Consider the following 230,182-nt stretch of genomic DNA (forward strand, 5'->3'; position numbering starts at 1 on the left):
GCTTGCCCGCGATGAGGCCCTTCAATCCACCGCCAACATTCAGGAAAACCCACCATGCCCGCCCTCCACAAAATCCTGATCGCCAACCGCGGTGAAATCGCCTGCCGCATCCAGCGCACCGCCCAGGCCCTCGGTTATCGCACGGTCGCCGTTTTCAGCGACGCCGACGCCGATGCACTGCACGTGCAGATGGCCGATCAAGCGGTGAACATCGGCCCGGCGCCGGTGCAGCAGTCCTACTTGAATATCCCGGCGATCCTCGACGCCGCCCGACGCAGCGGTGCCGACGCCATCCATCCCGGCTACGGTTTCCTTTCGGAAAATGCCGAGTTCGCTCGCGCCTGCGAACAGGCCGGCCTGACCTTCATCGGCCCCAGCGTCGAAGCCATCGAGCTGATGGGCAGTAAACGCCAGTCGAAAATCGCCATGCTCGCCGCGGGTGTGCCGTGCATCGCCGGCTATCAGGGCGCGGAGCAGGACGACTCGACCCTCGCCCGTGAGGCCGAACGCATCGGTTACCCGCTGATGATCAAGGCCAGCGCCGGCGGTGGCGGGCGCGGCATGCGGCTGGTGCACCACGCCGAGGAACTGCCGGCGCAGTTGCGCACGGCGCGCTCGGAAGCCTTGAACGGTTTCGGCAGCGATGAACTGATCCTCGAACAGGCGCTGGTCGAACCGCGCCATGTCGAGGTGCAGCTGTTCGGCGATCGCCACGGCAACCTGATCTACCTCGGCGAGCGCGACTGTTCGATCCAGCGTCGCCATCAGAAAGTCATCGAAGAAGCGCCGTGCCCGGTGATGACCGAGGAACTGCGCCAAGCGATGGGCGAAGCGGCGCTCAAGGCCGGGCGTGCGGTGAACTATGTGGGCGCCGGCACTGTGGAGTTTTTGCTTGATGCCGATGGCCGGTTTTACTTTCTGGAGATGAACACCCGGTTGCAGGTCGAGCATCCGGTGACTGAATTGATTACCGGGCTGGATCTGGTGGCGTGGCAGCTTCTGGTTGCCGAGGGCCAGCCTCTGCCGCTGTCGCAAGCGCAAGTCAAACTCGATGGCCACGCCATGGAAGTGCGCCTCTACGCCGAAGATCCGGCCCAGGGTTTTCTTCCACAGACCGGGCGTGTCGAAGCCTGGGCGCCGGCACTGGATCGCGGAGCGCGGGTCGATCACGGTCTGATCGAAGGGCAATCGGTCTCACCGTTCTACGACCCGATGCTCGGCAAACTGATCGCCCACGGCGCAACCCGCGAGGAGGCCCGGCGCAAACTGCTGTGCGCGGTGCAGGACAGCGTGTTGCTGGGCGTGCAAAGCAATCAGCGGCTGCTCGCCAGCCTGTTGCAGCATCCGCAGTTCATCAGCGGAGAATTCGGCACCGGTTTCATTCCGCAGCACTTTGCCGATCACGACTGCCTGCGCGGCTATTCGCTCAGTGCGGAAGAGCTGGCGGTCGCGGCGGTGCTGTTTTACCAATCCGCCGCGCAGCACCACCGCGCCTCTTTGTCCGGATGGCGCAACAACGCCGGTGCGCCGTTGCTCTACCGCATCGGCCTCCACGGCCGCGACTGGGACGTGCAACTGCGCACCAGCCCGGACAACACGTTTGAAGTGCAGGTCGCGGAACGTGTCATCGAACTCAGACGGGTGGAGCACAACGCCGGGGCGGTGACGCTGGAGATCGATGGCCTGCGCCAGCGCCACGCCTTCCGTCTGCGCGACGATCAGCTCTGGCTGTTCACCCACCCCGGCAGCCTGCATCTGGTGGATCGAACTCACGCGGTGATCGACAGTCAGACCAGCGTCAGTTCCGGCACGTTGAAAGCCCCGATGGATGGCGCCATCATCGACGTGCTCGTCAGCGAAGGCAGCCCGGTCAGCAAGGGCCAACTGCTGGTGGTGCTGGAAGCGATGAAAATGGAGCACCCGCTCAAGGCCGGCATTGACGGCGTGCTCAAGCGGGTGCAGGTCAAGGTCGGCGATCAGGTGAAAAATCGTCAGGTTCTGTTGCAGGTCGAGTAGTCGCCGCGCGCATCCGCAAGGTTTGACTACGCTCTGAATAATCAGGACGCGGAAATCAGGAACCCTGCGATGCCCCATTGGCTGGTCATAGATCTGGAAGCCACCACCGATGAGGGTGGCTGGCCGGTTACGGAAATGGAGATCATCGAGATCGGCGCGACCCTGGTGGATCGCGCCGGTCGCGAGCAGGATCACTTTCAGCGCTTCGTCAAACCGACGCGGCGCCCCTTGTTGACGCCGTTTTGCCGCGAACTCACGCACATCACCCAGGCCAACATCGACGCGGCGCTGCCGTTGAGCGAAGTGTGGCCGGCCTTCGAGCGCTGGCTCGGTCAGCACCAGACGCGCCTTGAAGGCTGGGCCAGCTGGGGCGATTACGACCGCAAGCAGTTGCTTCAGGAATGGCAGCGCCTGCAACTCGACAGCGCCCTGAGCCGGGTACCGCACATGAACCTCAAACAACGCTTTGCCAAGGCCCGACGCCTTGAACGGCCTCTGGGTCTCAATGGCGCGTTGCAACTGGCGGGCATGCAGTTCACCGGTCAACAACACCGGGCGCTGGAAGATGCGCGCAATACCGCCCGATTATTGCCGTTGGTACTGCCGCTCTAGCGCAGGTGACGGCGCCCGGTGCCTTGTGCATACTGGCCGACCCTTTTTGACCCTTTTAAGCCCTTTTCGAGAGGAATCGCCCATGTTTAAAGTCAACGAGTACTTCGACGGCACCGTCAAGTCGATCGCTTTTGGCACCGCTGAAGGCCCTGCGACCATCGGCGTCATGGCCCCGGGCGAATACGAATTCGGCACCAGCCAGCGTGAAATCATGCACGTGGTCTCGGGCGCCCTGACCGTCAAACTGCCGGACAGCAGCGACTGGGAAACCTTCGCCGCCGGCAGCCAGTTCAACGTGCCAGCCAACAGCAAGTTTCAGCTGAAAGTGGCCGTCGACACCGCTTACCTGTGCGAATACCGCGGCTGAACCCACGGTTTTCGGCGGTCATGAAAAATGCCCGTGTCCAAGGACACGGGCATTTTTCGTTTCAGGGCGGGTTATTCGAGGATTTCCACCGGCATGCCGACTTCAAGCCGGCCGTTGCCATCGTTGACCAGGTTCTGGCCGAACATCGCGCCGTCAGCCTGGGCGCGGGTCTTCTGCAAGGTCGCCAGGGGTTCGCGGTCAGCGCTGCGCTCACCGGTCTGCGGATCAATCGTGGTAAGAATGCAACGCGAGCAGGACTTGACCACGCGGAACTCGACATCGCCAATACGAATCCGCTTCCAGCCATCCTCGGCGTAAGCATCACTGCCTTCGATCACCAGATTCGGCCGGAACCGAAGCATTTCCAGAGGCCGCCCGACTTCCTGCGACAGGTGTTGCAGTGATGCCTCGCCAATCAGCAGCAACGGGAAGCCGTCGGCAAACGCCACCTGGTCGTCATCGTTGCCGTACCCGGCTTGGGTCGTCCGGGCGCGATCCAGCGGCACTTGCACCAATCGGGTTGGCTTGCCGATGAAATCGCTGACCCAGCGGGCCGCCTCTTCACCGGCATCCGGTACGCGCAGGGTATCGCGCCAGATGGTCACGCCACGCAGGTCGTCGTCGCTGCCGGGCAAGGCGATATCAATTGCCGAATGCCCCGAAGCGCTGAGCGTCAGCCCACCAGCGGCATTCCACAGCGCCGACAGCTGACTCATTTTCGCTTCGGCACGCTGGGTCAGGAACCGCCCGCTGGCCTCGTCCACCAGCATCCAGCGTCGATCGCCCTCAAGCCCCAGTTTGTCCAGGCCGATCCCTTGCAGGACCTCGCCCTTGGCGGATTTCAACGGGTAACGATAAAGCGCGCTCAGACGCAGCATGGCCAGCTCCCTGGTGGGTCAAAAACGCCACCCTATACGAGCTTTGTCAGCGAATCAAAGCCCAAAAACTGTGGGAGCGAGCTTGCTCGCGAAAGCGGCGTTTCAGCCCATAAAAATATTGAATGTGACACCGCCATCGCGAGCAAGCTCGCTCCCACAGATCAGGCCGGCACTTCGTCGAGCATCAGACGCTGACGGACCACATCGACCAGTTTGTCCGGCTGGAACTTGGAGAGGAAGTTGTCGCAGCCGACCTTCTTCACCATCGAGTCGTTGAAACTGCCGGACAGCGAGGTGTGCAATACCACATACAAGCCACGCAGGCGCGGGTCGTTGCGGATTTCGGTGGTCAGGCGATAGCCGTCCATTTCCGGCATTTCCGCATCGGTGAACACCATCAGCAGTTTGTCGGTCATGTTCACCCCGGTGTCCGCCCAGGCCTTGAGCATGTTCAGGGCTTTCAGGCCATCGCTGGCGATGTGCATCTTCACGCCCAACTGGCCGAGGGTGTCGCGCAATTGCGAGAGCGCCACGTTGGAATCGTCGACCAGCAACACTTCGCGACCACGAGCACGTTCCAGAACCGGATCGTCCAGTTTGTCGCGGGAGACCTTGGCGTTGTACGGAACGATTTCGGCGAGGACTTTCTCGACGTCGATGATTTCCACCAGTTGATCGTCGACCTTGCTGATGGCCGTCAGGTAATGCTGACGACCGGCGCTGGTCGGCGGCGGCAGGATGGCTTCCCAGTTCATGTTGACGATGCGGTCCACGCCGCCAACGAGGAAGGCCTGCACCGAACGGTTGTATTCAGTGACGATGATCGTGCTGTTCGGTCCCGGCACCAGTGGGCGCATGCCGATCGCCTGGGACAGGTCGATCACCGGCAGGGTCTGGCCACGCAGGTTGACCACACCGCAGACAAACGGATGACGCTGGGGCATCAGGGTCAGTTTCGGCAGTTGCAGGACTTCCTGCACCTTGAACACGTTGATCGCGAACAATTGGCGCCCGGCCAGTCGAAACATGAGAATTTCCAGGCGATTCTCACCCACCAGTTGCGTGCGTTGGTCTACCGTGTCGAGAATGCCGGCCATCAATGACTCCTGGGCTTGTTCTGATGAATTCACTATTGGGGGTTATCGGCTGAATCTGGCGGATCTTGATCCCGTCACAAATCACCAACAAAATGCCATGAGCGGGCATTGATGTCACATTAACATCATGCTTTACTGGCCCGGTGAAATCATCTGCTACATTCTCTATCGGCGCGACCCCGATTTGCGCCACAGGTTCCCGTGCCTAAGGGAATCCCCTAGTAACAATCAGGCCCAACCTGATATTCGCGATATCCAATAGCCATTAATGTGACGCCATTCTCATTGCATGAACGGAGTCAGGCTATTGTGTGCGATCGCAGTTCAGTGGAAACCCATCCTCTTGAAACCCCAGTTTTGTGCCAATGCACACCGGGGCGCGGTCTTGCGACGGTTCATGATCGTCGACACACACGGCATTCCCTCATCAGACATGACGTGGTGGAGATAAGCATGCCGTACGACCGTAGTGACTGGGCGCAGCGGTTCCCCGAATTCCTTGTCGAGGCTGAAACGCTCCTGGCCAAGTCTGAAGAATGCCTCAGCCATCTGCAGCTGATCAGCAATGACAAGGATGCCATCGACTGCATGCTCAGCACCCTCCTCAAACTGGCGAACAAGGCAGATGCATTGGCGCTGGAGGCGGTATCCGGATTTTCCCTGCACCTGCATGGCCTGCTCACCCGGGTACAGGATCACGTGGATTTGCATGCACAAGCCCTGCAAGCACTGAAAGACTGCTTCACCCTGATGGCCTGGCAACTGGAGCTGGTTGACCCAAGCACCGGTCAATTGGGTCTGGATGAAAGCGAACAGGTGTCGCTACTCGAAGCCTTTGCCTGCCAGGTCGGGGAGACTCACTTTCAATTGCCGCTCAATGGCAAGCCGATGTCTCTCGTAAACTGGTCGGAGCGTCAAGCGTAACCGTGCACACCGTGGGCTGTTTAGCCCCTCAGTCTTCGCCGTCGAATGTCGCAATTGAATAGTTCATGCCTGCCCGCGACACCTTCCAATAAATAATTACGAGCGATGAATGCAGACTATCCTCTGCTGATGTCAGGGTTTTCCTGTGTAAAAGAAAACTTGCGGCAGCATCGATAATTATCGAGTCAGGTACTTCAACTTCTCCATTATGGAACCCTCGTCCAAGACGACCAGTTTCCTGACTCTTTGGACATATAGTGCAAACGCGACCAACGGTATGTTAAGTGGTATTATGCCGCCCGTTAGTTGTTTCAGTTAATGGCATTGTGATTTCAATGATCGGTCTCCACCGAAGTTGGCGCTCAATTATCGATCACTGAACCGTTTAGAAATCAACAACCTGAATGACAGTTTTCCAGACAGAGACCGCCAGCCCTTCTGTACGGTCTGCCCGCAGCGAACATCCATTGGCTCCATCCGCTATGTACGCCAGCCTCAAGTCAATCACCACATGGCCTCCCTCCCGAGAAAATGCCCGCAGGTTCACACTCCTGCTGTGTACGGCTTCGGCCCTGGGCAGCCTGTTGAGTTATGGCGTCTCCGCGCCGTTGTCGCTCGGCCTGCTGCTGATCAACGTGGCGGCCGCCGGCTGCGTCTGGACACAACATCGCCTGTCGCGCAAATCCATCAAGTTTCAGCCTCAGGAACTGGCCGACCGTTTGCTGGAAGTCCAGGAAAACGAGCGTCATCGCCTGAGTCGCGAACTGCACGACGACATCGGCCAGTTGCTGACCGCCGCCAAGTTGCAAAGCGAATGGCTCAAGCGCCGTTTGCCCGCCGATATGCAGGAACACTGTTCGGCACTGTGCGAAACACTGGATGAAACCCTCAACAAGGTGCGCGACGTATCGGCCATTCTCAACCCACGCCAGCTGACCAGTCTGGGCCTGGAGGCGAGTCTGCGCGCGCATCTGCTCAAGACATTGACCAATACGTCGGTGCACTGGAGCCTGGACTGTCAGCAGCGTCTCAATGGCATCCCCGAAGAAATGGCCGTCGCCGCCTTTCGCATCACGCAGGAAGCGGTGACCAATATCCTTCGCCATGCACAAGCCAAAAACCTGCTGATCCGCGTGCAACGCCTGCCGCAAGGCTTGACTCTGCTGATCAGCGACGATGGTCTGGGCTTTTCCCCGGCGGCGAACCCCGGCCGCGAAGGACAGCGGGGCATGGCCGGGATGGCCGAGCGCATCGAGCAACTGGGCGGCACCCTGAGCGTGACCAGTGAGCCGGGCAAAGGTACTCAAATCGAAGCACTATTCCCCTGGGCGCCCCGGGCACTCGAGCGGGCCAGTACGAATAAGGTTATGCGTTGACTTGTAACTTACTTCTGGTGGATGACCACTCGCTGATCAGGGCCGGCGTGCGCGCCCTGGTGCTGGATATTCCCGGTTATGCAGTCATCGGCGAGGCCAATGATGGCTCGCAGCTGCTCGAAATGGTCGAGCAGCTGTCTCCCGATATCGTATTGCTGGACATTTCCATGAAAGAAACCAGCGGTCTGGAAGCCTTGCAGCGGCTCAGACGTGTACGCCCGCAGAGCAAAGTGCTGATTCTGTCGATGCACACCGACCCCGCGTTGATCATGCAGGCGCTGGAGTCCGGTGCTCACGGCTACCTGCTCAAGGACACCACGGCCACCGAACTCGAACATGCACTGGAAGCGCTGCGCAACAACGAGCGCTACCTGAGCCCTGCCATCGCACACACCGTGATCAATCAGGCGCTGACCCGCAACCTGAAGCAGCAGCCGGAAGTCGCCGAGTCGCATAACCTGACAGCTCGCCAGCTGGAAATCCTGCGCCTGATCGTGCGCGGCAAGTCCACCCGGGAAATCGCCAATGGCCTGGGCTTGAGCATCAAAACGGTCGAAACCCACCGTTCGCAGATCATGAAGCGTCTGCAGATCTACGATGTGGCGGGCCTGGTCCTGTTTGCCGTGCGAGAACAGATCATCAGTCTGGACGACTGAGACGATCCGTTGCGCCCAACAGTGGCGAGTCCTTGGGCAAATGCACACGCAACGCCCCTGGACGCGCCGCGAATCGCAGACTCTCGCCCTCCAGTGGCTCGCCGTCGAGATTGATGCAAAGCCCTTCGGCAACCTTGATTTCAATCCACGGCAAACGCGTGCGCACAAACATGTTGTCGATGCCGAAACCGTCGCTGAGCAGATTCTTCAGTGTCCCGACCAGCTCCTGTGGTGCTGGCAAGATACTGATATCCAGAAGACCGTCGTCCACCAGCGCTTCCGGGCACAACACTTGCCCACCGCCGGCCTGACGGCCATTGCCGATACCCAGTGCCAGCAGCTCGCCACTCCAGTGAAAGTCCGGCCCCTGCAATTCACCATAGGCGGCGTGCAGCTCACTGAACCGCGATAAACCAGTGAACAGGTAGGCCGCGCCACCCAGCACCTTTTTCAGATCTTCCGACGTATTGGCTGTCACCTGGCTGCCAAACCCGCCGGTAGCCATGTTCAGGAAGATCTGCCCACCGACCTCACCCAGATCGATGTCATGGGAGGGCGCCTCGAGCAACTCAAGCGCCTCGGCCGGCTCCATCGGAATAGCCGCCGCGCGGGAAAAATCGTTGGCGGTTCCCAACGGCAAAAGCACCAGACTGGCCTTGCCCGGCTGCGCCGCCAGCGCTTCCGCGATGTCACGCAGGGTGCCATCCCCACCACCGGCGATGATCTGACGAAATCCCGCGTCCAGCGACTCTTTCACCAGCCGCTGGGCATCACCCGCCTCCCAGGTCAGGCGGACAGCCAGCTCCCAGCCCTGTTTTCGTTTGTTCTCGACAGCGGCACGAACCGCCTCGTTGAGTGCCTGCTTGCCATGCAGAATCAACAATGCCTTGCGTTCACTCATTGCGGTTACTCCCGGAATTAAATCAGTACGAGACATCTTGACCCTCAAGAGGAGTAAAAAAGTCGCTCGCCTACTGATTAATTCCTGCTGCTCGCCTACTCGTCCTACACGCCGGTACTTTTTCGTACAGAACGTAAGGAATCGGCTCAATTGACCAAGTCCGGTCATTGGTACAACGTGTGTCGGCGTTAGCGATCTTCAATTCAATTACACAAGGATGTGCATCTAATGAGTGGATACAGTTTCAGGACTTTCGATACTTTGCATACCGGCATGTGCCAAGAGACTCCCATGGCAGCAGGCGGGCGTCTCCATGCAAAGCCATGAAGCAAGACTATCCGTGAGTCCGGTTGCCTCTCTCTCCGAAAGTCGCGCCAGTCTTAAAGACGAATTCAAATGCTGCGCCAGAAATGCTGGAGAAAACGATATGGAACCGCGTGTCACCGAGCTGGAAACTCACCTCAAGTACATTCGACGCGACATGGACGAAGTACGAGGAGACGTCAAAGCCATCAAACATCGTCTTGCCTACTCGGCAGGCGCGACAGCGATGGTGCTCGGACTGGTGGGCTGGATTGCCAATAGCCGGTTCGATCAACTTGTCGCGCTGATCAGCCGTTGACCGACAGAAAGGCAGGCATCGTGTAACCACTGTGCCTGCCTTTCAAATGCCTGCGATCAACCGAGAAGCTCGCTGAGTGGAATGAAGGGCACCATGTCTTCCTCGGCCAGGACTCGTCCCTCCTGTACCTCCACCAGCCCCTCGGCCCAGGCAGCGCTGCGCAAAACGCCGGAACTCTGGTTACGGTAGATAGTAGCGTGTCCCTGCTCCAGACGTCCCCGCAAATACTCACGTCGATTGCCAGCCTGAGGCCAGACAAACCCTGCGGGCACCGAAAACTTCATCGGCTCGACATCCTGTACGCCCTGGCGACGCAACAGATAAGGCCGGGTCAACAAGGCAAAGGTCACCAGTGTCGAGGCGGGATTTCCCGGCAACCCAATCACCGGAACATTTCGAAAATGCCCGAACGTAAGCGGTTTGCCAGGCTTTATTGCCAGTTTCCAGAGTGTCAGCTCGCCCTCTTCCCTCAATGCTATTCCGAGGAAATCCGCCTCTCCGACCGATACGCCACCGGTCGAAAGAATCAGGTCTACATCCTTGAGCTCCCCAAGTCTCGCACGGGTGGTGGGCAGGTCATCAGGCAGGATACCGGCATCCACCACTTCACATCCCAAACGCTGCAACCAGCTGCACAACAACACCCGGTTGCTGTTGTAGATCTGTCCCGGCCCCAATGCCGTGCCAGGTTCGACCAACTCGTCCCCCGTGGACAGCACCGCCACACGAACCCGGCGAACCACCTCGAGCTCTGCGCAACCCAGCGATGCGGCCAGCCCCTGTTCGATCGGACCGAGCCGGGTGCCTGCGGCCAGGACCAACTCACCGACGGTCGTTTCCTGGCCTTGCGGGCGAATGTTCTGCCCGGCCACCATCGTCTCGATAAAACTCACGCGCCCGTCGGCATGAATCTCGACGTTTTCCTGCATCTCGACACAGTCGGCACCAGCAGGCACCGGAGCGCCCGTGAATATCCGCGCACAGGTTCCCGGCTTCAAAGGATCGGGCGCCTGTCCGGCGAAAATCTTCTGACTGACCACTGACGGCTCGCCGGTCCAGTCGGACAGCTTCAAGGCATAACCGTCCATGGCACTGTTCGGCCATGGCGGCAGATCCAGCGTCGAAATCAGATCCTGCGCCAGCACCCGCCCCTGAACCTGCGCCAGTGGCAAAGACTCGAACTCGACAATCCGCGAGCGCTCGGCCATTTCCAGCAACCGCGCCAACGCCTCTTCGACAGACATCAGACTGCCAGTCTTGCCCGGCTTACCCACGGGATTCACAAGGCGCCGCCTGTTTCAAATGAGTAACGAAATTGCACGGGCGGTGGCGTGAGTCCAGTTGCTCAGCCAGGATGCCATCCCAACCGGTGCGAACCGCGTTGGTCGAACCTGGCAGGCAGCAGACCAGCGTGCCATTGGCCAGTCCCGCCAAAGCCCGGGATTGCACGGTAGAGGTGCCGATATCGGCCACCGATATCTGGCGGAACAGCTCACCAAAACCATCGACCTGTTTGTCCAGCAGGCAGGCCACAGCTTCCGGAGTGCTGTCGCGACCAGTAAAACCGGTGCCCCCGGTGATCAGCACGACTTGCACAACATCGTCGGCAATCCAGTGGGCGACTTGCGCACGAATTTTGTACAGGTCATCTTTGAGCAGCACTCGCTGCGCCAGATAATGGCCAGCAGCTATTAGACGGTCGACGAAGACCTGGCCGGAGGTATCGGTTTCCAGGGTTCGGGTATCGCTGACCGTCAGTACCGCGATATTGAGCGGCACGAAAGGTACATCAGCCTTGGCTTTCATAGGCTCGTCCAGTTGTAGGAGAAACAGCCCGGTGTTATATCACAGCGCCCCCTTTTTTCACCGTCCTTGCGGAGAGCAGCCATGACCTCGGATACGCCATTGCCCCCCTGCTCCGTCCTGTTGCTGGCGGGTGGACGCGGCCAGCGGATGGGCGGCCAGGACAAGGGACTCGTGGAATGGCACGGTGAACCGCTGATCGCACATCTGCAGCGCAAGGTTCGGCCGTTGACGGATGACCTGATCATCTCCTGCAACCGCAATCGTGAACGTTATGCGCCGTTCGCCGATGTGTTGGTGACGGATGACGAAGAAGATTTTCCCGGCCCGCTGGCTGGCATTCGTGCCGGCTTGAAAGTCGCGCGCCACTCCCACTTGATGGTGCTGCCCTGCGATGTTCCGCGCATCGACCTTGCGCTGCTGCACAGCATGCGCGAGGCGGCCAGCCTGAATTCTGAAAAACCTTTAATGTTGCGACATGACGATCACTGGGAACCCCTGCTTTGCGTGATTCCAGTGGCGCTCCTGCCTGCCTTCGAGGAGGCCTGGAGCAAGGGAGAACGCAGCCCCGGCCGGCTGATGCGCAATCTCGATGCCCAGGCCCTGGTTTGCCCTGACAACGATCCACGCCTGGCCAATCTCAACACCCCTGAACTGTTGAGTTCGCACAACACTGTGTCAGACTGACAGCATTCAAGGAACTTGCACGCCTTGTATACGTCTCAAGCTCAGTAACCAAAAGAATTTCCCTTCGGAGACACACTCATGACTCAACGGACCCTCGCCACTTTCATGCTCGCACTGGGCCTCGCCACCCTCGCCGGTTGCGCTTCGCCAACAGTGATCACCTTGAATGACGGTCGCGAAATCCAGGCTGTCGACGCCCCCAAGTATGATGAAGATTCGGGCTTCTACGAGTTCGAACAATTGGACGGCAAGCACACCCGCATCAACAAGGATCAGATCCGCACTGTCAAAGAGCTGTAAGTCTTCAGTTCGACAGCGGATACAGAAAAGCCCGCAATATGCGGGCTTTTTCGTGTCTGACAGAAAAGGGTCTACCTGTGATCACCACTCCAGCGCAATCCGGCTTTCAAATTCCCGTGCCTGACCAGTGACCGGATCGATAAACCGTAACCCCTGTGCCAGGAGTTTGAGCGGATTGGCGTAGTCATCCTCAACGTCCTTGAGCACTTCAGGGTAAAACGGATCATTGCAGATGCTTGCCCCCAACGCCGTCATGTGCACCCGCAGTTGATGCTTCTTGCCGGTCACCGGATACAGGCCGTAGCGCCAGAGTTGGCCGTTCTTTTCGCGAACCTCCACCGCCGTTTCGGTATTGCTTGCACCCGGTCCTTCCTGCATGCGGAAAAACGGTTCGCCGTCGACCATGCGACTCTTGTGCACCAACGGAAAGTCCAGCCCGGGCAGCGCGGCAGCAATGGCTTCATAGCGTTTTTCGATCTGCCGGGTCGGGAACAGTGACTGATACGCCGACCGCGTCTGTGGGTTGGCCGAGAAAATCACCAGCCCGGCCGTGTGCCGGTCAATCCGGTGCAGCGGCACCAGGTGGGGATTGTCCAGGCGACGGATCAATCGGCGAAGCAACGTCTGCTCGACGTACTCGCCTGCCGGGGTCACCGGAAGGAAATGCGGCTTGTCAGCCACCACCAGATGATCATCCGCATACAAAATCGACTCGACTACCGGGATCGGTTTTTCATCCGGCACTTCACGAAAATAGTGAATGCGCAGCCCTTCCCTGTAGGGCAAGTCCAGCGCAATCGGCTGCCCCTGACCATCCAGCACCCGGCCCCGGGCGATTCGATCCAGCCATTGATCACGCCCGATGGCACTGAAATGCTCACACAGACAATCGAGCACAGTCCGCCAATTGCCGGGGGGCAGATAAAGCGTGCTGGCCTGATTCTGTGCGGCGGAAAATGTGGATGTGCTGGACATACGGAAAACTCGAACCTTCAAAGCAGAGCGGCATTATCCAACACCGGGCGCAGCAGACCTAGCGCAGAATCAGGCGGGAATCGATTTGAGCGCCGCCGCCTCGGTGAACTCCTTGAGCCAGCGCAGTACATCGACGGCGTCCCAGCGGCCCGGATCGTACAAGGCGTACAAAAGCCCCTGATATCCAACCACGTCCAGTTGCTTGTGGTAGCCGGCACGCTGGAACAAGGCCTCGATCTCGGCAAAACACGTATTGAAATGCAGCTTGTTGAAGGGGGTCTTGCCTTCCGTGACCAGACCGTCCAGGCGCAATTCGCGGACGGCCTCGCTCACCACGTCAACCGACATCCCGTTCACGCTGCTTTTCAACTGTTCGACATTGACCACGGTTGCTCCCTCTGACATCCGGCCCGCCCTGATGAATGCCCGGAAACGGCATGGCAGGCCAACTCAATTACTGTATGCGCATACAGTAACCGAATAACCCGAAAAGTGCCAAGCCGTGATTGAGCGAAGGTGACGAGCGCCATCAGCGCAGAAGAAAAAAACTCAACGCAGGAATGCCACCACCTGATCGGCGCTGAACGGCCACCCCAACTCGGCGCCGGTATCGACTCTGCGCAGGACAGGGATCCTCAGGCTGTAAGCCTCGAACCACGATTCATCGTCAGCAATATCCACCAGCTCCACCAGCAGACCATGCTCGACAAAAGGCATCAGTTCGGCCTCTGCGACTTCACACAAATGGCACCCCAGGGTGCCGAACAACTGGCATTCAGGAAGCATGTGCGCTCAACCCCAAAAATCGAGTGATCATTCTAGGCCTGCCCGCAAAGCCCGTCGACCCACCCACCCGGTTCGAAACCGCGCCTCGTAAAACCCTGATGTAAATCAGCCCACAAAATCGCCTTTTACGCGATGCTCCGGTGTTTTTTTACCTCTACGCTTGAAGAGCCTGACCTGTCCCGGAGTGTCTTGTGTTTGCCAATCTGCTGATCATTCTGGCGTCGTCCCTGGTGATGATTGCCCTGTTCCGACGCCTGCGCCTGCCGCCTGTGCTGGGCTACCTGTGCGTGGGGTTGATGGTCGGGCCGAAGGCATTCGACTGGATCAATGAAAGCGAACACTTGCCGGATCTTGCCGAGCTGGGCGTGGTGTTTCTTCTGTTTTCCCTGGGGCTGGAATTCTCCCTTTCGAAAATGATTGCCCTGCGCAAAGTGGTTTTCCGCCTGGGCAGCCAGCAGGTGCTGATCACCACACTGCTGCTTGGAAGCATTCTGATGCTGCTTGGCATGCCCGCTACGCCGGCGTTGCTGCTGGGCGCCGGCCTGTCACTGTCATCCACGGCGATTGTGACCAAGGAACTGGGCAGTCTCGGCGAAATTTTCAGCAGCCACGGCCAGAACGCAGTCGGCGTTCTGTTGTTTCAGGATGTGGTGGCCGTGTTGCTGCTGACGCTGGTGCCGGTGTTCGCCGGCAGCAGTGATCAGGCCTGGTACTGGGCACTGCCCCTGACTTTGTTGAAGACCGTATTGCTGTTTTTCGGTTTGTTGCTGGCCAGCCGCTGGCTGCTGCCCCGCCTGTTTCAGGAAGTCGCGGCTTCCCGATCGGCAGAATTGTTCGTGCTGCTGGCACTGGTGATCGTGTTGCTGACGGCCTGGCTGACCCACTTGCTGGGCCTGTCTCCAGCCCTCGGCGCGTTCCTCGCGGGCATGCTGCTGGGCGAGAGCCATTACCGGCATCAGATCGAGGCCGATATCCGGCCGTTTCGTGACATTCTGCTGGGGCTGTTTTTCGTCAGCATCGGCATGCTGATCGACCTGCAACTGTTCGTCAGCCACAGCCTGCTGATTGTCGGCATGACCCTGGGTTTACTAATGATCAAAGGCCTGGTGGTGGCGCTGCTTGTGAAATGGCGTGGCAGCGACAGTGAAACGGCCTGGCGCAGCGGTCTTGCCCTCGCCCAGGGCGGTGAGTTCTGCTTCGCCCTGATGGCACAGATGCAGCAGACCCGGTTGCTCCCGGCGGAGCTCGGTGCCCTGCTGCTCGCTGCCACCTTCTGCTCGATGCTGCTGACGCCCCTGCTGTTGCGCGCCGCACCACGCATCGCCTCCGCCCTGCATCGCAAACCCAATCAAGAAGCGCAGATCGAGGAAATCAGTGCCCTCAATGCCGGGGTCGACGGGCATGTGGTGATCTGTGGTTACGGCCGTGTCGGTCAGTCGATCGGACGATTCATGCGCAATGCCGGGCAAACCTATATCGCGCTGGACAACGATCCGGTGCGGATACAGGAAGCCGCCAACGTCGAACGCGACGTCCACTACGGCGATTCAACACGCGGCGATCTGTTGACCGCCGTCGGTTTGCTGCGCGCCAGGTTGCTGGTGATTGCCGTGGATCAAGCCGACGTGGCATTGCTGGTTCTCGAGGAGGCTCGGCGCCTCAACCCGACAGTCCCGATCCTGGTGCGCACCCGGGACGACAGCCAGTCGGCCGAGCTGAAAGCAGCAGGCGCCAGCGAAGTGGTGCCGGAACTGCTGGAGTCGAGCCTGATGCTCGGTTCCCATGCCCTGATCCTGCTGGGGTTTCCCGCACATCGGGTGCAGGAGAAAGTCGATCAGGTGCGCATGGATCGCTATCGCTTGCTTCACGGCTTTTATCCAGGAGCCGACGATGAGGAGACCTAGTCCTGACTCACCGCGCCGATCTTGTGCAGCGACAGGTCTGCGCCGTAGTACTCCTGTTCCTGGCTCAGGCGCAGACCATGCAACGCCTTGATCGAGCCATAGACGGCAAAACCGCCGATCAGCGCCACCGCCACACCGAGGGCGGTGCCGATCAACTGGCTGATCAGGCTGACGCCACCGAGTCCGCCCAGCGCGGTCGATCCGAAGATCCCACAGGCAATGCCACCCCACACACCACACAGACCATGCAATGGCCAGACACCCAGCACATCGTCGATGCGCCATTTGACCTGCGCCGCCGTGAAACACCAGACAAACAGGGCGCCGGCAATCGCGCCGGTCACCAGCGCGCCGACCGGGTGCATCAGGTCGGAACCGGCGCACACCGCCACCAGCCCGGCCAACGGGCCGTTGTGCAGAAAGCCCGGGTCGTTGCGCCCGACGATCAACGCCGCCACCGTGCCGCCGACCATCGCCATCAGCGAATTGACCGCCACCAGTCCGCTGACCCCTTGCAGGGTCTGCGCACTCATCACGTTGAAACCGAACCAGCCGACGATCAGGATCCACGATCCCAACGCCAGAAACGGAATGCTCGACGGCGCGAACGCCACCAGCTTGCCATCGCGATAGCGCCCGTTGCGTGGCCCGAGCAGCAACACCGCCGCCAGCGCCAGCCAACCACCCATGGCATGTACCACCACCGAACCCGCAAAGTCATGGAAGGCTGCACCGAATTGCGCAGTCAGCCAGGCTTGCAGGCCGTAGTTGCCGTTCCAGATCATGCCTTCGAAAAACGGGTAAATGAACGCTACGATCAGCGCCGTGGCGCACAGTTGCGGCACAAACCGCGCCCGTTCGGCGATGCCGCCGGAAATGATCGCCGGGATCGCCGCCGCAAAGGTCAGCAGGAAGAAAAACTTCACCAGTCCATAACCATGATCGGCACTGAGTACCGCCGCCGGCTGCAGGAAGGTCACGCCGTACGAAAGCCAGTAGCCTATAAAGAAATAGGCCAGGGTCGACACCGCAAAGTCGCTGAGGATCTTCGACAGTGCGTTGACCTGATTTTTCTGGCGAACCGTTCCAACCTCCAGAAACGCGAAACCGGCGTGCATGGCCAGCACCATGACTGCACCGATCAGAATGAACAACGTATTGGAACTGTGAACCAGCGTGTCCACAGCGCTTTGCAGATTTTCCATGAGGAGGCAGACCCAAGGCTGAAAAAGGCACCAAAGCGGTTCATGCGCACATTTCATGCACCAAGTTGCGACCGCACAGTCACCGATCCGGTTGGCCGGTGAACCGCTTTGGCGCACAAGGTCGATGGGCTGACATGAACCCTCGTCATCCGGGCCTTGCGTTGCCCGGTTTCGCGCCCGGCAACAGCGCACTGCCACCGATCGACGCACCACGACACAGCAAAAGCTGTACCAAGCACTTGTACTGAACCTTCACACTTGGCTCATACTCGAACGCTTCAGAACACCGCTTCAGAACGCCACTTACGGAGATCCCCCATGGCCAGCATCAAGGCAAAGACTGCTCAAGAAATCCTGATGAACGACTTCCAGACTCTGGTCAGCGACACTGAACGGTTGCTGGAACACACCGCCACGCTGGCCGGTGATCAGGCCGACGAGTTGCGCGAACAGATCCACGAAAGCCTGCTGCGCGCACGGGAAACCCTGAAGCTGACCGAAGACACCCTGCGCGAACGCGGCCAGGCGGCGGTGACCGCTACCGAGGAATACGTGTCGGCCAACCCTTGGCAATCGGTGGGGATTGCCGCCGGCGTCGGCTTTCTCATCGGCCTGCTGGCCACACGGCGCTGATCATGTCGATCGGTGAATCCGGCCCGAACTCGGGCACCGCCTCCTCCACGCGTCGTCTGGGTGCTGCCGTTCTCGGCCTGCTGCACAGCCACGTCGAATTGTTCGGCATCGAACTGCAGGAGCAGAAAGCACGTACCGTCAGCCTGTTGCTGTTCGCCGGCCTGGCGCTGGTGTTTGCACTGTTGTTGCTGGTCGGCCTGTCGACCCTCGTACTGATCGTGTTCTGGGACACGTATCGCCTGGCCGCAATTATCGGTCTGTGCGTGTTCTATACCTTGGCGGCAGTCTTCTGCGCCATGCGTCTCAAAGCCGCGATCTTCGATGAATCATCGCCCTTCCACGGAACTCTGGAAGAATTGGCCAATGATCGGGAGCGCCTGTTGCCATGAGCCTGCCTGAACTTCCGCACAACAGCTCACGCAGGGAAATGCGCAAGGCACTTATCCGTTTGCGCATGGAAATGCATCGTCAGGAAATCCGTCACGAAACCGGCCAGGTCTTGCAACCTTTGCAACGCATGCGTGGCATGACGCAAAACCTGCAGGACGGCTTCGGCATCAAGCACGCGCCGTTGTGGGGCGTGGCGGCCGTGACGCTGCTGGGCTTCATCACGGGTAAAGGGGCCAAAAGCGGTGGCGTCGGCGGTTTGACCCGACTGATCCGCCTGGGCACCAGTCTCGGCCCGCTGATCAAACTGGTCATGCAGAGTTCGAGCAAGCGCTGATCCCTCGCATCTGGCTGCATTCTTGCAACACCAGCGGGATTGAATCTCTTATCCGGAGGTTCAATCCCGCTCGCCTATCCGGCCGGCAGAATTCGACCAGAACAAGAATGACAAGGAGGCCCCGTGATCGACGGGCAACCGCTCGCCTGCTTTCAACCTTTCATCGATACCGCCACCGGACGCATTGCAGGCGTCGAGGCACTGGGCCGTCTGCGCCAGGCCGATGGCCAGCTGGCGTCGGTCGGACCGCTGTTCGCCGACCCGCGCACACCGGCCATTGCACTGCGCCGACTGGACCGGCAGATCCGCGACAACGCGCTGAGTAGACTGCACGAAGCACCTGCGGACTGGTTTCTGAGCCTGAACATGTCACCGCGCTGGATCAGCCGCTTGCGTGCCGATCAGCCGCTGCCGAGCCTGAAACAACTCGCGCGGCACGGCATCGACCCGCAAAGGATTGTTTTCGAGATCACCGAACTCGGCGGCAACAGCCAGCGCCTGACCGAAGTCGTGGCGCGCTATCGCGATGCCGGCGCCCGGATCGCCATCGACGATTTCGGCGCCGGTTACTCGCAGCTCGATCGCGTGCTGGCGCTGCAACCGGACATTCTCAAACTCGACATGCGCCTGTTCCAGGCGGCTGCACTTGGCGGGCCGAGCAGTGACGTGGTCAAGGCCCTCGCCCAAATGGCGGAAAAAACCGGCTGCTGGATCATTGCCGAAGGCGTGGAAACTGCGGCGCAACTGAATTTCGCACTGGAGTGCGGATCGCGTTATGTGCAGGGTTTTCTGTTCGCCCGGGCGCAGGAGGCGCTTTTCGGTACGGATGACTTCGTTGAGCGTTTCGCCGAGCTGCGCCAGTCGTACGTGCGCCAGAAACTGGCAGAGCGCGGCAAATTGATGTTCATGCGCCAGCAACTCAGCGAGCTCATGGCCATTCTGCAAACCTGGGCCCAGGCCCGTGCCCCGCTCAGTGCCCTGCCCCGGCTCGACGCCTTTCCCTGGCTGCTGCGCTTTTATCAATGCGACCGTCACGGCACCCAGCTGACACCAAACCTGGAATGGCGACCAAGTGGCTGGGTCGCCGACAATCGCTATCTGGGCCACAACTGGTCGTGGCGTCCGTACTTCTATCACCTGCTGGCCGAGGGCTGGGAAGAGCGGCGACTGACGCTTTCCAACACCTACCGCGACGCCACCAGCAACCAGTATTGCCTGACCGCCGGACAGTTTTTCGATAACGGTGAGCGCCTGCTGTTGATCGACATCGATGCCGCGGGCCTTTAGTTACGCTTGCAGATGCCAGCCTGAACCGGGAAGCTAGGGAATCAGTCACCTGACGGAGAGAATCAGCCTTGGATTGGCATACCCTGCTCAACCGCGAACGTCTCGGCAAACCGTTGCACAGCCCGCAGGAACTTGGCCGCAGCCCGTTCCATAAAGACCATGACCGCATCATCTTCTCCGGCGCCTTCCGCCGCCTGGGTCGCAAGACCCAGGTGCATCCGGTGTCGAGCAACGACCACATTCACACGCGCCTGACCCACTCGCTGGAAGTCAGTTGCGTAGGTCGCTCGCTGGGCATGCGCGTCGGCGAAACCCTGCGCCGTGCCCTGCCCGAATGGTGCGAGCCAAGCGATCTGGGGATGGTGGTTCAATCGGCCTGTCTGGCGCACGACATCGGCAACCCGCCGTTCGGCCACTCCGGCGAAGACGCGATCCGCCACTGGTTCCAGCAGGCTGCGGGACGCGGCTGGCTGGACGCAATGAGCGACGCCGAGCGTGGCGACTTCCTGAACTTCGAAGGCAATGCCCAGGGTTTCCGGGTACTCACGCAGCTGGAATATCACCAGTTCGACGGCGGTACCCGGCTGACCTATGCCACTCTCGGCACTTACCTGAAGTACCCCTGGACCGCGCGCCATGCCGACTCCCTGGGTTACAAGAAGCACAAATTCGGTTGCTACCAGAGCGAACTGCCGTTGCTCGAACAGATCGCCCACAAGCTGGGCCTGCCACAACTGGAAGAGCAGCGTTGGGCGCGCCATCCGCTGGTGTATCTGATGGAGGCGGCAGACGACATCTGCTACGCCTTGATCGATCTGGAAGACGGGCTGGAAATGGAGCTGCTGGAGTACGCCGAAGTCGAGTCGCTGCTGCTCGGTCTGGTAGGCGATGATCTGCCGGAAACCTATCGTCAGCTCGGCCCGCAGGATTCGCGCCGGCGCAAACTGGCAATCCTGCGCGGCAAGGCCATCGAGCACCTGACCAACGCCGCCGCACGGGCCTTCGTCGAACAACAGGACGCACTGCTGGCCGGAACGCTGCCGGGGGATCTGGTGGAACATATGCACGGTCCGGCCAAGCGTTGTGTGTTGAACGCCAAGGACATCGCTCGCAAGAAAATCTTTCAGGACAAGCGCAAGACCCTGCATGAAATCGGCGCCTACACGACCCTGGAAATTCTGCTCAACGCCTTCTGTGGCGCCGCCCTGGAGCAACACAACGGCCGCACACCGTCGTTCAAGAGCCGCCGTATCCTCGATCTGCTGGGCAACAACGCACCGGATCCGCGCGGTCCTTTGCACGCTTCCTTCCTGCGCATGATCGACTTCATCGCCGGCATGACCGACAGCTATGCCAGTGACATGGCGCTGGAAATGACCGGACGTTCCAGCCATTGACGCCTGCGCCCCGACCGTTCCGCGATGGATCGGTCGGGCGCCGGGTGCGTACGCCGATGACTGCCCCCTCTAATGTGCGTTCAGTCGGAAGGACGAAAGATAAAACCTGAAATCAACTAACAACAATCATTCAAAGCCTTTACCCGCCAAACTTTCTCTGCACGCCATAAACTTTATCAAGTCCAGGCACAGAACATCTCACGCCTCTACCTACGCCAAAACTAGTTAACCCGTAGTCTGATTCCTCTTTATTTGTAGGACTTATCCTAGATTGCCGCTAATGCCCTATGGGTTCATGCGGGTGTTCATTCGATTGAGCTAAGGTTCGCCCTTTATTTGCGCTCGCATGGGACTTGATTATGAACTCCGTTTTTATTGTCGACGATCACCCGGTCATCCGCCTTGCCGTTCGAATGCTCCTGGAACATGAAGGTTATAAAGTCGTCGGAGAAACCGATAACGGTGTCGATGCCATGCAGATGGTACGCGAATGCATGCCCGACCTGATCATTCTCGACATCAGCATTCCCAAGCTCGATGGCCTGGAAGTCCTGGCCCGCTTCAACGCCATGAGCTCACCATTCAAGACGCTGGTATTGACTGCACAATGCCCGACCCTGTTCGGCATTCGCTGTATGCAATCAGGTGCATCGGGTTACGTGTGCAAGCAGGAAGACCTGAGTGAGCTGGTCAGTGCAATCAAAGCTGTCCTTTCTGGCTACAACTATTTTCCCAGCCAGGCATTGAACCCTGTTCGTCACGATGACGTGCGCTACGCCGAACTGGAACTTTTCAAATCAGTCAATGATCGGGAACTAATGGTTCTGCAACTTTTCGCCCAAGGCCGCACAAACAAGGAAATTGCCAAAGGCATGTTTCTCAGCAACAAAACAGTAAGCACTTATAAAAAACGACTGATGCAAAAACTGAAGGCCAAGTCTCTCGTAGAACTTATCGAAATGGCCAAACGTAACGCACTCGTGTGAGAGCCAACATGCCCAGCTGTTTAGTGAGTCTTCTGATTGCATTGAGTGCATGCCTGGGTTTCTGCGCCTCTGCAACAGCCGCATCACCCACCTCGCAAGATTTCACCCTGCTCGGTCGTTCAAACGAACCGGCGGTGCAGGCCTTGTTCGATCCATCGCAAGTGGCGTGGCTGCACACGCGCAATGCGTTGATTCTGGGGACTTCCGCTCCAGACTATCCACCTTTCGACATGACGGCCAGCGGACAAGACTACGAAGGTTTCACGGCGGATTACGCAGTCCTGGTTGGTCAGGCGACCGGTCTGCCGATCAGGGTCAAACGCTTTGCCTCGCGGGAGGCCGCCATCCGGGCATTGATCGACGGCCACATCGACATGCTCGGCACCGCCAACGGATTCGAAGCAGAAAACGCCGATATCGTACTGTCCAGGCCTTACGCCATCGATCAACCGGTCCTTGTGACACGCGAGGGCGAAACCCGCACGCTGACCGAAGGTCTGGCGGGCCTGCGGCTGAGCATGCTGTATCACTACTTGCCGCTGGATGATGTCAAGGCAATGTATCCCAAAGCTCTCATCACCTCTTATCCGTCCTACCAGAACGCAATCAATGCAGTAGCGTTCGATCAGGCGGACGTGTTTCTCGGCGACACCATTTCCACCCACTACATGATCAACAAGGGTTACCTGAACAACATCCGCATGGCCAGTTTCGGCAAGCATGAGGCCCACGGCTTCAGTTTCGCCGTACATCGCAACAATCCACAGCTGCTCGCCATCATCAACACTGCGCTCGAGGCCGTGCCGGGCAGCGAGCGCGAAAATATCGCCAAACGCTGGAGCGTGGGCAGCGACAGACTTCTGACCGACCAGAAGCTGCAATTGACCCAACGTGAAGAGCAGTGGCTGAAAAAACATCCGGTAGTGAGCGTTGTAGTCAACGAGGCTTTCGCCCCACTGACGTTTTTTGACAGTGATGGCAACTTTCGCGGCATCAGCGCCGACTTGCTGGAACTCATCCGTCTGCGCACCGGACTGCGCTTCGAAATTCGCCGCAGCCGCAGTGACGCCGAAATGATCAAGCAGGTCCAACACCACCAGGCTGACCTGATCGCAGCCTTGCTGCCTACTGCCCAACGCGAGGAAACCCTGAAGTTCAGTCGTCCCTATCTGGAAAACTCATACGTACTGTTGACCCGAAAGGCCGCCGACAGCCCTACTCACCTGGGTCAACTCAAACGCAAGCGTCTGGCGATTGCTCAGGGCAATCCGATGATCGAATACCTGCGCAGCGAGTTCCCGCGCATTCAATTGATCGAAACGCCGGATACCTTCAGTGCAGTGGCGCTGCTCGACGAAGGTCAGGTCGAGGGCGCAGTGAACTCGCTGGTCATCGCAAACTACTTCATTGCCTCACGAATATTCGAACATCCCCTGCAGATCACCACCACCATCGGCACCCGTCAGGCGGCTTTTTCTCTGGCGACTGCCCGGGAAAACACGGAGTTGAGCTCGATCATCGACAAGACGCTGATGAGCATCACGCCCGAAGAACTGGGCATCATCAATGGTCGCTGGCGGGGCTACTCAAACATTTCGCAAGGTACCTGGCATCAATACCAGCGTTTCTTCTATCAGTTGATCGGCGGCGCCTGTCTGCTGTTGCTGCTGTCGTTGCTCTGGAATGCCTACATGCGCCGCCAGATCAAACAGCGCAAATCGGCCGAACGGGCCTTGAACGATCAACTGGAATTCATGGGGTCACTGGTCAACGGCACGCCCCACCCCATCTACGTGCGCGACCGACAGGGCCTCCTGCAAAGCTGCAACGACAGTTACCTCCAGGCCTTCAATGCCCGGCGCGAAGACGTCATCGGCAAAAGCGTGATACAGGGTGCATTGAACAATGCTTTCGAGGCCCAGACATATCAGGCCGACTATCAACGAGTGGTGGCGGAGGGCAAACCGCTCGTTCTCGACCGGCCGTTGCATATCGGCAACCGACGACTGACGATCTATCACTGGATTCTGCCCTACCGAGACTCCAGTGGTGATGTCCGGGGGATCATCGGCGGCTGGATCGACATCAGTGAACGCCGCGAGCTGCTCGATGAACTGCGCGCGGCCAAGGAACGGGCCGACGATGCCAACCGGGCCAAGAGTACTTTTCTGGCAACCATGAGTCACGAGATCCGCACGCCGATGAACGCCGTGATTGGCATGCTCGAGTTGACGCTCAAGCGCATGGATCAGGCTCATCCGGATCGCTCCGGCATCGAAACGGCCTACCATTCGGCCAAGGACCTGCTGGGTCTGATCGGCGACATACTGGACATTGCACGCATCGAATCCGGACGACTGAGCCTTAATCCCGAGCGAATCAACCTGATCGATACCGTGGGTTCGGTGGTCCGGATCTTCGAAGGCCTCGCCCGGCAGAAACAGCTTTCACTGACAGTGTCCGTCTCTCCACCTGAACTGAATGTCGATGTGCACCTCGACCCACTGCGTTTCAAGCAGGTGCTGTCGAACCTGATCAGCAATGCGATCAAGTTCACCGAAGCAGGACAGATCAGAATCACGCTGGATGTTCTTCCCACAGATGATCCCGAAGGCTCGATGGTGCAACTGACCGTACAGGACAGCGGCATCGGGATCACGACGCAGGATCAGTTGCGGTTGTTCGAACCTTTTGCCCAGGCCGGCAACGACGGGCAACGAACCGTCAGCGGCGCAGGACTGGGGCTGGTCATCAGCCGCAACCTGTGCGAAATGATGGGTGGCCAACTGCGGCTGAGCAGCCTGCCCGGAATCGGCACCCAGGTCCGGGTATCGCTGCCGGTGGCCATCCTGCCTGCGCAAGTGGCAAGAGCTGAAGACGAGCCACAGATTCAGGCATCCCTCATCCCGCTGATGGTTCTGGTGGTCGATGACCATCCGGCCAATCGGCTGCTGATGTGCCAGCAGCTGGAATACCTCGGCCATCGTTTCTGTATCGCCGAAGATGGCCTGCGCGGACTCGAACAATGGAAGAACGGCGAATTCGATCTGGTCATCGCCGATTGCAACATGCCTGTCATGAACGGTTACGAGCTGACCCGCGCGATTCGTCAGCACGAAAAGCTGACCCGCCGCCCGGCTTGCACGGTGCTGGGTTTCACCGCCAATGCCCAACCGGAAGAGATCCTGCGATGCAAACAGGCGGGCATGAACGAATGCCTGTTCAAACCCCTGAGCCTCAACAGCCTGAGCCAATGGGTCAACAGTGTTCAGCCGCTGTTCCGCGCGCCGGCGTTCAACCTGCAGGGACTGACGCTTTTGACCGGAGGCAATCCCTCCCAGACCCACCGACTGCTGGCAGAACTGCTCAACAGCAGTCGCCTTGACCGGCAGGAATTGCAGGCCCTGTCCCTCACCCGGGATCCTCCCGCGCTGGCCGTCATCGCACACAAGATCAAAGGTGCCGCACGCATTGCCCAGGCCCCGCGCCTGATCGACTGTTGCGATGCGCTTGAACAGGCTTGCCTGCAAGCACTGCCGGAGGATGAGATCGAACGTCGCTGCCAGGCCAGTCGCCTCGCCATCCTGGAACTGGAACAGGCACTGGAGCAGCAATTGGCCCGGATCGCCAAAAGCAAAGTGAGCGGGGCTTAACTATGCTTGGAGGCTGAGCAGTGTGCTTAACCTACACGGAGAGTCTGCAATGCCCAGCCCACTGCGCCCGGAACAACGGCGGTTTCCGCTGCACGTGCACATCAGCGTCATGTTCACCTTTCTGCTGTTGCTCACCGGGGTGGTGCTGGGTCTGTTCAACTACCACCAGACCACACACATCATTCTGTCGAGCAGCGAAAAACTGTTCAGTCGCATCGAACAGGATGTGCGTCTGGACCTGCAGGCCACTTATGTTCCGATCCGGCATTTGCTAAGCCTGCTGGCGGAGTCTCCCGCCGCGCGATCCTCCAGCCTCGAATCGCGCATGGGGCTGCTCAAGCCGTTCAGTCAGTCCCTGACGGACAATCCGGATCTAGCCTCGCTCTACCTGGGATATGGCAACGGCGATTTCTTCATGGTCCGGCCCTTGCGCACGTCGGCGTTGAAAACCCTGCTCAAGGCGCCGGACGCGGCGGCGTTTCAAGTCTGGAGCATCGAACATGACGCCAGCGGTCTGGCGCATTCAGAGTCACTGTTTTTTGACCAGACGCTTGCCCCGGTCGGCCGACAGGACGTCCCCGCCGACCCTTATGATCCGCGCAGCCGGGCCTGGTACATCAATGCACGACAACAGACCGAGCAGATCACTACCGAACCTTACGTTTTTTTCTCCACCCACAATGTAGGCACCACACTGGCCCGCCGCAGTGGCGAGGAGGCCGTGATCGGGGCCGACCTGACGCTCGACGCGCTGTCCGCAACCCTGGTTAAACACGTTGTGACGCCGGCCACGGAAATCGTCCTCTTCGATGCCGACGGCAACGCCGTGGCTTATCCCGACAGCCGCCGGCTGATTGTTGATGAACGCACGGCGCGTCTGGCCAAGGCTGCAGATTTGAGCCCCGCCCTGCGTGCCTTGTTGTCCGGCCACCAAGGCAATCGGCTCGCGGTGGATGGCCGGCAATGGATCGTCGCACGCAGCCAGTTGCAGGAAGGCGGGCCGAAAGGTTTACAGATGGCTTTATTGGTGCCCGAAGACGAACTGCTGGTCGATGCCTATCGCCTGCGCTGGCAAGGAGCACTCATCACACTGGCCACCTTGCTGCTATGTCTGCCGCTGGGGTGGCTGATCTCGCGGATTCTGGTCAAGCCCCTGCATGCGCTGGTCAAGGAAGCCGATGCGATCCGCAGCTTCGACTTCAACTTTCCCGTGGCCCGCCGATCGCTCGTACTGGAGATTGACCAGTTGAGTCTGTCGATGGCTCGTATGAAGGACACACTGGCCAGCTTCTTTCGCATCACTGACAGCCTGACCGCTGAAACCCGCATCGAACCGCTGCTGCAACGGGTACTGTTCGAGACGGTGCAGATCGCCCAGGCCCAGGCGGGTCTGATTTATCTGCGTGAAAACGATGGCAATCGCATGGAGCCCTACGGCCTGGTCGTCGCAGACACGTCTCAACCGTTGGCGGCATTCGATCTGCAAAGCCGCAGCCTTGACGCGTCGCAAAGCCCCGAATGGTTTCGGCAACTGGCGAACGCCGACACGGTCGTGAGCAATCTGGGTTTCGAACAGGCCACCGACCTGCAGAAAGTGCTGCTGGCCATGGAGTCGCCGAGGGTTCACCTGATCGGAATCCGTCTGCATAACCGACACAACGAGACAGTCGGCCTGCTGTTGCTGCTGATCAATGACAGCGGCACGGCGGGTGATCTGGAAAAGCTCCGGCCCGACCGCATCGCCTTCCTGCAAGCGGTGTCCGGGGCAGCAGCGGTTAGTATCGAGAGCCAGCGCCTGCAAGCCCGGCAGAAGCAATTGCTGGACGCGTTCATTCAACTGCTGGCCGGCGCCATCGATGCCAAGAGCCCCTACACCGGCGGGCATTGCCAGCGCGTGCCGGAATTGGCCCTGATGCTCGCCCGTGCCGCAGCAGCCAGCCAGGCAGAGGCTTTCAGTGATTATCAGCCGAACGAGGACGAATGGGAGGCCCTGCACATCGCCGCGTGGCTGCACGATTGCGGCAAAGTCACTACCCCGGAATACGTGGTCGACAAAGCCACCAAACTGGAAACCCTGAATGACCGACTTCACGAAATCCGCACCCGCTTCGAGGTACTCAAGCGCGACGCCTGGATCAGCTACTGGCAAGCCATCGCCATGGGCGGTGAAGAGCAGCAACTGGCCGACTTGCGCGACGTGACGCTGACAGCGCTGGATGATGATTTTGCGTTCGTCGCCCGCTGCAATCTGGGCAGTGAAGCCATGGCCGAGGCTGATCTGCAACGACTGCAAGGCATCGCCCAACGCACCTGGACGCGCACGCTGGATGATCGACTGGGTCTGTCCTGGGAAGAGAACCGACGTCAGGCACGTACTTCGGCACCGACTCTGCCCGTCAGCGAACCACTGCTGGCGGACAAGCCCGAGCATCTGCTGGAACGTGCCGAAGGCGAGCTGATCCCGGAGGACAATCCGTGGGGCTTCAAACTCGATGTGCCGCCCTACAAATACAATCGCGGCGAGCTGTACAACCTGAGCATCCCCCGGGGCACCCTGACCCGCGAGGAACGCTACATCATCAACCATCACATGGTGCAGACAATCCTGATGCTCAGTCACCTGCCCTTCCCCGGGCATCTGACCAACGTGGCGGAAATCGCCGGCGGGCATCACGAAAAAATGGATGGCACCGGTTATCCCAAGCGCCTGAAACGCGAAGACATGAGCCTGCCGGCGCGCATGATGGCGATTGCCGATATTTTCGAAGCCCTGACCGCCGCCGACCGCCCGTACAAAAAGGCCAAGTCCCTCAGTGAGGCACTTGGGATCATGGCCACCATGTGCCGCGATGCGCACATCGATGCCGAGTTGTTCGAGCTGTTCATCCGCGATGGCGTGTATCTGGAGTACGCCACACGGTTTCTCGATCCACGGCAGATCGATGCCGTGGACCCGCCGGCCCTGTTGCTCAAGGCAGGTCTGACGGCGTGATCAGCAGTCGGTCAGGCGCAGGAAGATTGCCGCCAGTTGCTCGATCCCGGCCTGATCGTCCACACCGAAACGCGCGAGTTTCGGGCTGTCGAGGTCAAGCACGCCGATCAGACGACCGTCCTTGACCAGCGGCACCACCAGCTCGCTGTTCGACGCGCTGTCGCAAGCGATATGGCCCGGAAACGCGTGAACGTCTTCGACTCGTTGCGTCTGCAGGCTGGCGGCCGCGGCGCCGCATACACCGCGACCGAACGGAATGCGCACACAGGCGATCTGGCCCTGGAACGGGCCGAGCACCAGTTCTTCGTTGCGATTGAGGTAGAAACCGGCCCAGTTCAGGTCATCGAGCTGGTTGAACAGGAACGCCGAAAACTGCGCGGCATTGGCGATGAAATCGCGCTCGTCCGCCAGCAGCGATTCCAGTTGCGCGGCCAACATGCCATAGCCTTCGAGGCCCTGGCCGCTCTGTTGCAAATCAATCATGCCTTGTGCTCCAACAATTTCAGTCCCACCCAGTAACGGGCGAATTGGTACGCGCAACGTCCGTTGCGGTTGCCACGGCCGGTTGCCCAGCGCACGGCGAGAATGTCCAGTTGTTCGTCACGCTGCCAGCTCAAACCGGCCTTGGCGGCCAACTGGCCGATCCAGTGTTCGACGACGTTGAGAAAATGTTCCTGGGTAAACGGATAGAACGACAGCCACAGGCCGAAGCGATCCGACAGCGCGATCTTGTCTTCCACCGCTTCGCTCGGATGCAGTTCACCATCAACGCGCTTCCAGTTTTCGTTGTCGCTTTCCTTTTCCGGCACCAGATGGCGACGGTTGGAGGTGGCGTACAGCAACACGTTGTCCGGCGCCTGTTCGAGCGAGCCGTCCAGCACGCTTTTCAGCACGCGGTAGTCGCCTTCGCCGGATTCGAACGACAGGTCGTCGCAAAACAGCACAAAACGCTGTGGCAGCTTGGCGATCTGCTCCACCACCCGTGGCAGGTCCGCCAGGTGATCGCGCTCGATTTCGATCAGACGCAAACCGGCCTTGGCATGCTCTGCCAGCAGCGCACGCACCAGCGACGATTTACCGGTGCCACGCGAACCCCACAGCAGCGCATGGTTGGCCGGCATGCCGTCGAGGAACTGCTGGGTATTGCGACCCAGTTGCTCCAATTGCCGATCAACGCCGATCAAATCCGACAGGCGCATGTCGAGGCTGACTTCCAGCGGCAGCAAATAACCGCTGCGGCCGTCACGCTGCCAGCGTGCGGCAAGGCAGGTGCCCCAGTCGATGACCGGGCGTGGAGCCGGCAGCAGTGGTTCGATCCGCGCCAGAACCGACTCGGCGCGCTCAAGAAAAGCATTCAATCGGGAATCCACGTCTTCTCCTCGGGCTCGTTCACAGTGATGATGGCGGTGCAGCGACGACAGACAGCGTTCGAAACCTGTCCCGGCCCTTGTTACAAGGCGCTTCGGGAACCCCGGAATCCGTGCATGATCGACTATGCTTGAGCAGCGAAGGGAAACGGAAGTGGTTCAACACCCCATGGATATCAAATTCACCCACCGGCTGTCGTACAAACAGGCCCGGCTTACCGTGCTGGTCGGGTTCATTCTGGGCACGCTGCTCAGCCTGCTGCAAATCGGCATCGATTATGCCAGTGAAGACGCGTCCATCAACCGTGAAATCCTGTCTTTGCTGGAAATCAGCCACAACCCGGCCTCGCGCATCGCCTACAACATCGATGCCGAACTGGCCCAGGAACTGACCCTGGGCCTGCTGCGGTCGCCGGCAATCATCTCCGCGAAATTGACCGACAACAACGCCATGGTGCTGGCCAGCGTCAAGCGGCCGGAGCTGCAAAGCGGTTACCGAGTGATCAGCGACTTTCTGTTCGGCGCCAAACGCCAGTTCGAGGACCGCCTCTATCTCGATCACTTGCCCAACGAATCCCTCGGCACCCTGAGCCTGGAGGTCGACACCTTTGCGTTTGGCAGCCGCTTCCTGCGCCGGGCGGAAGTCACGCTGCTCAACGGGTTTGCCCGCAGCCTGATTCTCACCGGGATCCTGCTCGCGCTGTTCTACGTGATGCTGACCAAACCCCTTGTAAGAGTGATCCGTGAACTCAGCGGCCGCGACCCACGCAGCGCCGAACCGACCACCCTGGAATGTCCGGGCGGGCACGCCAATGACGAGATTGGCGTACTGGTCAAGGTTGCCAATCAGCAGTTCGAGAACATCGCCACGGAAATCCAGCAGCGGCGCAATGCGGAAAACCGCCTCACCGACTACCTCGCACAACTTGAAGACATCGTGTCGGCGCGTACCGCCGAGCTCAAGGCGATCAACGCGCGACTCAGCCAGTCCAACCAGGAACTGGAAGTGGCCCGCAGCACGGCACTGGACATGGCCGAAGCGCGTTCGGCCTTCCTCGCCAACATGAGCCACGAAATCCGCACCCCGCTCAACGGCCTGCTGGGGATGATCGCACTATCGCTCGACGGCCCGCTGAACGCCGAACAACAGCAACAACTGTCGATCGCCCACGACTCGGGCAAAGTGCTGGTGGAATTGCTCAACGATATTCTCGACCTGTCGAAATTCGATGCCGGGCAACTTGAGCTCGAACACATTCCCTTCGATCTGGGTTCGCTGGTCGAAGACACCGCCAACCTGCTGTCGCAGAACGCGGCGCCGAGCGTAGAGCTGACCTGTCTGATCGATCCGTACTTTCCGGCGCTGGTGCTCGGCGATCCGACCCGGGTCAGGCAGATCGTCAGCAACCTGTTGTCCAATGCCCTGAAATTCACCCGCTTCGGTCGGGTCGATGTGCGCTTGTCCACCTGGAAGGACGGCGTCCGGATCGAAGTCTGCGACACCGGCATCGGCATCGCCCAGGAAGCGCAGGTGAAAATTTTCCAGCCGTTCACCCAGGCGGGTGCCGGCATCACCCGCCAGTTCGGCGGCACCGGGCTCGGCCTGGCATTGACCTACAACCTGTGCGAAGCCATGCAGGGGCGCCTGACGATCAGTTCCGAAGTGGGTTTCGGCAGTCAGTTCTGTGCCGAACTGCCACTGCCCTGTCACACCCGCGCGGTGATTCCGCCACCATTGCACGGCAAGGTCCTGGCGATCACCACAGCGGTCAGCGGGCTGGCGGAATTGCTGGAAAGTCTGCTGCCGGTCTGGGGGCTGACCTACGAACAGCGAACCCTCGACGACCCGCTGCTCGGCCTGTCCCCGGAAGTCATCATCACCGATTGCCCCGAATGCCTGTTCGGACTGCGCCCGACGATGACGGCACCGATTCTGCTGGTCACCGCCTATGGCAGCTTCTTGCCGGGTGAAGAAGCCGCAGCCCTCGCCCCGCTGCAACAGCAGGCTCGGCCACTGGCTCGCAACGCTTTGTATCAGAATTTACGCAGGACACTGTTGCCGGACCTCACCACCCTCGACCGGGCACGCCTCGAGAGCGTGCCGTCGTTAAGGCGCGGGCGGGTGCTACTGGTGGAAGACAACCCGGTCAACCAGTTGGTGGCCAAGGGCATGCTGGGGAAACTCGGCTGCGATGTGGTAGTCGCCGCCCATGGGGTGGAAGCGCTGGATCAGCTGGAACACGACGAATTCGATCTGGTGCTGATGGACTGCAACATGCCGGTGATGGACGGCTATGAAGCCAGCCGCCAGATCCGCCAGAGCGGACGCTGGCCGCATTTGCCGATCGTCGCCCTCACCGCCAACGCGATGTCCGAGGAACGCGAACGCTGCCGGGCAGCGGGCATGAGCGACTACCTGGCCAAGCCGTTCCGTCGTGAAGAGCTGGCGGCGCTGCTGGACCAGTGGATTCCGACTACGACAGTGCTTTGATCTGCCCCAGCAAGTGATCGAGACCGTCACGCAAGTCATTGAGCCGGTCCAGGTCCACCCCGCTTTCGCACAACAGCCGCGCCTTCAACGGCCCGACCTGTTCACGCAGCGCCTGCCCTTGCGGGGTGAGGCTCAGATGAACCTCGCGCTCGTCACGGGCCGAGCGCTGGCGCTGGACCAGTTGAAGCTGCTCCAGACGTTTGAGCAGCGGCGTCAACGTGCCGGAATCCAGCGCCAGACGCTCACCCAGCGCCTTGACTGTCGGTTGCTCCGGCACGGCTTGCTGCCATTCCCACAACACCAGCATCGCCAGGTATTGCGGGTAGGTCAGGCCGAGCTGGTCTAGCATCGGCTTGTAGCCACGGATCACCGCCCGCGATGCGGCATACAACTTGAAGCACAGCTGACTGTCGAGCTTCAGCGAATCGGCGGGCAGGCTGTTCATTTGAGCAGGGCTTCGATCTCGTGGCTCAGATCCTGCGGCTTGGTGGCCGGGGCGAAGCGCTTGACCAACTGGCCATCCTTGCCGATCAGGAACTTGGTGAAGTTCCACTTGATGCCTTGAGAGCCCAGTACCCCCGGCGCGCGTTTCTTCAACTGCACGAACAGCGGATGCGCGCCGTTACCGTTGACTTCGATCTTCTTGAACAGCGGGAAACTGACGCCGTAGTTCAGCTCGCAGAACTCGCTGATCGCCCCCTCGTTGCCCGGTTCCTGCTTGCCGAACTGATTGCACGGGAAACCCAGCACCACCAGGCCCTGATCCTTGTAGGTCTGCCACAGTTCCTCAAGGCCTTTGTACTGCGGCGTGAAACCGCATTTGCTGGCGGTATTGACCACCAGCACTGCCTTGCCGGCGAAATCGGCGAGGGTCTTCTGCTCGCCCTTGATGGTGGTGCACGGGATGTTCAGCAGGTTATCGCTCATGGTGCGCACTCTTGAAAAATGGATAAGCGGCAAAAATAGCGAGCAATTGAATTGTGTGCAATTTAATTATTCGAAAGGCGACCCGTGGATCGCCCGTAACGGTTACTCGCGCGGCACCAGGTCCAGGCATACCGAATTGATGCAGTAACGCAGGCCGGTCGGCGGCGGGCCGTCGGGGAATACGTGGCCCAGGTGCGCGTCGCATTTGGCGCATTTCACTTCGGTGCGGATCATGCCGTGGCTGGTGTCACGGATTTCGGTCATGGCGTTGTCACCGATCGGCGCGTAAAAACTCGGCCAGCCGCAACCGGAGTCGAATTTGGTCCTGGAGTCGAACAGCGGCTCAGCGCAGCAGATGCAGTGGTAGACGCCATCAGTCTTGGTGGCGTTGTACTTACCGGAGAATGGTCGCTCGGTGGCGCTCAGGCGGCACACGTTGAACTGCTCGGGGTCGAGCATTGCACGCCATTCTTCCAGGGTCTTTTCAATCTTTTCCATCATCACACCTCAGCGGCTGAAAAAGCCCGATCTGTACCTTTTCCACGGATCGGGCGGCACGTATGATTGCGCCTCGTCACACGCCAGTCTGGCAGCGGGTTCCTGCGCATTCAAACGGATTGTTGGAAAACGCCGCTCGAGACACTTGCCTGTGTGAAGACGCAGGATTCCCAGCACGGTTGTCCACCCGCCGCCTGGATCGTTCATTTTCGGGATCACATCGCCATGCAGTTCAGCAAATCGAACAAGCTCGCCAACGTCTGCTACGACATTCGCGGCCCGGTGCTCAAGCACGCCAAACGCCTGGAAGAGGAAGGCCATCGCATCCTCAAGCTGAACATCGGCAACCCGGCGCCTTTTGGTTTCGAAGCGCCGGACGAAATTCTCCAGGATGTGATCCGCAACCTGCCGACCGCCCAGGGCTACAGCGATTCCAAAGGCCTGTTCAGCGCGCGCAAGGCGGTGATGCAGTACTACCAGCAGAAGCAGGTCGAAGGTGTCGGCATCGAAGACATCTACCTGGGCAACGGCGTGTCCGAGCTGATCGTGATGTCGCTGCAGGCGCTGCTCAACAACGGCGACGAGGTGCTGGTGCCGGCGCCGGACTACCCGCTGTGGACCGCAGCCGTGAGCCTGGCCGGCGGTAACGCGGTGCATTACCTGTGCGACGAGGGCGCGGACTGGTTCCCGGACCTGGCCGACATCAAGGCCAAGATCACCCCGAACACCAAGGCAATGGTGATCATCAACCCGAACAATCCGACCGGTGCGGTGTATTCGAAAGAAGTGCTGCTGGGCATGCTGGAACTGGCCCGTCAGCACAACCTGGTGGTGTTTTCCGACGAAATCTACGACAAGATCCTCTATGACGACGCCGTGCACATCTGCACCGCATCCCTGGCCCCGGATCTGCTGTGCCTGACCTTCAACGGTCTGTCCAAGTCGTATCGCGTGGCCGGTTTCCGTTCCGGCTGGATCGCCATTTCCGGGCCGAAACACAACGCTCACAGCTACATCGAAGGCATCGACATGCTGGCCAACATGCGCCTGTGCGCCAACGTGCCGAGCCAGCATGCGATCCAGACCGCACTCGGCGGCTATCAGAGCATCAACGACCTGGTGCTGCCGCAAGGTCGCCTGCTGGAACAGCGCAACCGTACCTGGGAATTGCTCAACGACATTCCCGGCGTGAGCTGCGTGAAGCCGATGGGCGCGCTGTACGCGTTCCCGAAGATCGACCCGAAAGTCTGCCCGATCCACAACGACGAGAAATTCGTGCTCGACCTGCTGCTCTCCGAGAAGCTGCTGGTGGTGCAAGGCACGGCGTTCAACTGGCCGTGGCCTGACCACTTCCGTGTGGTCACCCTGCCACGGGTCGATGACCTGGACATGGCCATCGGTCGTATCGGCAACTTCCTCAAGTCCTACCGCCAGTAACCGGCGCTCAGTGCGCAACGGCCCGAACGTTGCGCACTGTCTGATTCAGCAACACTTCTGCTCCGCCCCTCCTCCAGCACCTTCTACACTTGCGACTCATACGAATCATGCGCGCCTGACGCAATGAGACCGGGTGGCTCGTGCCTGTCATCCATACCGGATTCGGCAGTGGGAAATGTCCCATACCCTGCGAATCCGGTGTAGGACACAGTTTGAAATAGTCACTCGGTTGAATCGCCAGGTGCCGCACCTTATATACCCCGCAGTACGCTACATCTTTAGCTTGAGGAGATTTCTACAACCATGATGCGCATCCTGCTGTTTTTGGCCACTAACCTGGCGGTCGTGCTGATAGCCAGCATCACCCTGAGCCTTTTCGGCTTCAACGGGTTCATGGCGGCCAACGGGGTTGATCTCAACCTCAGTCAGCTGCTGGTTTTCTGTGCAGTCTTTGGTTTCGCCGGTTCCCTGTTCTCGCTGTTCATCTCCAAGTGGATGGCGAAGATGAGCACCAGCACCCAGATCATCACCCAGCCACGCACTCGCCACGAGCAATGGCTGCTGCAGACCGTCGAGCAACTGTCCCGGGAAGCCGGAATCAAGATGCCCGAAGTGGGGATTTTCCCGGCCTATGAAGCCAACGCCTTCGCCACCGGCTGGAACAAGAACGACGCACTGGTCGCGGTCAGTCAGGGTTTGCTCGAACGCTTCAAGGAAGATGAAGTGCGGGCCGTGCTGGCCCACGAGATCGGTCACGTGGCCAACGGCGACATGGTCACCCTGGCGTTGATCCAGGGCGTGGTGAACACCTTCGTGATGTTCTTCGCGCGGATCATCGGCAACTTCGTCGACAAGGTGATCTTCAAGAACGAAGAAGGCCAGGGCATGGCCTACTACATCGCGACCATCTTCGCCGAGCTGGTGCTGGGCATTCTGGCCAGCGCGATCGTGATGTGGTTCTCGCGTAAACGCGAGTTCCGTGCCGACGATGCGGGTGCCCGCCTGGCCGGTACGGGCGCGATGATCAACGCCTTGCAACGCCTGCGCGCCGAACAGGGCCTGCCGGTGCACATGCCGGACACCCTGAACGCCTTCGGTATCAACGGTGGCATCAAACAAGGGTTCGCCCGCATGTTCATGAGCCATCCGCCACTGGAAGAACGTATCGACGCACTGCGTCGTCGCGGCTGATCAGCCCGGCTACAAACAAAAGGCCCGCAGTGATGCGGGCCTTTTTTTGCCTGTCGATTACTGTCCGGAAATCCGGTAAACCCGTTCCTCCAGCCGCGTAACGCCGGCCTGCACGAACTTCCAGCTGTCACCGAGTACATCCTGCTCTTCCAGCATCTCGACGCGCCAGGTACTGCCCAGCAAACGCTGCACTTCAGCATCGTCTACGGAAAATGGCGGCCCGGGCATCTGCGACTGGTCGTAATCCAGCGTCACCAACAACCCTCGACACGTCGGCAAAAGACCCTGCAGATGCGCGGCATAGCGCTCGCGCATCGACGGCGGCAAGGCAATCACCGCCGCCCGGTCATACAGCGCGGTGCATCCCGCCACATCAGCCGCCGTCAGCGAGAAGAAATCCCCGCACCACAACTCGATCGCCCCGGCGCGATAAACCTTGAAGTTGCCCTGCTCGCTCACCTGCGGCTGCAATTGCTGCTCAAGGAAGAAATCCTCCACGGCCTTCTCCGACAGCTCGACGCCGAGCACCTGATGACCACGGCCGGCGAGCCACAGCAAATCCAGGCTTTTACCGCACAACGGCACCAACACACGTGCCTGCGCCGGCATGGCCAGATCGGGCCAGTGTCGCTGCAAATAGGGGTTCACTTCAGGCTGGTGAAAGCCGATCTGGTTCGATTCCCACTTCTTGTGCCAAAACTCCGGCTGCATGCATCCTCCTAAGAATTCGATCAAAAGGCGCTAAAACTTATATTGGAATTAGATCAATGAACTGACTGAAGATGAGCCATCTTAACGCTCAGGAACCCTTCCATGTTTCCCAGCCTGTTCATTTCCCACGGCTCGCCCATGCTGGCGCTGAAGCCCGGTGCCAGCGGCCCGGCCTTGGCGCGACTGGCGGCCGAGCTGCCACGCCCGAAAGCCATCGTCATCGTTTCCGCCCACTGGGAAAGCCATGAGCTGCTGGTCAGCAGCCATTCGCAACCGGAAACCTGGCACGACTTCGGTGGTTTCCCCCGAGCACTGTTTGAAGTGCAGTATCCGGCACCGGGCAATCCGCAACAGGCCCGCGAAGTTGCCGATCTGCTGACCGCCAGCAACCTGCCGGCACGCCTCGATCCGCAGCGACCGTTCGACCACGGTGTGTGGGTGCCACTGTCGTTGATGTACCCGCAGGCCGACATCCCGGTGGTTCAGGTCTCCCTGCCCAGCCGTGGCGGCCCGGCGTTGCAGAACCGCGTCGGCCAGGCGCTGGCCAGTCTGCGCGAACAGGGCATTCTGTTGATCGGCTCCGGCAGCATCACCCACAACCTGCGGGAACTGGACTGGCACGCCGGCCCGGAAAGCGTCGAGCCGTGGGCCCGGGATTTCCGCGACTGGATAGTCGACAGGCTCGCCGCCAACGACGAAGCCGCCCTGCACGATTACCGGCAGCAGGCACCGAACGCCGTGCGCAGCCATCCAAGTGACGAGCACTTGTTGCCGCTGTACTTCGCCCGGGGTGCCGGCGGTGATTTCAGCATTGCCCATCAAGGCTTCACCATGGGCGCACTGGGGATGGACATCTACCGCTTCGGCTGATGGCCAAATCGCAGGCAAAAAAAATCCCCGAACCAGTCGGGGATTTTTTATGTTCGATCAATCAGCCCAAGGGCGGATCAATCTTCGCGGTAGCGACGCAGCTTCAACTGCTTACCGGCAACGCGAGTGTCCTTCAGCTTGGTCAGGAGTTTGTCCAGACCATCTTCCGGCAGCTCGACGAGGCTGAAGCTATCACGCACCTGGATGCGACCGATGGCTTCACGTGCCAGACCACCTTCGTTGAGGATGGCGCCCAGCAGGTTTTTCGCCGCGATACCGTCACGCGCGCCCAGCGCGGTACGGCAACGGGCACGGCCTTCGCCCAAAGGCATTGGCGCACGACGCTCGCGATCACCACGGTCCGGACGATCACCGGAACGCTCAGGACGGTCGCCACGTGGCGCGCTGTTCGGCACCAGTGGACGTTCCTTCTCGATCGCTGCCAGGTTCAGCGCCTGACCATTGGTGGCCTTGCGCAGCAGTGCGGCAGCCAGGGCACGCGGGGTGCAACCGATGTCGGCGGTCAGGCGATCCAGCAGATCACCGTGAGTCGATTCGGCGTCAGCCACCAGCGGCGACAGGCTGTTGGTCAGTTTCTTGATGCGGGCATCGAGAACGGCCTGAGCGTCCGGCAGACGCACTTCGGCAACTTTCTGACCGGTCACACGCTCGATTACCTGCAGCATGCGGCGCTCACGCGGAGTCACCAGCAGCAGCGCGCGGCCTTCGCGACCGGCACGGCCGGTACGGCCGATACGGTGCACGTAGGATTCCGGATCGTACGGCATGTCCACGTTGAAAACGTGGGTGATGCGCGGAACGTCCAGACCACGAGCGGCTACGTCGGTCGCCACAACGATGTCCAGACGGCCATCTTTCAGCGAGTCGATGACGCGCTCACGCTGGTTCTGGGCGATGTCGCCGTTCAACGCTGCGGCTTTGTAGCCTTTGGCGTCGAGGGCGCTGGCCAGATCCAGGGTCGCTTGCTTGGTGCGCACGAACATGATCAGAGCGTCGAAATCTTCCACTTCCAGCAAGCTGAGAACGGCAGAAGTCTTCTGGTCAGCGTGAACCAACAGGTGAGCCTGTTCGATCGCGGTAACGGTCTGGGTCTTGCTCTGGATCTTCACGTGCTTTGGATCGCGCAGGTGACGCTCGGCGATGGCACGGATCGACTGCGGCAGGGTAGCCGAGAACAATACGGTCTGACGGGTTTCCGGCATGGCCTTGAAGATCACTTCGAGGTCGTCCATGAAGCCCAGTTTGAGCATTTCGTCTGCTTCGTCGAGAACCAGGTGGTTCACGGTCTGCAGCACTTTTTCGTCGCGACGCAGGTGGTCGCACAGACGGCCCGGAGTGGCGACAACAATCTGTGCGCCATTACGGATTGCTTTCAATTGTGGGCCCATCGGCGCGCCGCCGTAGACAGCCACAACAGTCACGCCCGGCATTTGCTTGGCGTAGGTTTCGAAAGCGGTTGCAACTTGTAGCGCCAACTCACGAGTTGGGGCCAGGATCAGAGCTTGCGGCTCGCGCTTGGACGGATCAATGCGGTGCAGGATAGGCAGGGCAAAGGCAGCGGTTTTACCGGTACCGGTTTGCGCCTGACCAATCATATCGTGACCGGCGAGGATGATCGGGATCGACTGCTGCTGAATGGCCGAAGGCTCTTCATAGCCGGTAGCGACTACTGCAGCGACAATATTGGGATGAAGTTCAAGAGCGGCGAAGCCGCCGATTTCCTGGGTCATGGGTCTGCCTCTAAGTGCATCCGCAAAGACCCATGCTCCAAAGCTGCACATGCCGTGTTGAGACTCAAGAGTCGCCCTGGCAGCTTTGTCGGCGGGGATTTGCGAAAACGAATGAATGAAAAAGAATCGTCAAGGAAGAGCCCGCAGTGCGGACGTGCAGCCGAAGCTGACTTCGGGGAATTGCGCTACCTAAACGCGGCCCGGTTAAAGGCCGGCGCGCACTATACCGGAATTTGCCCAAAAAGGGAGCTTTTTTTATCGGCGAAATACAGTTGTCACCGCTGTGTAACGGGGTTTTGCGGATAATCGGGCAAAGGTCTATTTTTCAAAGACCCCGGCCCTGCGGGCGATGGCGCTTAAACGATTCACCGACGTGCGGCATCTGGTCGCTGCACCCGTTCTTCCCCTGCGAGGAAACACCCATGAATCAGCCCTGCCCCGGCCGCGTGAGCCGTGCGCGCCACGGTCACGTGCATTTGATCGGCCTGGACCGCGCCGCCAAGCGCAATGCCTTCGACCTCGACCTGCTCAACGACCTGGCCCTGGCCTACGGTGAATTCGAGGCCGACAGTGACGCACGGGTAGCGGTGGTGTTCGGGCATGGCGAGCATTTCACCGCCGGGCTCGATCTGGTCAACGCCAGCTCTGCCCTCGCCCAAGGCTGGCAGGTGCCGCCCGGCGGTTGCGATCCATGGGGCGTGTTCGTCGGGCCACGGGTCAGCAAACCGGTGATCGTCGCGGCTCAGGGTTATTGCCTGACCATTGGCATCGAACTGATGCTCGCCGCCGACATCAACCTGTGCGCCAGTAACACCCGCTTCGCCCAGATGGAAGTGCAGCGCGGGATCTTTCCGTTCGGCGGTGCGACATTGCGCTTTCATCAGATCGCCGGCTGGGGCAATGCGATGCGCTGGTTGCTGACCGGTGACGAGTTCGACGCCCATGATGCGCTTCGCCTGGGCCTGGTACAGGAAGTCATGGCCAGTGAAGATTTGCTGCCGCGCGCCATCGAACTGGCCGAGCGCATCGCCCGGCAGGCACCGCTTGGCGTGCAGGCGACGCTGATGTCGGCGCGTCAGGCTCGCTTTGAAGGCGAGACCGCAGCGGCCAAGAGCTTGCCGCCGCTGGTGAAGAAGTTGCTGGCCACTGAAGACGCCAAGGAAGGTGTGCGCTCGCTGGTGGAGCGCAGGCCCGGCGTTTTCAAAGGCCTTTGAAGATCAGGTCGCCGGACGGATGCAGTTGATCAACGTCTGCAACGAGTAACCCAGCTTCGGCGCCAGGGCTTCAGCCCGGGCGGTCAGCGCCTGCATGTCCAGCACCTGATCGAGATCCGCCGGCACGATCAGAATGACGTTGCCCTCCTTCACCGGCAGTTCCCAGTAATGCCGGTGATAGAGCCCGCGCAACAGCGCCGCGCCCAACGGTTTGCCGTCATCGGTGGCCCATTGGTTGATCACCAGCCAGCCGCCAGGATTCAGACGTTTCTGACAGTCACCGAGGAAATTCCACGCAAGGTGCCCGGCGCCGGGACCGACATCGGTGTACAGGTCGACGAAGATCAGATCCGCCGGCTCAGCGGTCGGCAGCAGTTCGAGGGCATCGCCGACACGGATGTACAGCCGTGGATCGTCATCCAGCCCGAGATATTCGATGGCCAGACGCGGTACGTCGGGGCGCAGTTCGATGGCTTCGACATCTTCGAGCGGCAGGAACTTGAGGCAGGCCTGGGTCAGCGTGCCGGCACCCAGTCCGAGAAACAGCGCACTCTCCGGTTGCTCATGGCACAGGGCGCCGATCAGCATTGCCCGGGTGTAGTCGTACTCCAGCCAGCTCGGGTCGGCGGTAAACACGCAGCTTTGCTCGATGGCATCGCCGAACTCCAGAAAGCGGTAGTCGGCCACTTCCAGCACGCGAATCACGCCGAACTCATCCTGTACCTCGGCGAGCAACAGCTCGACGCGCTCCTCAGTCATTTCGTCTCCTGGTGGTCACCGGGCGCGGTGACGCGATGGCACCGCTGTGGTGCCGTGGCAAAGCGGCGATTGTCGGCGAAGCGGCAGGAGCAGGTCACGCACTAATTGCTGCTAACATGGCCGTCCGTGCGTAGAACCTTAGAGACCGTGATGAGCCAACCCTGGAGCCCTGACAGCTGGCGCGCCTTGCCGATCCAGCAACAACCCCAATACCCCGACGCCGCGCATCTGCGCCAGGTCGAGCAGACTTTGGCCAGCTACCCGCCGCTGGTGTTTGCCGGCGAAGCGCGCGAGCTGCGTCGTCAGTTTGCCGAAGTCACCCAGGGTCGGGCGTTCCTGTTGCAGGGCGGCGACTGCGCGGAAAGCTTCGCCGAGTTCTCCGCCGCGAAGATTCGCGACACCTTTAAAGTGTTGCTGCAAATGGCAATCGTCATGACCTTCGCTGCCGGTTGCCCGGTGGTCAAGGTCGGGCGCATGGCCGGCCAGTTCGCCAAGCCGCGCTCGGCCAACGACGAGACCATCGACGGCGTGACCCTGCCGGCCTACCGGGGCGACATCGTCAACGGCATCGGCTTCGACTCCGCCAGCCGCGTACCGGATCCCGAACGTCTGCTGCAGTCGTATCACCAGTCCACCGCCACCCTCAACCTGTTGCGCGCCTTCGCCCAGGGCGGATTTGCCGACCTGCATCAAGTGCACAAGTGGAACCTGGACTTCATCGCCAATTCGGCGCTGGCCGAGAAGTACAGCCACCTCGCCGACCGCATCGATGAAACCCTGGCCTTCATGCGCGCCTGCGGCATGGACAGCTCGCCGCAACTGCGCGAAACCAGTTTCTTCACCGCCCACGAAGCCCTGCTGCTGAACTACGAAGAAGCCTTCGTGCGCCGCGACAGCCTGACCAACGATTACTACGATTGCTCGGCGCACATGCTGTGGATCGGCGACCGCACCCGTCAGCTCGACGGCGCCCACGTCGAATTCCTGCGCGGGGTGAACAACCCGATCGGGGTGAAAGTCGGCCCGAGCATGAACCCCGACGACCTGATCCGCCTGATCGACGTGCTCAACCCGGACAACGATCCGGGCCGCCTGAACCTGATTGCACGGATGGGCGCGAACAAGGTCGGCGATCACCTGCCGGCGCTGATCCGTGCGGTGCAGCGCGAAGGCAAGCAGGTGCTGTGGAGCTCCGACCCGATGCACGGCAACACCATCAAGGCCAGCAGCGGCTACAAGACCCGCGACTTCGCGCAGATCCTTGGCGAGGTGAAACAGTTCTTCCAGGTTCACGAGGCGGAAGGCAGCTACGCCGGCGGCATCCACATCGAGATGACCGGGCAAAACGTCACCGAGTGCATCGGCGGCGCTCGGCCGATCACTGAAGATGGTTTGTCGGATCGCTATCACACCCACTGCGACCCACGCATGAATGCCGATCAGTCGCTGGAACTGGCGTTCTTGATTGCTGAAACCCTGAAACAGGTTCGGCGCTGAGTTCGGAAACCTTCATTGTTTGATCGGGCCTCATCGCGGGCAAGCCCGGCTCCCACAGGATTGGTGTCGTACATTGAGTTTGTGAACGGCTCGGTCACTGTGGGAGCTGGCTTGCCAGCGATGAAGCCGGTTCAGTCGCAGCCGATCTGAACCATAGCCATTCGGAGCCGACCGGCACTTTCCCGCTGACAATTGAGCTGCACCTGCTCAAGCCCCAACCAGTCCGCCATGCGCCGCAGGTTCAGCGCCAGCGCCAGCATCCCTGCGTCATCCAGCCCCGTTTCTTCTTCGTGCACCGCATGCACTACCAGGCGCCCCGCCGCCCGTTCGGCGCGCAGGTCAACCCGTGCAGCAATTCGTTCGTTGCGCAGGAACGGCAGCACGTAGTAGCCATAGACCCGCTTGTCCTGCGGCGTATAAATCTCCAGCCGATAGCGGAAATCGAACAGCCGCTCGGTCCGGCTGCGCTCCCAGATCAGTGAATCAAAAGGCGACAGCAATGCACTGGCCTCGGCTTTGCGTGGGACTTTCGGCTCAGGCAGGCAATAAGCGATCTGCCTCCAACCAGCGACCTCGCAGGTCAGCAGTTGCCCGTCCTCGACCAGTTCGGCCAGACGCGGGCGGGCATCGGAGGGATTCAGACGGAAGTAATCACGCAGGTCCTTTTCCGTGCCGACACCCAGCGCCTGCGCTGCATGCAACAGCAAACCTCGCTGCGCCTCGGCTTCATTCGGCAATGGCTGTTGCAGCACGGAAGCCGGAATCACTCGCTCCGGCAAGTCATACAACCGCTCGAACCCGCGTCGTCCGGCCACGGTGACTTCACCAGCGGCAAACAACCATTCCAGTGCATGTTTTTCAGCGCTCCAGTCCCACCACGGTCCGGCCTTTTCTTCGCGGGTCGACAGGCTGCCCGCACCCAGTGCACCCTGCTCTTCGACCGACGCCAATACCCGGCGAATAGTGTCCTGTTGTTCGCGTCCGAACCGCGCCAGTTGCTGATAGATGTCTTCACCGCGCTTGGCCCGCTGCATGCGCCAGCCCATCAACGGGTACATCGACAGCGGCAGCAACGACGCTTCATGGCCCCAGTATTCGAACAGCGCACGACGTCGCCCCGAGCTCCAGGCAGCCTGGTCGAGCAAGTCAGCAGAATAGGAACCGAGACGGGAGAACAGCGGCAGGTAGTGCGAGCGCACCACGGCGTTGACGGAGTCGATCTGCAACAGGCCGAGGCGTTCGATCAGCCGGTTGACGTGCATCGCCTTGACAGCCGGCGGCTGGCGCCCGTGAAACCCTTGGGCAGCCAGTGCCAGACGTCGAGCCTGTTTAAGGGAAAAGGACAATGTCGCGGGCATGTATTCCTCCATGTCTGCTCGCAACCTACCTCACTTGAAAGTGGTTTGTGTAGCGATGGCCTCATCATTTATGCATCGGATCGTCCCAGAACGGCCGCACCGATTCATGTTCGACATCGGCACGGCTGACCCCGATGTCCTTCAACGCTTCGTCGCTCAGACTGGCAAGCAACTCGCGTTCGCGGTGAAGCTCGTACCAGCGGCTAAACTTGTGCAGCAGATCGGAAATCAGATGGACCGGCACTCTTTCATCGCTCACATACAGTTTTTGACCTTTCATCGTGTTGCCCTCCTTTAGGGATGGCTCAAGTCTCGCGCCGGCGCTACGATCAATCCAACGAATGTTTCTGATGGCATGCATCACGGAGATTCATCAATTGTCGGCGTACCCCAGTATCGATACCGATGTCCTGCGTACCTTTGTCGCGATTGCCGATCAGGGCGGGTTTACCCGCGCCGGCGAGATGGTCAACCGCACTCAATCGGCGGTTAGCATGCAGATGAAGCGTCTGGAAGAGGACGTGTTGCAGCGCCAGTTGTTCGAGCGCGACGGGCGTCAGGTGCGCCTGACCGCCGAAGGCCAGGTGTTGCTCGGCTACGCGCGGCGCATCCTGAAATTGCACAGCGAAGTGTTCAACACCCTGCGCGAGCCACACATGGTCGGCACCGTGCGGATCGGCACGCCGGACGATTACGTGATGCGCTTTCTGCCGGGAATCCTGTCACGCTTCGCCCAGTTCTATCCGCTGATCCAGATCGAAGTGCATTGCGAGTCGACCAAACAGTTGCTGCAGCGCACGGACCTGGATCTGTCGATCGTCACCCGCGAGCCAGGCAACGAGATTGGCCAGTTGCTGCGCAAGGAACGCTTCGTCTGGGCCGAGGCGCAAAACTTCAGCGCCCACGAGCAGACGCCGTTGCCGCTGGCGATGTTCAACAGTGATTGCTTCTGCCGCCTTTGGGCGTGCAATGCGCTGGACGCGATGGGTCGCGAATACCGGATCGCCTACAACAGCACCAGCCTGTCGGCGCTGATGGCGGTGGTGAGCGCGGGTCTGGCGATCACCGCGCAACTGGAAAGCCTGATCACACCGGATCTACGGATTCTCGGGGCCGCCGAGGATCTGCCGCTGCTGCCCGAGGCCAGCATCATGCTGATCCGCAACCTGAACAATCCGTCGCCGATCACCGAATGCCTGGCCGAGCACATCGTCGAAGGCTTCAAACTTTAAAGGCGAGCATCACCGCGCACAGCACCAGGAACCCGCAGAACAGCCCGCGCAGGAGTTTTTCCGGCATCGCGTGGGCCACTTTCACACCCCAGCTGATGCTGGCCAGACCGCCGATGGCCAGCGGCAGGCCGATCATCCAGTCCACTTCGTGGTGCACCGCGTACGTCACCAGGGTGACACCGGTGCTCGGCAATGCCAGCGCCAGCGAAAGCCCCTGAGCGACCACCTGAGTGGTGCCGAACAGGCTGGTCAGCACCGGCGTCGCCACCACCGCCCCGCCGACACCGAACAAGCCGCCCATGGTGCCCGACGCCGCGCCGAGCACGCCCAGCCATGGCCATGAATAACGCATCTCGGACGTCGCTGCCGGACGAGCGCCAAACATCCGCACCAGGTTGTAGGCAGACAACGCCACGAGGAACGCGACAAAACCGATGCGCATGGTTTGCGCGTCGATGCCCACAGCCCAGATCGAGCCGATCCACGCGAAACAGAATCCCATCACCGCCAGTGGCAATGCATGGCGGAGTTCGATGCGATTGCGCTGATGATAACGCCACAGCGCAAGCATCACGTTCGGCACCACCATCACCAGCGCCGTGCCTTGGGCGATCTGCTGATCAAGCCCGAACCACACGCCCAGCAGCGGAATGGCGATCAAGCCACCACCAATGCCGAAGATCCCACCCAGAGTGCCAAGGGCGGCCCCAAACAACAGGTACAGCAAAAACTCGATCACAGCAGAATTCCTCATACGTCAGATGACTCATCCTACGCAGTCGGCGCTGGCACGGAAACGCACAGCAACGCACAATGGCTGTGCCAAATCCGCATAGGCACTGAGCCGACTCATGAATCCCAATCAATTGACCGAACAACTGGGGCTGTTTCTCGATGTATTGGAGAGCGGCAGTTTTTCTGCTGCTTCGCGCCGCCATCCGCTGACGCCATCCGCCGTAGCGCGGCGCATCGACAGTCTGGAAAGTGCTGTCGGCAGCCAACTGTTTATCCGCAGCACGCATGCGGTGCGTGCCACGCCGGCCGGTCTGGCATTTGCCGAACGTGCGCGCAGGATTGTGGCCGAGCTGCAATTGGCCCGGGCTGAAGCGGTATCCCTGAGCAGCGCGCCGGAGGGACTGATTCGGGTGGATGCGCCGGCAGCATTCGGGCGTCGGCATCTGGCGCCGGTGATTGCCGACTTTCTGGTGCTGTATCCGGGGCTCGACGTGCAACTGCATCTGATCGACAGCTTCGTCGATATGGACGGTTCGAACCTGGGCAAGGTCGATCTTGTGTTACGGGCCGGGCAAATGGCTGACACCCGACTGGTAGCCACGCCACTGGCGAGCATGGTGCGCATCGCCTGCGCCAGTCCCGACTATCTCAAGCGTCGGGGTGTGCCGAGCGAACCGGCACAACTTGGCGCACATGACGGCCTCGATTGGGACGGCCTCGCCCCGCCCTTCGCCTGGCGTTTCGAGCAGGACGGACAGATGCAATTACATCGCCCGGCACGGGTGCGCATGAGCGCCAACAACGCCGAGGCGCTGGTCTGCGGTGCGCTTGCGGGACTCGGGATCGCGCATCTGCCGACCTGGCTGGCCAGCGAATACCTGTTGCGCGGCGAGTTGCTGCCGCTGTTCTGTGAAAACGGCCTGCCAAAACCGGAGAGCACCGGCATCTATGCGCTGCGACTGGAGCAACAGGCCAGCTCTCGCAGCCGCCTGCTGCTGGAATACCTCAAGACCCGGTTCAGCCCAGTGCCACCCTGGGATCTGGCGCTGCAACGGGAGTTGGGCCGGCACTGACCGGTTCGCCACCGGGCACAATTGTCTGGCGCATTAAAGATTCGAGCGCTAGATTCATCTGCATCACCGTTCAAGGCACTGACATGACCACCGACCGCGACACCACCGATCACTGCGAAGACCTGCTGCTCGACAATCAGGCCTGCTTCGCCCTGCATTCCACTTCGCTGATGATGACCAAGGTCTACAAGCCGCTGCTGCAAGCGCTTGGCCTGACGTATCCGCAATACCTGGCGATGATGGTGCTGTGGGAGAAGGATGGTTTGACCGTCGGAGAAATCAGCACGCGTCTGCTGACCGATCCGGGCTCGCTGACCCCGCTGCTCAAGCGGCTGGAAGGTGAAGGTTTGCTGAGCCGAACCCGCAGCCGTGAGGATGAACGGGTGGTGATCGTTGAATTGACTGCACAGGGACGCGCCTTGAAAGACAAGGCCCGAACCGTGCCGCAATGCATCCTCGGAGCCAGTGGCTTCACGCTGGAGCGTCTGCAAAACCTGCAAGCCGAGTTGCAGGCCTTGCGTGGTCATTTGCAGGACAGCCTCGCTTAAAACCTTCCCTTCCCTGTGGGCGCAGCCTTGCGCCTGCAGGCGTATCGCGCCTTCCCCCGCTTGTCCCCGAAAAACTTTCCTCTCGTTTTAAATTCAAAAAAATCTTATATATCAAAAGGTTGAGATCAAGATTCATCCCGATCCAAGCGCCTACTCCCGCTTTCTTCAAAAATTTATCTTGCGCGCTAAATATTCGCGCAGTACATTTACTCCGCACCTAGTTAGCGCGCAAACAATTAGCGCAACAAACCACACTCAATGAGGCTCACACCATGCAAACTCTCTACACCGCAATCGCAACCTCCACTGGCGGCCGTGACGGTCGTGCGATCTCCAGCGACAACATTCTCGACGTCAAGCTGGCCACCCCGAAAGAACTTGGCGGTGCTGGCGGCGCAGCCACCAACCCTGAACAACTGTTCGCCGCCGGTTACTCGGCCTGCTTCATCGGCGCCCTGAAATTCGTGGCCAGCCAGACCAAACGCAAAATCCCGGACGACGCGTCGATCACCGCTCACATCGGCATCGGCCAGATTCCTGGCGGTTTCGGTCTGGACATCGACCTGCACATCAGCCTGCCGGGCCTGGAACAGGCTGACGCACAAAGCCTGGTCGACGCTGCCCACCAGGTCTGCCCGTACTCCAACGCCACCCGTGGCAATGTCGATGTGCGTCTGCACGTCACCGTGTAATCACTGACACTCAGGCCCGTACAGGAAATGAACATGAACACTTTCAGCAAAGTCTTGACCGGTACCCTTCTCGCCCTGTCCATCCACAGCGCATTCGCCGGGGAGGTTGAACACAACACCCAGGCGTTCCTCGATGTGCTGAATGCCGGCACCGGCAAGCCGATGGAACAGATGACGCCCAAGGATGCCCGCGCCGTGCTGACGGGCGCGCAGTCCGGGGTCAAACTGACGCTGCCCAAAGCAGACGTCAGCGAGAAGACCATCCAGGTCGATGGCCAACCGTTGAGCCTGACCATCGTCCGGCCGGCCGGGGTCAAGGGCGAGCTGCCGGTGTTCATGTTCTTCCACGGCGGCGGCTGGGTACTGGGGGATTTCCCGACCCACGAACGTCTGGTGCGGGATCTGGTGGTCGGCTCGGGGGCGGCGGCGGTGTTCGTCAACTACACCCCTTCGCCGGAAGCGCATTACCCGGTGGCGATCAACCAGGCTTACGCCGCCACCAAGTGGGTGGCCGAACACGGCAAAGAGATCAACGTCGACGGCAAGCGTCTGGCGGTGGCGGGCAACAGCGTCGGCGGCAACATGGCGGCAGTCGTCGCCTTGATGGCCAAAGACAAAGGCACTCCGGCGATCAAATTCCAGGTGCTGCTGTGGCCGGTGACCGATGCCAATTTCGACACCGGTTCGTATAACCAGTATGCCGAGGGGCACTTCCTCACCCGCAACATGATGAAGTGGTTCTGGGACAACTACACCACCGACGCCAACCAGCGTAACGAGATCTACGCCTCGCCGCTGCGGGCCACGACCGCGCAATTGAAAGGTCTGCCGCCTGCACTGGTCCAAACCGCCGGGGCCGACGTACTACGTGACGAAGGTGAAGCCTACGCCCGCAAACTCGACGAAGCCGGGGTACCGGTGACCTCGGTGCGCTACAACGGCATGATCCACGACTACGGTTTGCTCAACGTGGTCAGCCAGGTACCGGCAGTGCGTTCGGCGATGTTGCAGGCCTCGGAAGAACTGAAACAGCACCTGAAGCAGTAATTTTCATCAGGTACAAAAAAGCCCGACTCAATGGTCGGGCTTTTTCTTTGCGCAAAAAGCAGTGCTTATTTGGCACGGCCTTTGTAGGAACCGCCTTCGCGGGTATCGATCTCGATCATGTCGCCGATTTCGATGAAGTCGGCAACCGACAGCTCGGTACCGTTCTTCAGTTTGGCAGGCTTCATCACCTTGCCGGAAGTGTCGCCGCGAGCGGAACCTTCGGTGTAGTCAACCTGACGCACGATGGTGGTCGGCAGCTCTACGGAAACCAGACGGCCTTCGAAGAATACGGCTTCGCAAACGTCGGTCATGCCTTCTTCCACGAATGGCAGAACGCTTTCGATGTCTTCGGCGTTCAGCTCGTACATGGTGTAGTCGGTGGTGTCCATGAACGTGTAGGAGTCACCGCTGATGAAGGACAGGGTCGCTTCTTTGCGATCCAGGATCACGTCGTCCAGCTTGTCGTCCGCACCGTAAACGGTTTCGGTCTTGTAACCGGTCAGCAGGTTCTTCAGCTTGGTCTTCATGATCGCGCTGTTACGGCCCGATTTGGTGAATTCAGCTTTCTGAACCAGCCAAGGATCGTTGTCGATACGGATCACGGTACCGGGTTTGAGTTCTTTACCAGTTTTCATTGCGAATATCCGAATTTGGATGGGATTTACAAAAATCTAGGCCGCGTATCATATCCAATTTCGGTAAAACTGTACCAGCGCCGTCGCAAGATCCGCCTGCAAGGCCTGTTCCAGACACCACGCGCGAGCATTATCCTGTAGTTCGGGCCAGTGTTTACGGGCCTCCAGCCAGTGGTTGCCGATAGGCTGCCCGGCACTCCAGGCACGCCAGAGACCGTTCATCGCCTCGACGGCAGCGGGCGAAAGGCGTTTTGTGTAGAGCGCAAGAAAGGCATCCAGCTTGTCGAGATGGATGTCTTCGTCCTGCTGGTAGATGTGCCAGAGCATCGGCCGCCCCGCCCATTGCGCCCGGACAAACGAGTCCTCGCCGCGCACCGCGTTGAAATCGCAGCACCATAGCAATTGATCGTATTGATCCTGACGGACGAACGGCAGCACCTGTACGGTCAGCGACTGACGAACATGCGTCGCCCCGACCGCCAGCGACTCGACCTCGAGCCAACGGGCGACATCGCCAAGAATTCGTCCTTCCGGCACAAGAAGATGAGTGGGCGTCAAGTCAGCCGCGAGCACATCCAGCCAACTGGCGAGTCCGGCATTCTCGTAGGCAAACAGCGAAATCAGCTGCGCACCTGGCGCGGGAGCAATCCCCAGCCCCTGCAGGAATTGTCGCTGCGCCTCGGGATCCTGCTGAAACTGCTGACGCCGCTCCAGCAAACTGCTTTCACGCAACAAACCGCCAGTGCCCGGCTGGAATCCCGGAAAGAAAAAGTACTTCTGCACCGACTTGTACTTCACCGACGGCAGTCCGTGGCAACCGATCACCCAGTCTTCGGCACTGAGGTAGTCGAGGTTCATCCACAGCGGCGGCTTGTCCCGCGCGGCCATGGCATCCATGTAGACGCTCGGCAACTGGCAGGCAAACGCAGCGATCACCACGTCGGCCGCCTCCGCCTCCTGCCACTCGGCCGGCCAGTGCCGGACCTCTACGCCTTGCTGCCATTGCTGATCGAGGCCGATGTCGATTTCGGGGCAGATGCGTTCGAAAGCGCGCAGGTCATCGACCCACAGCCGCACCGCCATTGCCTGCTCGCTGACCAGTTGCCGGGCCAGACGCCAGGTCACGCCGATGTCGCCGTAGTTGTCGACGACCGTACAAAAAATGTCCCAGCGGGTGTTCAGTGGCGGCATTCAAGGCTCCCGTTGGCAAAAGCGCCGATTGTCCGCATAAATGTCTCCATGCAGAAGAGCCGACGGCAATTAATCTTCGTGCGACAATCGCCACTCGCCCGCATTCATCCGCCAGGAGGCAGCCATGCCCTATCGTCCCAACCCGCGTCGCCCGTTTCCTGTTCAGCTTAGCGCGCTGCAATTGATCGGCAGCATTGCCCTGGGTCTGTGGCTGGGTTTTCTGGCCATCGCGCTGACGTGCTGGTTCGCTTCACGCTTTGTCTTCACCGAACAGCTGGCGCCGGTCGCCCAGGCCGTGCAGCAACTGGCCAACCCGCCCGCCGTCCGAACGGTGCCGGACATTCCGCCGCAGAGTCCGCTGTTCGAGCAATACGAAGAAAACCTGCGCAAGAACGAACAGCAGGCACGCCTGGATCAGGCCCGTGGCAGTACACGGAATCTGTCGAACCCCAAATGCCAGTTCTGGCTGCAACAGGATCAGACGGCCCCGAGCGAAAAAAGCCGCGCCAACGTCCTGCAATTCTGCGATTGATCATGAATAAACAGATTGTTCACCAACTGATTCTCGACAAGCTGCGCGTCGATCTCGACATCGCCGAACGCGCGGCGCAAACCGCTTACGAAACCGCGACCCACGAAGAGAACATCGCCGAAAACAAGTACGACACCCTGGGACTTGAAGCCTCGTACCTGGCGGCGGGCCAGGCGAAACGGGTCGAGGAAATTCGTCAGTCACTGGCGCTGTGCCAGAACCTGACGCTGCGCGCGTATGACGATCAGCGAGGGATTGAAATCGGCGCCCTGCTCGGTCTGGAAGACGAAAAGGGGCGTGAACAATGGCTGTTTCTGGCGCCGGATGCGGCGGGCCTGAAGGTCGACGTGGTGGGTCAGCCGATTACCGTCATCACCCCGCGCTCGCCGCTGGGCAAAAGCCTGCTGGGCAAGTTTGAGGGTGACGAGGTGGAGATTCTGGTGGCGGGCACCCGGCAACAGTTCGCTGTCACCGAGGTGCTGTAGACAGGGATTTAGTGGACCGGCAGTTCGACGCCTTCGAACAGCTCTTCCAGTTCCTGCTTGTTGTGGCACTGAATGGCCTTGGCCATGACGTCGCGGGTCAGGTGCGGCGCGAACTTCTCGATGAAGTCGCACATGAAACCGCGCAGGAAAGTGCCGCGACGGAAACCGATCTTGGTCACGCTGGACTCGAACAGTTCGCTGGCATCGAGCACCACCAGGTCATTGTCGAGTTTGGTATCGACCGCCATTTTGGCCACGATGCCAACACCCAGACCCAGGCGTACGTAGGTTTTGATCACGTCGGCGTCAGCGGCGGTGAACACCACTTTCGGCGTCAGACCGCGATGGCTGAAGGCTTCGTCGAGTTTCGAACGGCCGGTAAAACCGAACACGTAGGTCACGATCGGGTATTCGGCCAGCGCTTCGAGGGTCAGCTTCGGCAGCTTGGTCAGCGGGTGGCCCTGAGGCACGACCACGCAACGGTTCCAGCGGTAGCACGGCATCATCACCAGATCGCCGAACAGCTCCAGCGCTTCGGTGGCGATGGCAAAATCGACGGTGCCGTCAGCGGCCATTTCGGCGATCTGCATCGGCGAGCCCTGGTGCATGTGCAGCGCCACGTCCGGGTACTGCTTGATGAAATTGCTGATCACCGGCGGCAGTGCATAACGCGCCTGGGTGTGGGTGGTGGCGATCGACAGGGTGCCTTTTTTCTCGTTGGAGAATTCCTGGGCAATCTGCTTGATGCTTTCGACCTTGCGCAGAATCTCGCCGGCGGTGGTGATGATGCGCTCGCCGGCCGGGGTGACGCGGGTCAGGTGCTTGCCGCTGCGAGCGAACACTTCGACGCCCAGTTCGTCTTCCAGCAGACGGATCTGTTTACTGATGCCCGGTTGCGAGGTGTAGAGGCTTTGGGCTGTAGCGGAAACGTTGAGGTCGTGGTGCGCCACTTCCCAGATGTAGCGCAATTGTTGAAGCTTCATATGAATCCCTCAAAGCAGGTAGACGCCACGGGCATCAGCGACGGTATATAACTATATTAATGGTTTGAAGAATAAATCTAGAACTTTTTTATCAAAGCGCCATTATTCCCGCTTCAGCGATCCTCCCGCCGCCGACGCTCCACCAGCGGTACCATATAAACCGGCACCCTGGCCAATTGCAGAACCCGGGCCGCCGTGCGTCCCAGCGGTGTGTCCGCGCCTACCCCGTGGCTGTGACTTCCTACGATCACCAAATCGACAGCGAGTTTCTGCACCTGATCGAGAATCACCTGTGACGGATCGCCCTGCAGCACCCGCACCGCGCGTATCCGCTGCAGATCCTGCTCGCCCTCGTCCCCCAGTTCTTCACGAAAACTGTCGAGCACCCGCTGCTCGATATTGGCGATGACGGTTTTCAGACCCTGACTGTGAAATTCGTTCAACGCCTGCTCGTCGAGATAGCTCTGCAACACCGATTCGGCAAACAGCCCCATGGGCTCCACCGCGTGCACCACGTACAGATCGGCATTGAACGTTCGCGCCATCGCCAGGGCATGCTGCATCACTAACGGTGCGTACAGACCGAGGTCAGTGGCATACAGCATCGAACGAATCATATGACCTCCTCGCGTGCCAACATGGCGGAGATTTGATTCAGCTTAGCAGTGCCTTGGCGAGTACGACGTGCGACGCAACGTCTTGAACCACGTGGGCTTTAGACTGCCGGTTCGTTGCTGATGCCGTGGGGCACGTGCCCCGTCGCCACGACTTCCCGGGCCAGCTCGCAGTGGCCCGCCTGATCGTCGAAAAACACGTCGGCGGCGAAGGCTTCGAGGAACGCCGATTTGGTCAGGCCACCGAGGAACAGCGATTCGTCCAGGCGAATGTCCCACTCGCGCAAGGTGCGGATCACCCGCTCGTGGGCCGGAGCCGAACGCGCGGTGACCAGTGCGGTGCGGATCGGGCACTCCTCGTCGGAGAACTCGCGCTGCAACAGATTGAGCGCCGCGAGAAAGCCCTTGAACGGCCCGCCGCGCAACGGTTCGCGGGCGGACTCACGCTCCTTGGCCTGGAAGGCTTCGAGGCCACCGGATTGATAGACGCGCTCCGATTCGTCGGAAAACAGCACCGCGTCACCGTCGAAAGCGATGCGCAATTCATCGCTGGCCGCACGGCTAGCGCCGCCGGACAGAATGGTCGCCGCCGCGAACCCGGCATCCAGCGCGGCGCGCACGTCTTCGGCATGGGTGGAGAGAAACAGATCGCAACCAAAGGCCTTCAGATACGGATAAGGACTGCGCCCGCCGACGAACGCCGCGCGGGAGATCGCCAGGCCGTAATGACCAATGGAATTGAAAACGCGCAAACCGGTGTCGGCGCTGTTGCGCGACACCAGAATCACCTCGACCCGGGCACGACCGAGACGACTGTTAAGGTTGAGCAGTTTTTCCACCAGCGGAAAGGCATCGCCCGGCGCAAGGATTTCGTCTTCGTGATCGATCTGATATTGCCGGTAGGCTTCGACGCCACTCGACTCATACACCTTGTGGCTTTCGCTCAGGTCAAACAGGGCACGGGACGAGATCGCCAGCACCAGTTTGTCATCGATGTTCTTGGCCATGCCTTTCCCCCAGTGCGACCGGCTTAAACGTTACGCCGGTCGATAAAGCTCAATGTGCGATACAACGATTCGATACGCGGCAACTCGCAGCCTGCCGCTTTTGCCGCCGCCAAAGGACGAGCGTAGATCGCCTCAAGTTCCAGCGGTCGTTTGTGCAGAAAGTCGTGGTACATGCTCGGCCAATAGTCCGGCATTTTCTCGGTCATCATGAACAGGTATTCGGCGTAACCGGACGGCATGTCGTGACCGCAGGCCCTGGCGCCCTGCACCACTTCAGCCATCAGCGCCTGAATCAAGGCGCGGCTGTCAGTGTCGGCCATCAACGGCGTGGTGCTGGCACCGAGCAACACCGAAAGCCCGTTATAGGGAATGTTCCACACCAGTTTCTGCCAGCGCGCCTGATGCAGGTTCAGCATCGCCTGGGAGTCGAGACCGGCTGCTCGGAACAGGCCGGCGCCCTCCTCGACGATTGCCATGCGCGCCGCGTCATCCATTGCCGGACCGCTGTGATAACCGACGTTCACCGCTCCCAGCGCCTGATGGGTGATCTGCCCCGGCCCTTCGCGGTGGACGCAGATCAGGCACAAGCCGCCCAACAAATGCAGGGAATCGGGCAGCAACGCCCGCAAGCTGTCTTCGACGTCGAGGCCGTTTTGCAGCACCAGCACTTTCGCGTCGGGCTTCGCTGCCTGAATGATCGACGGCGCCAGCCCGGCATTGCTGGTGGTCTTGGCGCCGACCAGCAGCCAGTCGCAGGGCGGCATGTCTTGCGCCGACGAATAGGCCTGCACCGGATTCAGCGTCAATGCGCCATGTACGGCACTGTCCACTTGCAAGCCGCGCTCGGCGACCGCGGAAAATTCACTGCGCAACAGAAAGTGCACATCGAACCCGGCCCGGGCCAGCATCACCCCGTAGAAACCTCCAATGGCGCCGGTGCCGATAATCCCCACCACCGGTTTATTCACTGCTCCCATCACGGCAACTCCTCTGCAATTCGACCCAGCGCCTGCGCCACGGCTGCGTTCAGCTCATCGACATTCAGGCGCGCGTGCACTGCCCCAAAGAACTCGCCGTCGCGCACCACAAACAACGCCGGCAAATGAAAGACCTGATAACGCTCGACCAGTCCGCCGTTGTCACCGGCATCGATCCAGCACACGCGATCGACGGCCAGATCAAGCCCCGGCAACACTTCGCGGGCATAGCGGCAACTGGCGCAGCCGACACTGGTGAAAATCACCAGCGAAACGCCGTTCATCGCCAGCAGCCGCTGGTCGGCGTCAAAATCGGTCAGCTGCGATTCGACCACTATACTGGGGGAAACAATGTCAAATGGCCGACACAGGGAGTCTGTGCTCATGGGACGGTTTATTCCTCATCCGGATGATGTGCCCGTCGAATTAACGTTGCTCAAACCTGAGTGCATTTCGCGGCAACAGCTGCACACTATCAGCCTCGGCGGCATCGCTTGCAATTACCATCGTGCCTGGCGTCATGGCACCGCCTTGCAGGTGCGCATGCCGACCATCAATGCCGATTTCGCCTATCCGGGCTATGTGGCCTGGTGCCTGCGCCGTAAAAAAGGTTATCTGGTGGGCATTGCGTTCACTGACGAACAGACGCTGTTCAGCGCGCGAATGGGTGAGCAGGTGTGTCAGATCGAGCGCTATTGCCGCATCAACGATGCCCACGATGATCTGCAGGATATCCAGGCGCGAGCGCTGCAATGGGTCGAGCAGCACGCCGAAGAATTCTCCCACGACAGCGTTCGCAAGGCTTTCGCGTAACCAGAGCTGGACTGAACAGTTACTTGCCCATTGTCTAGCAGGCGTCTAACGCGATAAGGTTCGGCTCCCCGACGCGCTTAAATCCGCTGTGCTCCGCCGCGCGGGGATCGCTGGCGGCCGGCACCCGTGACCTGACGAGTAAACGATGGCTGATTTACCGATCAACGACCTGAACGTCGCTTCCAACGAGACCCTGATCACTCCCGATCAGCTCAAGCGTGATATCCCTCTGAGCGACGCTGCCCTGCGCACCGTCACCAAGGGTCGCGAGGTCATCCGCAACATTCTCGATGGCACCGACCATCGTCTGTTCGTGGTGATCGGCCCCTGCTCGATCCACGACATCAAGGCTGCCCACGAATATGCCGATCGCCTGAAGGTGCTCGCGGCAGAAGTCTCGGACACCTTGTACCTGGTCATGCGCGTGTATTTCGAGAAGCCACGGACCACCGTCGGCTGGAAAGGCCTGATCAACGACCCGTACCTGGATGACTCGTTCAAGATCCAGGACGGTCTGCACATCGGTCGCCAGTTGCTGCTGGACCTGGCCGAAAAAGGCCTGCCGACTGCGACCGAAGCCCTCGACCCGATCTCCCCGCAGTACCTGCAGGACCTGATCAGCTGGTCGGCGATCGGCGCACGGACCACCGAATCCCAGACCCACCGCGAGATGGCTTCCGGCCTGTCCTCGGCGGTCGGCTTCAAGAACGGCACCGATGGCGGCCTGACTGTGGCGATCAACGCCCTGCAGTCGGTTTCCAGCCCGCACCGTTTCCTGGGCATCAACCAGGAAGGTGGCGTGTCGATCGTCACCACCAAGGGCAACGCCTACGGTCACGTGGTGCTGCGCGGTGGCAACGGCAAGCCGAACTACGATTCGGTCAGCGTCGCCCTGTGCGAGCAGGCGCTGAACAAGGCGAAGATCAAGCCGAACATCATGGTCGATTGCAGCCACGCCAACTCCAACAAGGATCCGGCCCTGCAACCGCTGGTGATGGAGAACGTCGCCAACCAGATCCTCGAAGGCAACCAGTCGATCATCGGCCTGATGGTCGAGAGTCACCTGAACTGGGGCTGCCAGGCCATCCCGAAAGACCTCGCCGATCTGCAGTACGGCGTGTCGATCACCGATGCCTGCATCGACTGGTCCGCAACCGAAAACACCTTGCGCAGCATGCACGCCAAGCTCAAGGATGTACTGCCAAAACGTCAGCGCGGCTGACAGCCGTTTCGCAGGCATAAAAAAACGCCGGGCATTGCCCGGCGTTTTTATGTGTGCGGTGAGGTCAGTCAGATCTTGGCGGTACGCCGCTGATGACGCTCCATGTAGCGCTCCACGTAGGAGCACGATGGAATGACCGTGTAGCCCATTTCATCGGCGTACTGCAACGCCCGTTCGGTCAGGGCTGCTGCGATGCCTCGGCCACGCAAGGCGTTGGGCACGAAGGTGCGGTAGATATCCAGGGTCTGTTTCCCCAGATCCATATAGGTCAGGTAGGCACGATGACCGTCCACATTGGTCTCGAACTGATGACCAGCCTGGTCATGGTGGATGGACAACGCCTCGCTCATCACTACTCCTCGCGGGTCTCGAATTCTGACCCCTACCTTACCGATGTTTTCCCGGCGAAGGAACATCTACGCCACCCCGTGCCTGATGGACACCGAGAAGAACTGCACCGATCTCGCGCAACCCGAGCACGTATCAAATAGTAGGCACCATTGGCGAAAATGCTCAAGGTACGCTCGTCAACATGCGGATTGACGGGGCAGTTCCGGTGGACTCAGGGCCGGTTCGGGAGACGATCTTCCCGAGCCGAAAGGCTGAACATCGCCGGATGTTGAGACTTAAGACGAGCCCCCTGTTTTAAAGTCACCTCAACATGGACAAAGATATGCGAGGCGCTGCGCAAATTCGCAACAAAAGTGTGGACGAATCCATATAGACAGACTTTGGCCACTACCTGCAAAACAACCCGCGGCAACGGGAACTTTTTCTCAATAACTCGCTCATCTCGCGGCTTCCAGCTGGATATTTTTTATACAACGCAGTTAAAAGTTGCTCGAAAAAGAATCAACGCCTACAATTTTTTTTGCTTCTTGCCTCACGTCAGTTTACTTACTACAAGTAATGGGTAGTATGTACGCCGGCTATTTCCTCAATCGGAGGAGACAGCCACTTAATTGAAAGTCCTTGAAGGGGAACACGATGAACAACGTTCTGAAATTCTCTGCTCTGGCTCTGGCCGCAGTTCTGGCTACCGGTTGCAGCAGCGCATCGAAAGAAACCGAAGCACGTCTGACCGCTACTGAAGACGCAGCTGCTCGCTCCCAGGCTCGTGCAGACGAAGCTTACCGTAAAGCTGATGAAGCTCTGGCTGCTGCTCAAAAAGCACAACAGACTGCTGACGAAGCTAACGAGCGTGCTCTGCGCATGCTGGAAAAAGCTAGCCGCAAGTAATAGTCCTTCGGGATTGTTATCAAGCCGACCCATTTTTTGGGTCGGCTTTTTTGTGCCTGCAGTTTCTGCGGGCAATAAAAAACCCGCCGCTGCGCAAGCCTCGGCGGGTTTTGTCTTTCAGCTTATTGCTGCAGGTCGATCGGTGCGCTGGAGACCATCGGTGCCGAGGTGCTCGGTGTGCCGATTTCGGTTGGCAGGCCATCTTCGGCCGCCACCACATCACGCACCACATCCCAGTCCATGCGCAGGTTGTTGGTGATGTCTTCACGCTTGAGCATCGCGTTGATCACCGCGGTGTGCTTGTCGACCACCGACGGGTTGCCCTTGTCGTCGATCGGCGTATGCGCTTCCAGGTAGATCTTGCCGCCACTGCGACCGAATTTGTACGCGTCGTTGAGGATTCGTACCGAAGTCCCCACCGGCACCATGCCGGCCATTTCCAGCACGTTGTTGTTGAACATGCGGAAGCAGCCGTGGCTGGTGCGCATGCCGATGCCGAACTTCTTGTTCGAGCCGTGGATCAGGTAGCCCGGCGTACCCAGGGTGAACTTGAACGGCCCCAGCGGGTTGTCCGGACCGGCCGGCACCACGTTCGGCAGCGGATCACCATCAGCGGCGTGTTCAGCCTTGATCGAGGCAGGCGGCGTCCAGGTCGGGTTCGGCGTCTTCGCGGTGATCGTGGTGTGCGCGATCGGCGAACCCCAGCCTTCACGACCGATACCCAGCGGGAAGGTGTACACCACGTTCCGGCCTTTCGGATAGTAGTAGAGGCGGTATTCAGCGAGGTTGATCACGATGCCTTCACGCGGGCCCGGCGGCAGGATGAAGCGGGTCGGCAGGACCACCTCGGTGCCGGCACCTGGCAGCCAGGCATCGACGCCCGGGTTGGCCGCGACCATTTCCGAATAGCCCAGATCGTAGGTGGTGCCCAGATCGGCAAAGGTATCTTCGTACTTGGCCTTGATGACCTGCACCTGGCCGATGATGTCCTCACCGGGTGGTGGCAGTGGAAACTCCAGTGCAGCAACGGGACCGGCCACACACAGGGCGGCAAGAGACAGGCAGCGGGTGACGGCAGGAAAACGCGGCAACATCCGGAGAATCCTTCGCAAGATCGACAAGGGTAATAAGAACGCGATTGTACACCGCGCCCAGGGAATTCGGGGAGATGCGCCGATGGACCGCGATATCGGCGAAAAGGGGCTCAGAGTTCGAAACGCAACTCGGGCCAGATCGGCGAGGTGCCGCGCTTCTGCGATTCGAGGATCGCCCGGCACAGCGAGCACAGGCGCTGATCCTGAAACACCCGGCGATCCACGCTGGACCAGCGCGGTTGTGCCGGCAGCAGACTGCCGCACAGGGTTCGGTCAGCCGAGCCACCGAGCTCCAGTTGACGGGTCACCAGATGCACTCGCACTTCCTGGCAGGCGAACAGATCCAGCTGTTCGTCAGGCTCGATCAGTTGATAGGCAAACAGGGACCAGGCAGAACGCGGCATCGGGGGCTCCAAATAAGGGGGCGCCACATTAGCCGAAAGCCTGCCGCTAGAAAAGCCTCATAGCAGCGGTTTTAGCGTCGGCCAGACATTTTCCAGCAACTTGCCCTGAGCCCCGGCCGCCGGGTGCAGACCGTCGGCCTGCATCAGGTCCGGATGCCCACCCACACCCTCGAGGAAAAACGGCACCAGCGGGATTTTTTTCTCCTCGGCGAGTTTGCCGTAGACCTCGGCAAAGGCATCGGTGTAGCGCTTGCCGTAGTTGGGCGGCAATTGCATGCCGAGCAACAGCACCTTGGCACCGCTCTGACGGGAGCTGTCGATCATCGAAGCAAGATTTTGTTGCAATTGCGTCGGCGGCATTCCGCGCAGGCCATCGTTGCCGCCCAATTCGAGGATCACCAGTTCCGGTTTGTGCTCTGCAAGCAGCGCAGGCAGCCGTGCCTGGCCTCCGGCACTGGTGTCGCCACTGATGGACGCATTGACCACTTTGTCGTCAAAACCTTCGGTCTTGAGCCGCTGTTCGAGCAACGACACCCACCCCAGCCGGGTATCCAGCCCGAAACCGGCGCTGATACTATCGCCAACGATCAGGACTGTACCCGCCGCTGCGTTCTGGGCCATGCACATCAAGGCCAGGCCAGCACTCAAAAACCACACACGCATCGGATTCTCCATGGGCGCAAGCATTCTCACCGCGAAGAACCTTAGCAAAGTGGTTCCCAGCGCGGAAGGTGAACTGACCATCCTGCACGAACTCAGCCTGGAACTGAACAAGGGCGACAGCCTCGCCATCGTCGGCGCCTCCGGTTCCGGCAAATCCACCCTGCTCGGCCTGCTCGCCGGCCTCGACCTGCCGAGCAGCGGCGAAGTGACGCTCGCCGGACAAGGCCTGAGCAATCTCGACGAAGACCAGCGCGCGCGCATTCGCGCCGAACACGTGGGTTTCGTCTTTCAATCTTTCCAGCTGCTCGACAGCCTCAACGCGCTGGAAAATGTCATGCTGCCGCTGGAGCTCGACGGTCGCAAAGATGCCCGCAGCCGCGCCACCGAACTGCTGCAACGGGTCGGTCTCGGCCAGCGTCTGACGCACTCGCCGCGCCAGCTCTCCGGCGGTGAACAACAGCGCGTAGCGATTGCCCGGGCCTTCGCCGCCGAGCCGGACGTGCTGTTCGCCGACGAACCCACCGGCAATCTCGACAGCCACACCGGCGAGCGCATCAGCGACTTGCTGTTCGAGTTGAACAAGGAACGCGGCACCACCCTGGTGCTGGTGACCCACGACGAACGCCTGGCCCATCGTTGCCGGCGCCTGATCCGTCTTGAAGCCGGCCTGTTGGTCGCCCCTCTGGAGCCTTGATGGCACGTCTGCCGCTGTTGCGTCTGTTCAGTCTCGCCCTGCGCCAACTCATGCGCGATGCCCGCGCCGGTGAACTGCGGGTGCTGTTTTTCGCCTTGGTGGTAGCGGTGGCGGCGAGTACCGCGATCGGCTATTTCGGCGCCCGCCTCAACGGCGCGATGATGCTGCGCGCCACCGAGTTTCTCGGTGCCGACCTGTCGCTTGAAGGCAGTTCGCCGGCCCGCCCGGAACAGATCAGGAGCGGCACCGACCTGCGCCTGGATCATGCGCAGGTGGTGGAGTTTTCCAGCGTCATCGCCACGGACAACGGCATTCAGCTTTCCAGCATCAAAGCGGTCGACCGCGCCTATCCGCTACGCGGCGAACTGAAAAGCGCCCCCGCCCCGTACGCCACAGAGGTAGCCGGAGGAGAGCCGCAGCCCGGTGAGGCCTGGGTCGAAGCACGCCTGCTGACAGCGCTGGACCTGAAAATCGGCGACAGCATCGACGTCGGCATGAAGACGTTGAAACTGACGCGAGTGCTCACTTACGAGCCGGATCGCGCCGGCAACTTCTACAGCCTTACGCCACGGGTACTGATCAACCTCGACGACCTCGACGCAACCGGCGTGGTGCAACCCGGCAGCCGGGTGAGCTACCGCGAACTGTGGCGCGGTGAGCCGCAAGCGCTGGAAACCTATCGCCAGCTGATCAAACCGGGCCTCGCCGCCAACCAGCGGATTCAGGATGCCCGCGATGGCAACCGGCAGATCGGCGGCGCGCTGGGCAAGGCCGAACGCTATCTGAACATGGCCAGTCTGGTCGCCGTGCTTCTGGCCGGTGTCGCGGTGGCGTTGTCGGCCAACCGCTTCGCCAGCCGCCGTTTCGATGCCAGCGCCTTGCTGCGTTGCCTGGGCCTGTCGCGCCGGGAAACCCTGGTGCTGTTCAGTCTGCAACTGACGGTGCTCGGCCTGCTCGCCAGCCTCGGCGGCGCCCTGCTCGGCTGGCTCGCGCAATTGGGATTGTTTGCGCTGCTGCATGATCTGCTGCCGACCGACGTACCGCCGGGTGGCTTGCTGCCGGCGCTGGCCGGCATCGGCACCGGGCTGGTGGCGCTGGCCGGCTTCGCGCTGCCACCGCTCGCCGCGCTGGGCCGGGTGCCGCCGCTGCGGGTATTGCGCCGGGACATGCTGCCGATTCCCTCGAGCACCTGGATGGTCTATGGCGCAGCACTCGGTGCGCTCGGGCTGATCATGTGGCGCCTGAGCCTGGATCTGCTGCTGACCTTCGCCCTGCTCGGCGGCGGCGTGGTCGCGGCGCTGGTACTCGGCGGCTTGCTGCTGTTGCTGCTGCAAAGCCTGCGTCGCCTGCTCGCGCGCGCGTCCCTGCCGTGGCGTCTCGGGCTAGGTCAGTTGTTGCGCCATCCTTTGGCGGCCGCCGGCCAGTCATTGGCTTTCGGGCTGATCCTGCTGTCCATGGCTTTGATCGCCTTGCTGCGCGGCGAACTGCTCGACACCTGGCAAAACCAGTTGCCGAAAAACGCACCCAACTATTTCGCCCTGAACATCCTGCCGGCTGACAAACAGGCCTTCACCGATCACCTGATCAATGTCTCGGCCCAGGCCGCGCCGTTGTATCCGGTGGTACCGGGACGCCTGATCAGCATCAATGGCGAAGCGGTGCAGCAGATCGTCAGCAAGGATTCGGCCGGCGACCGCGCAATCCAGCGCGACCTGAGCCTGACCTGGGCTGCCGATCTTCCGGCGGGCAACAAGATCACTGCGGGTTCGTGGTGGGCCGGCCAACCTTCGGATGACGTTCCGGGCGTTTCTGTGGAAGGCAAGGTGGCCGAAAGCCTCAAGCTCAAACTGGGCGATCACATGGTGTTCAGCGTGGGCGGGGTCAATCGCGAAGCGAAGGTCACCAGCCTGCGGGAGATCAACTGGGACAACTTCCAGCCAAACTTCTTCATGATCTTCCAGCCCGGTACGTTGAAGGATCTACCGGCGACCTACCTGACCAGCTTCTATCTGGCCCCCGGTCACGATCAGCAGATTGTCGAGCTGTCGCGAGCATTTCCGGCGGTAACCATCCTGCAGGTCGAAGCCTTGCTCGAACAACTGCGCAGTATCCTCGCCCAGGTCACCCTGGCGGTGGAGTATGTTTTGTTGTTTGTGTTGGCGGCGGGGATGGCGGTGCTGTTTTCCGGGTTGCAGGCAACGCTGGATGAACGCATACGCCAGGGTGCGCTGTTGCGCGCGCTGGGTGCCGAGCGGCAGTTGCTGATCAAGGCGCGACGGATCGAGTTCGGCTTGCTCGGCGCGGTCAGCGGACTACTCGCGGCCATCGGTTCGGAAGTGGTGAGTCTGGTGCTGTATCGCTTCGCCTTCGACCTGCCGTGGCATCCCCATCCGTGGTTGCTGCTGTTGCCGTTGATCGGCGCGGCGCTGATCGGTGGCGCCGGGGTGTTCGGCACACGGCGTGCACTCAACGCCAGCCCGCTGACAGTGCTGCGCGAGGGTTGATAGACTCCAGCCCTCATTACCACAAGAAGTTGCCATGAGCCGTTATCGCCCTCCCCGCACCGCCGGTACCGCGCTGATCACCCCCGAAGGTGAAGCGCGGATGCGCGCCGAATTCCATGAGCTTTGGCATGTGCGCCGTCCGCAAGTGACGCAGTCGGTCAGCGAGGCGGCGGCTCAGGGTGATCGTTCGGAAAATGCCGAATACACCTACGGCAAGAAAATGCTGCGCGAGATCGACAGCCGCGTGCGTTTTCTCACCAAACGCCTTGAAGCGTTGAAAGTGGTCAGCGAAAAACCGAGCGATCCGAACAAGGTCTACTTCGGCGCCTGGGTGACCATCGAAGATGAGGACGGCAAACAGTCGCGCTATCGCATCGTCGGCCCGGACGAACTGGACCTGAAACTCGGCCTGATCAGCATCGACTCACCGCTGGCCCGCGCCCTGATCGGCAAGGCGCTGGATGCTGAAGTGCGGGTACAGACGCCGACCGGCGAACAGTTCGTCTATATCGTGGCGATCGAATATCCCTGACGCTCAACGCCGGGTGATCAGGCCCTGGCGTGCGACGCGGGTCAGTTGGCGAATCATTTCCGGCGCCTCTTCAAGGCTCGGGGCCTGAATGACGGCCAGATCGAAACTGTCATCGGCAAAACGCGCCAGCGATTCACCATCTTCGACAAACTGGATCAGGAATGCGGCAGGACCGCCGCTGCGGCGCGGCCAGCCATCGAGATAACGCAACAGCGTCGGCTGATGTTTTCCGCCAAGCAGGATTTTCGGGTTGCGCTGGGTGATGTGTGCCGTGATCGGCGCGGGACGTGCTGGAGGGCGTAGTGCATTCATCGTGTCGTGTCTCTGCCTCAAAAGTCTGCATGGCAGGTGAGAGGCAACACCGAACCAGCGCTTTAGCGGTATTTCGAAGCCCTGTTCCGGCTTCTGACGGCAACTGAAGAATAGTCACCTGGCGCCCCGCAAGTAGCTGTTTAAATCGGCGCATGAGCGGCATCCTAGAGAACGTGACCGGCCAGTGTCAAGAATCAGCCGCAACAAAAAAGGCCCGCACAATGCGGGCCTTTTGCTTGAGCCAGAGCCTTTTAACCGGCGATGGCGCGATCCACCGAGAGCTTGCCGGCGCCTTCGATCAGCACCGCGAGGCTGCCGCCGAGCAGGGCCAGAGCGAACTCGTAACCGTTGTTGGCCATGAACAGACCGTTGCTGATGTGCACGGTGAAGATCGCCACCAGCGACAGGAAGGTCAGACCCAGTGCCGCCGGGCGAACCAGCAGGCCGATGATCAGCGCCAGACCGGCGAAGAACTCGGTGCCGCCGGCGAGGGTCGCCATCAGGTAACCCGGGGTCAGGCCGATGCTTTCCATGTATTGCGCGGTGCCCGCCAGGCCGTAGCCACCGAACAGGCCAAAGAGTTTCTGCGAGCCGTGGGCGGCGAAGATCACGCCGACGGCAATGCGCAGGATGGTCAGACCGTAGCCGGCGCGGGTAAACAGAACCTTGTTGATCAGAGAGCTCATGTTGCGTTTCCTTGTTGTCAGAAGTGCTTGTTGGTTGGCCGCCATATTAATCAGTTAATTTCATGTTAAAAGCGCAAAAATTCCGCCATAACAATCAATTTATTAGATCATTTGCGTGAGACAACTTTCTGCCCCCGGGGCTCCAACGACTCCCGCTCCCGGTCGAACGCCAAGTAATACTTGTTCACGCTATTAACATAGCTGACGGCCCCCATTCCCACCTGCTCCATGGCGATGCGCTCGACCTGGAAGAACCACTGGTTCGGATTCAGGCCGCGACGCCGTGCCTCGGCACGCATGCCCTGCACCCGCTCCGGACCGATGTTGTACGCCGCCAGGGTGAACGCCATGCGCTCGCGCTCGTTGAGCTTGGGGCTGTTGAAGAACTTGCGGCGGATCATCGCCAGGTACTTGGCCCCGGCCTGCACATTCGCATCGAGATTCTGGATATTGTTGACACCGACCCGCTGCGCCGCGGACGGGGTGATCTGCATCAGCCCGGTCGGGCCGCTGCCGCTGCGCGCGTTGGGCTGCAGCGCCGACTCCTTGAAGGCCAGCGCCGCCAGGTTGAGCCAGTCCATGTTTTGCGCTTCGGCGTGCTTCTGCAGGGTCGGGCGCAGTTTTTCCAGGCGCTGACGATCGGCCTTGGCCAGCGGATAGTGCACTTGATACAGACGGCGGTAGATCCGCAGGAATGCCGCATCTTCGTTCGACGGTTTTTTGTAGCCGGTCAGGAAGCGGTCGATGCTGGCCCGCAACATCGACGCATCACGGCGCACGAACCAGTATTCCTCGCCCGGTTCGCTGATCATCACCTGACGGTCGAAACGCAGCTTGGGCAGGATCTTGCCCCAGCGCTCGGCAATCGGTTGCTCGACGATGGTCAGGTGGAAGATCCCGCCCTGAACCATCTCCAGCACATCCTCGACCGCCAGTGTCGGATCGACCCATTCGATCTTGATCGGCGCCAGTTTGTGCAGCGCCAGTTTCTGGTTGAGCTGGCTGACCGCCTCCCCCGCCGCACTGCCGGTGGGCAGCGCCAGGGTTTTGCCGGCCAGTTGCTCGACCTTGGTGTAGCGCTTTTCACCCTTGATGCCGACCAGCACCAGCGGCACGTTGCTGGCAATCGGCTCGCTACTGGCGACCGCGTGACCCGGTTGCAGCTCGAGCAGTTCGCCCGGCGCCACCAGATCGCCTTCGCCGCGCTGCAACGCACCGAGCAATTGATCCTTGGCTTTGGGGATGATCTTGAGGGTGATTTCCTGGCCGTCGCGGGCATGGCCATTGAGGTATTGCTCGAAGGCGCGCAGCCGGTGGTATTCGATGCCGATCGCCTGGCCCTGGACTTCGCCGGAGCTGTTGCGGCTCTGATTGACCAGCACCCGCAATACGCGGCTGCTGCGGATTTCGGTCAGGTCACGAACCTTGGCGGCCGGCACGGCTTGCAGCGGCCCGGGCAGCCGCGCGACCGCCGTCATCGGCAGCAGCAGCGAACCACACAGCAGAAGCAAAACCGAGGGACGAACCATCCACTCTCCGGAAAGAATACGGGGTGTTTTTACCGCTGAGCGGTCACAAAACACCGACGAAAACAGAGCGCCTGGAGCGCTGATAAAGTGCGAGAGACTGGCACAATGATGGCAACTCTGCCAGCCCAGCCTGCCTCGCGGCCTCAACAGACAGCCATAAGCCGTTGTAGTTCTTGGCTTTTCTTATAAATCTACAGCTCTGATATGCTTTCCGGCCTTCGGCCCGAGGTAGCACCATGCAACTCATCGATATCGGCGTCAACCTGACCAACCCCAGTTTCGCCGACAAACACCAGGCCGTGCTCGACCGCGCCTATGCTGCCGGGGTTTGCCAACTGGTGCTGACCGGCACCAGCGTCGAAGGCAGCGAACAGGCGCTGGAGCTGTGCCAGCAACTGGATCCGGACGGCCAGCGACTATTCGCCACCGCCGGCATTCACCCGCATTCGGCCAGCGACTGGAACGCCGACAGCGCGCGGCGTCTGCGCAGTCTGTTGCAGGAATCAAACGTGGTAGCGGTGGGCGAATGCGGGCTGGATTTCAACCGCGATTTCTCGCCGCGCCCGCAGCAGGAAAAGGTCCTCGAAGAACATCTGGCGCTGGCTGCCGAACTGCAATTGCCGGTGTTCCTGCACGAACGTGACGCGAGCCAACGACTGCTGGAAATTCTGCGCGACTTCCGCGACCGATTGCCCGCCGCGGTGGTGCATTGCTTCACCGGCGAGCAGAAAGCGCTGTTCAGTTACCTCGATCTGGATCTGCACATCGGCATCACCGGCTGGATCTGCGATGAGCGTCGTGGCACCCATTTGCATCCGCTGGTGAAGGAAATCAAACGCGGTCGCCTGATGCTGGAAAGCGATGCGCCGTATCTGCTTCCACGCACACTGCGGCCAAAGCCGAAGAACGGCCGCAACGAGCCGGCATATCTCACTGAAGTGTTGCGCGAAGTGGCATTGCATCGGGGCGAAACCGAAGCAGATCTGGCAGCCCACACTACCGCGTGCGCCCGAACGTTCTACGGTTTACCTACCCTGCCCTGACAGAGGCAGATGTATCACTTGTTGATGCACATCAAGATCCGGACACCTGCGTAGCGGCACAATAATGGCACCTTGCCAAAACTGTTTCCGCTATCAGAGAAGACCTCCATGGGTGCCTGGCTTAGCAATATCTCGCTGAAATACAAATTCTGGGCGGTCAACGCGGTCGCCTTTGTCACCACACTGTTGCTGGTGCTGTACGCCGTGCAGCTCGAGCAACAGGCCCGCAGTCATGCCGCGCAAACATCGGCCCAGGCCCAGGCGCAGTTGCTCAAGGCCTGGCCGGCCGGGCAAGCGCTGCCCAAATCCGATCAGGTGCTGACCTTCAAACGCGGGGAAGCGCCGCGCCTCAACGATCAGCCGCTGCTGGAGATCACCGACAGCAACGGCTGGATCGAGATCAGTCACTTGCCGTTGTTCGGCGAAAACCCGCTGCTCGGCGCCGAGGTCTTCAGCCGTGCCGATGGTCAGCAGGTCGCCGTGATCGCCTACGCCCCCAGCCTCAGGCAGGTGTTCAGTGAGCGTTTCGCCAACTATGCGGTGGCGGTGTTCATCCTGATGCTGGCGATGCTTGGCGCTTCACAGTTGCTGATCCGCTTCCTGCTCAGCCAGCTCAACACCCTCAAGGACGTGATGCTGCACGTGGAGAAAACCGGCGACCTCGCCGCCCGGGTGCCGCTGGCCTGCAAGGATGAAGTCGGGCAGATGGCCAACGCGTTCAACGCGATGCAGGCCGGTTATCAGCGAGTGGTGACCACCGTGGCCAGCACCGCGCGGCAACTGGACGTCGGTGCCGCAAGGCTGGCATCGAGCATGAACGAAGTGCGCCACGGCATGCTCGGCCAGCAGAGTGAAACCGATCAGGCCGCCACGGCGATCAACGAAATGACTGCCACCGTCTACCACATCGCCCAGCACGCCGGCGCCACTCGCGATCTGTCGCAGACCGCCGATGGCCTGGCCGGCAGCGGCCAGCAAGTGGTGAGCCGTGTCCAGCATTCGATTGCCGGGCTGTCCAGCGGCGTGCAGCAAACCGCCGAGATGATCCAGCGTCTGGCCGAGGACAGTCAGAAGATCAACGGCGTGGTCAGCGTGATTCACAGCATCGCCGAACAGACCAATCTGCTGGCGCTCAACGCTGCCATCGAAGCGGCTCGCGCCGGGGAAATGGGTCGCGGGTTTGCAGTGGTCGCCGACGAGGTGCGCAATCTCGCCAAACGTGTGCAGACCTCCACCGATGAAATCACCACCATGGTGTCGGCGTTGCAGGCCGGTACCCGTGACGCGGTGGACTTCATGCAGGAGAGTTCGTACAAGGCCGACGACTGCGTGCAGCAGGCGCAAGAGGCCGGCGAAGCACTGGCGGAAATCACCGGGGCGGTGGCGCAGATGCGCGAGAGCAACACGCAGATTGCGGTGGCGGCGGAACAACAGAGTCAGGTTGCCGAAGAGATGAACCGCGCGGTGGTGAGCATTCGTGATGTCACCGAAAACACCGTGCAACAGACCGTGGATTCGGCGACCACCAGTAACGAGTTGGCGACGCTGGCCGGGGAACTCAACAAGGCGATTGGGCAGTTGAAACTTTAAGGGCCTCATCGCGGGCAAGCCCGCTCCCACAGTAGACTCAGCGGCGTTCACAATCCCGTGTGGGAGCGGGCTTGTCCGCGATGGCGTCAGCAGAAACAGCATCAAATAAGACCATTGTGCCTATCACTTCAATAGCCAACCTTGATTCGCCGCCCTCGCTGCCCGGACCTATTCTTCAACCATGTACCAAACATGGATCGAGGAGCAGCAACATGGGCAAACGTCACCCCAACCTTCCCGCGTGGCAATGGCGCGCGTACCCGAACAACCATCAGCACCCGACCAATCTGGTGCTGCACCTGATTGCCGTGCCGCTGTTCATTGTCGCGTTTCTGTTGATCGTCTCGGGTGTGTTCAGCCTGAGTCTGGCCAGCGTGGCGATCGGCGTGATCGGCGTCATCGCGGCGCTGGGTCTGCAGCGCCACGGACACAGCCTGGAGGCGCAAGCCTCCGAGCCGTTCAGTGATCGCAAGGACGCCGTCTCGCGTCTGCTGGTCGAGCAGTTCCTGACGTTTCCGCGGTTCTTCCTCAGTGGCGGCTGGTTCCGCGCCTGGCGTGAACGTCACCGTCGGCACTGAGTCAGGCGAAGATCGTCACCGTCTGCCGACTCATGGCAATCAGTTCACCCTTAGCGCTCCACAGCTTGGCCGCGACATGGCCGTAACCGTCGGCCGCATACTCGATGTCCGCCAGGTATTGGCAAAAATCCAGCGTACTCAAATCCCGTAACGGCTGAACGAATTCGATGGTCCAGGTCAGCGTACTGCCCGGTGCCGGCTTCTTCAGATACGGCAACAGCGCGGGCGGCCAGGCATCGACCAGCGCCAGCAGGTGCGCCTCGTTGACCGGTTCCTCTTTCACATCCCCACGCAAACGCACCCAGCCGCCCATCAGCCGCGATTGAGTGCCGGTGAACGGCATGCCGCCGACACTCCAGCGCATCGCCAGATGACGCATGAACTCCGGGGTCACGCCTTTGATGTACGGCAGTTCCTGGCAGTCGTTCCAGTGTTTCATCTCGGGCGCGGGATAGGCTTCAACCGCCACTTCCGACGAGCGAGAAGCCCCGAAGCTGCCTTGCACCATCGTCACCACCTGACCGTTCTGCACCGCACGGCCCAGCACCTGGCTGACTGCCTTGCCTTCGCGCAGTACCTCGACCTCAAAGCTCACCGGTACTTCGGGCTCGACCGGGCCGACAAAGGTGATCGCCAGCGAACGTACCGGGCGATCGACCGGAACCTTGGTGCGCATCACTTCAAATTGCAGCGCGGCCACCAACCCGCCAAAACTGGCCCGGCCCTGTCCCCACTCCGCCGGAATCGTGACCTCCGGTTGACGACGGACAGCATCGATCAGATCGCAAAAGCGCATGGGAACCTCGGACACGAAAAAGGGAATGACCGGATCTTAACCAGCGCGGCAGAGCGGCGCAGCGTCCATTCCGGTCAAAGAGACTGACAGATAAGACAGCGGTGCTGCGCGCCAGCGGGTTTCAGGACTTGAAGCAGGCCGCGCTGAGTTTTTCCAGCACCCGGTCGGCCTTGCTTTCGGCCTGGATCATGGTCGCCTGCCAGGTGGCGACGCAGGGTTGCAGATCCGGTTCCTGTTCGGCGCGGGCCAGCCATTGCCAGCAATCGTGCCAGTCACCGAGGGCACCCTGTGCAGACTTCAAACGAGGTAATGCGGCTTCCGGCAGACGATCCAGTTCAGGGTAGGCCTCGATACCGTAGCGCACGCGCTTGATCAGCAGGCGCAGGCGATGGCGGTCGTGGGCCGGGTCGTGCAGCGCCACGTCGAGGTTCTTCCATTGCTTGCCCAGGCGTTTTTCGATGCGCTTGTCCAGGCTCTTGAGCAATCCCTGACGCTGGGAGGCTCGCAGAAAACGCGGAAAGGCGTCGAGGATCATCAGCAGCGACGCCACTTCGGCGCTGGCCGCCAGCGTCGGGTAGGCCTCGGCCATCTGCGCCATGCGGCGTTGCGCGGCTTCGGGCTGACCATGTTCGAGCAGATACGCCGCCAGCACCTCGCGGTCGCGCCATGGCGTGGTCAGTTGCCCCACCGCAGCCGCCGCATCTTCCAGCTGCTCGACACCGGGCAAACCACGCAACGGTCGCAGCAGGCTGCGCAAGCGGCGTACGGTGGTGCGCAGATCGTGCAGCGCCTCAGGATCAGTCCGGGCGGTCAAACGTGCCTGACAGGCCAGCAGCCTGACTTCCAGGCTCAAGACATGAGCCACCAACCGATCGACCAACGCAGACATTACTTGCTCCTGAATTCAATGGCGCTGCATGAGTGTGCACCTGCGCAAGTGACTTGCCCTTGCGCCACGTCAGCAGCTTAGCGCCCGGCGCGGGATTCGCGAATGTAGAAGCGCGCTTTTTCGGCTTTCTTGGTGCAGCCCTCGAAGCCCTCGAATTGCTGTTGGGTCTTGGCCGCCGTCAACAGCGACAGCGCCTTGGAATAGCTGACGGTGCCGGCAAATCCTTCGGCTTTCGCCAGATCCAGTTCATGCCACGCCGCGTCGAGCTGGCTGCCGCAGCTGTCGCGGTAAGCGGTCTTGCCGGCGCAACCGGCCAATGCCAGGGCCATCAACGGCACACAGATCCAGGCTTTCATCACTCACACCTCAAAAATAGGTCAACAGTCGTGCAGGTAAGACGGTGCGGCAGCAAAAAAGTGCCTTGTGTCCCGCAATTGCGCCGCACTGCAAAAGATAACGCCGACGGGTCATGAAGTATCGAAAAAACGACGCCATCGCCGCCCCGAGCGACCCTGCCGATTGTCGCCCGCCCCTTGATGGGTGCATTGTGGAACCTTGCCGGGAGGAAGTCGGATGAAAAAGCGTGTCGCACTGGTGCTGGGCTCCGGTGGCGCCCGGGGCTATGCCCATATCGGGGTCATTGAAGAGATCGAACGACGGGGCTATGACATCAGTTGTATTGCCGGCTGTTCAATGGGGGCCGTGGTCGGCGGGATTTACGCCGCCGGCAAGCTCGACGAGTACCGCAACTGGATCGAAAGCCTGGATTACCTCGACGTGCTGCGCCTGGTGGACGTCAGCTTCCGTCTCGGTGCGATCCGTGGCGAAAAAGTCTTCGGTCAGATCCGCAAGATCGTCGGCGAGATCAACATCGAAGACCTGCGTATTCCCTACACCGCGGTGGCCGCCGACCTCACCAATCAACAGGAAATCTGGTTTCAGGAAGGCTGCCTGCATCAGGCGATGCGGGCCTCGGCGGCGATCCCCAGCCTGTTCACCCCGGTGATGCAGGGCAACCGGATGCTGGTGGACGGCGGCATTCTCAACCCGTTGCCGATCGTGCCGGTGGTGTCGAGCCATTGCGACCTGATCATCGCGGTCAATCTCAACTCGACCAACCAGCGTCATTACAAACTGCCGGTGATCCAGCGCCCCGCCGCGTTCCGTACGCGCTTCGACAGCCTGATCAGTTCGCTGGGTTCGAAGATGCCGTTCCGCCGCAAACAGGCCGAGCAATTGCTGATGCTGGAACAGGAAGCGCTGCGTGCCGAGGCGGCGGACATCAATCCCTGGGTCGAAGGCGCCGAACCGGAAACCCAGCAACCGGCCGCCGCCCCTGAACGCGACGGCGCCCCGAAGTCTGCCACCGGTTCGTTCATCATCGATAACGTCGGGCCGGCGTCATTGCTCGACCTGATCAACCAGAGTTTCGAGGTGATGCAGACCTCGCTGGCGCAGTACAAGATTGCTGGCTATCCGCCGGACATCCTGATCAACGTGCCGAAGCGAGTGTGCCGGTTCTTTGAGTTCTACAAGGCGCCTGAATTGATCGCGCTGGGTCGCGAGATCGCCCGGGATACCCTGGATCGCTACGAGAGCGAACAGAACTGAGTTAGCGTGAATGCCGCGCGAACGGCTCCGGGAGCAGGTGTCAGCTCCCGGAGCCAACCGTAGTCTTCGCAGGCAAGTCTCTACAGGTTTCTACCCAAAGCGGTAAACACATGTCCACTGTCGTTCGTCTGCTCGACACCGTTCGCCATGTCCTTCGTGTAGTAGTTGATTCCGGTCTCGAGTGGCGGTGGAGGTGGAGGTTCGGGCTTCTCCGCCGAGCCCGTCGTCGACCATAACTGTCCGCCCACCAATGGCCACACAGGACCAAAGCGCTGATGGAGAACCCTTAAATCATCGAGAGTGGCCAACCTTACTCGTTCCCGGTTCGCGTCCTGAATCAAGGCGTCCAATCGGCCTGGACCGAAGGTAAAGAAGGCATGCCCGTTGGGGATGAACAAGCGGTAACTCTTGGATTGACCACTTGCGTCTGTGGCTGTTACCAGGACTTGGCCAGCAGTCAGCGCAATGACAATTCCTTGATCATCGACGTAAGCGACTCTGGGGTTGTCTACTGTGAAGTAGTAAGGTTTTTTCCCGCCCCTAGGTTGGCGCTGATAACAGGTGTCGGTAGAAGCTACGGGCATCAAACCGGAATGCCCCTGCAACGAGTGAGCTATTCCCGATATCGAGACATCCGATTCGTCCATTTCAAATTTTTTATCAGTGTCCATATGTACCCCGATGCGATAGGCCGCCAGGTTGATCGAACGAATAACCGAGCCAATGGCCCTGATCATTTGATAGAAGAACTTACAGCTGGCAACTCACGCATCGCACCTGACAGAACTGACAGTCACGATGAACGGTAACCCGGTGAAGAGCGCTCAGACCCCATCAGCCATTTTGATTGTCGATGGAGCCTAACTATCCAATAACCGATAACCGACGCCCGCCTCGGTCACTATGAACCGGGGCCGGGTCGGATCGTCCGCCAGTTTCTGCCGCAGATGCCCGACCACGATCCGCAGATAGTGGCTGTCCTCGGTGTGGGTCGGGCCCCAGATGTCCTTGAGCAATTGCTGCTGAGTGATCACCCGCCCCGGATGCCGCGCCAGTTGCGCCAGCACCGCGTACTCCTTGCGGGTCAGGGCGACTTCGACGCCGTCGAGCAACACCCGGCGATATGCCAGGTCCACGGTCAGCGGGCCGAAATTCAACGCGGCCTGCTGCGCTTCGCCAACGGGTGCCTGACGCAGCAACGCGCGCACCCGGGCGAGAAATTCCTGAATGCCGAACGGCTTGGTCACGTAGTCATTGGCGCCGCCATCCAGCGCCTGGACTTTCTGCCCTTCGCTGGCGCGCACCGACAGCACCAGCACCGGCGCTGTGGCCCACTCGCGAAACTCGCGCAGCACTTGCTGACCATCCATGTCTGGCAGCCCGAGGTCGAGCACCAGCAGATCCGGTTTGTTCAGCGCCGCCTGGGCCAGGCCCTCGGCACCGGTGCCGGCCTCCAGCACTTTGTAGCCTTGAGAAGCGAGGCTGATGCGCAGGAACTTGCGGATCTGCGGTTCGTCATCGATGACCAAAATGGTCGCGGTCTGGCTCATGAATTCACATCAACACAATAGAGTGGCAAGAGAGTAGCGCAGCGCGGATCAGGCTTCACCGTCCATCCCCGGTTGCGTCTGCAACGGCAGGTGCAGGGTGATGCAGGTGCCGCGTCCGTCGATGCCGTCGCCGACACTGATCCGCCCGCCATGGGCGCCGACCATGCCCTGACAGATCGCCAGCCCGAGGCCCGTGCCCTGCCCGCCACGATCCCCCCGGGCGGCGGTGTAGAACATGTCGAAAATCTTCGCTCGCTCATCGACCGGAATCCCCGGTCCTTCATCGCTGACCGAGAAAAACACCTCGCTGTCATCCGCCCCGGCGCGCAATTGAAGACGGCCGTGGGCCGGTGAGAATCGTGCGGCGTTTTCCAGCACGTTCACCAGCGCCTGCTCGATCAGCGCGGCATGCACGAACAACAGCGGCAATTCGGCCGGAACATCGGTCGCGACCTGCAATGACGACAACACCGCGCGCAGTCGATTGAGCGCACTGCCGACGATGTCCGCCGGCGACACCCAGTCCCGCGCCAGCTTCAGGGCGCCGTGGCCGAGGCGAGTCATGTCCAGCAGGTTCTGAATGTAACGGTCGAGACGCTCGGCTTCATCGCGAGTGCCTTCGAGCAACTCGCGGCGATCCTCCAGCGGGATCGCTTCGCCGAGCGCCAGCAGGCTGTCGATACTGCCGCGCATTGACGTCAGCGGCGTGCGCAGATCGTGTGACACCGAGGCCAGCAAGGCACTGCGCAGTTGTTCGGTTTCGCCGTGCAGGCGCGCGGCTTCCAGGTCATCGGCCAGTTGCGCACGGGCCAATGCTTGAGCCAAAGGCTGACTCAACGCAGTCAGCAAACGACGACGCTGGCCGCTCAAGGTCTGGCCCTCTTTGGCACACACGCCGAGCAACGCCAGCGGCCCGTCTTCCACCGACAGCGGCCACCACCACCAGCGCCCGAACGGCAAGGTCCCGGTGCCCATGCCCGCCGGTTGATCGTGTTGCCAGGCCCAGTCGGCAGCGGCGCGCTCGGATTCCGTAAACTGCAGCGGCCCGCCGGTTTCGACTTTCCAGCCGCCCTGCCCGTCGCGATTGAGCAGGCACAGTTGCAGGTCGCTCCAGCCATTGAGGTGCTGCGCGGCGGCGCTGATCACAGCCTGGCGATCTGTTGCTGCGGTGAGTTTGCGCGACAGGTCGAGCAGTTCGGTGGTCTCTTCCTGGGTATCGCGCAGCGCCTGCAATTGTCGCCGCTGACGCGCCGCGAGGTTACCGGTGAGCGCCGCCATCAGCAGGAAGAACAGCAAGGTCAGCACGTCTTCTTCGCGCTGGATGCTGAAGGAGAAATTCGGCGGAATGAACAGAAAGTCATAGGTCAGAAACGACAACGCCGCACAGGCCAGCGCCGGGCCGAGACTGCTGCGCACTGCCACCAGCAACACCGCCGCAAGGAACACCAGCGAGATGTTCGGCAACGGCAGCACGCTGGACACCGCCCACGCCAGCGCACTGGCCAACACGGTCGCGACCAGCGCCAGCGCATAGTCGAACCACACCAGCGTCGGCGCTACACGCGGGCGCGGTTGATGCTGTTCCTGATCACTGTCCAGCACGTTGATTTCCAGACCGTGGGCCTGACGCAGCAAACGCGCCGCCAGCCCACCGCCGAACAGACGCCTGCGCAGACGCGGTCGCGACTGGCCGACCAGCACCAGACTCGCCCGCCGTTCGGCCGCATGCTGGATCAGGGTTTTCGCCACTTCACCCGCCCGCAACAGCACCACTTCGCCGCCGAGGCGCTCGGCCAGTTGCTGGGCGCTTTGCAGGCGCAGCCGTGACTGCTCGTCACGCACGCTGCCGTTGTCGACGTGCACCAGACTCCACGGCAAATGCCGGCGCTGGGCGACCCGACTGGCGTGACGCACCAGCCGTTCGGCCTGGGCATCACCATCGACCCCGACCAGCAAGCGCCCGCGCACAGCCGGCGCCGCTTGACCGAGCTGACGATAGCCTTGAGCGAGATCGTTATCGACCTGCGCGGCAGCGGTCTGCATCGCCAGTTCGCGCAGTGCGGTGAGATTGGTCTGGGTGAAAAATGCATCGATCGCGGCGCGTGCCTGCTCAGGCACGTAGACCTTGCCTTCGCGCAGGCGCTCGAGCAATTCCCGGGGCGGCAGGTCGATCAGCAGCAGTTCGTAGGCCTCCTGCAGCACCCAGTCCGGCAGGGTTTCGCGCACCTGCACACCGGTGATGCCGCGCACCTGATCGTTGAGACTTTCCAGGTGCTGGACGTTGACCGTGGTGTACACGTCGATGCCGGCGGCGAGCAGTTCCTGAATGTCCTGCCAGCGTTTGGCGTGGCGGCTGCCGGGAGCGTTGCTGTGGGCGAGTTCGTCCACCAGCACCAGTTTCGGTTGGGCGGCGAGCAGACCGTCGAGGTCCATTTCTTCGAGCGTCACGCCACGGTATTCCGAACGCACCAGTGGCAGTTGCGGCAAGCCGCCGAGCAGCGCTTCGGTTTCGGCACGGCCGTGGGTTTCAACGACCCCGGCGATGACTTTGACGCCCTGGCGCAACTGGCTGTGGGCAGCCTGCAACATCGCGTAGGTCTTGCCCACGCCCGGCGCAGCGCCGAGAAAAACCTTGAGCCGGCCGCGTCCATCGCGGGGCAGGTCTGCTAACAGCGCATCGGCGCGGCCGGAGTCACTCATGCTTGAAACTCTCTTGCTGATGTTTGTGTATTGCCCGGACTGCCGTCATCGCTGGCAAGCCAGCTCCCACAAAGGGAATGCGCGCTCCTGTGGGAGTTGGCTCGCCAGCGATTGGCCGCGCCGCCGATTCAGAGCTTCTCGAGCGCCATGTTCAGCGCCAGCACATTCACCACCGGAGGACCCACCAACGGTTGTTCGATGTGCGCGTCGAGCAACTGCTGCAAGGTCGCCACCGGCACATTGCGCGCTGCCGCAACACGCGCCAGTTGATAGGCAATCGCCGCTGGTGGCAAGTGCGGATCGAGGCCGCTGCCAGAGGTAGTCAACAGCGCCAGCGGCACCGGCCCCTGACCGGGCACCTGCAGCTTGTTGGCGTCGTCGATCACCCGAGTGGCCAGCGCCGGATTGCTTGGCGACAGGTTGCTTGCGCTGCTGGACACGGTGGCAAAGGCACCGGCCGATGGACGCGGATGAAACCAGGCATCGCCAACAAAATCCTGAGCGATCAGCGAAGAGCCGCGCACCTTGCCTTCGGCATCGCGTACCAGGCTGCCGTTGGCCTGCTCAGGGAAGGCGACCTGGGCAACGCCGGTCACCACCAGTGGATAAGCAACGCCGGTGACCAGAGTCATCAGCACCAGCAGGCTCAGGGCCGGACGTAACATTGTGGACATTTCAAAATCCTCGAATTCGTGCTTGAAGCGGTGTGCCCGGCACATCGCTGTTCAGGTTCAAACCAGATGCAACGCCGTCAACAGCATGTCGATCGCCTTGATCCCCACGAACGGCACCAGAATCCCGCCCAGGCCATAGATCAGCAGATTGCGTCGCAGCAACGCCGCCGCACTCGCCGCCTGCACCCGAACGCCGCGCAGGGCCAGCGGGATCAGCACGACGATGATCAAAGCGTTAAAGACGATGGCCGACAGAATCGCGCTCTGCGGGCTGCTCAAGTGCATGATGTTCAGCACGCCCAGTTGCGGGTAGATCGCCGCGAACAGCGCCGGCAGGATCGCGAAGTACTTGGCCACGTCGTTGGCGATGGAAAAGGTCGTCAGCGCGCCACGGGTCACCAGCAATTCCTTGCCGATCTGCACCACATCCAGCAGCTTGGTCGGGTCGCTGTCGAGGTCGACCATGTTGGCCGCTTCGCGCGCCGCTTGCGTGCCGTCGTTCATCGCCATGCCGACGTCAGCCTGGGCCAGCGCCGGGGCATCGTTGGCGCCGTCGCCGCACATGGCAACCAGACGACCGTCATTCTGCTCGTGACGGATGCGCGCCAGTTTTTTCTCCGGTGTCGCTTCGGCCAGCACATCGTCGACGCCTGCTTCAGCGGCAATCGCGGCAGCGGTCAGCGGGTTGTCGCCGGTGACCATCACCGTGCGAATCCCCAGCTTGCGTAGCTCGGCGAAGCGCTCGCGGATGCCCGGCTTGACCACGTCTTTCAGATGGATCGCACCGAGCAGTTTGCCGTCCGCGCAGACCAGCAACGGCGTGCCGCCGCTCTGGGCAATCTTGTCGATCTCCCGGGACAGCGCCGGGGCCAGATCCTTGCGTTGTTGACCGAGGAACGCCAGCAACGAATCCACCGCGCCCTTGCGGAATACACGGCCCTGATAGTCGACACCGGACAAGCGGGTTTCGGCACTGAACGGTACGGCGGTCAGGGTTTCCGGCGCCGGTTCCGGCTGCGGATTGGAGCCGCGCAGGTACTCGACGATGGACTTGCCTTCGGCAGTTTCGTCAGCCAGCGAAGCGAACAGCGCGCCTTGCGCCAGCTCACGGGCATTCACACCCGGCGCCGCATACACCGCGCTGCAACGACGGTTACCGAAAGTGATGGTGCCGGTCTTGTCCAGCAGCAACACGTGCACGTCACCCGCCGCTTCCACCGCGCGACCGGACTTGGCGATCACGTTCAGACGCACCAGACGATCCATCCCGGCAATACCGATCGCCGACAGCAGACCACCGATGGTGGTCGGAATCAGCGTGACCAATAACGCCACCAGGAACACCAGCGGCAGGCTGCCGTTGGCGAAGTGGGCGAACGGTTGCAGGGTCACGACCACCAGCAGGAAGATCAGGGTCAGGCCGATCAGCAGGATGTCCAGCGCCACTTCGTTCGGGGTCTTCTGGCGTTTGGCGCCCTCGACCAGCGCGATCATGCGGTCGAGGGTCGACTCACCGGGGTTGGCGGTGATCTTGACCAACAGCCAGTCAGACACCAGCCGGGTATTGCCGGTAACGGCGGAACGGTCGCCGCCGGACTCACGAATCACCGGCGCCGATTCACCGGTGATCGCCGCTTCGTTGACCGCCGCGATGCCTTCGATGACTTCGCCATCACCGGGGATCATCTCCCCCGCTTCGACGCGCACCACATCACCCTTGCGCAGGCTGGTGGCCGGTACGACCTGGAAGCTGCCGTTGGCCAGTTTGCGTCGGGCGCTGAGGCCTTCGCTGCCAGCCTTGAGGCTGTCGGCGCGGGCCTTGCCGCGACCTTCGGCCAGCGCTTCGGCGAAGTTGGCGAACAGCACGGTGAACCACAGCCACAGGGCGATCTGCGCGGCGACGAAGGTCGGCACGCTGCTGTCGGGAATGAAGCACAGCACGGTGGTCAGAATCGCCGTCAGTTCAACCACCAGCATTACTGGCGAGCGCTGCAACTGGCGCGGGTCGAGCTTGACGAACGCTTGCACCAGCGCCGGACGCCACAGGGCGCTGATCGCGGTTTTCGCTTGTTCCGGCGCCTTGACGGCGGCGGGTTTGATTGCGGGCATATTCATCATCAGCTCCTTAGAAGCCCATGCTCAGGTGTTCAGCGATTGGGCCCAGTGCGAGGGTCGGCAAGAAGGTCAGGCCGCCCACCAGCAAAATGGTCACGGTCAACAGGGTCACGAACAGCGGGCCGTGGGTCGGGAAGCTGTTCTGGCTGATCGGTGCGGTTTTCTTCATCGCCAGGCTGCCGGCCAAAGCCAGTACCGGGAGGATGTAACCGAAGCGGCCGATCAACATGCCCAGGCCGAGCATCAGGTTGTGGAACGCGGTGTTGGCGCCGAAGCCGCCGAACGCCGAACCGTTGTTGGCACTGGCCGAGGTGTAGGCGTAGAGCAGTTGGCTGAAACCGTGCGGACCGGGGTTGCTCACAGCCGCCACCGGGCCCGGCAGGCTCGCGGCGATCGCGCCGAGCACCAGCACGCCGACCGGCATCACCAGCAGGGTGACGACCAGCAGTTGCACTTCACGGGCCTGGAGTTTCTTGCCGAGGTATTCCGGGGTGCGGCCGATCATCAGGCCGGCGAGGAACACCGCGATCAGCACGTTCAGCAACATGCCGTAGAGCCCCGCACCGACACCGCCGAAGATCACTTCGCCGACCATCATGTTGACCAGCGCGACCATGCCGCTGAGCGGATTGAGGCTGTCATGCATACCGTTGACCGAACCGTTCGACGCAGCGGTGGTGGTCACCGACCAGAGCACGGTCGCGGTAGTGCCGAAGCGCGCTTCCTTGCCTTCCAGCGGCGCGGTTTGTTCGACGGCGATGTTGTTCAGCGCCGGGTTCGGTTGATATTCGGCCCACAGCGAAGTCGCGCCGCCGATGATGAACAGCGCGAGCATGCAGCCGATGATGGCGCGGCTCTGACGCAGATCCTTCACGTAGTGGCCGAAGGTGAACACCAGCGCCACCGGGATCAGGATGATCGACGCGACCTCGAACAGGTTGCTCCACGCGGTCGGGTTCTCGAACGGATGCGCCGAGTTGACCCCGAAGAAACCACCGCCGTTGGTGCCCAGTTGCTTGATCGCAATCTGGCTGGCGGCCGGGCCGAGCGGGATCACCTGATCAACGCCCTGCATCGTCAGCGCATTTACGTACTGCGCGAAAGTTTGCGGCACGCCCTGCCACACCAGGTACAGCGCCAGCAGCAGGCACAGCGGCAACAGGCCGTAGAGGGTGGCGCGGGTCATGTCGACCCAGAAGTTGCCCAGGGTCTTGGTGGATTTGCGCCCGATGCCACGGCACAACGCAACCAGCACGGCGAGGCCGGTGGCGGCGCTGACGAAGTTCTGCACGGTGAGGCCGACCATCTGGCTCAGGTAGCTGAGCGACGCTTCGCCGCTGTAGGCCTGCCAGTTGGTGTTGGTCATGAAGCTGACGGCGGTGTTGAACGCGAGGGTCCACTCCTGGCCCGGCAGGTTTTGCGGGTTCAACGGCAGGTGATCCTGGAACAGCAGGATCGCGAACAGCAGCAGGAAACCGGCGAGGTTGAATGCCAGCAGCGCCAGCGTGTACTTCTGCCAGCTCTGTTCGTCCTGTGGATTGACCCCGGCGATGCGGTAACAGCCGCGCTCGACCGGACCGAGAATCGGCGTCAGCCAGGTGCGCTGGCCCTCCATCACTTTGTAGTAGAAGCGCCCGAGGAACGGCGCCGGCAGCAAGACCACCGCGAAGAATGCGAGGATCAGCCAATAGTCATAACTGTGCATAGCCGCTCCTAAGTCCGATCCGCGCGCAACAGCGCAACCAACAGATAAATGAACAGCCCCACTGCCAGCAGCAGTGACACCCCGTCCAGAACGCTCATGGAAGATCTCCGTGTTACGGCGTATTGCCGCGTGTGGAGGCATTGTCGGAAAGGAGGCTGTAAAGGAACGAGACCGAGGGTGTGTGCGGGGCATAAAGAAAGCGTAAAGAGTGGGTTTACGCGGGCGTTACAGCAGAGTTTTGCGCTGTATGGACGGGCCTCTTCGTCGGATCGCCGCCCGGACCAAGCCCGCTCCCACATTTTGAAATGCGCACGTCCGGACACCGCTGATACCTGTGGGAGCGGGCTTGCCCGCGAAGACGGCAGCACAGACAACATCGCACCCAACTGGCGCACGATTTTGTGGGCATTGCGCCGCGAACATCCCCGATACGACAGCTTTCAGCTCATTGCGACCCGCCAATACAAAATGGCACGCCCGCTGCACACGCCCTTCCCCGAGCTTTCCAAACCGTTCAGGGAGCAAACGCATGAACACACAACTCAAACCCACGCTGGGCACGTTGCACCTGTGGGGCATTGCGGTGGGGCTGGTGATTTCCGGGGAGTATTTTGGCTGGAGTTATGGCTGGGGCGTCGCGGGGACGCTGGGTTTCCTGGTGACCTCGTTCATGGTCGCGACCATGTACACCTGCTTCATCTTCAGTTTCACCGAACTGACCACGGCGATCCCCCACGCGGGCGGGCCGTTTGCCTACAGTCGCCGGGCTTTCGGTGAAAAAGGTGGGTTGATCGCCGGATTGGCAACGCTGATCGAGTTTGTCTTTGCCCCGCCGGCAATTGCCTTGGCGATTGGTGCGTATCTGAACGTGCAGTTTCCGGCCCTCGATCCGAAACACGCGGCGGTCGGCGCATACATTGTCTTCATGGGCCTGAACATCCTCGGGGTGAAACTGGCCGCGACCTTCGAATTGATCGTCTGCGTATTGGCTGTTGCCGAATTGCTGGTGTTCATGGGCGTGGTCGCCCCGGCCTTCAGCTTCAGCAACTTCGCGCTCAACGGTTGGGCCGGCTCGGACATCTTCGGTGCTCCGGCGATTGCCGGGATGTTCGCGGCGATTCCGTTTGCGATCTGGTTCTTCCTCGCCATCGAAGGCGCGGCCATGGCCGCCGAAGAAGCCAAGGACCCGAAACGCACGATTCCCAAGGCCTACATCAGCGGCATTCTGACCCTGGTGTTGCTGGCGATGGGCGTGATGTTCTTCGCCGGTGGCGTCGGTGACTGGCGCACCCTGTCGAACATCAACGACCCGCTGCCACAAGCGATGAAAACCGTGGTCGGTGACAACTCCGGCTGGCTGCACATGCTGGTCTGGATCGGTCTGTTCGGGCTGGTGGCGAGTTTCCACGGGATCATTCTTGGCTACTCGCGGCAATTCTTCGCCCTCGCCCGCGCCGGTTACCTGCCCGCCTCGCTGGCGAAACTGTCGCGCTTCCAGACCCCGCACCGCGCCATCATCGCCGGCGGCGTGATCGGTATCGCGGCGATCTACAGCGACGGCCTGATCAATCTCGGCGGCATGACCCTCACTGCCGCGATGATCACCATGGCGGTATTCGGTGCGATCGTGATGTACATCATGAGCATGCTCAGCCTGTTCAAACTGCGTAAATCCGAACCGAATCTGGAACGCACCTTCCGCGCGCCGTGCTATCCGCTGATTCCGCTGATTGCACTGGTGCTGGCCGTGGTATGCCTGGTGGCGATGGCCTGGTTCAATGCGCTGATAGGGCTGATCTTCCTCGGCTTCATGGCGGTCGGCTTCGGCTACTTCCTGTTGACCGGCCAGTTGCGCGCCAACGCCCCGGCAGACGCGATGCTCACCGGACTGTAAACCGCGACGGGCATAACCGGCCTAGAATGGAACCACTGCGAATGCACTTCGCTCAAAGTGGTATGCAGCGTTGCACGGCGAAACCCTCGCCCGTCGACCTGTCTTTAAGGAGAGCCGTTATGCCCTGGTATGCCTGGTTGATTCTGGTCGTTGCAATCGGCTCGATCGTCGGCGGTCTGATGATGTTGCGTGACACCGCCAACAAGGTCGAACTGACCGATGAACAACGCAAGCGCGTCGCTGAACGCAATGCCGAAGCGGACATCAAGGACGCGCAGGACCGCTGAACGAAAAACCCCGCCTGAATCGGCGGGGTTTGTTTTTTGTGGCGATTATTTTTCCCACTCGGCCTTGGCGATGTGCAACCCATGCAGGCCTTTGTATGCCGCGCGTTCCGGCTGGCTCCAGCCCTCGAGTAACGTATCGTCCAAACGATAGATTTCCACGCCGAGCGGACGGCACACGGTCAGCGGGTCCTGCGCGTCCGGCCCCCACATCGCCAGTGAAAGATCGCCACCCGGACACGTCGACAGCGCGCACAGTAGATCGATTTCGGCGAAGAACTCCAGGTAGTCGCCCTTCTGCGCCGGGCAGGCCTTCATGAAATACAGGTCATCGTGATTCAGGCCGGTGCACTGGAAGATGTTCAGCACGTCATGCACATCAAATTCGGTCAGACCATGGGGCAACACGGCGCGGGTCAGGTTGGAATGGCAGTGATGATGGAAATCCTCGCCGGTGAGCATTTTGTTCACATAAGGATCGCAGCGCGTGCCGAGCAAATCGTGCAGGCGCCCACCATGCTCGTCGATGCCGTAGCCGGCCAGGCTGTCATCGGTGATTGTCACCAGCGGACGCAGAAAAGGCAGGTTCGACCAGAGGCGGTCATGGGTGCTGACATGTGCGCCCTGCAGTTGCCGGGTGCGCGCCGCCCACATCCGTTCACGCGGATCGTGTGCGTTCCACACATTGAAATCGCCCACCTGGGGCCCGACCGGTGTGGTGACACGAAACACATGCCCCGCCGGCACATGCCAGGCACGCCCGGTGCGGATCGGCACTTCGAATTGTTCGATCAGCGTGCGCCCGTCCTTGTGGTCGCGAATCCGCTCGTAAAACGGCGCATTGACCTGTAACGCCGAGCCTTTGCTGACCTGATAGGCGGCCGGGTAGTCTTTGTACATGATTCTCCTGCTCCTCAAGTGATGGCAACTTTGAGAGCTGCAACCACTATCCGTGCCAACCGCTGGCAGCTGTTGCGAACATGTTGGATTCACCGGCCGCTTTTTTAGAAGTAGAAGTACAGTCACCATTCAATTTGCATTGGTTAAGATGGCGATCTTGTTGCGGAGAGTTTAAATGCGTTACTCGCAGGATCATAAAGCCCAGACCCATCAGCGCATTATCAAGGAAGCGTCCGAGCGGTTTCGCAAGGACGGCATTGGTGCAACCGGTCTGCAACCGTTGATGAAGGCGCTGGGCCTGACCCATGGCGGCTTTTATTCGCATTTCAAATCGAAGGACGACCTGGTAGAGAAAGCCCTGCAAGCAGCCGGTGACCAGGTCGCGGGGCTGTGTGCCGAACTCTTCGCCCAGGAAAAACCGCTGGAAGCCTTCATCGACACATATCTGTCCGAGTGGCACCAGACCACGCCGCATGAAGGCTGCCCGCTGCTGACCATCTCTTCGGAACTGGGATTGCGTGGCCAGCCGAGCCCGACCAGCGATGAAGTGCTCAAGGCTCGCCTGGACCAGATCGAAGGCACCCTTGAGGGCGAGAACGCCGCCGAGCGCAGCATCGTCATCATGGCGACTCTGGCGGGGGCGCTCCTGCTGTCTCGCAGTGTCGCGGATGCCGGGTTTGCGCAACGCATCCTGGACGTCACCCGCGAACACCTCAAACGGTCGGAAGACTAAGCCCGCCAGCGCTTGAACAGTACGCTGGCATTGACCCCACCGAAACCGAACCCGTTGGACAATGCATACTCGATCGGCATCGACCGCGCCTGACCGTGGACGATATCCACGCCTTCGCTTGCCGGATCGGGATTCTCCAGGTTGAGGGTAGGCGGTACGATTTGATCGCGGATCGCCAACAGCGTGAAGATCGCTTCCAGACCTCCCGCCGCTCCGAGCAGATGGCCGGTCGCGGATTTGGTCGAGGTCACGGCGATTGCGTTTTGCGTGCCAAACACTGACTTGATCGCCGCCAGTTCACCGAGGTCGCCCACCGGCGTCGAGGTCGCATGCGCATTCAGATGCTGCACCTGATCCGGGGTGATACCGGCCTGGTTCAGCGCCAGAGTCATCGCCCGCCGGGCACCGCTGCCATCTTCCGGCCCGGCTGTAAGGTGATAGGCGTCGGCGCTGGTGCCGTAACCGACCAGTTCGACCAACGGTTGTGCGCCGCGCGCCAGTGCGTGATCCAGCGACTCGATCACCAGCAACCCGGCGCCTTCGCCCATCACGAAACCGTCACGTCCGCTGTCGAACGGGCGTGAAGCGCGCTCAGGCGTGTCGTTGTAGCCGCTGGACAAAGCACGAGCCGCCGCGAAGCCGGCGAGACTGACTCGATCAATTGACGCCTCCGCACCGCCGCATACCGCGATATCGGCCTCACCGGCACGAATCAGTCGAGCGGCGTCACCAATCGCCTGCACGCCAGCCGCACACGCGGTCACCGGAGCCCCGAGCGGCCCCTTGAGTCCGTGCTGGATCGAGACATGCCCCGCCGCAAGGTTGACCAGAAACGACGGGATGGTGAATGGCGACAAGCGCCGCGGGCCACGGCTGTCGGTGGTACGCACGGCATCGGCGATCGCACCGAATCCGCCGACCCCCGAACCGATGATGGTGGCTGTGCGCTCCTGAGCGCGGGGGTCGGTCGGATGCCAGCCGGCCTGCTCCAGCGCCTGCCGTGCAGCCTCCATCGCGAACAGAATGAAACGGTCCATTTTCTTCTGTTCTTTGGGCGGCGTGGCGCGATCCGGATCGAAACCCGCTTCGGCGTCCTCCTCCATCGTCGGCACCACGCCGCCGACCCGGGTCGGCAGATCGGCAATCACCGCTTCCGGCAGGTTTCGCAATCCCGAACGCCCGGCCAGCAGACGCTGCCAGACGACTTCGACACCGCTTCCCAAGGGCGAAACCAGGCCCATACCCGTAACAACTACTCGACACTGATCCATATCGGGTTGACCTCTCGTGACTCAAAAGACTTTTACTTGTAACGGCTGGCCGCCGAACTGTGGGACAGGTTGGGCGCCATCACATGACGGGCGGCGACGAAGGCTTGCCACTCGCCTGCATCGGGCAGCGAAGGAATCGTGACGAGCTCGCCCTGATCCAGACCGGACAGCGCGGCATCGACCATCTCGCCCGCCTCCATGACCATTTCCGCCGGAATGCCGCTGGCATCGAACCCGGAGCGCTCCCAGATTTCGGTGCGGGTCACACCCGGCAGTACCGCTTGCACCTTGACCCCGGTGCCTTCAAGTTCGGTATTGAGCGATTGCGTCAGGCTCAGCACGTAAGCCTTGCTGGCGCTGTAGGTGGCGTTGAAACGCTCGGGGAACAAGGCGACCACCGACGCAATGTTGATGATCGTGCCGCGCCCGGCGCGGGTAAACGCCGAGGCTGCTGCGGCTGCCAGCCGGGTCATCGTGGTGACGTTCAACTGGATCAGTTGCTCCAGCACCTCAGGATCGGCGTTGGCCAGCAAGCCATTGACTGCAACCCCCGCATTGTTGACCAGCAGGCTGATGCTGGAATCGCTGCGCAGGCGCTGCTCAAGCTTGAGCACTTCATCCTTTTGCGTCAGGTCAGCTTTCAGGACTTCAACCTGAACGCCATGTGCGTCTCGCAGCTTGCCGGCCGCGGACTCCAGACGCTCCTGATCGCGAGCTACCAGCAGCAGATCAAAACCACGTGCCGCCAACCGCTCGGCATACACCGCACCAATGCCGGAAGAAGCGCCAGTGACCAGCGCCGTGCCTTGGGATTTCGGGGAATTCATGACGATACTCCTGGAATGCGTGAGGAATGAGCGACCGCTGAAAAGCAGGCGGCCTCAGTGGCGACTGAAATTATTATAGGCATAATCTCAAAGCAATATGATAGCCGTAATTTTGTATTTTCCGACGGAAAGGCTGTCGCCCTCCTGCGCCGTTTCAAAGAAGCTGGAAGCAAAAAGGGCCGGTCAATGACCGGCCCCTTGGCGTTGAACAATCAGCTTAGTTCACTTCCAGCTTGTCGCGATTGCGATCCAGGATCGCCTTGCCGATGCCTTTCACTTCCAGCAATTCATCCACCGATGCAAATGGCCCGTTTGTTTCACGATAAGCAACAATCGCTTTCGCCTTGGCCTCGCCTACCCCTGCCAGTTCCTTTTGCAGAGTGGCCGCGTCGGCACCGTTCAGATTGACCTTTTGATTTTCAGAAGTGGCTGAGACGTCCATCACCACGGGCGCCTTGTTCGCTTCCGAGGAAGCCAGAGGCGCAGCAATGGCGGCAATCGAGGTGCTGGTCAGCAAGGCAAAAATCAGGGAGTAGAAATAGCCGGTACGCATAAGTGACGCTCCATCATCAATTGAGAAAGCAGCTTTTCCGAAGCTGCTCTCCAAACTTAGGCGATTGCGGGAGCCTGTCAAAAACGCGTCCGTTACAGGATGTGAAACAATCAGGGTTCGAGACGGCGCTGCTGGTGAATCCAGTCAACGATCTCACCGTCAGGGGTATAGCCACTCACGGTTTCACGCAGAAGCTGGCGGACGCGGGAGTAATCATCCGCATCGACAGCAGCGAGCAGCTCTCCCAACCGGGACTTAAGAACATCCCATGGCAAGTGATCCTCACTGGCGGTCATGATCATCGGATGCGGCGTCGCGGCAACGTTGTCGCCGATCAGCAGTTCCTCATAAAGCTTTTCCCCGGGACGCAAACCCGTGAACTCGATGGAAATATCGCCCTGCGGATTGCGTTCGGAACGAATGCTCAAACCGGACAGATGAATCATTTTCTCGGCCAGTTCCACGATTCTCACCGGCTCGCCCATATCCAGCACGAATACGTCGCCGCCCTGCCCCATGGAGCCAGCCTGAATCACCAGTTGGGCGGCTTCCGGGATCGTCATGAAGTAGCGGGTGATTTTCGGGTGGGTGACCGTCAGCGGGCCGCCGGACTTGATCTGGCTGTGAAACAGCGGAATCACCGAGCCGGACGATCCCAGTACATTGCCGAAACGGACCATGGTGAAGCGGGTCTTGTTGACGCGGGACACATTGGCCTTGTCGCCGAACAACACTGGCGCGACTTCACGGCTCAACGCTTGAAGCGTGAGTTCCGCAAGACGCTTGGTACTGCCCATGACGTTGGTCGGACGAACGGCCTTGTCAGTCGAGATCAGCACGAAATTCGAAACGCCCGACTGCAACGCCGCCTGCGCCGTGTTGAGCGTGCCGATCACGTTATTCAACACGCCCTCGGCGATGTTGTGCTCGACCATCGGCACATGCTTGTAGGCTGCCGCGTGATAAACGGTGTCGACCTTCCAGGTTTTCATCACGTCCAGCAGCTTGTCCTGATGCCGGATCGAACCGAGGATCGGCAGCAAACGAACAGGCGTCGATTCACGACTGCCACGTTGCTCGAGCTCCGACAGAATACTGTAGAGGTTGAATTCGCTATGTTCGAACAGCAGAAGCGTCGTCGGCTGCAACGAAAATATCTGCCGGCATAGTTCGGACCCGATCGACCCCCCTGCGCCCGTAACCATCACCGTCTTGCCCTTGATGCAGCGCTCGAGCAAATCAGGCTGAGCCGGCACCGCGTCACGACCTAGCAGGTCGGCAATATCGACTTCTTGAATGTCTTCTACTTTTACCCGGCCACTGGCCAGGTCAGTAAAGTTGGGAACGCTGCGAACGTGCAGCGGAAAACCTTCCAGCAGGTTGAGGATTTCCCGACGACGGGCACGAGTAGAGGAAGGCAGCGCCAGCAGAATCTCCTGCGCCCCCGTTACATCGATCATCTGCTGAATATGTTTGGGTTTATAGACCTGCAGACCCGAAATGGATCGATCGACAATACTTGCATCATCATCAATAAACGCCACGGGCCGCATCACACGCCCCATGCGCAAGGCGGCAACCAATTGATTACCCGCCACGCCAGCACCATAGATGGCGACCTTGGTCAGACCGTCGTCACGATTTGTGAACGGTACGTGCTGGACGCCAGTGAACCAGTCGCCCATGAAGTATTGACGCATGCAAAGGCGCAGGCCACCGATGATGACCAGACTCAACCACCAGTAATTGAAAATGATGGATCGCGGTACTACGGCCTCATGATTGCTGTACCAGAAAACGACGAGCGCAAGGATCAATGAGGACAGACTGACAGCCTTGATGATAGCAATCAGCGCATCATTGCCGAAATAACGCATCACGGCACGATACATGCCGAAACGAATAAAGAGAGGAATTGCAATGGCTGGTGCAGACGCAAAAAGCCACAAATGAATTTTGAGCGGGTTGTACATGTCGTCTATCCCTAGACGCACGATAAACGCGAGCCACAAGGCAACCCAGACCAAAACGATGTCTGTGGCCACCTGCAACAAACGCTTTCGACGCCGAGGCAACCCCAGCAGCCGTGTCTTCACTCTATCCATAAACTCTTCGCTCAATAGGTTTTCTCCCTTACCTGAAGCATCGCAGCCTGATCCTCCCAGAGACTGGTGCCTCCGGTGCGCAGAAATCGATGCCCTGAAAAGTGCCATGCCCGAATCAAGGTTCGACAGCGATCACGAGCCAATAATTCATGTACCTGAATGATGGCATACAGCTCATCCAGCCCCAAGCATCACGGTCAAAAGTATTACGCGTATCGAAAGCCTGTCTGCGGGTCAAACGCCTCGCGACAAATGGGAGGAAGCGCGAGAAAGGGTACCACTCGCTTTTCCCTGGCGCCCGACCCGATCCGCACGCGAATTCGCGCCGTGTAAAACCTTGATAAACCCGGTAAACTAATCAGCTTCGCGACGATGTCCAAACCAATTCGCCACCATGGAAAGAGCGCTCAAACTTGTGTCAAATCAACCGCTGCCCGCCACAGTGACAACGCTGAGCAGCCCCGCAGAAGATGCCGGGGATGTGGCCATATTACTCTGTACTTACAATGGCGGACGTTTTCTCAAGGAGCAACTCGACTCTATTGCTGCGCAGACCCATCCAGACTGGACTGTCTACGCTTCGGACGACGGCTCTACGGACGAGACACTTGAAATCCTGCAACAGTACCGCGAGGCATGGGGTTCGCAGCGGCTGAAAATAAGCAAGGGACCCGAGCGCGGCTTCTCGATCAATTTCCTTTCTGTACTCGGACAGGCTTGCGGTGAGCATACGTATTACGCGTTTTGTGACCAGGATGACATCTGGCACCCTGCGAAGCTGCAAAACGCATTGGACTGGCAGCGCCACCAACCCAGTGAAATCCCATCCCTGTATTGCGGCCGCACTCGGATCATTGATACGACGGGGCGGGCTATCGGGTTTTCTCCATTGTTCGCCAAGCGTCCAAGTTTCGAAAACGCGCTGATGCAGAGTCTGGCGGGTGGCAACACGATGCTGATCAATCAGGCGGCGTGTTCCTTGCTGGTAGAAACCCCCATTGATGCGCAACTGGTTTGCCATGACTGGTGGGCTTATTTGCTTATCAGTGGCTGTGGGGGAAGCGTCTTCTACGATCCGGTTCCGACCCTGGACTATCGCCAGCATGCTCAAAACGTTATTGGCGCCAACACTTCGTTTATGAGTCGAATGCGTCGCCTGACAAACATGCTCAAAGGCTCGCTGCACGACTGGAACAACACAAACATTGCCGCGTTGAACAGACTTCAAAAGCGATTGACCGATCACAATCTGACAAGCCTCCAACGCTTTGAACAGGCTCGCAGCGCGCCGTTGACAACCAGAGTAACGTTGATGTTGAAAAGCCGGTTTTACCGGCAAACCCTGCTCGGCAATCTCGGCCTGGTCATGGCCGTTTTGTTCAGGAAGATCTAGCGATGGATTCAATCACCTTGAACGAAACTCCGCATCCTGGAACTCCCTGCAGCTAATGCGTCAATTTTGCTTTCCAGCGTTCACAAATTCATTCTTTTGGGTATTTTAATGAGTGTTCCGCAAAAGACATCGAGCCTGTACGGCCTGTCCAAAAATCTGTTTTTGCACCGTCACTTGATCTATCAGATGACCAAGCGTGAGGTTATCGGTCGATACAGGGGCTCAGTGCTAGGTCTGCTTTGGTCTTTTCTCAACCCATTGATGATGCTGAGTGTCTACACCTTTGTATTCGCTGTTGTATTCAAGTCGCGCTGGGGTATCACTCCGGCTGGTACCGAAGAAAGCAAAACCATGTTTGCGATCATGCTGTTCGCCGGCCTGATCGTGCACGCCGTTTTCGCAGAGGTCATCAATCGCTCACCAAGCATTGTGTTGAGCAACGTCAACTACGTGAAAAAAGTAGTTTTCCCGTTGGAAGTTTTGCCCATCATAACTTTAGGTGCAGCGCTTTTTCATGGATTGATCAGCCTGACTGTCCTCGTTCTTGCGTACTGTATTTTCCAGGGCATACCTCATCTGACTACCTTGCTGGTTCCGGTCGTCATGCTGCCTCTGCTGATACTGACGCTGGGCCTGGCATGGATACTGGCATCGCTGGGGGTTTATCTGCAGGACGTGGGCCAGACGACCGGAATTATCACGACTGTAATGCTGTTCCTGTCGCCAGTCTTTTTCCCGTTGCATTCCTTGCCCGAGCAATATCAGACCCTCATTTTGCTCAACCCCCTCACGTTCATTATCGAACAAATGAGGGAAGTTGTGATTTGGGGAAGATTGCCTGATTTCATGGGGCTTGGTGTTTACCTGCTCATTGCCCTATTAGTCGCCGCAGCTGGTTATGCGTGGTTCCAGAAAACAAGATCGGGTTTTGCTGATGTCCTCTGAATTGCTAGCAACGAATCCAACTGAAGCATCGGTGCCCGCATCGAATCTGGCTATTCGTGTTGAAAATCTGAGCAAATGTTTTCACATCTACGAACGCCCTCGTCAGCGCCTTCAGCAATTGCTTCTGGCCCCGATCAGAAACCGGCTTCAGGACGCCCACGTCAAGTACTATCGCGAGTTCTGGGCACTCAAGAACATTAATTTCGAAGTTTCTCGCGGCGAAACCGTGGGAATTATCGGAAAAAACGGCTCCGGGAAATCCACGTTGCTGCAGATCATCTGTGGCACGCTCACCGCTTCCGAAGGCACGGTTGAAGTAAATGGACGAATTGCCGCCCTGCTGGAGCTGGGATCTGGATTCAATCCAGAGTTTACCGGTCGAGAAAACGTTTATCTAAATGGCTCGATTCTTGGACTAAGCCGCCAGGAAGTCGATCAGCGCTTCGCCGAAATCGAAGCGTTTGCAGACATTGGCGAGTTCATCGATCAACAGGTCAAATCCTATTCCAGCGGTATGGCGGTGCGACTTGCTTTCGCGGTGGCCATTAACGCCGACCCGGAAATCCTTATCGTCGACGAGGCACTTTCGGTTGGTGACGAATTGTTTCAACGCAAGTGCTTTTCCAGAATTGAGGCCATTCGACAACAAGGCGCGACGATTTTGTTCGTGTCCCACGCGGGCAGCGCCATCGTCGAACTTTGCGACCGGGCAATCCTGCTCGACAGCGGCGACAAACTGACCGAAGGCGCACCGAAACAGGTCGTGGGCAATTATCAGAAGATGCTGTATGCCGCCGCAGACCGCCGGGCAATCATTCGCCAGCAAATCATTTCGGGGCAGGCCCCAACAGGTATCGACCCTCAGACAGAGGCGCTGGCACCGCCAGAGTCCGAACTAGAGATTGAGGAGAGCTTTGACCCCGATCTCAAGCCCAACAGCACAATCGAATATGAAGACAAGGGTGCGCGCATTCGAGACGCTGGCATTTTTACCGAGTCCGGCATCAAGGTGAACAACCTGGTTCGCGGACGCAGCTATCTCTACCGCTACACCGTGGACTTTTCTACCATTTCAGAACGTGTCCGGTTCGGCATGCTGATCAAGACCGTGAGCGGTGCGGAACTCGGCGGTGCGGTTTCCGCGCCTTCGGTAGCAGACTCAGTCGAATGGGTCGAGGCCGGCAGCAGCGTACAGGTCCAGTTTCAGTTTTCCTGCAACCTGACACCCGGAATGTATTTTCTCAACGCTGGCGTCACCGGCATCTCCGATCAGGTTGAAACATTTCTACATCGTGCCTTGGACGTAGCGGCGTTCCGTGTCATCACGGAGTCCGGCTGTCTGGCCACCAGCATCGTAGACTTCCATTGCGTGCCGACGCTGACTATTTCCCAAGGCATCTAAATCAATGAATACCAAGAAAATCATCATTGTCCTGGGCATGCATCGCAGCGGCACCAGCGCGCTCACCCGAGGCCTGAGCACCATGGGTGTCGCCTTGAGCGACGATCTTCACCCTGCCGGCCCTGATAATCCCACCGGTTTTTGGGAAGACAGCGATGTCATTGCCATCAATAACCAGATTCTCGGTTTGCTGGGCTCGGCACATGATCGCATGGGCGTGATCGACGCCAATGTTTTCGAATTGCCCGGGATTCAGGAAATTTATGACGCCGCCAAAGCGCTGGTGACGCAAAAAACAACATCGACATCAATGTGGGGAATCAAGGATCCGCGCATTACCCGATTGCTTCCGTTCTGGCAAAAGCTGCTGAACGAACTCGGCTTCGAAATCGGTTATGTCATTGCCTTGCGCAACCCGTTGAATGTTGCAGCATCACTGACCGCGCGCAACCAACTCCCGCCGGTCAAATCCTACATCCTTTGGCTGGAGCACATGCTGCAAGCCGTGGCATGCACCCATTCTGAAAGTCGATTGATTGTAAGTTACGACTACCTGCTGAGTGATCCAGGCAAGCAGCTCCTGCGGATGTCCAGCACTCTGGGCCTGCAGGCGCCCACCCCGGAAGAGCTGGCGAGCTACTCAAAAGAGTTTCTGGACACCAACCTGCGTCATGGCCAACACGACGATGATGAACTGCTGAAGAGCCATATCGAGCCCGCCATTCTCGCGCAAACTTATGAGTTGCTGCGTGAATGTGCACTTGACGAGCTGTCCATCAACAGCGATGAATTCGAACAACAGTTTCAACCTCTGATGTCGGCACTACGACGGATGCAGCCGATGTTGCAACTTGCATCCCAAGCCGAAGCTGCAACTGTCGCCGCCAACGAAGAAATTGTGGCCAGGGATCGCCAGATTGAAGCCCTGAACACGCACATCCAGCACCTGAATCATAACAACGAGATCTATCTGGCGACCGATGCCGGGAAGTCCTCCAGCTTCACCGCTCTGAAACATGAACAATCCTTACTCGTAAGTGCTCTGTCGGAGCAGACTGCCCGCAATAATGAGCTGACGTCAGAACTCGGGCAGTGTCAGTCGGCACTCGAGCAGGCTACAGTCCACAAGGAATCGCTCAAGCAACATGTCGCCGATCTGACATTGTCGCTGAATACCGTTCACGGCAACTTGCTGACGACCACCGAACAGGTCGATACGCTGAGCAATGCCTGGGCGACGTTCTTCGTATCCAGAACCTGGAAGCTGTTTCGCGTTTTCAATAAAAAAGCCACCAGACCGGTCATCCCGCTGCCCGAAGGCAATCAGTTCGACGACAAATTTTATTTGAGGACGTACCCAGACGTGGCCGCCTCGACTCTGAGTGCGCGGGAACACTTTCTGGGCGCAGGCCTTCGTGAAGGTCGCCAGGCTTCAGCCAGCCCGGCCCCCTCTGCCCGCCTTAACGCGGCAATATTGCAATCATCAGCGCTCGTGGAAGTAAGCGGTGAGGAAGAGCGAAAGGTAGAAAAAGAAGAAGACGTCGCATTTGACCGCGACTTTTATCTTGCCATGTACCCTGACATTGCCGACTGTGGAATCAAACCGGAACAGCATTTCCTGTTGCACGGTCGACATGAAGGCCGGATCGGAACCGTGCCGCAGGTCAAACTGAGCCGCCCGCTCACTAATGACGAAAACGGCAAGCCGACTGTATTGCTCGTCAGTCATGAAGCATCGCGTACCGGTGCGCCGATTCTCAGCCTCAACGTTGCACAGCACCTGACACAGCGCTTCAATGTCGTCGCACTGCTTCTGGGACCTGGCAGCCTGACTGAGGCCTTCCTCGAATCGGGAGCGATCGTTGCCGGCCCATTGGACCGAAGCAACGCGATGGGCGCGTCCTTGGCAGTCAGCAAGTTTTTGAACACCCATAAAATCGACTTTGCGATCGTCAACAGCCTGGAATCCAATGTAGTGCTCAAGCCGTTGGCCGAGCGCTTCATTCCCGCAGTCAGTCTTATCCACGAGTTTGCGATCTACACCCGCCCGCAATCCGCCATTCAAAATGCACTGCTGTGGGCAAGTCAGACGGTATTTTCCTCACGAGCAACGTTAGACAGTGCTGTGCAAGCACTGCCGCAACTCGGCGACCGCAGCATTCCAGTGTTGGCACAAGGCAAAAGTATCGTGCCAGGTGAAGCACAGGACGAGAAGTTCGTCGTCGCTGAAAAACGTCGACTCCAGCATGCCATGCGACCAAAGGATCAGGACGCCGATACTATCGTCATCCTTGGCGCCGGCCGCGTTCAATTGCGCAAGGGTGTCGATATCTTCATCGAATGCGCCACGCGGGTCATCAACTCCGCGATTGGTCACAAGTGCCGTTTTGTCTGGATCGGCGACAACTATGATCCCGAGATCGACATTGCGTATTCGGTTTACCTGCAGGATCAGATTCAGCGCAGCGGCATTGCTGAACAATTCAAGATCATCACCGAAACTGCACAGATCGAGGAGGTTTATGCCATGAGCGATATGTTGCTGCTCAGCTCCCGACTCGATCCGCTACCGAACGTCGCTATTGACGCCATGTTGGAGGCGCGGCCCGTACTATGTTTTGACCGGACCACAGGTATCGCCGAAATCCTCAAGCGCAACGATCTTGAATCGGCATGCGTGGCACCCTACCTCGACACTGGCGACATGGCTGACAAAATCATTCGTCTGGCATCCTCCGATAGCGTCAGAGCCGACGTGGGCGAACGAGTGAAGGCTATCGCCACCCGCGAGTTCAACATGCCTGACTACGTTGCAAAACTGGTAGACATCGCCACTCAACTGGAAGCGTCGAGCCGTCAGGAACAGCAGGACAGTGCTACGATTTCCGAGGCAGGTGTACTGGACATCGATTATTACACGCCCGCCAACGTGCACTTGAAAGATGCGGATGAGGCCGTGCGTCGTTATGTTCGCTCATGGAGTCGAGGCATACTTCGTCGCAAGCCATTTCCAGGTTTTGATCCGAGCCTCTATCAGGAACTCAATGCAGACGCGGTCGGTCTGCAAGACCCTCTTGCCCATTTCCTTCACGCGGGTCGTCCGCAAGGGCCATGGAACCAGACTCATTTCGACTGGAATAAACCTCACCCGGCGCTGGGTGACCGTGCAGTTCTTTTGTACCTCAGTGTCGAATCGCCTCAACACCTGCTCAATGCACTGGACAAGATTACGGTCTCCGGTGTCCGCGTGACCGTGATCGTACTGACCAGCGATGAGGCAATGCGAGTTGCGCTGCACAATATGCTTGAGACCGAGCGTAGCCTGACACTCGATATCCGGGTGTACGAGCGAGGAAGTCTATGGGCAATGCTTGAGCATTTGACCGAAGCCCGCTATCAAGACTACGACCTGGTCGGCCACATCGACCTGCAAACAGACCCGGTGAACCCGGAGTTCACCAGTCGCTCGGCCTATCATCACTTCCTGATCGAGAACATGATCGACGGCAAACATCTGGCATTGAGAACCATTGCCAGTCAGTTGTCTGACCCCGACAGCGCCCATCCGATCGGACTTGTGTTCCCTGACGATCCAAACATCAGCCATCTGGCATCAGATGAAGCACTGCTCGCCAGCCTCTGCAAAGCCATCGACATTCAAAAGGCGGATTATGAGCACCAGCCGTATCCGGTAAACGGGGCGTTCCTTGGAACTCCTGAGACACTATCGCCGCTTGTCGGCTCCTTGTCGGCGCTGAAATCGGCAACGAAGCAGATGCACCTTTCACCGCAAGTGGAAAGTCGGATCATGGCTCGTCTACTGCCGCAAGCCTGCGCCAGCAAACGAATGCACATGAAAACCACAGTCGTTGCCGGTGTCACTTACTAATCAAATGCTGATCGAATGAACAAGTTGAAGACAAAAATCCGTAATAAAGGTCGCCAGATCAAGCAATTGGCGCTAGGTGTTGCTCAGGGCCTGTATGCTCGTGCCTACGTCAAAGCCAAGGGAGACTCTCTTAACTTCGACCCGGTTTTCTACCTGAACCAATACCCGGACATCAAGAATTCCGGTACTGACCCTTTCTCCCATTATGTGTTTCACGGACGCAAAGAGGGTCGCGTCGGTCATTCACCGGTGTTGGGGCAGAGCGGCGCCGAGTTCGCTCAGCTTGATCCTGCACGCGAGACCGTGATCGTTGTCAGTCACGAGGCTTCCAGAACCGGAGCACCGATTCTCAGCCTTAATCTGATCATGATGCTCAAGCGTCGTTACAATGTGATTGCAATCGTATTGGGCGGAGGTGAATTGACAGACGAATTCAAACACTCCGGCACAGTATTTATTGACGCCACAGGAATGCGGTTCAACCCGGATCACGCCCGTGTCCTGATTGACAAGATCTGCAGCCAGACTCAGATAAAGTTTGCCGTGGTCAACAGTATCGAATCCCGTGTCATGCTCCAGGGGCTGTCGGCCAACTTCGTTCCAGCCATAAGCCTGCTTCACGAATTTTCCGCGTATACCCGCCCGAAAACCGCTTTCCTTGAAAGCATGTTCTGGTCGACGCGCACGGTCTTCTCCTCCAGCGTCATTCATCGAAGCGCCATACAGGACTTCCCGAATCTGGCCAACTTTGAAGCGGATATCCTTCCGCAGGGTCGCTGCGAAGTTACTTTTGCCAAGGTAGACGAACATGAAGTTGCTCGGGAAGAGACGCGCCTCAGAAACATCTTCAGCACGCTGAAGAAAGGCAATAAACGAATCGTGCTCGGCGCAGGACTGGTTCAACTGCGCAAAGGCGTTGATCTGTTCATTGATTGTGCTGCCCGTGTTCTGGAAAACGGTGAAATGAACGACCTGCACTTCGTGTGGGTTGGCAAAGGATACGATCCGGAAAACGACGTCCAGTACTCCGCCTACCTTTTCGATCAGATTCGACGGGCCGGCCTTGAAGATCATGTGACCTTCATTTCTGAAACATCGGCGATCCAGGTCGTTTACGACGAGGCCTCAGCCGTGCTGATCACCTCGCGCCTCGATCCATTGCCCAATGTGGCAATTGACGCCATCAGCCGTGGACTGCCTGTCCTGTGCTTCGCCGAAACCACGGGCATCGTCGACTTTCTTGACGAGTGCGGCTTGCGCGAAGCGTGTGTGGCGCGGTATCTGAACGTGTCGGACATGGCCCGCAAGCTGACAGCATTGATGACCGATCCAGCCAGCATGTCGACCATCGGCGAAACCCTGAAGTCGGCATCCGCCCATCGTTTTGCGATGCAGACCTATATCGACGGTCTGGAGTCCATCGCGATCGAAGCGATTGCCCAAGCGGCTCAGGAAAAGCTCGACTTCACCACGATCGAACAGGCAGCCGTCTACCGAAGCGATTTCATTCCGCGGTATCACAGAACCATTTCCGATTTCGACACATTGCGCATGCATGGACGTTCCTGGGCCAACAACATCAAAGAGAGAAGGTTGTTTCCAGGTTTCCATCCAGCCATTTTTGCCGAGCAGTCCAGCGATTACCGGGCAGGCCAGAATCCACTTGCCTGCTATCTGCGGGCCGGAAAACCGGATGGCCCCTGGATTGATGAAGTACTTACCCCGTCCTCGCCCGTCACCGCTGATGTGCAGCAGGGCCGGGTTGCGCTGCATGTTCACGTCTTCTATGCCGACCTGTTCGACGAGGTCCTCGATTGCCTGTCCATCAACAAGGTGCGTCCCGACCTGTTCCTCAGCGCACCCAATGATCAGGTCAAGGCAGAACTCGAAACCCTGAAGTCCAGGTATACCGGCAATGTGGTCGCCATTGAGGTTGTGCCAAACAGGGGTCGCGACATCGGCCCGTTTCTGACGTCTTTCAACCGACGCCATTTGCGGGACTACGACGTCATCGGCCACTTTCACACCAAAAAAAGCAAGGATCAGAGCAATCCCGAAGTCGGCAGTGTCTGGTACGACTTCCTGCTTGAAAACCTGCTGGGACGTGCCCATCCAATGGCGGACGTCATCATTTCCAGATTGCTAAGTGATCAACGCGTAGGCATGGTGTTCGCTGACGATCCGCATATTGTCTGCTGGGGCAAGAATCGTAGCTACGCCGAGGAGCTTCAGGTACGTCTTGGCCTTTCTGAATTACCGGAAAACATTGTATTTCCGGTGGGCAGCATGTTCTGGGCGCGAACCGAAAGCCTTCGCTCGCTGGACGCATTGGAGTTGTCCTGGGACGACTACCCGGCCGAGCCACTTCCGTATGACGGAAGCATGCTGCACGCACTGGAGCGTTTGTTCCCCCTTATCGTACAAAGCAACGGCTATGACATCGCGTTGACCAACGTTAAAAGCATTACGAGATAACATGAAAATACTCATTTTTGGTGGTGGTGGTTTTATTGGCTCGGCGATTGCCGACCGTCTGCTGGCCGACGGTCACTCACTGCGCATCTTCGAGCGACCGAGGGTTGAAGCCTACCGAAAATTCGAAACAACCGAGTCCGTCGAATGGGTCACCGGCGACTTGATGAGCAAACATGACGTCACTGAAGCGATCGACGGAATGGACGCAGTGCTGCACCTGGTCTCCACCACCCTGCCGAAAACCTCTAACGACGATCCGATCTACGACGTCCAGAGCAACCTGGTTGCGACGCTGCAAATGCTGGAAGCGATGGTGGCAAAGGGTGTCTCGCGCATTGTGTTCATCTCTTCAGGTGGCACGGTGTATGGCGCACCTAACTATTTGCCAGTGGACGAAAAGCACCCTACCGACCCTCAGGTGTCGTACGGCATCACCAAGCTGGCCATTGAGAAATACCTGCTGATGTATCAACACCTTCACGGCATAAAAGCCACTGTGCTGCGGGTTACAAACCCCTATGGAGAACGCCAGCGAGTGGAAACTGCACAGGGCGCCGTCGGCGTATTCCTGAGCCGTGCTCTGAAAAATGAATCGATTCAGGTATGGGGAGATGGCAGCGTCACCCGCGACTACATTTACGTGTCGGACGTAGCCGAAGCCTTCGCCCTGGCCCTCAAATACGAAGGTCCTCACAGCGTTTTCAATATCAGCTCGGGCAAGGGTGTTTCCATCAATGAGCTGATTGAGCGAATCGAGACCGTGCTCGGCGGTGCAATAGACAAGCTTTATCTGGCAGGCCGATCGTATGACGTTCCGATAAACGTGCTGGATAACACGCTGGCGGCACAGGAACTCAACTGGACGCCGAAGGTGGATCTGGAAGAAGGGTTGAACCTGACCAGTGCCTGGATGAAGAGAACACTCGGCAAATGACGGACTCTTGCAATATCAAAGCGTCAGTCGTCATTCCCACAAAAAATGGTGGCAGTCGCTTCCGCTCGGTCTTGAAAGCTGTTCTGGAACAGAAGACGAACTGGCCCTTTGAAGTCATTGTGATTGACTCCGGTTCAAGCGATCAGACCTTGGCCATTGCCAGTGCGAATCCGGCAGTGCGTATCATCAATGTCGAACCGACAGATTTCCAGCATGGACGCACCCGCAATACCGCGATCGGGCAGGCCAAGGGCGAATTCATCGCTATGATCACCCAAGACGCTCAACCGGTTGCAGAAAATTGGCTGCACTCACTGGTCGAAAAAATCGAATCGGATGAGCAGATTGCCGGCGTGTTTGGCCGCCATATCGCCTACGATGACGCCTCATTATTCACCCGCGAAGAGCTGGTTCAGCATTTTTCGGGCTTTCAATCACAACCGGTGGTGCAACTGACTGACCAGGAACGCTACCGCAACGACCCTGGTTACCAGCAGTTTTTGTATTTTTTCTCCGACAATAACGCATTGCTTCGACGGTCGGTCTGGGAGCGGCACCCATACCCTGAGGTTGACTTTTCCGAAGATCAGGCATGGGCACGCATCATCATCGAAGCTGGGTATAAAAAAGCCTACAGCCACGATGCTGTCGTATATCACTCGCATAATTATGGGCTCTGGGAACGCTTCCAGCGCAGCTTCGATGAAAGCATGGCACTGGACGAACTCTTTCATTACGAGCAGCCCAAAGGCCTACTAGTACCATTGCGTAGCTGGATTGGGCTGACACTGCGGGATCTGAGATCGGTACGTCATAATCTGTCAAAAGAAGGTCTAGGCTTGATTCTGCCGACAATCAGAGCGCCCATCGATAATCTGATGCGGGTCTGCGGAAGTTGGCTGGGCGTGCGGTCAGCACTCATGTCTCCCACACTGATCGCGTTTTGCTCGCGAGACAAAAAACTTAAACGGATGAAACGTAAGTCGTGAATGCTCATTTACTGGCAGCTCAAGTAAAAAAAGCGCTGCATCATATCAGGCAAGAAGGACTCTCCTCCTTCCTCAACATATTGTCGCGGCGCTTCAGGAGTTCACGCTCACTGTTTACCAAGCCTGACGTCATGCACGCTTACCGCTTTCTGAAGTTTGCACCTGAGGTTCAGTACCCGGACAACGCATTAAGCAACGGTGAAAGAACCATTAACTGGTACATACCACCAATAGGAAAAGGTTCAGGCGGACACCTCAACCTCTTCCGTTTTATGCAACATCTCGGAAACCTGGGCTTTACCAATCGAGTCGTTATTGTGGAGGACGATGGGGAGCGGTCCAGCGTCAAAGTGAAATCAACAATAAAATCCTGGTTCAATATCGACAACGTAGAGGTCTACTTTGTTGATGGTGTAGTGCCATCGGCGGCCGCATCAATCGCTACGTCCTGGCAGACCGCGTATGCCGTGAAAAATCTCGTAGCATTGACTCATAAATGCTACTTCGTACAAGACTATGAACCTTGGTTCTATCCGGCCGGAAGTGAATACGCTCTCGCGGAACAGACCTATCGATTTGGTTTCCATGGCTTTACAGCCGGCAGTTGGCTTTCGACACTACTAAGTCGCGAATTTGACATGTCGACAACTGCGCTGGGTTTTTCGTTCGACAGAGCCCTGTACAAACCTCATCCGAAAGATAATACGATACACAAGCGTGTCTTCTTCTATGTACGGCCGCCGACCGCGCGAAGAGCTTTTGACCTGGGTGTACTGGTACTCGCGGAACTTGCACGGCGTATTCCAGATATAACCGTGGTGATGGCCGGATGGGACGTTCACCATTACACATTTCCGTTTGCTTGCGATCATGCCGGGCTCAAGAACCCTGAGCAACTCGCTGAGCTTTACAGCTCCTGCGATGCAGCATTGGTATTGTCGTTATCAAACCTGTCGCTTTTGCCTCTCGAAATCATGGCCTGTGGCGTACCTGTTGTCAGTAATCGCGCTGAATGTACTGAATGGTTGCTGGACGATAAAATTGCAATGTTGGCTGAACCAACAGTCGATGCATTATCGTGTGCATTGGAGAAGGTACTGAGTTTTCCGGCACTTGCGCAACAGCTCAAGGAAAACGCTTTCGCGTTTACCGCGTCGGCCTCGTGGTCGGCGGAGGGAGACAAAATGGCTCAGAGGCTTCACGAAATATTTTCAAGCCCCCCCCCTACTTTCGAGCCAGCTTCGGAGACACAGGCATCAAGCTTTACGGAGAATTCGTCATACAGATCCGAAAATTTTGACTCAATACCTGGTGACAAAAGCCGACGCCGGACATAAATACAAAAAGGCCCTTCAGAGATCGGTCGCTGCCTGAGTCGTTAATTGGTCGTGCTGACCGAGGACAAACCTAACGGGAAACACAGAAGGGCTGGCTGCAATGGTTAGCCATCTAAAAGCCACCTTTCGTTCAACACACTCAGGGACCGAACTCATCACACCACGTGCGGCTTTCCAGAAAACGCGGCTCATTCCTCAAAAGGAAGTCAGCGGACGTAGCCCTTGGCCGAGACGAGGCGGCTATGAAAAAAGCGGTGTTCGTGCTAAATTTTTGCGCCACTGAAAGCCTGCTTATAACTTGGTAGCGTTTTACTAAAGCTGTTTGCTGTTTTCCTAGATTCACTTTTACTGGGGCCGTTTTTCCTGCCCAGTACTCAGGGAAGAACTCCTTTGACTGTCCATACCCCTCCTTCCTCGCTCCCACTCGTTGTCGATCTGGATGGCACCTTGTTGCGCTCCGATCTGCTATTGGAAACCGGTATGGCTTTCGTCAGGCACCAGCCGATGAGTCTACTCAAACCTTTTTCCTGGCTACTTAAAGGCAAGGCTGCCTTGAAAGAAGGTTTGGCAAACGCGACCCATCTCGATGTGACCACCCTGCCCTATGATCCAGAGCTGATCGCCCTCATTGAGGCAGAGCGCAAACAAGGTCGAAGCGTAGTCCTGGCGACTGCCAGCCACCACTCGTTGGCTGAGCGTATCGCCGACCACTTGAAGCTGTTTGACCGCGTCCTGGCCTCCGACAGTGATGTTAATCTGTCATCGCATAAAAAGCGGGATATATTGGTCAAACTCTACGGGGAGAAAGGGTTCGATTACATTGGTAACTCGCTCGACGACATTTCGGTATGGAAGTCAGCTCGTGAAGCTTATGTCGTCAACCCTGAGTCCGGGGTTGAAAGACGAGCTTTCGCGCAAGGAAATGTCAAACAAGTTATTAAATCCAACCCGTCAGGACTGGATCAATGGATGAAGGCACTTCGTCTACACCAGTGGATGAAAAACGCCCTCATCTTTGTTCCCTTACTCGCCGCGCACCAGATAACCAACCCGCTGTTGGTCTGGCAGGGCATCCTGGCGTTTCTGCTCTTTGGTTTATGCGCCTCAAGCGTGTACCTCTTGAATGATCTTCTCGACCTCGCGGATGATCGTCACCATATTTCCAAGCGCAACCGCCCTTTTGCGGCAGGCCACCTTTCAATACGATCCGGACTTATCGTATTTCCCGGATTGCTCGTTGCCGCCTTTGCCGGTGCGCTATTGCTTTTACCCGGGGAGTTTGCCGGCGTTCTGGCTGCGTATTATGTTTTGACATTGGCTTACTCATTGTCACTAAAACGACATATGGCAATCGATGTCATTTCACTGGCCTTGCTTTATACACTGCGGATTATTGCAGGTGCAGCCGCGACCAGCTTGGAGCTGACCTTCTGGATTCTCGCGTTCTCAATGTTCATCTTCCTCAGCCTGGCGCTGGTGAAACGTTATGCAGAGCTGCGAGATGCGCGCAAAAAGGGACACACCGAAAAAACCCGTGGTCGCGGCTACTATCCCGACGACCTGGAAATGATTTCGTCCCTGGGCGCATCTTCCGGATATCTGGCGGTGATGGTGCTGGCGCTCTACATTCATGATCAAGCGACGAATGAACTCTATTCCCATCCGCAGGTAATCTGGCTAGCTTGCCCTTTGCTGCTTTTCTGGATTACTCGGATATGGATGCTGACTCACCGTGGACAGATGCATGATGATCCAGTGGTTTTTGCCGCTCGTGACCGTATCAGTCTGGTAGTAGGCGCATTGTTTGCACTAGTGTTTTGGGTTGCGGCATGACTGAGACTCGGTACTCATGGGGGCGCTACCCCAACGCCCCACAAGACGCTCACACCTGTAGCTGGCGCAGCGAAGTATCCGAATTGTTGAGTCAGGTGATTGCCGGCCATGGCTCCACTCTCCCGTTCGGCAATGGACGCAGTTATGGCGACAGTTGCCTGGCGGCCAGCGACCATGTCGTGCAACTCCGCACTCTGGATCGCTTTATAGACGTTGATTGGGAGCACGGCGTTGTAATTGCCGAGTCCGGCGTTACCCTCTCAGAAATCCTGGCACTGAGCATCCCCAAAGGATGGTTCCTGTCTGTTACACCCGGAACTCAATTCGTTACCCTGGGTGGTGCTATTGCAAATGACGTTCATGGAAAAAACCATCATCTACGCGGAACATTTGGCAGTCACGTTCACAGCTTCGGCTTACTGCGGCAAGGGGAGGGCCTGTTGTCATGCTCACTGTCAGAAAACTCGGAGCTGTTCGCGGCGACTATCGGAGGCCTTGGCCTGACCGGTGTCATCACTTGGGCGAAAATCCAGTTGATGCCGATAAACTCAAGCCAAATCGACAGCACGGTAGTGCGCTTCGATAACCTGAGCGAATTTTTCAAGCTCTCCGCAAACCTAGATCATCAACACGAATATAGCGTGGCCTGGGTCGACTGCCTGGCGCAAGGCTCTAAAACAGGGCGCGGAGTGTTCATTGTCGGGGATCATGCGCCTTACGGGTCACTGAGTGTAGAGAAACCTAAAAAGCTACAGGTGCCAATAACACCCCCGCTCTCGCTGATCAACAACCTCTCGCTGCATGCGTTCAATGAAGCCTATTGGCGAGTACATCCCAAGACCCCTTCGCGTCGCTGGGGAAGCTACGAACCGTTCTTTTATCCGCTAGATCGGATTCTTGACTGGAACCGTATCTACGGGCGAAAAGGGTTTCAACAGTATCAGTGCGTTATACCAGACGATGCGGCCGAGGTAGCTATGAACGAGCTGCTGGCCGCGATTGCTGCTTCCGGACAAGGTTCATTCCTGGCCGTACTCAAACGCTGTGGCGATGCTGTTTCACCAGGATTGTTATCGTTTCCGATGCCGGGTACTTCACTCGCATTGGATTTTCCGCAAAAGGCCAATTTAACAACGTTGTTCAAACGCATGGATTCGATCGTCCATCAGGCCGGCGGTCGACTTTACCCCGCCAAAGATGCCCATATGAGCGGCAATGACTTCCGCCAGGCTTACCCGGCCTGGGAACAACTGGAAGCACTGCGCGATCCGTGCCTAATATCCCGTTTTTGGAAACGAGTCATTTCATGAAAAAGGTTTTGATTGTCGGAGCAACGTCGTCCATTGCCAGTGCTTGCGCACGTCTGTGGGCACAACAAGGAAGTGAGTTCTTTCTGGTTGCCCGGAATGCCGAGAAACTTGAACAGACTCGTGCCGATCTCATCGCGCAGGGCGCCAACGCTGTAACCGTATACACGATGGATGCTGTCGATTACTCAGCCCATCCCGCCATGCTGGAAAGTTGCCTGACCGCCTTGCACCAGATTGATATTGCCTTGATTGCCCACGGCACCCTGCCGGATCAGAAGGTTTGCGAAAACGATGTAAAGATTGCCCTCACAGAGTTAGCCAACAACGGTATCTCGGTCATTGCCCTACTGACATTGTTGGCTAATCATTTTGAAAAACAACACTGTGGCACATTGGCAGTCATTTCCTCCGTGGCGGGAGATCGTGGCCGTCCTTCCAACTATCTGTACGGCACCGCAAAAGCCGCTGTTTCCACATTCTGTGAAGGCTTGCGTGCACGCATGTTCAAGGTTGGTGTACATGTAATAGATATCAAGCCTGGCTTCGTTGACACCCCGATGACCAAAGGCTTGCCTTTACCAGGACCGTTGGTCAGCAAACCCGAGCAGGTCGCACTGCGCATCGTCAAGGGCATTGAACGAAAAGTTGATATTCTCTATACACCGGGATTCTGGGCTTTGATCATGTTGATTATTAAAAATGTACCAGGCTTTGTGTTCAAAAGAGCAAATCTTTGAATAAAACATCACTGTATTTAAAGCCTTTGGAATACAGCCAACGATGAACATCGAGAAACACCTGCCACTACATCAGTTTGAATTTTTAAGCTTTTTAGATAAAGGGATCAGACTTTTCCTCATTTTTACTATTTTTTGTGTATTCATTCCGCCGAATCCTACAGTGCCCATGGAAGTGCTGGACAATTCATGGATGTTCGGAATGAATCAGGCCACCGCACAGCACTTGGCATTCGGCCGCGACATCATCTTCACATTCGGCCCATATGCATCGATCTACACGAAAGAATACCATCCCGCCACCGACCTGCTGATGCTGCTGGGCGGAACATACCTAGCGCTTTCATATACATTGAGCTTGGCATCCAGGACAAATGAAAGTTTGCTCGCAACCCCAACACATCGTAATTACAAATAATCGGTCATCTCATGCATACAAACAAGATACTTCTTCCCGGCGGCGCAGGCTTAGTTGGACAAAATCTCGTTGCTAGATTGAAAGAAAAAGGCTACACCAACATCGTCGTGCTGGACAAACACAATAAAAATATTGAAGTTTTAAAACAGGTACAGCCTGATATCACTGTTGAATTCGCTGACTTGGCAGAGCCGGGCCAATGGCAGAGACATTTCGTTGATGCCGATGTAGTCGTAATGCTTCAGGCACAAATTGGTGGTAATGACTACCAGGAGTTTGTCCGTAACAATGTCGACTCAACACGTCTTATTCTTGAAGCTATAAAGAAGAACAATGTGCAAAGACTCATACACATTAGCTCTTCCGTTGTAGAGTCTATTGCAGACGACTTTTACACCAAGAGCAAGAAAGATCAAGAACGCATGGTGCTGGACAGCGGCATCCCATGCCCGGTCCTTCGACCGACCCTAATGTTTGGCTGGTTTGACCGCAAACATTTAGGCTGGCTCTCACGCTTCATGAAAAAAGTTCCGATTTTTCCAATTCCTGGACATGGCCGATACATGCGCCAACCGTTATATGCTGGCGACTTCTGCAATGTAATTATCAACTGCATCGAGAATCGCACTCATAATGGAATTTACAACATTTCCGGCCATGAAAAAATCGACTATATTGATATCATTCGTGAAATCAAGAAAGCCACTCGGGTCAGCACCGCTATTGTGAAGATCCCCTATGCCTTATTTTATGCATTGATCTGGACTTGGGGCCTATTTGATAAAAACCCACCCTTTACCACTCAACAACTGGCAGCACTCAGTGCCAAGGATGAGTTTGAGGTAATTGACTGGCCAACTATTTTCAATGTGCCATTCACTCCGTTTTCTAAAGCCGTGGATGAAACATTCAACGATCCTAATTACAGTAAATTTGTTCTGGAGTTTTAACCATGGGCCAGCGTATTGCGGTACTGGGCGCAGGCCCTATGGGGTTGGCAGTTGCTTATCAGTTGGCGCGTGACGGTCACCAGCCGGTCCTGTTCGAAGCTGACGACCGTATAGGCGGCATGACTGCCTCATTCGACTTTTCCGGACTAAGCATTGAGCGCTACTACCACTTCCATTGTATTTCCGACCATGCATTCCTTTCTGTTCTCGCCGAACTGGGCTTGGCTGACAAAATGCGTTGGGTTGAAACGAAGATGGGTTATTGGTACAAGGACCGCCTTCAGCCTTGGGGCAACCCTATAGCATTGTTGAAATTCCGGGGACTTAGCCTGGTAGCCAAGGTGCGTTACGGGCTGCACGCTTTTCTTTGCACCAAGCGTAATGATTGGAAGCCGCTGGACAATGTCGAGGCAACCGGATGGATCAAGCGCTGGGTCGGCCCAGAGGCTTGGGAAGTGCTCTGGCGGCGGCTGTTTGACTACAAATTCTATGAATACAGCAGTAACCTTTCGGCTGCCTGGATTTGGAGCCGCATTCGTCGGATCGGGCGCTCTCGATACAGTCTGTTCAAAGAAAAACTTGGTTACCTGGAAGGTGGATCAGACACGCTTTTGCATGCGCTAAAAGCCGATATCGAAGCACATGGTGGTAAAATCCGGCTGAATACCCCGGTAAACCGTGTGGTACTGGACGATGGGAAAGTACAAGGCCTTGAAGTGGACGGCATCGTGGAAGCATTTGATAAGGTCATCAGCACGATTCCACTGCCTTATGTACCTCGTGTAATGCCTGATCTGCCAAAAGAGATTCTGGCGAAATATCAAGCAGTAAAAAACATCGCGGTCGTTTGCGTCATCGCCAAGCTGCGCAAGCCTGTATCTGAAAACTTCTGGCTTAATACAAACGATCCAGAAATGGATATTCCTGGCTTGGTGGAATATTCAAATCTACGCCCACTGGATCAACATATTGTATATGTTCCATTCTATGTTCCTGGAGAGCATCCACTATTCTCTGAGCCAGACCAGGCATTTCTGGACAAAGTGCAGCGCTATTTGAAAAAGATCAATCCGAAACTACAGGATGATGACTTCATTGAGCTACGTGCAAGCCGGTACAGATACGCACAACCTATCTGTGATCCGGGATACTTGGAGAAACTTCCTCCCGTCTCTCTTCCAGTCGAAGGTCTATGGGTTGCTGACACTTCATATTACTACCCGGAAGATCGCGGGATTTCTGAAAGTATTGATTTTGGTCGTAAAATGGCGCGGGATGTAACCTTGTGATAAAACATTTCATGTCCAAACAGTTCCTGACTTTTCTACTGACAGGAGGCACTGCAGCGGCCATAAATTTTGGATCCAGGATAATATATAACTTGTGGGTGAGTTTTTCCACTGCAGTCGTCCTGGCTTACATTACAGGAATGATTACCGCCTTTATTCTCTCAAAGCTTTTTGTTTTTTCGGAGAGCCAACAATCAGTACATAAATCGGCGATATTCTTCGTGCTCGTTAATTTGGTAGCAGTATTGCAAACCTTTTTGATCAGCATGGGACTTGCTTATTACGCCCTGCCAAAAATGGGGATTACTATACTGGCACCGGAAATAGCTCATGCCGTGGGGGTAATTGTTCCGGTATTCACAAGCTATCTTGGACATAAACGATGGTCCTTCCGTTGATGTATTGCAAGCAATAATCTCGAATCTGATAGTCCCTTCGCGCCGTCTCTTAAACAATTGCGCATGCTGTCGCAACTTAGCTTCTAGTTGCGACAGCTTCCACAGAAGTAAGCTAATGCTCTCCAACTCCTGCCTGTGACTGGCAGGAGCTTCCATCAAGATGCCTGATCACTCAAGGATTAATTTTCACGCCTGTCTTAAACTGGCAAAGCTCAACTGTGTTTTTGACGACGCGTGCAACTCCGACCGAATAATCTCCCGCCAAATCTTTAACATCAATTATACGGCTGAAGCCCACTGGCCCAAGACTGGCCCGATTGAAATATTCATTAACGTCAGGCCTTGAAACGGACGCAGCTTCGTAATAGCTAACCAACCCCTTTGAGTCCGTCAGTGTAACGTAAACCTTGTCAGCCAGATCGCCGTTAGCGCCAGAGACTGCTGTCCAACCACTCACCGATAAAGTCTGAGGGATCTTATCGAGCTCCGATACGCTGTCGAGAGAGCCCTCACAATTAGCTGTAATCTTGTTTTTGTTGGAATCCATCAAATGCTCTGGCGTACCTAAAAAACAACCACCCGCTTCCATGAGCTTGAATTTTTCGTTATTAAAGGAGAAATTCAGTAGGTCGCGCCCCTTGGGTCTCGGAGCAGCCGGGCAGACAACAATAGCGCCAAGCGGCAGCCCACCAAGATAGCTTTGCGGATTAGCGAGCACATTATCATAGTTCTTGAACCAATTCGGAACAGTGAACGATTTACGCTCCGAATAATAGGATAATGCAGAGCTCCAGTCATATCCGAACGCAACAAATGCCTCACCTTGCTTCACATTATTATTTAATACAGAAGCAACGGCCAGTTCCTGAGTATTGCCCACATTAAAAGAAGACTTTATATCACGATAATAACCACCACTAAAAGCGACATAGTTGCTAGCCATCAGTGCGACAAACAAACCAATCAGTACTCCCGTCGAGCGCAGCGATTCAAAAATAACAACTAGTGCTACCGACAAAGCGAAGATCAGAAAAATTGCGTTTGCTGACTGATAGTACAGATGTATCAAATGAAGATTGGTAAAAATGAATAGTGGCAGAACACCTAGCAATAAAGAGACACCCACAACAAACTTTAGCTTTTTGTTTTTAGAAACAAACATCGAGCCAAGCATTATCGCTAAACCCAGGACACCACCCAAATTATCCCTCAATAGTCGCTTCCAAATCACATCGACGTACAAAGTTTCGGAAAAACGTTGCGAAATCGTACCCCAGTTCCACTGAGACAGAGCGCTCGACGTGATATATACGCCGAACTCGTTATTTACTTTTACGACGTCCGTATAAAATGCCCAACCAGCTCCCACAACGATTGGCATCCCAAACAATGCAAAAGAGAGGCAGATATTCCTAACAGTAAAGGCCTTGACCACACCTTTTTCATTCAACTCATGAAACAAAAACAACAATGCCATCACTGCCAGAACTGGCAGCCCAGTCGTAGCCTTCTGGAGAATGGATAAACCAATAAATAGCACAAAAAGCAATGCATTCGTTCTTTTTTCTAACGCGAGAAAATCAATAAAATATTTTATTGCAACGACAGCAAAGAACACCGCTGCCGTTTCCATCATAAAACTCCTACCCCACTCCAAGTAAATAGGACTGGAAAAAAGAAGTCCGACAAAAACAAAGAAAACAGGCCTTGGCAAAGATAATTGCCTACAGATTGCTCTTACCGGAAACAGACAAGAAGTCAAAAACAGAAAAGATACCAATCTTCCCGTCATATCCAACCCAGATCCGAACAGCACCGACAACATAGCCACTAGATACTGATAAATTGGGAACTCAAACGGTATTGACCATGGAGCACCGACCACTGGAGTTTCGTACGCGAGTTTGAAGCCGTCCTTAACAAACCATAGAGATGTCAGCGCCGTTTGCGTCTGCCTAAAACCGAACTGTTCCAACACTGGCTGACCAGCATAATACACCGCAATAAAGAGCGCGTATAAAAATGCAAGCACCGCCAATAACTTTAAGAGTACATCTCTCGCCTGGCCACTCCCTGAAAAAAATCCGTACTTCAATCTGCCACCCCATACTGAATCTAAGTTTAAAATAATCTACCGTCAGCGGAAAAATATTGCTCGTTGACCAGCACCTGTACCCACGATTATTGTTCATGCCCCCTTGCTTATCACTTTACAACCTTGAGAGGACCAAGAGTTTAAATTTCTGACATTTAGTCCCTCTAATGAAGCACTGTCATCTTACTCTCCCAGCCCCCTCATTTCGGGTAGAGTTCATCTTACATAAATATTGTACGTCATTCACATTAGCGTTGAACATTTGGAATTAGATCTAGAAGGCTGACGCCAGCCAAAAAACCCGTTGGATGGGGCATCCTGCCTCAAAATGCCACCTCTGCTTTCCACGGGCCCTCTCCTCCAGCACACCAAAAATATGCCAACCCTACGATCGCCCCCTCCCGATCGGACGTGCGGTGGAATTCAACGGGGATCCACTACAGGTTGGCACGCGATAGGAAACATGTGTGCCGTACTCAATCTACAGCAGTTCACTGGCTAAACTTGATCGGACCGCACTACCCATAACATACATACGCGAACTGAATGCGTGCTGCCCGGTGAACTCCCCGGGCGAGTATACTTAGACAAATGGCAGATTCGGCATTAGTTAAAGCCACTCGTGCTGAAAACGAAATGATGATCTCTTTAATCTGTGCAGAAAGAGGCGATCTTAGAAAATATCATGCGATGTGTTCAGCATCCAATCGTATCGACTACGATTTGCTGCTTGCCCTCCTAGGTCTTCTTGCCAGCGCCGCGTGAGGGGAGCTGGGCAACAGACTCACCTGATCGGCATCGCCCTTGCCTTGGCCACCTGAATTCAGTACGCTGCGCAACTTGACGAAGGCAAGTAAGCCGTCCCGCGATAAAATCAGGATCCTCCTGAATCATTTTATCCAACCGACGGCCACCTTATCTTCCATATCTGGGCATTTTCCAGGAACATTTCTGAAATCAACCGGGAATGACTGTGCCATGTCCACTTAACTTGCATAATTGACTGTTAATAAAAACAGGTAAAATATCTTGACCAAGCCCCCTCTCCAATATCGTCCAGATATCGATGGCCTGCGAGCCATGGCAATTATACTCGTCATGATTGCTCACGCCTTTCCGACCTTCTTAGTTAACGGCTATATTGGGGTTGATATATTTTTTGTGATATCTGGGTATTTGATCACCTCCATCATATTGAAGGAAATTTCGAAGAACAGGTTTAGTTTTGTTGAATTTTACATACGCCGTGCCAATAGAATATTTCCGTGCCTTGTAATTGTTCTTGCTGGATGCTTGATATTTGGATGGCTGGTATTGCTCCAAGGCGAATATAAGCTGGTGGGACGAGCTACTACGGCCGGTGCGGGCTTTGTGGCAAATATCAACAACTACAGCGAGGGCGGCTATTGGGACGTATCAAACAACGTTAAACCGCTGCTCCACTTATGGTCGCTCGGTGTCGAAGAGCAGTTTTATATCTTCTGGCCTGTCATGTTATGGCTGGCCTCAACCAATCGTATGAAAAGCACGGCTCTTGTAATTTCCATTGCAATGTGTTCTTTTGCATGGTGCGTGTATATTACAAAAGAAAATCAACCCTCCGCTTATTACCTACCTTTTTCCCGTTTCTGGGAGCTAATGGCTGGGGGATTACTGGCACATGCCGAAGCATTTGCGCGATCGAAAGATATCAGCATATTAGATGTTATAACGCACAGCAAGATATTCGATTGGTGCAACAAAGCCCGATCACAGCTGAATGTTATTCTTGCGAACTCATTTTCCATTCTTGGGCTATTTCTCGTTATATCCGCATTGCTTACTCAATATCCCCTGAGCAGTTTTCCGGGTAGTTATGCAGCACTTCCTGTTTTAGGTGCGGTGTTGCTAATCATGGCTGGACCTGCTGCATTAATTAATTCAAAACTTCTTTCCAATCGACTGATTATCTATATCGGACTAATCAGTTACCCTCTCTATTTGTGGCACTGGCCGATAATCGTCTTCAATTACATTATCCATAGCGGCGAGGTCTCAAATAGATCATTATTTTTATCATTGGCAATTACATTTATACTGGCAAGTGCCACCTATCACTTTGTAGAAAAACCGATCCGATTGAACGCAAAATGGCATAGCAAGAAAGCAATGGCGCTAACAGCCCTAGTTTTGTTGTGTGGCATTTCAGGATATATAGTAAATATCAATGATGGATTTGAGTCCAGATACAAGAATTACGAGATTGCGTCAACTTCACAAGTTGAAATCTCTGCTAAAAAAGAGAAGTTTGCTATCCTTGGAGATAGTCAGAGTGAAATGTTTGCCGATGGCATGCGGTTGCCCACCGACAAAGTAAAAGTTTTCTCTACAGCAGGGTGGCCATATCTTGCTGGCACAAGCTTCTTAAAGATCACAAACAAAATTCCGAAGCTCACTGACGATGCCATGAGTGAAATATTAGCTGACAAAAATATAGACATTGTTGTCATTGCAAACATGTACAACCTGTACACTGACTTCGATGAGTTCAATCATGGCGATAAGTTTTATAGCGTTCCGGTTGTGCCGCATGAAACATCAAAGGAAGCTTACTATTCTGGTCTGCGAAGAACAGCCACGATTCTCGCCAATGCCGGAAAAAAGATCATTTATGTAAAATCCATTCCATTTCTGGGCGGGGTAAATTCTGTTTCTGCATGCTCTGATTATCACCTTACAGTTCCTAGAAAGAAACCTAAGTCTTGCCTTGTCACCCGCGATGAGATTGAAAAATTTCGAGATGGATATGATTCATCTGTGCAAAAGACATTTCATGATATTCCTGGGGTCTCAATATTCGATCCTGTGCCATACATCTGCGACGAGAAATATTGTCACGTCTCGAAAGATGGGGTATTGATGTATCGAGACACATCGCATCTTAGTCATGAAGGTGCTGCAATTGTCGGATCGGGAATAATTAAAGCTGTTAATGCTGTGCGTTCGGATAAATATCTATGAGCACGACATGATTTATCCGTTGGCCAGCTACCTTCGGAACACTATTACCCAATTGCCGCCCGATACAACACATCGGGCCAAAGGACGGTTTGGTCGAGTGGGGAAAATCGCCGTAAGGCAGATTTAGTAATCCGCCAGCAATTTAAACTTCTGCGACATCATTAGCCCCCCTTCTGGGCGGGTATTGCCTATCGCAAAGCGATGCGACCAACCCATCTGCCGCTCGCAACCCGCAGCGATGTATCCTTAAAGCATGAGGTTGGGGCATGGAGCTAGGTAGGAGTCGACACTGACCAGTAAAGGCTCGTTTACCAACTCAGAACTGCCCCAAGAACTCGACCGTTTTTTTCAGTTTCGGGGCAGGAAAATCCAGGATGGTCCGCACGGAAATGAGGAAAACTAGTAGGATACACACTCGCCACATGCTTTCGCTGCACCTTATCCGGCCCGCAGCCCCTCAGTCCAAGCAACAGGCAACGTATCGGTGCTCCCGATTTCCGAATCAGACGACGAGTTGAGATGTCAAACTTGATGTGGACTCATAGAGTAGTTACGAACATCCGATTACATAGGATCGGACTTAACTGACGCAAAGCTTTTAACCAATTCAATTGCCAGCGCCCGCGCATGCTGGCGAAGTTCGGGAACAGCCGTGGCCTCCCATAGTTGAGCTTTTAGCATAGGCCCCACATAACTTAACCACTGTATACTTCTCCCAGACGGATCTTCAACTGAGTAGTCTTTGCCAACCGTGATTCCAAGATTCAATGCATCAGCACTGATCATTGCTTCGTTCAACAAATACGAAATAAATGGATCAGTAATTTTCTCTATGTCCGTACATGGACCAGTGCAGTTGATGATTTGATCAAACCGGTATTCGACAACATTATCGACTCCTCTTGTCTTGATACGCACAGAAACGCATGCCCCTTCAGCAGCCACCGAGAGAATCCGTCCAGCGATCGAGTTGACAGCGGAAGTCGCAAGCGCTTCCTGATAAATACGGTAAGTCTGTGGTGCCACTCGGTGCCGATAGACATCCCAATGGGGCTGTACATGACGTAAAAAGCGTCTGCGCTCATCAAGCAACAAACGTCCCCACAGCTCGGAAGTAATCGGCCTGAGTGCTGCCACAACTTCCCGCCAGTGCTCAGGCGACCGAGCCACCTCTTGACGCACCAATTTCATATAAGAGGAGACTGACGGTACGCTCGCCAGTAAATCCGCGCAGATAGTTGTCGAGAAAGCCGAGGCAGGTATGCGGTCGCGGTGAGCCGTAGGTAATAAACCTCGACGCGAAACCATCGTAACTTTGGCCGCAGGATGGGATTGGCGCAGGGAGATCAGAGTATCGAGCGCTGTCAAACCACTGCCGACCAGCAGAACGCGCGGCGCTTGATCAGAAGAGAGCTGCGCCAATGGCGACCAGGGATCTGCTGTATAGACCGAAGAGTTGTCGAGTTGCTGTAATCCTGATGGTCTGGCAGGGGAAAAATTGCCGAACGCCAATACAACATGATCCGCGACAATTCGCTCACCGGTACTAACATCTATCACTGCGCCTGCACCATCAGCCTGGATCGAAAGGACCTCTCCTGTAATGCGCGAACACTTTACCGTAGACTGAGCTTCAGACTGACTCAGCATTTCACTAAGATAGGCGCCATACAACTTTCGCGAAACGAAACTGCCGGAATGAGTTTCAGGATCAATCTTTTGACAAAAGGCAAGGAACGAGTCGGGTTGATCAACCAATGCGGACATATTCCCCGCTGGCACGTTCAACAAATGATGTGGACTGTTTGTACCATAGGCCAAACCACGCGCCATTTTTCCCGATCGATTGATGATTGTAAGGTGCATCCCCTCCGATGCACGCTTCAGGAACTCTATTGCTGTTACTGCCCCACTAAAACCTGCACCGATGATGACTAGCCGCTTCACTTTGCATTCCATTGTTCTAAATAAGTCATTACAGCATCCACGCCGTCTTCTATCGAATGAGTCAGAGTTTCAATTGTTATCTGTGGAGAGGCAGGAGGCTCATACGGCGAGTCAATCCCCGTGAAGTTTTTGATAACCCCTTGCCGGGCCTTGATGTAGAGTCCTTTGGGATCACGACGCTCGCACTCGCTGAGCGGTGTATCAATATACACCTCAATAAAGGACTCATCGCCGATTACACTGCGTGCCAGCGCCCGATCACGTCGAAATGGAGAAATAAAGGAGGTGATGACAATGAGCCCTGCATCTATAAACAGATTGGCCACTTCGGCGACCCGCCGGATATTTTCTTCGCGGTCGACATCTCCAAAGCCAAGATCCTTGCACAAACCCATCCGAACGTTGTCACCATCGAGCAAATACGTGTGGCATCCCTTCGCTACAAGTCGTTGTTCTAGCGCGTCCGCAATGGACGATTTTCCAGAACCACTCAGACCAGTCAGCCATATCACAACGGGACGCTGATTTTTTTGCTCACCACGTATACGACCAGTCGTCGAAATACGTTGGCACGTGAGATTATTCTGCATATTTTCTCGTCATTTTTAATGTCTGGGCCAATAGCAGTTAGGCGCTCCGCATAGTAAATGCTGAAGCCTGCGCTGGGATTTTAGACCAGCCAGCTGGCTATAACTACCGTGTTTTAGCCTTGCCGGCGTTCAGTAAGTACGCTAAAAAAAACAGAGGACCAAAGGCAGTTACCAGGCCAACCACTGCATTCATTTGATACAGCGCCACGAAAATTGAAATAGGAAGCAAAAACCCGGCATTTATTACCAAAACTGTCAGCGTCACTTTTTTGTGCCCGAAACGACGTGCTGCATGTTGATAACCGTGGCTACTATGAGCCTCGTACACCTTTTCGCCGCGTATTAACCGGAAGATAAGGGTCCATGTGGCATCGACTATGAATACACCCATCAGGATGATCCAGCTCCATAGCAACACAGGCTTGTGCGAAGCAACCTCGAGCGTGATTACCCCAAGGATGAGCCCGAGAAAGCCACTTCCGGCGTCCCCCATAAAAATCCGCGCTGGTGGAAAATTCCACCAGAGAAACCCCGCGACAGCCGTTGCCAACATCACCGGCGCCCAAATCAGGTATACGCTTTCGCTGAACCAATAAACCAGGCACATACCGAGGCACACACTGATTGCTTCAATGCTGGCCAGACCATCGATGCCGTCCATGAAGTTATAGAGATTCAGCATCCAGACCAAATATATCAACGCCAGCAGATGTCCAAACCATCCAAGATCAATAGTCACGCCGAACAGCTCGACCGGAGCAAAACCACCCAACCAGTACAATGCCCACGCTGCGGCGATAAAGTGCCCGAGCAAACGCCATCTGGCGGCGATATGGCCATGGTCATCGGCAAAGCCGATCAACGCAACCAACAATCCCGCCCCCAACAAACCATACAAGACGTCAGTGCCAAGGAGATCCAACTCAGCAAGCACGGGCAGCACCAGGAGATAGGAAACAACTATTGCAACACCGCCTCCACGCGGTGTCGGTATCGAGTGGGCGCTGCGCTCATTGGGAATGTCCATCAAGCTCTTTGACAAGGCATAACGACGCAAGCACAGCGTCAGTAGCCAAGAAACAGCAAATACCCCAAACAGCAGCCACCAAACAGTCATTTCGTGTGATTTTCCTGGTAGTGGCCAGCGGTCTGACGCATGGCCTTGTCCATATTCGTAGGCGGAGTCCACTTCAGTAACTCGCGATTTTTACTGATATCGACTTGCAGCGAGTCGCATATACGCTGGGCAACTGCATTCTTTCCGAATAACGAGGCAGCCAGTTTCAGCAAGTACTCGGGCACAGGCCAAAGCCGAGCTGGCTTGCCGAGCGCAATCGATAGACGACGCAGCAACTGAGTGGTAGATACGTCCTCGCCGTCGCTAACCAGAAAGGTCTGGTTGATTGCCGCAGGATGATCAATGCAGGTGACAATGAGGCTCACCACGTTTGCAATCGAGACCAAACTACGCTGGTTTCGTATTGCTCCCAGAGGCAGTGGCACTGCTTTATCGAGCCAGTTCAGCATGCTCAGAAAGTTGGCTTGCACTCCAGGACCGTAGATAAGCGGAGGCCGGATGATCACCAGCTCCATGCCGGTGTCGTGACTTAGCCGCTTCAAAGCTTCTTCGGCTTCGTACTTGGACACACCATAAGGATCCAGCGGATTCGGAAGATCATCGGCTTTGAATGGCCTGCCAGGGCGAGTGCTTTCGCCGTTGACCTTGATCGAACTTATAAAAATGAAGCGCTTAACACCCGATGCAGCAGCGTATTGAGCCAGTTTGATCGTACCCTCGACATTTACTTTACGAAACTCTGCCAGTGCATCCGCAGCGGTTTCGTTCATCACATGCACCCGGGCAGCGGCATGAACGACTACCTGAACATCATTGAGTGCAAGCTGGATCCGGGGATGGGTGAGATCGAATGGCATCACGGAACACAATCCATGTAATCGCGTAGCACCTCGTGCCGCCGCAATCGGGCAGAACTGTTTATCGGCCAGCAATCTGAAAACCATTGCCTCACCAACGAAACCGCTAGCTCCCGTTACCAATACTTTCGGGACGGTCATGTGGCGTTATTCCCTATCACTGCAGTTGCCCAGCAAATACAAAAGAAAAACACTTTGTCCCGCACTCGCCGTCTACAGCGCCAGGCACCAAAAGAAAGTCGCATGAGTTGGATACGGCGTAAATTTAGCCATGTCCGTACAAAAGGATCTGAATCCTGGCCAAGCAAGCGCGCAATCAATCGAACCTGAGTGAACCACCAACCGTCATGAATGGTTTTGTAGCGGGCAATGAGTGAATTCAACCCTTTGTTTGCGCCTACCTGGTTATGCTCGTGCTGACGATAATCCATGGAGGGATCAGGGTCGATGTACCAGCGGTAACCATGGCGACGGGCAAACGCATAACAATACCAGTCGTGTAAGCTGACGTCCTGTAACGGCTGCCAATTGACAAGCATTGATGACTTGAGCTGATCCACGAGATCTTTGCTCATCACATAGGTACAACCCGGCCCGGCCGCCTCAAACAGATAGTCCCACTCGACTTGAGGCTGCGCCTTATCCAGCAAATGAGTTGTGCCATCGGGCCAGAAAGCTGTGACGTTACTGGAATAGGCATCGACCTGACGACGTATTATGGCATTTGCCGCACGCTGGAGCTTATCCGCGTGCCAGACGTCATCTTGATCGGAAAAGGCAACCAGATCGTAACCTTGAAACTCGACATCACGGATGAGTCGAAAAAAATTCCGCGACGCGCCACCGAAGGTTCCTGCGGCGGGCAGCACAATGACGCCTGGATGCTCATCCGCATAGGCTGAGCACCAAACTTCAGTCCCGTCGGTCGAGGGATCAATACTGATATAGAGGGTTACATCGACACCTGACTGGGCGAGAATCGAGGCCACCTGCTCCTCGATCCATTGCATGCCGTTGTAGGCGGCCAGCAAAACCGCAACCTTGGGATGTTTTACTGGCATACCATTTCTGCCTGCACCAATTAAACGCTTTTGTTCGAAAATATTGATTTTTCGAATTAGTGTGAAGGCGAGTCCAGCAACTTCTGCAGGTACTGACCGTACCCGGTTTTCTTCAGAGCGTCAGCTTGAGTACCAAGCTGTTCGGCAGTAATCCAGCCATTGTGGTAAGCAATTTCTTCCAGACAAGCCACTTTCAAGCCTTGACGCTGCTCGATGGTATGCACGAAGTGGCTGGCTTCCAACAGCGAGTCGTGAGTGCCAGTATCAAGCCAGGCAAAACCACGACCCAGCATTTCGACGCTGAGGGACTTGCGCTCAAGATAAGCGCGGTTGACGTCGGTAATTTCCAGCTCACCACGTTCGGAAGGCTTGATTTTCTTGGCTATTTCGACAACTTCGTTGTCGTAGAAGTACAAGCCAGTTACCGCATAGTTTGACTTTGGCTTCAGCGGCTTTTCTTCAATGCTGAGAGCACGACCAGTAGCATCGAACTCAACCACGCCAAAGCGCTCAGGGTCGGAGACGTGGTAACCAAACACGGTCGCACCCTGCTCCTGTTCAGTCGCAGAACGCAAGTTATCCGAGAAGTGCTGACCGTAGAAGATATTGTCGCCAAGGATCAGGCAGCAAGGGTCCTTGCCAATGAACTCCTCGCCGATAATGAATGCCTGTGCCAAACCGTCCGGACTAGGTTGTTCGGCGTAAGTCAGCTTGATACCGTAAACGCTGCCATCACCCAGCAACTTGCGAAAGCACGGCAAGTCTTCAGGCGTGGAGATGATCAGAATTTCACGCATACCCGCAAGCATCAGTACGGACAGAGGATAGAAGATCATCGGTTTGTCGTAGATCGGCAGCATCTGCTTCGAGACGCCGAGGGTCAACGGATGCAGGCGAGTGCCCGAGCCACCGGCGAGGATGATGCCTTTACGATTTGTCGTGGTCATTTGTTAAGAACTTCCCTAAGCATTCGGTTTACACCACTTTGCCAATCCGGCAAGTGTAGAGAAAAATTGTCACGCAGCCTTTGAGTATTCAATCTTGAATTATGTGGCCGACGCGCAGGTGTCGGATAAGCGGAGGTATCAATTGGATTGACTGCTTTGACGGCGAGTTGCTCGCCGTTGTCCCGCGCAAATGCAATCACATGACTGGCATAGCCATACCAGGACACTTCACCGCCGGCTGCCAGGTGATACAGGCCCGACAGTTCTGGTTGCGCCACAGCCTGACGAATGGCAAGCGCAGTAACATCGGCAATCAGATCAGCTCCCGTCGGGGCTCCGATCTGATCATCGATAACACTCAGTGTTTCGCGCTCCTTCGCCAGCCGCAGCATGGTCTTTGCGAAGTTGTTGCCGCGAGCGCCATAAACCCAGCTCGTCCGAAAGATCAAATACTTGCAGCCCGACGCAACGATTGACTGCTCTCCCGCCAGTTTGCTTGCGCCGTATTGATTCACCGGGGAGACCGCATCGGTCTCCTGCCACGGCGTGGAACCCTGGCCACTGAAGACATAATCAGTCGAATAATGAATCAACCAAACGCCCAGGGCAGCAGCCTCCTCAGCCATGAGCTGAGTGGCCTGACCGTTCACACGATTGGCCAGTTCCGCTTCTGATTCAGCCTTGTCCACTGCCGTATAAGCTGCAGCGTTGACAATCACGTCCGGGTTGACCCGTCTGATAGTGGTACGTAGCGCATCCAGATTGGACAAGTCGCCGCACAATCCATCAACAACATGGCGATCAAGCGCGATCAGTTCGCCAAGTGGAGAAAGGGAACGCTGCAGCTCCCACCCCACCTGACCATTTTTGCCCAACAGGAGAATTTTCATGCCTTGTCAGAGCGATCTGCGTAGTTCTGGTCGATCCATTGCTGATAGGCACCGCTCTTCACGTGCGATACCCACTCACTGTTGTTCAGATACCACTCAACTGTTTTGCGGATGCCGGAATCGAAGGTTTCTTCTGGTGTCCAGCCCAATTCACGCTGGATTTTGCTGGCATCGATGGCGTAACGCTGATCATGGCCAGGACGATCCTGAACATAGGTGATCAGGCTCGCATGTGGACGGTGCGCGGAATCAGGGCGCAACTCATCGAGCAATGCACACAGAGTGTTCACGACTTCGATGTTTTGTTTTTCGTTATGACCACCGATATTGTACGTCTCGCCAATGACGCCTTCGGTCACGACTTTATACAAGGCGCGGGCGTGATCTTCGACATACAACCAATCGCGAACCTGATTACCTTTGCCATAGACAGGCAGCGGCTTGCCTTCCAGCGCGTTGAGGATGATCAACGGGATCAATTTTTCAGGGAAGTGGCAAGGACCATAGTTGTTCGAGCAGTTGGTGACCAGCGTCGGCAGACCGTACGTACGTGCCCAGGCACGAACCAGGTGATCGGAACTGGCTTTACTGGACGAGTACGGCGAGCTTGGCTGATACGGGGTAGTTTCCGTGAAGAGATCTTCCGGACCTTCCAGATCGCCGTAAACTTCATCCGTCGAAATATGGTGGAAGCGGAAAGCGCCCTTGCGGGTATCCTCTAGCGACGTCCAGTAATGGCGAGCAGCTTCCAGCAAAGTGTAAGTGCCGATGATATTGGTCTGAATAAATTCGGAAGGACCAGAGATGGAGCGATCCACGTGAGACTCAGCCGCCAGGTGCATGATTGCATCCGGCTGGTGCTCACGCAGAATTCGGTCGATCTGCTCACGGTCACAGATATCGACATGCTCGAACGCATAACGCGAGTTTCCGCTGACTTCGGCCAACGACTCAAGGTTACCCGCATACGTCAACTTATCGACATTGATCACTGCGTCGGTCGTGTTGGAGATGATATGACGGATGACAGCCGAGCCGATAAACCCGGCGCCGCCGGTTACTAGAATTTTCACGCGAAACCATACCCTTGAGTTGCTGACAGGGCCGCCAACCGAGCGCTGTCTAATCCATGAATGCAAAAGCCATCATTTCAGCTGTGGCTTCTGACGATATCAGTCTGAACCGATGTGGGAATAAGCCACTATCGGACAAGCGCAGCATTTTACAGCTTAATGAACGTTTTACTAATGGATATAGACAAGCTGTGGCTAAAGTTTAGTTCGCCTTTCCTTCCCTGTCGCAATCAGACAAGACGCTTGCGTGAAGCTCTGGACGCACGTCCCAGAAACCAGCCGAAAACCGGACCTATCAGCATACCCGCCAGCAATGCACTCACCGCAATCACTGATACCGGTAGCTGCGGCCCCGCCCAACCAAGAAACAACAGGGAAACCGGTTGCTGATTCTCAAGCACGAAAGCAAGAATCGCCAATACCAGCAATAGAACTAAAACGGAAAGAAAAATGCGCTTGAGATTACTCATGAGCGACTCCTTGCGTAGCGGTGACCGTCAAGCCCCCTCCTCCTCTTCTTCATTGACGCGATCGCGCAGTTCCTTGCCTGGTTTGAAATGCGGAACAAATTTTCCGTCCAGACTGACGGACTGACCGGTCTTTGGATTACGACCGACGCGCGGCGCACGATAATGCAAGGAAAAGCTGCCAAACCCCCGAATCTCGATGCGATCACCTGTAGCGAGACACTGGGACATTTGCTCAAGCATGGTCTTGATGGCCAACTCCACATCCTTGGATGAGAGCAGCCCTTGATGGGTGACAATTCGTTCGATCAACTCCGACTTCGTCATATTTTTCCCTTCTTTTTCAAGCAGCTAGGTCAGCGCTTGAAAGGTTTTAGCACGCCCGGAAGATTTTGAACAGCCCAGGACTTGACATATCTTTCCCCTCCCCACAACGCCCGTTTTCAGGGCATCGAATTGCAAGCCCGACCAGCACTCACCTACAAATCACCAACATGGTTCGGGTGAGGTAGCCAGCAGGATTGAAGCCGAAGGGAAACTCATCTTCATCCCGAGCATCATCAGAACGCGTTATCACCTTGTAACCCGCCCCCTTGCACTCCTTGGCAGCGCGCTTCTGACAGCGCTCCCAGCCCGAACCCAAGCCAGAGCAGTCGACCTCGATACCACTGACTCCGCGCACCGCGTGGGTCTTGGCATTGGTAGTACAGCCCGCCAACGCCAACACGCCCACAAGGACTATAAACTTGTTCATTCACTTCCTTATGCCAGGCACCCGCCCGACTACTGCGATCTTCAGACTAAGCCTAGACGCGAATAGACGATTGATCCGATTAAAGACACAGACCACCCGGCAAAGGGAATGGTTTCACCCGAACAACCAGAGAGCGATACCCCACTAAATCGCAGGCACAAAAAAGGGCGACCGAAGTCGCCCTTTTTAATGATCAGACAGAACTCAGTTCTGTTTGGCCATTGCTTGACGCAGCAGTGCCGCCATGGTGGTGTCGGCTGCTTCGCCTTCCGGAGCTGCTTTCAGGCTCTGGATGGCTTCTTTCTCTTCAGCATCGTCTTTCGATTTGATCGACAGCTGGATTACACGGCTCTTACGATCAACGCTGATGATCTTGGCTTCTACTTGCTGGCCTTCTTTCAGAACGTTACGCGCGTCTTCAACGCGGTCACGGCTGATTTCGGAGGCTTTCAGAGTCGCTTCGATATCGTCGGCCAGAACGATGATGGCGCCTTTGGCGTCAACTTCTTTCACGGTGCCAGTAACGATTGCGCCTTTGTCGTTAACCGAGACGTACTCGGAGAACGGATCGCTTTCCAGTTGCTTGATACCCAGGGAGATACGCTCACGCTCCGGGTCAACCGACAGGATAACGGTGTCCAGCTCGTCGCCCTTCTTGAAACGACGTACGGCTTCTTCGCCCACTTCGTTCCAGGAGATGTCGGACAGGTGAACCAGACCGTCGATGCCGCCGTCCAGACCAATGAAGATACCGAAATCGGTGATCGACTTGATGGTGCCGGAGATCTTGTCGCCCTTGTTGAACTGGCCAGAGAAGTCTTCCCATGGGTTCGACTTGCACTGCTTGATGCCCAGGGAGATACGACGACGCTCTTCGTCGATGTCCAGAACCATGACTTCCACTTCGTCGCCGACTTGTACGACTTTCGAAGGGTGGATGTTCTTGTTGGTCCAGTCCATTTCCGAAACGTGTACCAGACCTTCAACGCCTTCTTCCAGCTCAGCGAAGCAGCCGTAGTCGGTCAGGTTGGTTACACGAGCGGTAACGCGAGTGCTTTCTGGGTAACGGGCTTTGATAGCAACCCATGGATCTTCGCCCAGTTGCTTCAGGCCCAGGGAAACACGATTGCGCTCGCGATCGTACTTCAGAACCTTGACGTCGATTTCGTCACCAACGTTGACGATCTCGGAAGGATGCTTGATGCGCTTCCAGGCCATGTCGGTGATGTGCAGCAGGCCGTCCACGCCACCCAGATCGACGAATGCGCCGTAATCGGTGAGGTTTTTGACGATACCTTTGACTTGCTGGCCTTCCTGCAGGGATTCCAGCAGAGCTTCACGCTCGGCGGAGTTCTCGGCTTCCAGGACGCTGCGACGGGAAACGACAACGTTGTTGCGCTTCTGGTCCAGCTTGATGACCTTGAATTCCAGCTCTTTGCCTTCCAGGTGCGTGGTGTCGCGCACTGGACGGACGTCAACCAGGGAACCTGGCAGGAACGCACGGATGCCGTTAACGTCGACAGTGAAGCCGCCTTTAACCTTACCGTTGATAACGCCCTTGACCACTTCCTCAGCTGCGAAGGCTGCTTCCAGAACGATCCAGCATTCAGCGCGCTTGGCTTTTTCACGGGACAGCTTGGTTTCACCGAAACCGTCTTCAACCGAGTCCAGAGCAACGTGAACTTCGTCACCGACATTGATAGTCAGATCGCCAGCGTCGTTGTAGAACTGCTCCAGAGGGATCAGTGCTTCGGACTTCAGGCCAGCGTGAACGGTTACCCAGCGAGCTTGGTAATCGATATCAACGATAACACCGGTGATGATGGAGCCTGCCTGAAGGTTCAGGGTCTTTAGGCTTTCTTCAAAGAGTTCCGCAAAGCTTTCGCTCATTTTAATTCCTGTTGATTAGGGCGAAAAATACGCCCGTCTCCACATCCCAGACGATGCGGGTCAGTTTCATTTAAAGGAAGCCACCGCAGGACTATGACTGGTCCCCTGCGGCCTTCCTGGTCACCCGGCGATATCGCGAATGGCGATCTCGCTCATGATGCGTTCCAGCACCTGATCGATGGACAACTCCGTGGAATCCAGCTGTATGGCGTCGGCCGCCGGCTTGAGCGGGGCCACCGCTCGCTGGGTATCACGCTCGTCGCGCGCACGGATCTCATCTAGCAGACTCGACAGACTAACACCCTCGACTTTGCCCTTCAACTGCAAATATCGACGGCGCGCCCGCTCCTCGGCACTGGCGGTCAGGAAAATCTTCAAGGGCGCATTCGGAAAAACCACCGTGCCCATGTCGCGGCCATCGGCCACCAGGCCCGGAGCTTCCTGGAAAGCGCGCTGGCGCTGCAGCAGCGCTTCGCGCACGGCGGGCAATGCAGCGACCTGAGAAGCGCCGGAACCGACGCTTTCAGTGCGGATGACATCGCTGACTTCGTCACCTTCCAGAATGATGCGCTGCAGCTGACCTTCGGTCGCCGCGATGAACTGCACATCCAGATGAGCGGCCAGTTTCTTCAGCAGCTCTTCATTGGTCAGGTCGACACCATGGTTGTGTGCAGCAAACGCCAGCAGGCGATACAGCGCACCGGAATCCAGCAGATTCCAGCCCAGACGCTTGGCCAGAATCCCGGCTACGGTGCCTTTGCCCGAGCCGCTTGGACCGTCGATGGTGATGACCGGAGCATTATTGTTCACGACTGAGCCTCTTGCGCCACACGAATGCCGACCTGCGCGCACAGCGCGAGGAAGTTCGGGAACGATGTCGCGACGTTGGCGCAGTCATGGATGCGGATGGGTGCATTGGCGCGCAGCGAGGCTACGCTGAAAGCCATCGCGATGCGGTGATCGCCATGACCATGCACTTCGCCGCCGCCGATCTGGCCGCCGTCGATGATGATGCCGTCCGGGGTCGGTTCGCATTTGACACCCAGTGCCAGCAGACCGTCCGCCATGACCTGAATACGGTCCGATTCCTTGACCCGCAGCTCTTCGGCGCCGGTCAGCACGGTGCGCCCTTCGGCACAGGCCGCGGCCACGAACAGCACAGGGAACTCGTCGATGGCCAGTGGAACCAGCGCTTCCGGAATCTCGATACCCTTGAGTTTAGCCGCTCGCACGCGCAGGTCGGCAACCGGCTCTCCACCCACTTCACGCTGGTTTTCCAGGGTGATGTCGGCGCCCATCAGGCGCAGGATGTCGATCACGCCGGTACGGGTCGGGTTGATGCCGACGTGTTCGAGCACCAGTTCCGAGCCTTCAGCAATCGACGCCGCGACCAGGAAGAACGCCGACGACGAGATATCGCCCGGCACTTCGATGTGGGTTGCAGCCAGTTTACCGCCGGACTCTACGGAAGCGGTCGCGCCATCAACGCTCACCGGGTAGCCGAAGCCGCGCAACATGCGCTCGGTGTGGTCACGAGTCGGAGCCGGCTCGGTGACGGTGGTCTTGCCTTCGGCGTACAGACCCGCCAGCAACAGGCAGGATTTAACCTGGGCACTGGCCATCGGCATGGTGTAGGTCAGGCCTTTGAGCTTGTGACCGCCACGAATGGTCATCGGTGGACGACCTTCGGCAGCGGTTTCGATCACGGCGCCCATTTCCCGCAGCGGATTGGCCACACGATTCATCGGGCGCTTGGACAGCGAAGCATCACCGGTCAGGGTGCTGTCGAAGTCCTGCGCGGCCAGCAGGCCGGACAGCAGGCGCATCGAAGTGCCGGAGTTGCCCAGATAGATCGGGCCCGGCGCAGGCTTCAGGCCGTGCAGGCCGACACCGTGAATGGTCACGCGGCCGTGATGCGGGCCTTCGATGACCACGCCCATGTCGCGGAACGCCTGCAAGGTCGCCAGAGCGTCTTCGCCCTCGAGGAAGCCTTCGACTTCGGTAACGCCTTCAGCCAGGGAACCGAGCATGATCGAACGGTGGGAAATCGATTTGTCACCCGGTACGCGAATCCGACCGGACAGGCGGCCACCAGGTTGAGCCAGGAAAATCAGATCGTTGGAATTCATAGCGTCCACATAGGCCCTGCGGGCCAGGATTTTACTGAAATGCTCGCGGGCAACCCGGGCGCGCGTGAAGACGCCCAACAATTGGTGCCCATCCCCTGCATCGACCGCGTCGCGCAAGGCGTCGAGGTCGCTGCGAAATGTATCGAGAGTGCGCAGGACAGCCTCGCGGTTGGCGAGAAAGATGTCATGCCACATGACCGGGTCGCTTCCGGCGATTCTTGTGAAATCACGGAAACCGCCCGCAGCGTAACGGAAGATCTCAAGGTTTTCATTGCGCTTGGCCAACGAATCGACCAGACCGAAGGCCAGCAGGTGCGGCAGATGACTGGTCGCGGCCAGCACTTCATCGTGACGCTCGACCTGCATGTGCTCGACGTCAGCGCCCAGCTCGCGCCACAAACGATCGACCACCGCCAGGGCAGCCGGATCGGTCTGTTCCAGCGGGGTCAGAATCACTTTATGACGGCGGAACAACTCTGAGTTGGAGGCCTCCACCCCGCTCTGCTCGGAGCCGGCAATCGGATGGCCCGGCACGAAACGTGCCGGCATGCCGCCGAACGCTTCGGTCGCCGCGCGCACAACGTTGCCTTTGGCACTGCCGACATCCGTCAGGATCGCCTGACCCAGATCGACACTGGCCAGACGGGCCAGCACTTTTTCCATGGCCAGGATCGGCACCGCCAACTGAATCACGTCCGCGCCCTGGCAAGCCGCCACCAGGTCGTCTTCGCAGCGATCCACCACGCCCAACTCGACCGCCAGCTTGCGCGATTGCGGATCGAGATCGACCCCGACCACTTCGCGGCACACACCGCTTTCACGCAAGCCTTTGGCAAACGAACCACCGATCAGCCCCAGACCGACCACCACCAGGCGCCCGATCATAGGTGCAGCAGATTGCAACGCAGTGACATCACCCACGAGCCAGAACCTTGCGCAGCGCCTCGAGGAAGCGGCTGTTTTCCGCCGGCAGACCGATGGTCACCCGCAGATGGTTCGGCATGCCGTAGTTGGCCACCGGACGCACGATCACGCCTTCACGCAGCAGCCCCTGGAACACCGGAGCAGCCACTTGACCGAGGTCGACGCAGATAAAGTTACCCTTGGACGGAATCCAGCTCAGACCCAGCTCGCGAAAACCCGCTTCCAGCTGTTGCATGCCGGACTCGTTGAGCTGACGGCTCTGCGCCAGATATTCCTCGTCCTTCAGTGCAGCACATGCCGCGGCCAAGGCCAGACTGTTGACGTTGAACGGCTGGCGTACGCGGTTCAGCACGTCCGCCACCACTGGCGTGGACAAACCGTAGCCAACACGCAGCGCCGCCAGTCCGTAGGCCTTGGAGAAGGTGCGCGAGACCAGCAGGTTCGGGTAAGCCGCAAGGAAATCCAGGCCGTCCGGCAGATCACTGCCTTCGGCATATTCGATGTAGGCCTCGTCCAGAACAACCAGCACATGCTCCGGCACGTCCTGCAGAAACTCGTCCAGCGCTTCGACGCCGAACCAGGTGCCGGTCGGGTTGTTCGGGTTGGCAATGAACACGACGCGAGTGTTGGCGTCGATGGCGGCCAGCATCGCCGGCAGGTCATGCCCCCAATCCTTGGCTGGGACGACCTTGGCCTGGGCGCCGACTGCCTGGGTTGCGATCGGGTAGACCGCAAAAGCGTGCTCGCTGAACACCGCGTTCAGACCCGGTGCCAGATAGGCGCGCGCCACCAGCTCGAGAATGTCGTTGGAGCCGTTGCCCAGGGTCACCTGGTTCAGCTCGACACGGCACTGCTCGGCCAGCAGGGATTTCAGGGCGAACCCGTTGCCGTCCGGATAACGGGTCAGCTCGTCCAGCGCTTCGCGGATCGCGGCCAGCGCTTTCGGGCTTGCGCCCAACGGGTTTTCGTTGCTCGCCAGCTTGACGATGCTTGCCGGATCCAGGTCCAGCTCGCGCGCCAGCTCGTCCACGGGCTTGCCCGGCACGTATGGCGAAAGTTGTTGCACGCCCGGCTGTGCCAGAGCGAGGAAGTTGCCACTCATTGCTACCACCCCTTAAAGAACTGCTTTCGGGTAGGAACCCAGCACCTTGAGTGCTACTGCTTCCTGACTGATCTTTTCCAGTACACCTTTGATCAGCGGATCACGGTGATGACCGACGAAGTCGATGAAGAACACGTAGGTCCATTTGCCGCTGCGCGACGGACGGGTTTCGATCCGGGTCAGGTCGATCCCGTTGTCGTGGAACGGCACCAGCAGCTCGTGGAGCGCGCCGGGCTTGTTGCTCATGGACACGATGATCGACGTCTTGTCGTCGCCGGTCGGCGGCACTTCCTGGTTACCGATCATCAGGAAGCGCGTGGAGTTGTCCGGACGATCCTCGATCTTCTCGGCCAGACGGGTCAGGCCGTACAGCCCGGCCGCCATGTCACCGGCGATCGCCGCCGAGTTCCACTCACCCTTGACCCGCTTGGCCGCTTCGGCGTTGCTGGACACCGCCACGCGCTCGACATTCGGGTAATGGGCGTCCAGCCACTTGCGGCACTGGGCCAGCGACTGGGCGTGGGAATAGATACGGCTAATGCTGTCGGTCTTGGTGCTTTCACCGACCAACAAGTGGTGGTGAATCCGCAGCTCGACTTCGCCACAGATGACCATGTCGTGTTCGAGGAAGCTGTCGAGGGTGTGGTTGACCGCGCCCTCGGTGGAGTTTTCCACCGGCACTACGCCGAAATTCACCGCACCGGCCGCCACTTCACGGAACACTTCGTCGATCGCCGCCATCGGCTTGCTGATCACTGCATGACCAAAGTGCTTCATGGCCGCCGCCTGGGTGAAAGTGCCTTCCGGCCCCAGGTAAGCGACTTTCAGCGGGTTCTCAAGGGCCAGACACGAAGACATGATTTCGCGGAACAAGCGCGCCATCTCTTCGTTGCCCAGCGGCCCCTTGTTACGCTCCATCACGCGCTTGAGGACCTGCGCCTCACGCTCGGGACGGTAGAACACCGGCTGCTCGCCTTCGGCCAGACTGGCCATCTTGACGCGGGCAACTTCCTCGGCGCAGCGTGCGCGATCACTGATCAGCTGGAGGATCTTCTCATCAAGGTTGTCGATGCGAACGCGTAGCGCCTTGAGCTCCTGCTCGGACATCAGGAATGCTCCTTCTCGAATTCAGCCATGTAACCGACCAGCGCTTCGACGGCGTCCAGACCCAGGGCGTTGTAGATCGACGCGCGCATGCCGCCGACCGAACGATGGCCCTTGAGGTTGAGCAGACCACGGGCATCAGCGCCGGCCAGGAACGCCTTGTCCAGACGCTCGTCAGCCAGGCGGAATGGCACGTTCATCCAGGAGCGGGCGTTGACGCTGATCGGGTTGGTGTAGAAATCGCTGTTGTCGATGAAGCCGTACAGGCGATCTTTCTTCGCCTTGTTGCGCTGCTCCATCGCGGCGACGCCGCCCTGCTCCTTCAGCCACTCGAACACCAGGCCCGAGAGGTACCAGGAATAGGTGGCCGGAGTGTTGTACATCGAACCGTTGTCGGCCGAGATCTTGTAGTCGAGCATGGTCGGGCACGAGCTGCGAGCACGGCCCAGCAGGTCTTCACGCACGATCACTACGACCAGGCCGCTCGGGCCGATGTTTTTCTGCGCGCCGGCATAGATCAGACCGTACTGCGACACATCGATCGGACGCGAGAGAATGTCGGAGGACATGTCGACCACCAGCGGAACGTCACCGGCCTCGGGAACCCAGTCGAACTGCAGGCCACCGATGGTTTCGTTGGACGCATAGTGCAAGTAGGCCGCACCCGGGGTCAGCTTCCACTCGTTCTGGCCAGGGATGGCCAGGTAGTCATAAGGCTTGGCGCTGGCAGCAACGTTGATGTTGCCGAAGCGACGCGCTTCCTCGATGGCTTTTTTCGACCAGATGCCGGTTTCGACATAGTCGGCAGTGCCATTCTCGGGCAGCAGGTTCAGCGGAATCTCGGCAAACTGCTGGCTCGCACCGCCCTGCAGGAACAGCACTTTGTAATTGGAGGGGATGGACAGCAGGTCGCGCAGGTCTTGTTCGGCCTTCTCGGCGATGGCCACGTAGTCATCGCTGCGATGGCTCATTTCCATGACCGACAGACCCTTGCCGTGCCAGTCGAGCATCTCGGACTGGGCACGCAACAGGACAGCTTCAGGCAGCGCAGCAGGACCTGCGCAGAAGTTATAGGCTCGTTTGCTCACATCCACTCTCGCTATGCAATCACGGTAGCGGACAGAGCAAACACTCTGCCCTGCTACGATTTGGTTAGTCTTGCGACTCTTCTTCGTCTGCGGCGTCCGCCTGCAGGTTGTCGACCGCATCGTCCGGTTCGGCGCCGATCACGCCTTCTTCCAGTTCGACACCTTCTTCACCTTCAAACTCTTCACCCTCGACTTCCGACGGCTCCTGGACCCGCTCCAGACCGACCAGGGTTTCATCCTTGGCCAGCTTGATCAGGGTCACGCCCTGGGTGTTACGACCCAGGCTGGAGACTTCGTCGACACGGGTACGCACCAGCGTGCCCTGGTCGGAAATCAACATGATCTCCTCGCCGTCGAGCACCTGAACCGCACCGACCAGACGGCCGTTACGCTCGTTGCTGACCATGGCGATCACGCCCTGGCCGCCACGCTTGTACTCAGGGAACTCGGTGATCGCGGTGCGCTTGCCGTAGCCGCGCTCGGAAGCGGTGAGGATCTGGCTGCCTTCTTCCGGGATCAGCATCGAAATCAGCTTCTGCCCTTCCGGCAGACGCATGCCGCGCACACCGCGGGCGGTACGGCCCATGGCGCGAACGTCGGATTCCTTGAAGCGAGTGACCTTGCCTCCATCGGAGAACAGCATCACTTCACGCTCGCCATCGGTGATGGCCGCGGAGATCAGCACGTCGCCTTCGTCCAGCTCCAGCGCGATCAGACCGACGCTGCGCTGACGGCTGAAGGATTCCAGCGGGGTCTTCTTCACGGTGCCGTTGGCGGTGGCCATGAAGATGTAGTGACCTTCGGTGTATTCCTCGACCGGCAGCATGGTGGTGATGTATTCACCGTCATCCAGCGGCAGCAGGTTGACCAGCGGACGACCACGGGCAGCACGGGACGCTTCCGGAATTTCGTAAGTCTTCAGCCAGTACACCTTGCCCTTGCTGGAGAACAGCAGCAGCGTGGTGTGGCTGTTGGCGACCAGCAGGTGAGCGATGTAGTCCTCATCCTTCACACCGGTAGCCGATTTGCCTTTGCCGCCACGACGCTGAGCCTGGTACGCAGCCAGCGGCTGGGTCTTGGCATAGCCACCGTGGGAGATGGTCACGACGCGCTCTTCTTCCGGGATCATGTCACCCAGGGTCAGGTCGAGACGGGCATCGAGGATTTCGGTACGGCGCACGTCGCCGTATTCGGCGCGGATCACTTCCAGCTCTTCGCGGATCACTTCCATCAGGCGCACGGCGCTGTTGAGGATGCGGATCAGCTCGCCGATCTGGTTGAGGATCTCTTGATACTCGGCCAGCAGCTTTTCGTGCTCCAGACCGGTCAGACGGTGCAGACGCAGTTCCAGAATGGCTTGCGCCTGCTCTGGCGACAGGAAGTACTTGCCGTCGCGCAGACCGTATTGCGGATCGAGGTTTTCCGGACGGCACGAATCGGCACCGGCACGCTCAACCATCGCCACCACCGCCGAGGATTCCCACGGCGTGCTGACCAGCGCTTCCTTGGCTTCCGACGGAGTCGGCGAAGCCTTGATCAGGGCAATGACCGGGTCGATGTTCGACAGGGCAACGGCCTGACCTTCAAGGATGTGACCACGCTCGCGCGCCTTGCGCAGTTCGAACACGGTACGGCGGGTAACCACTTCGCGGCGGTGACGGACGAAGGCTTCCAGCAGATCCTTGAGGTTCAGGATCCGCGGACGGCCGTCGATCAGCGCAACGATGTTGATGCCGAATACCGATTGCAGCTGGGTCTGGGCGTAGAGGTTGTTGAGGATCACCTCAGGCACTTCGCCGCGACGCAGTTCGATCACGACGCGCATACCGTCCTTGTCGGACTCGTCGCGCAGTTCGGTGATGCCTTCGAGTTTCTTCTCTTTTACCAGCTCGGCGATCTTCTCGATCAGACGTGCCTTGTTCAGCTGGTAAGGGAGTTCGGTGATGACGATCTGCTGACGACCACCGACCTTGTCGATGTCTTCGATGATCGAGCGGGCGCGCATGTAAATGCGGCCGCGACCGGTGCGGTAGGCTTCGATGATACCGGCGCGACCGTTGATGATCGCGGCAGTCGGGAAGTCCGGACCGGGAATGTATTGCATCAGCTCATCGACGGTCAGCTCGGGGTTGTCGATGAGGGCCAGGCAACCGTCGATGACTTCACCGAGGTTGTGCGGCGGAATGTTGGTCGCCATGCCCACGGCGATACCGCTGGAACCGTTGACCAGCAGGTTCGGAACGCGGGTCGGCATGACCGCCGGGATCAGTTCGGTGCCGTCGTAGTTCGGCACCCAGTCCACGGTTTCCTTGTGCAGGTCGGCCAGCAGCTCGTGCGCCAGCTTGGTCATGCGCACTTCGGTGTATCGCATGGCCGCGGCGTTGTCGCCGTCCACCGAACCGAAGTTGCCCTGGCCGTCGACCAGCAGGTAACGCAGGGAGAAAGGCTGCGCCATGCGGACGATGGTGTCGTACACCGCGGTATCACCGTGCGGGTGATACTTACCGATCACGTCACCGACGACACGGGCAGATTTCTTGTACGGCTTGTTGAAGTCGTTGCCCAGCTCGCTCATCGCGAACAGCACGCGACGGTGCACGGGCTTCAAGCCATCGCGCGCATCCGGCAGTGCACGGCCGACGATCACGCTCATCGCGTAGTCGAGGTAGGACTGTTTCAGCTCGTCTTCGATATTGACCGGGAGGATTTCTTTGGCCAGTTCGCCCATGAGAAGCCTGATTCCTTTTTCTGGTGAAACTTCGCCATATCCATAGGGGACGCACGAAGCTCGTCGATGCAGGCCGAGTGCCATGCGCCGACTTACGACAAATCGACAAGTTGACCCTGGATTTGCGCAGTGAAGACAACCCCGTGGGACTGCCTCGGAAAACGCCGGATGTTATCACAAGAGCCGCCACGCACCTATCCCCCAGATGCGCATGGAGCATAGTTAGATGACCGATGACAGGCTTAAAGGGGACGAGAGAGGCTCAGAGCCAAGTTGAATGCAGATTTGATGCTTGATTTGGGGATGTTTATTGACTTTTAGGGCCTCATCGCTGGCAAGTCGAGTCGTCGCACCGCAGCTCCCACAAGATCGTCGGCGAGCACGAAACCTGTGGGAGCTGGCTTGCCAGCGATGGCGTCCGATCAGACGCCAAAGCCAATCAATGCAGGCGCTTGCGGCACATCAACTGCGCCATCTTCGCGGTATCCGGGCGCTCGACGATGCCCTTTTCGGTGACGATCGCATCGATCAGGTCTGCCGGAGTCACGTCAAACACCGGGTTGAACGCCTCGACATCCGCCCCGACACGCTTGCCGCCAACTTCCAGCAACTCGGCGCCGTCGCGCTCTTCGATCGGAATGTCGTCACCGCTGGCCAGATTCATATCGATGGTCGAACTCGGCGCCACCACCATGAAACGCACGCCGTGGTGCATGGCGTTGACCGCCAGTTGATAGGTACCGATCTTGTTTGCCACGTCGCCGTTGGCGGTAATCCGGTCGGCGCCAACGATCACCCAGGTCACGCCTTTGGTTTTCATGATGTGCGCGGCGGCCGAGTCCGCGTTCAGGGTCACCGGAATGCCTTCGTTGGCCAGCTCCCACGCGGTCAGGCGCGAGCCTTGCAGCCACGGTCGGGTCTCGTCGGCATAGACGCGCTCGACCATGCCCTCGATGAACGCTGCGCGAATCACCCCGAGCGCCGTACCGAAACCGCCGGTGGCCAGGGCACCGGTGTTGCAGTGAGTCAGAATCGCCTGGGCATTGCCCTGATGCTTGCGGATCAGATCGACGCCGAGCTGGGCCATGGTCAGGTTGGCTTCGCGATCGCTTTCATGGATGGCGATGGCTTCGGCCTCCAGCACCGCCAGCGGATCGGCGTTTTCCTTCAAACGGTCCAGACGGTCGTGCATGCGGTTCAACGCCCAGAACAGGTTGACCGCCGTCGGCCGGGAATCGGCCAGCAGCATGAAATCCTCTTCCAGCGCCGCGTACCAGTCGCCGCCTTCGGCGATCCGGGCACGGGCCGCCAGTACGATGCCGTAGGCAGCACTGATGCCGATGGCCGGCGCGCCGCGCACCACCATCGAGCGAATCGCCTCGGCCACGCCGGCGGCGCTGGTGTAGGCGATCCAGTTTTCCTCGAACGGCAAAACGCGCTGATCCAGCAGGTGGAGCGCGCCATCACGCCAATCGATGGCCTTTACTTTCTCCGCAGCCAACAGTCGATCGCGCATCCCTCACCCCGCACTCATGAACAAAAGCCGCCGATTATAGCGATCCCCCCGCGAAGACGCTCGGGTATACTTCGCCATCCTTTACAAAAGCACTGGAACCGACCCTCGATGCCGAAACCTGCCATTGCGCTCGACCTATTATTGCTGCCGACCTGGCTGGTACCCGTCGAACCCGCAGGCGTTGTGCTCAAGGAGCATGGCCTGGGCATCCGCGACGGTCGCATCGTGTTCATCGGCCCGCGCGCCGAAGCCTTGAAGTGTAACGCCGCCGAAGTCCGCGAATTGCCGGACGTTCTGCTCAGCCCCGGCCTGATCAACGCCCACGGCCACGCCGCGATGACGCTGTTCCGTGGCCTGGCCGATGATCTGCCGCTGATGACCTGGCTGGAAAACCACATCTGGCCGGCCGAGGGCAAATGGGTCGATGAAGACTTCGTGCGTGACGGCACCGACCTGGCGATCGCCGAGCAGATAAAAGGTGGCATCACCTGCTTCTCGGACATGTACTTCTTCCCGAAGGTTGCCAGCGAGCGCGTGCACAACAGCGGAATACGCGCACAGATCGCGATTCCGATTCTCGACTTCCCGATTCCGGGCGCCGCCAGCGCCGATGAAGCCATTCGTCAGGGCGTCGAACTGTTCGGCGACCTGAAGCATCACGAGCGCATCAAGATCACGTTCGGCCCTCATGCACCCTACACCGTGGGCGACGAGAACCTGGAAAAAATCCGCGTGATCGCCGAAGAGCTGGACGCGTCGATCCACATGCACGTCCACGAAACCGCCTTCGAAGTGCAGCAAGCGGTCGAACAGCGCGGCGAACGCCCGCTGGCCCGACTCGGTCGCCTCGGCCTGCTCGGCCCGCGCTTCCAGGCCGTGCACATGACCCAGATCAGCGATGACGACCTGGCGTTGCTGGTAGAAAGCAACACCAGCGTGATCCATTGCCCGGAGTCGAACCTGAAACTGGCCAGTGGCTTCTGCCCGGTGGAGCGCCTGTGGCAGGCCGGGGTCAACGTCGCGGTCGGCACCGATGGCGCGGCGAGCAACAATGACCTGGACCTGCTGGGCGAAACCCGCACCGCTGCCCTGCTGGCCAAAGCCGTCGCCGGCTCGGCCACCGCGCTGGACGCCCACCGGGCGCTGCGCATGGCCACGCTGAACGGCGCGCGCGCCTTGGGGATCGAAGCCGAAACCGGCTCCCTGGAGCTTGGCAAAGCCGCGGACATCGTCGCCTTCGACCTGTCCGGCCTGGCGCAACAACCGGTCTATGACCCGGTCTCGCAACTTATATACGCCACCGGTCGCGACTGCGTGAAACACCTGTGGGTCGCCGGCAAGCAGTTGCTCGACGACCGGCGCCTGACCCGCCTGGACGAACAACAGCTCGGCGAAACCGCCCGGGCCTGGGGCCGCCGCATCAGCGGCCACACCGAATCGTAAACACCCCGGGGCAAACTCCGGGGCTACAGCCTTTTTCAAGTTTTAGAGGATTGAATCATGAGCAACGTCGACCACGCCGAAATCGCCAAATTCGAAGCCCTGGCCCATCGCTGGTGGGACCGCGAAAGCGAGTTCAAACCGCTGCACGACATCAACCCGCTGCGGGTCAACTGGATTGACGAGCGCGTCAACCTGGCCGGCAAGAAGGTCCTCGACGTCGGTTGCGGCGGCGGCATCCTCAGCGAAGCCATGGCCCAGCGCGGCGCGACCGTGACTGGCATCGACATGGGCGAAGCGCCACTGGCGGTCGCGCAACTGCATCAGCTGGAATCCGGCGTGAACGTCGAATACCGCCAGATCACCGCTGAAGCCCTGGCCGAAGAAATGCCCGAGCAGTTCGACGTCGTCACCTGCCTGGAAATGCTTGAGCACGTACCGGATCCGTCCTCGGTGATTCGCGCCTGCTTCCGCATGGTCAAGCCCGGTGGCCAGGTGTTCTTCTCCACCATCAACCGCAACCCGAAGGCGTACCTGTTCGCCATCGTCGGCGCCGAATACATCATGAAGCTGCTGCCGCGCGGCACCCACGACTTCAAGAAATTCATCCGCCCGTCCGAGCTGGGCGCCTGGAGCCGCATGGCCGGCCTCACCGTCAAGGACATCATCGGTCTGACCTACAACCCGCTGACCAAGCACTACAAGCTGGCGGCGGACGTTGACGTCAACTACATGATCCAGACCCTGCGCGAGGAGTAAGCCGATGGCCATCAGAGCAGTCCTTTTCGACATGGACGGCACGCTGCTCGACACCGCGCCGGACTTCATTGCCATCTGCCAGGCGATGCGCGCGGATCGGGGGTTGCCGCCGATGAACGACAAACACATCCGCGATGAAATCTCCGGCGGCGCCAAGGCCATGGTCGCAGTGACGTTCTCGATGGACCCCGAATCTCCGGGCTTCGAGGAATTGCGTCTGGAGTTCCTTGAGCGCTATCTGGTGGGCTGCGCCGTGCACAGCAAGCTGTTCGACGGCATGGGCGAATTGCTGGCCGACATCGAGAAAGCCAACCTGATCTGGGGCGTGGTCACCAACAAGCCACTGCGCTTCGCCGAACCGATCATGCAGCAACTGGGGCTGAGCGAACGCTCAGCGCTGCTCATCTGCCCGGATCACGTGAAGAACAGCAAGCCGGATCCCGAGATGCTGATCCTTGCCTGCAAGATGCTTGATCTGGATCCGTCGACCGTGCTGTTTATCGGCGATGATCTGCGCGATATCGAATCAGGCCGTGACGCCGGCACCAAGACCGCCGCAGTGACCTACGGCTACATTCATCCGGACGACAACCCTCGGCATTGGGGGGCGGACGTGGTGGTCGATCATCCGCTGGAGTTGCGCAAGGTGCTGGATAACGCACTCTGCAGCTGCTGAGACCTGACGCGGAGCGTCAATGGCTGCATTCCTTTGCTGCGCATGGGAACGATCTGACTCTTGATGAGGTTTTTTATGTTTGATTACAGCGCTCGCCCCGAATTGCTCAAGGACCGGGTCATTCTGGTCACCGGTGCCGGTCGCGGCATCGGTGCGGCTGCCGCCAAGACTTACGCGGCCCACGGTGCAACCGTGCTGCTGCTGGGCAAAACCGAAGCCAACCTGACCCAGGTCTATGACGAGATCGAAGCGGCCGGTCATCCGCAACCGGCTGTGATCCCGTTCAACCTCGAAACCGCCCTGCCCCATCAATACGATGAGCTGGCAGCGATGATCGAGACCGAGTTCGGCCACCTCGACGGCCTGCTGCACAACGCCTCGATCATCGGCCCGCGCACGCCGATCGAGCAGTTGTCAGGTGAAAACTTCATGCGTGTCATGCAGGTCAACGTCAACGCGATGTTCATGCTCACCAGCACCCTGCTGCCGTTGCTCAAGCTGTCCCAGGACGCCTCGGTGGTGTTCACCTCCAGCAGCGTCGGTCGCAAGGGGCGGGCATACTGGGGCGCCTATGGCGTGTCGAAGTTTGCTACTGAAGGCCTGATGCAGACCCTGGCCGATGAAGTCGACGGCGTTGCGCCGGTACGCTCCAACAGCATCAATCCGGGCGGCACGCGCACGAGCATGCGCGCCCAGGCGTACCCGGGGGAGAACCCGCTGAACAACCCGACGCCGGAAGAGATCATGCCGGTCTATCTGTACCTGATGGGCCCGGACAGCACCGGTATCAATGGTCAGGCTTTCAACGCCCAGTAATGCCATACGTCGCATTTGTTGCCGCGGCGGATTCCCGTCGCGGCACGCAATTGCCGCTTTGTGCAGATGGATTTTAGTCAAATAACCACCACCCCGCTCCACACCCTTAACTCAACTCATTGATTCACAAAGGTTTTAATAAAACCTGAACTGAATGGCACGACTTTCGCTCTACATTTCCTCAAAGCACGCCGTGTGAAGGCAGTCGGGCAGGACCTGATTCGATAGCTGACTAATCGTCATCGGGCAGACTAAACTTACGCCAAATGTCCTACGGGACTGATGGATCAGTATGACGCGCAGCCCATAGCCGCTCTCACCCAGCCTGTAAGACAGACTTACTGCTTAGGGGCTCACGCCATATGAAATCACCTTCCCAGACCACTGCAATTGACTTCGACAGTGCCAAATTGCAACGCCTGGGCTTTGGTCAGCAGCCTCCCCTCCTGGCGCGACCTGTCAGCCTGGCGCAATTGCGCCAGCAAATGAGCCTGCAACTGCAAACCAGCCTTGAACCACAACGCATCCTCGGTCTGTTTTTCCGCGAAGTTCAGCGCCTGGTGCCGCTGGACGCCCTGACTTACGCGCACAATGGCAGCGACCTGCGCCTTGAATTCGGTGCCCGCGGACATCACTCAGCCAGCTATAGCCTCAGCCACGAAGGTGAGCACATGGGTGAACTGATCTTCCGCCGCAACCAGCGCTTCAGCGAACAGGAACTGGGCAATCTCGAATCGCTGCTGTCAGCACTGCTGTATCCGATGCGTAATGCCCTGCTCTACCGTGCTGCCACGCAAAGCGCCCTGCGTGATCCGCTGACCGGCGCCGGTAACCGCATTGCGATGGAGCAGACGCTGCTGCGAGAAATCGAGATGTCGCGCCGCCACCTGCAACCACTGTCGTTGCTGATGCTGGATATCGATCATTTCAAACAGGTCAACGACCTCCACGGTCACAGCGCTGGCGATGTCGTGCTCAAAGCGGTGGCGGCATCGATCAAGGGCCAGTTGCGCAATGTCGACATGGTCTTTCGCTATGGCGGGGAAGAATTTCTGATCCTGCTGTCCAACACCGGACGCGATGCGGCGGCCATGGTCGGCGAGCGCCTGCGCCAGGCGGCTCAGGCTCAGGATTACTACGCCAACAACCAGTTGATCGAGCTGACCGTGAGCCTCGGTTGTTCGACCCTGTTACCCGGTGAATCGGCTGACAGTCTGGTGCGTCGTGCCGACAGCGCGCTTTACGTGGCCAAGCGTGAAGGCCGCAACCGCCTGACCATGGCTGGTTAGCTTTCACAGGCGATAAAAATGGGAGCACTTGTGCTCCCATTTTTCATTGCGCTTGTCCTGATTAGCTCTCGACCAACGCCCGTCGCTCACGCCCGACCAGCACCCGCTCCGTCAGCTCCAGTTGCATGCAACGCTCCAGGAACAGGTACATGTAGTCGTAGCTCTTGCAGATGGCCTGTCGAAGTTCCGCCTGCAATGCCCGGGTCGGGTTCGTTCCGGCCAGGGTGCAGATGATTTCCAGCGCCTCCCAGGGATGAGCGTCATCGTACTGGGCGTGCATCTTCAGCCACTTCATGGCCCGCTTGCGATCTTCTTCAGGGAAAGCGGCGGCATACACACCCGTCGAACAGACTTGTGCCGACCATTCCCCGGTCGCGCCTTCGATGGCGTAATTGGTGGCCGCAATGGCCACGATCAGCGAGTCCGCCGAACTGGTGTGCCAGCACCAGTGACTCAGGGCATGCAACTCCGGCGGCACTTGCTGTGCCTGGAGGTCTTCCAGACTCACGCCGTGAGCCCGACTCCAGTGCACCCAGTAATCGGCATGGTTGAGTTCGACGCGGATGTTGCGCATCAACCAGCGCCGCGCCATGTCTTCACCCGGATGACGGGCGAATTTGGTCTTTGTCAGGTTCTGCGCCATGTACAACGCGAACTGCTCAACGACCGGCCAGCCCCCAATGAGGTACTGGCGCATGGTTTTGGCGCTGAGCTTGTTATCACGCATGCGCAGGTAAAGTTCATGTTCGACAACCCGGCGTTTGCTCTCGCTGCAATCCTGAATCAACTGTTGTGCCCAGGCAGGATAACTTGCAGCTTCCATGAGTGGTCCGGTTCGGTTGAATGTGTCGATCACTGTTCGGCTCCTTTTGATTTGTGATTGTAAGGATCGGCAAGAGACTTCAACGGAACGTGCCAGGCGCCTTGAACAACAGCGGCTGTGGTCTGGCGGGCCGACTTTGCAAACTGTCACAGGTAAACAACTGCGGACGCTCCACAACATAACCCTGAGCGTAATCCACGCCAATTTCAAGCAATGCCTGCTCGATCTGAGCTGTTTCGACAAACTCGGCAATTGTCTGCTTACCCATGACATGCCCGATGTGATTGATCACTTCGACCATAGCGCGGTTAATCGGGTCGTCCAGCATATCCTTTACGAAACTCCCGTCGATCTTCAGGAAGTCTACAGGCAAATGTTTCAGATAAGCGAATGAAGACATTCCGGCACAAAAGTCATCCAGGGAAAAGTAACAACCCAAGCCCTTGAGTTCATTGATAAATCTGATTGCACTGCCAAGATTTGCAATAGCGCTGGTTTCTGTAATTTCAAAACAAATCATTTCAGGCGGTACGCCGTAGTTATCAAACTGTTCCCGCAGAAAGTGCAAGAACGCGTCATCTCCGATAGTAATGCCTGAAAGATTAATCGCACACATTGCCAGAGGCCCCTGACACATATCGTTAATACATTGAGCAATAACCTTAAATACATTCTGCACAACCCAGCGATCCAGCGACGTCATCAAACCGTAACGCTCCGCCGCCGGTATGAAACTGTCCGGCAGGATCATTCGACCCGCCTCATCGTGCAGTCGCAGCAGAATCTCGATGTGCCCGCCTGTGCCACCGGCAACTGAGCCCAATGGCGCGATTTCCTGGGCGTAGAGACAAAAGCGGTTTTCCTCCAGTGCCATGTGCAGTCGCTGTACCCAGGCCATCTCACCGAAACGCAGGGACAGTTCCGAATCGTCGGCATGGTAGACCTGCACCCGGTTTCGGCCCTTTTCCTTGGCCATGTAGCAGGCCATGTCGGCAGCCCGCAGCGAAGCTTCGAGGGTGGTCGGGGTTTGCGCGACATGCACCAGACCAATACTGACGGTGGTCAGGAACGGCCGCCCCTTCCACACAAAATGCAGGTTCTGCACCGTCTGACGCAGGCTCTCGGCGATCTTCTCGGCCGCCTCCGGCGCGCAGTTTTCCAGCAGGATGCCGAACTCGTCGCCACCCAGCCGCGCCAGCGTATCGCCTTCGCGCAAGCCCGATTGCAGCAACGCACAGATATGCCGCAGCAACTCATCACCCGCCGCATGCCCGCAGGTATCGTTGACCAGTTTGAATTGATCGAGATCGAGGAACATCAGCGCATGCCGACCGGGCTGCCGGGTCAGGTTGTGCAGTGCCTGTTCAAGTCGATACTCGAACTCGCGGCGGTTGGCCAGGCCGGTCAACGCATCGTGAGTGGCCTGCCACGACAGATTGGCGATGTATTGCCGCTCCTGGGTCATGTCGTGCAGCACCAGCACCGTCCCGCTGACCTTGCCGGCATTGCGGATCGGCGCCCCGACCAGCGTCACCGACACGGTACTGCCGTCGAGCCGTTGGATCAGCTTGGAGTGCTCGCTGCCACCGCTGAGCTGGCCGCTGAGAATATGCTCGATCAGGGTCAGTCCTTCGGTCTGGGCGTTGTCATCCAGCAGGTTGAACAGCGCCGCCAACGGCAGGCCGGCCGCCTGTTCGGCTTTCCAGTGGGTCAAGGCTTCGGCGGCCGGGTTCATATATTCGATGGCCCCGCTCACGTCAGTGGTGATCACCCCGTCGCCAATCGACTGCAACGTGATGTGGGCCCGGTCCTTTTCCAGTTGCAGGGCCTCGGCAAAGGCATGCCGCTGCTTGAGCAGTTTGCGGGTACGCAGCAATGCCAGAACGATCAGGCCCAGCGCTGTGGCAAGGTTGGTGAACAGCAACAAGCGCAGGATCACCCGCGACCCTTCGCCCAAGGCATCGCTGAAGGCCTTGGCGGCGGGCGTCACACCATCGTTGATCGCAAAGATCCGATCCTTCCACCGCCGGATATCGGCATTTGTGGCGGCATTGGCGGTAATGGTCCTGTGCATCTCCCGCGCCACATCGTCGAGTTCCACCAGATAGGCATCACCCAGCGTCCAGCGATCAATGGCGATTTCCAGATAACTGAAGTGACGGAAGTTCAGGTACAGCCAGATCAGGCTGGAGACATCGTCCGGATGGTTGCCGCCCTTGAGGATGCCCTCGCGCGCCGATTGCAGGTCGGGCGGTTGCCTGTCCAGCGCGAGACGCAACTGATGACCGCCCTGGGGCACGGCAATAGCGCTCTGGTATTTGAGGTAAATCGCCTCGTCACGGCTGTCGGCATAAAGATTGAGGTAATAAATAGCGTCTTTCTGGCCCTTGGACCAGAGGCTTTCACCGGCGACATAGCCGCGAACGGCCGACAGGACGTAGAGACTCACGCCCCCCAGCAAGGCTTGAAACAACACGACGGCGATAAATGGCCAGACGATGCCCAGCAACCGAGGCGTTCCGAGAGTCCGCTTTTGCTTCATGGGATTCCTTGCGTGAGCACAGTCCGTTCGTCGTCCGGACGAAATCGCTATCACGAGACTAGGTTGGCTTGTGAATCTAGGCAAGCGACGGGCGCTTGAACCGTTTCCCGGCAAGACATATGTACCGCCCTTCAGCCTTTTGGAAGCGATCTACTGCAAACAGCCCCCTGACGGGTTGAAACCTTACGGATCCCTCCACACCAAAAGGACAATCAAACATGCTGCCCCCTTCGACTTCCGGCGCCACGCCCGACGCAGGTTCCCCTTATCGCGCGCGGCATCAGGCCTTGCTGGAAGAGTACAGCAGGTTGCTGGAAAAACTGCGAAACATGCCCGCCACCGCCAGCGCCCTGACCAGTACCTACCTCAAGCCACATCCCGGCTCGCCCCTGGATCTGGATGCAAAAAAACCGTCTATCTCCCGAAAACTGAAACTGACTCTTCGCCCGGACGGACAGTTCAACCTCGCCGGGATGGCGCTTTATTACGGCATCGCCCCCTGGAATCCTGCCGATAGCGAGGAACACCAGGCTGCATTGCACGCCCTGGAAGAAAAACGCGCCCGCCATGGGCTGCAACTGGAACGCGGAATCGACATCGAGTCGCTGGCCTGCACTCCGAGCCAGGAAGAACGCCAGGCCCTGGTAACCAATCGGAAATCGCCGCCTAAAGAACGCTTGCCCCTCTCTACCCTGCTGGACCGTCTGACCGAGAGCAAAATCCGTGAAGCCATCGGACAGTTCCTGCCGACGTCAGTCAAATCGCTGATCGGCCATCTCGCGAAAAATCTCGCCTCCGATATCACAGCAGCACGCGTTCGCCAGACCCCCACGGTGTACCTGGAGCAAATCCTTCAATCAGCCGACGCCACCCAGCTGGCGAAGTCGCTCCTGACAAAACTGGGATGGTACGGCAGCGGCACCGGACAAGATGATTCACCGCTCGTTCGCAACAAACTTCTAAGCAGGGCCATCCGATTGTGGGAACGACGTGACACCGATGCAACGAGAGATATCGCGGGGTATCCATGGCATCAACGCTCCAACTACGGGAAAAGCTACCAGTCCATCTGGAGCGGATTCGAAAATCATCTTCTGAGCAGCAACCGGGCCTCGTCAGAGGTCGAGGCGGTCCTGCTGGCCTGCCTGTACCGCTGCGAGTTTCCAATCGATTTCCACCGATCCGACATTCCCGTCGACCTGCCTTATAGAAGCTCTGTGGTCTGGGTGAACTTTGTCCATGGACTCCATCTGGCCGAAGCCATCGAACCCGACCGTGTCCCTCACATGACATTCCAGCAACTGGTGGACTTTCCTCTGGAGGAGTCCGCAGACGCCACCGAAGAGGAACTGGGTCTTGTCGCATGGAGCAGAGTGGCTCCCGCGATGGACTGGGCTGTCGCCAACGGCTTCGCGCAAGAAGACAGAAACGCCGAATACAGCGAGGTCACCAAGAAGCGCGTAATGGAGGCCCTCGACCAGCATACAGAGATGCTGCAGACAACTTTGAAACAACTGGATACCGATCCGCCAAAGCGCTGGGATATCGCAGATCGGGAGATCAGGAAAGTGTTCGGTCAACAGGTGTTTACCACCGACGGTCGAAAACTGGTCAGATACACCGGTGCCGATACCGGCTCCAGAACCATGCCGGACTTACGACAGAAAAGAGTGTCCTTTCGTGATGTTTATATGTGGAAGGGACATAAAGACAAAGCCTGGCTCATAACCGGAAACGATGGAGAAACAGTCACCACCGCCCGCTTCAGCCTTCGCTCGGATGGCAGCATTGAAACGACTGCCAAGTGGATCCCGGAAGGCATCCGCATCAGGACACTGCCAGACGTCAATGTGTTGTTCGAGGCCGAATACAACGATTATCTCGTCACTACCAAAAGCGCCTACCGGTATTTGCTGATCAGTCTGTTCAGCCGTCTTCCCCACGATGATCGTCTGGCCATCGAATACGGTGAGACAAAGATCTACACCCTGCGATCGTCGACAAAAGACCTGGAAGCTTCCCAGGAGAAGCCCTCACTCACAATGCCGTTTCGGCTGCGAATGGGCTTTATCCTGTCAATGACCTACAACGGCCGGACCTGCTGGTATGAATGCCTGCCGCGCGCCGGAATCATTCGCCAGCGCACCGACTTCACCCCGGAGATGCTCAACGGTCGACTCACAACCGAAGAATGGCGATTGCGCAACAAGGTGCGGGTGACGGTGCTCCGTGGCAAACCCGTGCCATTTGACTGGGATGCCTACGAAAGCGGCCGAACACCCAAGAAAAACGCCACATGCATCGCCATCATCGAACAACTGGGCGAGGCCTTTGCTCCTGAAGCCCCATCGGGCTATCCCCCCGCTATCACTTCCAATCGCGCTTCGGAGATCGCTGCATTCATCACCCGCGACCACTTTTATGTAGCGGAAGACATGCTTTACGCCAACGCACGGCAGCAGACGGAACTGGAGAAGAAAGAAGAGAAGCGTCATACCCTTCTTATCAAGATCGGGAAGTGGGTACCTTTCTTTGGCAACCTCGACGATCTTCATTCCGATGATCCCCGAAAAAGCATTAACGCTATCTTCGGCATGTTCACCGATACACTGTCTTTTGCCCTCCCTCTTGGAAAATTCGTTTCCGGGTCTGCAAGGCTGGCTTCCACCGCTGTTCGCCTGGGTTACAAGCAGGTACTGCCGGAGTTTTCCCGCCTGACCCAAAAACTGCTGATCTCGTCCTTGCGCAACTTCAACCCATTGGATGGCGTCCCCACGCTAGCCAAAACACTGGTGCTCGGACTCTTCGCCGCGAGCCTCCTGGTATTACGGAAAGCCGCCAGACAAATCGACAGGCTGATCGCGAGAATCGGCACTTTCGACTTCGTAAAAGGATTACCACAAGTCACGAATCCAGGCAGTTACAAGCTGCTTTCAGCTTCCGACAACCTGGCCACCACCAGGGGGGTCGACGACCTGTCGGTTCGCAGAGTCGACAGCGCGACACTACTTGATTATCGAATGCTCGATCCGATGACCGACAAACCCTTTGGGCCACCCCTGGCCGACAAGCTTTACCGGTTGTCGCTGGGCCGCTCTGCCTATCGCCCGATTCAAAGAACCGATCAGCACGTCGTCGTCGAAGTGGCAGAACACGCCAAAATCCGCGAGTTGCCGGAAATCGATGGCCGAATCACCGTTTATATCGACAATGTGCCCTATCGACTGGATGGGGACTGGTTGCGGCGTGTCGAACTGATTGATGAAAGCGCGAATATGAAACGTATCCCCTGCCGCAGCAAACGCGCGCCAGGGCGCGACATTTGCGTTAATGAATTCATTACTGGCGATCCCCATCCCGATACCCCGCCGCTTCGCTCATTCGACCCGGACAAAGGTTATGCCCCCTGGTTTGGCGAACGGTTGTGCACACCACAAGCGCGGCATTCGGCAGAGGGGGAGTATTTCCTGCGCGATGGCCTCCTTTATCATTTGTCGAATGGCAAACTGAAGAGGTTGACAGGCGATTTGACACGATTGGGCTTCCCCAAACAATGGCCGGTACCCAAAGGCGAAATCCTGGCCGACGTGCAATTTCAAAAGGGCATTTATGTACGCATCGAAATCCAGGGAACCTATCAAGGCAGTAATGAACTGCACCGCATAGGCGCGATTGTCGTACCGTCTCTCGTTACCTCCGACAATCTCCTCTTTACTCGCGTAAATACCGATAAATATTACCTGACGACGTTTCCTGCGGATAAAGACCTGAGCGAGCTACAGACGCTCACTCTGCAACGACTATTTCAAGCCGATCTCATGGAAGGCACACAGGGTGCCGAGCTGTTGCGAACGTATGAAGGCTCACTGACCGCCAACAACGTCGCGGCGATCTACGGTATAGAAGCAGTGGAGCGTGCAATGAAAACCATGGAGCGAATCGCCATCCCCTTGGGCACACCGCCAAACCCAGCCGCCAATATGAAATGGATCAAACTCGATACCAGCCCTGGCGAAGCTCTGATGTTCGATCAAAGGACGAGAATGATCGTCACCCAATCGTCCGAAGGCGCAACAACATGGTCACGCAGCCATGAAGCTTCGGAAACACTGCGCCAACGAACAGCCGAAATTTTTGACACATTGTTCTTGGAGCCGACGATCCCACAGAACAAAGAAAGTCTGTTCAGGATCGATCGCACGATGAAAAAGCTCAATGCCCTGTTGCCTAAATCACAACGACGTCCCAACCCCAGAAACATCGCGTATGCAGAAGTCATCAAGACTGAAGGAGTCAGGGAGATCTATGTCAGTGTTTCCGGGGCACAGGACACGACAGGAAAACTGCCTCTGTTCAAAACCAATCTGGGAGCCGAGCACGTCCAGATAGGCGATACGACCTATTTCAATGTCGACTTGAACGGTCCACCTACCCCGAGTGGCCTTCTGATGGATAGCCATGAAAATCTTCTGGCCATTCCGAAGACCTATCCCGCACTGCCCCAAATACCCACCTCACTGGACAGTGAAAGCAAGTTGATCAGCGTCATCCACCAGAAATATCCCGATAAACAGGCCATCCGCTCGGTCAACATCGCAACCACCATGCCACCCTGCGAAGCTTGCGGAGTGATCGTAAAGGCGTTCGGTCATACAGGCGGTGATGATTGGCTGAACGTCGTCTGGAAATAACCTACAACCGCTGCAAATGCCCATAAAGCTTGGCGTACAACCCGCCATCGGCAATCAGTTGCTGATGGTCGCCATCTTCGGCCACCTGCCCACCGTCGAACACCAGCACCCGGTCTGCCTGCTTCACCGCTGACAGGCGGTGGGCAATGATCAATGTGGTGCGGCCATGGAGGAAACGTGCCATGGCCTGGTGCAGGTTGTATTCGGTGGCGGCGTCGAGGGCTGACGTCGCCTCGTCGAGGATCACCACTTTCGGCTCCGCGAGGATCATCCGCGCAATCGCCAACCGCTGCCGCTGACCACCGGACAGGCGCACACCGGAGCGGCCGACGATACTGTCCAGGCCGTCCGGCAACGCGCGAATGGTAGGTTCGAGCTGGGCGATTTCCAGTGCCTGCCAGCAGGCTTCATCGCTGCGGGTACGGCCCATGGTCAGGTTGGCGCGTACGGTGTCGTTGAACAGCGCCGGATGCTGCAGCACCACCGCGACGTTTTCCCGAACCGTTTCCAAACCGATTTCCTGCTGGGTCGATCCGCCGAAACGAATGGTCCCGGCCAGCGGCGTGTACAGGCCCAGCAGCAATTGCACGAGGGTACTTTTGCCGCCGCCGCTGGCGCCGACAATCGCCACTTTCTCGCCCGGTGCGATGGACAGGTTCATCTGATCCAGCACCAGTTCATCGCCATAACCAAAGCTCAGGCCCTGCACCTCGATCCCGACGGTATCGCGGCCCTTGAACGGATCGACGCCGCCGGGGTATTGCGGCTCATCGGCGCGGGCCAGCAGTTCGTTGATCCGGGTCAGCGCACCGCCCGCCGCGTAATAGGCGTATTGCAGATTCAGCAGTTGTTCGACCGGGCCGATCATGAACCACAGATAGCTGAACACCGCGAGCATCTGGCCGATCGACAAATCGGAGAACAACACCGTCAACATGGCCGCCGCGCGGAAGATGTCGATGCCGAACTGGAACAGCAAGCCGCTGGCCCGGTTCGAGGCGTCGGTCTTCCATTGCGAATTGACCGCGTAGTTGCGCACTTCCTGAGCCCGCAGCCCAAGCCGTCCGAGAAAGTAGCCCTGACGGTTGCCGGCCCGCACTTCCTGAATCGAGTCGAGGGTTTCGCTCAATGCCTGGGTGAAGCGCGAGGTGCTGTCGTTCTCCAGTTTCTTCAGGTGCTTGACCCGCTTGCCCAACTGCACCGTGGCGTAGATCACCAACGGGTTGAAGAGCAGGATCAGCAGCGCCAGTTTCCAGTGCATCCACATCAGGATGCTGGCGGTGCCGACCAGGGTCAGCATCGCCACCAGGAAACGGCTGAGGGTTTCGCCGACAAACTTGTCGAGGGTATCGAGGTCGGTGACCAGATGCGTGGTGACCGTGCCGCTGCCCAGGCTTTCGTATTCGCCCAGCGAGATTCGTTTCAGACGCTCGATCAAGCGCACGCGAATGCGATACACGATGTCCTTGGCCAGCCGCGCAAACAACCGCGCCTGCAACACGCCAAAACACAGGGCACTGCAACGCAGGGTCAGCGTCACCACCAGCATCAGGCCGATGTAGCCCGCCGCCTGCTGCCACATCGAGGGCAGCACGTGGTTCATGACTTTCAGCGCCGCATCGCCGTGACCGAGCAGGACCTCGTCCACCAGCAACGGCAGCAGCAACGGGATCGGCACACTGCAAAGGGTCGCCAGTACGGCCACGCCGTTGGCGATCCACAGGGATTTTTTGTGATGAAGCGCCAGTCGCCGGACTTCTGCCCAGCTCAGCCGGTCGACACGCTTGACGGCTGGCGTGTCATCGGCCGGGTCAGACACAGGCCGCGCGCTCCAGCCATCGGCCGAGCAACGGTGACAGTTCACTGAGCGGCTGGTAACCGTTGGTCAGCAACGCCAGTTGGCCATTGCGCTCGGCGAGCAGGGTCGGGAATCCGGAAATGCCCAGATCCTGCACCCAGCTGAAATCGGCCTGAGTCGCCTTGTGCTGATCGGCATGATCAAACAGGGCAGCAAATTCGATGCGCGGGACGCCGGCCTTCTCTGCCAGCTCCACCAGAACGCTGGCCTGGGTGACATCGCGACCTTCAGCGTAAAACGCGTGCTGGATCAACCCGACCAGTTTCCACGCGCAATCCGGCGCCAGACTGCGCGCGGTGACGATGGCCCGGCAGGCAGGCTCTGTGTCGTAGACAAAACCGTCCGGCAATGCGCCTTCAAGTTTGAACGGCTGGCCGGTGGCCTCGGTGACCGCCTGCCAGTGTTCGAGAATGTAGCGCCGGGTGGTTGGTTCAAGTGCTGCACCGCTGCCGGTGCGCAACCCGCCGACCACCAGGTGCAGTTCCACCCCGGCTGCCTGCGCCTGCTCCACCAATGCCTTGGCCACCGGGGCAAATCCCCAGCACCACGAACACATCGGATCCATCACATAGAGCAGGCGTGCAGACATGATTAAGCCTCGGTGGATGCTTGCTTGTAGTTGTAGCCGATCGGGTGCGGCATGTTGCGCGCTTTTGCCAGTTCGATCTGCTTCTGACGGTCGATGGCGCTGCGGCGAGTCTTCTCGCTCAGGGTGTCCCAGCAGTGCGGGCAGCTGATGCCGGCCACGTAATGCTCGGAGGCGCGATCCTCGACGCTGACCGGGGTGCGGCATGCATGACACTGATCGTAGTCGCCTTCGCTCAGGTCATGGCGCACGGTCACGCGGTTGTCGAAGACGAAGCAGTCGCCCTGCCATTTGGTTTCTTCCTGCGGCACCTCTTCGAGGTACTTCAGGATACCGCCCTTGAGGTGGTAAACCTCTTCGAAACCTTCGCCGAGCATGTAGCTCGAGGCTTTTTCGCAGCGAATGCCACCCGTGCAGAACATCGCGACCTTCTTGTGCACGGCCGGATCGAAGTGTTCTTTGATGTAGTCGGGGAATTCGCGAAAACTGGTGGTTTTCGGATCGATGGCGCCTTCGAAGGTACCGATCGAGACTTCGTAATCGTTGCGGGTATCGATCAGCAGCACTTCAGGGTCGCTGATCAGCGCGTTCCAGTCCTGCGGTTCGACATAGGTGCCGACCTTCTTGTTCGGGTCGACGCCTTCGACGCCCAGGGTCACGATCTCTTTCTTGAGCTTGACCTTGGTGCGGTAGAACGGCTGCTCGTCGCAGTACGATTCCTTGTGATCGATATCGATCATGCGCGGATCGTTGCGCAGCCAGGCCAGCAGGCCGTCGATGCCTTCACGGCTGCCGGAAACCGTGCCGTTGATGCCTTCTTCGGCGATCAGCAGGGTGCCTTTGATGCCGTTGTCGACCATCGCTTGCAGCAGGGGCTCGCGCAGGTTGACGTAATCTTCGAGGGTGACGAACTTGTACAGTGCCGCCACGACAATCGGTTGTGTCATGGGTATTTCTCCAGGTGGCTACCCTCGTAAAGGGTGAACCGGATACGAAAAAAAACGCGCCGGGTGAGCGGCGCGTTGCGGATTCTAGCAAAGAACCTCAGTTCATTGCTGCAAGGCTCAATGCTTGCTGCCGCCAGCACAGGTCGGCGACGCCGGAGCGACGCCTGTCTCTGCCCATTCCTGCGGGGTGTAGGTGTGCAGCGCCAACGCATGGAACTCGCCCATCAGCTCGCCAAGCGTGCCGTAGACTTTCTGGTGGCGCTTGACCCGGTTCAGGCCTTCGAACTGCGCACTGACCACCACAGCCTTGAAGTGGGTCTGCAACCCGCGACTGTGCATGTGGCTTTCGTCCAGCACTTGCAGATGCTCAGGCTGAAGCAGCGCCAGCGTCGATTCGATGCGTTGTTGCATGGTCATCACGAGCTCCGCTTACTTCTTCTTGGCCGGAGCCGCGCCTTTCGGTGCCAGCTCGTTGGTCATGTCGTCCAGCAACTTGTTGACCACCGGTACGGCGCTTTCCAGTTTGGCCTGGGTCATCTGGGCCGATTGCTGGGTCAGCTGCGGCATTTTTTCCAGGACTTTCTTGCCCAGTGGCGACTGGTAGAACGCAACCAGGTCTTTCAATTCCTGTTCGCTGAAGTTGCTGGTGTAGAGCTTGACCATGTCCGGCTTCAGCTTGTTCCAGCCGATGGCCTGGTCCAGGGCGGCGTTGGCCTTGGCCTGGTAGGTATCCAGTACGGCTTTCTTGGATTCCGGCGCCTTGGTCTGTTCAAAACGCTGGGCGAACATCTGCTGAACCTGCATGTACACCGGAGTGCCCAGCTTGTCAGCGTGCGCCAGGGTCAGGAAAGTTTCGGCACTGGCGTTGTGGCTGGCGGTATCGGCAAACACCTGGCCGCTGGCGCAAACCAGGGCAACCGCGGTGCAGATGGCACGAAGACGAGTCATCGAGTTTCCTTTTCAGCTAGGCGAGGTAAAACCCCAAGGGCGACCATTCTGCGCCTGAATAACGCTGCGGCTCAACCCCCGGGCCTTGCCGCGCTTGATTGGCGGGGATTTGCCGGTCAACAATCGACTGGAGGGAACCACCCGGGCCGACACCGGCCTAAACTGCGCAAACAGACCAACAGGAGTGTGCACGATGAGCCGTATCGAAACCGACAGCCTGGGCCAGATCGAGGTCCCGGACGACGCTTACTGGGGCGCTCAGACGCAACGCTCGCTGATCAACTTCGCCATCGGTCAGGAACGCATGCCCTTGCCGGTCCTGCACGCCCTGGCCCTGATCAAGAAAGCCGCGGCCCGGGTCAACGACCGCAACGGCGACCTGCCTGCCGACATCGCCCGCCTGATCGAACAGGCCGCCGACGAAGTGCTCGACGGCCAGCATGACGATCAGTTCCCGCTGGTGGTCTGGCAGACCGGCAGCGGCACCCAAAGCAACATGAACGCCAACGAAGTGATTGCCGGCCGCGCCAACGAACTGGCCGGCAACCCGCGCGGCGGCAAGACGCCGGTGCACCCCAACGATCACGTCAACCGCTCGCAGAGCTCCAACGACTGCTTCCCCACGGCCATGAGCATCGCCACTGCGCAAGCGGTGCAGGTCCAATTGCTGCCGGCCATCGCCGAGCTGTCGGGCGGTCTGGCCGAACTGTCGGCGCGGCACATGAAACTGGTGAAAACCGGTCGCACCCACATGATGGACGCCACGCCGATCACCTTCGGCCAGGAACTCTCCGGTTTCATAGCGCAGCTGGATTACGCCGAGCGGGCAATTCGCGCGGCGCTGCCGGCAGTCTGCGAACTGGCGCAGGGCGGCACCGCCGTCGGCACCGGGCTGAATTCGCCCCACGGCTTCGGTGAAGCGATTGCCGCTGAGCTCGCGGCGTTGTCCGGCCTGCCGTTCGTCACCGCGCCGAACAAATTCGCCGCACTCGCCGGCCACGAGCCACTGACCACGCTGTCCGGCGCCCTGAAAACCCTCGCCGTGGCACTGATGAAAATCGCCAACGACCTGCGCCTGCTGGGTTCGGGGCCGCGAGCCGGTTTTGCCGAAGTGCGCCTGCCGGCCAACGAGCCGGGCAGTTCGATCATGCCCGGCAAGGTCAATCCGACCCAGTGCGAGGCGTTGTCGATGCTCGCCTGTCAGGTGTTGGGCAATGACGTGGCAATCGGTTTTGCCGCCAGCCAGGGTCACCTGCAACTGAACGTGTTCAAACCGGTGATCATCCACAACCTGCTGCAATCGATCCGCCTGCTGGCCGATGGCTGCAGCAACTTCCAGCAGCACTGCATCGCCGGGCTTGAACCGGATGCCGAAGTCATGGCGAAACATCTGGAGCGCGGGCTGATGCTGGTGACAGCGCTGAACCCGCACATCGGCTACGACAAGTCGGCGGAAATCGCCAAGAAGGCCTACAGCGAAGGCAAGACCTTGCGCGAAGCGGCGCTGGAGCTGGGCTATCTGACCGATGAAGAGTTCGATGCCTGGGTACGTCCGGAGAACATGATCGAGGCCGGTGCCAAGGGCTAGTTTTTTTAGCGCCTGAAAATATGTCTTCGCGAGCAAGCTCGCTCCCACCGTTGACCGCATTCCCCTGTCAGGAGTGCGGTTGAATGTGAGAGCGAGCTTGCTCGCGAATGAAGTTGAAGCGGTTTAACTGGCGGCCATCTTCATCCGCCGGGCCTTGAGCCCGGCAATCAGCGAAGGCCCGAGCGCTACCAGCGCCGAGCCCAGCACCACCAGCACCGCCCCGCCATACCCCAGCAGATTGATCTGCTCGGCATGTACATATTCAGGCCACACCCCTGCCGCCACGGCCACCGCGCCGAACGTCACCAACGGCGTGATCGCCAGCGTCGCGCTGACCCGCGAAGCTTCCCAGTGCGCCAGCGCCTCGGCAAATGCGCCGTAGGCGATCAGGGTGTTCATGCAACACGCCAGCAGCAGCCAGCCCTGCAACGGGCTCAGTGACAGCGCCTCAAGCGGATGCACCCAAGGCGTCAGCAACAGGGCGCAGAACAGGTAGATCACCATCATCACCTGCAACGAATTCCACACCGTCAGCAATTGCTTCTGGCCAAGCGCATAGAAGGTCCAGACCGTCGAGGCCAGCAGCACCAGCAACACGCCGGCGGTGTAATCAGATAAAGAGGTGAGCAATTCAGCCAGACGCTGATTGAAGAACAACGCAAAACCGATCAGCAGCACCGCCAGACCCATGCCCTGACCGATGCTGAAGCGTTCCTTGAACACGAACAGACTGGCGATCAGCAACATGATCGGCCCCATCTGCACCACCAGTTGCGCAGTGCCGGGGCTGAGCAGGTTCAGGCCCATCAGGTACAGCACGTAGTTGCCCACCAGCCCGAGCACCGCCATCAGCACCAGCCAGCCGCCCTTCGGCCCGAGCACCTTGCGACTCGGCAACCGTCCGGTCGCCGCCAGATAAATGAACAGACAGCCGCCGGACACCAGCAGGCGGAACCAGGTCACCGTGACCGGGTCCATCACCACCAGCACCTGCTTGAGTTTGATCGGCAGGATCCCCCACAGAAACGCCGTCAACAGCGCCAGGAACATGCCGTACACCCAACGACCCGATGAAACGTGCATGAGAACCCCGAAAGCCAATGACAGGAGCGCTCATTCTAGGCGCACAGACCGGCCCGACACAGGGACAGTTGCGCTCCAGCCGCAAATGAAACTGTGCAGGTCGCAGCAGAAAATTGACGATGGGCCGTTGATCGGCTGCACGGGCAAGGTAAGTGGTTCAGGCATAAGCTGATTGGATCCAGCCCGGGACATCACTCACCAAGGAGACCCCGTCATGTTAGGCATGCGCGCCCAGGACACCGCCCCCGCCACGCATTTTCGCAGCGACCGCGTGTGCCGGGTCAACGGCGAACTGTATTTCAGCACCCGGGAAAACACCCTTGAAGGGCCGTTCGACAGCCCCGAGAAAGCCGAGCAGGAAATCCGCGCATACATCGCGCGGATGCAGTTGCTGGATTCTGGCAGGTAGATCCGGTCGCCCCATTCGCGAGCAAGCTCGCTCCCACATTCGATCACATTCCTTCAACAAGAATAGGGCCAACTGTGGGAGCGAGCTTGCTCGCGAAAGCTATCGAGAGAGCAAAACAAATTCCCGGACTTAACGCACCGCCTCAAACAACCCGGTCGCGCCCATCCCGCCGCCTACGCACATGGTCACGATTCCGTAGCGCAGATTGCGCCGCTGCAACTCGCGCACCAGATGCCCGACCTGCCGCGAGCCGGTCATGCCGAACGGGTGACCGATGGAAATCGAGCCGCCGTTGACGTTGTACTTCTCGTTGTCGATTTCCAGCCGGTCACGGGCGTACAGGCACTGCGAGGCGAACGCTTCGTTCAATTCCCACAGATCGATATCCGCCACCTGCAAGCCTTTGGTCTTGAGCAGTTTCGGCACCGAGAACACCGGGCCGATGCCCATTTCGTCCGGCTCGCAACCGGCCACGGTGAACCCACGGAAAAACGCCTTCGGCTTGAGCCCCAGTTGCAGGGCTTTTTCCAGGCTCATCACCAGCGTCATCGAGGCGCCATCGGACAACTGCGACGAGTTGCCGGCGGTCACCGAACCGTCCTCGGCAAACACCGGTTTCAACCCGGCGAGGCTTTCATAGGTGGTGTCCGGGCGGTTGCAGTCGTCGCGATCGACGATGCCGTCGAGGATCTGCACTTCACCACTGTTTTTGTCTTCAACGCGGTACTTCACCGCCATCGGCACGATTTCATCGTTGAACAGCCCTGCTGCCTGCGCCTGAGCGGTGCGGATCTGGCTTTGCAGCGAGTAACGATCCTGCGCCTCGCGGCTGACGCCATAACGGCGCGCCACCACTTCGGCGGTCTGGCCCATGGTGTAGTAGATGCCGGGGGTCTGCTGTTTGAGCAACGGGTTGATCAGGTGATCGGTGTTGACGCTTTTCAGGGTCAAGCTGATCGACTCGACGCCGCCGGCGACGATGATGTCGCTGCAACCCGAAGCGATCTGGTTGGCGGCAATCGCAATCGCCTGCAAACCTGAGGAACAGAAACGGTTGAGGGTCATGCCGGCGGTGCCGGTGCCCAATTGCGAGAGCACCGCCACGTTGCGGCCGATGTTGTAGCCTTGGGCGCCTTCGTTGGAGCCGGCGCCGACGATGCAATCCTCGACACTGGCCGGGTCGATGTCGTTGCGCGAGAGCAACGCATTGACGCAATGGGCCGCCATGTCATCGGGACGGGTCTGGTTGAACTTGCCGCGAAAGGACTTGGCCAGGCCGGTCCGTACGCTGTCGACGATCACCACTTCACGCATGGCATACCTCATTGTTGCAGTCGGTTGAGAGTGGACCGAGCATAAGTCCACCCAATCGCCGACCGCGACAATCATTCACCTCGCGTATGCGTGCCCATCGGTTCAGTCTTTGTGCTTTCTGGCTCGCTTGTCGGACTTCTCGAAAGCCTCTTCCAGCGCCCGGTTGATCGTGCGCAGCACCTTGACCCGGGCCCAGCGCTTGTCATTGGCCTCGACCAGGGTCCACGGCGCGATTTCAGTGCTGGTGCGGTCGACCATGTCGCCCACGGCGGCGCGATAGGCGTCCCACTTGTCGCGGTTGCGCCAGTCGTCTTCGGTGATCTTGAAGCGCTTGAACGGGATTTCTTCACGCTCCTGGAAACGCTCCATCTGCGTGTCCTTGTCGATGGCCAGCCAGAACTTGACCACGATCACACCGGCATCGGCCAGTTGCTCCTCGAAGTCATTGATTTCGCCATAGGCACGCATCCAGTCGGCGGTGCTGCAAAAACCCTCGACCCGCTCCACCAGCACCCGGCCGTACCACGAACGGTCGAACACGGTGAATTTGCCCCGCGCCGGGATGTGCCGCCAGAACCGCCACAGATACGGCTGCGCACGCTCTTCTTCGGTCGGTGCGGCAATCGGCACGATGCTGTATTGGCGCGGATCGAGCGCCGCCGCGACCCGGCGAATCGAACCACCCTTGCCCGCCGCATCGTTACCTTCGAACACCGCCACCAGCGCGTGACGACGCATGCGTTTGTCGCGCATGAGCCCCGATAGCCGCGCCTGCTCGGTGATCAATTGTTCTTCGTAGTCTTTCTTCTCCAGACGCTGATTCAGGTTGAGGCTGTCGAGCAGGTTCAACTGATCCACCGACGTGCCCAGCGGCTGGGCGCTGACATCATGCGGGTGCACATCGGGACGCTTCAGCGCGTTCTGCAGGCCTTCGAGCAGGATCTTGCCGACCGTCAGACTGCGGTAGTGCGGATCGACACCCTCGATGACATGCCACGGCGCGTAATCGCGACTGGTGCGGCGCAGCACGCGCTCGCCGTATTTGACGAACTTGTCGTAGGTCTGCGACTGCTGCCAGTCCAGCGGGCTGATACGCCAGCTGTGCAGCGGGTCATCGGCCAGGGCCTTGAGCCGCGCCTTCATCTGTTTCTTGGACAGGTGGAACCAGAACTTGAAGATCAGCGCGCCTTCATCGCAGAACATCTTTTCCATGCGCTCGGCGCCGGCAATCGCCTGATCCAGTCGCGGGTCCTTGAACAAGCCGTGCACCCGACCCTGCAGCATCTGGCTGTACCAGTTGCCGAAGAAAATCCCCATCCGCCCCTTGGCCGGCAGCATCCGCCAGTAACGCCAGGCCGGTGGTCGCGCCAGCTCTTCATCGGTCTGCTGGTCGAAGGTGCGCACTTCGATCAGGCGCGGGTCCATCCACTCGTTGAGCAACTTCACCGTTTCGCCTTTGCCAGCGCCTTCGATGCCGTTGATCAAAATGATCACCGGGAAACGCTTCTGCTGCTGCAACTCGAACTGGGCTTCGAGCAGCGCTTCACGCAGGGCGGGCACGGCGGCTTCGTAGGTGTCTTTGTCGATGGCGTGACCGATTTCAGCGGATTCGAACATAGGGACGGCTCCTTCCAGGATTCAGCAAGACTAGCGGATTGGGCTCTGACGCGGCACAGAAATTCCCGCCGGCGGCGGATTGTCCTTGAGTGATCGTCAGCAAGGCTTGCCATGGATCAAGCGCCGCCTGCGTGATCGGCTAGAATGGCCGCCTTGTCGTTGCCGAGCCTGCCATGAAACCTGTAATGCCCCACGCCCAACTCGACTGGGATGACCAGGGACGCCCGCGTTCGCGAGTGTTCGACGATGTGTATTTTTCCGACCAGTCAGGGCTGGATGAAACCCGCTACGTGTTCCTCGAACAGAACCGTCTGGCCGAGCGTTTTGCCGCGCTGTCGGCGGGTGGGCGGCTGGTGATCGGTGAAACCGGGTTCGGCACCGGGCTGAATTTCCTCTGCGCCTGGCAGTTGTTCGAACAGCACGCGGTGGCCGGTGCGCGGCTGCATTTTGTCAGCGTCGAAAAATTTCCGTTGAGCCCTGCCGACCTGCAACGGGCGCTGGCGTTGTGGCCCGATCTGAAGCCATTCTCCGATCAGTTGCTCAAGCATTACGTGGCCATTCATCAAGGTTTCCAGCGCATTGTTCTGGATAACGGTCGCGTGACCCTGACGCTGCTGATCGGCGATGCACTGGAGCAGTTGCCACAACTGGACGGCCAGATCGACGCGTGGTTTCTCGACGGTTTCGCCCCGGCGAAAAACCCGGAGATGTGGACCGCCGAACTGTTCGCCGAACTGGCGCGACTGGCGGCGCCCGGCTCGACCATCAGCACCTTCACCAGCACCGGTTGGGTGCGGCGCCTGCTGAACGCCGCCGGCTTCAAGATGAAGCGCACGCCGGGCATCGGCCACAAGTGGGAAATCCTGCGCGGCGAGTTTCTCGGCTGGCCCGAAGGCGTTGCGCCTCCCGCTGCGGAAAAACCGTGGTACGCCCGCCCCGCGCCTGTCACGGGAGAGCGTCGTGCCCTGGTGATCGGCGCCGGTCTGGCCGGTTGCGCCACGGCGGCCAGCCTCGCAGCGCGGGGCTGGCAGGTCAGTCTGATGGAACGGCATGGCGCGGTTGCACAGGAAGCCTCGGGCAATCCCCAAGGTGTGCTGTATCTGAAACTGTCTGCCCACGGCACTGCACTGTCGCAGTTGATCGTCAGCGGCTTCGGCTACACCCGACGTCTGCTGGAAACCCTGCAACGCGGCACCGACTGGGATGACTGCGGCGTGCTGCAACTGGCGTTCAATGAAAAGGAACGCGAACGTCAGGCGCAACTGGCGGCGGCGTTTCCCGAGGACCTTTTGCAGTGGCTCGACCAACCCGAAGCGCAGACCCGCGCCGGGATCGGTCTGGCGCACGGTGGTTTGTATTATCCCGAAGGTGGCTGGGTGCATCCGCCGGCGTTGTGTCAGGCGCAATCTGCACAGCCGGGCATCACACTGCTTACCCATCAGGAAGCCGTGGAGTTGCGCAAAGTCGACGGTCAGTGGCAAGCCTTCGACGGTGAGCGATTGATCGCAACAGCGCCTGTGGTGGTGCTGGCCGGTGCCGCCGAGATCAAGCGTTTTGCCCAGAGTGCCGACCTGCCCCTCAAACGTATTCGCGGGCAAATCACCCGCCTGGCGCAGACCCCGCAAAGTCAGGCACTGACCACGGTGGCCTGCGCCGAAGGCTATGTCGCACCGGCACGACTGGGCGAACACACCCTGGGTGCCAGTTTCGACTTCAACAGCGACGACCTGAGCCCGACCACCGCCGAACACCTGGATAATCTGGCGATGCTCGAAGAGATCTCCAGCGACCTGGTCTCACGCCTGCAGATCAGCGAACAGGACGCCGATCGTCTCGAAGGACGTGCCGCCTTCCGCTGCACCAGCCCCGATTATCTGCCGATTGTCGGCCCTCTCGCCGACCGCGAAGCCTTCGATCAGGCCTACGCGGCACTGGGCAAGGATGCCCGACAAGTGCCGGATATTGCCTGCCCGTGGCTGGAGGGTTTGTACGTCAACAGCGGCCATGGCTCACGCGGATTGATCACCGCCCCGCTGTCCGGAGAGTTACTGGCTGCCTGGCTGGACAACGAGCCCTTGCCACTGCCTGCAAGCGTGGCGCAAGCCTGCCATCCGAACCGATTTGCCTTGCGCCGTCTGATCCGGGGTAAATGACGATCCGTCAGTAATCAAGCGTCGGGCAACAGACAGGCCCCTCTCTCGGTCAGCCTCAACACCTGTTCGGTCAAGCGTTCGAGCAAGGTGTTTTCCGACTGTTCCAGCCTTCCAGCGCATCGGTTCATCTCGCTCAGATAATCTGCGGAGCTCAGTTCTTCAGCCTTGTCGAACAGGGCCTGAATCTCCTCGTGATGAGGCTTGCGAGCCTCGTCGAAATGCTGGGCAAAACTGTTTTTTACAAAGTTGCTCCAAAAAGGCTGGCGAACCAGGAACTTCAACCATGCAGGCGACAGTTCGGCCATCTGGACTCTATGAATGGCAGTCACCAGGTCCTGCCCCGTCACGTCGGCGATTGAAGCGTAACGCATGTGCGACGGTTGACCGGGCAGATCGAGTGCCGCAGTCAACCCCGTGCGATAGGCAAGGCTCACCTCCAGTGGATCCGGCGACTTTCGCTCCAGCGCGTGCTCCGCAGCGATCTGATCCACCTGCTCCAGGCGGAACAGACGTCTTGCAAGATTGATCAATGACGTGCCTGAAGGTTGTCGATTGCCGAATTGGCGGGTTGCTCGCTGGACTTGTACTGCGACCTCCAGATGACTGAAGGTCACTGCGGCGTTATCCGCACAATCGATCGGGTTGGCTGCCAGGTCGAAGATCTGCTCACGCAATTCGGCATTGGCATGAGTCGCCTCCAGCACTGCCCAGACCCGACGAGACATGTCCTCGCGCACATGGATGGATTCGGCGGTATTGCCCAGCTCCGCCAACAGGTGAAACAAGCCTTCGGCCATCGGATCGTCATTGATCGCGGTCCATATCTGCAGACGCCGGGAACCCACCGATCCACCTGTTTCAGTCAGCCAGATCGAGCGCGCCTGATTCTCGTCAAGCCGCGCAATATCGTTGTCCAGGTAGCCAAAACCGACGCCGACTCTCTTGTGGTAATCCTTCAGCAGCGTAGTGCTGAACTCCGAAATCGGATTGAGCTCCAGATTGATCGTTTCACTGAAGCGCCTCGGTGTTTCAAAAAGCCAATCCGGCAAATCGCGAATGTCGTTGTCGCGCAGATCCACCCGGTCCAGATTGGGTAAGCGGGCCAGTCCCTTGGGCAGTTCCGTGGAACGGGTATTGCGTACGGACAGGTCGACCAGATCGAACATGTGGCTGACGTCCAGCGTCGCACCCAAGGGGTTGTAGCTCAGGTTCAGACTTTGCAGAGTGCGCATCCGGGACACTTTCGCCAGGGCATACTCCGTCAACCGGATCTGATTGCGTGAAGCGCTGAACTCACGGAGATTGGGCATGTTCGAGATCACCTCTGGCAACAGGGTGAGCCTGTTGCGATCAAGGTCCAGGAACTCGACCTGCCGGAAAGCCTTGAGGAAATAAGCGACATCGTTGTCCAGCTGCATGTTGCGCAGTGACAAGTGCCTGACGTGGTCAAACGACAACCCCACCGGCAGGACCGGCAGTTTGCCACACCGCATGCCATCGAGTTCCAGCCCATAAACCGGTCGATGATTCTCACCGTGGGCGAAGATCATTCGCCGAAAGCAGTCTTCGATTTCGAACGCCACGAGCTGCCGGCAATCAACGACTTTGGTCAAGTCGCCGCCCAGTGCTTTCATGGCCGCCTCATCTTCGCTCCAGGCATCCAGCGCGTCGCGCAGCCTTGCCAGATCATGGTGCAACTCACGGACACGGAGGGCGCGGGTCAGGTGGTCGCCGCCCAGCTGGTCGAGAAACTCGCTGGCCTGCGCGTCGGAAAACAAGGGATAGAGCTTTCTGACCTTGCGCAATAACTGACGCGAATGCGTCGACGACCCGGAGGGCGAATCGTCCAGTGTGCAGAAGGTTTCGGAGAGCTCCGGTTGAAACTGATCACCTGCCAGCAACCGGGCACATCCTTCATGCTCTCCCAAAGCACTTTCCAACAGTCTGCTGCGTAAACGCCAGGCATCGTCCGGTGTCGGTTGCGCAAAGCCGATGGCTTTGCGCTGTTGCTCCGAAAGCCCCTTGAGAATCCCGTGGTACAGACTGTCCGGCCCTGCGGTCGCCTGGCCAAGCGATTTGCCGTCACTGCCATACACTTCGTAACCACTGTCGAGCTTTACCAGCGTGCAAGCGTTCAAAGGCGTTGATGGTTTCTTGCCCAGCGTCTCCAGCAGCTCGCCGTTCAGGCGTTGCGCCCGTAGCTCCAGATAGAACCCGGAATCCCATCCACTGAGCTGCGGCAACAATCCGATAGCCAGTTTCCCGGTGTCGTCGTTGGCAATCTCGGCCAGGTAAAACCCCGTCAGCGCCCGATCCACACGCACATCGCTCGAGGCTTGCCGCGCCCTCTGCGCCAGCCCCATGGGCAATCGCCCGGTGGAGCGCAGGTGCATCCGTTCAACGCTTGGCGTGCGTTTGAGCAAGTCCCGGGCAGAGCGTACCGGCAAATCGGGAAAGGCCTTGCGCACCTTGAGCAGCTCACCGGCAAGGTCTCGATCGTACCGACTGTAGAGATGATCGAACGTCGACCTTCGATCGGCCCTGACCGCAGCCCCGATCACTTTCGCCAACTGCTGACTGGCGTCGGCCGGGGCAACGCTCGCCCCCACCAATGCCTCCACCTCTTTGGGGTACAGACCATCGATGACGGCTTGCAGCAGCTCGCCCTTCCCCAATTGCCCATGGTTGACGATGACGCTCACGCTATCGTCGTCAATCGATCCGGGCGGGTAGGTCGCGGTGATGCGCCCTTGTTCATCCACGACCTCGATGCAGCGATCGGCCGGCCAGTTCGCAAGCCGGGGTAACGCATGCAACTGCTCGTTGACATACCGGGGATCGGTCGCCTCGCCACGTTCCATGGCGGCAATGTAGTCGCGCACTCTGCGCTCGATTCCAAAGCGCTCGATCATGTCCAGCAAGCGAGGAGGCAGTGGCCGGTTGTCATCGCTCAGACGATGCAGCTCATCGATCCGGGTGCCGCTCAACCGACGGGCCATCTCCAGACGACTGTCATCCCATCCTTCAAGCCCGGGATCCATTCGTTTGAGCGTGTAGGCCCCGCTCCATCGCTCGGTCTGCTCGAAGGAATGACGCCAGCCTCCGCGGTCGTTGCGCTTCAGTACAGGCTGATAAGCCTTCGCACGCACAGGATGCCGGACTTCCCAGGAATCGGACGGCGGCTCCAGCGCTACCTCGTAAGCTCGATTGTCGAGACGGGCAAACTGCCTGCCGTTCGCCCTGTACAAACCCGGCGTATCGAGCTGTGGCTCGGCAATGTCCGGAAGCGCCTGTTCATAGCCAAGTAATTGCGGCTTCCACAGTCGAGGCTGACCATCACGGTTCCATATGGCCGCGAAAGGCTGGAAGAAATCCGGATGCTTGCGCACCGTCTTGATCGCCAGCGTTTTCAGTCCCCTGATACCCGCGCCCACACTGACCATCAGTACAATGTTTTCAGCGACGCTGAGCAGATGGGAAAACGCCTCTTCACGATCTCCCCGCGACCAGTCCTCGACCCCCTCATAAACTTCCGCAAGCATTTGCCCTACGGCAACCCCCATCATCAATTGCCCTACGACCGGGACGAAAATCCCGGCCACATTGACGACCGTCAGACCGATTTCCAGATACTCAAGCAGGCGCTTCTTGCGCGCCTCTTCATCCACATCGGCGGTCGGTACGGCAAGCGCGCGGGCATCGATCTGCAGTTTGCCGATATGGCTCTGGTGCATGAAGTCGAGCAACGATCCGGTGATTGGCAAGTACCTGGCGCGGCCCAGGCTGCTAGCGTCCGCGAAGTTTTTGAAGAAGTCCGCCTTGTCGACCTCGCCGATGCAGTGCGTGAAGTAGCTCTTGTAGCTGGCCATCCCCAATCTGAATTCCAGGTACGCAATGAACGCCGAAAAACTCGCATATTCGTACAGCGGTTGAGAGGGCTCGCCGGGCATGTAGACCAGACACCATTGATCCGGGTCCGACTCGACCGAACGCTCGGAAAACACCACGACACCCCAGATGCAACAGTCGAGCAGTTCAATGCCTTGCATGATCAACGGACGGCCCTGAAAATTCAGGCTTTTGGCATCCGCGATACCACCGGCCTCGATCAGGCGCTCAAGGCTTTCGTATGCGCCCTTGCTGATGTGCTCTTTCAACAGCGCCAGGTGCAGATCCAGTTGCAGCAACTGTTTTTTCAAGGCAGTGATGTTGCGCACCATGGGGCCGGAGGCAACCGGTTTGCCATCAACCTCCCGGATACCGAATACCTGCTGAAAATGCTGTTGGTACTTCTTCCCCAGATCGAGTTCGCGACAGAGTACGGCGAATGCGGTTGGTGTCAGGCCCGCAATCCCTGCCGGCTGGCCAGCGATGCGTACCACACTGCCTGCAGGAAAGAAATCGTCCCGCGCCTCCCGCTTCGTGAAGTTCTGCATCGCCGCTTCCAGAAGCGTCGGCGTTGCCGGCGGCGTGACCGGCGCCCCTCCGCCAGGCGGAGTGACGGGTTCACAGCCACAGTAATCCCCGGGCAACTCCAGAGAGTCTTTTTCGACATCGAATTCCATTGCCCAGCGAGCTTTCAGGGTGCTGGTCAACAGCGCGGCGCAAAAAACGTTCAGCGGTTGCAAGCGGCCAAGATCGGCGTCGACCTTTGCCTGAGCGGCGTGTAAATCACGCGCGGTCTGGTCCAGTGCCGCAAGTGTGGAGCTGGAGCCTTTCAGAAGGCTGGAGGGCAGTGTTTTCTGCAAGGCCTGGGCAGTATCCAGATCGCCGGTGGCTTCCAGCAAAAAACTCAATATCTGTTTTTGGGTCAACGGTGCCGGTGTATCCGGTTTCGTACTCGACATGGGCAATATTCCTTTATTGCGCTTCGGAGCCTCTACCCTAACGATCCCGCCCCCGGAAAAAAAACACGAAAAACTACACGTTAAAGCCGGCAAACAAGCAGACATCCGCATGTTTTCAATACTTATCTACTACCCATGAGCTCAAGCAGGATGCTAACGGCCCATCGGTCAGGCCGATGCGCTTATAACTGATCGTTCTAAAACTCCCACATCCCGGCCGGGTCAGTTTCTGGGTACCGGCCATTTCGGCGCGGTTCAGCAACACCCTCCCCAACGGAAAAACCGGTAAGGACTTTATGTGCGGATTAGCTGGCGAGTTACGTTTTGATCAACAACCTGCAGACCTTGCAGCCATCGAGCGAATCACCCATCACCTGGCGCCTCGCGGCCCCGACGCGTGGGGCTTTCATGCCCAGGGGCCGATTGCCCTGGGCCATCGACGCCTGAAAATCATGGACCTGTCGGACGGCTCGGCGCAGCCGATGATCGACAGCCAACTGGGCCTTTCCCTGGCCTTCAATGGCGCGATCTATAACTTTCCGGAACTACGCGCCGAGCTCGAAGCGCTGGGTTATGCGTTCTATTCCGGCGGCGACACCGAGGTGTTGCTCAAGGGTTATCACGCCTGGGGCGAGGCGCTGCTGCCGAAACTCAACGGCATGTTTGCCTTCGCCATCTGGGAGCGCGATGCCCAGCGCCTGTTCATCGCCCGCGACCGTCTCGGTGTGAAGCCGCTGTACCTGTCGCGCACCGGCCAGCGTTTGCGTTTTGCCTCGGCCCTGCCGGCGCTGCTCAAGGGCGGTGACATCAACCCGATCCTCGATCCGGTGGCGCTCAACCATTACCTGAATTTCCACGCCGTGGTGCCTGCGCCGCGCACCTTGCTGGCGGGCATCGAAAAGCTGCCACCAGCGAGCTGGATGCGTATTGAAGCGGACGGCACCACCGAGCAGAAAACCTGGTGGACCCTGCCCTACGGCCCACACGACGACGAGAAAAACCTGACCCTGGAAGACTGGCGCGACCGCGTGCTCGACAGCACCCGCGAAGCCGTGGCGATTCGCCAACGGGCGGCGGTGGATGTCGGTGTGCTGCTGTCCGGCGGCGTCGATTCGAGCATGCTCGTCGGCCTGTTGCGCGAAGTCGGCGTGGAAAACCTGTCGACCTTTTCCATCGGTTTTCAGGATGCCGGCGGCGAACGCGGTGACGAGTTTCAGTACTCCGACCTGATCGCCAAGCATTACGGCACCCAGCACCATCAACTGCGCATCGACGAAAAAGAGATCATCGAGCAATTGCCCGCCGCGTTCCGCGCCATGAGCGAGCCGATGGTCAGTCACGATTGCATCGCCTTCTATCTGCTGTCCCGCGAAGTGGCCAAACATTGCAAGGTAGTGCAGAGCGGCCAGGGCGCCGACGAGTTGTTCGCGGGTTATCACTGGTATCCGCAAGTCGACGGCGCGGCCGATCCGTATGCGGCTTATCGCGAAGCGTTTTTCGACCGCAGCTACGAAGATTACGCCGCCACGGTGCAGCCGAAATGGCTCACGGCCAATGACGCTGCCGGCGACTTCGTGAAGGAACATTTCGCACAGCCCGGCGCCGATGCAGCGGTCGACAAGGCCCTGCGCCTGGACAGTACGGTGATGCTGGTGGACGACCCGGTCAAACGCGTCGACAACATGACCATGGCCTGGGGCCTGGAGGCGCGCACGCCGTTTCTCGACTATCGACTGGTGGAATTGTCGGCCCGTGTTCCGGGCAGATTCAAACTGCCGGACGGCGGCAAACAGGTGTTGAAAGAAGCCGCGCGGCTGGTGATTCCAAGCGAAGTGATCGACCGCAAGAAAGGTTACTTCCCGGTGCCGGGTCTCAAGCACTTGCAGGGCGATACCCTGAACTGGGTGCGCGAACTGCTGCTGGATCCGAGTCAGGATCGCGGCCTGTTCAAACCGGCCATGCTCGACAGGTTGCTGACCGACCCACAAGGTCAGTTAACCCCATTGCGCGGCTCCAAGCTGTGGCAACTGGCGGCTCTGAACCTGTGGCTCAGCGAACAAGGAATCTGATCGATGAAACCTCACGCCACGGCTTACAGCCAACGGCTGCTGCGCGGTCAGACGCCGTCCTACGAGCGCTTGCAGGCGCGTCTGGCCGAAGACGGCAGCGAGCCGGCCGCCGAACCGATTGCGGTGCATTGCGGCTGGGGCCGGTTGCTGATCGGCCACACCTTTCCCGATCCGGCGAGCCTCGCCCGGGAGCTGCTCAACGAACAGCCAGGCGAACGCGACATCGCTTTGTACGTTGCCGCACCGCAGCAGATTCTCGGCCTGGAACCGGCGCAACTGTTTCTCGACCCGTCCGACACCCTGCGCTTGTGGTTCAGCGATTATCGTCAGGCGACCCGCGTGTTTCGTGGATTTCGCATTCGTCGTGCGCAGAGTGACGCGGACTGGCAGGCGATCAATCAGCTGTATCAGGCGCGCGGCATGTTGCCGATCGATGCCACCCTGCTCACCCCGCACCATCAGGGCGGTCCGGTGTACTGGCTGGCGGAAGACGAGGACAGCGGCGCGGTGATCGGCAGCGTCATGGGCCTCAATCACCAGAAGGCTTACAACGACCCGGAAAACGGCAGCAGCCTGTGGTGCCTGGCGGTCGATCCGCAGTGTTCGCGGCCCGGTGTCGGTGAAGTGCTGGTGCGGCATCTGATCGAGCACTTCATGAGTCGCGGTCTGAGCTACCTCGACCTGTCGGTGCTGCATGACAACCGGCAGGCGAAAAACCTCTACGCCAAACTCGGTTTTCGCAACCTGCCGACGTTCGCCGTCAAGCGCAAGAACGGCATCAATCAGCCGCTGTTTCTAGGGCCGGGGCCGGAGGCGCAGTTCAACCCATATGCGCGGATCATCGTCGAGGAAGCCCACCGGCGCGGCATCGACGTGCAAGTGGATGACGCCGATGCCGGGCTGTTCACCCTCAGTCACGGCGGACGCCGGGTGCGTTGCCGCGAATCCCTGAGCGACCTGACCAGCGCCATCAGCATGAACCTGTGCCAGGACAAGAGCCTGACTCACAAAGTGTTGAAAGCCGCCGGGTTGAATGTGCCGTCACAGCAATTGGCGGGGAACGCAGACGACAATCTGGCGTTTCTCGATGAATACCAGCGAGTGGTGGTCAAGCCGCTGGATGGCGAACAGGGCCAAGGTGTGGCGGTGGATCTGCAAACCATCGAGGACGTGCAGCAGGCTATTGAAGCGGCCAGACAGTTCGACACTCGCGTGCTGCTCGAGAGCTTCCACGAAGGCTTCGACCTGCGGATTCTGGTGATCGGTTTCGAGGTGGTCGCAGCGGCGATCCGCCGCCCGGCCGAAGTGGTCGGCGACGGTCAGCATTCCATCGGCGCATTGATTGAAGCGCAGAGCCGGCGCCGGCAAGCGGCCACCAGCGGCGAAAGCAAAATCCCGCTGGATCACGAAACCCAGCGCACCCTGCACGCGGCCGGTTACGACTACAGCAGCGTTCTGCCGGCCGGTGAGCATCTGTTCGTGCGACGCACGGCGAACCTGCACACCGGTGGCACGCTGGAAGACGTCACGGCGATTTTGCACCCGACCCTGGCCGAGGCCGCCGTGCGCGCGGCCCGGGCGCTTGAAATCCCGATGGTCGGCCTCGACCTGATGGTGCCGGCGGCAGATCAACCGGCGTACGTGTTCATCGAAGCCAACGAGCGGGCGGGTCTCGCCAACCATGAGCCGCAGCCGACGGCCGAGCGGTTTGTCGATCTGTTGTTTCCGCACAGTCAGCCGGCTGTCTCTTGATCACCCGGTGTCTGTATTGACGCCTTCGCGAGCAAACTCGCTCCCACAGGGTATCGCTGCTTATGGGGGAGCGAGCTTGCTCGCGAAGAGGCCGAACCAGACACCACAAATTTCCCTCATCGAAACCATCGATGCGCCCAACTCATCAGGAGTTTCCATGACCACCCAAATTCCCGAACCGGATCTGAACTACCTGCAGAAAGTCCTGCTGGAAATGCTCGCCATTCCCAGCCCCACCGGGTTCACCGACACCATCGTGCGTTACGTCGCCGAGCGTCTGGAGGAACTTGGCATTCCCTTCGAAATGACCCGTCGCGGCACGATCCGCGCCACCCTCAAGGGCAAGAAAAACAGCCCCGACCGCGCAGTGTCGGCGCACCTGGACACCATCGGCGCCGCCGTACGCGCGGTGAAAGATAACGGGCGTCTGACCCTGGCGCCGGTGGGCTGCTGGTCGAGCCGATTTGCCGAGGGCAGCCGCGTCAGCCTGTTCACCGACAACGGTGTGATTCGCGGTAGCGTGTTGCCGTTGATGGCTTCCGGGCATGCCTTCAACACCGCCGTGGACGAGATGCCGATCAGTTGGGATCACGTCGAATTGCGTCTGGATGCCTACTGCGCGACTCGCGCCGATTGCGATTCGCTGGGCATCAGCGTCGGCGACGTGGTGGCCTTCGATCCGTTGCCGGAGTTCACCGAAAGCGGCCACATCAGCGCCCGACATCTGGATGACAAGGCCGGTGTCGCCGCGCTGCTGGCAGCCCTGAAAGCCATCGTCGACAGCGGGCAGGAGCTGATGATCGACTGCCATCCGCTGTTCACCATCACCGAGGAAACCGGCAGCGGCGCGGCGGCAGCATTGCCGTGGGACGTCAGCGAATTCGTCGGCATCGACATCGCCCCGGTCGCACCGGGCCAGCACTCCAGCGAACATGCGGTGAGCGTGGCGATGCAGGATTCCGGCGGGCCGTACGACTATCACCTGTCGCGGCATCTGTTGCGTCTTGCCGGCGAGCACGAACTGCCGGTGCGCCGCGACCTGTTCCGCTATTACTTCAGCGACGCCCACTCGGCGGTCACCGCCGGTCACGACATCCGCACCGCCCTGCTCGCCTTCGGCTGCGACGCCACCCACGGCTACGAACGCACCCACATCGACAGCCTGGCCGCGCTCAGTCGCCTGTTGGGAGCGTACATCCTGAGTCCGCCGGTGTTCGCCAGCGATGCGCAACCGGCCACCGGGTCACTGGACCGCTTCAGTCATCAGATCGAACACGAGACGCAAATGGAGAGCGACACCCGTGTGCCGTCGGTGGACAGCCTGGTAGGGCAACGCTCGGACAGTTGAGTCTGGCCCTCGGCGGTCATTCGCCGTAGCATCCCGACATTGATTTAGCCGAGGTGCCCATGCTGATTCCCTACGACGCGCTTGAAGTCGACACCCTCACCCGCCTGATCGAGGACTTTGTCACCCGCGACGGTACCGACAACGGTGACGACACGCCGCTGGAAACCCGCGTGCTGCGGGTTCGCCAGGCGCTGACCAAAGGCCAGGCGTTGATTGTCTTCGATCCGGAAAGCGAGCAATGCCAGTTGATGCTCAAGCACGACGTGCCCAAGCACCTGTTCGACTGAAACCGGTCAGCGGCCCTTGCCGCTGGCCTGTTTGCGCTGGATCCGTTCGTAGACTTCGGCGCGATGCACGCCGACCTGCTCCGGCGCTTCGACGCCGAACCGCACGCTGGAGCCGTTGACCGCCAGAACGCGCAGAGTGATGTTGTCGCCGATGGAAATCAGTTCACCGACAACACGGCTGAGTACAAGCATGGGGGTTGTCCTTCAAGGTTTTCGAGCCTTGAAGATGCGCGGGTTTCGACCGCCCTACAATGCACGCCGGGCAATTCAGTCATTCCCTACGCGTCAAGGCGCGCGAGCCTTCAGACGTTTCCTTCAAGGCTGCGAGATTCAGCTCGCAGAAAACCGCGGCCCGAACAGAATCACACTCGCCCCGATCACACACAGCGCCACACCGATCCAGTCCGAACCCAGCGGACGGATGCGCTCGACCACCGCCAGCCAGCCAATCGAAGCAATGATGTAAATGCCACCGTAAGCGGCGTAGGCGCGACCGGCGTAAGTCGCTTCGACACGCGTCAACAGCAGCGCGAACAGGGTCAGGCTGAGCAGCGCCGGGATTACCCACAAGGCACTCTTGCCCTGGCGCAACCACATCCAGAACGCGAAACAACCGGCGATTTCGAACAGCGCAGCGAGGAAAAACCACAAGTAGTTGAGCATGCAAGATATCTCGTCAGGGTGACTGTTGCGGCCACCCTAACGATGCGGCGAACCCCGGGCAAGTTCAGCCGTTGTTCTGTTTGGCCTTGGCACGCATCTTTTCGGCCATCGAGGTCATTTCGTTGTACAGCAGCTGCGGATTCTTCTGTTTGAGCGCCCAGGCCATGCGCCCTTGTTCGTGGGGCAGAATCATGAACTCACCGGCTGCGACTTGCTTGTAGATGTAATCGGCAATGTCGCTGGCGGTGATTGGCGAACTTTCCAGCAACTTGCCGACCTGGGCTTTCATCGCTGGCGTCGGGCCACGGAAAGAATCCAGCAGATTGGTCTGGAAGAACGACGGGCAGACCACATGAACCCCGACTTCTTGTTGGGCCAGTTCGATCAACAGACTTTCCGACAGTGCCACCACCCCGGCCTTGGCCACGTTGTAGTTACTCATCGCCGGCCCCTGCATCAGCGCGGCCATCGAGGCGATGTTGATGATCTTGCCCTTGCTCTGTTCCAGCAGCGGCAGGAACGCCTTGCAACCTTTGACCACGCCCATCAGGTTGATTGCGATCTGCCAGTCCCAGTCCTCCAGCGACAGCTCGCTGAAGAAGCCGCCCGAGGCCACGCCGGCGTTGTTGACGATGATGTCGATGCCACCAAGTTTCACTTCGCAAGCCTGGGCGAACGCCGTGAGCTGGCTGTAATCACGCACATCGCAGCGCTGGATGAAGCCGTCACCACCGGCCTCGCGAACGAGTCTCAGGGTCTCTTGCAAACCGGGTTCGCTGACGTCGGACAAGGCCAGTTGCCAGCCTTCACGCGCCCAGCGCAGCGCGATTTCGCGACCCAGGCCAGAGCCCGCGCCAGTGATCATCATGCGATTTTGCATAGCAGACAGCCTTGTTGTTTCGGGGAAGATGCGCGGAGTGTAGCGAAGGATACGGGGCGACCCACGCTCCATCAGATTGCTGAATGGCGAAAGCAAACCACGGCAACAAACGAAATAAGAGCGCGAGCCAAATACCTTAAAAAAACATTGAATTTTCTTTCATGCGCACCAGTCGGAATTTATAAGCCGGCTGGATTTAGTTAACTTCCAGCTGCCCTTGAACACCAAGACTTCTCAGACGCTATCAACAAGGAAATCGACATGGGCACAATTCTTATCATTATCCTGATCCTGTTGCTGATCGGTGGTCTGCCGGTCTTCCCGCACTCCAGAAGTTGGGGTTACGGCCCTTCGGGCATTATCGGCGTAGTGCTGGTTGTACTGCTGGTGCTGTTGTTACTCGGTCGCATATGACTATTTGACCGACAAAAAAAGAGGCCCTTCAAGGGCCTCTTTTTTATTGTGCCGACTGATCAGTCCGGCTTGCCGTTAATCACACCGGCGGTGTTATCGATCAGGCTCTTGGTCGCCGTTTGCAGGAACGCTTCGAGCTTGAGTTTCAGCTCGGCAGTGCGCGGTGCATCCGGAATGATTTCAGCAGAAGGGTTTGCGCCCAGTTGGTACTGGTAAATCTTCGGCGCCATTTCCTTCTCTTTCGGCAGCACCAGGATCTGGTCGGCAGTGACGATGGCGGTGGTCTGCTCGCTGCCCGACGGCTTGATCACACCGAAACCGGTGTCCCCCTGCGGCAGGTTCAGCAGATCGCGGCCCCAGCACTGATGGCGCACTTCGCCACCGAGGCGGCCCATGATGGTCGGCACGATGTCGATCTGGGTGCCCACGGTGTGGTCACGGGTACCGAATTTTTCCTGGATGCCCGGTGCGATCATCAGCATCGGCACGTTGAAGCGACCCAGGTCCATTTCGGTGATCTGACGCTCGTTGCCGAAACCGTGGTCGCCGACGATGACGAACAGGGTCTCCTTGAAGTACGGCTCCTTGCGGGCCTTCTCGAAGAACTGGCCCAGCGCCCAGTCAGCGTAACGCATGGCGGTCAGGTGCTCGTTGAGCGGGCCACGGTCGGTGACGCGCTCGACCGGCAACGGTGTCGGCAAGGCGTACGGCGTGTGGTTGGACAGGGTCTGCAGCAGCGCGTAGAACGGCTTGCCGTTTTCCCGCGCCTTGAGCTCCACCAGACCACGGTCGAACATGTCCTGGTCGGACACGCCCCAGGTCGGATCGGAGAACACCGGGTTCACGAAGTCGTTGCGGCCAACGAAGTTGGTCATGCCCTGGTTGCTGAAGAAACCGGACTGGTTGTCCCAGGCAAAGTCACCGTTGTAGACGTACACGTCGTCATAGTTGCGCGCGCTGAGCAACTGCGGCAGGCCGGACAGCTTGTGGCTGCCTTCCGGGGTCTGCATCAGGTATTCGAAACCCGGCAGGTTCGGGAAGCACGCCATGGTGGCGAACATGCCCTGGTGGGTGTGGGTGCCGTTGGAGAAGAAACGGTCGAACAGCAGGCCTTCCTTCGACAGCTTGTCGAGGTACGGCGTGATGTTGCCCGGCGCGCCCAGAGCACCCACCGAGTGACCGGCCATGCTTTCCATCAGGATCACGACGACGTTCTTGATCGGCAGGGTCTTGTCGGCCGGCGGCGTGTATTCACGACGCACGGCAGCGATATCGGCATCGACCAGTTTGTCGTCCGACGTCATCAGCATCTCGCGGACCACTTTCTGCGCCTGATCCTGCGGCAACGTGGCTTTCCAGATGTTGTCGCGATCCTCGCCCATCCGGTCCTTGGCTGCCGCGATCAGCGACAGCGTGCCGTTGAGGCCGAGCTGGTTGGCGAAGTTCGAATCGGTGGTGTACACGTCACCCCAGCGCAGCGGCGGGCCTTGACGCAGGGTACCGCGAGCGGCGACCACGCAGATCAGCAGGCACACCACGAACACCGCCAGACGCGCATACCATGGCGCCACTTGACGGGTGCCGACGTTGCCACCACTGAACGGACCACGCGGACGGGTCAGACGGTCGGCGCCCTTGAACGCCAGGGTCAGGATCAGCGTGCCCACGGCCCACGCCAGCAGGTAACGCACCACCGGGAAACCGTACCAGAGCATGCTCATCACGGTTTTCGGGTCTTCCTTCACGTACTGGAACACCAGGCCGTTGAGGCGCTGGTGGAACTCGCGATAGAAGTCCATCTCCATCAGGCCGAGGAACAGCGCGATGCTCGAAGCGACGGTCAGCCACAGACGGAAGAACCCGCGCGCCGCCATGGCCCGGGCGCTGAACAGCGCCAGCACCAGCGGAATGCAGACATACACCACCAGGCGAATATCGAAGCGCAGGCCGTTGGCGAAGGCTTCGAGGAAGGTCGAGGCCGGGGTGTCGAGGATCATCTCGCGGTTGTAGACCAGCAGCGCGAGGCGCAGCACGGAAAACATCACCATCATGACCAGCGCGCACAGGAGCGTGTAGGCCAGATGCGATTTGACGGTCGGTTGCAGCAGGCGACTGGAAGATCGCTGCTGATTCAGGGCGTCCGGGTTTGCCATGTCGTTTTAGGACCCATTGGAAGTTGAAGTTGCAAAAATACGGTTGCGCCCTGCCCTCTGTTGGCCATTCCCGGCCCCGGGGCTTGCGCGGAGCGCAAATGTTGCACGATCACCGGCGGCATTGCCATTGATTACTGCCCCTGTGCCAGACTCTTTCATGCAAGGCTCGGCATACTGGAGCAAGTGCAAACAGCGCGGGCGAATTGTCTTGGAGACTTTGTGAAAATTTCGTTCAACGCATATCCGGAAACACAATAAACCTGCAAAACAAAACGCCCCGAGTTCTTCGGGGCGTTTACAGATGAACGCGACAGTTACTTCTCGGCGCGTTCTTTCAAGGCTTTCAGGGTATTGAACGGTGCGTCGACCACAAACTTGTTGGCGATCATCGACGGCACGCTACCGCCCGGCTCGGTGTGAACCTGGTAAGTCACTTCAACCTGATCGCCTTTTGGCACGAACTTCCAGAAACCTTTGACCTGTGCGACCCGGACAAAACCCTTTTCTTCAGGCAGGTACTTCGGCACGCCTTCCAGATTACGGGTCAGGCTGCCATCGGCGCCTTCAACAGTGGTGACATGCAGGATCGAATCGCGCGGAGTTACCGGCCATGGCGTATTGAACTGAGTGTAGGTCCAGCTCTGGTCACCTTCGTGCTTGAGCAGTTTCTGGGACTTGCATTCGTGAATCCAGGCGCAGGCACCGGAAACGTCCTCCTGCAGGGCGCGCAGTTTGGCGACGGTGGTCTTCATCACGGTCACGCCCTGATAAGACTTGTAGTCCGAACCCGGTACTTCGCTCAGGGAGACTTTGATGCCGTCCTCGTTCTTGGCGACTTTCCAGTCTTCAGCCTGGGCGGCCGAGGTGGCCAGCACGGCGGTCAAACCACACAACACAGCGATACGATGCAGCGAACCCATAGTCTTATTCCTTATTGTTGAAGTTCCGTTCGTTTGACACATCACGCCGCGGTCATCTGCTCCCACCAGCCGAGCAGTCTGATCGCATCTTCCTGGCTGCTGCCGCAGACTTCAGGATCGGCCTTGAATCCTGAACAGACCGCCGGACGCTCCGGGCGGCCGAAAATGTTGCACAGGTTATCGACCGACAACTGAACGCAGCGTTCACCGGCAGGTTTGCCATCAGGCATGCCTGGAATAGGCGAACTGATGGAAGGGGCAATGCAGCAGGCGCCACAGCCTTCACGGCATTTCATGACGACGCGTTCCTCGCAGCGGGCAATGTGTTAAAGAGACGCGGAACAGGGTAACCGCTTAAACGGCTGTTTTAAATTGCCTGAACCGGGGTTTTTAAGCAGAAACGAAAGTGACTGACCAGTCTCCGACAAAGCGTCTGGTCTGCGGGTCACCGATGGGCACGATTTATTGCTTGAACTCGAAATCCAGCGCCGCGCCTTCGACTTCCCGGCGTTCCTCATTGCGCAGTTGCAACTGCATTTCGTTGCTGAGCAAACGGCCGTTGAGCTGGAAACCGCTGTTTTTTTCACCAAACATCTGCGGCAGGACCGGATCGCGCTTGGGCATCGTCACAGCGCCGGGAGGCTTCAACTCCTGAACCATGTCTTTGGGCAGACTCAAATCGAGCTTCGCGGACGGCAGCGGCGTCTTGGCCACTTCTTTCGCCGACTTGGACTTGGAAGCGACCGGTGCCCGTTTCTTGGCTGGAGCAGCCTTTTTCTGCTGCGTTGTTTTCGCCGGTGCGTTTTTCTTGGCCGTGACCGGTTTTTTCGCGGTGGCAGCGGCCGGGGTCTTTTCCTGAGCCGAAGCCGCCAAAGCACCGGGCACATGACCCATCAACAGCAGGCAAAGCACAACCGAAACGGCAGAAAATTTCGCTTTCATGAACCCAACGAAGCTAACGGCAGAGGGCCATATGCTCGCCTGTTGGGCGTCACATGACAAGCTCCGCCATTGTTTCAAAAGCCGCCGGCCATCTCCTGACAGAGCTGGGTCGCCAGCATTCCGAGGGTCATCAGCGCCCGTTCCGCCTCGCGATTCCACGGGATGCCGCAGTTCAACCGGATGCAGTGGTTGAACTGTTCGGTGTTGCTGAAGATCAGGCCCGGCGCAATGCTGATGCCCTGTTGCAGCGCCCGCACGTGCAATTCCTGAGTGTTGACCCGCCCCGGCAGGCTGACCCACAGAATGAATCCGCCAGTTGGTCGGGTCATCTGCGTGCCTTCGGGAAAGTACTGCTGGACTGCCAGCTGAAACGCGCTGAGATTTTTTCGGTATTCCTGGCGGATGTACCGTAAATGCCGGTCATAGCCGCCGTTTTCAAGGTACGCCGCGATGGCCATTTGCGTGACGCTGCACGCCGAATGAGTGCTGAAGGTCTGCAAGCGCTGGATTTCCTGCTGGTACTTGCCGGCGATCATCCAGCCGATGCGCACACCGGGCGATAACGTCTTGGAAAAGCTCGAGCAATAGATCACCCGGTCGAGCCGATCGTAGGCCTTGAGCGACTTGGTGCGCCCCTGCTCGAACATCAATTCGCCATAGATGTCGTCTTCGACGATCTGGATGTCGAAGTCCGAGGCCAGCCTCAGCAGCTGTTTCTGGCGCTCCTCGGGCATGGTGCCGCCGAGTGGATTGCTCAGGCGGGTGGTCAGCACCAGCGCCTTGATCGACCATTGGTTGGCCGCCAGTTGCAGGGCTTCGAGACTCATGCCGGTGGCGGGGTCGCTGGGGATCTCGATGACTTTCAGGCCCAGCAGATCCGCCAGTTGCAGCAGTCCGTAATAGGTTGGTGATTCGGCGGCGATCAGGTCGCCGGGGCGAGTCAGCACTCGCAACGACATCTGCAACGCGTCGACGCAGCCGTGGGTAATCACCACTTCCGAGGGGTCAACCACTACGCCCGCATCACGCATGCGAATCGCCACCTGCCGGCGCAACGGCTCGAAGCCGGGGCTGAACATGTAGCTGAACGCCCGAGGGCTGTGAAAGCGGGTAACCTTGGCCAACTGCTGATGCAGGGCACGCACTGGCAAGTAATCGACACTCGGCACCGCTGCTCCCAGCGGGAACACGCCTTCACGTCGGGATTCGACCAACACTTGCTGAATGATGCTGCTGCGGGTGACCAGGCCTGGCCGTTCGACCCGGGCGATATCCGGCGTGGGCGCCGTGAGTGCGGGAGTCTGGTGCACGTAGTAACCGGACTGCGGCCGCGCGCGGATCAGGCCCTGATCCTCAAGGTTGGCGTAAGCCTGCAACACCGTGGCATGGCTGACGTTGAGCTGCGAACTCATCTTGCGCACCGAAGGCACGCGCTCGCCCGGTTGATAGACGCCACGGCGGATATCTTCGGCCAGCTGTTGAGCAATACGTTGGTAGAGCAAGAGATTGGTCATGACGCAGCACTCGATTTCACGGGCGTTTTATTCTTGTGTGAAACAATACCGGAACAGTTTGGAAGTGTACTGGGACAGTTGCCATATTAGTCAACCATACAGTGCTGTGTCGGTTAAATCTGTACTGCTTTGTGAGGTAATCGACAGACGTAAAAAAGCCCGGTGCTGCCTGACAGCCCGGGCTTTCCAGTAACGCCACCCTCAGCGGGTGGCGCCGAGCTGGCCTTTTTCGTCGGAGAACACGATTTCTACCCGACGGTTCTGCGCTCGCCCACGCTCGGAAGCGTTGGCGTCCACCGGATATTCGTCGCCGTAGCCTTCGACCTGAATGCGTTTTTCATCGATACCCAGGTCCGTCAACACGTCCGCTACCGACTGTGCGCGGTCGCGAGAAAGTTTGAGGTTTTCCTGCTTGCCGCCGGTGCTGTCGGTGTAACCCTCGATGCGCACGATGCGTTTCGGGTTGAGTTGCAGGAACTGCACGATCTTCAGTACCACGCGGTTGGCCGAGTTTTTCAGTTCGGCTTCGCCGGTGTCGAACAGCACGTCACCCAGGGTCATCACCAGACCTCTGTCGGTCTGGGTAGTGGCCAGCGCAACGATCTGCTCTTCCAGCCATTTGCCCTGCTGCTGCACGCTCAGCAGTTTGGACTCGCGCAAGGCCAGTTGCAGGCGCTGGCGATCAAGTTCCAGTTTCGCCGCTCGTTCTTCATTGAGTACCTGGTTGGTGTGCTCACGGGCGATTTCGCTGTAGCGCTGACTCAGATAGGCGTAATGCACCACGTCCGAGCCGCTGCCCCAGTACGTCGACAGACGATCGGCACGGGCCAGAGACTCACCTGCGCGGATGACGTCTTTCGGCGCGATACGCAACACGTTGGAATCTTCCTTGACCTTCTGGAAGTCGGCGCTGGCCTGCTGCAATGCAGATTCGCTGTGCTGGCCGGCGCAGCCGTAAAGGCTGGCGCAACCGGCCAGAATCAAAGCGCCGATGGCTTTGGACTTCAGGCTCATTGGGCATCCCCCAGTTGCTTGCGCAGTCGGACGATGCGGGTGTTGAGCACGTTTACTTGCTCTTCGCTCTTCTGGGTCAACACTTTGGCTTCCGCCAGACGGGCATCGAGCTCAGCCTGTTCGAATCGCATCCGCGCATTCTTGTAAGACTCACCCGCCATGCTGCCTTTGGCCCGGTTGAACTTGTCTTCGGCCAGTTTCATTTCCGGCACGTCTTCGGCGGTGGCGCCCACGGCCTTGGCCTGCTCAAGGGCCTGTTCGGTGAGGCGCATTTGTTCGTTGGGTGCCGGATCGCTGGCGCAACCGGCCAGGGCCAGAACGGCCATGGCCGCGAAAAGAAGTCGATTACTCACTAAGAATCCCTACTGTTTTGGGGCGCTGACAGGTGGTTGCGGCGGCTGTTGCTGCTGCGCCTTCCAGCGCTCGATGTTGCGTTGCAGCGCGGCTTCCGTCAGGCCGGACGCGGGCAATTCTGTCATCTTTTTGGCCAGCTGTCCGCGCAACCACGGATCGTTGCAGGCCGAGTTGTGCGAAACCGCCAGGAACAGACCCGGCTGGTCGATGGGTTGTTCGAAGGCCAACAGATCACTGGCCATGCCCAATGCCTGCGCGGCCGCCATGCCCGAGTAACGACCGGCGAGTACATATTCCACCTCGCCCAACAGAAGTTTCTGAAACGCCTGGGTCAGGTTTGCCGTACGGGTCAGGGTCAATTGCTGCTCGGCGAAAGTGCTGAATGCCGGGGTCATTCGAGACTTTTCCGACAAGCCGCCGGTATGTCCGTGCAGGTCCTTGGCTTCGCTGTAGACCAGCGTCGAGCCCTTGCGTGTCCACACCAGGTAATCGTTTTCCAGCAACGGCGGGTGAATGTAGTCGAGGTTTTCCAGCTCATTGAAAGTCAGCGGCGCGTCGGCCAGCATGTCCATGCGCCCGCTGCGCACTTCGTCGAGGGCCTGGGAACGCTTGCCGGCGTACAACAGATCGACTTTGATCCCCAGCTCCTTCGCCACCTGTTGCAACAGGTCGGCACTGGCGCCGATCAGTTGCTTGGGGTTCTGCGGATCCTGCCAAAGGTACGGCGGCGCATCCGGGCTGCCGGTGACGACCAGCCGCTCGCATTTGCCCGCCGCCACCGACAGGCCCGGCAACAATGCCAGCCCCAGCAACCACGAGCAGCCCAACCGACGATGCAGATCCATGGCGAAACGCTCCCACTCAAATCCGAGACAAAAAAAAGCCCGACCAAAAGGTCGGGCTCTTTATAAGTGAAGCTGCCGGATTAGACCAGCTTCTCCAGCTCAGGTACGGCTTCGAACAGATCCGCCACCAGGCCGTAATCGGCCACCTGGAAGATCGGCGCTTCTTCGTCCTTGTTGATCGCAACGATCACTTTGGAGTCTTTCATGCCGGCCAGGTGCTGGATCGCGCCGGAGATACCGACGGCGATGTACAGCTGTGGCGCAACGATCTTGCCGGTCTGACCGACCTGCATGTCGTTCGGTACGAAACCTGCGTCGACCGCGGCGCGGGAAGCACCCACAGCGGCGCCCAGCTTGTCGGCCAGAGCGTACAGGTGTTTGAAGTTGTCGCCGTTCTGCATGCCGCGGCCGCCGGAAACGACGATCTTGGCAGCGGTCAGCTCAGGACGGTCGGACTTGGCCAGTTCTTCGCTGACGAAGCTGGAAGTGCCGGCGTTGTGGGCAGCGGCAACCGCTTCAACAGCAGCCGAACCACCTTCAGCGGCAACCGGGTCGAAACCGGTGGCACGCACGGTGATCACTTTGATCGCAGCGGTCGATTGCACGGTAGCGATGGCGTTACCGGCGTAGATCGGACGCTTGAAAGTGTCAGCGCTTTCGACCGAGATGATTTCGGAGATCTGGTCAACGTCCAGCTGGGCGGCAACGCGCGGCAGGATGTTTTTGCCGTTGGAAGTGGCGGCAGCCAGGATATGGCTGTAGCCCTTGCCCAGTTCAGCAACCAGCGGAGCGACGTTTTCCGGCAGCTGATGCGCGTAGGCAGCATTGTCAGCATTCAGGACTTTGCTCACGCCAGCGATTTTCGCGGCGGCTTCAGCCACGGCGCCGGCGCCTTGACCGGCAACCAGAACGTGGATGTCGCCACCGATTTTGGCAGCGGCAGCCACGGTGTTCAGAGTGGCCGGGGCCAGCACTTTGTTGTCGTGTTCAGCAATAACCAAGATAGTCATTTAGATTACCTTCGCTTCGTTTTTCAGTTTCTCGACCAGTTCAGCCACCGACTTGACCTTGATGCCCGCGCTGCGTGCAGCCGGCGCTTCGACTTTCAGGGTCTTGTTGGTGGAGGCGGTGGAAACGCCCAAAGCGTCCGGAGTCAGCGTCTCGAGAGGCTTCTTCTTGGCTTTCATGATGTTTGGCAGGGACGCGTAGCGCGGCTCGTTCAAACGCAGGTCGGTGGTGACGATGGCCGGCAGTTTCAGGGAAACGGTCTGTGCGCCACCGTCGATTTCGCGGGTCACGGCAACGCTGTCGCCGGAGACTTCGACTTTCGAGGCGAAAGTGCCCTGACCGTAGCCGCTCAGTGCAGCGAGCATCTGGCCGGTCTGGTTGTTGTCGCTGTCGATGGCCTGTTTGCCCAGGATCACCAGCTGCGGCTGTTCCTTGTCGACCACAGCCTTGAGCAGCTTGGCCACGGCCAGGGAAGTCAGGTCTTCAGCGGATTCGACGAGGATGGCGCGGTCGGCACCCAGAGCCAGTGCGGTACGCAGCTGTTCCTGAGCGGTGGACGGGCCGATGGAGACGACGACGATTTCAGTCGCAACGCCTTTTTCTTTCAGGCGTACGGCTTCTTCCACTGCGATTTCGCAGAACGGGTTCATCGACATCTTGACGTTGGCGAGGTCTACGCCGGAATTGTCCGCCTTGACGCGAACCTTGACGTTGTAATCCACAACGCGTTTGACAGCTACAAGAACCTTCATGGATTCCTCGTTACTCTCCGGTGAAAAGAAAGTCGCCTAGGCGAACCTGGCGGTTGATGCTCATCGGGCACAAGGGCACCTCTAAAAACGCCGGCTGAGCGGGATGACCGTTCGTCAGTCGTGACCGACGAGTCATGCCGCTTCGCGGTGTGTAAACTGCGCGCCGAACCTGCGCTGCGCATCACCGGTTACCGCCTACGCCCTGTCTTTAGAGGTGCTCTTGAAACCACCATTCAGCCTACGGCGAGCGCAAAACCGCCCGTATCTTGACCGGAACGCCCATTCTGGTCAATACGCCAAAATGCCCTGTCATAAGCCGCGCTTCTTTGATTTCTCTGGGCTGGAGCCGATTCAAACAAACGTTTGTATTGGACGCTAAGAGTGGTGTAGATATAATGCGCCGCCTAGAGAGAAAGGTGGTTTGCCCATTATTACCCTTGACGTTAACGTAAAGGCAATAACGGATACGACACCAAACCTCCAAATTAGAAAAAAAACTGTTGAGCCTTGAGTAGGAGATAGCCTGTGGAACGCGAATACATGGAATTCGACGTGGTCATCGTCGGTGCCGGCCCCGCTGGCCTGTCCGCCGCCTGCCGTCTGAAGCAGAAGGCCGCCGAAGCCGGTAAGGAAATCAGCGTCTGCGTGGTCGAAAAAGGCTCCGAAGTCGGCGCGCACATCCTGTCCGGTGCCGTATTCGAACCACGGGCCCTGAACGAACTGTTCCCGGACTGGAAGGAACTCGGCGCCCCGCTGAACACGCCAGTCACCCGCGATGACATTTTCGTGCTGAAAAACGCCGAAAGCGCGCAGAAAATTCCTGACTTCTTTGTGCCCAAGACCATGCACAACGAAGGCAACTACATTATTTCCCTCGGCAACCTGTGCCGCTGGCTCGCTCAGCAGGCCGAAAACCTGGGCGTGGAAATTTACCCGGGCTTCGCCGCTCAGGAAGCGCTGATCGATGAAAACGGCGTGGTACGCGGGATCATCACCGGCGACCTCGGCGTCGACCGTGAAGGCCATCCGAAAGAAGGCCTGTATACCCCAGGCATGGAACTGCGTGGCAAATACACGCTGTTCGCCGAAGGCTGCCGTGGCCACATCGGCAAGCAACTGATCAAACGCTACAACCTCGACAGCGAGGCCGACGCCCAGCACTACGGCATCGGCCTGAAAGAAATCTGGGAAATCGACCCGGCCAAACACCAGCCAGGCCTGGTAGTGCACACCGCCGGTTGGCCGATGGACATCATGGGCACCGAGAACACCGGCGGCTCCTTCCTCTATCACCTGGAAAACAACCAGGTTGTGGTCGGCCTGATCGTCGATCTGTCCTACAGCAACACCTACCTGTCGCCGTTCGACGAATTCCAGCGCCTCAAGCATCACCCGGTGCTCAAGCAGTACCTGGAAGGCGGCAAGCGCATCAGCTACGGCGCGCGCGCAATCTGCAAGGGCGGCCTGAACTCGCTGCCGAAAATGGTGTTCAAGGGCGGCGCGCTGATCGGTTGCGACCTCGGCACCCTGAACTTCGCCAAGATCAAGGGCAGCCACACCGCGATGAAGTCCGGCATGCTCGCCGCTGAATCCGTCGCCGATGCGCTGTTCGCTGAAAAGGACGGCACCGAAGAGCTGACCACTTATGTCGACGCCTTCAAGAAGAGCTGGCTCTACGAAGAACTGTTCGCCAGCCGCAACTTCGGCCCGGCGATCCACAAGTTCGGCGCCATCGTCGGCGGCGGTTTCAACTGGCTGGACCAGAACATCTTCGGCGGCAAACTGCCGTTCACCCTGCACGACACCAAGCCGGACTACGCCTGCCTCAAGCTCGCCGCCGACTGCAAGAAGATCGACTACCCGAAACCCGACGGCAAGATCAGCTTCGACAAGCTGAGCTCGGTGTTCATCTCCGGTACCAACCATGAAGAAGAACAGCCATGCCACCTGAAACTGACCGACCCGACCATCCCGCTGAGCAAGAACCTGCCGCTGTACGACGAGCCGGCACAGCGCTACTGCCCGGCCGGCGTGTATGAAGTAATCACCAAGGAAGACGGCGAGAAGCGATTCCAGATCAACGCCCAGAACTGCGTGCACTGCAAGACCTGTGACATCAAGGACCCTTCGCAGAACATCACCTGGGTGACGCCGGAAGGCGCCGGTGGCCCGACGTATCCAAATATGTAAACGGAACATATAAGTCGAACCGCTGAACATCAAGGCTCCCTTTATGGGGGCCTTTTTGTTGCCTGCAATTTGTACAGGATCAAGCCGCGCGCTCATCCCCCGGACTGCGCTCGAAATAGCGTTTGTACTCGCGACTGAACTGCGACGTGCTCTGATACCCCACCCGATGCGCCACCTGCGCCACCCCCAGCCCCTCGGCGATCAACAGCGTCTGCGCCTTCAACAAACGTAAACGCTTCAGATACTGCACCGGCGACAGCAACGTGCTGCGTTTGAAATGCTCATGAAAGGTCGACACACTCATGTTCGCGCAGCTGGCCAGCGTCTCGACGTTCAACGGTTCGGTGTAATGCGAGTGCAAATGGCTGATCGAAGCCGCCACCCGGGCAAACTGCCCCTGCTGCTCGACCAGTGCCCGCAGTACATCGGCCTGAGGTCCGCGCAACGCGACAAACAACAATTCACGCACCCGCGCCGGCCCGAGAATCTGGCATTCCAGCGGATCGTGCAGGCATCGCAGCAAGCGCTCGACGCAACCACGCATGTCATCGTCGAGTACCACCGAGGTCATCGACTCCGGCGTCTGCGCCGGAATATGCCGCCCCGGCGCCAGTCCCATGGCCAGCACCAGTTCACCGAGCAGCACCCGGTCGATCGCCACCGATACACCCAGCAACGGCGCGTCCGGCAACGCATAGGTTTCGCACTCGAACGGCACCGGCAACGCCTGAATCAGGTAATGCCCGGCACCGTACTCCATGGTGCGCGGCCCCAGATACGCCAGTTTGCTGCCCTGGGCGATGATCATCAGGCTCGGTTCATAAATGTGCGGGCCACGGGCGACGTCGCAACTGGCGCGCAACACCTGCACGCCCGGCAGCCCGGTCTGGCTGTAACCATCGCGCAGCGCCAGCGGTTCGATCAGCGAAACCAGGGTGGCGTTGGCATCAAGGTGACGGGTCAATTGCATCGGGTGGCTCTTCAGAAAAATCACGTAAAAAGGGATGAAAGCATCATCGCAGATCCTTTTGCCAATGCGACCGATCAACCCCGCATGCCGGAGGATTAGGCATGACACCCGGAGGAATCGCCATGGCCGGACGACCGGACGGCGCCCAGAATGCGCCGCCTCACTTGTCACTGCTTCTGCGAGGTTTCACATGTACACCGCCATCGGCTATGCCGCTCAAACGGCCACCACGCCCCTCGCCCCGATGAAGTTCGAACGCCGCAGCCCACGGGCCGACGACGTCGCCATCGAAATTCTGTACTGCGGCGTCTGCCACTCCGATATCCACCAGGCGCGCAACGAATGGGGCATCGCCGTTTACCCGTTGATGCCCGGCCACGAGATCGTCGGAAAAGTCACCGCCGTCGGTGCGAATGTCACCAAGCACAAGGTCGGCGATCTGGTCGGCGTCGGCTGCATGGTCGACTCCTGCCGCACCTGCGAAGCCTGTCAGTCGAACCTCGAGCAATACTGCCTCGAAGGCCCGACCATGACCTATGCCACCCCGGATCGGGTCGATGGCAGCAATACCATGGGCGGTTATTCGGACAGCATCGTGGTCAGCGAGCACTTCGTGGTGCGGATTCCGGAAAGACTCGCCCTGGCCAGCGCCGCGCCGATCCTTTGCGCCGGCATCACCACCTACTCGCCGCTCAAGCACTACGGCGTGAAGGCCGGCGACAAGGTCGGGATTCTCGGCATGGGCGGCCTCGGTCACATGGGCATCAAGTTCGCCAAGGCCATGGGCGCCGAAGTGACCCTGTTCACCCGTTCGGCGAGCAAGGCCGAGGAAGGTCGTCGTCAGGGCGCCGATCACGTCATTGTCTCCACCGACGAAGATCAAATGAAAGCCGCAGCGGGTTACTTCGATTTCCTGCTCGACACCATTCCGGTGCAGCACGACCTCAACCCGTACCTCGACACCCTGCGCTTCGACGGCGTGCACATTCTGGTGGGCCTGATCGAGCCGATCGATCCGCCGGTTCACGCCGCGAAACTGGTGTTGGGTCGCCGCGTATTGGCCGGTTCGTTGATCGGTGGCGTCGCCGAAACCCAGGAAGTGCTGGATTTCTGCGCCGAACACAACATCACCTGCGACATCGAAATGCTCGACATCCGCCAGATCAACGAGGCCTACGCCCGCATGATCGCCGGTGATGTGAAGTACCGTTTCGTGATCGACATGGCGACCCTGAAGCTTTAAACCTTCAAACCTGCACTTTTAAACCAAGTTCTGCCGAGAGCCGGGCCGTGACCCCTTTGATCAGGGGAATCAGCTCGGCCATTTTTTCCAGCGGCATGTACGGCACGGTGCTGGCGATGCTGATCGCCGCGACGATGCGCTTGCTCGCATCGCGGATCGGTGCCGCCACGCAGCGGATCGACGGTTCGTTGTCCTCCAGATCGAACGCGTAGCCACCGGCCACGTACTCGGTCATCCGTTGCTCCAGCTGTTCCCACGACTGCTGGGGATGCTGCGGCCAGAACTGACTTTTCCCACCCGCCGGCAGACTGATGTCGTACAGACGCTGCCAGTCCTGCGGCGCGTCATCCAGCATCAAGGCCTTGCCGATCCCGGTCCGCGCCAGCGGCATGCGATGGCCGACCCGCGAGCGCATTTCCGGGCCGTTGCGCCCCGGATTCTTCAACAGGTACAGCACTTCGTCGCCTTCACGGATTCCCAGGTGAACCGTGTCGCCGGTCAGTGCCGACAGCTCGTCCAGATACGGCCCGGCCAACGTCACCAGCGGCAATTCTTCGCGCGCCTGGAAACCCAGTTCGATCAGCTTAGGCCCCAGCAGATAACCGACTTGCGGCACGACACGCAGGTAGCGCTCGTCCACCAGACAACTGGCCAGACGATGGGTGGTGCTGCGCGTGGTGCCAATCAGGCGGGCAATCTCTTTGAGATCGCGGGCACCACTGGCGACGGCCTGCACCACACCCAACCCGCGAAGCAGGGTCTGGGTGCCGGTCGGCGCGGCGTCCTTGGCATTTTTCGGGGCGTCTTCCTGCATATCCAGCCTTTAGCGTTGAGCGAGGGAACGGGCGGCATTATGGTCGCCCGAGATGGCCGACTACAACTCGATGCGCTCGACCTTGCCCACCAGCAGCACGTAGGACAAAGCACCGATCAAGGCCAGAACCGCGATGTAGGTGATCGCCGGAGCGAACGAATCGCCGCTGGCCAGGAAGCCGATGACAATCGGCGTGGCAATCGCCGACAGGTTACCGATGAAGTTGAACACCCCGCCGGTCAAGCCCAGTAACCGCGCCGGCGCCAGTGTCGAGACCAGCGACCAGGTGATCGACGCCAGCCCGTTGCCGAAAAACGCCAGGGCCAGGAAGGCAATCACCAACGGCGTCGATTCGACGAAGTTGGCGCCGATGATCGAGGTGGAAATCAGCAGCCCGCCAATGATCGGCAACTTGCGCGCGAAGCCCACGGTGTAGCCACGACGAATCAGGAAGTCGGAAAAGAACCCTGAACACAACACACCAATGAAGGCGGCGAGAAACGGCAGCGACGCCAGCAGGCCGGACTTGATGAAGTCCATGCCGCGATATTTCACCAGATAAGTCGGGAACCACGTCAGGAAAAACCACAGCGTCGAGTTCAGGCAGAACTGGCCGAGGTAGATCCCCCACAACTTGCGTTTGCTGAGGACGATGCCGAGGTCGGTCCAGCTGAATTTCGCTTTCACCTTGGCGGTTTCGGCGGCGATGTCCACCAGCCCGCCGCCCTCGCGGATCAGGTCGATTTCGCCTTCGTTGACGCCTTTGAAATCCCGTGGCTCGCGATACACCGCGTACCAGATCGCCGCCCAGACAATGCCCACCGCGCCGGTCACGACAAACACCATGTGCCAGCCGAATTCATGTTGCAGCCACGCCAGTACCGGAGTCAGGAACGCCAGCCCGACAAACTGTCCGGAGGTATAGAAGCCGATGGCGGTGGCCCGCTCACGCTCGGGGAACCAGGTCGTCACCACGCGGCTGTTGATCGGATACGCCGGCGCTTCCAGCGCACCGACCGCCATGCGCAGCACGAACAGCGCAATGAAACTGGCGGCGAAACCGAGCATCACCGTAGCCAGCGACCATAACAGAAGCGCGACGCTATAAAGGATGCGCGGCGGCACCCGATCCACCAGCCAGCCGCCGGGGATTTGCATGGCGGCGTAGGTCCAGCCGAACGCGGAAAAGATCAGCCCGACGTGCACCGGGTCGATGCCCAGATCCGTCGTCAGAGCCGGGGCGGCAATCGACAGGTTGCTGCGGTCGAGATAGTTGATGACCACGGTGATGAACAGCAACACCATGATGAAAAATCGCTTGCGGCTGGGCGTGACTAACGTCGCTTGCCCGGTGAGGGTTTGCGGTTGCATGGGGAGCGCCTCTTCTTATGTTTATTGAGGTCGGGAGTGAAACTTGCACTGCCCACCCTGTGGGAGCTGGCTTGCCAGCGATGACGGCGGCCCATCCAACATTGATGTGTCAGATAGTCCGTTATCGCTGGCAAGCCAGCTCCCACAAGGTTCAGTGGTTTGTCAGGAAAGACTCACCACTCGGCAAAGCTGCCATCGGCATGACGCCAGATCGGATTGCGCCAGCGGTGGCCGACCGCCGCGCGTTCGATCACGTATTCCTCGTTGATCTCGATCCCCAGGCCCGGGCCGTTGGGGATTTTCACGAAGCCTTTGTCGTAGTCGAACACCCGTGGATCCTTCACATAATCGAGCAGGTCATTGCTCTCGTTGTAATGGATGCCCAGGCTCTGCTCCTGGATAAACGCGTTGTAACAAGCGGCGTCCAGTTGCAGACACGCCGCCAGCGCAATCGGCCCCAGCGGGCAATGCAGTGCGAGCGCCACGTCGTAGGCTTCGGCCATGTTGGCGATCTTGCGGGTTTCGGTAATGCCGCCGGCGTGGGACGCGTCCGGCTGAATGATGTCGACGTAACCTTCGCTCAACACCCGCTTAAAGTCCCAGCGCGAAAACAGTCGCTCGCCGAGGGCAATCGGGGTGCTGGTCAACGGTGCCAGTTCTTTCAGCGCTTCGTAGTTTTCGCTGAGCACCGGCTCTTCGATGAACATCAGCTTGTACGGGTCGAGTTCCTTCATCAGCACCTTGGCCATGGGTTTGTGCACCCGGCCATGGAAGTCGACGCCGATGCCGACGTTCGGCCCGACCGCATCACGCACGGCGGCAACGTTGGCCAGCGCCAGATCGACCTTTTCGAAGGTATCGAGGAATTGCAGCTCTTCGGTGCCGTTCATTTTCACCGCCGTAAAACCACGGCCTACCGCCTCTTTCGCGGCCCGCGCGGTGTCCGCCGGACGGTCACCGCCAATCCACGAATACACACGAATCTTGTCCCGCACCTGGCCACCGAGCAGGTCGCTGACCGACACGCCGAGGGCTTTGCCCTTGATATCCCACAACGCCTGATCGATGCCGGCCAGGGCGCTCATGTGGATCGCGCCGCCGCGGTAGAAGCCGCCGCGATACAGCACAGTCCAGATGTCTTCGATGTTGCGTGGGTCTTTGCCGATCAGGTAGTCGGACAATTCCTCAACCGCTGCAGCGACCGTGTGGGCACGGCCCTCGACCACGGGCTCGCCCCAACCGGTCACGCCCTCGTCGGTTTCGACTTTCAGGAAGCACCAGCGCGGCGGGACGATGAAGGTGGTGAGTTTGGTGATTTTCATCTGCTTGTCTCTCTTGTTAGATGCAGCGCACGCAGCGCCGAAAAGTCTTAGTGAAGGGCTTTCCAGGCCGCCACGTAGGCCTTGGCATTGGCTGCCACTTGCTCAGTCGTCATGCCCGGTTTGAACAGCCCGGAACCGAGGCCGAAGCCTTTGACGCCAGCGTCGATGAACGCCTGCATGTTGTCCGGCGTGATGCCGCCGACCGGCGCCAGAATCGTCCCGACCGGCAACACCGCCAGCCAGGCTTTCACCACCGCAGGGCCCATCTGCTCGGCCGGGAACAGCTTGAGAATGTCCGCGCCCTCCTCCAGTGCCGCAAAGGCTTCGGTCGGGGTGGCAACGCCCGGCGACAGATACAGCCCCGCCGCTTTCGCCGCCCGCAACACCTTGGCATCGCTGTGGGGCATGACGATCACCTGGCCGCCGGCCTCCTTCACCGATTCGACCTGTTCCGGGGTCAGCACCGTGCCGGCACCGATCAGGCAATCGGCGGGCAGGGTCTTACGCAGGATGCGAATACTTTCGTACGGTGCAGGGGAATTGAGCGGTACTTCGATGACGCGAAATCCGGCCGCATACAGGACGTCTCCGACAGATGCAGCTTCCTGCGGATGCAGGCCGCGCAGGATCGCGATCAGACCGTTTTGCGCCAGTGCTTGCTTGAGCATGTCAGGCCTCCAGTCAGGGTTAACGGGATGAGGAATCGATCAGTCCGGCGGCGCGCGCCAGTTGCCACAGACCACGCTCGGTAGCCTGTTCGGCCAGGGTTGCCCGGGCGAATCCGCAGGCGTCGAGCGCACGGGTGTAGCGGGCGCACAACTGCGCGTTGCCGATGAGGATGATCGAAGGAAGATGTGTGCTGTTGCGCCGGCATCGTTGCACGGCGGCCAATGCTGTCAGCTCATGGCCGATCAGCAGGCCGGACAGATAGTCCGGTTGCGCAGTGGCACTGAGTTCGCCGGTCAGGCCCAGGCTGCGGGCGCTGAACAGGGTCGACAGCACGCCGATCTCGCCCTCCGCCGACAGCGCCACCTGCACGCCGCGATCAAAGGCCTCGGCGTCGAACGTCGCGCTGTGCTGTTGGGTACGGCCGAGAATGCTGTGTTCGCTGAGTACGGCGAACACTTCGCCGGTCATGAAGGTGTCGAAGCGGGTGATGCAGCCGTCGGCCACTTCCACCCATTTCGAATGACTGCCCGGCAGGCCGATCAGCAGATCATTGCCCGCCTCGACCGGCAGATTCTGCAGGACGCCGAGGACCTGGGTTTCCTCGCCGCGCATCACGTTCGGCAGCGTCGAGCGCTGAATCACACCCGGCACGATATGCACATCGACACCGCGCAGGCTGCGAACGGTTTGCAAGGTTTTTCCGAGATCGGCGACGTTGGCCGGCGTATCGCGGTAGGACGCTTCGCGCCAGCCTTGGGCGCTGCCGACCATGCCGCAGGCAATCACCGGCAAGTCCGGTTGCGCGTCGAGCCAGTCGCCGCACGCCTCGTCGAACGCCAGTTCGAAACCATCGGCGCATTCGCGACCGTTGATGATCCGTGGCGTCTTCGGCAACTGCATGATCCCGAACGACAGCGACCGCTGCGCCAGCACCTGCCCGCCCGCCGCGAGTTTGTAAGCACGTAGTGAGGTCGTCCCCCAATCGAGCGCGATCAATTGCGCCAGCATCGCTTCACCTGTTTTGTTATTGGCAGTGAGTGAGCTGGACTATAGACCTCTCGGGCCTGAAATCTCAATATGTAATTTTGCATCCCATATTTTGGGATGAATCGACCGGCGCATTCAATCCAATCCGTGCTTGTGCCGTATCGCTTGAACAAAAGCTTGCGCAGGAACTTTCATCGGTTCGGAGTAATACGGCCCATACCAATGTGAAGCTGTCAAAAACCTGCACATCACGACATCACGACTGTGCAGTGTTTCCAATAACTGTTTTTCAGAAATGAATGTACCCGACGTTCCCCCATCCAATGTTTGCATGGCAAACACACTCGCTGAATAGATATATCGCAATCCATCTCCTGCCCTATCCACCGCTACCATGTCACCCTCTAAATACATCTTCAATTGCTGCCTTTCCTTGAAGAACACCTCATCATCCAACGAACATATCAACGCATTTCCCACCTGACTTTGCCCGGCATTGATCCGGAAAAAGTTCAGCAGATCACTCGCCGAACTGAATTTAACTTCAAGAAGAGGACTACTGCCGTTATCCCCCATCGAAACAAACTCTATCTCAGAGCCAGGAACCACGATTTTTTTGGAACACGCCACTAAAAAAACAAAAGCAATGACCGAAAGTAAAATTCTCATTTCAAGGCTCCAGATACTTAAGCATTCGTTCAGCAACAAGCTCACAAGCCGATTGTCCCCCTTGTGCCTTTGTTCCAAACAAAGTACCGGCCGCTTCATGGTTGGCATTTACCGAAAAATCAAGATCCGGACCCGATTTCATGAGCCAACGCTCTCCAAGCTCGGCCACATTGTCAGAGTCATTGGGATTGTCAGGTTTTGCCAATACATTGATCCAGTAATCTGCACTCGGTTTCGGGGTTGTAAAGTAAATATCAGAAATCATCCACACCCCCATACCACCCCCTACAGGGTCGAGGGTGACCAATGACTTCACCGTATACCCTTCTTCTTTCAGGATTGCTGAAAGATGAGCGCCATTCCACCCACCCAAACTATGACCCACGATGCTGACATAGACTGACTTATCGCCACCCAAATAACTCAATACATATTTATTGATATCCTTTTTACCGCGCACATCTTTGTAGCTTAAATATACCGTTCGAAATTTTTCTATCGGCACCCCAGCGAGTTTACTTGACATCAATCGTTGTGCGTTTACCACATTCCTATGAGGTGGCTGGTCTTGATAATACTGTTCCTTGTCACCGGCACCACCGATAAAAAACACAACAATCTTCTTAACTTTAATTGCATAAGCCTTGACAGACTGATCAGTTTTGCAGGTCAACTCATGGCTCGCGGCCTCAGTCTTGCAATCTTTGAGCGCGGGATTTTCGACTTCCATTTCGATCACTCTACAAACAGTTTGATAGTTTCTGGCAAATGAGAGCTGATCATATGGGTAAAACCCTGCTCATCAGTAATGCCATGCTCAACGCGCCCATCACCTCGCTGGATTGCATAGGGATGATTGGGGACCGGCTCTCCGGTGGCCTCGTTCGTCACCTGCATCCGATCATTGAAATGCACCGGCATCGGCAACAAGCCACTAAACGCCGCCCCTCCCCCGCTCTGTCCAATAATCACCGTCCCCGACCCACCGACCACGACATTGCCATGCCCTCCAGTGCTGTCGAGCATCGCGGCATTCAGGCCGTTGATGAACACCGTGGCGGAAACACCGCCGGTGATCGGGCTGCCGCACGCCGATTTATCGGTCATGCGCGCAGCGGGGAGTCCGTCGAAGAACACGTCCGGCGAGCCGGAGACGATCGGGTTGGTACCATGGCCTGGCAGTGGGCAAGCGGTTGGGTCGATGACGCGTGCAGCGGGTTTACCACTCAATTCAAAGCTTCTTGCTTCAGAGGTTCCGGGTGAGGCTGATATAGATCGACGTCGGTCACGGCGAAACGCCAGCGGTTGTCGACGGAATCAAACAGCGCGTGACAATGCTCGCGGCTGTTCGGGGGTGTGAGGGTTTGCAGTTGTTGCCAGGCTTCGTCGGCAAACCAGTTCAACTCGGCAGTTGTGGCGTCATCGAGTTGGTTGAGCAAGGTGTTGTAGCCGGTCAGTCGATGCTGGTCGTAGGTGGTTTGCAGCAGCTCGGCCATTTGCGGGCCGAGTTCCAGATAGCGCTCGTCCGTCCAGCGACCCGTTTGCGAGTAGACATACCAGCCCATCGGCGACAGCACACCTTGGTGGAAAATCGATTGCCCCGCAGGCGCGACAAAACCGCAGCACACGTGCAGGGTCAGCCAGCCTTGATGGGCATCGATGAATCCGTTCGGATCGAACGTGCGCAGCGGTATCACCCGGTAGTTTTCGTAGCCCGCACTGCGCGTCATCAGCTCGGCGTCGAGCCGCGAGACAAACGCACGGATGGCTGTGCCACCGAGGCGATTGACGGTGCAGAGGATGTCCACCGGTTGGCGATTAGGGTTGTCGCTTGAGCCGAGGTTTTTGACCAGGCCGTACAGGCGGATCGACGCCCGTAGCCCGCTCATCGCCGGTCACTCGTTGACGCAGCGAAGGCTCCACGGGCGTGGAGAAAGAGTGCCAGAGGCATTGCAGGTGTCGTCCGTGAGCGCGCAAAAATGGCGCGTAGAATGCCGGACCAGAGCAGTTTGGACAATCGAATCAGTAATCAGATTGCCACTATATACTTAGCCCTCGGCAAACTCGCGTAACACCTTGCCATCCATGCGATAACGCACCCACTCTTCCTGCGGCTGGGCGCCGAGGGATTTGTAGAATTCGATGGCCGGGGTGTTCCAGTCCAGCACGCTCCATTCGAAGCGACCACAGTCGTTGGCGCAGGCGATTTTTGCGAGGTGACGCAACAGGGTTTTGCCGGCGCCGCCGCCCCGTTGTTCGGGGGTGATGTAGAGGTCTTCAAGGTACAGGCAGTTGCTGCCCAGCCAGGTCGAATAGCTGAAGAAGAACACCGCAAAACCGATCGGCAGACCGTCACGCAGGCAGATCAGACCGTGGGCCGTGGCGCCTTCGCTGAACAGGCTGCGCTCGATGTCGGCGACGCTGGCGATGACTTCGTGACGGGCCTTTTCGAAGTCTGCAAGTTCAGTGATGAACGCGAGGATTTGCGGTGCATCGCTGGGGGTCGCCGGGCGGATTTCGATCGTCATGGACGGGCCTTGTCGGAAAAAGGAAAACGCCATACTAAGGCGCCGCGCGGCGCTCGTCACATGGCAATCCACAGATTAGGCTAGCGCCGCCGAACACTCGAAAGGATGCCCATGAACAACTTCGCTTTCTCGCCCCTTGTGGAACTCGCCACAGAACTGCTGCCCCACGCGCTGGAACCGTCGGAAGACGGCGCTCATGACCTGTCGCATTTGCAACGGGTCTGGCACAACGCGCGTACGTTGCAGGCGGAAGAAGGCGGCGACCTTGAGGTGTTGCTCGCGGCGGTGCTGCTGCACGATTGCGTCGCGGTAGAAAAGAACTCGCCACTGCGTTCACAGGCATCGCGTCTGGCGGCGGAAAAAGCCTCAAAGGTGCTGGCAAACCTGAACTGGCCCGAAGCAAAAATCGTCACCGTCATCCACGCCATCGAAGCCCACAGTTTTTCCGCCAACATCACCCCGCTAACCCTCGAAGCCCAGCTGATGCAGGACGCCGACCGTCTCGATTCACTCGGCATGCTCGGCGTCGCTCGCACCTTCTACACCGCCGGGCGCATGGGCAGCGCATTGTATGACCCGCACGATCCCGAGGCCCGGGAAAGGGACTACGACGACAAGCGATTCTGCCTCGATCATTTTCAGACCAAACTGCTGCACCTCGCCGACGGTTTCCAGACCGTTGCCGGTCAACGTCTGGCGCAAATCCGTCATCAACGCCTGAAGGGTTTCATGGAGCAATTCAAGGAAGAGATCGGCGTGGTCTGAAGGCGTTACTCCGGTCAATCACGATCCTGAGATCGGCAAGCTCAGACCTAAGCTGCGGGCATGACGTGTTAGATAGATGACGCTCAATTTTTCCGGTCAAGGAACCGCGTCATGCCTCAAGCAACACCCCAGGTCTCGGGCAAACTGTTCGGCCTGTTCTGCCTCGCCAGTTATCTGCTGTCGCTGTCTTATGGCGCGACGTTTTTGCTCTCGCTGCTGATCGGTTCTCGCGGCGGCAACGAGCATGACGCCGGCAGCGTGATCAGTGCGGCGATGCTCAGCACCTTCGTTGCGGTGCTGGTGTCCGGGCACCTGTCCGACTGGCTGGGTGCGGCGCGCTCGATTGCGCTGTTCGGGCTGTTGCTGGTGGCAGCGAGCCTGGGGTTTGCGATGACGCCGGGCTTCGGTCATCTGCTGTTGTTTTTCGGGTTGCTGCTCGGCTTGGGCTGGGGCGTGTTCTACACGCTGGGACCGATCATCGTTGCCAGTCTGGTAAGCCCGGCCCAGCGAGCGAAATACTTTGCGCTGCTGTCCGGCAGCATGATGACCGGGATCGGCAGCGGCCCGTTGCTCGGGCGTGCAGCGAGTGCGGTGGGGTTGCCGGTGACGTCAGCGTTCTATCTGGCGGCTGCGGCGAGCCTGATCGGCGTGCTGCTGTTCTGGCGTCTCGGTGCTCGGTTGAAAGGCACACAGGCAACGTCAGCCGCCCGAATCTCATGTCAGGCGACTGCTCAGGTGCTCAGTTCCCGAGCACTGTTTCCAATCATCATGGTCGGTCTCGGCGGTTGCGTGTTCGGCGGGTTGTCGAGTTTCCAGACCAGCTACGCCGCCGCCCGTTCTCTGGACTATTCGCTGTTCTTTCTGGGCTTCATGAGCGCTGCGATCAGCAGCCGGATGTTGATCGCAGGCTATGTGGTCAAACGTGATCCGCTGCGCGCGTCGTGCCTGTTGTCGGGGTTGATGCTGGGCTCGATCGTGCTGTTCGCGTTCGGTGTACAAAGCGGTTTCAGCTACTTGCTGGCAGCGGTGATGCTCGGTGTTGGTTACGGCCTCACCTACTCGGTGATCAACGGGCTGGCAGCCAACGAAGCGCCGGTCGGCACCACGTCGCAAGCGTTGCTGCTGTTCAGTCTGGCGTACTTCATCGGGGTGTTCGGGTTCCCGCTGCTGGCCGGGAAAATCATCGTCGAGCACGGCATGTCGACGCTGTTGCTGACGGTTCTGGCGGTGGCGGCGTTGAACTGGACGATCACCGTCGGCCGCTTGCTGTGGCGGCGAATCACAGTAAAAAACGCGCTGACGAACTGAACCGTTCGTCGCTCATCCGGCACCTATGCGACGCGAGGGCGGCCCAAGATCAGGTAAGGATTCCAATCACTGGAGAAACCCCATGATCTCGTCAAGGTTGACTGCTCTCGTTTTCGCCGCCCTGCTCTCTCCCGTGGCCTTCGCTGCGACGGCCACCGGAACCGGCCCAACCGATCCGGTCGAGCGCCCGAAAGCTCCGGCCATCCAGAGTGCCCCCGGCATGAACACCGATGGCTCGGGCGTCGAGAACGCCCTGCCACCCGCCACCGGCACCGACCCGCGCACCCAGGGCAACGACCCGGGACGCCAGGGCGGCACTTCCGGCAATCCGGTTCCGCCGGATAATTCCGGCTCCGGCATGGGCTCGAAAACCACCACCGGTGGCTCGGGTTCCGAGGGGGCCGGTCAGTAGGCTGAAGATTCGCGGATCAGCGCATCGACTTCGGCAGTGCCCGGTGAGGTCGCCGGGCCCCAGCGGGTGACGGCCAACGCGGCGGCGGCATTGGCGCGACGGGCGGCTTCGTGAGCCGTCAGTCCTTGCGCCAATCCAGCGACGAACACGCCTGCATGCGCATCGCCTGCGCCGTTGCTGTCCACGGCCTGCACCTTGAAACCCGGCACATGCTGGCGCTCGCCGCGTTGATGAATCCAGCAACCCTGCGGGCCGTCGCGCACCACCATCAGCACATCCTGCGGCAAATGCACGACCAACCGGTCCAACGCGGTTTCGATGTCCGTCGCGCCAGTGAAACGCAATGCCTCGACGCTGTTGCTGGTCCACACATCGATGCGCGGCAGCAACGCCTGCATCATCGGTGAGTCCGGCGACTCCACCAGCGGACCCGGATCGAACACCACGCTGATCGTCTTCGGCAGCGCCAGCGTCCAGTCCAGCAAAGCCTGTGCCTTGCCGCTGTGCAGCAGGCTGTAGCCGCTGACGTAGACAAAGTCCCCCGACTCGGCCGCAACGCTGTTCAGCTCCGCCGTCGTGACCTCTCCTTCAGCGCCGATGTAGGAAATGAAACTGCGCTCGGCCGACGCATCGGTCAGCGCCACGCAGATGCCGGTGTCGCGCTCTGCAGGCTGGTCGATGCCGATGCGGATGCCTTCGGCGTTCATCGCCTGCCGTGCCAGTTCGCCGAAACGACCATTGCCATGGCGGCCGAGATAGACCACCGGCAAGCCATTGCGCGCGGCGGCAGCCATGACATTGAAGCCGCCGCCGGCTTCGAAACTGGCGGACTGCGCCAGCACGTCACCACCGATTTTCGGCAGCGCGTCCACGGCCATGACCAGGTCGATGATGACCTGGCCGGTGTGCAACATCTTAGGCATGAGCATTCTCGGTTTGCGCGGCGCGGCGGTCTTTCGCCCCGCCGAGTACGAAGTAAATGCCGCCGGCGACCACAAAGGTCACGATCCAGCCGAGGCCGTTGTGGCCCAGCCACGAGTCGGACAGGAAGCCCTTGAACCAGACATTTTCAGCCGTGGTGCCGATGGTGGTGAAACTGAAGCCCAGCACGATTGCAATCGCCCATGCGCCGAAAGCGCGCCACTCGATGCCGCCGCTGTACCAGTAGGCGCTGCTCGGGCTGACGTCGAGCAGGTCTTTCGGGCTGTAGTAGTGACGGTGAATCAGGTCGACCACGAAGATCCCGACCCACGCAGTGATCGGCACCGCCAGCAGGGAAATGAAGGTAATGAACGGACCGTAGAAGCTGTCGGCGATCAGCATGAAGTAGATCGAACCGGCGAAGATCGCAACGATATCGACCACTACCGCGTACACACGCTTGACCTTCAGGCCGAGGGTCAGCGTGGTCAGACCGGCGGAGTACACCGACAGGTTGTTCGACAGCAGCAGGCCACCGAATGCGGTGATCAGGTACGGCACGGCCATCCAGGTCGGCAGCATGTCGCGGATCGCCACGATCGGGTCGGTCGCCGAAGCGAGGTCGTTGTTGCCCACCGACAGCAGGCCGCCGAGGGTGATCAACAGCACCAATGGAATCCCCGCGCCGAACGCTGCCGAAGCGACCAGGCGCACGGCTTTGACGCTGCGATGCTGATAGCGCGACATGTCCGCGCCAGCGTTGGCCCAGCCAATCCCGGTGCCGGCCGCCATGGTGCCGATGCCGATGATCATCGCGCTCATCGGCGCCGGCGTGGCGTTGAATACCGCGCTCCAGTCGATGGTCGCGCAGAGGAAGCCGCCGACCAGAATGTTCAGCGCGCCGAATACGTAGGTCGCCCACTTCTGGATCACCAGCAAGGTGGCGTGGCCAAGGCCAGATACCGACAGGGTCAGCAGCACGAAAATCGCGATGAAGATCAGGGTCAGCACCGGTGCGCTTTTGGCTTCAACCGGCGAGCCGAACAGGATCGAGCACAGCGACAACAGCACAAACGCCGCAGTCGTGGTGTTCACTGTTTCCCAGCCCAGGCGCGACATCAGCGAGACCAGCGTCGGGCCGATATTGCCGCGCACACCGAAGATCGCCCGGGACAGAGTCAGGCTCGGCGCACGACCGCGGCGACCGGCAATCGAGATGATCCCCACCACCGCGAACGAACCGGCAGCGCCGAGGATCGCGACGATGATCGCTTGCCAGATCGCCAGGCCGCGAAACGCCACCAGCGTGGCGCCCAGCGGCAGGCCGAGGATGGAAATGTTGGCGGCGAACCAGACCCAGAACAGTTGCAGCGGATGGCCGTTGCACTCGCCTTCCGGCACCGGTTCGATGCCACGGGTTTCCAGTTGCCCGACGCTTTGCCCGGCGTTCGATGAACTCATGAAAAATGCTCCTGTTTGCCTTTATTGTGGTTGTGGCAATGACGCAGAACGACAAGACATCCCGCCCGTCCTGGGCCTGTCTGCGCGATCCATTGCGGGTGAATATTCAGGATTTTTGGTGCGCCCATCGCTGGCAAGCCAGCTCCCACAGGGACTGTGCAAGTCTCAAGGTTCACTTCGAACCTGTGGGAGCTGGCTTGCCAGCGATGGCGTCAGTCCAATCAGCGCAGGGCCAAAAGTCCCTGCACCAACGGTTCCAGCTCCAGATCGTTGACGGCTTTGACGGTTTCAATCATCGGCGCCGGCCAGCTCTGCAGGCCCAGGCAGGCCCCGAGCATGGCGCCGAGAATCGCCGCGATCGTGTCGGTGTCGCCACCCAGGCTCGCGGCCATGCACAGCGCATCGAACGGCGTCATTTCACCGACCGCGACTTGCTGCGCGAGGGCGAACGACACCACCACCGATTCCTGCGACGCCACCGAGGTGCCGATCACGTCGTACAGCAGATCCGCGAGCAACACCGGGTCGCTTTCGACACTGATGCTGCGCGCCCAACTGATCCGCGAGGCGATACGCCCACCGGCCACCCAGTGCCCGTGAGACTCCGCTTGCTGGGCGATCTGCTGACCGAGGTTCAGCGCCTCGCCCAAGTCCAGGCCGTTGATCCCGGCAGAAACCACCGCCGCCACCGCCGCCGCGCTGGAAATCCCCAGCGTGGTGTTGTGAGTGACCTGACAGGCCTGCACCACCGCTGCGATAAAGCGCTCGGGGTCGGCGACATTCGCTGCGATTCCCACCGGGGTGATGCGCATCGCGGCGCCGTTGGTGGTGCCGTAGCGGCCAGCCTCTTCGGGCGAATGGCCGGCGAGGATCATTTCGATTGCGCGTTTGGTCGAGGGGCCGAGCAAGTCCTGCGAGCCCTTGGCCTGCATCTCGGCTTCCCATTCGATCAACCGTTGCGCAAGCACCGCCGGTTCGATCCGGCCCTTGCCTTCGACCAATAACTCGCCGACCAGAATCGCCTGTTCGGTGTCATCGGTGATCGATCCCTTGGGCATGTTCGCGGCAATCGGCTGCAAGGGGCCGGCGTCTTGCAGATCGGTGATCTGGCCGAAGCGCTGCTTGATGGTTTCGCGGTTGAGGGATTGGGTCGGCATGCCCAGCGCGTCGCCGAGGGCCAGGCCGTAAAACGCGCCCAAGGCACGGTCGAGGGCGGTCATTTTGATTCTCCAAATTGCAGGTGCAGACGGAAGTGCACCGGGTCGAGCAGGCTTTCGACCTGTTCCATGAAGCGGTTCTGCCGGTCGTAGGTGGTGCGCAACGCCTTGAGGAACACCGTGCCTTCCGGACGGCCGAGCAGTTCGGCGTCCATCGCGTTGAGCGGTTCGGCGCCGATCCATTGATCGCCGCGCTCACCGACGTACCCGTAGGCGGCCAAGGTGATGGTCAGGGAGTTGTCGATCAGGCCGACCCGCGGCAGGCTTTCCAGGCCTCCGGTGGCGGGCATCAGAGAGCGTTCGAGGGACACCGCCGTGCCGTCGTTGGAGCGTCGGCGGCGCTCGAGAAGAATGAATTGATCGGAGCCGAAACGCGGAAGCAAATCCTCGCGGGTCACGGCCTCCAGACGCAGCACATCGGTATTGATCAACGCCCCGCTGTCGGCGAGGGCCTGGGCCCAGCCGCTGCGCTGGTCGAGCACCACCCCGTCGAAGGTGACGATGGAACCGACCCCGCTTTGCGTGGCGATGTAATTGCGCCGCTTCAGTTCGGCCAGCGCTTCGCGCAACGTGCCACGGCTGACGTTGAATTCCTGAGCCAACTGATGCTCGCCGGGCAATAGAAAGCCGTCCTCCATGAGGCCGCTTTCGATGCGTCGGACGAGCTCGTCGACCACCCGTTGTTTCTTGTCAAATCGTACCTGTCTAATCATGTACAAATTGATAACCGAAACAGGACAGAGCGAGCAAGGAGTATTTATCTGGAAGTGACGGAAGGTTCGGTAGACAGGATGAACTGTGGGAGCGAGCTTGCTCGCGATAAGGCCTGAACATCCAACATCAGAGTGCCGGATCTACCTCTATCGCGAGCAAGCTCGCTCCCACAGGGTATTGCGGATTACCGTTGTTTCAGACGGTCGATAACCACAGCCAACAGCAAAATCGAACCACGAATCACATACTGATAAAACGTGTCGATATTCTTCAGGTTCATCGCATTCTCGATAATCGCCAGAATCAGCACCCCGGCGATCACATGCCGGATCATCCCGATCCCGCCACTCAGCGACACCCCGCCCAGCACGCAGGCCGAAATCACCGTCAGCTCAAACCCCTGCCCGATCATCGGCTGCCCGGAAGTCATCCGCGACGCCAGAATCACCCCCGCCAGCGCACCAATCACCCCATGCACCGCGAAGATGATGATCTTCGTGCGATCAACATTCACCCCTGCCAGCAACGCCGCTTCCTGGTTGCCACCGATGGCCATGGTGTTGCGCCCGTAGGTCGTGTAGTTCAGCAACCAGCCGAAAAACAAGAAGCAGACAATGGTGATCAGGATCGGCACCGGCACGCCGAACAACTGGCCGTTGCCGAACACGAAGAACGATTCCTGGGACACGCCCACCGCTTTGCCATTGGCAAAAATGTAGGCCAGGCCACGGACGATCTGCATGGTCGCCAGCGTCGTGATCAACGCATTGACCCGCAACTTGGCGATCACGATGCCGTTGATCAGGCCGACGATCAGGCCCATCACCAGCGCGGCGCTGACGCCGAGAAACACGCTGTTGGTATCGCGCATCACCACCGCCGCAACCACCCCGGCGCAGGCAATTACCGAACCCACGGACAGGTCGAAATGCCCCGACGCCAGGCAGTACAACATGGTGCACGCGGCGATCCCGGTGGTGGAAATCGCCAGGCCCAGGCCGCGCATGTTCAGCGGTGACAGGAAGTTATCGATCAGCAAGGTACAGGCGAGAAAGATCCCGACCGCCGCCAGCAACATCACCCAGTCATCGAGGAAGCGCCGCATATCCAGAGGCTTGCGCTCGGTCGGCAGGGTTTCGTTTTGGGTTGTCATCATAGTCACCTCTCAGTTCGCCACGCCGTCAGCGCGGTGGCGCGGCAAAGCCAGTTGCAGCAGGTTGGATTCGTTGGCCTGGTCGCGGCTGACTTCGCCACGCAGGGCGCCCTCGCACAGCACCAGAATGCGGTCGGAAATGCCCATTACTTCCATCAGATCGCTGGACACCACGATCACCGAAATACCGTCGGCGGCGAGGTTATGGATGATCTGGTAGATCTCGGCCTTGGCGCCGATGTCGATGCCCCGGGTCGGTTCGTCGAGCAGCAGGACCTTCATCGGCATCGACAGCCAGCGGCCGAGAATCGCCTTCTGCTGATTACCGCCGGAGAGGAACTTGATCTGTTGCCCGGCGTGGGGCGTCTTCACTTTCAGGGCCTTGATCTGTTTGTCGGCGTTGCCCTTTTCCCAGATCCCGCGCAGCAGGCAACCGAGCCCGGAGTTGGCGCCGCGCGCACTGATGTTGATGTTCTCAGCGACACTGGCGAGGGGGATGATGCCCTCCTTCTTGCGATCCTCCGGGCACAGCAGAATCCCGGCGGCAATCGCATCACGAGGCGAACGCAGCTTCAGTTCATGGCCGCGCAATTCCAGGCGTCCGGCGGTGTTGCGCTCCAGGCCACTGAGCAGACGAAACAGCTCGGTGCGCCCTGCCCCGACCAGTCCGAACAGGCCCAGAATCTCGCCTTTGTGCGCATCGAAACTGATCGGCTCGCGCAGGCCCGGGCCGAGCAAGCCATCGACTCTCAGCGCCACGGCACCGCGCGGGCGACCGCGATAATCGTAGATGTCCTGAATGTCGCGCCCGACCATGCAGGTCACCAGTTGATCGTGGGTCAACTGGCTCATGTCCTCGAAGGTACGCACGTAGCGACCGTCCTTGAACACCGTCACCGCGTCGCAGATGCGGAACACTTCTTCCATGCGATGGGAGACGTAGAGCACCACTTTGCCCTCGTCGCGCAGCCGACCGATGATCGCCATCAAGCGGTCGATTTCCCGCGCTGAGAGGCTGCTGGTCGGTTCGTCAAAGGCAATCACATGGGCGCCACGGGACAACGCCTTGGCGATTTCCACCAGTTGCCGCTGACCGAGAGAGAGGCGTCCGACCTTGGTCTGCGGGTCGATTTCATCGGCCAGGCCCTTGAGGCAGGCCAAGGCTCGCTGGCGCAGCGCGCCGCGATTGATCAGGCCGAAACTGGCCGGCAAGTGACCGAGAAACAGGTTCTCGGCCACGGTCATTTCCGGCACCAGATGCAGCTCCTGGTGAATCACCGCCACGCCGCTGCCGATGCTGTCGGCAGTGGACTTGAAGGCCATCGTCCGCTCGCCGATCTGTAGCTCGCCACTGCTCGGGATGTAGGCGCCGCCGAGGATTTTCAGCAGCGTCGATTTGCCCGCGCCGTTCTCGCCCATCAAAGCGTGAACCTGCCCGGGGTGAGCGACGAAACTGATGCCGTCCAGCGCCTTCACGCCCGGGAAGGTCTTGCCGATCCCGTTGAAACGCAGGCTGCCGCTGGCGCTGTGTTCTTGTGTCTGTACTTGCGCGTGCATTTAAGCCACCTCATCACACCGTTCAAGCGGCCCGGCTGCCCGGACCGCCGCTGCCGTCAGTTCCACAGGCCGATCTTCTCCAGCTCCTGCTTGAAGTTGTCGCGGGTGATCAGGGTGACGTCGTCCATCGCGGTGTACTTCGGCGGTTCTTTGCCGGTGGTGACCCACTCGAACATCATGGCCGCGGTGTTGTAGCCCTCAATGTGCGGGCTCGGCAGCATCGAACCGTAGAAGCCGCTGTTGGGCTTTTTCAGCTCGCCGATCGCATCGGTACCGTTGATGCCGATGCCGATCACGTTGGCCGCGGCAAACCCGGCGGCTTCGGTGGCGCGCACGCCGCCCAGCACAGTGTTGTCGTTCATGCCGCCGATGATCAGGTTCTTCGCCGCGTCCGGCAGCTTGACCAGCGCCGAGTTGGTGGCGTCCATGCTGCCCGGTACGTCGAGGGTTTTCAGGGCGGCGGTCAGAATGTGATCCTTCGGCATGCCCGCGTCTTCGAGGGCCTTCATCGAGCCATCGGTGCGCTTCTTGCCGGTGTCGAGTTCGTTGTAGGTGTTGACCACCGCGTAGGTGTCTTTCCAGTCCCAGTTACGCTTTTTCGCCTCGGCGGCCATGGCGGCGCCCTGCTTCTGGCCGACTTCGAACGCGGCCATGCCGAGGTACGGCACTTCCTCCATGAACTTGCCATTGGCGTCGACGAAGCGGTCGTCGACGGCAATCACTTTCAGATCATTGAGTTTGGCCTTGGCCATGATCGCCGGGCCGAGGGACACGTCCGGCGGGCAGATGACGAAGCCCTTGGCGCCGTTGGCCGCAAGGCTGTCGATGGCCGAGAGGGTTTTCTCGCCATCCGGCACGGCGATCTTGATCAGCTCGAAGCCTTTGTCCTTGGCAGCTTTCTCGGCGAAGGCCCACTCAGTCTGGAACCACGGCTCTTCGGCCTGCTTGACCAGGAAACCGATCTTCACCGGATCGGCGGCCAGCAGCGAACTGCTCAGGCTGAATGCAGTGACCGCCAGCGCGGTACTGCAGAGGGTACGAATCCCGAAACGACGTTTCATAAGCAGACTCCTTGTTATTTTTCTTGAGCGTTATTTGAAAAGCGTTACAGCGGTCGAAGCGTTTCCCGCAAATCATGACGACAATAGTCATATCGTATGATGATTGGATTTCAGGCGGACCTTGCCACCTGAATTCCGTTTTTTCAGTCGTGGTACATCACCGAGCGACCACCATCGATGGTGATGCACGAGGCGTTGATGAACGGCGCTTCATCACTGGCCAGGAACACGGCGGTCATCGCCACTTCAATCGGCTGGCCGATGCGTTTCGGTGGGTGCAGATCGAAGGCGCGCTGACGTTCGGCGTGAGGGTCGGCGAAGCCGTTCCAGTAATCGACGTTGAGCTGGGTCTCGATGTAACCCGGCGCAATCGCGTTGACGCGAATGCCCTTCGGCGCATACTCGATGCCCAGAGCGCGGGTCAGCCCGAGCAGGCCGTGCTTGGCCACCGGGTACGGAAAGCAGCCGGGAATAATGTTGGTGGAATGGGTCGAGGCAATGTTGATGATGCTGCCGATGCCTTGCTCGATCATCTGCGGCAGCACGGCTTTGCAGCCATACCAGGCGCCGTCGAGGTCGATGGCGAAGCAGCGGCGCCAGTCCTCTTCGGTCATTTCCAGCGGATCGCGGAATACGTTGACCCCGGCGCAATTGACCAGCACGTCGATGCGACCGTGCAGCTCGATGGCCAGTTTGGCCATGGCGTGCAGATCCTGCTGACGCGAGACGTCGGCCTTGATCGCTTGCACGTCGGCGCCCTGCTCGCGCCAGTGCGCGGCAACTTTCTCGACCTTTTCAGCCTGGATATCGCTGATCACCAGTTTTGCCTGCTGGGAGGCGAAGGTCGCGACGATCGCTTCGCCGATGCCTTGGGCGGCGCCGGTCAGCAATACGACCTTGTTTTTCAGGCGCTCACCTTTCGGTGGCTCGGGCACCGGTGGCAGGGACAGAGGTTCAGCCATGAATCAGGACTCCTGTTCGAAAGCATAAAAAAACCGGGCATCTGACGATGTCCGGTCTGGAAGGCTTGTGGAACAAAACAGGCGAGCGCACGCCGCGGCACCGAAACGGCCCGAAGCGCTGACTCCGCTGTGGAGTGCGATGGAAATTCGCTGCATCACTTCACCTGTTTTGTTCTTTTTAAGTGTGAGTGCGTGTTACTGCTGGAGCCGACTATAAACCCGACCGCCGAATAATCTCAATATATAATTTTGCATCCCATATTTTGGGATTTAACTGGCGAATCGCGTACAGAGCTTTCCGGCGACATCCACTTGCAGCGACAGCACAGCGCCGTCCAGCGGATGGTTCAGCGGACTTTTGGCGCTGGTGATGTACAGGGTTTTCAGGTCTGCGCCGCCGAATACGCAACTGGTCGGGCGGCTGATCGGCAGGTCGATCTTGCGGTCGATCTGGCCATCGGGCGTCAGGCGCAGCAGGCAGCTGCCGTCCCAGCGGGCGTTCCACACGTAGCCTTCGGCGTCCATCGCCGAACCGTCCGGGCCACCGTTCTGATCAGAGCTGTACCAAGGCTGGGCCGTATCGAGGTTGCCGTCGGTGTGAATGAAATAGCGGTACAAGGTGCTGTCGAGGCTGTCGCCGAACAGCAGTGTGGTGCCGTCGTCACTCCAGAGCAGCGTGTTGGGAATGCCCAGGCCACGCAGCAATGGCGTGACGCGTTTATCCAGATCAATCCGGAACAGCCCTCCGGAACGACGAGTGATCGGCAGATCCTCGCCCTGCTCGCCGATGTTGTTTTGCATGGTGCCGAGCCACAAGCGGCCCTGGCCATCGCACCGTGCTTCGTTGGCACGGTTGCCCGGTTGCGGATCGGCGACGCAAAACAGCGTCAGTCGCGGTGCAAGTCCGGGGGAATCCAGATCGAGCCGGTAGACGCCGCTGCTCAGGGTCACCAGTGCATCGCCGCCGGCGCAGGGAATGAACGCCGAGACGTGTTCCGGCATCTGCCAGATCTGCACGTTCTGCCCGATCAGCCGTAGCGCCTGCTTGCCGGCAATGTCCGCCCAGTACAGCGCCTGGGTCGGGGCGTCCCAGAACGGGCCTTCGCCCAGTTGCGCCCGATGCTCTGTCACCGCAGTCCACGTCATGCAACCTCCTGTCTTGTTGTTTTTGTCAGCTGGCTTTCTTGTCGGCCATCACCTGCGGGTAAAACCGCTTGATGGCCAGGTCGGCATTGTCGATCAGGGTCATGCAGGCCCACACCCCGCGCGCGGCATCCCGGGCGGCGATGGCGTCGGCCATGTCTTTGTGAATGGGCAGTGTGCGGCGCAATTCGTCGGGGTCGGCCGCCGAGACTTCGAAGGATACGGCGAGCAGCGCACCGAGGGCGGGCACCATTTGTTCGATGAATTGATTGTGGCTGGCGGCGAGAATGCATTCGTGGAAGAACTGGTCGGCGCGGTTGTAATCGATGCCGCTGTCCACTGCGCGCTCCAGCGCGTTGTAGGCCTGTTGCACGGCTTGCACCTGTTCGACGGTCGCCCGTTCGCAGGCCCAGCGCACCGCCATCGGTTCAATGGTGCGGCGCAGGTCGAGCAGGTCGTCGACGAAATTTTCCGGCAGGCCGCTGCGTGACAGCCAGCCGACGACTTGCGGATCGAACAGATTCCAGCGCTTGATCGGCAGCACCCGCGTGCCGACTTTCGGCCCGACTTCGAGCATGCCTTTGGCGACGAGAGTCTTGATGGCTTCGCGAATCACGGTGCGACTGACGCCGAGCTGCTCGCCCAGATCGGCCTCGACCTTGATCGCTTGCCCCGGTTTTACCTGGCCGGCGGCAATCCAGGCGCCCAGCCAGTCAACCGTTGATGCGTGGAAACTGCTCGACATGGATACCCCGAAGCTGTTTGCTATGGGTGCCCACGCTAATCATCATATGATTAAACGTCAATCGAGTCTTTCAGGCTAACGAGCATATAGCCTCAGGGGTACAGCTCATCCCCCCCAAAGCTACCGGCCTCAAGGAGCCGGAGGCGAGATCAGCGGCGCTGCCTGGTCAGCAAAACTCTCGGTGTACACGACATCCTTGGTTGCCCCTGCCACTTCCGCGAAGCGGCAGGCAAAGAATTGACTTCCATGATTGGAAACACCCCCTGGGGTGGTCATGAAATTGAATCGCAGATCCCTGACGTACGAATCCCTTTTTTGCGGCGGGACAATCATATTGATGACCAACCGCACATACGCAAGCGCTTCGCCATGTTCAAAAACGCGGTCGATTTCTAATCCGTGAGTATTCTCATCACGGGGGGGATTCTGCGTACTGAGCCAACCCGTGACAGGGGAGGAGTTGAATGCCACGACTTTTGAGACCTTGATCAAGTGCTCACTGGATCTGGGCATTGCGTAGGCCAACTGCTGCGCCAGACCACCTCCAAGGGAATGCCCCAAAGCGGTGACTTTCACATCAGGGGGCAGTCGATGCTGACGAATGCGGGTTTGTATTTCATCCTCGAATACCCGAGCCACAATATCTCGCGTTATATCGTATTGGTCTTCGCCACGCAGCTTTGTCGGGATGAACCAGCGCGCATTGGACTCCCAGTCCTGACGCTGGTCGCCCTCGGTACCACGAAAAACAATAGCGACCTCTGAAACATCACTGCTTCCCTTGCCTGTTCGATGCTCCCACACACTGAAAAACAACTTCGCTTTCTCAGCCTTTTTCGCCAAATTGGGTCCAGGGAACTGAGTCCATGCATGCCAGCCAGGCGTAGGGATTGTTACACCACTGTGAGGTCTACACGCACGCTCGAACTGCTTGGACAGAGGCTCTGTCACCTGCTTGATATTTGCCTGCGCCAGTTGTTGTTGGTAATTAGGCCATTCCAAGTGATAGGCATTCGCCGCGAGAGCTGTGTAAACCCAATAGTTCTTCGCGACTGTTTCAACGTCATGATGAATCGTATAACTGCTCTGATCATGCTCTCGAATCAGTACCGTATCCGGTTTCTGTATCCATGAGCTGCATCCTGTCTGCAAAACGATCAACGTCAGCGCACCGACTTGATGTCTGTTCATTTCCATGCCCCTTTGGCGAGTGGCACTTTGCCACACTACAGCTATAGCAGTTGCAGAAGGGGATTCAAGCAGTCTGAATCTGTGGATCGGAGTCAGGCGGACGCCGTCTTAAGGTTCAAGACCGATGCGGAAAAACTCGCCGCCGCTCCAGACGCCGAGCCAGCGCTGGCCATCGATTTCACGGCTGACAGCCAGCTCGACCAATTGGTAGAACACGTTGCGGTGGATCAGCGCTTCAAGGTTGGTGCGCACATGTACGTATGGCGCAGGTTCTTGCGTTGTCGGATCGATCTCGACCCGGATCGGATGTTCCGGGCCGGCCTCGGTGGTTTCATCGACGTTGGTGGTAAAGCGCAGCACTTGCGCCTCACCCTCGCCTTCCACCTCGACGGCAACCGCCACGAATGGCGCGTCATCGACCTTGATCCCGACTTTCTCCACCGGCGTGATCAGGAAATAGTCATCACCATCGCGGCGGATGATCGTGGAGAACAGCTTGACCATCGGCTTGCGCCCGATCGGCGTGCCCAGGTAGTACCAGGTGCCGTCGCGGGCGATGCGCATGTCGATGTCGCCGCAGAAATCCGGGTCCCACAAGTGCACCGGCGGCAAGCCTTTGGTTTTGGGGATTTGCCCCAGCAGGTCATTGGCTTTTTGCGGGCCACTCATGGCGTACTCCTTGAATTACTGGTCCCCGACGCCCAGCAGGCTGCGCGCGTACTGCGCAAGCGGTGGGCCGATCAGGTCTTCGGGCTTGTTGTCGTGGAACGTCAGTAAACCGCCACGACTCTTGATCCGTGCAGTATCAATCAAATACTGGGTGCTGGTCTCGATCAACATGATCTGAATCACGCCGCCGTCAATACCGAGGCGATCCACGGCTTCCTCATCCAGCCATTCATCGGAGTTGCCGATACGGTCGTCGGCCTTGGCGAAACGGGTGTACAGCAGATAGTGGGCACCGGCGTCGCGGGCTTCGCCCATCGCCTGGTCGAGGCCTTCCGGCGCACGGGCGCGGCGGACCATCGGGAAGTATTCGACGAAGCCTTTGAAGGCTTCTTCGGCCACTACGTTTGGACGAGGGTAGGAGCCACCCGGCGGCGCGAACGAGCCTTGCGCAATGTAGATGAACGAATCCGGCTGAATGCGGAAATTGTTTACGCGACGGCTGTCGCTGTGGTCCAGCAAGCCCGCGTCGCTCATCTGGTAGCGAGTCCCTTCGGCCATGTCACTGACAGTCATACAGCCGCCCAGCGCCAAAACGGCCAGCAGCAAAACCAGGCTACGCATCCTAATCCTCCAGAAGCCGGTGACGGAAAACCGGCGAATGGCCGTAGGATGCAGCTTTTGCGCCATTTCCAGATCTTCGTCGATTGTTCGATCGTAATCGCGAGCAGGCTCGCTCCCACAGGAGTCAGCATTTACCTGCTCGCGATGAGGATTTTCAGCCGCCGATGATCTTCATGACGGTTGCGCCGCCGGAGAAAGCGACTTCCTGCTTGTCGCCCAGCGCCTTGACCAGCAGTCGCTGCAACGCCGGCAGCGCCTCGTGGCGCGGCTTGTCGAGCAGGTCACCGACATAGTGGCGGTTGCTCGACGACAGGCAGCCATGCAGCCATCCGGTGGACGACAGGCGCAGGCGCGAGCAGGTTCGGCAGAACGGCACGCTTTCGTTGGCGATCACGCCGAAGTTGCCCCGACCGGGAATCGCATAGCGAACCGCCGTGGCGTCCACCGGGGCGTCGGTTTGCGCGTACTCGTAATGTTCGCCGATCAGGCTCAGCAGCTGTTGCAGGCTGACGAACTGTTGCAGGAAGGCGTTGGAATCAGTGGCCAGGTGGCCCATGCGCATCAGTTCGATGAAGCGCAGTTCGAAGCCGCGTTCAAGGCAGTAATCGAGCAACGGCATCACCTGATCAAGGTTCTGCCCGCGCAACGGCACCATGTTGACCTTGATCTTCATCCCCGCCGCTGCCGCCTGATCCATGCCATCCAGCACGGTGGCCAGATCACCGCCACGGGCAATGCTGCGGAACGCGCCGGCGTCCAGGGTATCGAGGGAAACGTTGATGCGTCGCAGGCCGGCATCGACCAGCAGCGGGAGTTTCTTCGCCAGGAGCTGGCCGTTGGTGGTCAGGCTGATGTCTTCCAGGCCCATCTTGCCGACGGCGCTCATGAAAGATTCGAGTTTGGGACTGACCAGCGGCTCGCCGCCAGTGATGCGCAGGCGCTCGATGCCGGCAGCTTCGATCAGATAAGCCACGCCACGTGCCATGGCCTCGGCCGACAGTTCATCCTGCGCAGCCACCAGCCGCTTGCCATTGGGCACGCAGTAGGTACAGGCGTAATTGCAGGCTGAAGTCAGACTGATCCGCAAATTGCGAAAACGCCTGCCTTGACGGTCAACGATCATGAAGCACTCCGGCGATGGAAAATCGAGCGACTAAAACTTGACTCACAATTCAAGTTTTAGCAAGCCCTATGCCTGAGTATATTCCTGCGGTACTGCGCCATGTAGCGAAAAACACGGCGCATAAGGCGACTGAATGATTCAGCTGCTCGGCGTTTCAGGGTCGCGCTTGCGCTTGTTGCCCATGCGCACGCCGATGTCCATCAGGAACTGGAAGAAACCTTCCTGATCTTCCAGCACATTGCTCCAGAACGGCGAGTGATACAGCGCCACCGCGCCGTGCACCAGCGCCCAGGATGCGCAGTAGTGGAAGTACGGCGGCACGTCTTCGAGCTTGCCTTCGCTGATGCGGCCCTTGATGAGCAGCGTCAGGCGTTCGAAGTTCGAGGCTCGGATCTTGTGCAGTTCCTCGACCATCTCCGGGACTTGATTGCCCTTGACCACCTTCTCCTCCAGGCGATCGAACAGGCGATAGCGCTGCGGGTCGCGCATGCGGAATTCAAAGTAGGCACGGGACAGCGCTTCCTTGTCCTTGTCGACATCGGCCGAGTGCAACAGCTCGTTCAAGTCGCGCTCGTAATCGAGCATCAGGCGCAGATAGATTTCGGCCTTGGACTTGAAGTGCTTGTAGATCGTGCCTTTGCCGATACCCACGGCATCAGCAATCATCTCGACGGTGACACTGTCTTCACCTTGTTCGAGGAACAGCTTGAGCGCGGTATCGAGAATTTCTTGCTCGCGGCGACGAAACTCACGGACCTTACGAGGTTCTTTGTGCATAAGAAAAGGTCTGTAGGGGTCAAAATTCGAAGCCGCGTATTATGCCTAACTTGCGCAAAAATGCACGGATCATCCGACCATATCTGTGTTTCTTGTTCATTTCACGAACGTTTCGGGGGGAATGAGAACATAACCGAAGCGAACGTATTCCAAATTTGTTTAAAAACCCCGGCCAGCCAACTGGACTCGGCGCCAGACTGATCAATACTTGAACTGTCGGGCGACATCTCCCCCAAGTGTCGCGCCGGTAAAGGTACCAAGGGACCGCGTGCCTTTGTTTTACTCCTAATGGTCTTAACCCGGATTCACCCCCCAGAACCCGGGTTTTTTTTGCCTGCGATTCAGGCTTTTACACTCGCCAGCGGAAACAGTCGCTTGAAGTTCTCGGTGGTCTGCTCGGCAAAACGCTCGTAGTTCTCACCGCGCAGCATCGCCAGAAACTCTGCCACTTCGCGCACGTATTGCGGCAGGTTCGGTTTGCCGCGATAAGGGATCGGCGCCAGATACGGCGAATCGGTCTCTACCAGCAGGCGATCGGCCGGAACCTTGCTCGCCACATCGCGCAGCGCATCGGCATTGCGGAAGGTGACGATGCCCGACAGGGAAATGTAATAACCCATGTCCAGCGCCGCCTTGGCCATGTCCCAGTCTTCGGTGAAGCAATGCAGCACACCGGCCTGGGGCAACGCGGCTTCGCGCAACAGTTCAAGGGTGTCGGCGCGGGCGCCACGGGTGTGGATGATCACCGGTTTGCCGGTCTGCTGCGCGGCTTGCAGGTGCAGACGGAACGACTCCTGCTGCAGCTCCGCTGCTTCCGGCTCGTAATGGTAGTCCAGACCGGTTTCGCCAATCGCCACCACTCTCGGGTGATTGAGCTCGTGCAACAGCCAGTCCAGCGCCGGCGCCGCGCCCGGCTGTACATCCAGCGGATGCACGCCGACCGAGCAATCGACGTCGTCGTAACGATCGGCCAGGGCTTTTACATCGGCCGCGTTGTCGGCGCTGACGCCGATGCACAGGAAGTGCCCGACGCCGCGTTCGCGAGCCGCATCCAGCGCGGCATCCAGGGAACCGTCGTGAGCGGCGAGGTCGAGGCGATCAAGGTGACAATGGGAATCTACGAGCATAAAAAGGACTGCAACTTACATCGTATGAGTGGGACGGTCGGATTTCAGGGCTCCGGCCAGATGAGTTTCAATGCGACTGCGCGCAGTGTTGTCGCCATCGTTGAATTGCACGCCGACGCCGGCTGCGCGATTGCCCTGGGCGCCTTTGGGGGTGATCCAGGCGACTTTGCCGGCCACCGGAATCTTCTCCGCCTCGTCCATCAGGTTCAGCAGCATGAACACCTCGTCGCCCAACTTGTAGCTCTTGTTGGTCGGGATGAACAGGCCACCGTTCTTGATGAACGGCATGTAGGCTGCGTAAAGAACGGACTTGTCCTTGATGGTCAGGGACAAGATGCCGTTGCGCGGCCCCGGGCTGACGGGTTCATTCATGTTGACCTCCACTGCTGATGTTCAGAGTCTAGGTACACATTCTTATCTTTGGCCAGGCAAGCTCGCCCATTGCACCAATAACGCTTCCAGCAACAACGCCGCATTGAGGTTGGCCTTGCTCAGGACTTTCTGGCGCTGGGCGAGGATCCAGTCCTGGATATCGAGGACTTTAGCCTGGGCACTTTTCTGCGCCAGATATTGCACCACCTTACGCATGTCGGTCAGGCCGAGGCCCGCTTCGTCCTGGGTCAATTGATAGCGCAGGATGAGGCTCGACCAGTCGCAGAACCAGTCGAACAGACGCAGCATCGGAATGTTTTTCCACTCCTCGGCCAGTTGCGTCGGCGATTGCTGCTGCTTGAGCAGCTTCTTCACGCCTTCCACCACCTGCGCGCGCTGGTCACGCACGCCCTGCCCCTGCAACGTGACGGCGGCCAACGGCGAGCCGGCGGCCAGGGTCAACAATTCGACCCGTTCGTCTTCGGAGCACTCCGGCAATGCCTGAGCCAGCCATTGCAGGCTCACGGATTCGCTCGGCAGCGGGCAGGCCTGCTGCACGCAGCGGCTCTTGATGGTCGGCAACAACCGGCTCGGCTGGTGGCTGACCAGCAACAACACGGTATCGCCGGACGGCTCTTCAAGGCTCTTGAGCAAGGCGTTGGCGGCGTTGATGTTCATCGACTCCACCGGCTCGATCAGCACCACCTTGCGCCCGCCCAGTTGCGCGGTCTGCACCACGAAACTGACCAGATCACGCACCTGGTCGACCTTGATCGCCTTGTCCGCTTCTTCCGGTTCGAGGATGTAATTGTCCGGGTGGCTGCCGGCCTTGAGCAGCAGGCAGGATTTGCACTCGCCGCAAGCTTCAGGCGTCGGACGCTGGCACAACAGACTGGCCATCAGACGCTCGGCCAACGCGCGCTTGCCGATCCCGGCCGGCCCGTGCAGCAGATACGCGTGGGCATGCTGAGTGCGCCCGGCCAGTTGCTGCCAGAGACTGTCCTGCCATGGATAGGCCTCAGCCACGGCTCAGCTCCAGCAAATTCGGAATCAGGGTATCCAGCGATTGTTGAACCTTGGCCAACGGCTGACCGGCGTCGATCCGCACATAGCGCGCAGGATCGGCCTCGGCACGCTCGAGGAACGCACTGCGCACCGCCTCGAAAAACGCCCGGCCTTCCAGCTCGAAACGATCCAGGCGACCCCGGGCGCTGGCCCGCGCCAGGCCGATTTCCACCGGCAGATCGAAAATCAGCGTCAGGTCGGGACGCAGGTCGCCCTGCACGAAAGTCTCCAGCGCCGCGATGCGCTCCAGCGACAAGCCACGACCGCCGCCCTGATAGGCGTAAGTCGAGTCGGTGAAACGGTCACACAGCACCACCGCGCCACGGGCCAGCGCCGGGCGAATGACTTCAGCCAGATGCTGGGCACGGGCGGCGAACACCAGCAGCAGCTCGGTGTCCGGGTTCATCACTTCGTCGACCGGGGCCAGCAACACCTCACGAATGCGCTCGGCCAGCGGTGTACCGCCGGGCTCGCGGGTCAGCACCACTTCGATACCGGCGGCGCGCAGGCGCTCGGCGAGGTATTCGCGGTTGGTGCTTTTGCCGGCGCCTTCCGGGCCTTCCAGGGTAATAAACAAGCCAGTCACAGGCAGTCCTTAATCAAAGTCATTGCGTGTTTTGGGGAGCGGAGGCTTCCGGTTCCGGCGTCGGCGCAGGCGCTTGAGCAGGCGGCTGCGGCAACGATTCCGGTGCGGTGTCGGGTGAGGCGGCAGGAATCGCCTCCTCCGCTGCCGGAGCGGTTTCGGGCGCAGTCGCCGGCGCCGGGCTCGAGCGGTAATCCGCGCGCCGCTTGAGCTGATACTCGCGCACCGCGTTGTTGTGCGCGTCCAGATCATCGGAGAACACGTGGCTGCCATCACCACGGGCAACAAAGTAGAGGCTGGTGCCATCCACCGGGTTGAGTGCGGCGTGAATGGCTTCACGTCCGACCATGGCGATCGGCGTCGGCGGCAGCCCCGGAATCATGTACGTGTTGTACGGGGTGGCCTCCTTGAGATGGGCGCGGGTCAGTTTGCCGTTGTAGCGGTCGCCCAGGCCGTAGATCACCGTCGGATCGGTCTGCAATTGCATGCCCAGCGCCATGCGACGCACGAAGACGCCGGCAATCTGGCCACGCTCCTGAGGCACGCCAGTTTCCTTCTCCACCAGCGACGCCATGATCAGCGCCTGATAAGGCTCGGTGTAAGGCACATCGGCGGAGCGCTTTTCCCACTCCTTGGCCAGCACTTCGTCGAGGCGGTCGAAGGCTTTTTTCAGCAGTTCGGTATCGGTCACACCGCGCACGAAGCGATAGGTATCGGGGAAGAAACGTCCTTCGGGAAAGAGACCCTTGTGACCGATTCTGGCCATCACATCACTGTCGCTCAGGCCGTTGAGGGTCTGTTCGATCTTTTCATCTTTGGCCAGCGCGGCGCGCACTTGATGGAAATTCCAGCCTTCGACCAGGGTCAGGCTGTACTGAACCACTTCGCCGCGCTTCCACAGGTCAATCAGGCCGTTGACGGTCATGCCCGGCTGCATGCGGTATTCACCGCTGTGAATCGGCGTGCCGGCAAGATTGAAACGCCAATAGACCCGCAGCCAGAACGCGTCCTTGATGACGCCATCGGCTTCGAGTCCAAGAAAAGTACGGGTCGGGGTGGATCCCTTGGGCACATCCAGCAGTTCTTCCTGCGTGATGTTCAGGGGCTGTTCCAGTGCCGAATGAATCTTCCAGGCGCTGGCGCCCAACAGCAGCCCTGCCAGAACCAGTCCGGTTTCCAGCAGCAGCAAAAGTTTACGTCTCACGAATCAGGCATCCAGTAGCGCGCGGGCAATGGTTTGCAGTTTACGGGTGAGCGGGCCAACCGGCCAGCTCAGAGCAGCACAGGCGCGTACCGGCCAGACGCCATACACGCTGTTGCAGACAAGGACTTCATCGGCCCATTGCAGCTGTTCGAGGGGGATGTCGGTGATTTGCACGGGAATGCCAAGGGACTCGGCCTGAAACAATATTTCTGCGCGCATCACACCGGCCACGCCGCAGCGTTTCAGGTCCGCCGTGATCAGCACACCGTCACGCACCAGGAACAGATTGCTGAACACGCCTTCGATCACCCGACCGGCCTGATCGAGCATCAAACCTTCGGCATGCTCACTGTCCTGCCATTCGGCGCGGGCAATGACCTGCTCCAGTCGATTGAGGTGCTTGAGCCCGGCGAGCAACGGTTGTTTAGACAAACGCGTGCTGCACGGAAACAGGCGAACGCCCTGCTCGGCGTGGGCCGCTGGATAAGCGGCGGGAGGATTGCCTTGCAGAATGCGTCGGCCCTGCGCCGAAGGATCCGGCGCATAACCGCGCAATCCGTCGCCACGGGTGAGGATGAGCTTGAGCACGCCCTCGCCCATCGCGGCGGCATAGGATTGCAGCTCCTGGCGAACCCGCTCGATGTCGGCTGCGATGGCCAGACGCGCACAGCCATCGGCCAGTCGCGTCAGATGCCGATCCAGCAGCAACGGCTGACCGCCACGCACGGCGATGGTCTCGAACAGACCGTCGCCGTAAGCCAGGCCACGATCTTTCAGCGACAGAGCGTCAGCCGGCAGACCGTCGACCCAGCAGTCCATCAGCCGGCGAACCGACGGAACGCCAACGTACCGTTGGTGCCGCCAAACCCGAACGAGTTGGACAGCACGACATCGATATCCATGTTGCGCGCGGTGTGCGGCACGAAATCGAGGTCGCAGCCTTCGTCCGGCTCATCGAGGTTGATGGTCGGCGGCGCCACCTGGCTGTTGATCGCCAGCACGCTGAAGATCGCCTCGACCGCACCCGCCGCTCCCAGCAGGTGACCGGTCATGGACTTGGTGGAGCTGACCGCCAGCTTGTAGGCGTGATCACCGAACACCGACTTGATCGCGTTGGCTTCGGCAAGGTCGCCGGCCGGCGTCGAAGTACCGTGGGCGTTGATGTATTGCACTTGATCGACGTTGATCTTCGCATCGCGCAGCGCATTGGTGATGCAGCGTGCGGCACCGGCGCCGTCGGCGGGTGGCGAAGTCATGTGGAAGGCGTCGCCACTGGTGCCGAAACCGATCAGTTCGGCGTAGATGGTCGCGCCACGGGCCTTGGCATGCTCGAGCTCTTCGAGCACCAGGGCGCCGGCGCCGTCGGACAGTACGAAGCCGTCGCGGCCCTTGTCCCACGGACGGCTGGCGCGGGTCGGTTCGTCGTTGCGGGTCGACAGTGCACGGGAGGCACCAAAGCCGCCCATGCCCAGACCGCACGCGGCCATCTCGGCACCGCCGGCAATCATCACGTCGGCTTCGTCGTACATGATGTTGCGCGCCGCCATGCCGATGCAGTGCGTACCGGTGGTACACGCTGTGGCGATGGCATAGTTAGGCCCCTGTGCACCCAGATGGATGGACAGGAAACCGGAAATCATATTGATGATCGAGCCAGGCACAAAGAACGGAGAAATCCGGCGCGGGCCAGTCTCGTGCAGGGTGCGGCTGGTTTCTTCGATGTTGGTCAGACCGCCGATACCCGAACCCATGGCCACGCCAATGCGTTCACGGTTGGCATCGGTGACTTCCAGACCGGCATTGCGTACGGCTTGAAAGCCGGCCGCCAGACCGTACTGAATGAACAGGTCGAGCTTGCGCGCTTCCTTGACCGACAGGTACTCCTCGACATTGAAGCCCTTTACCGAGCCGCCAAAGCGGGTGGAATAGGCAGAAAGGTCGGTGTGTTCGATCAGACCAATGCCACTGCGGCCAGCCAGAATGCCCTGCCAACTGCTCGGCACATCCGTGCCCAGTGGCGACAACATACCCATACCGGTGACTACGACGCGTCTACGCGACACAGCACTCTCCTTTTTCAAATGACGATTTTGCATCAGGCCTAAAGAAAAAACCGCACGCCATGATGGCAGTGCGGTTTTTCCATGACAGCAAGCAACGATTACAAACTATTACGCCTGGTGGCTAGTAACGTAGTCGATTGCAGCTTGTACAGTAGTGATCTTCTCAGCTTCTTCGTCAGGGATTTCGGTCTCGAATTCCTCTTCCAGAGCCATCACCAGCTCAACGGTGTCAAGGGAGTCGGCACCCAGGTCTTCTACGAAGGAAGCGGTGTTGACCACTTCTTCTTCTTTAACACCCAGTTGCTCGGCAACGATTTTCTTGACGCGCTCTTCGATGGTGCTCATACCTTGTTTTCACTCCTAATGGACAAATTCAGGCAGCTGGCCAGTGGGTAAGTGTATAGAAAGACTTTTCAGCTTTTCAACTGAAAGCTTCACTCCTCAAACCCTGCGGCCCGCCGCCTATAAATAGATTGCAGCTTTATAACGGATTTTAGACAGCTCGTATGACATTTTTTTGAAGCAATCCGTCACATTTTACTTACATGTACATCCCGCCGTTAACCGGGATTGTAGCCCCGGTCACGTATGCCGCACCGTCGGATGCAAGAAAAGCGACCACGGACGCGATCTCTTGAGCTTGTCCCAGACGGCCCAGCGGAATCTGCGTCTGCAAGGCTTCACGCTGTGCTTCAGGCAGCTCGCGGGTCATATCGGTGTCGATGAACCCTGGGGTTACCGAGTTGACCGTAATCGAACGCGAACCGACTTCACGCGCCATGGCACGGCTGAAACCTTCCAGACCGGCCTTGGCGGCTGCATAGTTTACTTGGCCAGCGTTGCCCATGGCACCCACCACCGAGCCAATACTGATAATTCGGCCCCAACGCGCTTTCGTCATGCCGCGCAGAACGCCCTTGGACAGGCGATACAGACTGTTCAGGTTGGTATCGATCACGTCGTACCACTCGTCGTCTTTCATGCGCATCATCAGGTTATCGCGGGTGATGCCGGCATTGTTGACCAGAATCGCCACTGGCGCACCGAACTGCTCCTGAATGCTGGCAAGCACTTTGGTGACGGATTCGTCGCTGGTAACGTTCAGTTCGAAACCAGCGCCCTGAATGCCGTTTTCCTTCAGGGTCGCAGCAATGCGCTCGGCGCCCGAAGCGGAAGTCGCGGTGCCGACAACGATGGCGCCCTGACGACCCAGTTCCAGTGCGATAGCCTGGCCGATACCACGGCTTGCGCCGGTGACCAGTGCAACTTTACCTTGCAGACTCATGCAAGCTTCTCCTGATTCAGACAGCCGCTGCGCGAGCAGCAGCGAAAGCGTCTGGGGTATTGAGGTTGGAAGTCGATACGCCTTCGGCGCAACGTTTGTTCAGACCGGCCAGCACTTTGCCAGGACCGCATTCGACCAGATTGGTCGCGCCTTTGGCGGCCAGGGTCTGTACGGACTCGACCCAGCGAACTGGCTTGTAGAGTTGTTCCAGCAGATCACGCTTGAGGATTTCCAGATCCGCCGGCACCTGGGCGCTGACGTTCTGTACCACAGGGATCTGCGGCGCCTGCCAGTCGATGGCGGCGATGGACTCGGCGAAGCGTTCGGCAGCCGGACGCATCAGCTCGCAATGCGACGGCACGCTGACCGGCAGCGGCATGGCACGCTTGGCGCCGCGGGCCTTGCAGCCTTCGATGGCGCGCTCAACGGCCGCCTTGGCACCAGCGATCACCACCTGGCCCGGGGAGTTGAAGTTCACCGCGCTGACCACTTCGCCTTGCGCCGCTTCGGCACAGGCTGCCAGCACGTCGGCATCTTCCAGACCGAGGATGGCAGCCATGCCGCCCTGCCCGGCCGGAACGGCTTCCTGCATCAACTGGCCACGGCGCTCAACGAGCTTGACCGCGTCCGCCAGGCTCAGGCTGCCGGCAGCGACCAGCGCGCTGTATTCGCCCAGACTGTGGCCGGCAACGAAAGCCGGACGCGCGCCGCCTTCGGCCAGCCACAAACGCCACAGGGCGATCGAAGCGGTCAGAATGGCCGGTTGGGTTTTATCGGTTTGATTGAGCAGCTCTTCCGGGCCCTGCTGGGTCAGTGCCCACAGGTCGTAGCCCAGAGCATCGGAGGCTTCTTTGAAAGTTTCGAGGATCAGCGAATGTTGCGCGCCCAGCTCGGCCAGCATGCCGAGGGACTGCGAACCCTGTCCTGGAAAGACGAATGCGAGGGAAGCAGACATGTAACAAGCCCCTAATGATCTTGTCGTCGGAAAAATGGCATCCCGCTAGAGGGACGCAAGAAACTGACAGTTGGATGGCCCTTTGAACCGGGCGGTCACATTTAAGCATTGTCCGACGAAAACGCCTAAGACAACAAATCCTCCAGACGGCCGTGCAGGCGCTCGGGAAGATTTTCCTGAATCTCGATCAGCGCTCGCTGAATGGCACTCTGAAACCCCTGAACCCCGGCCGAACCGTGACTTTTCACGACAATCCCCTGCAAACCGAGGAAGCTTGCGCCGTTGTGTCGCGCCGGTGCCAGATCAGCCTGCAGACGCTTCATCAATGGCAGCGCCAGAGCGCCGACCGCGCGGGAAGCGAGATTCTTTTTGAACAAGGCCTCGATACGTGCAGCGATCATCGTCGCCAGACCTTCGCTGGACTTGAGCAGGATATTGCCGACAAAACCGTCGCACACCACCACATCCGCCTCGCCGCGATACAAGCCATCACCTTCGATGAAACCGATGTAATTGATGCCCCGGGCAGCCTGTAGCAACGTTGCAGCCAGCTTGACCTGCTGATTGCCCTTGATGTCTTCGGTGCCGATATTCAGCAGCGCGACACGCGGGCGGGCAATGCCCAGGGTTTGCGCCGCCACGGAACCCATCACGGCGAACTGCAACAAGTGCTCGGCGCTGCAATCGACGTTGGCGCCCAGATCGAGCAACTGGCAGTAGCCCTTCTGAGTGGGGATCGCGGCGACCATGGCCGGGCGATCGATTCCCGGCAGGGTCTTGAGCACAAATCGCGACAGAGCCATCAACGCACCGGTATTGCCGGCACTGACACAGGCCTGGACCTTGCCATCACGGAGCAATTCAAGGGCGATACGCATCGACGAATCCGGCTTGCCACGCAAAGCCTGAGCAGGTTTTTCGTCCATGGTGATGACTTCGGACGCCGGGACAATCGTCAGGCGCGCGCGATCGGCAGCCGATTGGCCGGTGATCAGTTCTTCAAGAAGGGAAGGTTGACCGACGAGGGTCAGGTGCAGCGAGGGTGTAGCAGAAAGGCAAGCAAGGCTGGCCTGGACAATGCTGCGGGGACCGAAGTCCCCGCCCATTGCGTCAATCGCGATGACTTGAGCGGACAAGTGATTACTCGTCAGCGCCCTTGTCGATCACTTTACGGCCACGGTATACGCCTTCTGGCGATACGTGGTGACGCAGGTGAACTTCACCAGTGGTTTTTTCTACAGACAGGGTGCTAGCCTCGAGAGCGTCGTGCGAACGGCGCATGTCACGGGCAGAGCGGGATTTTTTGTTCTGCTGAACAGCCATAATTGATTAACTCCTAAACGTTTGGGTCACGCTTTAACTGCGCCAATACACTGAACGGGTTGGACCGCGTTACCTCGTCCTCGCTCGGTTCGGGCTCATCTGCTCCCGCCGGCTGCTGGCATTCTTCCGGATGATGAGCAGGCACAATGGGCAAGGCGAGCAGAAGCTCCTCCTCGATCAGTGACTGCAGATCCAATGGATCTTCGCCCAGTTCCAGCACGTCATAACCTTTCGGTAACGACTGGGTATTCGCACCCTCCTTCACTACAGCGTAACTGCATTCGCTGTGGATCGGCAGGGTGACCAGCTCAAGACAACGCTGGCAAACCATTTTGACTTCGGTGTCGATAAAACTGTGGATCACCACAGATTTACGTTCATCTCGTTCAAAAACGAATTTTGCCTGCACCGTACCGACATCGTCGGAAAGCGGGTCGCAGAGTCTCTTCAAATCGGCCAGCAGCAGTTCACCTTGAAGGGTGGTGCCACGGTCAGCCAATTTGCGCGGGTCAACGTGAGGTGGAATCGGGTCATTCAACATAGGCGCAGCATTATAGGGATGCACCCACCCATGTCAAAGGAAATTGTGCCCTGTCCGTCACTTGCGCGGCTCCGCTAGAATCTGCCCCCTGCCTCTGGAGATGCGAATGCTGCCTTTATTACTCGCTTCAAGCTCGACCTATCGTCGGGAATTGCTCAGCCGTCTGCGCCTGCCGTTCGTCTGCAGCTCGCCGGATATCGATGAAAGCCATCGCCGGGACGAGTCGGCAATCGAGCTGGTCAAACGCCTCGCCGAACAGAAAGCCCGAGCCTTGGCCGACAGCCACCCTGCTCACCTGATCATCGGCTCCGATCAGGTTGCGGTACTCGGCGAGCGCATCATCGGCAAGCCGCACACCTTCGAAAACGCCCGCGAACAACTGATGGCCGCCAGCGGCGCCAGCGTGACCTTCCTGACCGGCTTGGCCCTGCTCAACAGCCAGACGGGCCACTGCCAGGTCGACTGCGTGCCTTTCACCGTACATATGCGCGTACTGGATCAAGCCCGCGTCGAGCGCTATCTGCACGCCGAGCAGCCCTACGACTGCGCCGGCAGCTTCAAGGCCGAAGGACTGGGCGTAAGCCTGTTTCAATCCACCGAAGGCCCGGACGCCACCAGCCTGATCGGCCTGCCACTGATTCGCCTGATCGACATGCTGCTGGCCGAAGGCGTACAGATTCCCTGACCCACAAAAAACCGGCCCTCAGGCCGGTGTTTCTTGCAGCATTCGATCAGCGCAACGACGGGCCGTTGAAACCCATCCACATTGCCAGTTTCTCGGCAACGCTGGCACCGAGCTTCTTCGAGAAGCGGTCAAACGGCGATTCCTGAACGGTGAAGTCCACCAGTTCCTTTTCGCCAATCACGTCACGCGCCACCGAACTGGCATTGCCCAGACCATCGATCAACCCCAGCGGCAGCGCCTGCTCGCCAGACCAGACCAACCCGGAGAACAGCTCCGGATGTTCCTTGTCCTTCAGGCGATCGCCACGCCCCTGCTTGACGCTGTTGATGAACTGCTTGTGCGTGGTATCCAGCACACTCTGCCAAAACGCGGTCTCTTCCGGCTTCTGCGGCTGGAACGGATCGAGGAACGCCTTGTGCTCGCCGGAGGTGTAGGTGCGACGCTCGACGCCCAGCTTCTCCATAGTGCCAACAAAGCCGTAACCGGCCGCCGTCACACCAATGGAGCCCACCAGACTGGCCTTGTCGGCATAGATCTGATCCGCCGCACTGGCGATGTAATAGGCACCGGAAGCGCCCAGATCGGAAATCACCGCATACAGCTTGGTGTCGGGGTGCAGGCCGCGCAGGCGCTTGATCTCGTCATATACATAACCCGACTGCACCGGACTGCCACCCGGACTGTTGATGCGCAGGATCACGCCCTTGACCTTCTTGTCCTCGAACGCCGCGCGCAGACTGCCGACGATATTGTCAGCGCTGGCAGATTCCTTGTCGGCGATCATGCCGGTGATGTCGATCAACGCGGTGTAGTTGGAACTGCGCGTGGCGCTCTTTTCCATGTCCATCAATGGCGTGAACAGGATCAGCGCAACAAACAGATAAACAAAGGTCAGCAACTTGAAGAAAATGCCCCAACGCCGTGAGCGGCGTTGCTCCTGCACACCGGCCAGCAGGGTCTTTTCCAGTATTTTCCAGCTTTTCGCATCACCGTCTTCGGCAGTTGCCTTGGCCGGTGCTTTCCATTCGTCGGTCATGCCATCCACCCCAGCAAAAACGTATTAAGCCTGCTTCCCCAGCCAGGCGTGCAATTCGGAAAAATGGTCGATCGACAGTCGCGGCTCGAACTGCTGCAGTGATTCGATCGATTGCGCGCCATAACTGACCGCCACCGAATCCATCCCTGCATTGCGCGCCATCAGCAGATCGAAGGACGAATCGCCGACCATCAGCGCCTGCTCGGCACGAACACCGCAATGCGCAAGGATCTGCTCCAGCATCAGAGGATGCGGCTTGCTTGCAGTTTCATCGGCAGCACGGGTGATATCGAAATAATCTTCCCAGCCATTGGCCTTGAGCACCCGATCCAGCCCGCGACGATTCTTGCCGGTCGCAACAGCCAGGTGATAGCCCTGCTCACGAAAGGACGCCATCGACTCGACTACGCCTTCGAACAACGGCGAA

214 protein-coding genes (1 of these 214 cut by a window edge) are annotated in these 230,182 nt (G+C 59.0%); 80 read left to right on the top strand and 134 right to left on the bottom strand.

The window, feature by feature from the left end; genetic code table 11:
- Window positions 1–54: 54 nt before the first annotated feature.
- The 3 genes from IHQ43_RS20270 (at window position 55) to ppnP (ending at window position 2,995) form a co-directional block, all read left to right on the top strand.
- On the top strand, window positions 55–2,016 hold the full coding sequence (locus IHQ43_RS20270) for an acetyl/propionyl/methylcrotonyl-CoA carboxylase subunit alpha (protein WP_192561880.1): 1,962 nt from the start codon (window positions 55–57) through the stop codon (window positions 2,014–2,016).
- Window positions 2,017–2,085: 69 nt separating this feature from the next.
- Window positions 2,086–2,628, top strand: coding sequence for a 3'-5' exonuclease (locus IHQ43_RS20275; RefSeq protein WP_192561881.1), 543 nt, complete (start codon window positions 2,086–2,088; stop codon window positions 2,626–2,628).
- Between the two features lie 82 nt (window positions 2,629–2,710).
- Window positions 2,711–2,995, top strand: a complete 285-nt coding sequence (gene ppnP, locus IHQ43_RS20280) for a pyrimidine/purine nucleoside phosphorylase (protein WP_007940055.1) — start codon at window positions 2,711–2,713, stop codon at window positions 2,993–2,995.
- Between the two features lie 71 nt (window positions 2,996–3,066).
- Here ppnP and IHQ43_RS20285 read toward each other — a convergent pair whose 3' ends face one another.
- Window positions 3,067–3,873: an MOSC domain-containing protein gene (locus IHQ43_RS20285; protein ID WP_192561882.1), complete on the bottom strand. Its 807-nt coding sequence runs from the start codon at window positions 3,871–3,873 to the stop codon at window positions 3,067–3,069.
- Window positions 3,874–4,034: 161 nt separating this feature from the next.
- Window positions 4,035–4,970, bottom strand: a complete 936-nt coding sequence (locus IHQ43_RS20290; protein WP_003226705.1) for a chemotaxis protein CheV — start codon at window positions 4,968–4,970, stop codon at window positions 4,035–4,037.
- Between the two features lie 453 nt (window positions 4,971–5,423).
- On the opposite strand from IHQ43_RS20290, the gene IHQ43_RS20295 reads away from it, so the two are divergent.
- The 3 genes from IHQ43_RS20295 (at window position 5,424) to IHQ43_RS20305 (ending at window position 7,926) form a co-directional block, all read left to right on the top strand.
- A complete protein-coding gene (locus IHQ43_RS20295) occupies window positions 5,424–5,894 on the top strand; it encodes a hypothetical protein (RefSeq protein WP_192561883.1) in 471 nt (156 codons plus the stop codon).
- 482 nt (window positions 5,895–6,376) lie between these two features.
- Window positions 6,377–7,270: a sensor histidine kinase gene (locus IHQ43_RS20300; RefSeq protein ID WP_192565036.1), complete on the top strand. Its 894-nt coding sequence runs from the start codon at window positions 6,377–6,379 to the stop codon at window positions 7,268–7,270.
- Window positions 7,267–7,926: a response regulator transcription factor gene (locus IHQ43_RS20305; RefSeq protein WP_192561884.1), complete on the top strand. Its 660-nt coding sequence runs from the start codon at window positions 7,267–7,269 to the stop codon at window positions 7,924–7,926. The genes IHQ43_RS20300 and IHQ43_RS20305 overlap by 4 nt, the downstream gene beginning before the upstream one ends.
- Here the strand turns inward: IHQ43_RS20305 and yegS are convergent.
- Window positions 7,910–8,827: a lipid kinase YegS gene (yegS, locus tag IHQ43_RS20310; RefSeq protein WP_192561885.1), complete on the bottom strand. Its 918-nt coding sequence runs from the start codon at window positions 8,825–8,827 to the stop codon at window positions 7,910–7,912. The two genes, IHQ43_RS20305 and yegS, sit on opposite strands and share 17 nt — an antisense overlap.
- 313 nt (window positions 8,828–9,140) lie before the next feature.
- On the opposite strand from yegS, the gene IHQ43_RS20315 reads away from it, so the two are divergent.
- Window positions 9,141–9,449 (top strand): hypothetical protein, encoded by a 309-nt coding sequence (locus IHQ43_RS20315; RefSeq protein WP_192561886.1) that lies wholly within the window; start codon window positions 9,141–9,143, stop codon window positions 9,447–9,449.
- A 56-nt stretch (window positions 9,450–9,505) separates the two neighbouring features.
- On the opposite strand, the gene IHQ43_RS20320 is transcribed toward IHQ43_RS20315, so the two are convergent.
- On the bottom strand, window positions 9,506–10,732 hold the full coding sequence (locus IHQ43_RS20320; RefSeq protein ID WP_192561887.1) for a molybdopterin molybdotransferase MoeA: 1,227 nt from the start codon (window positions 10,730–10,732) through the stop codon (window positions 9,506–9,508).
- Window positions 10,716–11,255, bottom strand: coding sequence for a molybdenum cofactor biosynthesis protein B (moaB, locus tag IHQ43_RS20325; protein ID WP_192561888.1), 540 nt, complete (start codon window positions 11,253–11,255; stop codon window positions 10,716–10,718). Before moaB ends, IHQ43_RS20320 begins: the two co-directional genes overlap by 17 nt.
- 81 nt (window positions 11,256–11,336) lie before the next feature.
- On the opposite strand from moaB, the gene mobA reads away from it, so the two are divergent.
- Both mobA and IHQ43_RS20335 read left to right on the top strand, forming a co-directional pair.
- A complete protein-coding gene (mobA, locus tag IHQ43_RS20330; RefSeq protein ID WP_192561889.1) occupies window positions 11,337–11,939 on the top strand; it encodes a molybdenum cofactor guanylyltransferase MobA in 603 nt (200 codons plus the stop codon).
- 78 nt (window positions 11,940–12,017) lie between these two features.
- Window positions 12,018–12,239: a YgdI/YgdR family lipoprotein gene (locus tag IHQ43_RS20335; protein ID WP_007955739.1), complete on the top strand. Its 222-nt coding sequence runs from the start codon at window positions 12,018–12,020 to the stop codon at window positions 12,237–12,239.
- A gap of 81 nt (window positions 12,240–12,320) precedes the next feature.
- Here IHQ43_RS20335 and IHQ43_RS20340 read toward each other — a convergent pair whose 3' ends face one another.
- From IHQ43_RS20340 to IHQ43_RS20350, 3 genes are all read right to left on the bottom strand, one after another.
- Window positions 12,321–13,214: a pseudouridine synthase gene (locus tag IHQ43_RS20340; protein ID WP_192561890.1), complete on the bottom strand. Its 894-nt coding sequence runs from the start codon at window positions 13,212–13,214 to the stop codon at window positions 12,321–12,323.
- Window positions 13,215–13,283: 69 nt separating this feature from the next.
- Window positions 13,284–13,601 carry a transcriptional regulator gene (locus IHQ43_RS20345; protein ID WP_192565037.1) on the bottom strand — a complete coding sequence of 106 codons (318 nt, stop codon included), beginning with the start codon at window positions 13,599–13,601 and terminating at the stop codon, window positions 13,284–13,286.
- A 162-nt stretch (window positions 13,602–13,763) separates the two neighbouring features.
- Entirely contained in the window at window positions 13,764–14,000 is a 237-nt protein-coding gene (locus tag IHQ43_RS20350) for a glutaredoxin family protein (protein WP_007955734.1), read from the bottom strand.
- Window positions 14,001–14,191: 191 nt separating this feature from the next.
- On the opposite strand from IHQ43_RS20350, the gene IHQ43_RS20355 reads away from it, so the two are divergent.
- Window positions 14,192–15,904, top strand: a complete 1,713-nt coding sequence (locus IHQ43_RS20355) for a cation:proton antiporter (RefSeq protein WP_192561891.1) — start codon at window positions 14,192–14,194, stop codon at window positions 15,902–15,904.
- Here the strand turns inward: IHQ43_RS20355 and IHQ43_RS20360 are convergent.
- On the bottom strand, window positions 15,901–17,109 hold the full coding sequence (locus tag IHQ43_RS20360) for an ammonium transporter (protein WP_192561892.1): 1,209 nt from the start codon (window positions 17,107–17,109) through the stop codon (window positions 15,901–15,903). The two genes, IHQ43_RS20355 and IHQ43_RS20360, sit on opposite strands and share 4 nt — an antisense overlap.
- A 318-nt stretch (window positions 17,110–17,427) precedes the next feature.
- On the opposite strand from IHQ43_RS20360, the gene IHQ43_RS20365 reads away from it, so the two are divergent.
- The 8 genes from IHQ43_RS20365 (at window position 17,428) to IHQ43_RS20400 (ending at window position 28,781) form a co-directional block, all read left to right on the top strand.
- Window positions 17,428–17,742 (top strand): ElaB/YgaM/YqjD family protein, encoded by a 315-nt coding sequence (locus tag IHQ43_RS20365; RefSeq protein ID WP_007955729.1) that lies wholly within the window; start codon window positions 17,428–17,430, stop codon window positions 17,740–17,742.
- Window positions 17,743–17,744: 2 nt separating this feature from the next.
- Window positions 17,745–18,131, top strand: a complete 387-nt coding sequence (locus IHQ43_RS20370; RefSeq protein WP_192561893.1) for a phage holin family protein — start codon at window positions 17,745–17,747, stop codon at window positions 18,129–18,131.
- Window positions 18,128–18,466, top strand: coding sequence for a hypothetical protein (locus IHQ43_RS20375; protein ID WP_192561894.1), 339 nt, complete (start codon window positions 18,128–18,130; stop codon window positions 18,464–18,466). Before IHQ43_RS20370 ends, IHQ43_RS20375 begins: the two co-directional genes overlap by 4 nt.
- 123 nt (window positions 18,467–18,589) lie before the next feature.
- Window positions 18,590–19,753: an EAL domain-containing protein gene (locus IHQ43_RS20380; RefSeq protein WP_192561895.1), complete on the top strand. Its 1,164-nt coding sequence runs from the start codon at window positions 18,590–18,592 to the stop codon at window positions 19,751–19,753.
- A gap of 68 nt (window positions 19,754–19,821) precedes the next feature.
- Window positions 19,822–21,150, top strand: coding sequence for a deoxyguanosinetriphosphate triphosphohydrolase (locus tag IHQ43_RS20385; protein WP_192561896.1), 1,329 nt, complete (start codon window positions 19,822–19,824; stop codon window positions 21,148–21,150).
- Between the two features lie 359 nt (window positions 21,151–21,509).
- Window positions 21,510–22,136, top strand: a complete 627-nt coding sequence (locus IHQ43_RS20390) for a response regulator transcription factor (protein WP_011335284.1) — start codon at window positions 21,510–21,512, stop codon at window positions 22,134–22,136.
- 8 nt (window positions 22,137–22,144) lie between these two features.
- Window positions 22,145–25,789 carry a transporter substrate-binding domain-containing protein gene (locus IHQ43_RS20395; RefSeq protein WP_192561897.1) on the top strand — a complete coding sequence of 1,215 codons (3,645 nt, stop codon included), beginning with the start codon at window positions 22,145–22,147 and terminating at the stop codon, window positions 25,787–25,789.
- A 49-nt stretch (window positions 25,790–25,838) separates the two neighbouring features.
- Window positions 25,839–28,781, top strand: coding sequence for an HD domain-containing phosphohydrolase (locus tag IHQ43_RS20400; protein WP_192561898.1), 2,943 nt, complete (start codon window positions 25,839–25,841; stop codon window positions 28,779–28,781).
- Here IHQ43_RS20400 and IHQ43_RS20405 read toward each other — a convergent pair whose 3' ends face one another.
- Both IHQ43_RS20405 and IHQ43_RS20410 read right to left on the bottom strand, forming a co-directional pair.
- Complete coding sequence (locus tag IHQ43_RS20405; RefSeq protein WP_192561899.1) at window positions 28,782–29,264, bottom strand: GAF domain-containing protein; 483 nt, start codon at window positions 29,262–29,264, stop codon at window positions 28,782–28,784.
- Window positions 29,261–30,151 carry an ATP-binding protein gene (locus IHQ43_RS20410; protein WP_192561900.1) on the bottom strand — a complete coding sequence of 297 codons (891 nt, stop codon included), beginning with the start codon at window positions 30,149–30,151 and terminating at the stop codon, window positions 29,261–29,263. The genes IHQ43_RS20405 and IHQ43_RS20410 overlap by 4 nt, the downstream gene beginning before the upstream one ends.
- Before the next feature lie 166 nt (window positions 30,152–30,317).
- Between IHQ43_RS20410 and IHQ43_RS20415 the strand changes: the two genes are divergently transcribed.
- A complete protein-coding gene (locus IHQ43_RS20415) occupies window positions 30,318–32,639 on the top strand; it encodes a hybrid sensor histidine kinase/response regulator (RefSeq protein ID WP_192561901.1) in 2,322 nt (773 codons plus the stop codon).
- On the opposite strand, the gene IHQ43_RS20420 is transcribed toward IHQ43_RS20415, so the two are convergent.
- From IHQ43_RS20420 to msrB, 3 genes are all read right to left on the bottom strand, one after another.
- Window positions 32,623–33,084 (bottom strand): MarR family winged helix-turn-helix transcriptional regulator, encoded by a 462-nt coding sequence (locus IHQ43_RS20420; RefSeq protein ID WP_192561902.1) that lies wholly within the window; start codon window positions 33,082–33,084, stop codon window positions 32,623–32,625. The two genes, IHQ43_RS20415 and IHQ43_RS20420, sit on opposite strands and share 17 nt — an antisense overlap.
- A complete protein-coding gene (locus IHQ43_RS20425) occupies window positions 33,081–33,566 on the bottom strand; it encodes a glutathione peroxidase (protein WP_192561903.1) in 486 nt (161 codons plus the stop codon). Before IHQ43_RS20425 ends, IHQ43_RS20420 begins: the two co-directional genes overlap by 4 nt.
- 102 nt (window positions 33,567–33,668) lie before the next feature.
- Complete coding sequence (gene msrB, locus IHQ43_RS20430; protein ID WP_192561904.1) at window positions 33,669–34,064, bottom strand: peptide-methionine (R)-S-oxide reductase MsrB; 396 nt, start codon at window positions 34,062–34,064, stop codon at window positions 33,669–33,671.
- Window positions 34,065–34,289: 225 nt separating this feature from the next.
- On the opposite strand from msrB, the gene IHQ43_RS20435 reads away from it, so the two are divergent.
- Both IHQ43_RS20435 and htpX read left to right on the top strand, forming a co-directional pair.
- Window positions 34,290–35,501, top strand: coding sequence for a pyridoxal phosphate-dependent aminotransferase (locus IHQ43_RS20435; RefSeq protein WP_007955711.1), 1,212 nt, complete (start codon window positions 34,290–34,292; stop codon window positions 35,499–35,501).
- 303 nt (window positions 35,502–35,804) lie between these two features.
- Entirely contained in the window at window positions 35,805–36,692 is an 888-nt protein-coding gene (gene htpX, locus IHQ43_RS20440) for a protease HtpX (RefSeq protein ID WP_007955710.1), read from the top strand.
- Between the two features lie 57 nt (window positions 36,693–36,749).
- Here htpX and IHQ43_RS20445 read toward each other — a convergent pair whose 3' ends face one another.
- Window positions 36,750–37,403, bottom strand: coding sequence for a thiopurine S-methyltransferase (locus IHQ43_RS20445; RefSeq protein ID WP_192561905.1), 654 nt, complete (start codon window positions 37,401–37,403; stop codon window positions 36,750–36,752).
- Between the two features lie 102 nt (window positions 37,404–37,505).
- Between IHQ43_RS20445 and IHQ43_RS20450 the strand changes: the two genes are divergently transcribed.
- Window positions 37,506–38,273, top strand: coding sequence for a DODA-type extradiol aromatic ring-opening family dioxygenase (locus tag IHQ43_RS20450; RefSeq protein ID WP_192561906.1), 768 nt, complete (start codon window positions 37,506–37,508; stop codon window positions 38,271–38,273).
- Between the two features lie 77 nt (window positions 38,274–38,350).
- On the opposite strand, the gene IHQ43_RS20455 is transcribed toward IHQ43_RS20450, so the two are convergent.
- Entirely contained in the window at window positions 38,351–40,024 is a 1,674-nt protein-coding gene (locus IHQ43_RS20455) for a DEAD/DEAH box helicase (RefSeq protein ID WP_007955707.1), read from the bottom strand.
- 422 nt (window positions 40,025–40,446) lie between these two features.
- On the opposite strand from IHQ43_RS20455, the gene IHQ43_RS20460 reads away from it, so the two are divergent.
- The gene (locus IHQ43_RS20460) at window positions 40,447–41,238 is read left to right on the top strand and encodes a crotonase/enoyl-CoA hydratase family protein (RefSeq protein ID WP_192561907.1); all 792 of its coding nucleotides are present in this window, start codon (window positions 40,447–40,449) and stop codon (window positions 41,236–41,238) included.
- 3 nt (window positions 41,239–41,241) lie between these two features.
- Here the strand turns inward: IHQ43_RS20460 and IHQ43_RS20465 are convergent, their stop codons facing one another.
- A complete protein-coding gene (locus tag IHQ43_RS20465; RefSeq protein ID WP_007955705.1) occupies window positions 41,242–41,997 on the bottom strand; it encodes a spermidine synthase in 756 nt (251 codons plus the stop codon).
- Window positions 41,998–42,147: 150 nt separating this feature from the next.
- Here IHQ43_RS20465 and IHQ43_RS20470 point away from each other — a divergent pair, with 150 nt between their 5' ends.
- The gene (locus IHQ43_RS20470; RefSeq protein WP_064383296.1) at window positions 42,148–43,494 is read left to right on the top strand and encodes a class II 3-deoxy-7-phosphoheptulonate synthase; all 1,347 of its coding nucleotides are present in this window, start codon (window positions 42,148–42,150) and stop codon (window positions 43,492–43,494) included.
- Window positions 43,495–43,625: 131 nt separating this feature from the next.
- On the opposite strand, the gene IHQ43_RS20475 is transcribed toward IHQ43_RS20470, so the two are convergent.
- Window positions 43,626–44,852, bottom strand: coding sequence for a winged helix-turn-helix domain-containing protein (locus tag IHQ43_RS20475; RefSeq protein WP_192561908.1), 1,227 nt, complete (start codon window positions 44,850–44,852; stop codon window positions 43,626–43,628).
- A 64-nt stretch (window positions 44,853–44,916) separates the two neighbouring features.
- Window positions 44,917–45,132, bottom strand: a complete 216-nt coding sequence (locus IHQ43_RS20480; protein ID WP_007955702.1) for a DUF1127 domain-containing protein — start codon at window positions 45,130–45,132, stop codon at window positions 44,917–44,919.
- A gap of 97 nt (window positions 45,133–45,229) precedes the next feature.
- On the opposite strand from IHQ43_RS20480, the gene IHQ43_RS20485 reads away from it, so the two are divergent.
- A complete protein-coding gene (locus tag IHQ43_RS20485) occupies window positions 45,230–46,084 on the top strand; it encodes a LysR substrate-binding domain-containing protein (protein ID WP_007955701.1) in 855 nt (284 codons plus the stop codon).
- Here IHQ43_RS20485 and IHQ43_RS20490 read toward each other — a convergent pair.
- Window positions 46,074–46,823, bottom strand: coding sequence for a sulfite exporter TauE/SafE family protein (locus IHQ43_RS20490; RefSeq protein ID WP_085744971.1), 750 nt, complete (start codon window positions 46,821–46,823; stop codon window positions 46,074–46,076). The genes IHQ43_RS20485 and IHQ43_RS20490 overlap by 11 nt on opposite strands.
- 112 nt (window positions 46,824–46,935) lie before the next feature.
- Here IHQ43_RS20490 and IHQ43_RS20495 point away from each other — a divergent pair, with 112 nt between their 5' ends.
- The 4 genes from IHQ43_RS20495 (at window position 46,936) to IHQ43_RS20510 (ending at window position 50,179) form a co-directional block, all read left to right on the top strand.
- Window positions 46,936–47,892 (top strand): LysR family transcriptional regulator, encoded by a 957-nt coding sequence (locus tag IHQ43_RS20495; protein ID WP_192561909.1) that lies wholly within the window; start codon window positions 46,936–46,938, stop codon window positions 47,890–47,892.
- An 83-nt stretch (window positions 47,893–47,975) separates the two neighbouring features.
- On the top strand, window positions 47,976–48,440 hold the full coding sequence (locus IHQ43_RS20500) for a MarR family winged helix-turn-helix transcriptional regulator (RefSeq protein WP_047295464.1): 465 nt from the start codon (window positions 47,976–47,978) through the stop codon (window positions 48,438–48,440).
- A 272-nt stretch (window positions 48,441–48,712) separates the two neighbouring features.
- Window positions 48,713–49,132: an organic hydroperoxide resistance protein gene (locus IHQ43_RS20505; RefSeq protein ID WP_192561910.1), complete on the top strand. Its 420-nt coding sequence runs from the start codon at window positions 48,713–48,715 to the stop codon at window positions 49,130–49,132.
- Between the two features lie 33 nt (window positions 49,133–49,165).
- On the top strand, window positions 49,166–50,179 hold the full coding sequence (locus IHQ43_RS20510) for an alpha/beta hydrolase (RefSeq protein ID WP_192561911.1): 1,014 nt from the start codon (window positions 49,166–49,168) through the stop codon (window positions 50,177–50,179).
- A 65-nt stretch (window positions 50,180–50,244) separates the two neighbouring features.
- Here the strand turns inward: IHQ43_RS20510 and IHQ43_RS20515 are convergent, their stop codons facing one another.
- Entirely contained in the window at window positions 50,245–50,814 is a 570-nt protein-coding gene (locus IHQ43_RS20515) for an elongation factor P (RefSeq protein ID WP_007955690.1), read from the bottom strand.
- A 48-nt stretch (window positions 50,815–50,862) separates the two neighbouring features.
- Window positions 50,863–52,005, bottom strand: a complete 1,143-nt coding sequence (gene earP, locus IHQ43_RS20520; RefSeq protein ID WP_192561912.1) for an elongation factor P maturation arginine rhamnosyltransferase EarP — start codon at window positions 52,003–52,005, stop codon at window positions 50,863–50,865.
- A 124-nt stretch (window positions 52,006–52,129) separates the two neighbouring features.
- On the opposite strand from earP, the gene IHQ43_RS20525 reads away from it, so the two are divergent.
- Window positions 52,130–52,537: a hypothetical protein gene (locus IHQ43_RS20525; RefSeq protein ID WP_192561913.1), complete on the top strand. Its 408-nt coding sequence runs from the start codon at window positions 52,130–52,132 to the stop codon at window positions 52,535–52,537.
- A gap of 2 nt (window positions 52,538–52,539) precedes the next feature.
- Window positions 52,540–53,022, top strand: coding sequence for a GreA/GreB family elongation factor (locus IHQ43_RS20530; protein ID WP_085744974.1), 483 nt, complete (start codon window positions 52,540–52,542; stop codon window positions 53,020–53,022).
- Between the two features lie 8 nt (window positions 53,023–53,030).
- On the opposite strand, the gene cysB is transcribed toward IHQ43_RS20530, so the two are convergent.
- From cysB to IHQ43_RS20555, 5 genes are all read right to left on the bottom strand, one after another.
- Window positions 53,031–54,005 carry an HTH-type transcriptional regulator CysB gene (gene cysB / locus IHQ43_RS20535; protein ID WP_085700020.1) on the bottom strand — a complete coding sequence of 325 codons (975 nt, stop codon included), beginning with the start codon at window positions 54,003–54,005 and terminating at the stop codon, window positions 53,031–53,033.
- A gap of 113 nt (window positions 54,006–54,118) precedes the next feature.
- Entirely contained in the window at window positions 54,119–54,622 is a 504-nt protein-coding gene (locus IHQ43_RS20540) for a universal stress protein (RefSeq protein WP_192561914.1), read from the bottom strand.
- A gap of 98 nt (window positions 54,623–54,720) precedes the next feature.
- The gene (locus IHQ43_RS20545) at window positions 54,721–55,626 is read right to left on the bottom strand and encodes a 5'-nucleotidase (RefSeq protein WP_007955682.1); all 906 of its coding nucleotides are present in this window, start codon (window positions 55,624–55,626) and stop codon (window positions 54,721–54,723) included.
- A gap of 23 nt (window positions 55,627–55,649) precedes the next feature.
- Window positions 55,650–56,606 carry a putative 2-dehydropantoate 2-reductase gene (locus tag IHQ43_RS20550; RefSeq protein ID WP_192561915.1) on the bottom strand — a complete coding sequence of 319 codons (957 nt, stop codon included), beginning with the start codon at window positions 56,604–56,606 and terminating at the stop codon, window positions 55,650–55,652.
- Entirely contained in the window at window positions 56,603–56,989 is a 387-nt protein-coding gene (locus IHQ43_RS20555) for a thioredoxin family protein (protein ID WP_192561916.1), read from the bottom strand. The genes IHQ43_RS20550 and IHQ43_RS20555 overlap by 4 nt, the downstream gene beginning before the upstream one ends.
- Between IHQ43_RS20555 and IHQ43_RS20560 the strand changes: the two genes are divergently transcribed.
- Both IHQ43_RS20560 and IHQ43_RS20565 read left to right on the top strand, forming a co-directional pair.
- Window positions 56,988–57,416 carry a PilZ domain-containing protein gene (locus IHQ43_RS20560; protein ID WP_192561917.1) on the top strand — a complete coding sequence of 143 codons (429 nt, stop codon included), beginning with the start codon at window positions 56,988–56,990 and terminating at the stop codon, window positions 57,414–57,416. The genes IHQ43_RS20555 and IHQ43_RS20560 overlap by 2 nt on opposite strands.
- Window positions 57,417–57,561: 145 nt before the next feature.
- Window positions 57,562–58,638, top strand: coding sequence for a 3-deoxy-7-phosphoheptulonate synthase (locus tag IHQ43_RS20565; RefSeq protein WP_011335309.1), 1,077 nt, complete (start codon window positions 57,562–57,564; stop codon window positions 58,636–58,638).
- Between the two features lie 68 nt (window positions 58,639–58,706).
- Here IHQ43_RS20565 and IHQ43_RS20570 read toward each other — a convergent pair whose 3' ends face one another.
- Window positions 58,707–58,988, bottom strand: coding sequence for a GNAT family N-acetyltransferase (locus IHQ43_RS20570; protein ID WP_007955658.1), 282 nt, complete (start codon window positions 58,986–58,988; stop codon window positions 58,707–58,709).
- A 637-nt stretch (window positions 58,989–59,625) separates the two neighbouring features.
- Between IHQ43_RS20570 and oprI the strand changes: the two genes are divergently transcribed.
- Window positions 59,626–59,877 carry an outer membrane lipoprotei OprI gene (gene oprI / locus IHQ43_RS20575; protein WP_003183784.1) on the top strand — a complete coding sequence of 84 codons (252 nt, stop codon included), beginning with the start codon at window positions 59,626–59,628 and terminating at the stop codon, window positions 59,875–59,877.
- 122 nt (window positions 59,878–59,999) lie between these two features.
- Here oprI and IHQ43_RS20580 read toward each other — a convergent pair whose 3' ends face one another.
- The 3 genes from IHQ43_RS20580 to IHQ43_RS20590 form a co-directional block, all read right to left on the bottom strand.
- Window positions 60,000–60,971: a L,D-transpeptidase family protein gene (locus IHQ43_RS20580; RefSeq protein ID WP_102686461.1), complete on the bottom strand. Its 972-nt coding sequence runs from the start codon at window positions 60,969–60,971 to the stop codon at window positions 60,000–60,002.
- A gap of 110 nt (window positions 60,972–61,081) precedes the next feature.
- Complete coding sequence (locus IHQ43_RS20585) at window positions 61,082–61,375, bottom strand: hypothetical protein (protein WP_007955656.1); 294 nt, start codon at window positions 61,373–61,375, stop codon at window positions 61,082–61,084.
- Window positions 61,376–61,432: 57 nt separating this feature from the next.
- A complete protein-coding gene (locus tag IHQ43_RS20590; protein WP_192561918.1) occupies window positions 61,433–62,038 on the bottom strand; it encodes an arylesterase in 606 nt (201 codons plus the stop codon).
- A 10-nt stretch (window positions 62,039–62,048) separates the two neighbouring features.
- Here IHQ43_RS20590 and IHQ43_RS20595 point away from each other — a divergent pair, with 10 nt between their 5' ends.
- Genes IHQ43_RS20595 through greB form a run of 3 tightly spaced genes read left to right on the top strand, consistent with a single transcriptional unit; the run spans window position 62,049 to window position 65,768 of the window.
- The gene (locus tag IHQ43_RS20595) at window positions 62,049–62,732 is read left to right on the top strand and encodes an ABC transporter ATP-binding protein (RefSeq protein WP_007955651.1); all 684 of its coding nucleotides are present in this window, start codon (window positions 62,049–62,051) and stop codon (window positions 62,730–62,732) included.
- Window positions 62,732–65,236, top strand: coding sequence for an ABC transporter permease (locus IHQ43_RS20600; protein WP_192561919.1), 2,505 nt, complete (start codon window positions 62,732–62,734; stop codon window positions 65,234–65,236). Before IHQ43_RS20595 ends, IHQ43_RS20600 begins: the two co-directional genes overlap by 1 nt.
- Before the next feature lie 34 nt (window positions 65,237–65,270).
- On the top strand, window positions 65,271–65,768 hold the full coding sequence (gene greB / locus IHQ43_RS20605; protein WP_039770483.1) for a transcription elongation factor GreB: 498 nt from the start codon (window positions 65,271–65,273) through the stop codon (window positions 65,766–65,768).
- A 3-nt stretch (window positions 65,769–65,771) separates the two neighbouring features.
- Here the strand turns inward: greB and IHQ43_RS20610 are convergent, their stop codons facing one another.
- The 3 genes from IHQ43_RS20610 to IHQ43_RS20620 form a co-directional block, all read right to left on the bottom strand.
- Window positions 65,772–66,080, bottom strand: a complete 309-nt coding sequence (locus tag IHQ43_RS20610; protein WP_085607170.1) for a hypothetical protein — start codon at window positions 66,078–66,080, stop codon at window positions 65,772–65,774.
- 251 nt (window positions 66,081–66,331) lie between these two features.
- Window positions 66,332–66,766 carry a DoxX family protein gene (locus IHQ43_RS20615; protein ID WP_007950955.1) on the bottom strand — a complete coding sequence of 145 codons (435 nt, stop codon included), beginning with the start codon at window positions 66,764–66,766 and terminating at the stop codon, window positions 66,332–66,334.
- Between the two features lie 107 nt (window positions 66,767–66,873).
- The gene (locus IHQ43_RS20620; RefSeq protein WP_085607172.1) at window positions 66,874–68,295 is read right to left on the bottom strand and encodes an MltF family protein; all 1,422 of its coding nucleotides are present in this window, start codon (window positions 68,293–68,295) and stop codon (window positions 66,874–66,876) included.
- Window positions 68,296–68,531: 236 nt separating this feature from the next.
- Here IHQ43_RS20620 and IHQ43_RS20625 point away from each other — a divergent pair, with 236 nt between their 5' ends.
- From IHQ43_RS20625 to IHQ43_RS20635, 3 genes are all read left to right on the top strand, one after another.
- Complete coding sequence (locus tag IHQ43_RS20625; protein WP_192561920.1) at window positions 68,532–69,338, top strand: TatD family hydrolase; 807 nt, start codon at window positions 68,532–68,534, stop codon at window positions 69,336–69,338.
- Between the two features lie 108 nt (window positions 69,339–69,446).
- Complete coding sequence (locus IHQ43_RS20630; RefSeq protein WP_192561921.1) at window positions 69,447–70,928, top strand: methyl-accepting chemotaxis protein; 1,482 nt, start codon at window positions 69,447–69,449, stop codon at window positions 70,926–70,928.
- Between the two features lie 212 nt (window positions 70,929–71,140).
- Window positions 71,141–71,506 carry an Mpo1-like protein gene (locus tag IHQ43_RS20635; RefSeq protein WP_085612198.1) on the top strand — a complete coding sequence of 122 codons (366 nt, stop codon included), beginning with the start codon at window positions 71,141–71,143 and terminating at the stop codon, window positions 71,504–71,506.
- Between the two features lies 1 nt (window position 71,507).
- Here the strand turns inward: IHQ43_RS20635 and IHQ43_RS20640 are convergent, their stop codons facing one another.
- The 3 genes from IHQ43_RS20640 to IHQ43_RS20650 all read right to left on the bottom strand — a co-directional run bounded on the left by IHQ43_RS20640 (window position 71,508) and on the right by IHQ43_RS20650 (window position 73,547).
- Window positions 71,508–72,302 carry an acyl-CoA thioesterase gene (locus tag IHQ43_RS20640; RefSeq protein ID WP_192561922.1) on the bottom strand — a complete coding sequence of 265 codons (795 nt, stop codon included), beginning with the start codon at window positions 72,300–72,302 and terminating at the stop codon, window positions 71,508–71,510.
- A 121-nt stretch (window positions 72,303–72,423) separates the two neighbouring features.
- A complete protein-coding gene (locus tag IHQ43_RS20645) occupies window positions 72,424–73,191 on the bottom strand; it encodes a CHAD domain-containing protein (protein ID WP_192561923.1) in 768 nt (255 codons plus the stop codon).
- A gap of 77 nt (window positions 73,192–73,268) precedes the next feature.
- The gene (locus IHQ43_RS20650) at window positions 73,269–73,547 is read right to left on the bottom strand and encodes a hypothetical protein (RefSeq protein ID WP_007950948.1); all 279 of its coding nucleotides are present in this window, start codon (window positions 73,545–73,547) and stop codon (window positions 73,269–73,271) included.
- Between the two features lie 217 nt (window positions 73,548–73,764).
- Between IHQ43_RS20650 and IHQ43_RS20655 the strand changes: the two genes are divergently transcribed.
- Window positions 73,765–74,802, top strand: coding sequence for a patatin-like phospholipase family protein (locus tag IHQ43_RS20655; protein ID WP_007950947.1), 1,038 nt, complete (start codon window positions 73,765–73,767; stop codon window positions 74,800–74,802).
- Between the two features lie 80 nt (window positions 74,803–74,882).
- Here the strand turns inward: IHQ43_RS20655 and IHQ43_RS20660 are convergent, their stop codons facing one another.
- From IHQ43_RS20660 to kdpF, 7 genes are all read right to left on the bottom strand, one after another.
- The gene (locus IHQ43_RS20660) at window positions 74,883–75,539 is read right to left on the bottom strand and encodes an Ig-like domain-containing protein (protein WP_192561924.1); all 657 of its coding nucleotides are present in this window, start codon (window positions 75,537–75,539) and stop codon (window positions 74,883–74,885) included.
- 123 nt (window positions 75,540–75,662) lie between these two features.
- Window positions 75,663–76,352, bottom strand: coding sequence for a response regulator (locus IHQ43_RS20665; RefSeq protein ID WP_192561925.1), 690 nt, complete (start codon window positions 76,350–76,352; stop codon window positions 75,663–75,665).
- Between the two features lie 48 nt (window positions 76,353–76,400).
- Window positions 76,401–79,052 carry a sensor histidine kinase gene (locus IHQ43_RS20670; protein ID WP_192561926.1) on the bottom strand — a complete coding sequence of 884 codons (2,652 nt, stop codon included), beginning with the start codon at window positions 79,050–79,052 and terminating at the stop codon, window positions 76,401–76,403.
- A 128-nt stretch (window positions 79,053–79,180) separates the two neighbouring features.
- Entirely contained in the window at window positions 79,181–79,726 is a 546-nt protein-coding gene (gene kdpC, locus IHQ43_RS20675) for a potassium-transporting ATPase subunit KdpC (RefSeq protein WP_064598370.1), read from the bottom strand.
- Window positions 79,727–79,783: 57 nt separating this feature from the next.
- Complete coding sequence (gene kdpB, locus IHQ43_RS20680) at window positions 79,784–81,841, bottom strand: potassium-transporting ATPase subunit KdpB (protein ID WP_192561927.1); 2,058 nt, start codon at window positions 81,839–81,841, stop codon at window positions 79,784–79,786.
- 10 nt (window positions 81,842–81,851) lie between these two features.
- On the bottom strand, window positions 81,852–83,546 hold the full coding sequence (kdpA, locus tag IHQ43_RS20685; RefSeq protein WP_192561928.1) for a potassium-transporting ATPase subunit KdpA: 1,695 nt from the start codon (window positions 83,544–83,546) through the stop codon (window positions 81,852–81,854).
- A gap of 8 nt (window positions 83,547–83,554) precedes the next feature.
- Window positions 83,555–83,644, bottom strand: coding sequence for a K(+)-transporting ATPase subunit F (gene kdpF / locus IHQ43_RS20690; RefSeq protein WP_007950940.1), 90 nt, complete (start codon window positions 83,642–83,644; stop codon window positions 83,555–83,557).
- 431 nt (window positions 83,645–84,075) lie between these two features.
- Between kdpF and eat the strand changes: the two genes are divergently transcribed.
- Window positions 84,076–85,440, top strand: a complete 1,365-nt coding sequence (eat, locus tag IHQ43_RS20695) for an ethanolamine permease (RefSeq protein WP_085607188.1) — start codon at window positions 84,076–84,078, stop codon at window positions 85,438–85,440.
- Window positions 85,441–85,559: 119 nt separating this feature from the next.
- Complete coding sequence (locus IHQ43_RS20700) at window positions 85,560–85,727, top strand: DUF2897 family protein (RefSeq protein WP_007950938.1); 168 nt, start codon at window positions 85,560–85,562, stop codon at window positions 85,725–85,727.
- A 45-nt stretch (window positions 85,728–85,772) separates the two neighbouring features.
- Here IHQ43_RS20700 and IHQ43_RS20705 read toward each other — a convergent pair whose 3' ends face one another.
- Window positions 85,773–86,624 carry an urea carboxylase-associated family protein gene (locus IHQ43_RS20705; protein WP_192561929.1) on the bottom strand — a complete coding sequence of 284 codons (852 nt, stop codon included), beginning with the start codon at window positions 86,622–86,624 and terminating at the stop codon, window positions 85,773–85,775.
- 175 nt (window positions 86,625–86,799) lie between these two features.
- On the opposite strand from IHQ43_RS20705, the gene IHQ43_RS20710 reads away from it, so the two are divergent.
- Window positions 86,800–87,357, top strand: coding sequence for a TetR/AcrR family transcriptional regulator (locus IHQ43_RS20710; protein ID WP_192561930.1), 558 nt, complete (start codon window positions 86,800–86,802; stop codon window positions 87,355–87,357).
- On the opposite strand, the gene fabF (IHQ43_RS20715) is transcribed toward IHQ43_RS20710, so the two are convergent.
- The 4 genes from fabF (IHQ43_RS20715) to IHQ43_RS20730 form a co-directional block, all read right to left on the bottom strand.
- On the bottom strand, window positions 87,354–88,628 hold the full coding sequence (gene fabF / locus IHQ43_RS20715; protein ID WP_192561931.1) for a beta-ketoacyl-ACP synthase II: 1,275 nt from the start codon (window positions 88,626–88,628) through the stop codon (window positions 87,354–87,356). The two genes, IHQ43_RS20710 and fabF (IHQ43_RS20715), sit on opposite strands and share 4 nt — an antisense overlap.
- Window positions 88,629–88,660: 32 nt before the next feature.
- A complete protein-coding gene (locus IHQ43_RS20720; protein ID WP_192561932.1) occupies window positions 88,661–89,455 on the bottom strand; it encodes an SDR family NAD(P)-dependent oxidoreductase in 795 nt (264 codons plus the stop codon).
- 217 nt (window positions 89,456–89,672) lie between these two features.
- Entirely contained in the window at window positions 89,673–90,008 is a 336-nt protein-coding gene (locus IHQ43_RS20725; protein ID WP_192561933.1) for a ComEA family DNA-binding protein, read from the bottom strand.
- A 110-nt stretch (window positions 90,009–90,118) separates the two neighbouring features.
- Window positions 90,119–92,113, bottom strand: a complete 1,995-nt coding sequence (locus tag IHQ43_RS20730; RefSeq protein ID WP_192565038.1) for a polysaccharide biosynthesis protein — start codon at window positions 92,111–92,113, stop codon at window positions 90,119–90,121.
- Between the two features lie 415 nt (window positions 92,114–92,528).
- On the opposite strand from IHQ43_RS20730, the gene IHQ43_RS20735 reads away from it, so the two are divergent.
- From IHQ43_RS20735 to IHQ43_RS20805, 15 genes are all read left to right on the top strand, one after another.
- Window positions 92,529–93,506, top strand: coding sequence for a glycosyltransferase family 2 protein (locus IHQ43_RS20735; protein ID WP_244142222.1), 978 nt, complete (start codon window positions 92,529–92,531; stop codon window positions 93,504–93,506).
- Window positions 93,507–93,614: 108 nt separating this feature from the next.
- Window positions 93,615–94,451: an ABC transporter permease gene (locus IHQ43_RS20740; RefSeq protein ID WP_192561935.1), complete on the top strand. Its 837-nt coding sequence runs from the start codon at window positions 93,615–93,617 to the stop codon at window positions 94,449–94,451.
- A complete protein-coding gene (locus tag IHQ43_RS20745) occupies window positions 94,441–95,853 on the top strand; it encodes an ABC transporter ATP-binding protein (protein WP_192561936.1) in 1,413 nt (470 codons plus the stop codon). Before IHQ43_RS20740 ends, IHQ43_RS20745 begins: the two co-directional genes overlap by 11 nt.
- A 4-nt stretch (window positions 95,854–95,857) precedes the next feature.
- The gene (locus tag IHQ43_RS20750) at window positions 95,858–99,742 is read left to right on the top strand and encodes a glycosyltransferase (protein WP_192561937.1); all 3,885 of its coding nucleotides are present in this window, start codon (window positions 95,858–95,860) and stop codon (window positions 99,740–99,742) included.
- Between the two features lie 15 nt (window positions 99,743–99,757).
- Entirely contained in the window at window positions 99,758–102,217 is a 2,460-nt protein-coding gene (locus IHQ43_RS20755; protein ID WP_192561938.1) for a rhamnan synthesis F family protein, read from the top strand.
- 1 nt (window position 102,218) lies between these two features.
- Entirely contained in the window at window positions 102,219–103,151 is a 933-nt protein-coding gene (locus tag IHQ43_RS20760; RefSeq protein WP_192561939.1) for an NAD-dependent epimerase/dehydratase family protein, read from the top strand.
- Complete coding sequence (locus IHQ43_RS20765) at window positions 103,148–104,140, top strand: glycosyltransferase family 2 protein (RefSeq protein ID WP_192561940.1); 993 nt, start codon at window positions 103,148–103,150, stop codon at window positions 104,138–104,140. Before IHQ43_RS20760 ends, IHQ43_RS20765 begins: the two co-directional genes overlap by 4 nt.
- Window positions 104,137–105,477, top strand: a complete 1,341-nt coding sequence (locus IHQ43_RS20770; protein ID WP_192561941.1) for a rhamnosyltransferase WsaF family glycosyltransferase — start codon at window positions 104,137–104,139, stop codon at window positions 105,475–105,477. Before IHQ43_RS20765 ends, IHQ43_RS20770 begins: the two co-directional genes overlap by 4 nt.
- Window positions 105,478–105,840: 363 nt before the next feature.
- Complete coding sequence (locus IHQ43_RS20775; protein ID WP_425220309.1) at window positions 105,841–107,310, top strand: UbiA family prenyltransferase; 1,470 nt, start codon at window positions 105,841–105,843, stop codon at window positions 107,308–107,310.
- The gene (locus tag IHQ43_RS20780; protein WP_192561943.1) at window positions 107,307–108,620 is read left to right on the top strand and encodes an FAD-binding oxidoreductase; all 1,314 of its coding nucleotides are present in this window, start codon (window positions 107,307–107,309) and stop codon (window positions 108,618–108,620) included. The genes IHQ43_RS20775 and IHQ43_RS20780 overlap by 4 nt, the downstream gene beginning before the upstream one ends.
- Window positions 108,617–109,357, top strand: coding sequence for an SDR family oxidoreductase (locus IHQ43_RS20785; protein ID WP_192561944.1), 741 nt, complete (start codon window positions 108,617–108,619; stop codon window positions 109,355–109,357). The genes IHQ43_RS20780 and IHQ43_RS20785 overlap by 4 nt, the downstream gene beginning before the upstream one ends.
- A 43-nt stretch (window positions 109,358–109,400) precedes the next feature.
- On the top strand, window positions 109,401–109,775 hold the full coding sequence (locus tag IHQ43_RS20790; RefSeq protein ID WP_192561945.1) for a hypothetical protein: 375 nt from the start codon (window positions 109,401–109,403) through the stop codon (window positions 109,773–109,775).
- Between the two features lie 11 nt (window positions 109,776–109,786).
- Window positions 109,787–110,725, top strand: a complete 939-nt coding sequence (locus IHQ43_RS20795) for an NAD-dependent epimerase/dehydratase family protein (RefSeq protein ID WP_192561946.1) — start codon at window positions 109,787–109,789, stop codon at window positions 110,723–110,725.
- Window positions 110,726–110,727: 2 nt separating this feature from the next.
- A complete protein-coding gene (locus tag IHQ43_RS20800; protein ID WP_192561947.1) occupies window positions 110,728–112,014 on the top strand; it encodes an NAD(P)/FAD-dependent oxidoreductase in 1,287 nt (428 codons plus the stop codon).
- A gap of 11 nt (window positions 112,015–112,025) precedes the next feature.
- Window positions 112,026–112,412 (top strand): GtrA family protein, encoded by a 387-nt coding sequence (locus tag IHQ43_RS20805; protein ID WP_192561948.1) that lies wholly within the window; start codon window positions 112,026–112,028, stop codon window positions 112,410–112,412.
- A 172-nt stretch (window positions 112,413–112,584) separates the two neighbouring features.
- On the opposite strand, the gene IHQ43_RS20810 is transcribed toward IHQ43_RS20805, so the two are convergent.
- On the bottom strand, window positions 112,585–114,507 hold the full coding sequence (locus IHQ43_RS20810; RefSeq protein WP_192561949.1) for an ArnT family glycosyltransferase: 1,923 nt from the start codon (window positions 114,505–114,507) through the stop codon (window positions 112,585–112,587).
- A 1,029-nt stretch (window positions 114,508–115,536) separates the two neighbouring features.
- Here IHQ43_RS20810 and IHQ43_RS20815 point away from each other — a divergent pair.
- A complete protein-coding gene (locus IHQ43_RS20815; RefSeq protein WP_192561950.1) occupies window positions 115,537–117,507 on the top strand; it encodes an acyltransferase family protein in 1,971 nt (656 codons plus the stop codon).
- Window positions 117,508–118,071: 564 nt separating this feature from the next.
- Here the strand turns inward: IHQ43_RS20815 and IHQ43_RS20820 are convergent.
- From IHQ43_RS20820 to mtnA, 19 genes are all read right to left on the bottom strand, one after another.
- Window positions 118,072–119,454, bottom strand: coding sequence for an FAD/NAD(P)-binding protein (locus IHQ43_RS20820; protein ID WP_192561951.1), 1,383 nt, complete (start codon window positions 119,452–119,454; stop codon window positions 118,072–118,074).
- The gene (gene cysC, locus IHQ43_RS20825) at window positions 119,451–120,044 is read right to left on the bottom strand and encodes an adenylyl-sulfate kinase (RefSeq protein ID WP_192561952.1); all 594 of its coding nucleotides are present in this window, start codon (window positions 120,042–120,044) and stop codon (window positions 119,451–119,453) included. The genes IHQ43_RS20820 and cysC overlap by 4 nt, the downstream gene beginning before the upstream one ends.
- 103 nt (window positions 120,045–120,147) lie before the next feature.
- Entirely contained in the window at window positions 120,148–121,161 is a 1,014-nt protein-coding gene (locus tag IHQ43_RS20830) for an MraY family glycosyltransferase (protein ID WP_192561953.1), read from the bottom strand.
- Window positions 121,158–122,120 carry a UDP-glucose 4-epimerase family protein gene (locus IHQ43_RS20835; RefSeq protein WP_192561954.1) on the bottom strand — a complete coding sequence of 321 codons (963 nt, stop codon included), beginning with the start codon at window positions 122,118–122,120 and terminating at the stop codon, window positions 121,158–121,160. Before IHQ43_RS20835 ends, IHQ43_RS20830 begins: the two co-directional genes overlap by 4 nt.
- On the bottom strand, window positions 122,117–123,040 hold the full coding sequence (locus IHQ43_RS20840; protein WP_192561955.1) for a glycosyltransferase: 924 nt from the start codon (window positions 123,038–123,040) through the stop codon (window positions 122,117–122,119). Before IHQ43_RS20840 ends, IHQ43_RS20835 begins: the two co-directional genes overlap by 4 nt.
- A 56-nt stretch (window positions 123,041–123,096) precedes the next feature.
- Complete coding sequence (rfbA, locus tag IHQ43_RS20845) at window positions 123,097–123,987, bottom strand: glucose-1-phosphate thymidylyltransferase RfbA (protein ID WP_192561956.1); 891 nt, start codon at window positions 123,985–123,987, stop codon at window positions 123,097–123,099.
- On the bottom strand, window positions 123,984–124,877 hold the full coding sequence (gene rfbD, locus IHQ43_RS20850; protein WP_192561957.1) for a dTDP-4-dehydrorhamnose reductase: 894 nt from the start codon (window positions 124,875–124,877) through the stop codon (window positions 123,984–123,986). Before rfbD ends, rfbA begins: the two co-directional genes overlap by 4 nt.
- Window positions 124,874–125,950, bottom strand: a complete 1,077-nt coding sequence (gene rfbB / locus IHQ43_RS20855; protein WP_192561958.1) for a dTDP-glucose 4,6-dehydratase — start codon at window positions 125,948–125,950, stop codon at window positions 124,874–124,876. Before rfbB ends, rfbD begins: the two co-directional genes overlap by 4 nt.
- A 230-nt stretch (window positions 125,951–126,180) precedes the next feature.
- Complete coding sequence (locus IHQ43_RS20860) at window positions 126,181–126,420, bottom strand: LapA family protein (RefSeq protein ID WP_192561959.1); 240 nt, start codon at window positions 126,418–126,420, stop codon at window positions 126,181–126,183.
- Window positions 126,421–126,447: 27 nt separating this feature from the next.
- Entirely contained in the window at window positions 126,448–126,744 is a 297-nt protein-coding gene (gene ihfB / locus IHQ43_RS20865; protein WP_007950920.1) for an integration host factor subunit beta, read from the bottom strand.
- Between the two features lie 148 nt (window positions 126,745–126,892).
- Window positions 126,893–127,171, bottom strand: a complete 279-nt coding sequence (locus tag IHQ43_RS20870) for a hypothetical protein (protein ID WP_192561960.1) — start codon at window positions 127,169–127,171, stop codon at window positions 126,893–126,895.
- A 204-nt stretch (window positions 127,172–127,375) separates the two neighbouring features.
- Window positions 127,376–129,061 (bottom strand): 30S ribosomal protein S1, encoded by a 1,686-nt coding sequence (rpsA, locus tag IHQ43_RS20875; RefSeq protein ID WP_192561961.1) that lies wholly within the window; start codon window positions 129,059–129,061, stop codon window positions 127,376–127,378.
- A gap of 120 nt (window positions 129,062–129,181) precedes the next feature.
- Entirely contained in the window at window positions 129,182–129,871 is a 690-nt protein-coding gene (gene cmk, locus IHQ43_RS20880; RefSeq protein ID WP_192561962.1) for a (d)CMP kinase, read from the bottom strand.
- Window positions 129,868–132,075 (bottom strand): bifunctional prephenate dehydrogenase/3-phosphoshikimate 1-carboxyvinyltransferase, encoded by a 2,208-nt coding sequence (locus tag IHQ43_RS20885; protein ID WP_244142296.1) that lies wholly within the window; start codon window positions 132,073–132,075, stop codon window positions 129,868–129,870. The genes cmk and IHQ43_RS20885 overlap by 4 nt, the downstream gene beginning before the upstream one ends.
- Before the next feature lie 28 nt (window positions 132,076–132,103).
- Complete coding sequence (gene hisC / locus IHQ43_RS20890) at window positions 132,104–133,216, bottom strand: histidinol-phosphate transaminase (protein ID WP_192561964.1); 1,113 nt, start codon at window positions 133,214–133,216, stop codon at window positions 132,104–132,106.
- Between the two features lie 12 nt (window positions 133,217–133,228).
- Entirely contained in the window at window positions 133,229–134,323 is a 1,095-nt protein-coding gene (gene pheA, locus IHQ43_RS20895) for a prephenate dehydratase (protein WP_192561965.1), read from the bottom strand.
- Complete coding sequence (gene serC, locus IHQ43_RS20900; RefSeq protein ID WP_007950912.1) at window positions 134,323–135,408, bottom strand: 3-phosphoserine/phosphohydroxythreonine transaminase; 1,086 nt, start codon at window positions 135,406–135,408, stop codon at window positions 134,323–134,325. Before serC ends, pheA begins: the two co-directional genes overlap by 1 nt.
- 64 nt (window positions 135,409–135,472) lie before the next feature.
- Complete coding sequence (gene gyrA / locus IHQ43_RS20905) at window positions 135,473–138,136, bottom strand: DNA gyrase subunit A (RefSeq protein ID WP_127799246.1); 2,664 nt, start codon at window positions 138,134–138,136, stop codon at window positions 135,473–135,475.
- Between the two features lie 439 nt (window positions 138,137–138,575).
- The gene (mtnA, locus tag IHQ43_RS20910; protein ID WP_192561966.1) at window positions 138,576–139,652 is read right to left on the bottom strand and encodes an S-methyl-5-thioribose-1-phosphate isomerase; all 1,077 of its coding nucleotides are present in this window, start codon (window positions 139,650–139,652) and stop codon (window positions 138,576–138,578) included.
- Window positions 139,653–139,760: 108 nt separating this feature from the next.
- Between mtnA and IHQ43_RS20915 the strand changes: the two genes are divergently transcribed.
- From IHQ43_RS20915 to IHQ43_RS20935, 5 genes are all read left to right on the top strand, one after another.
- Entirely contained in the window at window positions 139,761–141,095 is a 1,335-nt protein-coding gene (locus IHQ43_RS20915) for a TRZ/ATZ family hydrolase (RefSeq protein ID WP_007950908.1), read from the top strand.
- A gap of 57 nt (window positions 141,096–141,152) precedes the next feature.
- Complete coding sequence (gene ubiG, locus IHQ43_RS20920; RefSeq protein WP_007950906.1) at window positions 141,153–141,851, top strand: bifunctional 2-polyprenyl-6-hydroxyphenol methylase/3-demethylubiquinol 3-O-methyltransferase UbiG; 699 nt, start codon at window positions 141,153–141,155, stop codon at window positions 141,849–141,851.
- 4 nt (window positions 141,852–141,855) lie between these two features.
- On the top strand, window positions 141,856–142,527 hold the full coding sequence (gene mupP / locus IHQ43_RS20925) for an N-acetylmuramic acid 6-phosphate phosphatase MupP (RefSeq protein ID WP_192561967.1): 672 nt from the start codon (window positions 141,856–141,858) through the stop codon (window positions 142,525–142,527).
- Between the two features lie 75 nt (window positions 142,528–142,602).
- Window positions 142,603–143,343: a YciK family oxidoreductase gene (locus tag IHQ43_RS20930; RefSeq protein WP_025113079.1), complete on the top strand. Its 741-nt coding sequence runs from the start codon at window positions 142,603–142,605 to the stop codon at window positions 143,341–143,343.
- 362 nt (window positions 143,344–143,705) lie between these two features.
- A complete protein-coding gene (locus IHQ43_RS20935; RefSeq protein WP_192561968.1) occupies window positions 143,706–144,632 on the top strand; it encodes a GGDEF domain-containing protein in 927 nt (308 codons plus the stop codon).
- 61 nt (window positions 144,633–144,693) lie between these two features.
- Here the strand turns inward: IHQ43_RS20935 and IHQ43_RS20940 are convergent, their stop codons facing one another.
- The gene (locus tag IHQ43_RS20940; RefSeq protein ID WP_425220284.1) at window positions 144,694–145,455 is read right to left on the bottom strand and encodes an iron-containing redox enzyme family protein; all 762 of its coding nucleotides are present in this window, start codon (window positions 145,453–145,455) and stop codon (window positions 144,694–144,696) included.
- Between the two features lie 79 nt (window positions 145,456–145,534).
- A complete protein-coding gene (locus tag IHQ43_RS20945; protein WP_192561970.1) occupies window positions 145,535–147,997 on the bottom strand; it encodes an EAL domain-containing protein in 2,463 nt (820 codons plus the stop codon).
- 218 nt (window positions 147,998–148,215) lie between these two features.
- On the opposite strand from IHQ43_RS20945, the gene IHQ43_RS20950 reads away from it, so the two are divergent.
- Window positions 148,216–152,688 (top strand): hypothetical protein, encoded by a 4,473-nt coding sequence (locus IHQ43_RS20950; RefSeq protein WP_192561971.1) that lies wholly within the window; start codon window positions 148,216–148,218, stop codon window positions 152,686–152,688.
- Between the two features lies 1 nt (window position 152,689).
- On the opposite strand, the gene IHQ43_RS20955 is transcribed toward IHQ43_RS20950, so the two are convergent.
- The 5 genes from IHQ43_RS20955 to IHQ43_RS20975 all read right to left on the bottom strand — a co-directional run bounded on the left by IHQ43_RS20955 (window position 152,690) and on the right by IHQ43_RS20975 (window position 157,027).
- Window positions 152,690–154,507, bottom strand: a complete 1,818-nt coding sequence (locus tag IHQ43_RS20955; RefSeq protein WP_192561972.1) for an ABC transporter ATP-binding protein — start codon at window positions 154,505–154,507, stop codon at window positions 152,690–152,692.
- Entirely contained in the window at window positions 154,500–155,102 is a 603-nt protein-coding gene (locus IHQ43_RS20960; protein WP_192565039.1) for a DsbA family protein, read from the bottom strand. Before IHQ43_RS20960 ends, IHQ43_RS20955 begins: the two co-directional genes overlap by 8 nt.
- Before the next feature lie 35 nt (window positions 155,103–155,137).
- Window positions 155,138–156,079 carry an oxygen-dependent tRNA uridine(34) hydroxylase TrhO gene (gene trhO, locus IHQ43_RS20965; protein ID WP_096821010.1) on the bottom strand — a complete coding sequence of 314 codons (942 nt, stop codon included), beginning with the start codon at window positions 156,077–156,079 and terminating at the stop codon, window positions 155,138–155,140.
- Between the two features lie 117 nt (window positions 156,080–156,196).
- Window positions 156,197–156,496, bottom strand: a complete 300-nt coding sequence (locus IHQ43_RS20970) for a BolA family protein (RefSeq protein ID WP_007950896.1) — start codon at window positions 156,494–156,496, stop codon at window positions 156,197–156,199.
- A gap of 12 nt (window positions 156,497–156,508) precedes the next feature.
- Window positions 156,509–157,027 (bottom strand): DUF2059 domain-containing protein, encoded by a 519-nt coding sequence (locus IHQ43_RS20975; RefSeq protein ID WP_115078807.1) that lies wholly within the window; start codon window positions 157,025–157,027, stop codon window positions 156,509–156,511.
- Window positions 157,028–157,220: 193 nt separating this feature from the next.
- Here IHQ43_RS20975 and IHQ43_RS20980 point away from each other — a divergent pair, with 193 nt between their 5' ends.
- On the top strand, window positions 157,221–158,615 hold the full coding sequence (locus IHQ43_RS20980) for a class II fumarate hydratase (protein WP_192561973.1): 1,395 nt from the start codon (window positions 157,221–157,223) through the stop codon (window positions 158,613–158,615).
- 123 nt (window positions 158,616–158,738) lie between these two features.
- Here IHQ43_RS20980 and IHQ43_RS20985 read toward each other — a convergent pair whose 3' ends face one another.
- A complete protein-coding gene (locus tag IHQ43_RS20985; protein ID WP_192561974.1) occupies window positions 158,739–159,698 on the bottom strand; it encodes a DMT family transporter in 960 nt (319 codons plus the stop codon).
- Between the two features lie 214 nt (window positions 159,699–159,912).
- Between IHQ43_RS20985 and IHQ43_RS20990 the strand changes: the two genes are divergently transcribed.
- On the top strand, window positions 159,913–160,107 hold the full coding sequence (locus IHQ43_RS20990; protein WP_085683493.1) for a DUF6316 family protein: 195 nt from the start codon (window positions 159,913–159,915) through the stop codon (window positions 160,105–160,107).
- Between the two features lie 129 nt (window positions 160,108–160,236).
- Here IHQ43_RS20990 and IHQ43_RS20995 read toward each other — a convergent pair whose 3' ends face one another.
- Both IHQ43_RS20995 and pap read right to left on the bottom strand, forming a co-directional pair.
- Window positions 160,237–161,421: a thiolase family protein gene (locus tag IHQ43_RS20995; protein ID WP_192561975.1), complete on the bottom strand. Its 1,185-nt coding sequence runs from the start codon at window positions 161,419–161,421 to the stop codon at window positions 160,237–160,239.
- 102 nt (window positions 161,422–161,523) lie between these two features.
- Window positions 161,524–163,038: a polyphosphate:AMP phosphotransferase gene (gene pap, locus IHQ43_RS21000; protein ID WP_192561976.1), complete on the bottom strand. Its 1,515-nt coding sequence runs from the start codon at window positions 163,036–163,038 to the stop codon at window positions 161,524–161,526.
- A 173-nt stretch (window positions 163,039–163,211) separates the two neighbouring features.
- Between pap and mnmC the strand changes: the two genes are divergently transcribed.
- Window positions 163,212–165,191: a bifunctional tRNA (5-methylaminomethyl-2-thiouridine)(34)-methyltransferase MnmC2/FAD-dependent 5-carboxymethylaminomethyl-2-thiouridine(34) oxidoreductase MnmC1 gene (gene mnmC, locus IHQ43_RS21005; RefSeq protein ID WP_192561977.1), complete on the top strand. Its 1,980-nt coding sequence runs from the start codon at window positions 163,212–163,214 to the stop codon at window positions 165,189–165,191.
- Window positions 165,192–165,205: 14 nt separating this feature from the next.
- Here the strand turns inward: mnmC and IHQ43_RS21010 are convergent, their stop codons facing one another.
- Window positions 165,206–170,038, bottom strand: a complete 4,833-nt coding sequence (locus IHQ43_RS21010; protein ID WP_192561978.1) for an NEL-type E3 ubiquitin ligase domain-containing protein — start codon at window positions 170,036–170,038, stop codon at window positions 165,206–165,208.
- Window positions 170,039–170,334: 296 nt separating this feature from the next.
- Between IHQ43_RS21010 and IHQ43_RS21015 the strand changes: the two genes are divergently transcribed.
- From IHQ43_RS21015 to IHQ43_RS21030, 4 genes are all read left to right on the top strand, one after another.
- A complete protein-coding gene (locus tag IHQ43_RS21015; protein WP_192561979.1) occupies window positions 170,335–172,107 on the top strand; it encodes an N-acetylglutaminylglutamine amidotransferase in 1,773 nt (590 codons plus the stop codon).
- Between the two features lie 3 nt (window positions 172,108–172,110).
- Entirely contained in the window at window positions 172,111–173,859 is a 1,749-nt protein-coding gene (ngg, locus tag IHQ43_RS21020) for an N-acetylglutaminylglutamine synthetase (protein ID WP_192561980.1), read from the top strand.
- A gap of 157 nt (window positions 173,860–174,016) precedes the next feature.
- Window positions 174,017–175,207 carry an osmoprotectant NAGGN system M42 family peptidase gene (locus tag IHQ43_RS21025; protein ID WP_007950879.1) on the top strand — a complete coding sequence of 397 codons (1,191 nt, stop codon included), beginning with the start codon at window positions 174,017–174,019 and terminating at the stop codon, window positions 175,205–175,207.
- Between the two features lie 59 nt (window positions 175,208–175,266).
- Window positions 175,267–175,494, top strand: a complete 228-nt coding sequence (locus IHQ43_RS21030; protein ID WP_003192759.1) for a YheU family protein — start codon at window positions 175,267–175,269, stop codon at window positions 175,492–175,494.
- Window positions 175,495–175,500: 6 nt separating this feature from the next.
- On the opposite strand, the gene csrA is transcribed toward IHQ43_RS21030, so the two are convergent.
- The 3 genes from csrA to IHQ43_RS21045 all read right to left on the bottom strand — a co-directional run bounded on the left by csrA (window position 175,501) and on the right by IHQ43_RS21045 (window position 177,037).
- Window positions 175,501–175,686 carry a carbon storage regulator CsrA gene (csrA, locus tag IHQ43_RS21035; protein WP_007950875.1) on the bottom strand — a complete coding sequence of 62 codons (186 nt, stop codon included), beginning with the start codon at window positions 175,684–175,686 and terminating at the stop codon, window positions 175,501–175,503.
- Between the two features lie 138 nt (window positions 175,687–175,824).
- On the bottom strand, window positions 175,825–176,157 hold the full coding sequence (locus IHQ43_RS21040; protein WP_133838341.1) for a YnfA family protein: 333 nt from the start codon (window positions 176,155–176,157) through the stop codon (window positions 175,825–175,827).
- Window positions 176,158–176,221: 64 nt separating this feature from the next.
- Window positions 176,222–177,037 (bottom strand): SDR family oxidoreductase, encoded by an 816-nt coding sequence (locus IHQ43_RS21045; protein ID WP_192561981.1) that lies wholly within the window; start codon window positions 177,035–177,037, stop codon window positions 176,222–176,224.
- A 255-nt stretch (window positions 177,038–177,292) separates the two neighbouring features.
- Between IHQ43_RS21045 and IHQ43_RS21050 the strand changes: the two genes are divergently transcribed.
- On the top strand, window positions 177,293–177,451 hold the full coding sequence (locus IHQ43_RS21050; RefSeq protein WP_169432680.1) for a DUF3309 family protein: 159 nt from the start codon (window positions 177,293–177,295) through the stop codon (window positions 177,449–177,451).
- A 59-nt stretch (window positions 177,452–177,510) separates the two neighbouring features.
- Here the strand turns inward: IHQ43_RS21050 and IHQ43_RS21055 are convergent, their stop codons facing one another.
- From IHQ43_RS21055 to IHQ43_RS21100, 10 genes are all read right to left on the bottom strand, one after another.
- Window positions 177,511–179,604, bottom strand: coding sequence for an LTA synthase family protein (locus tag IHQ43_RS21055; protein ID WP_192561982.1), 2,094 nt, complete (start codon window positions 179,602–179,604; stop codon window positions 177,511–177,513).
- A 314-nt stretch (window positions 179,605–179,918) separates the two neighbouring features.
- Window positions 179,919–180,524 carry an START domain-containing protein gene (locus tag IHQ43_RS21060; RefSeq protein ID WP_192561983.1) on the bottom strand — a complete coding sequence of 202 codons (606 nt, stop codon included), beginning with the start codon at window positions 180,522–180,524 and terminating at the stop codon, window positions 179,919–179,921.
- A gap of 41 nt (window positions 180,525–180,565) precedes the next feature.
- Window positions 180,566–180,820 carry a YkgJ family cysteine cluster protein gene (locus IHQ43_RS21065; RefSeq protein ID WP_007950870.1) on the bottom strand — a complete coding sequence of 85 codons (255 nt, stop codon included), beginning with the start codon at window positions 180,818–180,820 and terminating at the stop codon, window positions 180,566–180,568.
- 166 nt (window positions 180,821–180,986) lie between these two features.
- Window positions 180,987–181,466, bottom strand: coding sequence for a translation initiation factor 2 (locus IHQ43_RS21070; protein ID WP_192561984.1), 480 nt, complete (start codon window positions 181,464–181,466; stop codon window positions 180,987–180,989).
- A 74-nt stretch (window positions 181,467–181,540) separates the two neighbouring features.
- Window positions 181,541–182,980, bottom strand: a complete 1,440-nt coding sequence (locus IHQ43_RS21075) for an aminotransferase-like domain-containing protein (protein ID WP_007950868.1) — start codon at window positions 182,978–182,980, stop codon at window positions 181,541–181,543.
- A gap of 201 nt (window positions 182,981–183,181) precedes the next feature.
- Window positions 183,182–183,994 (bottom strand): OmpA family protein, encoded by an 813-nt coding sequence (locus IHQ43_RS21080; protein ID WP_192561985.1) that lies wholly within the window; start codon window positions 183,992–183,994, stop codon window positions 183,182–183,184.
- Window positions 183,991–184,347 (bottom strand): DUF4398 domain-containing protein, encoded by a 357-nt coding sequence (locus IHQ43_RS21085; RefSeq protein WP_170929392.1) that lies wholly within the window; start codon window positions 184,345–184,347, stop codon window positions 183,991–183,993. Before IHQ43_RS21085 ends, IHQ43_RS21080 begins: the two co-directional genes overlap by 4 nt.
- Before the next feature lie 9 nt (window positions 184,348–184,356).
- The gene (locus IHQ43_RS21090; RefSeq protein WP_192561986.1) at window positions 184,357–185,193 is read right to left on the bottom strand and encodes a substrate-binding periplasmic protein; all 837 of its coding nucleotides are present in this window, start codon (window positions 185,191–185,193) and stop codon (window positions 184,357–184,359) included.
- An 80-nt stretch (window positions 185,194–185,273) separates the two neighbouring features.
- On the bottom strand, window positions 185,274–186,203 hold the full coding sequence (locus IHQ43_RS21095; RefSeq protein WP_085710904.1) for an electron transfer flavoprotein subunit alpha/FixB family protein: 930 nt from the start codon (window positions 186,201–186,203) through the stop codon (window positions 185,274–185,276).
- A complete protein-coding gene (locus IHQ43_RS21100) occupies window positions 186,204–186,953 on the bottom strand; it encodes an electron transfer flavoprotein subunit beta/FixA family protein (protein ID WP_007950859.1) in 750 nt (249 codons plus the stop codon). It abuts the gene before it with no gap.
- A 525-nt stretch (window positions 186,954–187,478) separates the two neighbouring features.
- Between IHQ43_RS21100 and IHQ43_RS21105 the strand changes: the two genes are divergently transcribed.
- A complete protein-coding gene (locus IHQ43_RS21105) occupies window positions 187,479–189,143 on the top strand; it encodes an electron transfer flavoprotein-ubiquinone oxidoreductase (protein ID WP_192561987.1) in 1,665 nt (554 codons plus the stop codon).
- Between the two features lie 79 nt (window positions 189,144–189,222).
- On the opposite strand, the gene IHQ43_RS21110 is transcribed toward IHQ43_RS21105, so the two are convergent.
- Window positions 189,223–190,113 (bottom strand): AraC family transcriptional regulator, encoded by an 891-nt coding sequence (locus IHQ43_RS21110; RefSeq protein ID WP_007950856.1) that lies wholly within the window; start codon window positions 190,111–190,113, stop codon window positions 189,223–189,225.
- A 190-nt stretch (window positions 190,114–190,303) separates the two neighbouring features.
- Here IHQ43_RS21110 and IHQ43_RS21115 point away from each other — a divergent pair, with 190 nt between their 5' ends.
- Entirely contained in the window at window positions 190,304–191,356 is a 1,053-nt protein-coding gene (locus IHQ43_RS21115) for an NAD(P)-dependent alcohol dehydrogenase (RefSeq protein ID WP_192561988.1), read from the top strand.
- Between the two features lie 4 nt (window positions 191,357–191,360).
- Here IHQ43_RS21115 and IHQ43_RS21120 read toward each other — a convergent pair whose 3' ends face one another.
- From IHQ43_RS21120 to IHQ43_RS21165, 10 genes are all read right to left on the bottom strand, one after another.
- Window positions 191,361–192,170: an IclR family transcriptional regulator gene (locus IHQ43_RS21120; protein WP_192561989.1), complete on the bottom strand. Its 810-nt coding sequence runs from the start codon at window positions 192,168–192,170 to the stop codon at window positions 191,361–191,363.
- Between the two features lie 60 nt (window positions 192,171–192,230).
- Window positions 192,231–193,541, bottom strand: a complete 1,311-nt coding sequence (locus IHQ43_RS21125; RefSeq protein WP_192561990.1) for an MFS transporter — start codon at window positions 193,539–193,541, stop codon at window positions 192,231–192,233.
- A 173-nt stretch (window positions 193,542–193,714) separates the two neighbouring features.
- The gene (gene dgoD / locus IHQ43_RS21130) at window positions 193,715–194,863 is read right to left on the bottom strand and encodes a galactonate dehydratase (protein WP_007950849.1); all 1,149 of its coding nucleotides are present in this window, start codon (window positions 194,861–194,863) and stop codon (window positions 193,715–193,717) included.
- A 47-nt stretch (window positions 194,864–194,910) separates the two neighbouring features.
- A complete protein-coding gene (locus IHQ43_RS21135; RefSeq protein WP_192561991.1) occupies window positions 194,911–195,531 on the bottom strand; it encodes a 2-dehydro-3-deoxy-6-phosphogalactonate aldolase in 621 nt (206 codons plus the stop codon).
- 19 nt (window positions 195,532–195,550) lie between these two features.
- On the bottom strand, window positions 195,551–196,540 hold the full coding sequence (locus tag IHQ43_RS21140; protein WP_192561992.1) for a 2-dehydro-3-deoxygalactonokinase: 990 nt from the start codon (window positions 196,538–196,540) through the stop codon (window positions 195,551–195,553).
- 114 nt (window positions 196,541–196,654) lie between these two features.
- Window positions 196,655–197,188, bottom strand: a complete 534-nt coding sequence (locus IHQ43_RS21145; protein WP_192561993.1) for a hypothetical protein — start codon at window positions 197,186–197,188, stop codon at window positions 196,655–196,657.
- 1 nt (window position 197,189) lies between these two features.
- Window positions 197,190–197,918 carry an alpha/beta hydrolase family protein gene (locus IHQ43_RS21150; protein ID WP_192561994.1) on the bottom strand — a complete coding sequence of 243 codons (729 nt, stop codon included), beginning with the start codon at window positions 197,916–197,918 and terminating at the stop codon, window positions 197,190–197,192.
- Window positions 197,919–197,923: 5 nt separating this feature from the next.
- Window positions 197,924–198,418: a PAAR domain-containing protein gene (locus IHQ43_RS21155; RefSeq protein ID WP_192561995.1), complete on the bottom strand. Its 495-nt coding sequence runs from the start codon at window positions 198,416–198,418 to the stop codon at window positions 197,924–197,926.
- Entirely contained in the window at window positions 198,415–199,077 is a 663-nt protein-coding gene (locus tag IHQ43_RS21160) for a hypothetical protein (protein ID WP_192561996.1), read from the bottom strand. Before IHQ43_RS21160 ends, IHQ43_RS21155 begins: the two co-directional genes overlap by 4 nt.
- A gap of 159 nt (window positions 199,078–199,236) precedes the next feature.
- The gene (locus tag IHQ43_RS21165; RefSeq protein ID WP_041475599.1) at window positions 199,237–199,716 is read right to left on the bottom strand and encodes a GNAT family N-acetyltransferase; all 480 of its coding nucleotides are present in this window, start codon (window positions 199,714–199,716) and stop codon (window positions 199,237–199,239) included.
- Between the two features lie 111 nt (window positions 199,717–199,827).
- Between IHQ43_RS21165 and IHQ43_RS21170 the strand changes: the two genes are divergently transcribed.
- From IHQ43_RS21170 to IHQ43_RS21180, 3 genes are all read left to right on the top strand, one after another.
- Window positions 199,828–200,481, top strand: coding sequence for an HD domain-containing protein (locus IHQ43_RS21170; protein WP_192561997.1), 654 nt, complete (start codon window positions 199,828–199,830; stop codon window positions 200,479–200,481).
- A 111-nt stretch (window positions 200,482–200,592) separates the two neighbouring features.
- The gene (locus IHQ43_RS21175; RefSeq protein WP_192561998.1) at window positions 200,593–201,789 is read left to right on the top strand and encodes an MFS transporter; all 1,197 of its coding nucleotides are present in this window, start codon (window positions 200,593–200,595) and stop codon (window positions 201,787–201,789) included.
- 82 nt (window positions 201,790–201,871) lie between these two features.
- Window positions 201,872–202,201 carry a hypothetical protein gene (locus tag IHQ43_RS21180; RefSeq protein ID WP_007950836.1) on the top strand — a complete coding sequence of 110 codons (330 nt, stop codon included), beginning with the start codon at window positions 201,872–201,874 and terminating at the stop codon, window positions 202,199–202,201.
- On the opposite strand, the gene IHQ43_RS21185 is transcribed toward IHQ43_RS21180, so the two are convergent.
- The 28 genes from IHQ43_RS21185 to IHQ43_RS21320 all read right to left on the bottom strand — a co-directional run bounded on the left by IHQ43_RS21185 (window position 202,195) and on the right by IHQ43_RS21320 (window position 228,034).
- Window positions 202,195–203,124 (bottom strand): PfkB family carbohydrate kinase, encoded by a 930-nt coding sequence (locus IHQ43_RS21185; RefSeq protein ID WP_192561999.1) that lies wholly within the window; start codon window positions 203,122–203,124, stop codon window positions 202,195–202,197. The two genes, IHQ43_RS21180 and IHQ43_RS21185, sit on opposite strands and share 7 nt — an antisense overlap.
- Window positions 203,117–204,583: a purine-cytosine permease family protein gene (locus IHQ43_RS21190; protein WP_192562000.1), complete on the bottom strand. Its 1,467-nt coding sequence runs from the start codon at window positions 204,581–204,583 to the stop codon at window positions 203,117–203,119. The genes IHQ43_RS21185 and IHQ43_RS21190 overlap by 8 nt, the downstream gene beginning before the upstream one ends.
- Window positions 204,584–204,804: 221 nt before the next feature.
- Window positions 204,805–205,803 (bottom strand): ADP-ribosylglycohydrolase family protein, encoded by a 999-nt coding sequence (locus tag IHQ43_RS21195; protein ID WP_192562001.1) that lies wholly within the window; start codon window positions 205,801–205,803, stop codon window positions 204,805–204,807.
- A complete protein-coding gene (locus tag IHQ43_RS21200; protein ID WP_192562002.1) occupies window positions 205,800–206,513 on the bottom strand; it encodes a GntR family transcriptional regulator in 714 nt (237 codons plus the stop codon). Before IHQ43_RS21200 ends, IHQ43_RS21195 begins: the two co-directional genes overlap by 4 nt.
- Window positions 206,514–206,698: 185 nt before the next feature.
- Window positions 206,699–207,667, bottom strand: a complete 969-nt coding sequence (gene araH, locus IHQ43_RS21205) for an L-arabinose ABC transporter permease AraH (protein WP_192562003.1) — start codon at window positions 207,665–207,667, stop codon at window positions 206,699–206,701.
- Window positions 207,668–207,679: 12 nt separating this feature from the next.
- Window positions 207,680–209,224 carry an L-arabinose ABC transporter ATP-binding protein AraG gene (araG, locus tag IHQ43_RS21210; protein ID WP_192562004.1) on the bottom strand — a complete coding sequence of 515 codons (1,545 nt, stop codon included), beginning with the start codon at window positions 209,222–209,224 and terminating at the stop codon, window positions 207,680–207,682.
- Between the two features lie 56 nt (window positions 209,225–209,280).
- Complete coding sequence (locus tag IHQ43_RS21215) at window positions 209,281–210,285, bottom strand: substrate-binding domain-containing protein (RefSeq protein ID WP_192562005.1); 1,005 nt, start codon at window positions 210,283–210,285, stop codon at window positions 209,281–209,283.
- Between the two features lie 143 nt (window positions 210,286–210,428).
- The gene (locus IHQ43_RS21220; protein ID WP_102622546.1) at window positions 210,429–211,247 is read right to left on the bottom strand and encodes an SDR family oxidoreductase; all 819 of its coding nucleotides are present in this window, start codon (window positions 211,245–211,247) and stop codon (window positions 210,429–210,431) included.
- Window positions 211,248–211,517: 270 nt separating this feature from the next.
- Entirely contained in the window at window positions 211,518–212,393 is an 876-nt protein-coding gene (locus tag IHQ43_RS21225) for an SMP-30/gluconolactonase/LRE family protein (protein ID WP_192562006.1), read from the bottom strand.
- A 25-nt stretch (window positions 212,394–212,418) separates the two neighbouring features.
- A complete protein-coding gene (locus IHQ43_RS21230; protein ID WP_007950814.1) occupies window positions 212,419–213,135 on the bottom strand; it encodes a FadR/GntR family transcriptional regulator in 717 nt (238 codons plus the stop codon).
- A gap of 129 nt (window positions 213,136–213,264) precedes the next feature.
- The gene (locus tag IHQ43_RS21235) at window positions 213,265–214,326 is read right to left on the bottom strand and encodes a Tle-like phospholipase domain-containing protein (RefSeq protein WP_192562007.1); all 1,062 of its coding nucleotides are present in this window, start codon (window positions 214,324–214,326) and stop codon (window positions 213,265–213,267) included.
- A gap of 108 nt (window positions 214,327–214,434) precedes the next feature.
- Complete coding sequence (locus IHQ43_RS21240) at window positions 214,435–214,995, bottom strand: DUF1285 domain-containing protein (protein WP_192562008.1); 561 nt, start codon at window positions 214,993–214,995, stop codon at window positions 214,435–214,437.
- Window positions 214,996–215,010: 15 nt separating this feature from the next.
- Entirely contained in the window at window positions 215,011–215,616 is a 606-nt protein-coding gene (locus IHQ43_RS21245) for a DUF4823 domain-containing protein (RefSeq protein ID WP_064598539.1), read from the bottom strand.
- Between the two features lie 154 nt (window positions 215,617–215,770).
- The gene (locus IHQ43_RS21250) at window positions 215,771–216,739 is read right to left on the bottom strand and encodes a GTP 3',8-cyclase MoaA (RefSeq protein WP_007950807.1); all 969 of its coding nucleotides are present in this window, start codon (window positions 216,737–216,739) and stop codon (window positions 215,771–215,773) included.
- A gap of 138 nt (window positions 216,740–216,877) precedes the next feature.
- Window positions 216,878–217,516 (bottom strand): TetR/AcrR family transcriptional regulator, encoded by a 639-nt coding sequence (locus tag IHQ43_RS21255; protein ID WP_007950805.1) that lies wholly within the window; start codon window positions 217,514–217,516, stop codon window positions 216,878–216,880.
- A 341-nt stretch (window positions 217,517–217,857) separates the two neighbouring features.
- Window positions 217,858–218,643, bottom strand: coding sequence for a TatD family hydrolase (locus IHQ43_RS21260; RefSeq protein WP_192562009.1), 786 nt, complete (start codon window positions 218,641–218,643; stop codon window positions 217,858–217,860).
- Between the two features lie 15 nt (window positions 218,644–218,658).
- A complete protein-coding gene (locus IHQ43_RS21265) occupies window positions 218,659–219,015 on the bottom strand; it encodes a PilZ domain-containing protein (RefSeq protein WP_007950801.1) in 357 nt (118 codons plus the stop codon).
- A 42-nt stretch (window positions 219,016–219,057) separates the two neighbouring features.
- A complete protein-coding gene (locus IHQ43_RS21270; RefSeq protein ID WP_007950798.1) occupies window positions 219,058–220,041 on the bottom strand; it encodes a DNA polymerase III subunit delta' in 984 nt (327 codons plus the stop codon).
- A complete protein-coding gene (gene tmk, locus IHQ43_RS21275; protein ID WP_192562010.1) occupies window positions 220,034–220,666 on the bottom strand; it encodes a dTMP kinase in 633 nt (210 codons plus the stop codon). Before tmk ends, IHQ43_RS21270 begins: the two co-directional genes overlap by 8 nt.
- A 19-nt stretch (window positions 220,667–220,685) precedes the next feature.
- Window positions 220,686–221,867 (bottom strand): endolytic transglycosylase MltG, encoded by a 1,182-nt coding sequence (gene mltG, locus IHQ43_RS21280; protein ID WP_192562011.1) that lies wholly within the window; start codon window positions 221,865–221,867, stop codon window positions 220,686–220,688.
- Window positions 221,868–221,870: 3 nt separating this feature from the next.
- Complete coding sequence (gene pabC, locus IHQ43_RS21285) at window positions 221,871–222,686, bottom strand: aminodeoxychorismate lyase (RefSeq protein WP_192562012.1); 816 nt, start codon at window positions 222,684–222,686, stop codon at window positions 221,871–221,873.
- A complete protein-coding gene (fabF, locus tag IHQ43_RS21290; RefSeq protein ID WP_007908259.1) occupies window positions 222,686–223,930 on the bottom strand; it encodes a beta-ketoacyl-ACP synthase II in 1,245 nt (414 codons plus the stop codon). The genes pabC and fabF (IHQ43_RS21290) overlap by 1 nt, the downstream gene beginning before the upstream one ends.
- 108 nt (window positions 223,931–224,038) lie before the next feature.
- Window positions 224,039–224,275 (bottom strand): acyl carrier protein, encoded by a 237-nt coding sequence (gene acpP, locus IHQ43_RS21295; protein ID WP_003175607.1) that lies wholly within the window; start codon window positions 224,273–224,275, stop codon window positions 224,039–224,041.
- A gap of 196 nt (window positions 224,276–224,471) precedes the next feature.
- Complete coding sequence (fabG, locus tag IHQ43_RS21300; protein WP_007950790.1) at window positions 224,472–225,215, bottom strand: 3-oxoacyl-ACP reductase FabG; 744 nt, start codon at window positions 225,213–225,215, stop codon at window positions 224,472–224,474.
- A 16-nt stretch (window positions 225,216–225,231) separates the two neighbouring features.
- A complete protein-coding gene (gene fabD / locus IHQ43_RS21305; RefSeq protein ID WP_192562013.1) occupies window positions 225,232–226,170 on the bottom strand; it encodes an ACP S-malonyltransferase in 939 nt (312 codons plus the stop codon).
- Window positions 226,171–226,295: 125 nt separating this feature from the next.
- Window positions 226,296–227,306 carry a phosphate acyltransferase PlsX gene (gene plsX, locus IHQ43_RS21310; protein ID WP_192562014.1) on the bottom strand — a complete coding sequence of 337 codons (1,011 nt, stop codon included), beginning with the start codon at window positions 227,304–227,306 and terminating at the stop codon, window positions 226,296–226,298.
- Between the two features lie 4 nt (window positions 227,307–227,310).
- Window positions 227,311–227,493, bottom strand: coding sequence for a 50S ribosomal protein L32 (gene rpmF / locus IHQ43_RS21315; RefSeq protein WP_003179396.1), 183 nt, complete (start codon window positions 227,491–227,493; stop codon window positions 227,311–227,313).
- Window positions 227,494–227,506: 13 nt separating this feature from the next.
- Window positions 227,507–228,034 (bottom strand): YceD family protein, encoded by a 528-nt coding sequence (locus IHQ43_RS21320; RefSeq protein WP_003204262.1) that lies wholly within the window; start codon window positions 228,032–228,034, stop codon window positions 227,507–227,509.
- 106 nt (window positions 228,035–228,140) lie between these two features.
- Between IHQ43_RS21320 and IHQ43_RS21325 the strand changes: the two genes are divergently transcribed.
- Window positions 228,141–228,719 (top strand): Maf family protein, encoded by a 579-nt coding sequence (locus IHQ43_RS21325; RefSeq protein WP_192562015.1) that lies wholly within the window; start codon window positions 228,141–228,143, stop codon window positions 228,717–228,719.
- 46 nt (window positions 228,720–228,765) lie between these two features.
- Here the strand turns inward: IHQ43_RS21325 and sppA are convergent, their stop codons facing one another.
- Together sppA and IHQ43_RS21335 are read right to left on the bottom strand one after the other, a co-directional pair.
- A complete protein-coding gene (gene sppA / locus IHQ43_RS21330) occupies window positions 228,766–229,755 on the bottom strand; it encodes a signal peptide peptidase SppA (RefSeq protein ID WP_192562016.1) in 990 nt (329 codons plus the stop codon).
- 24 nt (window positions 229,756–229,779) lie between these two features.
- Window positions 229,780–230,182, bottom strand: partial view of an HAD-IA family hydrolase gene (locus IHQ43_RS21335; RefSeq protein ID WP_134021312.1) — the 3' portion only. 260 nt of this gene lie beyond the right edge of the window; the window shows 403 of its 663 coding nt (coding positions 261–663); its start codon lies beyond the right edge, outside the window; its stop codon occupies window positions 229,780–229,782.

The sequence above is a fragment of the Pseudomonas gozinkensis genome (assembly GCF_014863585.1).
Classification (GTDB): Bacteria; Pseudomonadota; Gammaproteobacteria; order Pseudomonadales; family Pseudomonadaceae; genus Aquipseudomonas; species Aquipseudomonas gozinkensis.

Bases quoted from the DNA above. Each gene is read 5' to 3' on its own strand.
- IHQ43_RS20400 (WP_192561898.1), top strand. From the start codon at position 25,839: ATGCCCAGCCCACTGCGCCCGGAACAACGGCGGTTTCCGCTGCACGTG.
- IHQ43_RS21255 (WP_007950805.1), bottom strand. From the start codon at position 217,516: ATGCACAAAGAACCTCGTAAGGTCCGTGAGTTTCGTCGCCGCGAGCAA.
- IHQ43_RS20985 (WP_192561974.1), bottom strand. From the start codon at position 159,698: ATGCACGTTTCATCGGGTCGTTGGGTGTACGGCATGTTCCTGGCGCTG.
- IHQ43_RS20270 (WP_192561880.1), top strand. From the start codon at position 55: ATGCCCGCCCTCCACAAAATCCTGATCGCCAACCGCGGTGAAATCGCC.
- IHQ43_RS21175 (WP_192561998.1), top strand. From the start codon at position 200,593: ATGCCTCAAGCAACACCCCAGGTCTCGGGCAAACTGTTCGGCCTGTTC.
- IHQ43_RS21115 (WP_192561988.1), top strand. From the start codon at position 190,304: ATGTACACCGCCATCGGCTATGCCGCTCAAACGGCCACCACGCCCCTC.
- IHQ43_RS20470 (WP_064383296.1), top strand. From the start codon at position 42,148: ATGAGCCAACCCTGGAGCCCTGACAGCTGGCGCGCCTTGCCGATCCAG.
- IHQ43_RS20840 (WP_192561955.1), bottom strand. From the start codon at position 123,040: ATGCCAGTAAAACATCCCAAGGTTGCGGTTTTGCTGGCCGCCTACAAC.
- gyrA (WP_127799246.1), bottom strand. From the start codon at position 138,136: ATGGGCGAACTGGCCAAAGAAATCCTCCCGGTCAATATCGAAGACGAG.
- mupP (WP_192561967.1), top strand. From the start codon at position 141,856: ATGGCCATCAGAGCAGTCCTTTTCGACATGGACGGCACGCTGCTCGAC.
- IHQ43_RS20335 (WP_007955739.1), top strand. From the start codon at position 12,018: ATGACTCAACGGACCCTCGCCACTTTCATGCTCGCACTGGGCCTCGCC.
- IHQ43_RS20640 (WP_192561922.1), bottom strand. From the start codon at position 72,302: ATGCGCTTTTGCGATCTGATCGATGCTGTCCGTCGTCAACCGGAGGTC.
- IHQ43_RS20505 (WP_192561910.1), top strand. From the start codon at position 48,713: ATGCAAACTCTCTACACCGCAATCGCAACCTCCACTGGCGGCCGTGAC.
- IHQ43_RS21125 (WP_192561990.1), bottom strand. From the start codon at position 193,541: ATGCAACCGCAAACCCTCACCGGGCAAGCGACGTTAGTCACGCCCAGC.
- IHQ43_RS20740 (WP_192561935.1), top strand. From the start codon at position 93,615: ATGAGTGTTCCGCAAAAGACATCGAGCCTGTACGGCCTGTCCAAAAAT.
- IHQ43_RS20295 (WP_192561883.1), top strand. From the start codon at position 5,424: ATGCCGTACGACCGTAGTGACTGGGCGCAGCGGTTCCCCGAATTCCTT.
- IHQ43_RS21245 (WP_064598539.1), bottom strand. From the start codon at position 215,616: ATGCGTAGCCTGGTTTTGCTGCTGGCCGTTTTGGCGCTGGGCGGCTGT.
- IHQ43_RS21215 (WP_192562005.1), bottom strand. From the start codon at position 210,285: ATGAAACGTCGTTTCGGGATTCGTACCCTCTGCAGTACCGCGCTGGCG.
- IHQ43_RS21065 (WP_007950870.1), bottom strand. From the start codon at position 180,820: ATGAAATGCCGTGAAGGCTGTGGCGCCTGCTGCATTGCCCCTTCCATC.
- ihfB (WP_007950920.1), bottom strand. From the start codon at position 126,744: ATGACGAAGTCGGAGTTGATCGAACGAATTGTCACCCATCAAGGGCTG.
- IHQ43_RS20585 (WP_007955656.1), bottom strand. From the start codon at position 61,375: ATGCCGCGTTCTGCCTGGTCCCTGTTTGCCTATCAACTGATCGAGCCT.
- IHQ43_RS20795 (WP_192561946.1), top strand. From the start codon at position 109,787: ATGCATACAAACAAGATACTTCTTCCCGGCGGCGCAGGCTTAGTTGGA.
- IHQ43_RS20370 (WP_192561893.1), top strand. From the start codon at position 17,745: ATGTCGATCGGTGAATCCGGCCCGAACTCGGGCACCGCCTCCTCCACG.
- IHQ43_RS20660 (WP_192561924.1), bottom strand. From the start codon at position 75,539: ATGATCAGGGCCATTGGCTCGGTTATTCGTTCGATCAACCTGGCGGCC.
- IHQ43_RS20365 (WP_007955729.1), top strand. From the start codon at position 17,428: ATGGCCAGCATCAAGGCAAAGACTGCTCAAGAAATCCTGATGAACGAC.
- IHQ43_RS21320 (WP_003204262.1), bottom strand. From the start codon at position 228,034: ATGTTGAATGACCCGATTCCACCTCACGTTGACCCGCGCAAATTGGCT.
- IHQ43_RS20730 (WP_192565038.1), bottom strand. From the start codon at position 92,113: ATGGATAGAGTGAAGACACGGCTGCTGGGGTTGCCTCGGCGTCGAAAG.
- greB (WP_039770483.1), top strand. From the start codon at position 65,271: ATGAGCCGTTATCGCCCTCCCCGCACCGCCGGTACCGCGCTGATCACC.
- IHQ43_RS21060 (WP_192561983.1), bottom strand. From the start codon at position 180,524: ATGGGTTCGCTGCATCGTATCGCTGTGTTGTGTGGTTTGACCGCCGTG.
- IHQ43_RS20995 (WP_192561975.1), bottom strand. From the start codon at position 161,421: ATGCGTGAAGTGGTGATCGTCGACAGCGTACGGACCGGCCTGGCCAAG.
- IHQ43_RS20555 (WP_192561916.1), bottom strand. From the start codon at position 56,989: ATGAGCACAGACTCCCTGTGTCGGCCATTTGACATTGTTTCCCCCAGT.
- mtnA (WP_192561966.1), bottom strand. From the start codon at position 139,652: ATGCGCGATCGACTGTTGGCTGCGGAGAAAGTAAAGGCCATCGATTGG.
- IHQ43_RS20475 (WP_192561908.1), bottom strand. From the start codon at position 44,852: ATGCCCGCGACATTGTCCTTTTCCCTTAAACAGGCTCGACGTCTGGCA.
- IHQ43_RS21070 (WP_192561984.1), bottom strand. From the start codon at position 181,466: ATGAAAGCGAAATTTTCTGCCGTTTCGGTTGTGCTTTGCCTGCTGTTG.
- IHQ43_RS20565 (WP_011335309.1), top strand. From the start codon at position 57,562: ATGGCTGATTTACCGATCAACGACCTGAACGTCGCTTCCAACGAGACC.
- IHQ43_RS20540 (WP_192561914.1), bottom strand. From the start codon at position 54,622: ATGATTCGTTCGATGCTGTATGCCACTGACCTCGGTCTGTACGCACCG.
- dgoD (WP_007950849.1), bottom strand. From the start codon at position 194,863: ATGAAAATCACCAAACTCACCACCTTCATCGTCCCGCCGCGCTGGTGC.
- IHQ43_RS20300 (WP_192565036.1), top strand. From the start codon at position 6,377: ATGTACGCCAGCCTCAAGTCAATCACCACATGGCCTCCCTCCCGAGAA.
- kdpA (WP_192561928.1), bottom strand. From the start codon at position 83,546: ATGCACAGTTATGACTATTGGCTGATCCTCGCATTCTTCGCGGTGGTC.
- moaB (WP_192561888.1), bottom strand. From the start codon at position 11,255: ATGAAAGCCAAGGCTGATGTACCTTTCGTGCCGCTCAATATCGCGGTA.
- IHQ43_RS20350 (WP_007955734.1), bottom strand. From the start codon at position 14,000: ATGCTTCCTGAATGCCAGTTGTTCGGCACCCTGGGGTGCCATTTGTGT.
- IHQ43_RS20980 (WP_192561973.1), top strand. From the start codon at position 157,221: ATGAGCCGTATCGAAACCGACAGCCTGGGCCAGATCGAGGTCCCGGAC.
- ngg (WP_192561980.1), top strand. From the start codon at position 172,111: ATGAAACCTCACGCCACGGCTTACAGCCAACGGCTGCTGCGCGGTCAG.
- IHQ43_RS20665 (WP_192561925.1), bottom strand. From the start codon at position 76,352: ATGAGCCAGACCGCGACCATTTTGGTCATCGATGACGAACCGCAGATC.
- IHQ43_RS21195 (WP_192562001.1), bottom strand. From the start codon at position 205,803: ATGACCGCCCTCGACCGTGCCTTGGGCGCGTTTTACGGCCTGGCCCTC.
- IHQ43_RS20635 (WP_085612198.1), top strand. From the start codon at position 71,141: ATGGGCAAACGTCACCCCAACCTTCCCGCGTGGCAATGGCGCGCGTAC.
- IHQ43_RS20990 (WP_085683493.1), top strand. From the start codon at position 159,913: ATGTTAGGCATGCGCGCCCAGGACACCGCCCCCGCCACGCATTTTCGC.
- kdpB (WP_192561927.1), bottom strand. From the start codon at position 81,841: ATGAATATGCCCGCAATCAAACCCGCCGCCGTCAAGGCGCCGGAACAA.
- IHQ43_RS21135 (WP_192561991.1), bottom strand. From the start codon at position 195,531: ATGCTCAAGCAAGCACTGGCGCAAAACGGTCTGATCGCGATCCTGCGC.
- IHQ43_RS20645 (WP_192561923.1), bottom strand. From the start codon at position 73,191: ATGTCTGCGTTGGTCGATCGGTTGGTGGCTCATGTCTTGAGCCTGGAA.
- IHQ43_RS21250 (WP_007950807.1), bottom strand. From the start codon at position 216,739: ATGATCGTTGACCGTCAAGGCAGGCGTTTTCGCAATTTGCGGATCAGT.
- IHQ43_RS20700 (WP_007950938.1), top strand. From the start codon at position 85,560: ATGCCCTGGTATGCCTGGTTGATTCTGGTCGTTGCAATCGGCTCGATC.
- IHQ43_RS20655 (WP_007950947.1), top strand. From the start codon at position 73,765: ATGAAAAAGCGTGTCGCACTGGTGCTGGGCTCCGGTGGCGCCCGGGGC.
- IHQ43_RS20950 (WP_192561971.1), top strand. From the start codon at position 148,216: ATGCTGCCCCCTTCGACTTCCGGCGCCACGCCCGACGCAGGTTCCCCT.
- IHQ43_RS20750 (WP_192561937.1), top strand. From the start codon at position 95,858: ATGAATACCAAGAAAATCATCATTGTCCTGGGCATGCATCGCAGCGGC.
- IHQ43_RS20650 (WP_007950948.1), bottom strand. From the start codon at position 73,547: ATGAAAGCCTGGATCTGTGTGCCGTTGATGGCCCTGGCATTGGCCGGT.
- IHQ43_RS20625 (WP_192561920.1), top strand. From the start codon at position 68,532: ATGCAACTCATCGATATCGGCGTCAACCTGACCAACCCCAGTTTCGCC.
- IHQ43_RS20915 (WP_007950908.1), top strand. From the start codon at position 139,761: ATGCCGAAACCTGCCATTGCGCTCGACCTATTATTGCTGCCGACCTGG.
- IHQ43_RS21080 (WP_192561985.1), bottom strand. From the start codon at position 183,994: ATGAGCCTGAAGTCCAAAGCCATCGGCGCTTTGATTCTGGCCGGTTGC.
- IHQ43_RS21145 (WP_192561993.1), bottom strand. From the start codon at position 197,188: ATGAGAATTTTACTTTCGGTCATTGCTTTTGTTTTTTTAGTGGCGTGT.
- IHQ43_RS20760 (WP_192561939.1), top strand. From the start codon at position 102,219: ATGAAAATACTCATTTTTGGTGGTGGTGGTTTTATTGGCTCGGCGATT.
- IHQ43_RS20590 (WP_192561918.1), bottom strand. From the start codon at position 62,038: ATGCGTGTGTGGTTTTTGAGTGCTGGCCTGGCCTTGATGTGCATGGCC.
- IHQ43_RS21225 (WP_192562006.1), bottom strand. From the start codon at position 212,393: ATGACGTGGACTGCGGTGACAGAGCATCGGGCGCAACTGGGCGAAGGC.
- IHQ43_RS20765 (WP_192561940.1), top strand. From the start codon at position 103,148: ATGACGGACTCTTGCAATATCAAAGCGTCAGTCGTCATTCCCACAAAA.
- IHQ43_RS20805 (WP_192561948.1), top strand. From the start codon at position 112,026: ATGTCCAAACAGTTCCTGACTTTTCTACTGACAGGAGGCACTGCAGCG.
- IHQ43_RS21240 (WP_192562008.1), bottom strand. From the start codon at position 214,995: ATGAGTGGCCCGCAAAAAGCCAATGACCTGCTGGGGCAAATCCCCAAA.
- acpP (WP_003175607.1), bottom strand. From the start codon at position 224,275: ATGAGCACCATCGAAGAGCGCGTCAAGAAAATCGTTGCCGAGCAACTG.
- fabG (WP_007950790.1), bottom strand. From the start codon at position 225,215: ATGAGTCTGCAAGGTAAAGTTGCACTGGTCACCGGCGCAAGCCGTGGT.
- IHQ43_RS20785 (WP_192561944.1), top strand. From the start codon at position 108,617: ATGAAAAAGGTTTTGATTGTCGGAGCAACGTCGTCCATTGCCAGTGCT.
- ubiG (WP_007950906.1), top strand. From the start codon at position 141,153: ATGAGCAACGTCGACCACGCCGAAATCGCCAAATTCGAAGCCCTGGCC.
- pabC (WP_192562012.1), bottom strand. From the start codon at position 222,686: ATGGACTGCTGGGTCGACGGTCTGCCGGCTGACGCTCTGTCGCTGAAA.
- msrB (WP_192561904.1), bottom strand. From the start codon at position 34,064: ATGGAAAAGATTGAAAAGACCCTGGAAGAATGGCGTGCAATGCTCGAC.
- earP (WP_192561912.1), bottom strand. From the start codon at position 52,005: ATGCCGCCACTGAACACCCGCTGGGACATTTTTTGTACGGTCGTCGAC.
- rpsA (WP_192561961.1), bottom strand. From the start codon at position 129,061: ATGAGCGAAAGCTTTGCGGAACTCTTTGAAGAAAGCCTAAAGACCCTG.
- rfbA (WP_192561956.1), bottom strand. From the start codon at position 123,987: ATGACCACGACAAATCGTAAAGGCATCATCCTCGCCGGTGGCTCGGGC.
- IHQ43_RS21090 (WP_192561986.1), bottom strand. From the start codon at position 185,193: ATGGATCTGCATCGTCGGTTGGGCTGCTCGTGGTTGCTGGGGCTGGCA.
- IHQ43_RS21010 (WP_192561978.1), bottom strand. From the start codon at position 170,038: ATGTCGAGTACGAAACCGGATACACCGGCACCGTTGACCCAAAAACAG.
- IHQ43_RS20515 (WP_007955690.1), bottom strand. From the start codon at position 50,814: ATGAAAACTGGTAAAGAACTCAAACCCGGTACCGTGATCCGTATCGAC.
- IHQ43_RS21230 (WP_007950814.1), bottom strand. From the start codon at position 213,135: ATGTCGAGCAGTTTCCACGCATCAACGGTTGACTGGCTGGGCGCCTGG.
- IHQ43_RS21150 (WP_192561994.1), bottom strand. From the start codon at position 197,918: ATGGAAGTCGAAAATCCCGCGCTCAAAGATTGCAAGACTGAGGCCGCG.
- kdpC (WP_064598370.1), bottom strand. From the start codon at position 79,726: ATGTCCACAATGTTACGTCCGGCCCTGAGCCTGCTGGTGCTGATGACT.
- IHQ43_RS21095 (WP_085710904.1), bottom strand. From the start codon at position 186,203: ATGACTATCTTGGTTATTGCTGAACACGACAACAAAGTGCTGGCCCCG.
- IHQ43_RS20580 (WP_102686461.1), bottom strand. From the start codon at position 60,971: ATGTTGCCGCGTTTTCCTGCCGTCACCCGCTGCCTGTCTCTTGCCGCC.
- IHQ43_RS20560 (WP_192561917.1), top strand. From the start codon at position 56,988: ATGGGACGGTTTATTCCTCATCCGGATGATGTGCCCGTCGAATTAACG.
- IHQ43_RS21190 (WP_192562000.1), bottom strand. From the start codon at position 204,583: ATGAGTTCATCGAACGCCGGGCAAAGCGTCGGGCAACTGGAAACCCGT.
- IHQ43_RS20610 (WP_085607170.1), bottom strand. From the start codon at position 66,080: ATGAATGCACTACGCCCTCCAGCACGTCCCGCGCCGATCACGGCACAC.
- IHQ43_RS21110 (WP_007950856.1), bottom strand. From the start codon at position 190,113: ATGCAATTGACCCGTCACCTTGATGCCAACGCCACCCTGGTTTCGCTG.
- IHQ43_RS20860 (WP_192561959.1), bottom strand. From the start codon at position 126,420: ATGAGTAATCTCAAGCGCATTTTTCTTTCCGTTTTAGTTCTATTGCTG.
- IHQ43_RS21260 (WP_192562009.1), bottom strand. From the start codon at position 218,643: ATGCTCGTAGATTCCCATTGTCACCTTGATCGCCTCGACCTCGCCGCT.
- pap (WP_192561976.1), bottom strand. From the start codon at position 163,038: ATGTTCGAATCCGCTGAAATCGGTCACGCCATCGACAAAGACACCTAC.
- IHQ43_RS20405 (WP_192561899.1), bottom strand. From the start codon at position 29,264: ATGATTGATTTGCAACAGAGCGGCCAGGGCCTCGAAGGCTATGGCATG.
- hisC (WP_192561964.1), bottom strand. From the start codon at position 133,216: ATGAGTGGCAACTTCCTCGCTCTGGCACAGCCGGGCGTGCAACAACTT.
- araH (WP_192562003.1), bottom strand. From the start codon at position 207,667: ATGACAACCCAAAACGAAACCCTGCCGACCGAGCGCAAGCCTCTGGAT.
- IHQ43_RS20530 (WP_085744974.1), top strand. From the start codon at position 52,540: ATGAATAAACAGATTGTTCACCAACTGATTCTCGACAAGCTGCGCGTC.
- IHQ43_RS21165 (WP_041475599.1), bottom strand. From the start codon at position 199,716: ATGACGATCGAAATCCGCCCGGCGACCCCCAGCGATGCACCGCAAATC.
- csrA (WP_007950875.1), bottom strand. From the start codon at position 175,686: ATGCTTGTACTCAGCCGTGTTGTCGGTGAACTGATTTCCATCGGCGAC.
- IHQ43_RS21235 (WP_192562007.1), bottom strand. From the start codon at position 214,326: ATGAACAGACATCAAGTCGGTGCGCTGACGTTGATCGTTTTGCAGACA.
- IHQ43_RS21030 (WP_003192759.1), top strand. From the start codon at position 175,267: ATGCTGATTCCCTACGACGCGCTTGAAGTCGACACCCTCACCCGCCTG.
- IHQ43_RS20970 (WP_007950896.1), bottom strand. From the start codon at position 156,496: ATGACCATGCAACAACGCATCGAATCGACGCTGGCGCTGCTTCAGCCT.
- IHQ43_RS20615 (WP_007950955.1), bottom strand. From the start codon at position 66,766: ATGAGCTCTCTGATCAACAAGGTTCTGTTTACCCGCGCCGGCTACGGT.
- pheA (WP_192561965.1), bottom strand. From the start codon at position 134,323: ATGTCCGAGCAGGAGCTCAAGGCGCTACGCGTTCGCATCGACAACCTT.
- IHQ43_RS21120 (WP_192561989.1), bottom strand. From the start codon at position 192,170: ATGCAGGAAGACGCCCCGAAAAATGCCAAGGACGCCGCGCCGACCGGC.
- IHQ43_RS20420 (WP_192561902.1), bottom strand. From the start codon at position 33,084: ATGAACAGCCTGCCCGCCGATTCGCTGAAGCTCGACAGTCAGCTGTGC.
- IHQ43_RS21015 (WP_192561979.1), top strand. From the start codon at position 170,335: ATGTGCGGATTAGCTGGCGAGTTACGTTTTGATCAACAACCTGCAGAC.
- IHQ43_RS20595 (WP_007955651.1), top strand. From the start codon at position 62,049: ATGGGCGCAAGCATTCTCACCGCGAAGAACCTTAGCAAAGTGGTTCCC.
- IHQ43_RS20670 (WP_192561926.1), bottom strand. From the start codon at position 79,052: ATGAGTGACTCCGGCCGCGCCGATGCGCTGTTAGCAGACCTGCCCCGC.
- IHQ43_RS20285 (WP_192561882.1), bottom strand. From the start codon at position 3,873: ATGCTGCGTCTGAGCGCGCTTTATCGTTACCCGTTGAAATCCGCCAAG.
- IHQ43_RS21040 (WP_133838341.1), bottom strand. From the start codon at position 176,157: ATGCTCAACTACTTGTGGTTTTTCCTCGCTGCGCTGTTCGAAATCGCC.
- IHQ43_RS21265 (WP_007950801.1), bottom strand. From the start codon at position 219,015: ATGAATGAACCCGTCAGCCCGGGGCCGCGCAACGGCATCTTGTCCCTG.
- IHQ43_RS20290 (WP_003226705.1), bottom strand. From the start codon at position 4,970: ATGGCCGGCATTCTCGACACGGTAGACCAACGCACGCAACTGGTGGGT.
- IHQ43_RS20960 (WP_192565039.1), bottom strand. From the start codon at position 155,102: ATGTGTTCGTGGTGCTGGGGATTTGCCCCGGTGGCCAAGGCATTGGTG.
- htpX (WP_007955710.1), top strand. From the start codon at position 35,805: ATGATGCGCATCCTGCTGTTTTTGGCCACTAACCTGGCGGTCGTGCTG.
- IHQ43_RS20705 (WP_192561929.1), bottom strand. From the start codon at position 86,624: ATGTACAAAGACTACCCGGCCGCCTATCAGGTCAGCAAAGGCTCGGCG.
- IHQ43_RS20390 (WP_011335284.1), top strand. From the start codon at position 21,510: ATGAACTCCGTTTTTATTGTCGACGATCACCCGGTCATCCGCCTTGCC.
- IHQ43_RS20940 (WP_425220284.1), bottom strand. From the start codon at position 145,455: ATGGAAGCTGCAAGTTATCCTGCCTGGGCACAACAGTTGATTCAGGAT.
- IHQ43_RS20630 (WP_192561921.1), top strand. From the start codon at position 69,447: ATGGGTGCCTGGCTTAGCAATATCTCGCTGAAATACAAATTCTGGGCG.
- IHQ43_RS21170 (WP_192561997.1), top strand. From the start codon at position 199,828: ATGAACAACTTCGCTTTCTCGCCCCTTGTGGAACTCGCCACAGAACTG.
- IHQ43_RS20745 (WP_192561936.1), top strand. From the start codon at position 94,441: ATGTCCTCTGAATTGCTAGCAACGAATCCAACTGAAGCATCGGTGCCC.
- IHQ43_RS20790 (WP_192561945.1), top strand. From the start codon at position 109,401: ATGAACATCGAGAAACACCTGCCACTACATCAGTTTGAATTTTTAAGC.
- IHQ43_RS20800 (WP_192561947.1), top strand. From the start codon at position 110,728: ATGGGCCAGCGTATTGCGGTACTGGGCGCAGGCCCTATGGGGTTGGCA.
- ppnP (WP_007940055.1), top strand. From the start codon at position 2,711: ATGTTTAAAGTCAACGAGTACTTCGACGGCACCGTCAAGTCGATCGCT.
- fabF (WP_192561931.1), bottom strand. From the start codon at position 88,628: ATGGATCAGTGTCGAGTAGTTGTTACGGGTATGGGCCTGGTTTCGCCC.
- IHQ43_RS20455 (WP_007955707.1), bottom strand. From the start codon at position 40,024: ATGACCCAGGAAATCGGCGGCTTCGCCGCTCTTGAACTTCATCCCAAT.
- oprI (WP_003183784.1), top strand. From the start codon at position 59,626: ATGAACAACGTTCTGAAATTCTCTGCTCTGGCTCTGGCCGCAGTTCTG.
- IHQ43_RS21200 (WP_192562002.1), bottom strand. From the start codon at position 206,513: ATGATTAGACAGGTACGATTTGACAAGAAACAACGGGTGGTCGACGAG.
- IHQ43_RS20545 (WP_007955682.1), bottom strand. From the start codon at position 55,626: ATGGCCAAGAACATCGATGACAAACTGGTGCTGGCGATCTCGTCCCGT.
- IHQ43_RS21220 (WP_102622546.1), bottom strand. From the start codon at position 211,247: ATGGCTGAACCTCTGTCCCTGCCACCGGTGCCCGAGCCACCGAAAGGT.
- IHQ43_RS21140 (WP_192561992.1), bottom strand. From the start codon at position 196,540: ATGCTGGCGCAATTGATCGCGCTCGATTGGGGGACGACCTCACTACGT.
- IHQ43_RS20830 (WP_192561953.1), bottom strand. From the start codon at position 121,161: ATGACTGTTTGGTGGCTGCTGTTTGGGGTATTTGCTGTTTCTTGGCTA.
- mnmC (WP_192561977.1), top strand. From the start codon at position 163,212: ATGAAACCTGTAATGCCCCACGCCCAACTCGACTGGGATGACCAGGGA.
- IHQ43_RS20720 (WP_192561932.1), bottom strand. From the start codon at position 89,455: ATGAATTCCCCGAAATCCCAAGGCACGGCGCTGGTCACTGGCGCTTCT.
- cysB (WP_085700020.1), bottom strand. From the start codon at position 54,005: ATGAAGCTTCAACAATTGCGCTACATCTGGGAAGTGGCGCACCACGAC.
- IHQ43_RS20315 (WP_192561886.1), top strand. From the start codon at position 9,141: ATGCAAAGCCATGAAGCAAGACTATCCGTGAGTCCGGTTGCCTCTCTC.
- IHQ43_RS20620 (WP_085607172.1), bottom strand. From the start codon at position 68,295: ATGGTTCGTCCCTCGGTTTTGCTTCTGCTGTGTGGTTCGCTGCTGCTG.
- sppA (WP_192562016.1), bottom strand. From the start codon at position 229,755: ATGACCGACGAATGGAAAGCACCGGCCAAGGCAACTGCCGAAGACGGT.
- IHQ43_RS20510 (WP_192561911.1), top strand. From the start codon at position 49,166: ATGAACACTTTCAGCAAAGTCTTGACCGGTACCCTTCTCGCCCTGTCC.
- IHQ43_RS20600 (WP_192561919.1), top strand. From the start codon at position 62,732: ATGGCACGTCTGCCGCTGTTGCGTCTGTTCAGTCTCGCCCTGCGCCAA.
- IHQ43_RS20340 (WP_192561890.1), bottom strand. From the start codon at position 13,214: ATGTCCAGCACATCCACATTTTCCGCCGCACAGAATCAGGCCAGCACG.
- IHQ43_RS20835 (WP_192561954.1), bottom strand. From the start codon at position 122,120: ATGACCGTCCCGAAAGTATTGGTAACGGGAGCTAGCGGTTTCGTTGGT.
- IHQ43_RS20975 (WP_115078807.1), bottom strand. From the start codon at position 157,027: ATGACTCGTCTTCGTGCCATCTGCACCGCGGTTGCCCTGGTTTGCGCC.
- eat (WP_085607188.1), top strand. From the start codon at position 84,076: ATGAACACACAACTCAAACCCACGCTGGGCACGTTGCACCTGTGGGGC.
- IHQ43_RS21160 (WP_192561996.1), bottom strand. From the start codon at position 199,077: ATGAGCGGGCTACGGGCGTCGATCCGCCTGTACGGCCTGGTCAAAAAC.
- IHQ43_RS20275 (WP_192561881.1), top strand. From the start codon at position 2,086: ATGCCCCATTGGCTGGTCATAGATCTGGAAGCCACCACCGATGAGGGT.
- IHQ43_RS20480 (WP_007955702.1), bottom strand. From the start codon at position 45,132: ATGAAAGGTCAAAAACTGTATGTGAGCGATGAAAGAGTGCCGGTCCAT.
- IHQ43_RS20570 (WP_007955658.1), bottom strand. From the start codon at position 58,988: ATGAGCGAGGCGTTGTCCATCCACCATGACCAGGCTGGTCATCAGTTC.
- yegS (WP_192561885.1), bottom strand. From the start codon at position 8,827: ATGAGTGAACGCAAGGCATTGTTGATTCTGCATGGCAAGCAGGCACTC.
- IHQ43_RS21075 (WP_007950868.1), bottom strand. From the start codon at position 182,980: ATGACCAATCTCTTGCTCTACCAACGTATTGCTCAACAGCTGGCCGAA.
- trhO (WP_096821010.1), bottom strand. From the start codon at position 156,079: ATGACACAACCGATTGTCGTGGCGGCACTGTACAAGTTCGTCACCCTC.
- IHQ43_RS21025 (WP_007950879.1), top strand. From the start codon at position 174,017: ATGACCACCCAAATTCCCGAACCGGATCTGAACTACCTGCAGAAAGTC.
- IHQ43_RS20415 (WP_192561901.1), top strand. From the start codon at position 30,318: ATGGATATCAAATTCACCCACCGGCTGTCGTACAAACAGGCCCGGCTT.
- IHQ43_RS21185 (WP_192561999.1), bottom strand. From the start codon at position 203,124: ATGCCTAAGATGTTGCACACCGGCCAGGTCATCATCGACCTGGTCATG.
- IHQ43_RS20725 (WP_192561933.1), bottom strand. From the start codon at position 90,008: ATGCGTACCGGCTATTTCTACTCCCTGATTTTTGCCTTGCTGACCAGC.
- IHQ43_RS21180 (WP_007950836.1), top strand. From the start codon at position 201,872: ATGATCTCGTCAAGGTTGACTGCTCTCGTTTTCGCCGCCCTGCTCTCT.
- IHQ43_RS20525 (WP_192561913.1), top strand. From the start codon at position 52,130: ATGCCCTATCGTCCCAACCCGCGTCGCCCGTTTCCTGTTCAGCTTAGC.
- IHQ43_RS20395 (WP_192561897.1), top strand. From the start codon at position 22,145: ATGCCCAGCTGTTTAGTGAGTCTTCTGATTGCATTGAGTGCATGCCTG.
- araG (WP_192562004.1), bottom strand. From the start codon at position 209,224: ATGCACGCGCAAGTACAGACACAAGAACACAGCGCCAGCGGCAGCCTG.
- IHQ43_RS20465 (WP_007955705.1), bottom strand. From the start codon at position 41,997: ATGACTGAGGAGCGCGTCGAGCTGTTGCTCGCCGAGGTACAGGATGAG.
- IHQ43_RS20500 (WP_047295464.1), top strand. From the start codon at position 47,976: ATGACCACCGACCGCGACACCACCGATCACTGCGAAGACCTGCTGCTC.
- IHQ43_RS20445 (WP_192561905.1), bottom strand. From the start codon at position 37,403: ATGCAGCCGGAGTTTTGGCACAAGAAGTGGGAATCGAACCAGATCGGC.
- mobA (WP_192561889.1), top strand. From the start codon at position 11,337: ATGACCTCGGATACGCCATTGCCCCCCTGCTCCGTCCTGTTGCTGGCG.
- rpmF (WP_003179396.1), bottom strand. From the start codon at position 227,493: ATGGCTGTTCAGCAGAACAAAAAATCCCGCTCTGCCCGTGACATGCGC.
- IHQ43_RS21045 (WP_192561981.1), bottom strand. From the start codon at position 177,037: ATGCAAAATCGCATGATGATCACTGGCGCGGGCTCTGGCCTGGGTCGC.
- IHQ43_RS20450 (WP_192561906.1), top strand. From the start codon at position 37,506: ATGTTTCCCAGCCTGTTCATTTCCCACGGCTCGCCCATGCTGGCGCTG.
- fabD (WP_192562013.1), bottom strand. From the start codon at position 226,170: ATGTCTGCTTCCCTCGCATTCGTCTTTCCAGGACAGGGTTCGCAGTCC.
- IHQ43_RS20945 (WP_192561970.1), bottom strand. From the start codon at position 147,997: ATGAAGCAAAAGCGGACTCTCGGAACGCCTCGGTTGCTGGGCATCGTC.
- IHQ43_RS20360 (WP_192561892.1), bottom strand. From the start codon at position 17,109: ATGGAAAATCTGCAAAGCGCTGTGGACACGCTGGTTCACAGTTCCAAT.
- IHQ43_RS20935 (WP_192561968.1), top strand. From the start codon at position 143,706: ATGAAATCACCTTCCCAGACCACTGCAATTGACTTCGACAGTGCCAAA.
- IHQ43_RS21055 (WP_192561982.1), bottom strand. From the start codon at position 179,604: ATGGCAAACCCGGACGCCCTGAATCAGCAGCGATCTTCCAGTCGCCTG.
- IHQ43_RS20710 (WP_192561930.1), top strand. From the start codon at position 86,800: ATGCGTTACTCGCAGGATCATAAAGCCCAGACCCATCAGCGCATTATC.
- IHQ43_RS21325 (WP_192562015.1), top strand. From the start codon at position 228,141: ATGCTGCCTTTATTACTCGCTTCAAGCTCGACCTATCGTCGGGAATTG.
- IHQ43_RS21100 (WP_007950859.1), bottom strand. From the start codon at position 186,953: ATGAAGGTTCTTGTAGCTGTCAAACGCGTTGTGGATTACAACGTCAAG.
- IHQ43_RS20435 (WP_007955711.1), top strand. From the start codon at position 34,290: ATGCAGTTCAGCAAATCGAACAAGCTCGCCAACGTCTGCTACGACATT.
- IHQ43_RS20870 (WP_192561960.1), bottom strand. From the start codon at position 127,171: ATGAACAAGTTTATAGTCCTTGTGGGCGTGTTGGCGTTGGCGGGCTGT.
- IHQ43_RS20375 (WP_192561894.1), top strand. From the start codon at position 18,128: ATGAGCCTGCCTGAACTTCCGCACAACAGCTCACGCAGGGAAATGCGC.
- IHQ43_RS20930 (WP_025113079.1), top strand. From the start codon at position 142,603: ATGTTTGATTACAGCGCTCGCCCCGAATTGCTCAAGGACCGGGTCATT.
- IHQ43_RS20425 (WP_192561903.1), bottom strand. From the start codon at position 33,566: ATGAGCGATAACCTGCTGAACATCCCGTGCACCACCATCAAGGGCGAG.
- rfbD (WP_192561957.1), bottom strand. From the start codon at position 124,877: ATGAAAATTCTCCTGTTGGGCAAAAATGGTCAGGTGGGGTGGGAGCTG.
- cysC (WP_192561952.1), bottom strand. From the start codon at position 120,044: ATGCAGAATAATCTCACGTGCCAACGTATTTCGACGACTGGTCGTATA.
- IHQ43_RS20885 (WP_244142296.1), bottom strand. From the start codon at position 132,075: ATGATCGGGCGCCTGGTGGTGGTCGGTCTGGGGCTGATCGGTGGTTCG.
- IHQ43_RS20755 (WP_192561938.1), top strand. From the start codon at position 99,758: ATGAACAAGTTGAAGACAAAAATCCGTAATAAAGGTCGCCAGATCAAG.
- IHQ43_RS20780 (WP_192561943.1), top strand. From the start codon at position 107,307: ATGACTGAGACTCGGTACTCATGGGGGCGCTACCCCAACGCCCCACAA.
- IHQ43_RS20460 (WP_192561907.1), top strand. From the start codon at position 40,447: ATGAATCAGCCCTGCCCCGGCCGCGTGAGCCGTGCGCGCCACGGTCAC.
- kdpF (WP_007950940.1), bottom strand. From the start codon at position 83,644: ATGAGCGTTCTGGACGGGGTGTCACTGCTGCTGGCAGTGGGGCTGTTC.
- IHQ43_RS20495 (WP_192561909.1), top strand. From the start codon at position 46,936: ATGAATCCCAATCAATTGACCGAACAACTGGGGCTGTTTCTCGATGTA.